At 65.6% G+C, this 230,686-nt stretch carries 207 protein-coding genes and 1 riboswitch (2 of these 208 only partly in view); of the genes, 110 read left to right on the top strand and 97 right to left on the bottom strand.

Annotated features, from left to right (window positions below):
- Positions 1–624 carry the 3' end of a mannitol dehydrogenase family protein gene (locus QX135_RS05535; protein ID WP_316176971.1) on the top strand. 858 nt of this gene lie to the left of the window's left edge, so only the last 624 of its 1,482 coding nucleotides appear in the window; its start codon lies off the left edge, out of view; it ends in the stop codon at positions 622–624.
- A gap of 46 nt (positions 625–670) precedes the next feature.
- Here QX135_RS05535 and QX135_RS05530 read toward each other — a convergent pair whose 3' ends face one another.
- The 6 genes from QX135_RS05530 to QX135_RS05505 all read right to left on the bottom strand — a co-directional run bounded on the left by QX135_RS05530 (position 671) and on the right by QX135_RS05505 (position 8,991).
- Positions 671–2,086 carry an FAD-binding oxidoreductase gene (locus tag QX135_RS05530; RefSeq protein ID WP_315796757.1) on the bottom strand — a complete coding sequence of 472 codons (1,416 nt, stop codon included), beginning with the start codon at positions 2,084–2,086 and terminating at the stop codon, positions 671–673.
- Positions 2,087–2,205: 119 nt separating this feature from the next.
- The gene (nikE, locus tag QX135_RS05525; protein ID WP_316177287.1) at positions 2,206–3,867 is read right to left on the bottom strand and encodes an ABC transporter ATP-binding protein; all 1,662 of its coding nucleotides are present in this window, start codon (positions 3,865–3,867) and stop codon (positions 2,206–2,208) included.
- A 47-nt stretch (positions 3,868–3,914) separates the two neighbouring features.
- Positions 3,915–4,775 (bottom strand): ABC transporter permease, encoded by an 861-nt coding sequence (locus QX135_RS05520; RefSeq protein WP_315796755.1) that lies wholly within the window; start codon positions 4,773–4,775, stop codon positions 3,915–3,917.
- 2 nt (positions 4,776–4,777) lie between these two features.
- Positions 4,778–5,809 (bottom strand): ABC transporter permease, encoded by a 1,032-nt coding sequence (locus tag QX135_RS05515; protein WP_316176974.1) that lies wholly within the window; start codon positions 5,807–5,809, stop codon positions 4,778–4,780.
- Positions 5,810–5,827: 18 nt separating this feature from the next.
- A complete protein-coding gene (locus QX135_RS05510; protein WP_316233985.1) occupies positions 5,828–7,447 on the bottom strand; it encodes an ABC transporter substrate-binding protein in 1,620 nt (539 codons plus the stop codon).
- A gap of 128 nt (positions 7,448–7,575) precedes the next feature.
- Complete coding sequence (locus tag QX135_RS05505; protein WP_316233984.1) at positions 7,576–8,991, bottom strand: NAD(P)/FAD-dependent oxidoreductase; 1,416 nt, start codon at positions 8,989–8,991, stop codon at positions 7,576–7,578.
- A 210-nt stretch (positions 8,992–9,201) separates the two neighbouring features.
- Between QX135_RS05505 and QX135_RS05500 the strand changes: the two genes are divergently transcribed.
- Positions 9,202–10,098 carry a LysR substrate-binding domain-containing protein gene (locus tag QX135_RS05500; protein WP_316233983.1) on the top strand — a complete coding sequence of 299 codons (897 nt, stop codon included), beginning with the start codon at positions 9,202–9,204 and terminating at the stop codon, positions 10,096–10,098.
- Position 10,099: 1 nt separating this feature from the next.
- Here QX135_RS05500 and QX135_RS05495 read toward each other — a convergent pair whose 3' ends face one another.
- The 3 genes from QX135_RS05495 to hydA form a co-directional block, all read right to left on the bottom strand.
- The gene (locus QX135_RS05495; RefSeq protein WP_315738488.1) at positions 10,100–10,861 is read right to left on the bottom strand and encodes an SDR family oxidoreductase; all 762 of its coding nucleotides are present in this window, start codon (positions 10,859–10,861) and stop codon (positions 10,100–10,102) included.
- A 1-nt stretch (position 10,862) separates the two neighbouring features.
- Positions 10,863–11,834, bottom strand: a complete 972-nt coding sequence (locus tag QX135_RS05490; protein ID WP_316233982.1) for an NAD(P)-dependent oxidoreductase — start codon at positions 11,832–11,834, stop codon at positions 10,863–10,865.
- A gap of 198 nt (positions 11,835–12,032) precedes the next feature.
- The gene (hydA, locus tag QX135_RS05485) at positions 12,033–13,502 is read right to left on the bottom strand and encodes a dihydropyrimidinase (protein WP_316233981.1); all 1,470 of its coding nucleotides are present in this window, start codon (positions 13,500–13,502) and stop codon (positions 12,033–12,035) included.
- Between the two features lie 128 nt (positions 13,503–13,630).
- On the opposite strand from hydA, the gene QX135_RS05480 reads away from it, so the two are divergent.
- Complete coding sequence (locus QX135_RS05480; RefSeq protein WP_315772054.1) at positions 13,631–14,290, top strand: aspartate/glutamate racemase family protein; 660 nt, start codon at positions 13,631–13,633, stop codon at positions 14,288–14,290.
- Positions 14,291–14,540: 250 nt separating this feature from the next.
- On the opposite strand, the gene QX135_RS05475 is transcribed toward QX135_RS05480, so the two are convergent.
- Positions 14,541–15,467, bottom strand: a complete 927-nt coding sequence (locus QX135_RS05475; RefSeq protein ID WP_315796751.1) for an N-carbamoyl-D-amino-acid hydrolase — start codon at positions 15,465–15,467, stop codon at positions 14,541–14,543.
- Positions 15,468–15,494: 27 nt separating this feature from the next.
- A complete protein-coding gene (locus QX135_RS05470; RefSeq protein ID WP_316176985.1) occupies positions 15,495–16,724 on the bottom strand; it encodes an amidohydrolase family protein in 1,230 nt (409 codons plus the stop codon).
- Positions 16,725–16,973: 249 nt separating this feature from the next.
- Here QX135_RS05470 and QX135_RS05465 point away from each other — a divergent pair, with 249 nt between their 5' ends.
- From QX135_RS05465 to upp, 3 genes are all read left to right on the top strand, one after another.
- Positions 16,974–18,230 (top strand): GTP cyclohydrolase II, encoded by a 1,257-nt coding sequence (locus tag QX135_RS05465; RefSeq protein ID WP_315738494.1) that lies wholly within the window; start codon positions 16,974–16,976, stop codon positions 18,228–18,230.
- Positions 18,231–18,245: 15 nt separating this feature from the next.
- Positions 18,246–19,469: a URC4/urg3 family protein gene (locus QX135_RS05460; RefSeq protein ID WP_316176988.1), complete on the top strand. Its 1,224-nt coding sequence runs from the start codon at positions 18,246–18,248 to the stop codon at positions 19,467–19,469.
- Positions 19,470–19,742: 273 nt separating this feature from the next.
- The gene (gene upp / locus QX135_RS05455; protein WP_316176990.1) at positions 19,743–20,372 is read left to right on the top strand and encodes a uracil phosphoribosyltransferase; all 630 of its coding nucleotides are present in this window, start codon (positions 19,743–19,745) and stop codon (positions 20,370–20,372) included.
- Between the two features lie 6 nt (positions 20,373–20,378).
- Here the strand turns inward: upp and QX135_RS05450 are convergent, their stop codons facing one another.
- The 7 genes from QX135_RS05450 to QX135_RS05420 are packed head-to-tail and all read right to left on the bottom strand — an operon-like array spanning position 20,379 to position 26,889.
- On the bottom strand, positions 20,379–21,752 hold the full coding sequence (locus QX135_RS05450; RefSeq protein WP_316233980.1) for an amidohydrolase family protein: 1,374 nt from the start codon (positions 21,750–21,752) through the stop codon (positions 20,379–20,381).
- Positions 21,749–22,642: a polysaccharide deacetylase gene (locus tag QX135_RS05445; RefSeq protein ID WP_316233979.1), complete on the bottom strand. Its 894-nt coding sequence runs from the start codon at positions 22,640–22,642 to the stop codon at positions 21,749–21,751. The genes QX135_RS05450 and QX135_RS05445 overlap by 4 nt, the downstream gene beginning before the upstream one ends.
- Entirely contained in the window at positions 22,629–23,447 is an 819-nt protein-coding gene (locus QX135_RS05440; RefSeq protein WP_316233978.1) for an ABC transporter substrate-binding protein, read from the bottom strand. Before QX135_RS05440 ends, QX135_RS05445 begins: the two co-directional genes overlap by 14 nt.
- A gap of 4 nt (positions 23,448–23,451) precedes the next feature.
- Positions 23,452–24,219: an amino acid ABC transporter ATP-binding protein gene (locus tag QX135_RS05435; RefSeq protein ID WP_315796917.1), complete on the bottom strand. Its 768-nt coding sequence runs from the start codon at positions 24,217–24,219 to the stop codon at positions 23,452–23,454.
- On the bottom strand, positions 24,216–25,070 hold the full coding sequence (locus tag QX135_RS05430) for an amino acid ABC transporter permease (RefSeq protein WP_315827068.1): 855 nt from the start codon (positions 25,068–25,070) through the stop codon (positions 24,216–24,218). The genes QX135_RS05435 and QX135_RS05430 overlap by 4 nt, the downstream gene beginning before the upstream one ends.
- Positions 25,067–25,888, bottom strand: a complete 822-nt coding sequence (locus tag QX135_RS05425; protein ID WP_316176997.1) for an ABC transporter substrate-binding protein — start codon at positions 25,886–25,888, stop codon at positions 25,067–25,069. The genes QX135_RS05430 and QX135_RS05425 overlap by 4 nt, the downstream gene beginning before the upstream one ends.
- Before the next feature lie 26 nt (positions 25,889–25,914).
- Entirely contained in the window at positions 25,915–26,889 is a 975-nt protein-coding gene (locus QX135_RS05420) for an N-carbamoyl-D-amino-acid hydrolase (RefSeq protein ID WP_316233977.1), read from the bottom strand.
- A 153-nt stretch (positions 26,890–27,042) separates the two neighbouring features.
- Between QX135_RS05420 and QX135_RS05415 the strand changes: the two genes are divergently transcribed.
- Positions 27,043–27,981 (top strand): LysR family transcriptional regulator, encoded by a 939-nt coding sequence (locus QX135_RS05415; RefSeq protein WP_316177000.1) that lies wholly within the window; start codon positions 27,043–27,045, stop codon positions 27,979–27,981.
- Between the two features lie 115 nt (positions 27,982–28,096).
- Here the strand turns inward: QX135_RS05415 and QX135_RS05410 are convergent, their stop codons facing one another.
- Complete coding sequence (locus QX135_RS05410; RefSeq protein ID WP_316177002.1) at positions 28,097–28,885, bottom strand: creatininase family protein; 789 nt, start codon at positions 28,883–28,885, stop codon at positions 28,097–28,099.
- A 295-nt stretch (positions 28,886–29,180) separates the two neighbouring features.
- Positions 29,181–29,423 (bottom strand): hypothetical protein, encoded by a 243-nt coding sequence (locus QX135_RS05405; protein WP_315811728.1) that lies wholly within the window; start codon positions 29,421–29,423, stop codon positions 29,181–29,183.
- Between the two features lie 1,224 nt (positions 29,424–30,647).
- On the opposite strand from QX135_RS05405, the gene QX135_RS05400 reads away from it, so the two are divergent.
- A complete protein-coding gene (locus QX135_RS05400) occupies positions 30,648–31,082 on the top strand; it encodes a DUF2267 domain-containing protein (protein ID WP_315738506.1) in 435 nt (144 codons plus the stop codon).
- Positions 31,083–31,141: 59 nt separating this feature from the next.
- Here the strand turns inward: QX135_RS05400 and QX135_RS05395 are convergent, their stop codons facing one another.
- From QX135_RS05395 to QX135_RS05370, 6 genes are all read right to left on the bottom strand, one after another.
- On the bottom strand, positions 31,142–33,055 hold the full coding sequence (locus QX135_RS05395) for a nitric oxide reductase activation protein NorD (protein ID WP_316177003.1): 1,914 nt from the start codon (positions 33,053–33,055) through the stop codon (positions 31,142–31,144).
- A 3-nt stretch (positions 33,056–33,058) separates the two neighbouring features.
- Positions 33,059–33,868, bottom strand: coding sequence for a CbbQ/NirQ/NorQ/GpvN family protein (locus QX135_RS05390; protein ID WP_316177005.1), 810 nt, complete (start codon positions 33,866–33,868; stop codon positions 33,059–33,061).
- Between the two features lie 60 nt (positions 33,869–33,928).
- Positions 33,929–35,275 carry a cbb3-type cytochrome c oxidase subunit I gene (locus QX135_RS05385; RefSeq protein WP_316177007.1) on the bottom strand — a complete coding sequence of 449 codons (1,347 nt, stop codon included), beginning with the start codon at positions 35,273–35,275 and terminating at the stop codon, positions 33,929–33,931.
- Positions 35,276–35,312: 37 nt separating this feature from the next.
- Positions 35,313–35,765, bottom strand: a complete 453-nt coding sequence (locus tag QX135_RS05380; protein WP_315738510.1) for a cytochrome c — start codon at positions 35,763–35,765, stop codon at positions 35,313–35,315.
- A gap of 102 nt (positions 35,766–35,867) precedes the next feature.
- Complete coding sequence (locus tag QX135_RS05375; protein ID WP_315781855.1) at positions 35,868–36,131, bottom strand: cytochrome C oxidase subunit IV family protein; 264 nt, start codon at positions 36,129–36,131, stop codon at positions 35,868–35,870.
- 3 nt (positions 36,132–36,134) lie between these two features.
- Positions 36,135–36,713, bottom strand: a complete 579-nt coding sequence (locus QX135_RS05370) for a cytochrome c oxidase subunit 3 family protein (RefSeq protein WP_316177010.1) — start codon at positions 36,711–36,713, stop codon at positions 36,135–36,137.
- A 119-nt stretch (positions 36,714–36,832) separates the two neighbouring features.
- Between QX135_RS05370 and QX135_RS05365 the strand changes: the two genes are divergently transcribed.
- Positions 36,833–36,988 (top strand): hypothetical protein, encoded by a 156-nt coding sequence (locus QX135_RS05365; protein ID WP_315738513.1) that lies wholly within the window; start codon positions 36,833–36,835, stop codon positions 36,986–36,988.
- Positions 36,989–37,040: 52 nt separating this feature from the next.
- On the top strand, positions 37,041–37,229 hold the full coding sequence (locus QX135_RS05360; protein WP_316177012.1) for a hypothetical protein: 189 nt from the start codon (positions 37,041–37,043) through the stop codon (positions 37,227–37,229).
- A 6-nt stretch (positions 37,230–37,235) separates the two neighbouring features.
- Here QX135_RS05360 and QX135_RS05355 read toward each other — a convergent pair whose 3' ends face one another.
- Positions 37,236–37,481 carry a hypothetical protein gene (locus QX135_RS05355; RefSeq protein WP_315755395.1) on the bottom strand — a complete coding sequence of 82 codons (246 nt, stop codon included), beginning with the start codon at positions 37,479–37,481 and terminating at the stop codon, positions 37,236–37,238.
- 302 nt (positions 37,482–37,783) lie between these two features.
- Here QX135_RS05355 and QX135_RS05350 point away from each other — a divergent pair, with 302 nt between their 5' ends.
- The 8 genes from QX135_RS05350 (at position 37,784) to QX135_RS05315 (ending at position 45,705) form a co-directional block, all read left to right on the top strand.
- Positions 37,784–39,202 carry a M20 family metallopeptidase gene (locus QX135_RS05350; protein ID WP_316177014.1) on the top strand — a complete coding sequence of 473 codons (1,419 nt, stop codon included), beginning with the start codon at positions 37,784–37,786 and terminating at the stop codon, positions 39,200–39,202.
- A 28-nt stretch (positions 39,203–39,230) separates the two neighbouring features.
- Complete coding sequence (locus QX135_RS05345) at positions 39,231–40,796, top strand: amidase family protein (protein WP_316177015.1); 1,566 nt, start codon at positions 39,231–39,233, stop codon at positions 40,794–40,796.
- 258 nt (positions 40,797–41,054) lie between these two features.
- Entirely contained in the window at positions 41,055–41,822 is a 768-nt protein-coding gene (gene modA / locus QX135_RS05340; protein WP_316177017.1) for a molybdate ABC transporter substrate-binding protein, read from the top strand.
- 12 nt (positions 41,823–41,834) lie between these two features.
- A complete protein-coding gene (gene modB, locus QX135_RS05335; RefSeq protein WP_315772029.1) occupies positions 41,835–42,524 on the top strand; it encodes a molybdate ABC transporter permease subunit in 690 nt (229 codons plus the stop codon).
- A complete protein-coding gene (modC, locus tag QX135_RS05330; protein WP_316177018.1) occupies positions 42,521–43,618 on the top strand; it encodes a molybdenum ABC transporter ATP-binding protein in 1,098 nt (365 codons plus the stop codon). The genes modB and modC overlap by 4 nt, the downstream gene beginning before the upstream one ends.
- Before the next feature lie 205 nt (positions 43,619–43,823).
- On the top strand, positions 43,824–44,684 hold the full coding sequence (locus QX135_RS05325) for a xanthine dehydrogenase (RefSeq protein WP_316177020.1): 861 nt from the start codon (positions 43,824–43,826) through the stop codon (positions 44,682–44,684).
- Positions 44,685–44,695: 11 nt separating this feature from the next.
- Positions 44,696–45,286, top strand: a complete 591-nt coding sequence (locus tag QX135_RS05320; RefSeq protein WP_316177022.1) for a DUF2478 domain-containing protein — start codon at positions 44,696–44,698, stop codon at positions 45,284–45,286.
- Positions 45,283–45,705 carry a LysR family transcriptional regulator gene (locus tag QX135_RS05315; RefSeq protein WP_315738523.1) on the top strand — a complete coding sequence of 141 codons (423 nt, stop codon included), beginning with the start codon at positions 45,283–45,285 and terminating at the stop codon, positions 45,703–45,705. The genes QX135_RS05320 and QX135_RS05315 overlap by 4 nt, the downstream gene beginning before the upstream one ends.
- Here QX135_RS05315 and QX135_RS05310 read toward each other — a convergent pair.
- The gene (locus QX135_RS05310) at positions 45,614–46,093 is read right to left on the bottom strand and encodes a TOBE domain-containing protein (RefSeq protein WP_315738524.1); all 480 of its coding nucleotides are present in this window, start codon (positions 46,091–46,093) and stop codon (positions 45,614–45,616) included. The two genes, QX135_RS05315 and QX135_RS05310, sit on opposite strands and share 92 nt — an antisense overlap.
- Before the next feature lie 21 nt (positions 46,094–46,114).
- Positions 46,115–47,362, bottom strand: coding sequence for a phosphoglycerate dehydrogenase (gene serA, locus QX135_RS05305; protein WP_315738525.1), 1,248 nt, complete (start codon positions 47,360–47,362; stop codon positions 46,115–46,117).
- A gap of 289 nt (positions 47,363–47,651) precedes the next feature.
- Between serA and QX135_RS05300 the strand changes: the two genes are divergently transcribed.
- Positions 47,652–50,306, top strand: a complete 2,655-nt coding sequence (locus QX135_RS05300; RefSeq protein WP_316177024.1) for a flavin-containing monooxygenase — start codon at positions 47,652–47,654, stop codon at positions 50,304–50,306.
- On the opposite strand, the gene QX135_RS05295 is transcribed toward QX135_RS05300, so the two are convergent.
- The 5 genes from QX135_RS05295 to QX135_RS05275 all read right to left on the bottom strand — a co-directional run bounded on the left by QX135_RS05295 (position 50,287) and on the right by QX135_RS05275 (position 53,437).
- Complete coding sequence (locus QX135_RS05295; RefSeq protein WP_316177026.1) at positions 50,287–50,787, bottom strand: DUF3147 family protein; 501 nt, start codon at positions 50,785–50,787, stop codon at positions 50,287–50,289. The two genes, QX135_RS05300 and QX135_RS05295, sit on opposite strands and share 20 nt — an antisense overlap.
- A complete protein-coding gene (locus QX135_RS05290; protein ID WP_316177028.1) occupies positions 50,787–51,134 on the bottom strand; it encodes a DUF3147 family protein in 348 nt (115 codons plus the stop codon). Before QX135_RS05290 ends, QX135_RS05295 begins: the two co-directional genes overlap by 1 nt.
- Complete coding sequence (locus tag QX135_RS05285; RefSeq protein WP_316177030.1) at positions 51,131–51,766, bottom strand: phosphatase PAP2 family protein; 636 nt, start codon at positions 51,764–51,766, stop codon at positions 51,131–51,133. The genes QX135_RS05290 and QX135_RS05285 overlap by 4 nt, the downstream gene beginning before the upstream one ends.
- 95 nt (positions 51,767–51,861) lie before the next feature.
- On the bottom strand, positions 51,862–52,503 hold the full coding sequence (locus QX135_RS05280; RefSeq protein WP_315776012.1) for a 2-dehydro-3-deoxy-6-phosphogalactonate aldolase: 642 nt from the start codon (positions 52,501–52,503) through the stop codon (positions 51,862–51,864).
- A 1-nt stretch (position 52,504) separates the two neighbouring features.
- Positions 52,505–53,437 carry a 2-dehydro-3-deoxygalactonokinase gene (locus QX135_RS05275; RefSeq protein ID WP_316177032.1) on the bottom strand — a complete coding sequence of 311 codons (933 nt, stop codon included), beginning with the start codon at positions 53,435–53,437 and terminating at the stop codon, positions 52,505–52,507.
- A 71-nt stretch (positions 53,438–53,508) separates the two neighbouring features.
- Here QX135_RS05275 and QX135_RS05270 point away from each other — a divergent pair, with 71 nt between their 5' ends.
- From QX135_RS05270 to QX135_RS05260, 3 genes are all read left to right on the top strand, one after another.
- Positions 53,509–54,333, top strand: coding sequence for a DeoR/GlpR family DNA-binding transcription regulator (locus QX135_RS05270; protein WP_316177034.1), 825 nt, complete (start codon positions 53,509–53,511; stop codon positions 54,331–54,333).
- A gap of 31 nt (positions 54,334–54,364) precedes the next feature.
- Positions 54,365–55,501 (top strand): MFS transporter, encoded by a 1,137-nt coding sequence (locus tag QX135_RS05265; protein ID WP_316177036.1) that lies wholly within the window; start codon positions 54,365–54,367, stop codon positions 55,499–55,501.
- A gap of 271 nt (positions 55,502–55,772) precedes the next feature.
- Positions 55,773–56,291 carry a nucleoside deaminase gene (locus tag QX135_RS05260; protein ID WP_409997674.1) on the top strand — a complete coding sequence of 173 codons (519 nt, stop codon included), beginning with the start codon at positions 55,773–55,775 and terminating at the stop codon, positions 56,289–56,291.
- Between the two features lie 52 nt (positions 56,292–56,343).
- Here the strand turns inward: QX135_RS05260 and QX135_RS05255 are convergent, their stop codons facing one another.
- Positions 56,344–57,465, bottom strand: coding sequence for a hypothetical protein (locus QX135_RS05255; protein WP_315811716.1), 1,122 nt, complete (start codon positions 57,463–57,465; stop codon positions 56,344–56,346).
- A 569-nt stretch (positions 57,466–58,034) separates the two neighbouring features.
- Between QX135_RS05255 and QX135_RS05250 the strand changes: the two genes are divergently transcribed.
- The 9 genes from QX135_RS05250 to QX135_RS05210 all read left to right on the top strand — a co-directional run bounded on the left by QX135_RS05250 (position 58,035) and on the right by QX135_RS05210 (position 68,589).
- On the top strand, positions 58,035–59,600 hold the full coding sequence (locus QX135_RS05250) for an ABC transporter ATP-binding protein (protein ID WP_316177038.1): 1,566 nt from the start codon (positions 58,035–58,037) through the stop codon (positions 59,598–59,600).
- Positions 59,584–60,675 carry an ABC transporter permease gene (locus QX135_RS05245; protein WP_315755375.1) on the top strand — a complete coding sequence of 364 codons (1,092 nt, stop codon included), beginning with the start codon at positions 59,584–59,586 and terminating at the stop codon, positions 60,673–60,675. The genes QX135_RS05250 and QX135_RS05245 overlap by 17 nt, the downstream gene beginning before the upstream one ends.
- On the top strand, positions 60,662–61,579 hold the full coding sequence (locus QX135_RS05240) for an ABC transporter permease (RefSeq protein WP_315738536.1): 918 nt from the start codon (positions 60,662–60,664) through the stop codon (positions 61,577–61,579). The genes QX135_RS05245 and QX135_RS05240 overlap by 14 nt, the downstream gene beginning before the upstream one ends.
- 81 nt (positions 61,580–61,660) lie before the next feature.
- Complete coding sequence (locus QX135_RS05235) at positions 61,661–62,740, top strand: BMP family ABC transporter substrate-binding protein (protein WP_316177039.1); 1,080 nt, start codon at positions 61,661–61,663, stop codon at positions 62,738–62,740.
- Positions 62,741–62,943: 203 nt separating this feature from the next.
- The gene (locus QX135_RS05230) at positions 62,944–64,542 is read left to right on the top strand and encodes an ABC transporter substrate-binding protein (protein WP_316160342.1); all 1,599 of its coding nucleotides are present in this window, start codon (positions 62,944–62,946) and stop codon (positions 64,540–64,542) included.
- A gap of 92 nt (positions 64,543–64,634) precedes the next feature.
- Positions 64,635–65,645, top strand: coding sequence for an ABC transporter permease subunit (locus QX135_RS05225; RefSeq protein WP_315755371.1), 1,011 nt, complete (start codon positions 64,635–64,637; stop codon positions 65,643–65,645).
- Positions 65,642–66,553 carry an ABC transporter permease subunit gene (locus QX135_RS05220; RefSeq protein ID WP_315738540.1) on the top strand — a complete coding sequence of 304 codons (912 nt, stop codon included), beginning with the start codon at positions 65,642–65,644 and terminating at the stop codon, positions 66,551–66,553. The genes QX135_RS05225 and QX135_RS05220 overlap by 4 nt, the downstream gene beginning before the upstream one ends.
- Positions 66,554–66,580: 27 nt before the next feature.
- A complete protein-coding gene (locus QX135_RS05215) occupies positions 66,581–67,615 on the top strand; it encodes an ABC transporter ATP-binding protein (RefSeq protein ID WP_315738541.1) in 1,035 nt (344 codons plus the stop codon).
- Positions 67,612–68,589, top strand: coding sequence for a peptide ABC transporter ATP-binding protein (locus QX135_RS05210; RefSeq protein ID WP_315811711.1), 978 nt, complete (start codon positions 67,612–67,614; stop codon positions 68,587–68,589). Before QX135_RS05215 ends, QX135_RS05210 begins: the two co-directional genes overlap by 4 nt.
- A 9-nt stretch (positions 68,590–68,598) precedes the next feature.
- On the opposite strand, the gene QX135_RS05205 is transcribed toward QX135_RS05210, so the two are convergent.
- Positions 68,599–69,945, bottom strand: coding sequence for an 8-oxoguanine deaminase (locus tag QX135_RS05205; RefSeq protein WP_316233976.1), 1,347 nt, complete (start codon positions 69,943–69,945; stop codon positions 68,599–68,601).
- Positions 69,946–70,085: 140 nt separating this feature from the next.
- Between QX135_RS05205 and QX135_RS05200 the strand changes: the two genes are divergently transcribed.
- Together QX135_RS05200 and QX135_RS05195 are read left to right on the top strand one after the other, a co-directional pair.
- Positions 70,086–70,913: an FAD binding domain-containing protein gene (locus QX135_RS05200; protein ID WP_316177045.1), complete on the top strand. Its 828-nt coding sequence runs from the start codon at positions 70,086–70,088 to the stop codon at positions 70,911–70,913.
- Positions 70,910–73,624, top strand: a complete 2,715-nt coding sequence (locus QX135_RS05195; protein WP_316177047.1) for a molybdopterin-dependent oxidoreductase — start codon at positions 70,910–70,912, stop codon at positions 73,622–73,624. Before QX135_RS05200 ends, QX135_RS05195 begins: the two co-directional genes overlap by 4 nt.
- A 116-nt stretch (positions 73,625–73,740) precedes the next feature.
- Here QX135_RS05195 and QX135_RS05190 read toward each other — a convergent pair whose 3' ends face one another.
- Entirely contained in the window at positions 73,741–74,052 is a 312-nt protein-coding gene (locus tag QX135_RS05190) for a hypothetical protein (RefSeq protein ID WP_316177049.1), read from the bottom strand.
- A gap of 199 nt (positions 74,053–74,251) precedes the next feature.
- On the opposite strand from QX135_RS05190, the gene QX135_RS05185 reads away from it, so the two are divergent.
- Positions 74,252–75,436, top strand: a complete 1,185-nt coding sequence (locus QX135_RS05185) for a urate hydroxylase PuuD (protein WP_315738547.1) — start codon at positions 74,252–74,254, stop codon at positions 75,434–75,436.
- Between the two features lie 520 nt (positions 75,437–75,956).
- Positions 75,957–76,256: a hypothetical protein gene (locus QX135_RS05180; protein WP_315781907.1), complete on the top strand. Its 300-nt coding sequence runs from the start codon at positions 75,957–75,959 to the stop codon at positions 76,254–76,256.
- A gap of 310 nt (positions 76,257–76,566) precedes the next feature.
- Here QX135_RS05180 and QX135_RS05175 read toward each other — a convergent pair whose 3' ends face one another.
- On the bottom strand, positions 76,567–77,205 hold the full coding sequence (locus QX135_RS05175; RefSeq protein WP_316177052.1) for a TetR/AcrR family transcriptional regulator: 639 nt from the start codon (positions 77,203–77,205) through the stop codon (positions 76,567–76,569).
- A 316-nt stretch (positions 77,206–77,521) separates the two neighbouring features.
- On the opposite strand from QX135_RS05175, the gene QX135_RS05170 reads away from it, so the two are divergent.
- From QX135_RS05170 to QX135_RS05155, 4 genes are all read left to right on the top strand, one after another.
- A complete protein-coding gene (locus QX135_RS05170) occupies positions 77,522–78,643 on the top strand; it encodes an efflux RND transporter periplasmic adaptor subunit (RefSeq protein ID WP_316177054.1) in 1,122 nt (373 codons plus the stop codon).
- The gene (locus QX135_RS05165) at positions 78,640–79,716 is read left to right on the top strand and encodes an efflux RND transporter periplasmic adaptor subunit (RefSeq protein ID WP_315781914.1); all 1,077 of its coding nucleotides are present in this window, start codon (positions 78,640–78,642) and stop codon (positions 79,714–79,716) included. The genes QX135_RS05170 and QX135_RS05165 overlap by 4 nt, the downstream gene beginning before the upstream one ends.
- Positions 79,713–82,790, top strand: a complete 3,078-nt coding sequence (locus QX135_RS05160) for an efflux RND transporter permease subunit (RefSeq protein WP_316233975.1) — start codon at positions 79,713–79,715, stop codon at positions 82,788–82,790. The genes QX135_RS05165 and QX135_RS05160 overlap by 4 nt, the downstream gene beginning before the upstream one ends.
- 110 nt (positions 82,791–82,900) lie before the next feature.
- On the top strand, positions 82,901–84,175 hold the full coding sequence (locus QX135_RS05155) for a DUF2130 domain-containing protein (RefSeq protein WP_316233974.1): 1,275 nt from the start codon (positions 82,901–82,903) through the stop codon (positions 84,173–84,175).
- 106 nt (positions 84,176–84,281) lie between these two features.
- Here QX135_RS05155 and QX135_RS05150 read toward each other — a convergent pair whose 3' ends face one another.
- From QX135_RS05150 to asd, 4 genes are all read right to left on the bottom strand, one after another.
- A complete protein-coding gene (locus QX135_RS05150; protein ID WP_316233973.1) occupies positions 84,282–85,175 on the bottom strand; it encodes a DUF3313 domain-containing protein in 894 nt (297 codons plus the stop codon).
- A 174-nt stretch (positions 85,176–85,349) separates the two neighbouring features.
- Positions 85,350–86,228: a DMT family transporter gene (locus tag QX135_RS05145; RefSeq protein WP_315811842.1), complete on the bottom strand. Its 879-nt coding sequence runs from the start codon at positions 86,226–86,228 to the stop codon at positions 85,350–85,352.
- A 30-nt stretch (positions 86,229–86,258) separates the two neighbouring features.
- Positions 86,259–87,254, bottom strand: coding sequence for an NUDIX hydrolase (locus tag QX135_RS05140; RefSeq protein WP_315811702.1), 996 nt, complete (start codon positions 87,252–87,254; stop codon positions 86,259–86,261).
- 115 nt (positions 87,255–87,369) lie between these two features.
- Entirely contained in the window at positions 87,370–88,245 is an 876-nt protein-coding gene (gene asd, locus QX135_RS05135) for an archaetidylserine decarboxylase (RefSeq protein ID WP_316233972.1), read from the bottom strand.
- A gap of 35 nt (positions 88,246–88,280) precedes the next feature.
- Between asd and QX135_RS05130 the strand changes: the two genes are divergently transcribed.
- Positions 88,281–89,945 (top strand): aminotransferase class III-fold pyridoxal phosphate-dependent enzyme, encoded by a 1,665-nt coding sequence (locus QX135_RS05130; RefSeq protein ID WP_410053219.1) that lies wholly within the window; start codon positions 88,281–88,283, stop codon positions 89,943–89,945.
- Between the two features lie 275 nt (positions 89,946–90,220).
- Here QX135_RS05130 and QX135_RS05125 read toward each other — a convergent pair whose 3' ends face one another.
- From QX135_RS05125 to QX135_RS05115, 3 genes are all read right to left on the bottom strand, one after another.
- A complete protein-coding gene (locus tag QX135_RS05125) occupies positions 90,221–90,853 on the bottom strand; it encodes a hypothetical protein (protein ID WP_316233971.1) in 633 nt (210 codons plus the stop codon).
- A gap of 144 nt (positions 90,854–90,997) precedes the next feature.
- Positions 90,998–91,687 carry a class I SAM-dependent methyltransferase gene (locus QX135_RS05120; protein ID WP_315738560.1) on the bottom strand — a complete coding sequence of 230 codons (690 nt, stop codon included), beginning with the start codon at positions 91,685–91,687 and terminating at the stop codon, positions 90,998–91,000.
- A 50-nt stretch (positions 91,688–91,737) separates the two neighbouring features.
- Positions 91,738–92,793, bottom strand: coding sequence for a glycosyltransferase family 1 protein (locus QX135_RS05115; RefSeq protein WP_315796711.1), 1,056 nt, complete (start codon positions 92,791–92,793; stop codon positions 91,738–91,740).
- A 357-nt stretch (positions 92,794–93,150) separates the two neighbouring features.
- On the opposite strand from QX135_RS05115, the gene QX135_RS05110 reads away from it, so the two are divergent.
- The 4 genes from QX135_RS05110 to QX135_RS05095 all read left to right on the top strand — a co-directional run bounded on the left by QX135_RS05110 (position 93,151) and on the right by QX135_RS05095 (position 98,330).
- Positions 93,151–93,849 (top strand): L,D-transpeptidase, encoded by a 699-nt coding sequence (locus QX135_RS05110; RefSeq protein WP_316177070.1) that lies wholly within the window; start codon positions 93,151–93,153, stop codon positions 93,847–93,849.
- A 255-nt stretch (positions 93,850–94,104) separates the two neighbouring features.
- The gene (locus QX135_RS05105) at positions 94,105–95,742 is read left to right on the top strand and encodes a DUF4403 family protein (RefSeq protein WP_316177073.1); all 1,638 of its coding nucleotides are present in this window, start codon (positions 94,105–94,107) and stop codon (positions 95,740–95,742) included.
- A gap of 411 nt (positions 95,743–96,153) precedes the next feature.
- Positions 96,154–96,894 carry a response regulator gene (locus tag QX135_RS05100; protein WP_315717811.1) on the top strand — a complete coding sequence of 247 codons (741 nt, stop codon included), beginning with the start codon at positions 96,154–96,156 and terminating at the stop codon, positions 96,892–96,894.
- A 23-nt stretch (positions 96,895–96,917) separates the two neighbouring features.
- A complete protein-coding gene (locus tag QX135_RS05095) occupies positions 96,918–98,330 on the top strand; it encodes an ATP-binding protein (RefSeq protein ID WP_315755346.1) in 1,413 nt (470 codons plus the stop codon).
- A gap of 71 nt (positions 98,331–98,401) precedes the next feature.
- On the opposite strand, the gene QX135_RS05090 is transcribed toward QX135_RS05095, so the two are convergent.
- From QX135_RS05090 to QX135_RS05080, 3 genes are all read right to left on the bottom strand, one after another.
- Positions 98,402–98,938 carry a PRC-barrel domain-containing protein gene (locus QX135_RS05090; protein ID WP_315738564.1) on the bottom strand — a complete coding sequence of 179 codons (537 nt, stop codon included), beginning with the start codon at positions 98,936–98,938 and terminating at the stop codon, positions 98,402–98,404.
- A gap of 586 nt (positions 98,939–99,524) precedes the next feature.
- Positions 99,525–99,773 (bottom strand): hypothetical protein, encoded by a 249-nt coding sequence (locus QX135_RS05085; RefSeq protein WP_315772004.1) that lies wholly within the window; start codon positions 99,771–99,773, stop codon positions 99,525–99,527.
- A 163-nt stretch (positions 99,774–99,936) separates the two neighbouring features.
- A complete protein-coding gene (locus tag QX135_RS05080) occupies positions 99,937–101,424 on the bottom strand; it encodes a hypothetical protein (RefSeq protein ID WP_316177291.1) in 1,488 nt (495 codons plus the stop codon).
- Between the two features lie 215 nt (positions 101,425–101,639).
- On the opposite strand from QX135_RS05080, the gene QX135_RS05075 reads away from it, so the two are divergent.
- The 11 genes from QX135_RS05075 to QX135_RS05025 all read left to right on the top strand — a co-directional run bounded on the left by QX135_RS05075 (position 101,640) and on the right by QX135_RS05025 (position 112,012).
- A complete protein-coding gene (locus QX135_RS05075; protein WP_315772002.1) occupies positions 101,640–102,422 on the top strand; it encodes a lytic transglycosylase domain-containing protein in 783 nt (260 codons plus the stop codon).
- 79 nt (positions 102,423–102,501) lie between these two features.
- Positions 102,502–102,612: riboswitch (TPP riboswitch) on the top strand.
- Positions 102,600–103,613 (top strand): FAD-dependent oxidoreductase, encoded by a 1,014-nt coding sequence (locus tag QX135_RS05070; RefSeq protein WP_316177075.1) that lies wholly within the window; start codon positions 102,600–102,602, stop codon positions 103,611–103,613. Its footprint overlaps the riboswitch before it by 13 nt.
- Positions 103,604–103,801, top strand: coding sequence for a sulfur carrier protein ThiS (thiS, locus tag QX135_RS05065; protein WP_315781926.1), 198 nt, complete (start codon positions 103,604–103,606; stop codon positions 103,799–103,801). Before QX135_RS05070 ends, thiS begins: the two co-directional genes overlap by 10 nt.
- A gap of 358 nt (positions 103,802–104,159) precedes the next feature.
- Positions 104,160–104,942, top strand: a complete 783-nt coding sequence (locus QX135_RS05060) for a thiazole synthase (protein WP_315738569.1) — start codon at positions 104,160–104,162, stop codon at positions 104,940–104,942.
- A complete protein-coding gene (locus tag QX135_RS05055; RefSeq protein WP_315738570.1) occupies positions 104,929–105,537 on the top strand; it encodes a thiamine phosphate synthase in 609 nt (202 codons plus the stop codon). The genes QX135_RS05060 and QX135_RS05055 overlap by 14 nt, the downstream gene beginning before the upstream one ends.
- A 387-nt stretch (positions 105,538–105,924) precedes the next feature.
- On the top strand, positions 105,925–107,826 hold the full coding sequence (thiC, locus tag QX135_RS05050) for a phosphomethylpyrimidine synthase ThiC (RefSeq protein WP_316177078.1): 1,902 nt from the start codon (positions 105,925–105,927) through the stop codon (positions 107,824–107,826).
- A 236-nt stretch (positions 107,827–108,062) separates the two neighbouring features.
- Positions 108,063–108,815, top strand: a complete 753-nt coding sequence (locus QX135_RS05045; protein WP_315771992.1) for a hypothetical protein — start codon at positions 108,063–108,065, stop codon at positions 108,813–108,815.
- Between the two features lie 208 nt (positions 108,816–109,023).
- On the top strand, positions 109,024–109,410 hold the full coding sequence (locus QX135_RS05040) for a RidA family protein (protein WP_316177080.1): 387 nt from the start codon (positions 109,024–109,026) through the stop codon (positions 109,408–109,410).
- A gap of 433 nt (positions 109,411–109,843) precedes the next feature.
- Positions 109,844–111,103 carry an acyltransferase gene (locus QX135_RS05035; protein ID WP_316177082.1) on the top strand — a complete coding sequence of 420 codons (1,260 nt, stop codon included), beginning with the start codon at positions 109,844–109,846 and terminating at the stop codon, positions 111,101–111,103.
- 188 nt (positions 111,104–111,291) lie between these two features.
- The gene (locus QX135_RS05030; protein ID WP_315738574.1) at positions 111,292–111,549 is read left to right on the top strand and encodes a hypothetical protein; all 258 of its coding nucleotides are present in this window, start codon (positions 111,292–111,294) and stop codon (positions 111,547–111,549) included.
- A gap of 193 nt (positions 111,550–111,742) precedes the next feature.
- Complete coding sequence (locus QX135_RS05025; RefSeq protein WP_316177085.1) at positions 111,743–112,012, top strand: hypothetical protein; 270 nt, start codon at positions 111,743–111,745, stop codon at positions 112,010–112,012.
- Between the two features lie 33 nt (positions 112,013–112,045).
- Here QX135_RS05025 and QX135_RS05020 read toward each other — a convergent pair whose 3' ends face one another.
- A complete protein-coding gene (locus tag QX135_RS05020) occupies positions 112,046–112,666 on the bottom strand; it encodes a glutathione S-transferase (protein WP_315811690.1) in 621 nt (206 codons plus the stop codon).
- A gap of 108 nt (positions 112,667–112,774) precedes the next feature.
- Here QX135_RS05020 and QX135_RS05015 point away from each other — a divergent pair, with 108 nt between their 5' ends.
- On the top strand, positions 112,775–113,302 hold the full coding sequence (locus tag QX135_RS05015) for a mismatch-specific DNA-glycosylase (protein ID WP_316177293.1): 528 nt from the start codon (positions 112,775–112,777) through the stop codon (positions 113,300–113,302).
- 953 nt (positions 113,303–114,255) lie between these two features.
- On the opposite strand, the gene QX135_RS05010 is transcribed toward QX135_RS05015, so the two are convergent.
- Complete coding sequence (locus QX135_RS05010; RefSeq protein WP_315717830.1) at positions 114,256–114,696, bottom strand: hypothetical protein; 441 nt, start codon at positions 114,694–114,696, stop codon at positions 114,256–114,258.
- 416 nt (positions 114,697–115,112) lie between these two features.
- Between QX135_RS05010 and QX135_RS05005 the strand changes: the two genes are divergently transcribed.
- Both QX135_RS05005 and QX135_RS05000 read left to right on the top strand, forming a co-directional pair.
- Positions 115,113–115,382 carry a helix-turn-helix domain-containing protein gene (locus QX135_RS05005; RefSeq protein WP_315717831.1) on the top strand — a complete coding sequence of 90 codons (270 nt, stop codon included), beginning with the start codon at positions 115,113–115,115 and terminating at the stop codon, positions 115,380–115,382.
- A gap of 161 nt (positions 115,383–115,543) precedes the next feature.
- Positions 115,544–116,068, top strand: coding sequence for a collagen-like protein (locus tag QX135_RS05000; RefSeq protein ID WP_316177087.1), 525 nt, complete (start codon positions 115,544–115,546; stop codon positions 116,066–116,068).
- Between the two features lie 30 nt (positions 116,069–116,098).
- Here QX135_RS05000 and QX135_RS04995 read toward each other — a convergent pair whose 3' ends face one another.
- Positions 116,099–116,371, bottom strand: a complete 273-nt coding sequence (locus QX135_RS04995) for a DUF2277 domain-containing protein (RefSeq protein WP_315717862.1) — start codon at positions 116,369–116,371, stop codon at positions 116,099–116,101.
- A 96-nt stretch (positions 116,372–116,467) separates the two neighbouring features.
- Here QX135_RS04995 and QX135_RS04990 point away from each other — a divergent pair, with 96 nt between their 5' ends.
- From QX135_RS04990 to QX135_RS04970, 5 genes are all read left to right on the top strand, one after another.
- Positions 116,468–117,529, top strand: a complete 1,062-nt coding sequence (locus QX135_RS04990; RefSeq protein ID WP_316177089.1) for an alpha/beta fold hydrolase — start codon at positions 116,468–116,470, stop codon at positions 117,527–117,529.
- A 21-nt stretch (positions 117,530–117,550) separates the two neighbouring features.
- Positions 117,551–117,904, top strand: coding sequence for a hypothetical protein (locus QX135_RS04985; RefSeq protein WP_315775964.1), 354 nt, complete (start codon positions 117,551–117,553; stop codon positions 117,902–117,904).
- 160 nt (positions 117,905–118,064) lie between these two features.
- Entirely contained in the window at positions 118,065–119,186 is a 1,122-nt protein-coding gene (locus QX135_RS04980) for an efflux RND transporter periplasmic adaptor subunit (protein ID WP_315771986.1), read from the top strand.
- The gene (locus QX135_RS04975) at positions 119,187–122,261 is read left to right on the top strand and encodes a CusA/CzcA family heavy metal efflux RND transporter (RefSeq protein WP_315775963.1); all 3,075 of its coding nucleotides are present in this window, start codon (positions 119,187–119,189) and stop codon (positions 122,259–122,261) included.
- Positions 122,258–122,569 carry a DUF3240 family protein gene (locus QX135_RS04970; RefSeq protein WP_316177092.1) on the top strand — a complete coding sequence of 104 codons (312 nt, stop codon included), beginning with the start codon at positions 122,258–122,260 and terminating at the stop codon, positions 122,567–122,569. The genes QX135_RS04975 and QX135_RS04970 overlap by 4 nt, the downstream gene beginning before the upstream one ends.
- A 109-nt stretch (positions 122,570–122,678) precedes the next feature.
- On the opposite strand, the gene bfr is transcribed toward QX135_RS04970, so the two are convergent.
- The 3 genes from bfr to QX135_RS04955 form a co-directional block, all read right to left on the bottom strand.
- Entirely contained in the window at positions 122,679–123,164 is a 486-nt protein-coding gene (gene bfr, locus QX135_RS04965) for a bacterioferritin (protein ID WP_315717837.1), read from the bottom strand.
- A 120-nt stretch (positions 123,165–123,284) separates the two neighbouring features.
- Positions 123,285–123,569 carry a bacterioferritin-associated ferredoxin gene (locus tag QX135_RS04960; protein WP_315738584.1) on the bottom strand — a complete coding sequence of 95 codons (285 nt, stop codon included), beginning with the start codon at positions 123,567–123,569 and terminating at the stop codon, positions 123,285–123,287.
- A 188-nt stretch (positions 123,570–123,757) separates the two neighbouring features.
- Entirely contained in the window at positions 123,758–124,027 is a 270-nt protein-coding gene (locus QX135_RS04955; protein ID WP_316177094.1) for a hypothetical protein, read from the bottom strand.
- A 169-nt stretch (positions 124,028–124,196) separates the two neighbouring features.
- Here QX135_RS04955 and QX135_RS04950 point away from each other — a divergent pair, with 169 nt between their 5' ends.
- Positions 124,197–124,535 (top strand): hypothetical protein, encoded by a 339-nt coding sequence (locus QX135_RS04950; RefSeq protein WP_315738586.1) that lies wholly within the window; start codon positions 124,197–124,199, stop codon positions 124,533–124,535.
- 215 nt (positions 124,536–124,750) lie between these two features.
- Positions 124,751–125,032, top strand: a complete 282-nt coding sequence (locus tag QX135_RS04945) for a hypothetical protein (RefSeq protein WP_008964967.1) — start codon at positions 124,751–124,753, stop codon at positions 125,030–125,032.
- An 82-nt stretch (positions 125,033–125,114) separates the two neighbouring features.
- Here QX135_RS04945 and QX135_RS04940 read toward each other — a convergent pair whose 3' ends face one another.
- The 3 genes from QX135_RS04940 to ettA all read right to left on the bottom strand — a co-directional run bounded on the left by QX135_RS04940 (position 125,115) and on the right by ettA (position 128,808).
- The gene (locus QX135_RS04940; protein WP_316177096.1) at positions 125,115–126,302 is read right to left on the bottom strand and encodes a lytic murein transglycosylase; all 1,188 of its coding nucleotides are present in this window, start codon (positions 126,300–126,302) and stop codon (positions 125,115–125,117) included.
- Between the two features lie 132 nt (positions 126,303–126,434).
- Positions 126,435–127,013, bottom strand: a complete 579-nt coding sequence (locus tag QX135_RS04935; RefSeq protein ID WP_316160310.1) for a TIGR00645 family protein — start codon at positions 127,011–127,013, stop codon at positions 126,435–126,437.
- Positions 127,014–127,158: 145 nt separating this feature from the next.
- Positions 127,159–128,808: an energy-dependent translational throttle protein EttA gene (ettA, locus tag QX135_RS04930; protein WP_315755321.1), complete on the bottom strand. Its 1,650-nt coding sequence runs from the start codon at positions 128,806–128,808 to the stop codon at positions 127,159–127,161.
- Positions 128,809–129,112: 304 nt separating this feature from the next.
- Between ettA and QX135_RS04925 the strand changes: the two genes are divergently transcribed.
- On the top strand, positions 129,113–129,331 hold the full coding sequence (locus QX135_RS04925; RefSeq protein WP_315738590.1) for a hypothetical protein: 219 nt from the start codon (positions 129,113–129,115) through the stop codon (positions 129,329–129,331).
- A 128-nt stretch (positions 129,332–129,459) separates the two neighbouring features.
- Positions 129,460–130,422, top strand: a complete 963-nt coding sequence (locus tag QX135_RS04920; RefSeq protein WP_316177098.1) for a D-2-hydroxyacid dehydrogenase family protein — start codon at positions 129,460–129,462, stop codon at positions 130,420–130,422.
- Positions 130,423–130,503: 81 nt separating this feature from the next.
- Here QX135_RS04920 and QX135_RS04915 read toward each other — a convergent pair whose 3' ends face one another.
- The gene (locus tag QX135_RS04915; RefSeq protein ID WP_315775960.1) at positions 130,504–131,739 is read right to left on the bottom strand and encodes a L,D-transpeptidase; all 1,236 of its coding nucleotides are present in this window, start codon (positions 131,737–131,739) and stop codon (positions 130,504–130,506) included.
- A gap of 363 nt (positions 131,740–132,102) precedes the next feature.
- Here QX135_RS04915 and QX135_RS04910 point away from each other — a divergent pair, with 363 nt between their 5' ends.
- Complete coding sequence (locus QX135_RS04910) at positions 132,103–133,125, top strand: hypothetical protein (RefSeq protein ID WP_316177101.1); 1,023 nt, start codon at positions 132,103–132,105, stop codon at positions 133,123–133,125.
- Between the two features lie 14 nt (positions 133,126–133,139).
- Here the strand turns inward: QX135_RS04910 and sseA are convergent, their stop codons facing one another.
- From sseA to QX135_RS04895, 3 genes are all read right to left on the bottom strand, one after another.
- Positions 133,140–133,997 (bottom strand): 3-mercaptopyruvate sulfurtransferase, encoded by an 858-nt coding sequence (sseA, locus tag QX135_RS04905; RefSeq protein WP_316177102.1) that lies wholly within the window; start codon positions 133,995–133,997, stop codon positions 133,140–133,142.
- 107 nt (positions 133,998–134,104) lie between these two features.
- A complete protein-coding gene (locus tag QX135_RS04900; protein ID WP_316177105.1) occupies positions 134,105–134,518 on the bottom strand; it encodes a rhodanese-like domain-containing protein in 414 nt (137 codons plus the stop codon).
- Positions 134,519–134,638: 120 nt separating this feature from the next.
- A complete protein-coding gene (locus QX135_RS04895) occupies positions 134,639–135,814 on the bottom strand; it encodes a VWA domain-containing protein (protein WP_315738596.1) in 1,176 nt (391 codons plus the stop codon).
- Positions 135,815–135,929: 115 nt separating this feature from the next.
- Between QX135_RS04895 and QX135_RS04890 the strand changes: the two genes are divergently transcribed.
- Positions 135,930–136,175: a GlsB/YeaQ/YmgE family stress response membrane protein gene (locus QX135_RS04890; protein ID WP_315738597.1), complete on the top strand. Its 246-nt coding sequence runs from the start codon at positions 135,930–135,932 to the stop codon at positions 136,173–136,175.
- A gap of 97 nt (positions 136,176–136,272) precedes the next feature.
- Positions 136,273–137,115, top strand: a complete 843-nt coding sequence (locus tag QX135_RS04885) for a MoxR family ATPase (protein WP_315717852.1) — start codon at positions 136,273–136,275, stop codon at positions 137,113–137,115.
- Positions 137,116–137,148: 33 nt separating this feature from the next.
- Here QX135_RS04885 and QX135_RS04880 read toward each other — a convergent pair whose 3' ends face one another.
- Complete coding sequence (locus tag QX135_RS04880; RefSeq protein ID WP_315738598.1) at positions 137,149–137,532, bottom strand: response regulator; 384 nt, start codon at positions 137,530–137,532, stop codon at positions 137,149–137,151.
- Complete coding sequence (locus QX135_RS04875) at positions 137,525–141,223, bottom strand: PAS domain-containing protein (protein ID WP_316177108.1); 3,699 nt, start codon at positions 141,221–141,223, stop codon at positions 137,525–137,527. Before QX135_RS04875 ends, QX135_RS04880 begins: the two co-directional genes overlap by 8 nt.
- 238 nt (positions 141,224–141,461) lie before the next feature.
- On the opposite strand from QX135_RS04875, the gene QX135_RS04870 reads away from it, so the two are divergent.
- On the top strand, positions 141,462–142,976 hold the full coding sequence (locus QX135_RS04870) for an ATP-binding protein (RefSeq protein ID WP_316177109.1): 1,515 nt from the start codon (positions 141,462–141,464) through the stop codon (positions 142,974–142,976).
- A 45-nt stretch (positions 142,977–143,021) separates the two neighbouring features.
- Here QX135_RS04870 and QX135_RS04865 read toward each other — a convergent pair whose 3' ends face one another.
- The gene (locus tag QX135_RS04865) at positions 143,022–145,151 is read right to left on the bottom strand and encodes a phosphocholine-specific phospholipase C (protein ID WP_316177110.1); all 2,130 of its coding nucleotides are present in this window, start codon (positions 145,149–145,151) and stop codon (positions 143,022–143,024) included.
- A 277-nt stretch (positions 145,152–145,428) separates the two neighbouring features.
- Between QX135_RS04865 and QX135_RS04860 the strand changes: the two genes are divergently transcribed.
- A complete protein-coding gene (locus QX135_RS04860) occupies positions 145,429–147,021 on the top strand; it encodes an ATP-binding protein (protein WP_315738603.1) in 1,593 nt (530 codons plus the stop codon).
- Positions 147,022–147,870: 849 nt separating this feature from the next.
- On the opposite strand, the gene QX135_RS04855 is transcribed toward QX135_RS04860, so the two are convergent.
- The gene (locus QX135_RS04855; protein ID WP_315738604.1) at positions 147,871–148,275 is read right to left on the bottom strand and encodes a VOC family protein; all 405 of its coding nucleotides are present in this window, start codon (positions 148,273–148,275) and stop codon (positions 147,871–147,873) included.
- Positions 148,276–148,378: 103 nt separating this feature from the next.
- On the opposite strand from QX135_RS04855, the gene QX135_RS04850 reads away from it, so the two are divergent.
- Positions 148,379–148,861 carry a MarR family transcriptional regulator gene (locus QX135_RS04850; RefSeq protein WP_315738605.1) on the top strand — a complete coding sequence of 161 codons (483 nt, stop codon included), beginning with the start codon at positions 148,379–148,381 and terminating at the stop codon, positions 148,859–148,861.
- A gap of 182 nt (positions 148,862–149,043) precedes the next feature.
- Here QX135_RS04850 and QX135_RS04845 read toward each other — a convergent pair whose 3' ends face one another.
- Together QX135_RS04845 and QX135_RS04840 are read right to left on the bottom strand one after the other, a co-directional pair.
- Positions 149,044–150,222, bottom strand: a complete 1,179-nt coding sequence (locus QX135_RS04845; protein ID WP_315738606.1) for a cytochrome P450 — start codon at positions 150,220–150,222, stop codon at positions 149,044–149,046.
- A gap of 90 nt (positions 150,223–150,312) precedes the next feature.
- On the bottom strand, positions 150,313–151,104 hold the full coding sequence (locus QX135_RS04840; protein ID WP_315738607.1) for a helix-turn-helix transcriptional regulator: 792 nt from the start codon (positions 151,102–151,104) through the stop codon (positions 150,313–150,315).
- 177 nt (positions 151,105–151,281) lie between these two features.
- Between QX135_RS04840 and QX135_RS04835 the strand changes: the two genes are divergently transcribed.
- Positions 151,282–152,427, top strand: a complete 1,146-nt coding sequence (locus QX135_RS04835; protein ID WP_316177113.1) for an ABC transporter substrate-binding protein — start codon at positions 151,282–151,284, stop codon at positions 152,425–152,427.
- Between the two features lie 375 nt (positions 152,428–152,802).
- On the opposite strand, the gene QX135_RS04830 is transcribed toward QX135_RS04835, so the two are convergent.
- From QX135_RS04830 to QX135_RS04810, 5 genes are all read right to left on the bottom strand, one after another.
- Entirely contained in the window at positions 152,803–154,437 is a 1,635-nt protein-coding gene (locus QX135_RS04830; RefSeq protein WP_316177114.1) for a GMC family oxidoreductase, read from the bottom strand.
- A gap of 63 nt (positions 154,438–154,500) precedes the next feature.
- Entirely contained in the window at positions 154,501–155,094 is a 594-nt protein-coding gene (locus QX135_RS04825) for a GNAT family protein (RefSeq protein ID WP_315755300.1), read from the bottom strand.
- A gap of 183 nt (positions 155,095–155,277) precedes the next feature.
- Positions 155,278–156,204 (bottom strand): SMP-30/gluconolactonase/LRE family protein, encoded by a 927-nt coding sequence (locus QX135_RS04820; protein WP_316160296.1) that lies wholly within the window; start codon positions 156,202–156,204, stop codon positions 155,278–155,280.
- Between the two features lie 160 nt (positions 156,205–156,364).
- Positions 156,365–157,204, bottom strand: coding sequence for an AraC family transcriptional regulator (locus QX135_RS04815; protein WP_315781980.1), 840 nt, complete (start codon positions 157,202–157,204; stop codon positions 156,365–156,367).
- 78 nt (positions 157,205–157,282) lie between these two features.
- A complete protein-coding gene (locus QX135_RS04810; RefSeq protein WP_316177116.1) occupies positions 157,283–157,660 on the bottom strand; it encodes a hypothetical protein in 378 nt (125 codons plus the stop codon).
- A gap of 134 nt (positions 157,661–157,794) precedes the next feature.
- On the opposite strand from QX135_RS04810, the gene QX135_RS04805 reads away from it, so the two are divergent.
- The gene (locus QX135_RS04805; RefSeq protein ID WP_315718054.1) at positions 157,795–158,067 is read left to right on the top strand and encodes a hypothetical protein; all 273 of its coding nucleotides are present in this window, start codon (positions 157,795–157,797) and stop codon (positions 158,065–158,067) included.
- A 23-nt stretch (positions 158,068–158,090) separates the two neighbouring features.
- Here QX135_RS04805 and QX135_RS04800 read toward each other — a convergent pair whose 3' ends face one another.
- The 3 genes from QX135_RS04800 to QX135_RS04790 all read right to left on the bottom strand — a co-directional run bounded on the left by QX135_RS04800 (position 158,091) and on the right by QX135_RS04790 (position 160,314).
- Positions 158,091–158,567, bottom strand: coding sequence for an HXXEE domain-containing protein (locus QX135_RS04800; protein ID WP_316177118.1), 477 nt, complete (start codon positions 158,565–158,567; stop codon positions 158,091–158,093).
- Between the two features lie 308 nt (positions 158,568–158,875).
- Complete coding sequence (locus tag QX135_RS04795) at positions 158,876–159,310, bottom strand: cupin domain-containing protein (protein ID WP_316177120.1); 435 nt, start codon at positions 159,308–159,310, stop codon at positions 158,876–158,878.
- Between the two features lie 350 nt (positions 159,311–159,660).
- Entirely contained in the window at positions 159,661–160,314 is a 654-nt protein-coding gene (locus tag QX135_RS04790; protein ID WP_316177122.1) for a glutathione S-transferase family protein, read from the bottom strand.
- 191 nt (positions 160,315–160,505) lie between these two features.
- On the opposite strand from QX135_RS04790, the gene QX135_RS04785 reads away from it, so the two are divergent.
- Positions 160,506–161,726, top strand: coding sequence for a polyhydroxyalkanoate depolymerase (locus tag QX135_RS04785; protein ID WP_316177124.1), 1,221 nt, complete (start codon positions 160,506–160,508; stop codon positions 161,724–161,726).
- On the opposite strand, the gene QX135_RS04780 is transcribed toward QX135_RS04785, so the two are convergent.
- The gene (locus QX135_RS04780) at positions 161,716–162,750 is read right to left on the bottom strand and encodes an AraC family transcriptional regulator (RefSeq protein WP_316177126.1); all 1,035 of its coding nucleotides are present in this window, start codon (positions 162,748–162,750) and stop codon (positions 161,716–161,718) included. The two genes, QX135_RS04785 and QX135_RS04780, sit on opposite strands and share 11 nt — an antisense overlap.
- 131 nt (positions 162,751–162,881) lie before the next feature.
- On the opposite strand from QX135_RS04780, the gene QX135_RS04775 reads away from it, so the two are divergent.
- The 3 genes from QX135_RS04775 to QX135_RS04765 all read left to right on the top strand — a co-directional run bounded on the left by QX135_RS04775 (position 162,882) and on the right by QX135_RS04765 (position 166,052).
- Positions 162,882–163,331, top strand: coding sequence for a cupin domain-containing protein (locus QX135_RS04775; protein ID WP_315718048.1), 450 nt, complete (start codon positions 162,882–162,884; stop codon positions 163,329–163,331).
- A gap of 273 nt (positions 163,332–163,604) precedes the next feature.
- Positions 163,605–165,092 carry a flavin-containing monooxygenase gene (locus QX135_RS04770; protein ID WP_316177128.1) on the top strand — a complete coding sequence of 496 codons (1,488 nt, stop codon included), beginning with the start codon at positions 163,605–163,607 and terminating at the stop codon, positions 165,090–165,092.
- A 165-nt stretch (positions 165,093–165,257) separates the two neighbouring features.
- Entirely contained in the window at positions 165,258–166,052 is a 795-nt protein-coding gene (locus QX135_RS04765; RefSeq protein WP_316233970.1) for a substrate-binding domain-containing protein, read from the top strand.
- Between the two features lie 77 nt (positions 166,053–166,129).
- Here the strand turns inward: QX135_RS04765 and QX135_RS04760 are convergent, their stop codons facing one another.
- The 4 genes from QX135_RS04760 to QX135_RS04745 all read right to left on the bottom strand — a co-directional run bounded on the left by QX135_RS04760 (position 166,130) and on the right by QX135_RS04745 (position 169,769).
- Positions 166,130–166,927, bottom strand: a complete 798-nt coding sequence (locus QX135_RS04760) for a transporter substrate-binding domain-containing protein (RefSeq protein WP_315738623.1) — start codon at positions 166,925–166,927, stop codon at positions 166,130–166,132.
- Positions 166,928–167,092: 165 nt separating this feature from the next.
- Entirely contained in the window at positions 167,093–167,326 is a 234-nt protein-coding gene (locus QX135_RS04755; RefSeq protein WP_315718042.1) for a hypothetical protein, read from the bottom strand.
- A gap of 164 nt (positions 167,327–167,490) precedes the next feature.
- Entirely contained in the window at positions 167,491–168,414 is a 924-nt protein-coding gene (locus QX135_RS04750; protein ID WP_316160287.1) for a hypothetical protein, read from the bottom strand.
- Between the two features lie 161 nt (positions 168,415–168,575).
- Entirely contained in the window at positions 168,576–169,769 is a 1,194-nt protein-coding gene (locus QX135_RS04745; protein ID WP_316160286.1) for an MFS transporter, read from the bottom strand.
- A 62-nt stretch (positions 169,770–169,831) separates the two neighbouring features.
- On the opposite strand from QX135_RS04745, the gene QX135_RS04740 reads away from it, so the two are divergent.
- Together QX135_RS04740 and QX135_RS04735 are read left to right on the top strand one after the other, a co-directional pair.
- Positions 169,832–170,638, top strand: coding sequence for a helix-turn-helix transcriptional regulator (locus QX135_RS04740; protein ID WP_315796673.1), 807 nt, complete (start codon positions 169,832–169,834; stop codon positions 170,636–170,638).
- A 126-nt stretch (positions 170,639–170,764) separates the two neighbouring features.
- A complete protein-coding gene (locus QX135_RS04735; RefSeq protein ID WP_315775937.1) occupies positions 170,765–172,114 on the top strand; it encodes a malonyl-CoA decarboxylase in 1,350 nt (449 codons plus the stop codon).
- 678 nt (positions 172,115–172,792) lie between these two features.
- On the opposite strand, the gene QX135_RS04730 is transcribed toward QX135_RS04735, so the two are convergent.
- Positions 172,793–173,209 (bottom strand): SRPBCC family protein, encoded by a 417-nt coding sequence (locus QX135_RS04730; protein ID WP_315775936.1) that lies wholly within the window; start codon positions 173,207–173,209, stop codon positions 172,793–172,795.
- Positions 173,210–173,671: 462 nt separating this feature from the next.
- Here QX135_RS04730 and QX135_RS04725 point away from each other — a divergent pair, with 462 nt between their 5' ends.
- Entirely contained in the window at positions 173,672–174,868 is a 1,197-nt protein-coding gene (locus QX135_RS04725; RefSeq protein WP_315775935.1) for an XRE family transcriptional regulator, read from the top strand.
- Positions 174,869–174,871: 3 nt separating this feature from the next.
- Positions 174,872–175,384, top strand: a complete 513-nt coding sequence (locus tag QX135_RS04720; RefSeq protein ID WP_315775934.1) for a DUF4411 family protein — start codon at positions 174,872–174,874, stop codon at positions 175,382–175,384.
- An 84-nt stretch (positions 175,385–175,468) separates the two neighbouring features.
- Here QX135_RS04720 and QX135_RS04715 read toward each other — a convergent pair whose 3' ends face one another.
- From QX135_RS04715 to QX135_RS04700, 4 genes are all read right to left on the bottom strand, one after another.
- Positions 175,469–176,509: a hypothetical protein gene (locus QX135_RS04715; protein WP_315775933.1), complete on the bottom strand. Its 1,041-nt coding sequence runs from the start codon at positions 176,507–176,509 to the stop codon at positions 175,469–175,471.
- Positions 176,510–176,910: 401 nt separating this feature from the next.
- Positions 176,911–177,165 carry a DUF3297 family protein gene (locus tag QX135_RS04710; protein ID WP_315718031.1) on the bottom strand — a complete coding sequence of 85 codons (255 nt, stop codon included), beginning with the start codon at positions 177,163–177,165 and terminating at the stop codon, positions 176,911–176,913.
- Positions 177,162–177,638 carry a glutathione peroxidase gene (locus tag QX135_RS04705; protein ID WP_315725519.1) on the bottom strand — a complete coding sequence of 159 codons (477 nt, stop codon included), beginning with the start codon at positions 177,636–177,638 and terminating at the stop codon, positions 177,162–177,164. The genes QX135_RS04710 and QX135_RS04705 overlap by 4 nt, the downstream gene beginning before the upstream one ends.
- On the bottom strand, positions 177,638–179,032 hold the full coding sequence (locus tag QX135_RS04700; protein WP_316233969.1) for an amidase family protein: 1,395 nt from the start codon (positions 179,030–179,032) through the stop codon (positions 177,638–177,640). Before QX135_RS04700 ends, QX135_RS04705 begins: the two co-directional genes overlap by 1 nt.
- Positions 179,033–179,276: 244 nt before the next feature.
- Here QX135_RS04700 and QX135_RS04695 point away from each other — a divergent pair, with 244 nt between their 5' ends.
- Both QX135_RS04695 and QX135_RS04690 read left to right on the top strand, forming a co-directional pair.
- Entirely contained in the window at positions 179,277–180,380 is a 1,104-nt protein-coding gene (locus tag QX135_RS04695; RefSeq protein ID WP_316177141.1) for a lactonase family protein, read from the top strand.
- A gap of 80 nt (positions 180,381–180,460) precedes the next feature.
- A complete protein-coding gene (locus QX135_RS04690; protein ID WP_316234018.1) occupies positions 180,461–180,895 on the top strand; it encodes a group III truncated hemoglobin in 435 nt (144 codons plus the stop codon).
- 54 nt (positions 180,896–180,949) lie between these two features.
- Here the strand turns inward: QX135_RS04690 and QX135_RS04685 are convergent, their stop codons facing one another.
- Entirely contained in the window at positions 180,950–181,207 is a 258-nt protein-coding gene (locus QX135_RS04685; protein WP_315718026.1) for a DUF6894 family protein, read from the bottom strand.
- A gap of 305 nt (positions 181,208–181,512) precedes the next feature.
- Between QX135_RS04685 and pqqA the strand changes: the two genes are divergently transcribed.
- The 10 genes from pqqA (at position 181,513) to QX135_RS04635 (ending at position 192,230) form a co-directional block, all read left to right on the top strand.
- Positions 181,513–181,593, top strand: a complete 81-nt coding sequence (gene pqqA, locus QX135_RS04680; RefSeq protein ID WP_012029362.1) for a pyrroloquinoline quinone precursor peptide PqqA — start codon at positions 181,513–181,515, stop codon at positions 181,591–181,593.
- A 215-nt stretch (positions 181,594–181,808) separates the two neighbouring features.
- Complete coding sequence (gene pqqB / locus QX135_RS04675) at positions 181,809–182,738, top strand: pyrroloquinoline quinone biosynthesis protein PqqB (protein WP_316177143.1); 930 nt, start codon at positions 181,809–181,811, stop codon at positions 182,736–182,738.
- Positions 182,739–182,758: 20 nt separating this feature from the next.
- A complete protein-coding gene (pqqC, locus tag QX135_RS04670) occupies positions 182,759–183,514 on the top strand; it encodes a pyrroloquinoline-quinone synthase PqqC (protein WP_409998868.1) in 756 nt (251 codons plus the stop codon).
- 206 nt (positions 183,515–183,720) lie between these two features.
- Complete coding sequence (gene pqqD, locus QX135_RS04665; RefSeq protein WP_315738637.1) at positions 183,721–184,029, top strand: pyrroloquinoline quinone biosynthesis peptide chaperone PqqD; 309 nt, start codon at positions 183,721–183,723, stop codon at positions 184,027–184,029.
- Positions 184,026–185,222 (top strand): pyrroloquinoline quinone biosynthesis protein PqqE, encoded by a 1,197-nt coding sequence (gene pqqE / locus QX135_RS04660; RefSeq protein WP_316177146.1) that lies wholly within the window; start codon positions 184,026–184,028, stop codon positions 185,220–185,222. Before pqqD ends, pqqE begins: the two co-directional genes overlap by 4 nt.
- Positions 185,215–186,204, top strand: coding sequence for a prolyl aminopeptidase (gene pip, locus QX135_RS04655; RefSeq protein ID WP_315738640.1), 990 nt, complete (start codon positions 185,215–185,217; stop codon positions 186,202–186,204). Before pqqE ends, pip begins: the two co-directional genes overlap by 8 nt.
- Positions 186,205–186,382: 178 nt before the next feature.
- Positions 186,383–187,051 carry a DUF4286 family protein gene (locus QX135_RS04650; RefSeq protein WP_316177148.1) on the top strand — a complete coding sequence of 223 codons (669 nt, stop codon included), beginning with the start codon at positions 186,383–186,385 and terminating at the stop codon, positions 187,049–187,051.
- Positions 187,052–187,388: 337 nt separating this feature from the next.
- Positions 187,389–189,188 (top strand): FAD-dependent oxidoreductase, encoded by a 1,800-nt coding sequence (locus QX135_RS04645; RefSeq protein WP_315782015.1) that lies wholly within the window; start codon positions 187,389–187,391, stop codon positions 189,186–189,188.
- Entirely contained in the window at positions 189,158–191,008 is a 1,851-nt protein-coding gene (locus QX135_RS04640) for a 2-oxoacid:acceptor oxidoreductase subunit alpha (protein ID WP_315738643.1), read from the top strand. The genes QX135_RS04645 and QX135_RS04640 overlap by 31 nt, the downstream gene beginning before the upstream one ends.
- Before the next feature lie 166 nt (positions 191,009–191,174).
- Complete coding sequence (locus QX135_RS04635; RefSeq protein ID WP_315775923.1) at positions 191,175–192,230, top strand: 2-oxoacid:ferredoxin oxidoreductase subunit beta; 1,056 nt, start codon at positions 191,175–191,177, stop codon at positions 192,228–192,230.
- Between the two features lie 367 nt (positions 192,231–192,597).
- Here QX135_RS04635 and QX135_RS04630 read toward each other — a convergent pair whose 3' ends face one another.
- Positions 192,598–193,869, bottom strand: coding sequence for a TMEM143 family protein (locus tag QX135_RS04630; RefSeq protein ID WP_315738645.1), 1,272 nt, complete (start codon positions 193,867–193,869; stop codon positions 192,598–192,600).
- A 161-nt stretch (positions 193,870–194,030) separates the two neighbouring features.
- On the opposite strand from QX135_RS04630, the gene QX135_RS04625 reads away from it, so the two are divergent.
- Positions 194,031–194,441, top strand: coding sequence for a VOC family protein (locus tag QX135_RS04625; protein ID WP_315811649.1), 411 nt, complete (start codon positions 194,031–194,033; stop codon positions 194,439–194,441).
- A gap of 15 nt (positions 194,442–194,456) precedes the next feature.
- Here QX135_RS04625 and QX135_RS04620 read toward each other — a convergent pair whose 3' ends face one another.
- From QX135_RS04620 to QX135_RS04610, 3 genes are all read right to left on the bottom strand, one after another.
- Entirely contained in the window at positions 194,457–195,995 is a 1,539-nt protein-coding gene (locus tag QX135_RS04620; protein WP_315811648.1) for a SpoVR family protein, read from the bottom strand.
- The gene (locus QX135_RS04615; RefSeq protein ID WP_316177152.1) at positions 195,992–197,269 is read right to left on the bottom strand and encodes a YeaH/YhbH family protein; all 1,278 of its coding nucleotides are present in this window, start codon (positions 197,267–197,269) and stop codon (positions 195,992–195,994) included. The genes QX135_RS04620 and QX135_RS04615 overlap by 4 nt, the downstream gene beginning before the upstream one ends.
- A gap of 224 nt (positions 197,270–197,493) precedes the next feature.
- Positions 197,494–199,437, bottom strand: coding sequence for a PrkA family serine protein kinase (locus tag QX135_RS04610; protein WP_315755266.1), 1,944 nt, complete (start codon positions 199,435–199,437; stop codon positions 197,494–197,496).
- A 1,138-nt stretch (positions 199,438–200,575) separates the two neighbouring features.
- Here QX135_RS04610 and QX135_RS04605 point away from each other — a divergent pair.
- The 6 genes from QX135_RS04605 to QX135_RS04580 are packed head-to-tail and all read left to right on the top strand — an operon-like array spanning position 200,576 to position 208,107.
- On the top strand, positions 200,576–203,422 hold the full coding sequence (locus tag QX135_RS04605) for a bifunctional transaldolase/phosoglucose isomerase (RefSeq protein ID WP_316177154.1): 2,847 nt from the start codon (positions 200,576–200,578) through the stop codon (positions 203,420–203,422).
- 14 nt (positions 203,423–203,436) lie between these two features.
- Positions 203,437–204,474: a phosphogluconate dehydrogenase (NAD(+)-dependent, decarboxylating) gene (gene gnd / locus QX135_RS04600; RefSeq protein WP_316177156.1), complete on the top strand. Its 1,038-nt coding sequence runs from the start codon at positions 203,437–203,439 to the stop codon at positions 204,472–204,474.
- Positions 204,471–205,994 (top strand): glucose-6-phosphate dehydrogenase, encoded by a 1,524-nt coding sequence (zwf, locus tag QX135_RS04595; protein WP_316177158.1) that lies wholly within the window; start codon positions 204,471–204,473, stop codon positions 205,992–205,994. The genes gnd and zwf overlap by 4 nt, the downstream gene beginning before the upstream one ends.
- Positions 205,995–205,996: 2 nt before the next feature.
- Positions 205,997–206,746, top strand: coding sequence for a 6-phosphogluconolactonase (gene pgl, locus QX135_RS04590; RefSeq protein WP_316177160.1), 750 nt, complete (start codon positions 205,997–205,999; stop codon positions 206,744–206,746).
- Positions 206,733–207,263, top strand: coding sequence for a gluconokinase (locus QX135_RS04585; RefSeq protein WP_316177162.1), 531 nt, complete (start codon positions 206,733–206,735; stop codon positions 207,261–207,263). The genes pgl and QX135_RS04585 overlap by 14 nt, the downstream gene beginning before the upstream one ends.
- A 19-nt stretch (positions 207,264–207,282) precedes the next feature.
- Positions 207,283–208,107 carry an HAD family hydrolase gene (locus QX135_RS04580; protein WP_315738656.1) on the top strand — a complete coding sequence of 275 codons (825 nt, stop codon included), beginning with the start codon at positions 207,283–207,285 and terminating at the stop codon, positions 208,105–208,107.
- An 11-nt stretch (positions 208,108–208,118) separates the two neighbouring features.
- On the opposite strand, the gene QX135_RS04575 is transcribed toward QX135_RS04580, so the two are convergent.
- Positions 208,119–209,930 carry a glycoside hydrolase family 15 protein gene (locus tag QX135_RS04575; RefSeq protein ID WP_315782028.1) on the bottom strand — a complete coding sequence of 604 codons (1,812 nt, stop codon included), beginning with the start codon at positions 209,928–209,930 and terminating at the stop codon, positions 208,119–208,121.
- Positions 209,931–209,970: 40 nt separating this feature from the next.
- Positions 209,971–211,923: a 4-alpha-glucanotransferase gene (gene malQ / locus QX135_RS04570; protein ID WP_316177164.1), complete on the bottom strand. Its 1,953-nt coding sequence runs from the start codon at positions 211,921–211,923 to the stop codon at positions 209,971–209,973.
- A gap of 352 nt (positions 211,924–212,275) precedes the next feature.
- On the opposite strand from malQ, the gene treS reads away from it, so the two are divergent.
- From treS to treY, 5 genes are read left to right on the top strand one after another with little or no spacing between them, the layout of a single operon-like run.
- A complete protein-coding gene (gene treS, locus QX135_RS04565; protein ID WP_316177166.1) occupies positions 212,276–215,581 on the top strand; it encodes a maltose alpha-D-glucosyltransferase in 3,306 nt (1,101 codons plus the stop codon).
- Positions 215,578–217,716 carry a 1,4-alpha-glucan branching protein GlgB gene (gene glgB / locus QX135_RS04560; RefSeq protein ID WP_316177168.1) on the top strand — a complete coding sequence of 713 codons (2,139 nt, stop codon included), beginning with the start codon at positions 215,578–215,580 and terminating at the stop codon, positions 217,714–217,716. The genes treS and glgB overlap by 4 nt, the downstream gene beginning before the upstream one ends.
- A gap of 4 nt (positions 217,717–217,720) precedes the next feature.
- Positions 217,721–219,796, top strand: a complete 2,076-nt coding sequence (glgX, locus tag QX135_RS04555; RefSeq protein ID WP_315811638.1) for a glycogen debranching protein GlgX — start codon at positions 217,721–217,723, stop codon at positions 219,794–219,796.
- Positions 219,793–221,559 (top strand): malto-oligosyltrehalose trehalohydrolase, encoded by a 1,767-nt coding sequence (gene treZ, locus QX135_RS04550; RefSeq protein WP_316177170.1) that lies wholly within the window; start codon positions 219,793–219,795, stop codon positions 221,557–221,559. Before glgX ends, treZ begins: the two co-directional genes overlap by 4 nt.
- A 1-nt stretch (position 221,560) precedes the next feature.
- Positions 221,561–224,362 carry a malto-oligosyltrehalose synthase gene (treY, locus tag QX135_RS04545; RefSeq protein ID WP_316177172.1) on the top strand — a complete coding sequence of 934 codons (2,802 nt, stop codon included), beginning with the start codon at positions 221,561–221,563 and terminating at the stop codon, positions 224,360–224,362.
- Here the strand turns inward: treY and QX135_RS04540 are convergent, their stop codons facing one another.
- Positions 224,363–224,674, bottom strand: coding sequence for a polyhydroxyalkanoic acid system family protein (locus QX135_RS04540; RefSeq protein ID WP_315782040.1), 312 nt, complete (start codon positions 224,672–224,674; stop codon positions 224,363–224,365). It abuts the gene before it with no gap.
- 172 nt (positions 224,675–224,846) lie between these two features.
- Here QX135_RS04540 and QX135_RS04535 point away from each other — a divergent pair, with 172 nt between their 5' ends.
- Positions 224,847–225,011 (top strand): DUF3309 family protein, encoded by a 165-nt coding sequence (locus tag QX135_RS04535; RefSeq protein WP_006614022.1) that lies wholly within the window; start codon positions 224,847–224,849, stop codon positions 225,009–225,011.
- 94 nt (positions 225,012–225,105) lie between these two features.
- Here the strand turns inward: QX135_RS04535 and ligD are convergent, their stop codons facing one another.
- A complete protein-coding gene (ligD, locus tag QX135_RS04530; protein ID WP_316177174.1) occupies positions 225,106–227,790 on the bottom strand; it encodes a DNA ligase D in 2,685 nt (894 codons plus the stop codon).
- A 640-nt stretch (positions 227,791–228,430) separates the two neighbouring features.
- Between ligD and QX135_RS04525 the strand changes: the two genes are divergently transcribed.
- Positions 228,431–229,312: a Ku protein gene (locus QX135_RS04525; protein ID WP_315738668.1), complete on the top strand. Its 882-nt coding sequence runs from the start codon at positions 228,431–228,433 to the stop codon at positions 229,310–229,312.
- A gap of 45 nt (positions 229,313–229,357) precedes the next feature.
- Here the strand turns inward: QX135_RS04525 and QX135_RS04520 are convergent, their stop codons facing one another.
- Together QX135_RS04520 and QX135_RS04515 are read right to left on the bottom strand one after the other, a co-directional pair.
- On the bottom strand, positions 229,358–229,651 hold the full coding sequence (locus tag QX135_RS04520; RefSeq protein ID WP_315738669.1) for a DUF6496 domain-containing protein: 294 nt from the start codon (positions 229,649–229,651) through the stop codon (positions 229,358–229,360).
- Positions 229,652–229,834: 183 nt separating this feature from the next.
- Positions 229,835–230,014, bottom strand: coding sequence for a hypothetical protein (locus QX135_RS04515; RefSeq protein WP_315738670.1), 180 nt, complete (start codon positions 230,012–230,014; stop codon positions 229,835–229,837).
- On the opposite strand from QX135_RS04515, the gene QX135_RS04510 reads away from it, so the two are divergent.
- A complete protein-coding gene (locus QX135_RS04510) occupies positions 230,013–230,417 on the top strand; it encodes a hypothetical protein (RefSeq protein ID WP_315738671.1) in 405 nt (134 codons plus the stop codon). The two genes, QX135_RS04515 and QX135_RS04510, sit on opposite strands and share 2 nt — an antisense overlap.
- Positions 230,418–230,450: 33 nt before the next feature.
- Here the strand turns inward: QX135_RS04510 and QX135_RS04505 are convergent, their stop codons facing one another.
- Positions 230,451–230,686, bottom strand: the final stretch of a protein-coding gene (locus tag QX135_RS04505; protein ID WP_315775903.1) for a response regulator transcription factor. It continues 454 nt past the right edge of the window; the window shows 236 of its 690 coding nt (coding positions 455–690); its start codon lies off the right edge, out of view — the gene reads right to left on this strand; its stop codon occupies positions 230,451–230,453.

Here is a 230,686-nt window from a genome sequence, read left to right as displayed (position 1 = left end):
TTCGAGCTGATAAAGCTCCGGCTGCTCAACGGCGCGCACTCCACGCTCGCCTATCTCGGCTATCTCATGGGTTGCGAGACAGTCGCCGCGGCGATGGCCGAGCCCGATCTTGCCGGTCTCGTCGAGGACATGATGCGCGAGGAGATCACGCCGACCCTGCCCGCGCTCGGCGGCTTCGACGTGGCGGCCTATCGCGCCGCGCTGCTCAACCGCTTCCGCAATCCGGTGCTCAAGCATCGCACGGCGCAGATCGCGATGGACGGCTCGCAGAAGCTGCCGCAGCGCCTGCTCGGCACGATCCGTGACCGGCTGGCGCGCGGCGTGCCGATCACCCGGCTCGCGCTCGCCGTTGCGGGATGGATGCGCTACGTCAGCGGCACCGACGAGCACGGCCAGCCGATCGCGCCGCGCGACCCGCTGGCGGCCAAGCTGCGCGCACTGGCGGATGAGGCCGGCCCGGTCGCGAGCCGGCTCGCGCCGGCGTTGTTGTCGGTTACGTCAGTCTTCGGCCACGGGTTGCCGAACGATCCTCGTTTCGCGCGTGCGGTTGAGACGGCACTCGGTAGCCTCTTCCTGAATGGAACCCGTGCGACTGTCGCGCGGATCCGGCAAGACGTAGGCTGACGTCACGTCGGCTCTGGCCGGACGAACGGGCGACATCAGCATCGAACTAAACGTTCGGCAACAGCTTGCCCGGATTCATCAGCCCGTGCGGATCGAGCGTAGCCTTGAGCTGTCGCATCAGTTCCAGCTCGAGCGGCGGCTTGCACAGCGGCATCTCGGCGATACGGAGCTGGCCGATGCCGTGCTCGGCGCTGATCGAGCCCCTGCGGCGGGTGACCTCGTCGTGGACGATACGGGTGATCCACGCACCGTGCTCGTAGAACTGCGCCTCGCTCATATCGAGCGGACGCATCAGGTTGTAGTGCAGGTTGCCGTCGCCGAGATGACCGAACACCATGGGCCGGATGCCCGGCAGCGCCGCACGGACTGCTGCATCCATCACATCAACGAAATCGGCGATCTCGGCAACGGGGACGGCGATGTCGTGCTTGAGCGCCTTGCCCTCGCGCACCAGCGCCTCCGACACGCTTTCGCGCACGCGCCAGAAAGCCTTCGCCTGCGTGCCGTCCTGAGCAACCACGGCATCTGAGGCGATCCCGTTCGCCATCGCCTCGGCCAGCGCAGTTTCGAGCCGCACGGTCAGCGCGCTCTCGTCACCAATGTCGCTCAGTTCGATCAGCACTGCCGCGCCGGGAAGCGCCGCGAATGGCAGCCGCGTGTCCGGCATTTGGCGCAGGATCATCTCCAGCGTCGCCGAGGTCAGGAACTCGAACGCGGTGAGCCGGTCGCCGCAATGCGCACGCGACAGCCGCAGCAGCGCGAGTGCGGCGGCTGCATCGGCCACGGCGACGAAGGAGGTCGCACGCGCGGTCGGCTGCGGAAACAGCTTGAGCACGGCGCCGGTGATGATGCCGAGCGTTCCTTCCGAACCGATGAACAGATCGCGCAGCGCGTAGCCGGTGTTGTCCTTGCGCAAGGAGCGCAGGCCGTCCCAGATCCGGCCGTCCGGGAGCACCACCTCGAGGCCGAGCGTCAGCTCGCGCATCACGCCATAACGCAGCACGGCGACGCCGCCGGCATTCGCCGCGAGATTGCCGCCGACGGTGCAACTGCCCTCGGAGCCCAGGCTGAGCGGAAACAGCAAGCCGGCCGCGCGCGCGGCGTCCTGCACCTTGGCCAGTACGACGCCGGCATCGACCACGATGGTCTGGCCGATGGGATCGACCGCGCGGATACGGTTCATCCGCGCCAGCGACAGCACGACCGCCCTTCCGCCCGCATCCGGCGTCGCGCCGCCGGACAGGCTGGTGTGGCCGCCCTGCGGCACCACGGCGGAGCGCGCCTCGGCGCAGGCCACCATGACGGCCGCAACCTCCGCGGTCGAGCCGGGGCGCACCACCGCAATCGCAGTGCCATGATACTTGCCGAGCCAGTCGCGCAGATATGGCGCCTGATCCTTGGCCGCGACGAGAACATGCGCCGCGCCGATGGCGCCCTGCAGCCTTTCGATCAGCTCCGTCATGATCAGCGCTTTGACCCTTTGATGGCTTGAGAGGCCGATGCCCGCAAACTAACAGGCCAGCCGATCGCGATCCCAATACCAAGTTGTCCGGCGTCCATAATCGATTGTTATGGGTGCGTTCAGGCCGGCGCCAGCGCCACTGGCGGCGCGATGTGCGGCACGGCTTCGACCAGCTCGCGGGTGTAGTCGGTCTGCGGGTTGGCGAACAGCGCCCGGCTCTCGCCCTGCTCGACGATCAGGCCGGTACGCAGCACGATGGTGCGGTCGCACATCATGCGCACGACGTTGAGATCGTGGCTGACGAACAGGAAGGCGAGATTGTCCTCCCGCCTCAGCCTGTTGAGAAGCTGCAGCACCACGGCCTGCACGGAGACGTCGAGCGCCGCGGTCGGCTCGTCCAGCACCAGCAGCCGCGGCCGGCAGGCGATGGCCCGCGCGATGCCGACGCGCGCCTTCTGGCCGCCGGAAAGCTGGTGCGGAAAGCGCGACAACAGCTCGCGCGGCAGCCCGACGCGGTCTGCGCATTCCTCCACGCGCTGGCGCAGCTTGTCGCCGTTGCGCATGTTCATCAGCCGAAACAACGGATGAGCGACGCAGTCGAACGCGGTATAGCGCGGATTGAGGCTGTCGTTCGGATCCTGGAAGACGATCTGAATGTCCTTGCGCAGCTCGCTCGCGTGGAAGTCGCGTGCCGGGATCTGGCCGATCGGCCGCCCGTCGAACAGGATCTCGCCCTCGCTGGGATCGATCAGGCGGCAGATCATGCGCGAGGTCGTGCTCTTGCCCGAGCCGCTCTCGCCGACCAGGCCGACGCTCTCGCCGCCGCGCATCGTCATCGAGAAGTCGGCCACCCCAACGGTGCCGTCGTCGAAGCGCTTGACGATGTTCTTGACGTCGAGCAGCAGCGGCGTGCCGTGCGGCGGAGGCGGCAGCTCGCTTATCTCGACCAACGGAATCCTCTCGCCATCGGGCACCAGATCCTCGATGCGCGAGGTCGCCGTCGGCGATGCCGCGACCAGACGCTTGGTGTAGGGGTGCTGCGGGCGATGGAACAGCGTGAGCGGCTCGGCCTGCTCGACCAGCCTGCCCTGCTCCATCACCACGACGCGCGCGCAGTAGCGCGCGGCGAGCCCGAGATCATGCGTGATCAGGATCGTCGCCATGCCGCGGTCGGCGGCGATATGAGCGAGCAGGCCCATCACCACCTTCTGTGTGGTGACGTCGAGGCCGGTGGTCGGCTCGTCGGCGATCAGGAGCTGCGGACTGCAGGAGATCGCGATCGCGATCATCACGCGCTGGCACATGCCGCCGGACAGCTCATGCGGATAGGCGCCCATGCGCCGCTCGGGATCGCGGATCTGCACCGCCTTGAGCAAGCTCAGAGCCTCGGCCTGCGCCTCCTGCCGCGACAGACGGCGATGGGCGAGGATCGCATCCGCAATCTGCTGGCCGACGGTGCGGATCGGGTTGAGCGCGGCGCGCGGGTTCTGGAAGATCATCGCCATGGCTGCGCCATGCAGGCTGCGCAGATCGGCGCCGCCGGCGCGGGTGATGTCCTGGCCCTTGAAGCGGATGCAGCCATCGGTGATGCGGCCGGCCTTGTCGAGCAGATGGGTGATGGCAAAGCCGGTCACCGATTTGCCGGAGCCGCTCTCGCCGACAAGGCCCAGCATCTCGCCGGGCTGCAGCGACAGCGACACGCCGCGCACCGCCTCGACGAGACCGCGACGGGTCGAGAAGGTCACCTTGAGGTTCTCGACCTCGAGCAGCGGCGCCGTCACGTGCGCATCCGGGGTTGCGCCCGGCTCTGCTTGGTTCTGACGAGACATCACGTGCGCATCCTCGGATCCAGGATGTCGCGCAGGCCGTCGCCGAGCAGATTGAAGCACAGCACCGCGCTCATCAGCGCAAGTCCGGGAAACGCCACCAGCCACCAGCGCCCCGTGGAGATGAAGCGTGCGCCCTCGGCGACCATGATGCCCCATTCCGGCGTCGGCGGCTTGACGCCGAGGCCGATGAAGGAGAGGCCCGCGGCATTGAGAATGGCCCAGCCGAGATTGAGCGAGATCTGCACCGCCATCGCCGGCAGCACGTTCGGCAGCAGGAAGCGCAGCACCACGGCGATGTGGCTCTCGCCGCAGGCCCGCGCGGCCTCGACCCAGCCGAGATTACGGCGGATGTTCACTTCGGCGCGGGCGAAGCGGATGTAGAACGGCAGATTGATGATCGCGGTCGCGATCACGATGTTCTCGACGCGGTTGCCGAGCGCGGCGACCATCGCCATCGCCAGCACGAACAGCGGGAACGCCATCAGGACGTCGACGAAGCGGCCGACCGCCTTGTCGAGCCGGCCGCCGGCATAGCCGCACAGCGCGCCGACGACCGACCCGAGCGCGAAGGACACGGCGACCGCCGTCACCGCGATGGTAAGATCGAGCCGGCTCGCGACGATCAGGCGGCTCAGCACGTCGCGGCCGAGCTGGTCGGTGCCGAACCAGTGCGCCGCGCTCGGCGGCTGCAGCGCGGCGGAAACCTCGGACGCGACAGGATCGTAAGGCGCGAGCCACGGCGCAACGATCGCGATCAGTGCCAGCAGCAGCGCGCCGCCGGCCGCGACGGCGGTGACCGGATTGCCGCGTAGCACGAACGCGGTATGGCGCAGGGTCGACGCGGTCTCGATCGTGCTCATGCTCACGCCACTGTCGCCCTGGGATCGGCGATGCCATAGAGCACATCGACCAGGAGATTGACGATCACGAAGATCGTCGCCATCAGCAGCACGAAGCCCTGCACCGGCGCGTAGTCCGACACCAGCAGCGCATCGAGCGCGTAGGAGGCGACACCCGGCCAGGAGAACACCTTCTCCACCAGCACGTTGGCGCCGAGCATGGTCGAGAATACGATGCCTGCGATGGTGATCACCGGAAGGATCGCGTTGCGCAGCGCATAGGTGACGACGATGCGCCACCACGACAGCCCGACCGAGCGCGCGGTGCGCACGAAGTCGCTGCCGAGCGACACCAGCATCGAGGCGCGGGTGATCCGCGCCAGCGGCGCGATCACGAACAGCGCCATGGTCAGCGCCGGCAGCATCAATTGCCGCGCCGCCGCCCACCAGCCCTCGAGATCGCCGGCGAGCAGGAAATCGATGATCAGGAAACCGGTGCGCTGCGGCGGCAGCGTGGCGAAGATGTCGATGCGGCCCGTGGGGTCCGGCGCGAAGCCGAGTAGATAGTAGAACACGTAGATCAGCAGCAGACCGGAGACGAAGGTCGGCACGCAGACGCCGAGCGAGCAGAACAGCCGCACGCCGTGATCGACCAGCGACCCTGGCCGGAGCGCTGCTAGCACGCCAAGCGGCACCGCCGAGACCAGCGCGATCAGCAGCGCCGTCAGCGTCAATTCCAGCGAGGCCGGCAGCCGCTCCTTGAGGTCCTTGGCAACGGCCTGTCCGGTCATCATCGAACGGCCGAGATTGCCGCGGCCGACGTCGTACAGATAGATCGCGAGCTGGTTCGGCAGCGGCTTGTCGAGCCCGAGCTGCCGGCGGATCACCTCGATCTCCTCCTGGCCGGCATTGGGGCCGGAGGCAAAGAACACGGCCGGGTCCCCCGGCAGCACGCGCATCAAGAGAAAGGTGAACACCAGGACGCCGAACAGCGCCGGCAGCGACGAGACGAAGCGTCGCCCCGCCCGAGCCAAGGTTGCGCCGATCGTGCCCATGGTTGTCAGCCGTCCCCGTTACTTGCGGCTCAGGTTACGATAATCGACCTGCCGCGTGAACTGGTAGACATAGCCATCCACCGTCGGCTGCATCGCCGCGTCCTGCGCCGCCTGCCAGATCGGGATCTGGAACATCTGGTCGAAATGGATGGCGTTGAGCGCCTTGCCCTGCTCCTCATATTTCGCCTTGTCGGCCTCGAAGCGCGCCTCCTGCGCGATCTTCTCCAGCTCAGCATTGTCGGTCGAGGAGTAGTTCCAGCGCTGCTTGCCGGTGTAGAAGTTGCGATAGAAGTAGTCGGTCGATGGCAGCCAGGCGACGATGCCCTCGGTGAAGAACGGCAGCTTCTTCTCGTTGATCGCGGTCGACATCTGCGCATCCGGCAGCTTCTGGATGTCCATCTTGATGCCGATCTTGGCGAGCGATTCCTTGACCAAAGCGGCCATCGGCTCGGCGGTCGCCGCCTGGCCGACATTGAAGCTGAAGGTGGTGGAGAAGCCGTCCGCCATGCCGGCGTCTTTCAGATAGGCCTTGGCCTTCTCCAGATCGAGCTTGATCGGCTGCGGGATCGGATAGCCACCGCTCGGCGGCTTGCCGTCGGCCCAGGTCGCGCCGTAGAGCGGCGCGCCGCGGCCGAACAAGGCCGCCTTGAACATGTCGTCATAGGGCAGCGCAGAGGCGATGGCGCGACGCACATTGACGTTGTCGAACGGCGGAATGGTGTTGTTCATCGAGATGAAGGTCACCGCGTTGTATTGCGGCGTCGAGATCACCTTCAGCTTGCCCTTGCTTTCCAGCGACTGCACGTCGCTCGCCTGCAGATCGATGACCAGATCGGCATCACCGCGCTCGACGAGGTTGGCGCGCGTCGCCGGCTCCGGTACCGACTGGATGATCAGGCGCTTGAACGCCGCCGGCTTGTCCGGCGTGCCGCGATTCCACGCTTCATTGCGCTTGGCGATCACCTGCTCGCCGGGCTTGAAGGTCTCGACGATGTAGGCGCCGCTGCCGGCCGCGTTCTCCTTGGTCCAGTTCAGCGCCCAGGGATCTTCAGCCGTCGCATGCGCCTTGGCCAGCTTGGAGTTGATGATGATCGGATAGACGGTCGCGAGATTCGGCAGCGCCAGCTTGTCCGGCTTCGGCAAGGTCACTTCGAACGTCAGGGGATCAATGACCTTGAACTGATCGGCCGACGTCAGCGAGCCCGTCAGCAGTTGCGCCTTGCCGAGGATCGGCGCGCTGACGCAGCGGTCGAGCGACCATTTGACGTCCTCGGCCGTCACCGGCGAGCCGTCCTGGAACTTGGCGTCGGGGCGCAGCTTGAAGGTGATCTTCAAACCGTCAGCGCTGACCTGATAGGATTCAGCGAGCTCGCCGGTGATCGTGTCGAGATCGAACACCCACTTACCATTGAGCTGCTTGCGACCGAACGACACCAGCCGGTCGTAGCTCGACATCGACAGCGCGAAGGCCTCGCGCGTCGAGCCCGGAATGTTCGGATCGAGCGTGTTGACGGTGGCGCCGGTGACGTAGCGCAAGGTCTCCGCGCGGCTCTGCGCATGCGCCGATGGCGCAGCCAGCATCACCGCGAGCAAGGCGGTCGCAGCGAACAACGAACGTTTGGACATCTCGAAACTCATCGCCCTTGTTCCCTCATTGGTCTCAAAATCCGGGACTGAAATACCCTGCCAGCGGTCACCGGCGGCGCAAGCGCATCAGATGGGAGCGCAGCAGATGGAAGCGCAGCAGATGGAAGCGCAGCAGCAAATCACGTGCCACGGCACACCTCGGCCTGCTTCACATCGTAGGCCTGGAAGCTGGCCCAATGCTTGTCGATGTCGGCCTTGAACAACCCGCGCGTCAGCCCATGCACGAGCTTCGGCACCGCTGTGGTCATTGCATTGATGGAAGATCCCGACGCGCCGAAGCTCATCGTCGAGGCAATGGCAAACACATGGACGTCGCGGATCCACGGCGTTGCGCCAGCCACACGCTCGCACAGCGCATAGTCGTCGGCGAGATAGGGAAAGGCGCCAAGCCGGTCGTTGCGCTCGCTGGCATCGGGCGTGTAGCGATCGCACCAGCGCGCGATGTTGGCGGCAAAGCGCTGCAGCTCCGGACGCTTTGCGAAGTCCATCGAGATGCCCGTCGCGCTGATCACGAAGTCGACCGCGACGTCGCCTTGCGGCGTCTGCAGCACGACTCCGTCGGACGTTTCGCGCGCGGCCACGATCGGCGCGCCCTCGTGTAGATGGAACGCGGCATGACGAGCGCACCGATCGTAGGTGTGCTGCGGAAAGCCCTCGCGCAATTCGAGGACCGCGCGCATGAAACGCCAGCGCCAGGCGTCGTCGAGCTCGGAGAAATGCCGCAGGAAACCGCGGAACGTCAGCCAGCGATAGGGCTGGATCAGCTGGATTTCCGCGCGGCGGCATAGCAGATCGACGCGCGCCGCACCGGCTTCGAGCGCAACCGCCGCATTGTCGAACGCCGAGGCACCGGCGCCGATCACGGCGACGCGGCGGCCGCGCAAGCTGTCGAAATCGATCTCGGCGCCGGAATGGGCGCCGCGCGTTGCGGGCAGATCGCGCAGCGGCTCCGGAATGCTCCAGTCGCCCATCCCCTCCTGCCCGGTCGCCAGCACGATCTTGCGCGCGTAGATCGTCGCCTCACCATCCTTGCTGCGCACGGTCGCCTGCAGCAGTCCATCAGCGGCCGGCGCGATATCGACGACTTCGCAGCCGTTGCGCACGGGAAGGTCGAGCACCTCGCGATACCAGGCGAGATAGTCTGCCCAATATTCGCGCGGAATCAGGTCAAGATTGCGCCAGCTCTCGCCGCCGAACTTCGCCTCGTGCCACGCCTGATAGGTCAGACAGGGGATGTCGAGATCGGGTCCGGTGAAATCTTTCGGGCTGCGCAGGGTCGGCATGCGCGCATAGCTGAGCCACGGTCCTTCGCGGCCAGCTTCGGCTTTGTCGAGCACGAGAATGTTGCTGACGCGGGAGCGCAGCAGCGCGAAGGCGGTGGCAAGACCCGATTGGCCGCCGCCGACGATCAGCACATCGCGCGCAGGTCGGCCATCGGGACCGATGACAGGCGTCAGCCATGGCATGCTGGGATGCGCGATCCTAGCAAGATCGCTGCGGACCTGGGCCGTCAGCGCGGCGAGACCGTCGCTCATGCCGGCCACCGGATGAAACACGCGCAATCGCGATCGACACGCTCGCTGTCGCTCACGCTCTCTCCATCAGTCATGTCACCCGGCACGCGAAGCTTAGCAAAGCAGGTCCGGCACCGACCATACCGATTTGTCCGCCGCCCATAACAGCTTGTTATGGGACGGCAGCGGCAGCTAGAATCGACAGCCATCCGCAGCGAGACAAGAGGTCGCATGCCGCTCAATCTGCGCCAGATCGAGGTGTTCCGCGCCATCATGATGACAGGCTCGATCAGCGGCGCTGCGCGGCTGCTGTCCGTGTCGCAGCCCGCGATCAGCCGGCTGCTGGCCTATACCGAGGATGGCCTCAAGCTCAAGCTGTTCGAGCGCATCAGCGGCCGGGTGCAGCCGACGCCGGAGGCCAGGCGGCTGTTCGCCGAGGTCGAGCACGTCCATCGCGGCGTCGCGCGCATCAACGATCTCGCCGACGAGTTGCGCGCGGGCGGCACCGGGACGATCCGCGTGGTGGCGAGCCCGAGCGCGGCACACAGCATGGTGCCGGAGGCGCTGGCGCGGCTGCGCGACCGCTTTCCCGATCTGCGCGTCGAGTTCGAGTCGCTGACCCTGCTGGAGATCGTCAGCCGCGTCGGCACAGCCCGCGCCGATCTCGGCATCACCGTGCTGCCGGTCGACGAGCCGACAGTTGCGGTCGAGACGATCGCGGAGGGCGCGCTGCACGTGATCATGCCGGCCGATCATGCCCTGGCGAAGCTGCGCAGCATCAGGCCGAAGGACATGCTGCCCTATCCGCTGGTCGGCTTCGGCCGGCAGACGCCTTATGGCCACATCGTCACATCGGCCCTCGCCGGCGGCCCGGAGCCGACCACGATCGTGCGCTACACGCCCGACGCCTGCGCCATGGCCCGCGCCGGCGCGGGCCTTGCCGTGGTCGACGAATTCGTGCTGCGCGGCCGCGCCTGGCCCGACCTCGCGGCACGGCCACTCGCACCGAAAATTCCGATGCGCGCGTATCTGCTGACGCCACGCTTCGAGCCGCTATCACGCAACGCGGCCGCGCTTGCGGACATTTTGCGCGGGCGCGATCGGAAATCCGGCACTGCGAGGCGTTGAGCTACGCCGCCAGCCAGCCGCCATCGACCGGCAGCACGATGCCGGTCGTGAACGACGCCTCGTCGCTGGCGAGGAACAGCGCGGCGGCCGCGACCTCGTCTGCCGCGCCAAAGCGCTTCATGGCGTGGCGCTGGCGTGAGGCCTCGCGCACCGGCTCGGGATCGGCGTGGCGCGCAAAGCTCCGGCGCAGCAGCGGCGTGTCGATCGCGCCCGGCGCCAGCGCATTGACGCGGATGCCATCGGCGGCGAAGTCGACCGCCATGGTGCGGGTCAGGCTGATGATCGCGCCCTTGGCGGCGATATAGGCGCTGTTGCCTTTGCCGCCGGCGACCGCAAGCTGCGACGCCACGGTGATGATCGATCCGGCCTTCTGCTTCTGCATGATCGGCACCGCGACCTTGGCCCACAGCCAGGTGCCGCCGACATTGGCGCGGAACACCGCGTCCCAATCCATAGGATCGGTCGTGACCACGGTGCCGCCGCAGGAGAAGCCGGCAGCGGTCATCAGCACATCCAGCCGGCCGCGCGCGGCTGCCACGCTCTCGACCGTCGCCTTTGCAAAATCAGCTTCGCCGACATCGCCGACATACACGCGGCCCTGGCCTCCGGCCTTGGCCAGGAGCAACAGGGTTTCCTCCGCGCCTGCCGCGTCGCGGTCGACCAGCGCAACATAAGCGCCCTCGCGCGCGAACATGACGGCGCTGGCGCGGCCGATGCCGGAGCCGCCGCCGGTGATGACCGCGACCTTCGCCTTGAGCCTCATCTCAATCTCTCCCGTGCTGATCGAACCAGCGGCCGAAATGCTCCGCCGACGCCGCGCAGTCGAAGCGCGCGCGCCAGCCGAACTCCTCGGCCAGTCGCGTCGTCGACAGCCGGCCGCGGTTCGGAGCAAACACCGGCACCGTCGGCGCCTCGCCCTGCTCCGCGAGCCGGCAGACGAAACCGGAGCGGCCTTGCGCGAAGGCGCGGCCCCAGGCCTCGGCGGTAAACATGGCTGCGTTGGAGATGTTGTAGAGCCTGTGCTGCGACCTCTCGGCTTCCAGCAACCGGCAGATGGCGTCGGCGACGTCGACCGCATAGACCCAGTCCTTGTCGCCCGGCTCGTTCAGCAGCGCCGGGGCATTGCGCGCGCAACAGGCTGCGATCAGCGCCTGCGGCGATGGCGTGTCGCGCACGCCGCCGGCGCGCTCGAAAGGGCCGAAGACCGCCGACAGGCGCACGCTGATCACGTCGGTTTGCCACAGATCCGACAGCCGCGCGGCGACGCGCTCGGAGGCGAACTTGGTGATCGCATAGAGCGATACCGGCTCGCACGGCATGGTCTCCTCCAGCACGGCAAAGCGCTGACCGCTGTCGCCATAGGACGCCGCCGAGGACAGGTTGATGACGCGGCGGATGCCGCTGCCGCGCGCCGCCTGCAGGATCGGCACCTGCGCAAGCAGATTGACCGCGAGGATGCGCTCCGGGTCGGCCGCATCGCGCTCGGGCCCGGCAGTGATCGCGGCGCCGAGCACGACGGCATCGCAGCCGCTGGCGACGGCGGCCGCGACGGCGCTCGCATCGGTGACGTCGCCCTGCACCAGGTGCAGACGCTCGCGATACGGCGCGAGGGCGCGCTGCGCTGCCGCCGGCAAACCTGCTGCGTCAAAGATCGTCGCGGCATGGCCGCGCTCCAGCAGGCCTTGCGCAATGTTGAGCCCGACGAAGCCGGCGCCGCCGAAGATCAGGACATGCATCAAAGAGGTCCTCGCGTGGACAGCGATCGACAAAGGGCGTTCAGCTCTCTCCCCACGTCATGGCCTAGCGCCGCCCCGGCCATCCACGTCCGGCGGCATCCCGGGAAGCACGTGGATGCCCGGGTCCAGCCCGGGCAGGACGGCGGACAGCGGAGCGACCGCGTCGACATGATCAGCTACTCCAACAGCTCTTCGCGCCTAGAGCAGCTTCGCCCCAAAATTCTGCTCCGGGTCCATATCCGCGACCAGGCGCCCCGTCGGCGTCGCAGCCTCGCCACCGCTGCGGGCGAGGAACTGGCCGGAGCCGGGCTGGGCCGACAGTCTGCCGCCGTCAACGATGACGCGGCCGCGCGACAGCACGGTCACCGGCCAACCCTGCACGCTGCGCCCCGCAAATGGCGTGTAGCCGGCGAGGTCGTGCATGGCGGCATCGCTGATCGTGACGTGTTTGTCCGGATCCCACAGCGCGATGTCGGCATCGGCGCCGATCGCGATCGCGCCCTTTCTCGGATGCAGATTGTAGATCTTGGCCGGCGCCGTCGCTGTCAGCTCGACGAACTTGTTGAGGCCCAGCCGCCCCTTCGACACCATCGCGTCGAACAAGAGCGGCAGCCGCAGCTCCAGGCCCGGCAGGCCGTTGGCGATCTGCTTGAAGTTGGGGTTGGGGCCGGCGCGCAGCTTGCCGGTCTCGTCGAACCGATACGGCGCGTGATCGGAAGAGATCGTCTGCAGGTCGCCGAGCGACAGCGCCTGCCACAGCGCCTCCTGATCGGGCGCGCGGCGCGGCGGCGGACTGCACATCCACTTCGCACCCTCGATGCCGGGCTTGTCGAGATCATCAGCCGTCATGAACAGATATTGCGGGCACGTCTCAGCAAACACCTTCAGCCCCTGCCCGCGCGCATCCCGGATCACTTTCGCACCTTCCGCGGTCGAGACGTGGAAGATCATGATCGGCTGATCGACGAGGGCGGCCATGCCGATCAGCCGGTTGAACGCTTCGGCCTCGGAGAAGCGGGCGTGGCTGATGGCGTGATATTTCGGCGCGGTGTAGCCGCGCGACAGCAGCCGCTTCACCATCCAGGAGATGATGCCATGGTTCTCGGCGTGCGCGCACAGCATGGCGCCGCCTTCGCGCGCGGCGACGAGAATGTCGAGCAGCGGCTCGTCGTCGATCTTGAGCCGGTCGTAGGTCATGAAGATCTTGATCGAGCCGTGGCCCTGGCGGATCAGCGCCGGCAGGTCCCGCTCCAGCGTCTCCCTGGTCGGATCGGCGACGATCATGTGGAACGCGTAGTCGATCACGGCACCCTTGCGCGCCAGCGCGTGATAGTCCTCGACCACCTGCGGCAACTGCATGCCGACATGCTGGGCTGCGAAGGAGATCACGGACGTGGTGCCACCGAACGCGGCCGACGTGGTGGCGCTCTCGAACGTGTCGGCATTGACGATCCCTGCCGCCGAGAGCTGCTCGATATGGCAATGGCTGTCGACGCCGCCGGGCAGCACATACTTGCCGCGCGCATCGATCTCGCGCTTGGCCGGGCCGAGCCCGCGGCCGATCGCCGCGATGGTCTCGCCTGTGATGGCGACATCGGCCTCGAACGTATCGGTGGTGGTGGCGACGCGCCCGCCCCGGATGATCAGGTCATAGTCCGGCTCGGTCATCGCGATCTCCTAGTTCTGCCAGATGGAACGCCGTGGACGCGCGGTGACCGCATCGGCCCCATTGCGTCAGCCATGGCATAGTGGTTGCCTGTCACGCGCCGTCAACACTGAAGAAGCAGGTAGCTCCCATGTCCCGCCCGCGCATCACCGTGATCAATCCGAACTCCAACCAGGTGGTCACCGACGGCTTGGCGGCGGCGCTCAAGCCGCTGATGTTCGCCGACGGGCCGGAGATCGTCTGCGAGACCTTGAAGGAAGGTCCATACGGCATCGAGAGCCAGAAGGACGCCGACAGCGTCACCCTGCCGCTGCGGCGTCTCGTCGAGGGCGACAACGCGTCCAGCGCGTTCGTGATCGCCTGCTACAGCGACCCTGGCCTGCATGTCTGCCGCGAGGCCACGGCACGGCCGGTGCTCGGCATCGCCGAATGCGGCGTGCTCACCGCGCTGACCCGCGCCGACACGTTCGGCGTTCTCGCCATCGCGCAGCGCTCGATCCGCCGCCACATCCGCTATCTCCGCCAGATGGGCTTGATGGATCGGTTGGCCGCGGAACGGCCGTTGGACATGACCGTGGCGGAGACGGCGTCAGGCGAAGGCACCTTGGCGAAGATGATCGCGGTCGGCCGCGCGCTGAAGGAGGAGGACGGCGCCGGCGCCATCGTGATGGGTTGCGCCGGCATGGCGCGGCACCGGAAGAGCTTAGAGGAGGCGCTGGGGATTCCGGTGATCGATCCGACCCAGGCTGCGGTGACGATGGCGCTCGGCGCGGTGGCGTTTGCCGGGTGAGTGGCGCTGAGCCTTGCGCTCTGCATTCGCTGATCTGCCCGACCGATCGCCTCACACACGGCTGTCGTCCCGGCCTTGAGCCGAGACCCATAGCCACCGGCTGCGGTGAGGCAGGCAACTAACAGTCACGTTCCTCGATAGCTTCCGCGGTATGGGTCCCGGCGTTCGCCGGGACGACACCATTGTCGTCGCTGGAGTCGAGCACAATAACTGCGATTTGCTTGGCTCCGGCAGCTAAAAAACTCGTTGTTCACTCCGGCGGCACCGCGCCCGTGCGGCTGGTGATCAGCCCGTAATGCTCGATCCGCCGATGCCTTGCGAAGTCGAAGATCGTCTGCTTGCCGAACCGCGTCGCATCGAGATCGCACGGCACGACCAGCACCTCGTCCCCTTCCGTCGCGGCCTCCGCGACGATCTCGCCGTCGGGATTGACGATCAGGCTGCCACCGATCAGGTGATGGCCGTCCTCGACGCCGGCCTTGGCGACCGCCACCACCCAGCACGAGTTCTGGTAGGCGCCGGCCTGCGCCGAGAGGCGATTGTGAAACAGGCGCTGCTGCAGGCCCTCGGCGCTCTTCAATGAGTTCACCGACGGCGTGTTGTAGCCGATCAGCACCAGCTCGACGTCCTGCAGCCCCATCACGCGATAGGTCTCCGGCCAGCGGCGGTCGTTGCAGATCGCCATGCCGAAGATGCCGCCGAGATTGCGCCACACCGGAAAGCCGAGATCACCCGGCTCGAAATAGCGCTTCTCCAGATGCTGGTGGCTGCGCTCCGGTTCGAACTCCTCGTGGCCGGGCAGATGCACCTTGCGGTACTTACCGACGATGGTGCTGCTGCGATCCGTGAGGATGGCGGTGTTGTAGTGGTGCCCATCCGGCGTCAGCTCGGCATAGCCGAGATACATCGCCATACCATGCTGCGCAGCGCGATCGAACAGCGGCTGCACGGCGGCGTTCGGCATCATCAGCTCGAACCAGCTATCGACCTCCGCCTGATTCTCCATGTACCAGCGTGGAAAGAACGTCGTCAGCGCCAGCTCTGGATAGACGATGAGATCGGCCCCCCGGCGCTTGGCCTCGTCCAGCAGCGCGATCATGCGCGCCACCACCGCCTCGCGGCTGTCGGCGCGCTGAATCGGCCCCATCTGGGCGGCGGCAACGTTGATCACGCGCATGGTTGGTCTCCTATTCTAACTCTGGCGTCACCCCGGCCGATGCAGCACGGGCCGCGTCCGCGAGAACGATGGGCGGCCGCGCTTCAGCCCCCACAGCGGCTGCGCCAGGGTCGAGACCGCCTCGGTCGGATTGGCTGCATCGATGCAGACGAGATCGGCCGGCGCGCCGACGGTGATGCCGTAGTCGCCGAGCCGCATCAGCTTCGCCGCATCATGGGTCACCATGTCCAGGCAGCCGGCGAGATGGTCAGGGCGTGAGACGTGGCAGACATTGGCATAGAGATTGGCCATGCGGATCAGCGAGCCGTCGCCATAGGGCGTGAACGGGTTGAGCACATTGTTGGTCGAGAGCGAGCAGGTCACGCCCGCAGCGCGTAGCGGCTCCAGGGGGACCACGCCGCGTGGGATCGCATGATCCTGCCGGCGCCCCATCAGATGCAGGTCGGTCGAGGGCAACACGGTGACGGCGACCCCGGCATTGGCCAATTGCGCAGCGATGGCTTTGAAGCGCTGCGGCGGCAGTAGCGACAGCTGCGTGACGTGACCGACGGCGACGCGGCCGCCCCAGCCATACTCCTCGGTCTTGCGGCAGACATATTCGATCTGCATGTGATCGAGCGTCTCGGCGAGATCGAGATGCATGTCGATGTCGACGTCGTGCTCGCGCGCGATCGCGAAGATGCGGTCGATCTGGGCCGGCGGGTCGGTGTCGAAATACGGGGCGGCGCCGATGGTTCGCGCGCCGCGGCGCAGGCCTTCGATCAGCAGCTCCTCGGTGCCGGGATAGTTGGTGAGCCCTTCCTGCGGAAACACGCAGATCTCGAGATCGAGCGCCCAGGCATAATCGTGCGCGAGCCGCCGGATCGCCTCGAAGCCGATGAAGCCGATGCCGGGATCGAGCTCGACATGGGTGCGCATGCGCATCGTGCCATGGCTCACGCAGCGCTCCACCGTCTGCTTCGCTCGCGCGTAGACATCATCAGCGGTGAAGTTGCGTTTCGCGGCCGCGGTCTCGCGCACCGCCTCGGCGACTGTCCCGTCGCGGATGGTGCAGCGGTCGAGGATGCAAGTCTTGTCGAGATGGATGTGCGTCTCGATGAAGCCGGGAACGACGAGGCAATTCTCCGCGTCACGCTCCGCGCCGTCGGCCTGCAGCAACGGCGTGATCGCCGCGATGGCACCGTCGGAAATTCCGATATCGGCGCGGCGCAGTTCGCCCTGCTGCGCCAGCACCGCGTTGCGAATGATCAGGTCCATGCTGCCGCCAGGGATTCCATACGCGCGCCAAGCTGGCGGCCCGGCTGCGAAAAGGCAAGCACCATGCCAAGGCCCGTCCGCCGCAACGCGCGGCCAGCGGTCGATACCATTCGTTTACAAATAGACGGCCGCCGGGAACCACTTGTTTGCCGGGGAAAAACTGCTATATTGATGCATGGAAAACGTGAACTCGTTCTGCTCAGGCCCGTCGTCAAGGCGGGCCGTTGCCGTTTTGGGGGTAGCTGTCCGATGACTCGCTCCAACCGTACGGATCACATTCGCCTGACCTCGCACCCGGTGCCAGGCGCCAAGCACAATTTCCCGCTCCACTGGGGCGCCGAGAGCGCGCGCGAGCGCGGCCCGATCATCGGCACGGTGTCGCGTCCGCAGGACCGCAACGTGATCGGCAGCCATGGCGGCTCCTACACGGTCTACCGCGCGCTCGCGGTATCATCTGGTGCGCTCGATCCGATCCGCCGTCCGGATCTCACCAACACCCATCCCGCCGCTACCATCGGCCCGTTCGCGCAGTGGCGCGATCCGGCGAAGATCGTCGCGCTCGATCCCTGGGGCCATCTGGTCGCCGAGAATTTCGGCGGCGAGATCGCGGAAGGAATCGATATCCGGCCGACGATCGCCGTGACCAAGGCGCGCATCGAGCTGCCGGAGCTGCATGCGGCGCTCGCGGCCAAGCGCCTCGTTCATGATGGCGACGTCGTGCATGCCAATGGCAGCGTGTCCGTGGTGAAGATCGCGATCGACCCGGTGTGGTACCTGCCCGGCGTGGCCGCGCGCTTCGGCACCAGCGAGACCAATCTGCGCCGCGGCCTGTTCGAGCAGACCGGCGGCATGTATCCGGAGCTGGTGACCCGGCCCGACCTGCAGGTGTTCCTGCCGCCGATCGGCGGCACCACGGTCTATCTGTTCGGCGACGTCGACAAGCTCAATGACAGCCGGACGAAGATCACATGTCGCGTGCATGACGAGTGCAACGGCTCGGACGTGTTCGGCTCCGACATCTGCACCTGCCGCCCCTATCTGATCCATGGCATCGAGGAATGTGTCGCGGCCGGGCAGAACGGCGGCCTCGGCATCATCGTCTACAACCGCAAGGAGGGCCGCGCCCTCGGCGAGGTGACGAAGTTCCTGGTCTACAATGCGCGCAAGCGCCAGGAGGACGGCGACGCCGCCGCCGCCTATTTCGAGCGCACCGAATGCGTCGCCGGCGTGCAGGATGCGCGCTTCCAGCAGTTGATGCCCGACGTCATCCACTGGCTCGGCATCAAACGCATCGACCGCTTCATCTCGATGAGCGACATGAAGCATGACGCGCTGGTGGGCCAAGGCGTCGATATCGTCGAGCGCGTGCCGATCCCGGACGAGCTGATTCCGGCGGATGCCCATGTCGAGATCGCGGCGAAGAAGGCGGCCGGCTATTTCTCGCTGGAGCCGCAGAAGCCCGAGGCGCTCGGCGACACCGTCGGCCGGCCGCTCGAGAAATACTGAGCGCAGCAGCCGATCATGGACGACGTCTCCTATCTCCTCTCGGCCCGCGCAGTGCGCGAGCGGGCGCATCAAATGCTTGCGCTCGGTCTTGCCGACAAGCTGCCGCATTTTCGGGTCGAGATCGGCAAGCTCGATGCGATCGCCGACCTCGTGCTGGACGTCACCAGCAAGGCCTATCCCGATGGCGAGGTGCCGTTCCACTCGCGCTGGCGGCATTTCGTGGTCGGCGGCGTCGATCGCTGGGCCGCTGTCGCAGGCAAGATTCAGTGGAATGATGCGGCCTCACGGGCGCGCGCCGAGTTCGATCTCGCCATCACCAGCGTGCTGCTCGACGCGGGCGCCGGCGCGGCGTGGCGTTACCATGATGTCATAAGCGACACGCGTATCGGCCGCTCCGAAGGACTGGCGCTGGCGAGCCTCGACATGTTCGCACGCGGTGCGTTTTCGGCCGACGCGAGCGATCCGCTGCGGGCCGATGCAGCGAAGCTGAAGCAGCTCACCGTCGGCGATCTCGAACGCGGCTTCCAGGTGAGCGCCGACAATCCGCTGGTCGGACTCGAAGGCCGCGTTGCGCTGCTGCGCCGGCTAGGCGAGGTCACGGCTGCAAAGCCGGAGATCTTCGGTCGGAAAGATACCCCACGTCCCGGCGGTCTGTTCGATCAGCTCGCCGCTGGTGCGACCGGCGGCCACCTCCAGGCCGCTGACATTCTGCAGCAGGTGCTGCTGCAGCTCGGCCCGATCTGGCCGTCGCGGCTGACGCTGCAAGGCATCGCGCTCGGCGACTGCTGGCGCCATGCTTCCCTGGTCACCGATGACGCGACCAGCGGTCTCGTCCCGCTGCACAAGCTGTCGCAATGGCTGAGCTATTCGCTGATCGAACCGTTGCAGCGCGCGGGCCTGGTGGTCGAGAACATCGACGGCCTCACTGGCCTTGCCGAATACCGCAATGGCGGTCTGTTCGTCGATGGCGGCGTGCTGCTGCTGCGCGACCCTGCCGATGCCGCGCGCGCCCATGCAGTCGACTCGCCGCTGGTGGTGGAATGGCGCGCGCTGACCGTCGCCCTGCTCGACCGTCTGGCCTTGCTGATCCGTCAGCGCACCGGCCAGACCGCGGAGCAGCTGCCGCTGGCGCGAATCCTCGAAGGCGGCAGCTGGGGCGCCGGCCGCAAGCTCGCCTTCGCTCGCCGCCCGGACGGCTCGCCGCCACTGACCATCATCAGCGACGGCACTGTGTTTTAAGGGGGGTTGAGGCTAAACTCATCGATCTCGCGCCTCCGTCATTGCGAGCGAAGCGACTTGTCCGCCATAGCCCGAAGGGCGACGGCGGAAGCAATCCAGGGCCAGGAACGAAGTCTGGATTGCCTCGTCGCTCCGCTCCTCGCAATGACGAAACTGATGAAGTGCCTGTAGGGTGGGCAAAGCGCAGCGTGCCCACCATTCCAAGCTGAGCTAATATCAGGTGGGCACGGCGCTTCGCGCCTTTGCCCACCCTACGCTTCGGAGATGAAAGCCATGGAAGGCGTCACGGTCGTCGATCATCCCCTGGTGCAGCACAAGCTGACCTTGATCCGCGACAAGTCGATCTCGACCAAGTCGTTTCGCGAGCTGCTCAAGGAGATCGGCATGCTCCTGTGCTACGAGGTCACGCGCGACCTGCCGCTCACGGAGGTCGAGATCGAGACGCCCCTGGCGCGGATGCAGTCGGCCAAGATCGCCGGCAAGAAGCTGGTGTTCGTGCCAGTGCTGCGCGCCGGCGTCACCTTCGTCGACGGCATGCTCGACCTGGTGCCGACCGCGCGCGTTGCCCATATCGGCCTCTACCGCGAGCCGCAGACCTTCACCGCCATCGAGTACTTCTTCAAGGCGCCGTCCGACCTGCAGGAGCGTCTCGCCGTCGTCGTCACACCGGTGCTCGCGACCGGCAACAGCGCGGTCGCCGCGGTCGACCGGCTCAAGGAGCGCGGCGCCAAGGACATCCGCATGGTCTGCATGATCGCGGCGCCCGAGGGCGTCGAGCGCGTCCGCGGCCTGCATCCCGATGTCGCACTGTGGACCGCCGCGATCGACGAGGGCCTCGACGACGACGCCTTCATCGTTCCCGGCCTCGGCGACGCCGGCGACCGCGCCTACGGCACGAGGTAGCAGCGGTCAGCCGGCGAACGCGGCCTGCGCCTCTGGCAGCGCCCAGATCCTCTCGATCGCAGCAGTACCTGCGGCCATGATGGCCGCCTCGTTGCCGTGGAGATAGCGACCGTCGTGGATCAGCAGCCGGCCGTCGACCATCACCTGGTCGATGTTGGCGCGGTTGGCGAGGGCGATCAGGCCGCGGCGGGGATCGTGCAGCGGCTGGAGATGCGGATGGGTCATGTCGACGACGGTGAGATCGGCGGTCGCACCCTGTGCTAGTACGCCCAGATCAGGCCGCTTGATCATCGCGGCGGCGGTCGCCGTGACCGCGTCGATCAGTTCCGGCGCGCTCGCGGTCTCGGCGCTTCCCAGCGCGATCTTCGAGATCATCGATGCCGCGTTGAGCTCGCCGAGCAGGTCCATGTTGTAGCCGTCGGTGCCGACCGCCGTGCGTACGCCATGCGCGGCGAAGCGGCCGAAGGCGGCGGTGACGCCGGCGCGTGCGAAGACGCGCGGGCAGTTCAGCACGCCGGCACCACGCGCCGCCATCAGCGCAAGGTCCGCATCGGTCGAGGCGTGGCAATGCGCGGCCAGCAGATCTGGACCAAGCAGGCCGAGCCAATCGAGATACTCAGCCGGGGTGCGGCCGTCATAGCGCTGCGCGATGGTCGCGACCTCGCCTGCGCTCTGCGCCATGTGCGTCGTGATGGGAATGTCGAGCTCGCGCGCCCGGCTCGCAGCCGCGCGCAACAAATCCGGTCCGCAAGTATCGGTCGCGTGCGGGCTCATCGCGAGACGAATACGGCCGTCGCCCTGGCCGTGCCAGCGCTGATACAGCGCATTCCAGATCGCCATGTCGGCTTCGCCGTCATTGCCCGCGTAAGTCACGACGCCGGAGGCATCCGCCTTGGCATCTGATGTCGAGAACAGATAGGGCGCCCCGTAGAAGCGCATGCCCATCTCGAGAGCCGCATCGAACAGCTCCGGGATCGTGTTGCGGAACGGCTCCATGACCGTGGTGGCGCCGCCCTTCAGGAGCTGCAGCACCCCCATGCGGCCGATCGCCAGCCGCTCCTCCACCGAAAGGATCTCGGCCCCGCGCTTGGACAGCGGCAGCAGCACGGTGTAGACGATGCTCTTGTTGTTGCGCCGACCGTTGCCGTCCTCGGTGAGCGTGCGTGCGATCGCCTCGCTGAAGATGTGGTTGTGCAGGTTCAACAGGCCCGGCAGCACGAAGCGGCCCGGACGATCGAACACCTCGTCCGCCGCCGGCCGATCGCGCGTCACGGCCGCGATGCGCCTGCCCTCGACCAGCACCCAGTGATCGCGCAGCACGTCCTGGACGCCGTCCTTGCGCGCCAGCACGTAGCTGCCGAAGATCGCGGTCGTGCTCATGCGTCCTTCGCTTCCGCCGCCTCATGACGCTGATAGTTCGCCGCGATCTCGGCCCCGGTCGCGATCCACACGTCCCGGCACGACTTCGCGTAGGTCAGGAACTCGCGCAACAGGCGGAAACGCATCGGCCGCCCCGAGACCTGCGGATGCAGCACGGTCGTCACCATCGCGCCCCAGTCGCGGACTTCGTCCAGTTCGTCCTTCCACATCGACAGCACATGCTCTTTCGGAAAGATCGAGCGCGGCGAGAACCGCGCCGACAGGCCGTGCATCCAGTCGTCATAGCTCGCGGTCACCGGGATCTCGATCGTGCCCGGCTTGCCGTCCGCGAGGCGATGGCGATACGGCCTGACGTCATCGCGGAACGACGAGGTATAGACGATGCCCTGGCGCACCAGCGCTGTCAGCAGCTCCTCGCAGAACTCGCCGACCGGCGCACGGTAGCCGATCGGCCGGACGCCGAGCCGGCGCTGGATCGCCTCGAAGCCGCGCTCGATTTCCTCGATGATGAAGGGATCGCCGGGATCGGGCAACAGATGGTGATAGCCGTGATGGCCGATCTCGTGCCCCGCCTTCAGCACGGCTTCCGCCATCGCCGGATGCGCGTCGACCGACCAGCCCGTGATGAAGAACGTCGCCTTGAGATCGAGCTCGGCGAGCAGCTCAAGCAGCTTCGGCGTGCCGACGCGCGCCTCATAGCCACCGAAGCTCATCGTCACCAGACGCGCGGCGTGCGCCGGATCCTTCGAGGTCCAGGCGCTCTCGGCGTCGATGTCGAACGACAGGAACATGGCCGCGCGATACGGCTCAGGCCACGGATAGTCCGGCGCCGGCGGCGCGGTGTTGGCGGGAATGAGCGGAATGCCTGCGAGCGCCTTACTGTCCAGCATTGATCAGCACCTTCTCGATTCCATTGTCGCTGAGCTTCCACTTGGCCAGCAGCGCCTTGTAGCTGCCGTCGGCGATCAGGCCCTCCAGCGCGGCGCGCAAGGCCTCGCGCAGCTCGTCCGCCTTCAATGGCGTCGCCAGCCCCGTATATTGGTAGGCGATCGGCGCGCCGACCGGCACATAGGTGTTCGGCTCGAGATCCATGATGTAGGGCAAGGTCTCGTTGCCCTGCACGGCGGCGTCAATGCGGCCCTGCTTGAGCTGTGTCCGCGCATCGGCCGAGCCTTCCGTGCCGACGAACTGAATCGGGCTCGCGCCGCAGTTCTTCTCGCTCCAGGCGGCGATGTCCTTGGGGAACATCGTGCGCCTGCTGGCGCCGACCTTCTTGCCGCACAGCGCGGCCGGCTCCTTGAGCTCGGCCGCGCGCGACGCCTGGACGAAGAAGCGCGGACCGCTGCGCAGATAGTCGAGGAAGGTCGCGATGTCCTGCCGGCTCTTGTAGTCGGTCATGCCGGTCAGGATGATGTCGAAGCGTTGCGTGGCGAGGCCCGGCATCAACTGGTCGAAGCTCGTCTCCTGCCACACCGCCTTGACGCCGAGCTTCTTGGCCAAGGCCTCGCCGAGCTCGACGTCGAAACCGGTCAAGGTCGCGGTGGCCGGATCCTTGAACTCCATCGGCGGATAGTTCGGCACCACCGCGATGCGCAGGCCGCTCTGCTTGATCTCGGCCGGCAGCTCGGCGGCGAGAGCCGCGCCCGCCACGGCCGCGCTCATGAACCCAGCCAACATGATCGACTTCAAACCCATCACCTCACCCCACTTCAGCTGCCAGAAATGCCTTTGTTCTCGCCTCGCGCGGCGCGCGCAGCACCTCACGGGCCGGGCCGCTCTCCACGATCACACCCTGATCCATGTAGACCACCCGGTCGGCGACCTCCCGCGCGAAGCCGAGCTCATGCGTCACCACCAGCATGGTCATGCCCGATGTCGCGAGTTCCTTCATCACGCTGAGCACCTCGCCGACCAGCTCGGGATCGAGCGCCGAGGTAGGCTCATCAAACAGCACCAGCCGCGGCTTCATCGCGAGCGCGCGCGCAATGGCGACGCGCTGCTGCTGGCCGCCCGACAATTGCGATGGATAGGAGCCCGCCTTGTCGGCGAGGCCCACCCGCCGCAGCAGCGCCATGGCCTCGTCCTTCGCTTCGGCCGGTCCACGCTTCTGCACCTGCACCGGCCCCTCGATGACGTTCTCCAGCGCCGTCATGTGCGGGAACAAATTGAAGCGCTGGAACACCATGCCGCAGGCGAGGCGCTGCCGCGCGATCTCGCGCTCCGACAGCCGATGCAGCCGGCCATCCTGCTCGCGGAAACCGAGCAGCGCGCCGTCGAGCCAGATGCCGCCGCTGTCGGCCGTGGTCAGCTGGTTGACGCAACGGAGCAAGGTGGTCTTGCCGGAGCCGGATTGCCCGATCAGGCAGACCACCTCGCCCTCGAAGACATCGAGCGAGACTTGCTTGAGCGCCTGGAATTCGCCGAAGCGCTTGCTGACCTGACGGATGGCGACGAGCGGCGTCATCAGCGACCCCGCGCGATGCCGCGGGCAAAACGGTGTTCGAGCAGCATCTGCAGCGGCGTCAGGACCGAGACCACGAGCAGATACCAGAGGCCGGCGACGATCAGGAGCTCGATGACGCGCGAATTGGCGTAGTAGATATTCTCGGCCGAGTGCAGCACCTCCGGATACTGGATCACGCTGGCGAGCGAGGTCGCCTTGACCAGGCCGATGAACTCGTTGCCGAGCGGCGGGATCACCACCCGCATCGCCTGCGGCAGGATGATCCGGCGCAGCGCCTGCAGCCGTCCCATGCCGATCGCCTGCGCCGCCTCGTATTGGCCGATGTCGACCGACAGCAGCCCGGCCCGCATCACCTCCGAGGTGTAGGCGCCCTGGTTGATGCCGAGCCCGAGCAGCGCGGCCAGGAACGGCGTCATCACGTCGACGGCACGCGCGCTCCACAGACCAGGAATGCCGATGGTCGGAAACACCAGCGCGAGGTTGAACCACAGCAGCAGTTGCAGGATCAGCGGCGTGCCGCGGAACAGCCAGGTGTAGCCGGCGGCGACCGACCTCAGCACCGGATTGGGCGACAGCCGCATGATCGCGACGACCACGCCAAGCGCTATGCCGAGCGCCATCGCCGCGACGGCCATGACCATGGTGTTGACGATGCCGCGCAGGATCACCGGGGCGGTCAGGAAGCGTTCGACGTAAGACCATTCGATCTGGCCTCTGGCGAAGGCGCGGCCGATCGCCAGCAGGATCACGACGATGACGGCAGCCGTAAGCCAGCGGCCCCAATGCGCCTTGCGCGCGATCCTGTGCGCCGACAGGTCGGGAAAGCCATCGGCCAGCACGTCGGCGCGGCTCATTGCGGCGCCGCGTTGAGCATCGGCTCGCGCACCGCATTGGCGCCGAGACCCCATTTGTCGAGAATGCCTCTGTAGCTGCCGTCGGCGATCATCGCCTTGATCTGCTCGGTCACGACTTCGCGAAGCCCCGCATCATCCTTGCGGAACATGATGCCCTGGTAGCCGAAGGCGATGGGCTCACCGACGATGCGATACTTGCCGGCCTCCTGCGACTGCGCATAGGGCAAGGTTTCGCTGCCCTGCACGGCGGCCTCGATGCGGCCCTGCTTCAGCTGGTTGCGGACATCGATCGAGTTCTCCCCCGGCACATATTGCGCGGCCGGCTTGCCGGCGGCCTCGCAGACCGCCTTGCTCCATTTCTCGATCTCCTGCGGGAAGCTGGTCGAGCGCGTGGTGCCGATCTTCCTGCCGCACAGATCGGTCGCGACCTTGGCATCGCTCTCCGCCAGCACGAAGAATTGCGGACCTGTGACCAGATAGTCGACGAAGTCGGCGGTCTCGCGGCGCGAGGCGCGATCGGAGATGCCGGAGATGATGAAGTCGGCGCGCCTGGTCTGCAGCGATGGGATCAGCTCGGCGAACGGCGTCTCGCTCCAGACGATCTTGACGCCCAGCCGCTTCGCCAGCTCGTTGGCCAGGTCGATGTCGAGTCCCTTCAGCTCGTTGGTGGCGGGGTCGTGATATTCCATCGGCGCGTAGGTCGAGTTGACCGTGAGCTTAAGCACGCCAGCCTGCTTGATCTCGGCTGGCAGCTCCGCGGCCCCCGCCGGAGCAAGCGAGGCGAGGATGACGAAACCTGCGAACGACGAACGGCGCATCCTGCGACACTCCCCCATGTGAACGGCTAATCGACCGCGACCGGCTCGACCACGCCGGCGCGCTCGGTGATGACCTTGTACTGATCCGGCCGGCGATGCGCCGCGAAGTTGAACATCTTGTCCTTGCCCTGGCGGCACAGATCGAGGTCGATGTCGGCGACGATGACCTCATCGGCGAGCGTCGTCGCCTTCGCCACGATGCAGCCATTGGGATCGACGATGCAGGAGCCGCCGATCAGCCCGCTGCCGTCCTCGTCGCCCGCCTTGGCGACCGCGATCGCCCAGGTCGCGTTCATGTAGGCGTTGGCCTGCGCCACCAGCGTGGAATGGAAGGTGCGCAGCGAGGCATCCTCGGTGTTGCCGCCATTCGGATCGTAGGCCGCGGAATTGTAGCCGACGCAGACCAGCTCCACGCCCTGGAGCCCGAGCACGCGCCACGATTCCGGCCAGCGCCGGTCGTTGCAGATCATCATCCCCATGATCGCGCCGCCCCATTCGCTGCCGGCGCGCACCGCTGGAAAGCCGAGATCGCCGTAGCCGAAATAGCGCTTCTCCAACTGCTGATACCTGGCGCCCGGCCGCGGCTCGACCGAGCCCGGCAGATGCACCTTGCGATATTTGCTGATGATCTCGCCGTCGGGATCGACCAGGATGGAGCTGTTGAATCGGCGTCCGTCCGGCGTCAGCTCGGCATAGCCGACATAGAAGCCGACACGAACCTCTCGCGCCCGGTCGAACAGCGCAGCGACGGCCGGGTTTGGCATCGACCGCTCGAAATGGTCGTCGAGCGCCTCGTCTTCGAGGATCCATCGCGGAAAGAACGTCGTGAAGGCGAGCTCGGGGAAAACCACCAGCTTCGCGCCCTGGCTGGCGGCCTGATCCAGCAGCGCAATCATGCGGGACAGCGTGTGCGTCCGGCTGTCGGCGCGCTGGGTCGGTCCCATCTGGGCGGCGGCGGCGCGGAAGATACGGCTCAATAGTGCCTCCGATCTGTGCGCCATGCCGAACGATCAGGCGGAACGCCGCCTGGATGCGCGCACTGGAAGAAGGGATCATTTGGCGAAAGCGGCGCGGGATTTGCAATCTGCCCACACGGCCGCGCGCTATGATATTTTGGCCGAGACCATCACCGGGGCTTATAGGGCTACCATGTCATGAACCTGCGCCAGCTGGAGATCCTGCGGGCCGTCATCCGCCATCACACCACCGTCGCCGCCGCCGAAGAGCTGGCGCTGTCGCAGCCTGCGATCAGCAACGCGCTGAAGGCGATGGAGGCCCAGGCCGGCTTCACCCTGTTCGAGCGCGTCAACAACCGACTGTTTCCGACGCCGGAGGCAATGACGCTCTATGAGGAAAGCGATGCGATCTTCACCTTGCACGCCCGGCTGGAAAACCGCGTGCGTGACCTGCGCGAGCAGAAGACGGGTCATCTGTCGATCGTCGCCACGCCGCCGCTCGCCTACAGCATCATCCCGCCGACCTTGTCGGGCTTCCTGCGGCGCCGGCCGCAGACGCGGATGTTCTTCGACGTCAGGCGCTATGAGGGCATCATCGAGGGCGTGCTCGGCAATGTCGCCGAGCTCGGTTTCGCGCTCGGACTATCTGACCATCCCGGGATCGCCCATGAGGTCGTGCACACCGGCGAGATGGTGTGCGTGATGCCGGCCCGGCATCCGCTTGCCGAATGCGACGTGATTTCAGCGCGGGATCTCGTCGGGTTCCCGCTGATCGGCCTCGAACGCGGCACCCGCCTCGGCGAAGCCGTGCGCGAGAGCTTCCGGCAAGCCGATGCGGACTTCCAGCCGACCGTCGAAGTGCGATACTGCAACACGGCCTGCGTGCTGGCTTCGACCGGCGTCGGCGTCGCCGTGGTCGATCCATTCTCGCCGCGCCAGGGCGGGCATGATCTCGTGGTACGGCCGTTCACGCCCTGCACCACGGTGTCGGCCTATGTGCTGTGGTCCGAGGCAAGGCCGCTGTCGAATCTGGCGAAGACGTTTCGAAACGAGGTGCGCAACGCGAGCCGGAGTCTCGCCGGTTGCGTCGACGCGATCGGGGCTCCGAGTCTCGCCGCTTCCGCGGAACGCGGCTGAGCTTGCCGATCGGCACGGTGCGTCCATGATTAGACCGGTGGACGTATCGTTTGCGCCCCATCATCCGAAACGCCTGCCTGCGGCGGGCTTCCCGGGATGATGCTCTGCGTCGCTGTCATCTTGCGGCTGGCGGCGGAATTGTTGCAGTAGACCATGGCTCGCCCGCCCGCAGTCGCGCCGCCAGCGCCGCCGCGCAGCCGGCGAGCAGCTTCTCGCCCTTTGCAGCAGATGCCTTGCGCGCATCGCCCGCGACGCCGGAGGCCGTGATGTCGGCGAACGATCTGAACATTTTCAGCGACGGCACCAGCGAGCCCATGATGTCGAAGCTCGGCCCAAAGGCCGCGTCGAGCCTCGCCGCATCGACGAGGCTGGGATGAACCACCATCATCATCGAGGTCTCGGCTTCGCAGGCATGCATCACGCCCTCCTGATCCTCGAGGACCTCGGCCATCATCTCCCGCCCTTCCATGAAATAGGTCGTCGTCGCGATCGGCGCATTGAGCTCGCGCGTCAATTCGCCGGTGAGAGTGGCCAGCGCCTGAATGTTGCCGCCATGGCCGTTGACGATCACGATGCGGCGGAAGCCGGCATTCAGGATCGAGCGACACAGGTCCCTAAGCACGGCGTGGTAGGTGGCGAGACCGAGGGTGAAGGTGCCGCCGAACGGAACGTGATGGTCGGCAAGCCCGCACCAGACGGTCGGCGCGACCACGATGGGATAGTCTGGAGCCAGCTCCAGCGCGGTGCGACGGCAGACCTCGCTGCACAGGAAGTCGTCAACGCCCGTCGGCAGATGCGGGCCGTGCTGCTCGGTCGAGGCCACCGGCAACAACACGATCGCGTCGCGCGCCGCGAGCGCGCGAAGCGCTGCGGCGGAAAGTCTGTTCCAGGCGGTTTCTGTCATGATGGCTGCTCGCATGGTCGGAGATGAGGAAGATTGGCTCATACCACCCGACACCGCAACGGCGCATCTTGCGCGCAGGCCGCGACAGCCGTCTGCGTGCACCCCAGCCACGACGCGGCTGCAGTTGCAGCGCCCTCTCCCACAACGGGCGAGGGCGCAGTAACGGGCACCGCACCCTCGGCTAGATCAGGAGCTGCTTTCCATACACTCAAACATCGACAACGATTGCGATGACCTCAACAAGGTGCAACGGCCTTGCGTCCTCACGACACCAGGACCCGCACGGCAGGCCGACTCACACCCGCGCCAACTCGATGTCGTGGGTCTGCTTCGTCTCCGCGTCGTACACCCTGATCTGCAACATCGGAAACCGGCGCTTCAGGTCATGCGCGCCGTTGTGCGCGCCCTCTTTTGTCTTGAACTCGGTCTTGATCTGACCATCGACCACGACGGCATAGCCGGTCAGCGGAAGGTCTTTGCCGGATTTGTCTTGAGCAGGCTTGTTGTGAACAGACTTCTCTTGGGCAGACTTGAGCATTGCGAGCCGACGTCGATTCGTGAGTTGAAGGGGTGTCGAGACGCGATCTCTCCGCCTCGGACGACTCCGATGTAAGGTGAGTCTGTCGCGACGAGCAAGCGAAGACGTGTTCTTCACAAGCAGGACGATTACGGTTCAACCTGACGGAGCAGCGCCGGCCCGCGATGATCTCGGGATGTTCACTGCGAACGAGTCGCCCGAGTTCCAGATTTGCGAGCTTTCCGGACGCTCGGAGTCATGCTCGCCACCGCGAACGACGAGCGCTGTGGTCGCATGTCTCTCAGTGCCCGCAGCGCTCACCTCGCGCCGCCTCGAAGGCAGGAGCCCGATTCCAGCATGAGATACGCGCTCCAACTGAGCGAGGTCACGCAAAATCCCGCCGCATCGAATGAATGACTCAGCATGACCGCCATGCGCGAATTGCCCGTCGTGCCAGTCTGCCGCAGATAAACCGCTTGCACCGTCGGGCAAATCGGGACGACATTTCGCGCATCCCGCCTCATGAAGAGGGGCGTGTCGCGAACGTCACGAGACGTGGAGTGCGGGATGCGATGGACGCGACGTGTCGCAGCGGGTGTCATGCCTGCGGACGAACGGCACGGCGCGGACGGCGAAATCGCATGGTCCTGGCGCCGCGACGCTGGCGTCAAGCTCGCGACGAGGTTTCAGCCTCGCACGAGTGACGGTGGCAAGACAGCCCGTTCACCGGGGAGAATGCGTATAAGCCGTAACACCGTCGCGCAGGGAAGGCCGGGATGTCTCAGCCGAACCTGTGGTTCCTGCCCCGTGCATTCTTTCCGCACGGGGGCCATGGGGGCGGCAAGCTCCCGGCCTTCCCTGCGCCCTCTCACTTGAAGAGGGTGACGTCATGCAAGCCTCGGGCGTAACCTGCGCCGCGAGATCGCGATGTGCTGTCCTGCTGTTTGTCAGTGTGAACCCCGATCCCCGTGAGATCACGGATGCCGCGCCCGCCGCCCGGTATCCCTGTCGGCAGCTCGGCGCAGATGAGCGGGAACCGTCAACGGCGGCCCGGCGCGGTTGACCCTCCATTTACCTCACGATCGGCCACAACACTCGCGTTGATGCAGATCAACATCCTCGCTGAGAACGCGCCGCCTACTCACAAGGCTCCCTAGCGAATCAGTCGTCGCTGTTGCCTCGTTCGGCGTCCCGCGAACGGTCCTTGTGCAGCATTCATCTTGTGCAGCATTCATGGAGAATCACATGAGCGAGATCGGCGTGACGGCTCTGGATCACACCGTCCAGGAAACCAACATCTGGCTGAAGGCCATCGAGCAGCGCCTCGCGCTCTCGAGCCGACAGCAGGCCTACAACGCGCTGCGCGCGGTGCTGCATGTGCTGCGCGACCGCCTGCCGATGGCGACCGCCGTGAACTTCGGCGCGCAGCTGCCGCTGCTCATTCGCGGCATCTACTACGAAGGCTGGCATCACGCGGCGACGCCGACCAAGGACCGCCATCTCGAATATTTCGTCGATGACATCTTCCGTCAGTTGCCGCCACAATTTCCGGTCGATCCGCTCAGGGCCGCACGCGGCATCTTCGAAATTCTCTGGGAGAAGCTCGACCCTGGCGAGTTCGATAAGCTGATGGGTCATTTGCCGGTGCCGTTGCGGAATCTGCGCGAGCCGGCGACCTGAAGGGGAGCAAGCTCCCGAAAGGTAAGAAACAGCTCGCAACTCGCAACCAGCGTCCGACCTCAATGGGCAATCTGCCGATACAGTGCGGGCAGTGCTGCGGGCAGTCGCCTGATGTTGCCGACGATGCCGTAGCCGCCGCGGCCGAACAGGGTCGGAAAATACGACTGCGCCGACGCATCGATGGTCACGCCGAACACCGCGACGCCGCCGCGCCGCGCCTCCTGCACCGCCTTGCGCGTGTCCTCGATCGCGAAACGTCCCTCATAGTGATCGACGTCGTTCGGCTTGCCGTCGGTCAGCACCAGCAGCAGACGCTTGCGCTCGGGTCGCTCGGCGAGCTCGCCGGCGGCGTGACGCACCGCCGTGCCGATGCGCGTGTAGTAGCCGGGCCTGAGCGCACCGATACGGCGCTCGACCCGCCCGCTCATCGGCTCGCCGAATGCCTTCACGGTCTCCAGGCGGACCCATGAGTTGCGCCGCGAGGTGAAGGTGAGAATGCTGTGGCTGTCGCCGCAGGCCGACAGCCCATGCGCCAGCACCAGCAGCGCCTCCTTCTCGATGTCGAGCACGCGCACGCCGTCGATCCACGCATCGGTGGACAGGGAGACGTCCACCAGCAGGGTCACCGCAAGATCATGCGCGAGCGGGCGCATCGCCAAGTGCACGCGGTCGATGCCGCCATGGCCGGCATTGAGATCGCTGCGCGCGCGCACCAGCGCGTCGATGTCCAGGTCGTCGCCATCGGCCTGCGCGCGCATCACCTCATGACGCGGCCGCAAGGTCTCGAACCTGCGCCGTACGCTGCGGATGCGCCGGCGCATCGCATCGTCCGGAGCCCACGCCTCGCCCGCCTCAGCGGCGTCGCCGGTCACGACGCGGCAATGGTCCGGCAGATAGGCGCCGCTGCGATAATTCCATTCGGGATACAGTCGGCCGCTGCCGAGACGGGCCGTGTCCACCGCCTCGGGCGGCAGGTCGAGATCGAATTTCAGCTTGCTCGCCGGACGCCCCTTGCGCCTGGCGATCGCGAGCTCATCGAGATCGTCGGCGGCCTTGCGGGCATCGTCATCGTCGGTATCGTCGGAAGGGCGATCGACATTGACCATCTCCGCCATCGCCAGGATCTTCTCGAAGCGGTTGAGAATGAACGGATCGCGCTTGGCCGTGTCGTCGCGCTCGCGCCGCGCGAAGCGCTTGCGGGTGTCGGGTGCCCCCTCCTGCTCCGCGGGCGTCTGCGTCTCGTCGTCATCGCGCGCCGCGGCAACGGCATCGCGGCTCCAGCAATCGCCCCATAGCGGACACGGCAGCATCGTCCGATAGCCGGGCGGGGCGGCCTCCGGCAACGCGCCGCCGGCGATGACCGCATTCCACAGCGCGCCCTTGGGCGGCGCGCCGGCGCCGAGCAGCGCCATGACGATATGCTCGACCTGCTGCTCGAGCCGAGGCAGCGGCCGCCGCGGCCGCGCCGCAGCCAGCGCTTCGGCGAGTTGCGCATGCGGACGCGCCAGTCCAGGGAAGCGCGCCAGCACCAGCGAGGTCGTCTCACAGGCCCGGCGCAGCGCCAGCAGATCATGCCGCAGCGGATCGCGCTCCGCGATCGGCTCGACCGCCATGGTCGCGAACCACGCCGCGAGCCAGTGATAGAGCTGCGCATTGAGCGCGCGATCCGGCAGCAAAGCGATGGTCTCCGGCAGGAACACTGTGGCGCCGTCGCGCCCGGCCTGATCGAGGCATTCGTCGCCGAGGCCAATGCGCTGGCGCCAGCCGAGCCGATGGCCCGACTTGCGCGCCCTGGCTCCGGCGACCTGCACGCCGCTCTCGCCGCCCAGCGCGCGGAACATCACGGCGATGCGGCCGCTGATCTCGTTCAGCGCGACGGCCTGATCCGGATGGACCGGATAGCTCGAGGTCGTGCCGACCATGCTGTGCCAGGCACGGCCGACCGTCTCCTCCAGCTCGAGGAAGTCGAGCATGGCTCACCCGATCACGGCATGTGCGACGTCGCGCAGCGCGGCCTTGACGTCGGCGTCGTCGGTGAGCGGCTCGATCATCGCGGCGAGCACGGCGTCTGCGACCGGCGTTCCCGCCGCGATCAGCGTGGCGCAATAGACAAGCAGCCGGGTCGAGACGCCCTCCTCCAGATCATGGCCCTGCAGCGCGCGCAGCCGCTGCGCCAGCGCCACGAGCGGCCGGACGCGCTCCGGTGCGAGGCTGCTCTCAGCCGCAACCACCGCGACCTCCTGCTCGGCCGGGAGGAAGCCGAACTCGATCGCGATGAAGCGCTGGCGGGTCGAAGGCTTCAGCGCCTTGTGCAGGCTCTGGTAGCCCGGATTGTAGGAGACGACGAGCATGAACTCCGGCGGCGCTGCGAGCTCCTCACCGGTGCGCTCCAACGGGAGGATGCGGCGGTCGTCGGTGAGAGGATGCAGCACGACGGTGACGTCCTTGCGCGCCTCGACGACCTCGTCGAGATAACAGATGCCGCCCTCGCGCACCGCACGGGTCAATGGGCCATCGGTCCAGACCGTGTCGCCGCCCTTGAGCAGATGGCGGCCGGTGAGATCGGCGGCCGTGAGGTCGTCGTGACAGGCGACGGTGTGCAGCGGCAGCCCGAGCCGCGCGGCCATATGCGCGACGAAGCGGGTCTTGCCGCAGCCGGTCGGCCCTTTCAGCAGAACCGGAAGGCGATGCCGGAACGCATGCTCGAACAGCGCACATTCATTGGCGGACGGAGTGTAGGACGGAAACGAAGTGGCGGTGTCGATCGCGTGCAGTGCAGCTCTCATGGTCACTCTCCGGCATCGAGGGAAGCAGGCGGCGGCCCCGGGGCCGCCGCCTGTCGGCGTTTACTCGGCGGGCTGCAGCGCGCCGGGGATCACCGCCTGCTTGGCGCGGCCGGGCACCAGCACGGCCCAGACGAACATCAGCGCCGCGATCGCCACGAACACACCGGAGCCGAGCCGCACCCAGTAGAACATCGCGAGCTGGTCCTGGACGTCCATGTAGCTCTGACCAAGCACCCGCTGCAGATGCACCTGGACGACGCCGGCGAAGGTCAGCGCGAAAGTCATCGTCATCATCGCCGTGCACATGATCCAGAAGCTCGCCATCGAGAGCCACTGATTGTAGGGCGCACGCTGGCGCAGTTGCGGCACGGCATAGGCCATCACGGCGAGGTTGAGCATCACATAGGCGCCGAAGAAGGCGAGGTGGCCGTGCGCAGCGGTGACCTGGGTGCCGTGGGTGTAGTAGTTCACCGACGACAGCGTGTGCAGGAAGCCCCAGACGCCGGCGCCGAGAAAGGCCATCACCGAGCAGCCGACGGACCACAACAGCGCAGCGCGGTTCGGGTGCTTGCGGCCGGCCTTCAAGGTCATCTGCACTGTGAAGATCACCATGGTGAAGAACGGCGCGACCTCGAGGGTGGAGAACAAGGAGCCGATCCACTGCCAGTAGCCGGGGGCGCCGATCCAGTAGAAATGATGGCCGGTGCCGAGGATGCCGGAGAACAGCGCGAGCCCGATGATCACGTAGAGCCACTTCTCGACCACCTCGCGGTCGATGCCGTTGAGCTTGATCATCAGGAAGGCCAGGATAGAGGCCATGATCAGCTCCCAGACCCCCTCGACCCAGAGATGGACGATGTACCACCAGTACATCTTGTCGACGGCGAGATTGGCCGGATTGTAGAAGGCGAACAGGAAGAAGATCGCCACGCCCCACAGGCCGAACAGCAGGATGTTGGTTACCGTGGTCTTGCGGCCCTTAAGGGCTGTCATGGTGACGTTGAACAGGAACATCAGGCAAACGACGACGATGCCGACCTTGATGATGAAGGGCTGCTCGAGAAACTCGCGGCCCTCATGGTAGTGGAAGAGATAGCCGACGACGGCAGCCCCCGCCGCGCCGAAGAACATCCAGAACTGGATCTTGGCGAGCAGCGGGCTGTAGAGCTCGGTCTCGGTCTCCTCGGGCAGCAGAAAGTAGGTCGCCCCCATGAAGCCGATCAGCGACCACACGATCAGCGCGTTGGTGTGGATCATGCGGACGATGTTGAAGGGCAGCAGGACCGACAGCGTGTTCGGCAGCACGTAGATGGTACCGGCGAGCAGGCCGAAGATGACCTGGGCGAGGAAGAGCGTCAGCGCGCCGTAGAAATACAGCATCGCGACCTTCTGGGTCTCATATCTCATCGCGGATCTCTCTCATGACGGGGGGCGGGACGCCGGCTCAGCCGGCCTTGTTCGGCGGCCAGTCCTGACGCTTGATCGTGTCGGCCCATTGCAGGAAGTCGGCGAGGTCGTTGAGCTCCTGGTCGGACAAATTGAACTGCGGCATCTGCCGGCGGCCGGGAGCGCCCGAGGGCTGCGACTGCATCCAGGATTTCAGCATCTCGCGCGCGGCGGCCGGGTCCTGTCTGCCGCCCCAGCGGTCCCAGACATTGCCGACCTCGGGCGCGAAATAGGCGCCCTCGCCGAGCAGGGTATGGCAATTGATGCAGGAGTTCTTCTCCCAGACGTGCTTGCCGCGTGCGACGCCGTCGGACAGCGTCGACGCATTGGTCGAGGTCGTGACCATGTAGTAGTGGCTGTGCGCTGTGAGCCCGAGGAAGATCGCAAAGAAGAAGGCCGAACCGCCGTAAAAGACGTTCCGCGCGGCCGACTTGGTCAGGCGTTCCGCCATGACACGTCCTTTCCGTTTGGTGAAGTTCGATGGTGTGAAAGCAATCTACCGGCAATGCCGAGGGGCTCTTTGTCGGAGCGCAACGAGCGCGGCGATGGCCGATCAGATGAGCGCGCGGATCGCGACCGCGAGCCCGGCAAGCGCAACGAGAGCCGCCAGCCACGTGGTGAGCAGGCCGCGCCACAGCGCGGGCGCATCGCGCAAGCCGAGAAAATCGAGCACGATCACCCTGCCCTTTGCCAATGCGAGCAGCAGTGCGACCGCATCGACGAGCCATCGGCTCGGCAGCAGCAGCGACGCCGCAAGCGTCGCAATGGCAAGGGCCAGCAGTTGAAGCCAGGCCCGATCGAGACGGTCACGGAACATGGCTCAACCGACCAGATAGAGGACCGGAAACATGACGATCCAAACCAGGTCGACCATGTGCCAGAAGGCGGTCCCGGTCTCGACGCCATTGGCGGTGGCGCTGCGGCCGACGACGGCCAGGATGACGATGCCGAGCAGAACATGCAGGAGGTGAAAGCCCGTCAGTAGGAAGTAGAGGGTGAAGAACGGTGATGTCTCCATGCCCGCGCCGGCGGCGATCTCGCCGCCATATTCCGTCAGCTTGACGGCGATGAAAACGGCACCCAGCAACATGGCGAGCCCGAGCCAGCGTCGGGCGCTCCCGGTCGAGGCGTGCCGCGCAGAAGCAGCAGCTCGCGCGGCGGCCCAGCCGCTGGTGACCAGCACGGCCGTGTTCACAGCGGCCAGGCGGCTATCGAGCATCGCCTGCCCGACCGCGAACACGACGGGGTTGAGGGCCCGCGTCACCACGAAACCGCCCAGCAGGAGGCCGAAGGCGACGAGCTCGCTGAGGATCAGCACCCACATCATGGCGTCGCCGGGCAGACCATCCAGCACGCCCCAACGTTCCTCCTGCTCCGGCTCACAAGCGAGCGCCGACATCCCTGCCTCCGAGTTGAACTTCGAGAGGCTAGTCGGACCGTCAGTTTGACTCTTTGTCGGCGCGCAAACAGCGGACCGGCGAGGCACGCTAAGAGCCGGCATCGTCAGGAGCAGATCCCATGACCGAAGCGCAGCTCGGCCTCCTCACCGCGACGCCGATCATCATCGTCTTTGCCGGCGCGCTGTGGCGCATGGGCGTGCTGTCGACCACGGGGACGGTGTCCGCGGTCGCGCTCTCCGTCGCGATCGCCTTGGTCCTGTTCACCACGCAATAGCCCGCCTGGAACCTTTGCCGTCCTCGCACGTCAGTTCGTGCGGAGGTGCCGCATGGACGACAAGCGATTCGCAGAGCTGCTCGGAAACGCCGCCATCGGCGTCTGGGGCGACATGCCGCGCGACATCCAGGAGGCGCTGTTCGAGACAGCGATGCGCGGTCACAACGATCTGAGGCACGAGCTGGCCAAGCTGCTTCACGACCGGCACCCGCGTACGCAACATCCGCCGCGTCCGGCTTGAGCGGTCTCAGTCGGGATGATCATCAGCCCGGAACTGTGACGGCTCGTCGTAACCCTTACGGCTGCTGTAGAACAACAGCACCATCAGCCCAATTCCCACGATGAGCGGAAACACCACGCCGAGCGTGAGCGCGATCCATCCTTCTCGCGGCATCGGATCGCCCGGCAGGGTCAGCCCCTGATAGGCAAAGACGATGGCGGCTGCGAGAATCAGCAGCAATGCGACGATGATTGTGATCGGTCCAGCACGCATGGCGATCGTGCTCCTGGCAGCGAGAACCAAACCCGCCCGCGATCGTTCCTCGGCAATCCCGGTAACGGTGCACGGCGATAGTTCCGAAATGTGAGAACGGGTCGTCCCGCTTCGCCTGACCTTGCGCTGCCGCAATCACCGCGCTGCATCCAATCGCGGCATCATCTGCTCAAAGGATGACGCGCTCGCCCTCGGCCTGGTGCATGCCGCATGGCTGCTCCCGCCCGGGATCGCTAGGCGCCCGGGAACTTAGCTGATACCTCTATCGGCTTTCCATCGGCAGCAAAGGACAAGGACCGGAGATGGACAACCGCAGCGAGATCTGGCGCGGCGTCGACGCGATCAAGACCCGTTTCATCGAGCTCAGCGACCGGGTGTGGAGCATGCCCGAGGTCTGCTACACCGAGGCCCGCTCGTCCGCCGAACACCTCGCCGAGTTGAAGCACCAGGGTTTTCGCATCACCGAGAAGGTCGCGGGAATCCCGACCGCGCTGATGGGGGAATGGGGCGAAGGCGGCCCGATCATCGCCTTCATGGGCGAATACGACGCCCTGCCCGGCCTCAGCCAGGAGGCCGGGGTCGCCGAGCACCGTCCGGTCGAGACCGGCGGCCATGGCCACGGCTGCGGCCACAATCTCCTGGGCTCGGCGGCGCTGCTCGCGGCCACCGCCGTGAAGGACTGGCTCGCCACCAACAAGGTTCCCGGTCGCGTGCGCTACTATGGCTGCCCCGCCGAGGAAGGCGGCGCCGCAAAAGCCTTCATGGTGCGCTCGGGCGCGTTCGAGGATGCCGACATCGCGATCACCTGGCATCCGTCGAGCTTCTGGGAAGTGGTGATGACGCCCTCTCTCGCCAACACGCGCGCGGACTTCATCTTCACCGGACGCACCTCGCATGCGGCCGCCTCGCCCCATCTCGGCCGCAGCGCGCTGGACGCGGTCGAGCTGATGAATGTCGGCGTCAACTACATGCGCGAGCACATGCCGAGCGACGCCCGCGTGCACTACGCGCTGCTGGACACCGGCGGCATCGCGCCCAACGTCGTGCAGGCGCATGCACGGGTGCGCTACTCGATCCGTGCCCGAGACCTGCCCGGCATGAACGAGCTGGTCGAGCGTGTGCACAAGATCGCACAAGGTGCGGCGCTGATGACCGAGACCAAGGTGGAGATGAAGATCATCTCCGCGGTCTCCAACATCCTGCCCAACACGCCGCTCGAAGAGGCGCTGTATGGGATCATGGAGGAGCTCGGCCCGCCGCATTTCGACGCGACCGACAAGGATTTCGCTGGACAGATCCAGGCGACCCTGACCGACAAGGACATCGCCTCGGTCTACTACAGCATCGGCTTGGACCCGACCGACAAGCCGCTGGCCGACTTCCTGGTGCCGCTCAATGCCAAGCGCAATCCGCAGATCGGCTCGACCGACGTCGGCGACGTCAGCTGGGTGGTGCCGACGGTGCAGGTGCATGCGCCGACGGTAGCGATCGGCACGCCGTTCCACACCTGGCAGGTCGTCGCGCAAGGCAAGACGCCAGCCGCGCACAAGGCCATGGTGCAGGCTGCCAAGGCCATGGCCGGCCTGGGCATCAAGGCGCTCAACGAACCCGCCTTGATTGCAGCTGCCAAGGCCGACCTGAAAAAACGGACGATGCGCACACCTTATGTCAGTCCGCTGCCTGCCGAAGTGGAGCCGCCGCTGAAGATGTCGATCGCCTGAAACGTCAACCTTGGGGGGGGGGAACACAATGGCGAAAACGGCAACAAAGAAGAAGCCGGCGGCGAAGACCGCCAAGCCTGCTCCGAAGCGCGCGGCCGTGACCGCCACGGCCAACAAGAAGCACGTGAAGGCCAAGCCGCAGCACAGGCCACAAGCGAAGGCAGCCGCGCCAAGACCGCGGCTGCCGAAAGGACCGGTCTGGCAGTGGTCGGCGGTCGACACGGCAGCTGCGATCCGCGCCGGCGCGGCCTCCTCGGTCGAAGTGACCGAGGCGCATCTCGCGCGCATGCATGCGGTCAATCCGAAGCTCAATGCCGTCGTCGTCGATCTCTCCGAAGACGCCCTGAAGGCTGCGCGTGCGGCCGACAAGGCGCGCGACAAGAGCGGCCTGCTGCATGGCGTGCCGGTCACGATCAAGGAGAACGTCGACTACGAAGGACGGCCGAATCCCAACGGCGTTCCATCGCAGATGGGGATCATCGCGCCGTCGGACGCTCCGGTCGTGCGCAACCTGAAGCAGGCCGGCGCGATCGTGCTCGGCCTCACCAACACGCCGGAATTCTCGTTCCGCGGCTTCACCGACAACCCGCTGCACGGGCTGACCTTGAACCCGTGGGATCCAGAGATCACCTGCGGCGGCTCGTCGGGCGGCGCCGGAGCCGCGGTCGCGGCGGGCATCGGCACCATCGCGCATGGCAACGACATCGGTGGGTCGCTGCGCTGGCCGGCACATTGCAATGGCGTCGTGACCATCAAGCCGACGCAGGGCCGCATCCCCGCCTACAACGAGAGCGCTGCTGCCGAGCGGCCGATGCTCGCACATCTCATGTCGTCGCAGGGGCCGCTGGCGCGCAGCGTCGCCGACGTCCGGCTGGCGCTGGAGGTGATGAGCCGGCGCGATCCGCGCGATCCGTGGTGGGTGCCAGCGCCACTGGAAGGCGTGAAGCCCAAGCGGCCGGTCAAGGTCGCGCTCGCCAAGATCCCTGACGACATGGACGTCGATCCGTCCGTGCACGCGGCGCTGCGGCAGGCAGCGGATCATCTGGAGCGGTCGGGCTACCGGGTCAGCGAGGTCGAGGTCCCCGACATCTCCGGCGTCTGGCAAACCTGGTGCGACATCATCACCAACGAGGTGGTGGTGATGCAGGAAGCCAAGATGCTGGCCGTGACGTCGGAGGATTTCCACAAGGCCTGGGGCGGGATGCGCGCCAAGGCCGAGATGCTCGACCTCGCCGGCTGGATGAACGCGACGGCGCAGCGCTCCACCCATATCCGCGCCTGGCAGATGTTCTTCGAGGATTATCCGGTTGTGCTGGCGCCGACGACGGTCAAGCCGACGCCGGGCCCGCGCGAGGACACGGTAAGCCCCGAGCGTGTGCGCGAGATCTTCTTCAACGAGATCCGCTTCATCTCGGCGATCAACGTGCTCGGCCTGCCCGGCGCCGTCGTGCCGGTCACGGTCCACGACGGCAAGCCCATCGGCGTGCAGCTGATCGCCGGCCGCTATCGCGAGGACCTTGCGCTCGATGCCGCCGCAGCAATCGAGAAGCGTGCAGGAATGCTGGTGCGACAGCTCTGGGAACGGATGGTTTAGTCCCGCTGCGGCCCGAGGATCGAGGTCCTCGGGCCGTCATGTTTCCGACACTGCCCGGCATCGATTGTCGAAAGTCGAACACTGACGCGCATCGCGTTCGCTCGAGATCGCCTCGGGTTGACGGGAACTGGCCGACCTGTCTATTTTGATGTATACGAATGGATATAGCTCGGCGTCGGCACCGGCCCATGCGTCGGAACGGGACTTGCAATTCACCGAAACGAACCCGCCTCGGTGGATATGAACAAGGACAATGCGATGAGATCGACACGCTCCCTCACCGCCGCTCTGAGCGCGGCGGCCATTCTTCTGACCTGCGCGACTGCGTTCGCCGGCAGTGCCAACGTCGCCGTGGCCGCCAACTTCACCGAGCCCGCCAAGGAGATCGCGGCGCTGTTCAAGGCCAAGACCGGGCACGAACTGGTGATGAGCTTCGGCGCGTCCGGACAGTTCTACACCCAGATCAAGGAGAACGCGCCGTTCGCGATCCTGCTCTCCGCCGACGACGAACGGCCGAAGAAGCTGGTCGACGAGGGCCTCGGCGTCGCCGGGAGCCGTTTCACCTACGCCATCGGCAAGCTCGTGCTGTGGAGCAAGGACCCCAACGCGGTGAAAGGCGAGGAAACGCTGAAGGCGAACGCGTTCAACAAGCTGTCGATCGCCAATCCCACCGCGGCGCCCTATGGCGCCGCCGCGGTCGAGACGCTGAAGGCGCTGAAGCTCTATGAGACGATCCAGCCCAAGATCGTCCAGGGCAACACGATCTCGCAGGCGTACCAATTCGTCGACACCGGCAATGCCGAGCTCGGCTTCGTCGCGCTGTCGCAGCTGATGCCGAACGCCGGCGGCTCGCGCTGGCTGGTGCCGCAGAATCTCTACGGCGAGATCCGCCAGGATGCCGTGCTGCTGAAGGCGTCCGCCGGCAACGAGGCCGCCACCGCATTCCTGGCCTTCCTCAAGACCCCGGCAGCCCGTGCGGTCATCGAAAAGTTCGGCTATGCTCTGGATCCGAAGTCGGGCACCTGAGCATTAGGATTCATGAACCTCCACGTCTCCGCCGATATCTGGCAACCGATCCGGCTGACGCTCGAACTGGCAGCGCTCGCGACGATCGTCCTGATGATCGTGGGCACGCCGATCGCATGGTGGCTGGCGCGGTCGCGGGCGTGGTGGAAGGAGGCGGTCGCGGCACTGGTGGCGATCCCACTGGTGCTGCCGCCGACGGTTCTCGGATTCTACCTGCTGGTCGTGCTCGGCCCCAGCGGTCCGGGCGGCGCTCTGGCTTCGCTCTGGGGCGCGCGCACGCTGGCCTTCACTTTTCCGGGCCTGGTGATCGGCTCGGTCCTGTTCTCGATGCCGTTCGTCGTCCAGCCGATCCGCAACGCCTTCGAGGCCATGGGCGAAAAGCCGCTGGAAGCGGCCGCCACTCTGCGCGCCTCACCCTGGCGCGTATTCTGGACCATCGCGGTGCCGCTGGCGAGCCCCGGATTTCTCACCGGCGCCATCCTCGGCTTCGCCCATACCGTCGGTGAGTTCGGCGTCGTGCTGATGATCGGCGGCAACATTCCCGGCAAGACCAAGGTGCTCTCGGTTGCGATCTACGACTATGTCGAGACCTCGCAATGGACCGAGGCCTCCGTGCTGGCGCTCGGCATGGTCGTGTTCTCGTTCTGCGTCATTCTGACGATGATGCTGATCGAGAAGAAGATGACGCGCAGCACGTCATGAGCACGATCAGGGTCAATTTCCACGGCACGCTCGGTCGCTTCGAGCTGAACGCGCGCTTCGAGGTTCCGGCGCGCGGCGTGACCGCGATCTTCGGTCCGTCCGGTTGCGGCAAGACCGCGGTCATGCGCTGCATTGCCGGCCTCAACCATCTCGCCGGCGGGCTCTGCTCCGTCGCCGGCGAGGTTTGGCAGGACGAAAAGCATTTTCGTCCCGTGCATCAGCGTCCGATCGGCTACGTCTTCCAGGAAGCCAATCTGTTTCCGCACCTCTCGGTCCGCCGCAACCTGATGTACGGCCATCCCGGCTCGAGCAGCGCGGCCGCGATCGGCTTCGACGAGGTCGTCGCGCTGCTCGGCCTTGGACGGCTGCTCGACCGCTCGCCGCGCCACCTGTCCGGCGGCGAGCGGCAGCGCGTCGCGATCGGCCGCGCGCTGCTCAGCCAACCGAAGCTGCTGCTGATGGACGAGCCGCTGTCGGCGCTCGACCAGATGACCAAGGATGAGATCCTGCCGTATCTGGAGCGGCTGCACGCCGCCCTCGACCTGCCGATCCTCTATATCAGCCACGACCTCGCTGAGGTCGAGCGGCTTGCCGATCAGCTGGTGCTGATGCGCAATGGCGCGGTCCTGGCTTCGGGCCCCTTGTCCGTGCTGCAGGCCGACCTGTCGCTGCCGCTCGCGCTGTCGCGCGACGCCGCCGTGAGCCTCGACGCCACCGTCACCGCCCAGGATACGGCCGATGGCATGGCGACACTCGAAGTCCCCGGCGGCCAATTCCTGCTCCCGGCCGAGCCCCTCACGCCGGGGGCGCGCCGCCGCCTGCGCGTGCTCGCTGACGACGTCAGTCTCGCGCTGGAAACGCCGAGCCGCAGCACCATCGTCAACGTGCTCCGCGCCAGAATACTCGAGATCCGCAGCCAGTCGGACCACCGCGTCACGGCCTTGCTCGGACTCGGCGAGGATGGTCACGGCGCGCGGCTGCTGACGCGTGTCACCCAGCGCTCGTGGAACGAGCTCGGCCTGCGTGCGGGGCTTGCGGTCTATGCCCAGGTCAAGGGTGTCGCGCTCGTCCGCCGCGAAGAGCCTATCGCCTGAATCCAAACACCTGGCATTCGGCAACATCGCGCGATGTTGCATACGTGACAATAGCATCCCTCATGTTATATCGTAAACAATACAACTTCGGATGAGACAAAGCGGCAGGCGCTTTGATTTCGTCAATGCAATGAACGAGTTGAGCGGCAGGACATCGTCTGGCCCGGTGCTTGCTATCTGGATCTCGCAACAAGAGGTCATCAGCATGAAAGCCGCCGTCACCTGGCATCCGAACGCACCCAAGCCGCTTGCGCTGGTGCTGGGCACCAACGAGATCGCCTCCGCCGTCGCGGCCAAGCTCAATCATGCCCGCTTCGCGGTCGTACTATGCCATGACGCCTTCCCGCCGGTGATCCGGCGCGGCATGGCCTTCCATGACGTCCTGTTCGGCGAGACGCGCGACCTCGACGGCGTGATCGGCTCCCGCGCCGAGAGCATCACCGATGTCGTGCGGATTCACCGTGAGCCAGACCAGGCCGCCGTGACCGGGATGCATCTGACCGACATCATCGCCTTCCGCTATCCAGCCGTCATCGTCGACGCCCGCATGCAAAAGCATCTGGTGACGCCGGATCTGCGCGGCGTCGCCGGTATCGCCGTCGGCATCGGGCCGCGTTTCGCGATCGGGCACAATTGCGACGTCGCGATCGAGACTCATCCCCGCGAGACCGGCACGATCTTGGCCCATGGCACGACGCGCGATGCGGACGGCAAGGCACGCGATCTCGGCGGCGCCGGCCGCGAGCGTTTCGTCTATTCGGACCAGGAGGCCGTCTGGCACACCCCGCTCGACATCGGCACCCGGGTCTACAAGGGCCTGCAGCTCGGCTCGCTCGGCGGCACGCCGGTGCTCGCACCGCTCGACGGCGCGCTGCGCGGCATCGCCCGCGACGGCGTACGCGTGCCGGCCAACGTCAAGCTGCTCGAGATCGATCCGCGCGGCCGTCAAGCCGCCTGGACCGGCATGGACGAGCGCGGACAGGCTATCGCGGCGAGCGTCGTCGCGGCCCTTCACCAGATCATGCAAACCGGTCGGAAGGCGGGCCGCGTCTCCGCCAACGTATGAGGAGGACTGCCATGGGTGTCGCTGACGTCGGGACTTGTCAGATCGTGGCGCTGCAGGGCGCAGCGTCCAGCGTGATCCAGGAGATGCTCGGCGATTTCGCCAAGCGGCTCTCGGAGAATGGCCTGCGTGTCTCCGGCGTGATCGAGAGCAGCGCCGACAAGGCCAGGCCGTGCAAGGCCATGATGCTGCGCAGCCTCGACGATGGCCGCGTGTTCGCGATCTCTCAGGATCTCGGCCCGGAGTCGCAGGCCTGCAATCTCGACCCGGAGGGCCTCGTGCTCGCCTGCGCCGCCGTGCAGCAGTCGATCTCGCGGGGCACCGACATCGTGATCCTCAGCAAGTTCGGCAAGCAGGAAGCGGCAGGAGGTGGCCTTGCCGATGCCTTCGGCTCCGCCATCGCAGCCGGCCTCCCGGTCATCACGGCGGTCTCACCGGCGATGATGGACGCGTGGACGCGCTTTGCCGGCGCGTTCGCCGAGCACGTTGACGCCGATATCGCGCGCCGGCCGGGCTGGATCGAGGCGCGGTACAGCCGCTGGGTGACATCGCGAGCCACCCGTGACATGGTTGGCTCTCAACGCGAGCGGATCGGAATGGGATGAAGCGCGAAGCTCAGATCGCATTGACCATCAACTTCGGCAATGGCGGCAGCCTGTGCCCGGAGGATCTGCTGCTGATCGATATCATCCGGAGGGAGCGCTCGATCCTCGGCGCCGCGCGCGCGAGCGGCATCTCCTACCGCAAATGCTGGCTGATGGTCGATGCGCTCAACCGCACCTTCGAGACGCCGGTGTTCGAGACTCATCCGGGGCGCCGGGGCGGCGGCGCGGAGATCACGCCGTTCGGCGAGCGGCTGATCGCGCTGTACCGCTCGATGGAGCGGCGCACGCGCACCGCAACGGCCGCCGCGCTCGGCGAGCTGCAGAAGGCTACGGATCCCCGCTATCAGAAGCGGGCCAGCGGCGCGGCCGAGGCAGCTCCGAAGGCCGAACCGCGCCGGGTCCGATCGCGACGCTCTTGATCATCGCCCAGGCGGACAGATCCGGCTCCAGCGCCAACCGCTCGACCGACTCCAGCGTCACCAGCGCATGCAGCCTGGTCGCGCCGAGATCGAAGGTGACCCGCACGTAAGGCGGCTCGAGCGGCAGGATCTGCTCGATCCGGCCCGGCAGCCGGTTGGTGATCGACACGTCCATCGGCCGCGACAGCGCGATCGAGACGTCGCGGGCCTCGATGGTCACCGAGACGCCGGCGTCGATCGCCGCGTCCACCATCGGCACGCGCAACTCGCCATCGGCAAAGAACAGCGTCGACATGCCATATTGCGGATCATGGCGCAGCACGCGCGCGGGAACCGTCGTGCTGAGAACGACGGACGAGGCTGAAGACGATGCAGACTGGCCGGTCATCGCGCAGCAGCCTCCACGGCCTCAAGGCCGGTCGTGATCATACAGCACGCGAACGCGGATCGTGCCTTCCACCGCGCGCAGCTCCGACAGCAGCGCCTCGCCCTCGCCGCCGACCACGTCGGTTTCGAGCACGACATAGCCGACCTCGGGATCGGTCTGAAGATATTGCGCGAGGATGTTGATGTTGTGCCGCGCCACCGCCTCGTTGACCTGGCGCAGTACGCCCGGCACGTTGCGGTGGACATGGATGAAGCGCGTGCCGGTCGGGCGCGCCGGCAATTGTACCTGCGGGAAGTTGACGGCGCCAAAAGTCGAACCGACGTCGGAATAGTCGATCAGCTTGCGCGCGACCTCGCCACCAATTCGGTCCTGCGCCTCTTCGGTGGAGCCGCCGACATGCGGGGTCAGGATCACGTTGGGCAGGCCCTGCAGCGGCGAGACGAACGGATCGGCGTTCGATGCCGGCTCCGCCGGGAACACGTCGACCGCGGCGCCGGCGAGCTTGCCCTCGCGCAGCGCGCTGGCCAGCGCTTCGATGTCGACCACGGTGCCGCGCGAATTGTTGATCAGATAGGCCCCGTCCTTCATGTGACGGATCTGGCGCTCGCCGATCATGTTGGCGGTCGCCGGCGTCTCCGGCACGTGCAGCGACACGACGTCGCTCATCGCCAGCAGCTCATCAAGGCTCTCGACCGGCTCGGTGTTGCCGTGGCGGAGCTTGTCGGTGAGATCGAAGAAGATCACCCGCATGCCCATGGCCTCGGCGAGGTTCGACAGCTGCGAGCCGATGTTGCCATAGCCGATGATGCCGAGCGTCTTGCCGCGCACCTCTCGGCTGCCATTGGCCGACTTGTCCCAGCCGCCGGCATGCGCCGACACCGAGCGCGGGAAGATTCGGCGCATCAGCATCACGACTTCGGCGATCGTCAGCTCGGCGACGCTGCGGGTGTTCGAATAGGGCGCATTGAACACGGGGATGCCGAGCCGCTTCGCGGCATCGAGATCGACCTGGTTGGTGCCGACGGAGAAGCAGCCGACCACCATCAGCCGGTCGGCGGCCTGCAGCACGTCGGCGGTGAGATGCGTGCGCGAGCGAATGCCAAGCATGTGCACGCCCGACAGCATACGCTTCAACTCCGCCGAACCGAGCGCCTTCGGCAGCCGTTCGATTTCCGTATAGCCATTGGCCTCGAACATGCGGACGGCCGAGTCGTTCACGCCCTCAAGGAGCAGAACGCGGATCTTTTGCTTGGGCAGCGATAGCGGCATGGGCCTGGCCTGATTCAGTCGTGGATGTGGCGTAGTGTAGCGGTTGTTACAGTCGCGATGCGTTGAAACTTGGTGAATGCGACGCGGCAGGAACGCTTTCTGTCGCTTTCCCAGGGTCTTGTCCACTCCGCACAGGCATTTTGACCGGCGATGCAAAATCAGCGCCTGGCATACCGGCCGCACCGCACGGCCTGCACTGCAACAACCGGAGATCGCTGTTTTGGCTGCTGACAAACCATGCGAGCAGAGCTAGCCTTTCTTCCAATCACAAAATCATCGGGAGGTCAGCATGTCAGACGGGGTTGTCGAGACACGCGCGTCGGAGGTGTCGGCCGGTGAAACGCAGACGGTCGATGTAGCCGTCGTGGGTGCCGGATTTGCGGGGCTGTACCTGCTGCACCGCCTGCGCAAGGCGGGCTTCTCGACCGTGACGCTGGACACGGCAAACGACGTCGGCGGCACCTGGTACTGGAACCGCTATCCCGGCGCGCGCTGCGACATCCAGACCGTCGACTACAGCTACACCTTCGATCCCGAGCTCGAGAAGGCCTGGCAATGGTCGGAGAAATACGCCACCCAGCCGGAGATCCTGCGCTATCTTGGCTTCGTCGCCGACCGCTACGATCTGCGCCGCGACATCCGCTTCGGCACCCGTGTCCTCGGCGCCTCCTGGGACGATGCCAAGGAGCGCTGGCTGCTGACGACCGACAAGGGCCCCGCCGTCTCCTGCCGCCACTACATCATGGCGACCGGCTGCCTGTCGCAGCCGAAGCCGCCGGAAATCGACGGTGTGCACGACTTCAAGGGCGAGATCTACTTCACCAGCCGCTGGCCGCACGATGGCGTCGACCTCCGCGGCAAGCGCGTGGCCGTGATCGGCACCGGCTCCTCCGGCATCCAGTCGATCCCGCTCATCGCCGAGCAGGCAGCGCAGCTCACGGTGTTCCAGCGCACGCCGAACTTCGCACTGCCTGCGCATAATGGTCCGCTCCCGGCCGATCGCGCCGCGCAGCTTGCAGAGGATCGCAACGGGCTGCGCCAGCAGGCGCGCTGGTCGATGACCGGCGTGCCGATTCCGCCGGCCACCGAGTTCAGCTGGCAGATGAGCGAGGCCGAGCGCCGCGAGCGCTTCGAGAAGCTGTGGGCCTCTGGCGACCTCGTCGGCATGCTGACGCAGCTCTGGGCCGACCAGGGCGTCGACCCCGACGGCAACGCGCTGCTCGCCGATCTCATCCGCGAGAAGATCCACGAGATCGTCAAGGATCCCGAGACCGCTGCTGCGCTCACGCCCCATGACCATCCGTTCGGCGCCAAACGCCCCTGCCTCGACACCAACTACTATCAGACGTTCAATCGCCCCAATGTCACGCTGGTCAATCTGCGCCAGGAGCCGATCACATCCATCACCGCTGATGGCATCAAGACCGACAGGCGCAGCTTCGACATCGACGTCATCGTGTTCGCGACCGGCTTCGACGCCATGACCGGTGCGATCCGCGCCGTGCATCCGATCACCGGGCGCGGCGGCAAATCACTTGAGGATGTCTGGGCCAACGGACCGCAAACCTATCTCGGACTCACGGTCGCGGACTTTCCCAATCTGTTCCTGATCACGGGTCCCGGCAGCCCGTCAGTGCTGTCGAACATGGCGGTCTCGATCGAGCAGCATGTCGACTGGGTGGTCGACCGTCTCATCGCCCTTCGCGAGGACGGCTTCACCACCATTGAGCCCACGGAGACCGCGCAGGCCGGCTGGGCGCGCCACATGGCAGACTGCGCGACCGTGACGCTGCATCGGCTCGCCAACACCTGGTACACCGGCGCCAACGTGCCGGGCAAGCCGCAGACGCTGATGCCTTACACCGGCGGCGTCGGCCCCTATCGCGGCATCTGCAACGAGATCGTCAGCCGCGGCATGCTCGGCTTCAAGCTGTCAGGTCCGAACGGCGCGTCCCAATGCAATGACGGCGAGATCGTGCGGCTGCAGCCGGATGTCCGGCTGGTGCTGAACATGCTGGCCGAGATGAACCTGCCGCCGATCGAATCAATGGGCGCGGCCGGCGCCCGTGAATTCGTCGCGCAATTCAACGCGACGAGGCCGCCTGGACGTCCCGTTGGCGAAGTCAAGGATGGCACATTGCAGGGCGCTGATGGTCACCTGGCCTACCGGCTCTATCGTCCGGCGACGCCCGGCCCGCATCCGATCGTGGTGTACTTTCATGGCGGCGGCTGGGTCCTCGGCGACGAGCAGTCGGATGATCCGTTCTGCCGCGACATGTGCCGCCGCTCCAACATGATTTTCGTCAGCGTGAACTATCGCCATGCGCCCGAGCACCGCTTCCCGGCGGCGGCTGAGGACGGCTACGCGGCGACGCGCTGGGTGGCCGAGCACGCCGCCGAGCTCGGCGGACGCGAGGGAACGGTGCTGGTGGCAGGCTGGAGCGCCGGCGGCAACATCGCGGCGGTCACCTGCCAGCTCGCGCGAGATCGCGGCGGGCCTGATATCGGCGGCCAGCTGCTGCTGTGCCCGGCCACCGACTGCAGCTTCGATCGTCCGTCCTACACGGACAATGCGACCGGCTACTTCCTGACGCGGTCGCTGATATACTGGTTCTGGGACATCTACTGCTCGCCGGCGGATCGCACCGATCCGCGCGCATCGCCGTTGCGGGGCAAGCTGCAGGGCCTGCCGCCGGCCTACATCGTCACCTGCGAGTTCGATCCGCTGCGCGACGAGGGGATTGCCTATGCGGAAGCCCTCGCCGCCGCGGGCGTGCCGGTCGGACAGCTCAAGGCGCACGGCCACTTCCATTCGTCGTTCATGATGGTCGACGTCGTCATCACCGGCGTCGGCGGCCGCATGCGGATGGCGGAGGCGCTGCAGGCGTTCACCCAGTCTGCGGAAGAAGGCGAATCGCTGGAGATCAACGCCGCCGCGAGCTGACCAGCGGAGGCTGCGGCCGAGCAGTATCGCAACGGCCCGCAGCCTTGCGGGCCGTTGCTGCGACACGCAGCTTGCGTCGGATCGCCCACGCTGTCACCGAGACGACGAGCCACGCCGTTGTTGCGGCGGCGAAGGCGGTCGCGACGCTTAGCTGAACCAGCGTGGAGAATACGGCCGCGAACGCCAGCATGCCGAGGCTGCCGAGCACCGCGCCTACGGTGTCGAGCGCAGCCGCTTCGCGTCCGCGCCGCTCGCCGAAGAATCCCTGTTGGCGCTTACGCCTGATCTCGTGCGCCTCGATCAGGGTGACGCTGGCGCAGAAGATGGCGGGCAATGCCAGGAAGAGGCCGCCGATCGCAGGACCGAAGGCCTTGGCAATGAGCCCCGTGGCGGCTGTCGCGGCGCCGCCCAGCGCGAAGCGGATGACATATTCGTGCCACTTGCCGTCCTTCAGCGCCGCGGGCGAGATGCGGATCAGCATCACGCGCCTCCGGAGAAGACCGCCTGGAGTCCGAGCGCCGCCACCAGCCAGACGACCGTCGCGAGCAGGCTCGCAGTCGACGCGCGCAGATGCAGCCGCATCAGCAGTTGGCACACGATCATGCTGTAGAGACAGAGCGCGACGGCGCCGAACATCATCGAACGGCTCTGGACCGCCGCGTAGGCGGCGTCATGTGTGACGATCGCAATGCCAAGCGTCGCCAGCGCAACCGAGGGCGCGGCTCCGAACAATCCGGCAAAGCTCTTCGGACGCAGCACGTCGCCAATCATCGCGAATGCCGAAACGATGACGCCGCCGATCAGGAAGCGGATGACGTATTCGGTCATGTCCGGCTTGCTCCCGGTGGTTCGTAGCCGGTCCACGGGCGCAAGCTGCGCTCGAGGGCAGCGCCGAGCATGAATCCGACAACGACGTCGCTGGCCCAATGCGCAAGCAGCATCACGCGCGTGATGCTGAGCCCGACGGCAGCACTCCTCACCGCAATCCTTGCGCGTGCCGGCAGCGGACCGGCGGCGGAGTAGAGCGCACCCATGTGCAGCGCATGTCCCGAGGGAAAGGCGTCCTGTGCATGGCCGGACGGCGCCACGCCGTGGAGATGGCCGCGCAAGGTGGTGCGATCCGGCCGGGTCTGATCGAAGATGGCCTTCAAGGCATGCGGCAGAGCCGAAGCCGCAACCGTGACCACCAATGCATGAGTGGTCGTCGCACGAACGCGGCTGCTTTGGCTGCGCGTCACCAGCCAAGCCACCGATGTCAGGGCCAACCACACCTTCTCGTCCGCACCCCACGCGAGGCCGCGTGCGAGCTTTTGCAGCCACGGCTCCGTGGTTCGTGCAGCTACGTCCGCAATGATGCGGTCCGCCTTGGTCGGCTCGACGTGGATGGCCGTGGCGGAACTTTGCTTGCGAAAGGGCACCGAAATTGCCGGTGTGATCTTCTTCCCGATGGCGCGGATCATGGCACTTGCGAAGGACGAACAATATGTTCACCTACAACGCCGAGCCCTCACAACGGGTTTCGGGAACAGTCACGAAACTGTCACGAGTTACCAGCTCAGCCCTGACCGCGAATAGCCTCGTCATACGCCTCGACCGAGGCTCGAGCTGTCTCCCGCACATCGCTCGCGCTCATGCCCGGCTTGTACAGGCTCGAGCCGAGACCGAAGGCGCGCACGCCGACGGCGACGTAGGAGGCGAGCGTCTTGTCCGACACACCGCCGACGGCGCCGACCACGACGCCTTTCGGCAGGACTGCAAGTTGCGCTGCAATCCCCGACGGACCGAGCACTGACGCCGGAAAGTATTTCAGGGCCGAGGCGCCGCAATGCAAAGCCAGAAAGGCCTCGGTCGGCGTGAAGACCCCGGGCATGGTCACCATGTCATAGGCCTGCGCCGTCGCCAGCACTTCGACGTCGACGTTCGGGCTGACCATCAGGCGCCCGCCGGCCTCCGCAACGCGCACGCAATCCGCGGCATTGACGACCGTTCCTGCGCCGATCAGGCAGTCCTTGCCGAACCGAGATGCCAGACGCTCGATCGAGACGAACGGTTCCGGCGAGTTGAGAGGAACCTCGATCAGCTCGAAACCGGCTTCGATCAGGACATCGACGATGGCCTCGGACTCGTCGGGTTTGATACCGCGCAGGATCGCAACGAGCGACCGCTTCACATGCGGCCAGGCGACGGACTGTGTCATTTCAGAAACGCGCTCCCCAGATCTGCCGCGCGGCCTTGAGCAGGCCGCGGCGTGACGCCTGTTCGGCATCGCATTCATTCACGTCGAAACCAGCAGCGGCCAGCGCCTCGCCATAGAGGCGGCCGAGCCGGCCCGCTCCGATCAACCGGAGTGGAAGCTCGGCGCCGAACCGCGCTCGCGCATCGGCGATTTCGCTGCCGATCAGAATCCCGGAGAGCCTTGCAGTTCCATCGGACCGCCGCTCGAAGCCGAGGAGCTGCGCCGCGCGCAGCCGGAACAGCGCGTTCGTCAGTGCCGTCGGCGCGGCCAGCGCCGCCGCGAGGCTCTCGCGGAACGCCGTGTCGTGCTCGACGGTCGAGGCTTCCGGTTCGACGGCATGCATCAGGATGCTATGCTGAGAGACCACCGCGAACAGCTCACCGGTCATGTAGGTGGCGAAGTCGATCACCACGCCGGCATCGATCTGGATCCATTTGCTGTGGGTGCCCGGAATGCAGACGATCCCAGTGAAATCCGGCTCGGTGACTCCGAGCAGCTGGGTTTCCTCGCCGCGCATCACGTCCGGCCGGTCCGCGCGAACCTGCGCCAGTCCCGGCAGAATTCTGACGTCGCGGTCGGCGTCGACACTGATCGCTCCGGCATACAGCGCATCCAGACGGGTGGGCGTGTGCAGATACGGCGCCTCGACCCAGCCTTGCCGCGCGCCGGCCATGCCGCAGATCAGCACCGGAACATCGGCCGGTGCGCCAAGCTTCGCCAGATGATCGCGCAGCACCGGCGCGAAGCCTGATGTCGCGCAATGCAGCATGCCCTCGCCACCACGGCTCTCGGCAAGCCCCGTCCCGTCTCCGGCCATAAGCCAGGCACGGAAACTGGAGGTTCCCCAGTCGACGGCGACAAAGGCCGGCGTTGCTGACGAATAGACGGCGGTCACATCCTGCTCCCGAACACTTCCACATCTGGCAATGGCACGCCGGGCGGGCCACGCAAACAACAAATTGCATCATGCACGATTATGCACGTTGTTATTCTTGTTCGTGCATGGTAACAAGCGGCATGTCAGACCTTCCACTGGCGCGCCGCGACCAGATCGCCGGCCGCCTCTCTGCGGGGCAAGCGGTCATCGCGACCGCCCTCGCCGACGAATTCGGCGTCTCCGAGGATGCGATCCGGCGCGATCTTCGCGCGCTTGCCGCCGAAGGACGCTGCCGCCGCGTGTATGGCGGCGCATTGCCCATCGCCGGCGGCATGGCACCGATGGCGGCGCGTATCGGGCAAGATCGCGAACGCAAGCTGGCGCTCGCCCGGTCGGCCGCCCGCAACATCGCGCGTGGGGAGTTTCTCTTCCTCGATAGTGGCAGCACCAATCTCGCCCTCGCTGAAGTCCTGCCCGATGATTTCGATCTCACCGTCGCGACCAACGCCATCGACATTGCCGCAACCGTGCTGCATCGGCAGGACCTGCAGTTGATCGTGATCGGCGGCTCCGTTCACCCCGCAGTCGGCGGCTGTGTCGACGCCGACGCCATCATGCAGGTACAGCGCTTGAACATCGACCGCTGCTTCATCGGCGCCTGCGCTGTATCGGCGCAAGGCGGCATCAGCGCGGTTGATCCGACTGACGCAACGTTCAAGCGAACGCTGCTGTCGCTGAGCCGCGTAAGCGTCGCAATGGTCACCAACGAGAAGCTCGAGACCCGAGCCCCCCACCGTATCGCCGGCGCCAAGACGATCAGCCAGCTCACCGTCGAGCATGATGCGCCGGCGGCCCGACTCGCCCTGCTCAGACGGGCGGGAGCTACCATCATGACCGCCACCCCGCCCGGATGACGGCGCCTTCGGAGTTTCAGAAACCTTCCAGATGAGTTCGGATCACCGCGCGGCGCGGCTCGCGACACGCCTGGCCTTTTTCGTCGCCGGCTTCTGCATCGCCTGCTGGGCGCCGCTGGTGCCGTTCGCCAAGCAGCGGCTGGGGGTCGACGATGCGACGCTCGGGCTGCTGCTGCTCTCGCTCGGCGTGGGCTCGGTCGCATCGATGTTGGCGGCAGGTCTCCTGAGCGCCCGCTACGGCAGCAAGCCCGTCGTCATCGTCAGCGGCATCGCCTTGAGCATGCTGCTGCCCCCGCTGACGATCGCCTCAACGCCAGCCACGCTCGGGCTTGCGCTGTTCGCCTTTGGCGCGGCGCTCGGCTCGCTCGACGTCGCCGTGAACATCCAGGCGATCGACGTCGAGCGGCTGAGCGAGCGTCCGCTGATGTCCGGCTTCCACGCGCAGTTCAGCATCGGCGGCTTCGCAGGCTCCGGCGTCATGACTGCGCTGCTCGCGTTCGATGTCGCGCCGCTGCTCGGCACGCTCGCCTGCTGTGCGCTCGCCCTGGCCGCGATGACCGTGGCTGCCCCACGACTGATAGCGAGCAAACCGGCGCAATCGGGCCCTCTGCTCGTGCTTCCTCACGGCGCAGTGCTGCTGCTGGCGGCGCTCGCCGCGATCATGTTCCTGGTCGAGGGTGCGATGCTCGACTGGAGCGCGCTGTTGCTCGCCGGGTCGGGCCGCCTGCCGGCCGCGCAAGCCGGGCTGGGCTACATCATGTTCTCGATCGCAATGACCGCCGGGCGTCTCGTCGGCGATGCCGTGGTTGCACGGATCGGCGATCGCGCGACGTTGCTGGGGGGCAGCGTCATCGCGATCACCGGCTTCGTCGTGCTGCTCGCGGTTCCCTGGATTGTTGCTGCCATGGCCGGCTTCGCGCTGATCGGCTTGGGTGCATCGAACCTGGTCCCGGTGCTGTTCCGCCGGGCCGGCGCGCAGACCGCGATGCCGGTCGGGCTGGCCGTCGCCGCCGTCACCACCGCCGGCTACTCCGGCGTACTGCTTGGGCCCGCCGGCATCGGCTTCGTCGCCGCGGCCACCAGCCTGCCGGCCGCGTTCTGGATGTTGGCCGCACTGCTCGTCATTGTGCTGCTGAGCGCACCACGCGTCGTAGCTGCGCCAAATTAGGAACGAGCCCGGTGCTTGGCTTTGATACGCATCTCATGCCCCAGCCAAGAGCAGAATCGGACGCGCACCCAATATCGTTACTCTCATTCTCATCATCGTCGGCGCGGCGTAGACGGCAATCCTGGAATCCGCGTTCGCGGCCATCGTAGCCTGCCCGCCTGCCCCGCTTCGTGCGCCGCCCCGCAACGCAGGTTGCAGACATCGCCTCCCTTGCGAAGCTCATCCGGACGGCTCAGGATCGCCGGACAGACAGCGGAGCAGTCTAGTGGAGATCGATGGCGAGGCCCCTGCGGACGAAGACGGATTTGCCGACACACAGGCGCGCGACGCGCATTTCCTGCGCCACAGCTTCGCTGTCGCCCTCCGCTCGATGTCACACGGCAATCATCCGTTCGCCGCCATTCTCGTCGATGCTGACGGCAGGGTCCTGATCGAAAGTGAAAACGGCTACCTGCCAGCGCGCGATGCCACAGCGCACGCAGAACGACTGGTCGCGACGCAGGCCTGCACGTCGATTGCCCCCGAGATCAGAGCTGTGGCTACGCTGTATTCGTCGGCAGAGCCGTGCGCGATGTGCGCGGGCGCCATCTACTGGGCCGGCATCGGACGCGTGGTCTACGGCCTCAGCGAGCGGCGGCTACGCGACCTTACCGGCAACCATCCGGAGAACCCGACGCTCGACCTGCCCTGCCGCGAGGTGTTCGCGAGCGGCCAGCGCGCAACCGAGATTGTCGGCCCCTTGTTGGAGGAGGAAGCCGCGGCGCTGCATGAAGGAGCCTGGGACAAATGAAGCAGGCGCCGCGACCGAGCCGCGGCGCCCTCTTCGAGTGCTTCGATCCGTATCAGAACTTCACGGTCACGCCCGAGTAGAGCGACGACTCGGTGCAAGCGCCCGTGGCGACGCGAGTGCCGCCGCCACCGGCGACGGAGCAGCCGACCGCGTTGTTGTGGTCGAGGCCGAACTTGTTCTGCCAGTAGCGATAGGCCACCCAGACGTCGATCATGTGGCTCTGCTTCTCACCCCACATCGCCTTCGACGCATCGAAGGTCAGGCGGATCGGCTCGGAGTTGAACTCGACCTTGGTCGGATAGACGCCGTTCGCGACGCTGGCCGGGAGCGGCTCGGTATCGGTGCCCTTCTTGCCGTACCAGCCGGCGCGACCCGAGATCGAGAAGAACTGCATGCTCTCTGGCAGGAAGCCGAGATCCATGTAGTAGTTGGTCTCGACCGCCCAGGTTGGCTTGAACGAGGTGTTGCCGTCGGAGATGCAGGGGTTCGACCAGCCGGCGCCGCACTGCGAGAACGAGTTGTGGTTGGCGAACTCCCAGTACATCAAGGGAGCGACGTTGAAGTAGCCCTTGTAAGGCAGGTTGAACGCGAACTGCAGACCGGCGACGACGTCACGCTTGGCCGCGCCGAAGTAGCGGTTCTCGGTATTGGCATCCATGCCCACTTCGAACGAGATGTTCTGCAGCGGCCCCACCGTGAAGGCCTTGGTGTTGAAGATCTGGTTCCAGCCGAAGGTCGAGCGGAACAGGCCGTAGATCTCGGTCGCACCGGCGCAGCTCGCCGGCGTGAACGCGAAGCCCGCGTTGGGCGAGACGATGCCGCCGGTCTGCGTGCAGGGCCCCGCCGGGTCGTTGTGGTCCGACTTGAACAGCGAGATCGTGAAGAAGTTGGTGCCGTAACCCCAGACGTCGAAATGGGTGAACGAATAGACCTGCTTGGCGGTCTTGGCGTTGAACGTGCCGTTGCCGTTGACGCTCCATGCACCAGGCTGGCTGGCATTGAAGATGTAGGAGTAGCTGACGCGATTATCGACGACGAGGAAGAACGGCACCTCGGCCGGAGCCTTCTTCGCGATCGCCTTGGCGGGCAGGTCAGCAGCCCCTGCGACACCGACTGAGCTAAGCGCTACCGCGCCCAGCGCGACGGCCGCCGCGATTGTTTGACGTAACGACATTCAGAACACCCCCAGTTGACAAGCGCCGATTCCCGACTTGCATGCACAGTTGCGCCGTTCGACCGGCTGGAGAAGCCTCAACTTTCTCCAGGACTTGCCCGCAGTTTGATCAAGGTTCCGCCGTATTGCAGCGGCGACGACAGCAGATGCTGGCCTGAACATGGGACGATTGGCCGCGGCCGCGATGCTCCCAAATTCCGATCTTGCTGCTTCACATTGCAGAAGTTTTTCCGAAAGCCCCCCGCGTGGCCTTCCGCGCGCTTTCGCGAGCAAGCCTGCGCGCAAGCGCGCCCCTGACGCGCATTGGATGACGCTGCTCATCCAACGTGCAGCTTGCTGCGGCGGATCGATTTCCGGCCAGTGTCTCAAAAGTGCCACAGAGCTTTATCGATCACAGCTGATTGCAGCGTACGTTGCTTGCAACCAAGGGCGCGCTGCATTCGCCGATCGCCGCGCGATGGGCGCTTGGACAAGAGTTGGGCAGAGGATGGCGCTTTTCGCCTCTTACGCGCCGCGGAAAATTAGATCACAATTGAGGCATCTTCGTTCCCCTGCCCACGACGCAGCAAATGCCTGAACCCGCGCCGGCCGATCCGAACCCTACGCCTCCGCTCCTGCAGACGATCGGGTTGACCAAGCGCTATGGCGACTTCCTTGCCAACGACAAGATCGACATCGAGATCCGGCCACGCGAGATTCACGCCTTGCTTGGCGAAAACGGTGCCGGCAAGTCGACGCTGGTGAAGACGATCTACGGACTGGTGCAGCCGAGCGCCGGTGAGTTGCGCTGGCAGGGTGTGCCCATCAAGCTGTCCGGCCCGGCCGAGGCGCGATCTCTCGGCATCGGCATGGTGTTTCAGCATTTCTCCCTGTTCGACAACCTCACCGTGGCTGAGAACGTGGCGCTCGGGCTCGACGGCAAAGAGCCATTCAAGGCCATGTCAGCGCGGCTCGCGGACGTCGCGCGCGACTACGGACTGCCGCTCGATCCGAAGCGCGAGGTCTGGCATTTGTCGGTCGGCGAGCGGCAGCGCATCGAGATCGTGCGGGCGCTGATGCAGAGTCCGAAATTCCTAATCCTGGACGAGCCCACCGCCGTGTTGACGCCGCAGGAGGCCGACCAGCTATTCGTCGTGCTGGAGCGACTGAAAGCAGAAGGCCGCGCCATCCTCTACATCAGCCACAAGCTCGAGGAGGTGAAGCGGCTGTGCGACACCGCCACCATCCTGCGCAGCGGCAGGAAGGTCGCGACCTGCAATCCGAAGCTGGAGACGGCTGCCTCGCTGGCCCGCATGATGGTGGGGACCGAGATCAAGGAAGTGAAGCCGCCGGCCGAGCGGCGCACCACCGTGCCGCGCCTAGTCGTCAATGATCTCACCCTCGCCCCCAGCGAGCTGCATGGCGTGGGCCTCAAGAACATTTCCTTCGAACTGAAGGGCGGCGAGATCCTCGGCATTGCCGGTGTCGCCGGCAACGGCCAGGACGAGCTGTTTGCTGCGCTGTCCGGCGAACGCCTCGTCAAGGAGCCCGGCACGATCATCATCGAGGGCCTCGCCTGCGGCAATCTCTCGATCAGCCAGCGCCGCAAGATGGGAGCCGCCTTCGTGCCGGAGGAGCGGCTGGGGCACGGCACCGCCCCGCGGATGAAGCTATCGGAGAATGCGCTGCTGACGGGACACGCTGCCAGCGACATGGTCCGGCACGGCTTCATCAACGCGGCAGCGACGCTGCGGACCGTCGATCGCACCACCGAGACATTCGATGTCCGCAAGGCGAAGCGCGATCCGGAAGCGGCGAGCCTGTCCGGCGGCAATCTGCAGAAGTTCGTCGTCGGCCGCGAGATCCTGCGCACGCCGGCGGTGCTGGTCGTCAACCAGCCGACCTGGGGCGTCGACGCCGGCGCCGCCGCGATCATCCGCCAGGCGCTGATCGATCTCGCCAGCGCGGGCGCTGCCGTCCTCGTGACCAGCCAGGACCTCGACGAACTCATCGAGATCGCCGACCGCATCGCCGTGATGTTTCACGGGCAGCTTTCGAAGGCGCTGCCACGCGCGGAGGCGACGCGCGAAAAGCTCGGCCTGTTGATGGGCGGCGCCAGCATCGAGAAGGAGGCCGCGCATGCAGCTCGTGCTTGAGAAGCGCGCCGAGCGCTCGCGCATCATTGCGCTGGTTTCGCCGCTGATCGCGATCGGGCTGACGCTCGTCACCATGAGCGTGCTGTTCGCCGTGCTCGGTAAGAACCCGATCACTGCGCTCGGCGTCTACTTCATCGCGCCGCTCACCGACGGGTACTCGCTGCAGGAGATCGCGGTGAAGGCCACGCCGCTGGTGATGATCGCGATCGGCCTGTCGCTGTGCTACCTCGCCAACGCCTGGAACATCGGTGCCGAGGGCCAGTTCCTGATCGGGGCCGTAGCCGGCAGCTGGATCGCGGTGAAGACGCAGGGCACCGAGGCGGGACACTGGGTGCTGCCGGCGATGCTGGTCGCAGGTGCCGCGGCCGGCGCCCTCTATGCGCTGATCCCGGCGCTGTGTCGCGTCAAGTTCGGCGCCAGCGAGATCCTCACCAGCCTGATGCTGGTCTACGTCGCCGATCTCCTGCTCGACTATCTCGTCCGCGGCCCCTGGCGCGACCCCGCCGGCTTCAACTTCCCCACAACGGCGGAGTTCGATCCGGTCGCGACCGTACCCGTGCTGATCGAGGGCGGACGCCTGCATCTCGGCAGCATCATCGCGCTGATTGTCGTTGCCGGCGCCTTCGTGCTGCTCGAGCGCACCATCAAGGGGTTCGAGATCCGAGTCGTGGGCGTGGCGCCGCGTGCGGCGCGGTTCGGCGGCTTCAATGCGAACCAGCTCATCCTTCTGACGTTCGCCGTGTCGGGCGCATTGGCCGGTCTCGCAGGGATCATCGAGGTGGCGGGCCCCATCGGACATCTGCAGCCCGGCATCTCGCCGGGCTATGGTTTCACCGCGATCATCGTGGCCTTTCTCGGGCGGCTCAACCCGGTTGGAATATTCATTGCAGGGCTTTTCCTCGCGTTGACGTTCATTGGCGGCGAGCAGGCCCAGATCACGATGAAGATTCCACTCGATGTGACCAAGGTGTTCCAGGGCATCCTGCTGTTCTACGTGCTCGCCTGCGATTCGCTCATCCTCTACCGTTTCAAGCTCGTCTTGGCCGCGCGGCAGGTGCAAAGTGGTGCTGGTTGAAGCAATCATCCTGTCGGTGCTCGCCGCATCGACGCCGCTGCTGCTGGCGGCCACCGGTGAGCTGGTCACAGAGCGCTCGGGTGTCCTCAATCTCGGCGTCGAGGGCATGATGATCGTCGGCGCGGCCTGCGGCTTCGGTGGGGCCTGGCTGTCCGGCTCGATCATCGTCGGTGCGCTGTGCGGCATCGTCGCCGGCATGCTGATGTCGTTGATCTTCGCGTTCATGACCCTTGGCCTCGCCGTGAACCAGGTGGCGACGGGCCTCGCGCTGACCATCCTCGGCATCGGTCTGTCCGGCCTGATCGGCGCGCGCTTCGTCGGCGAGCGCATCAGCACCGCGCCGCACCTCTCCATCCCCGGCCTCAGCGACATCCCGCTGGTCGGCCGTATCGTGTTCGGCGAGGACGCGTTCGTCTATCTGTCGCTCGCCTTGATCATCGCCGTCTGGTGGTTCCTGTACCGCACCCGTGCCGGCCTGGTGCTGCGCGCCTGCGGCGACAACCATGTCTCCGCCCACGCGCTCGGCTATCCCGTGCTGCGCATCCGTTTGCTAGCGGTGTTGTTCGGCGGCGGTTGCGCCGGGCTTGCCGGCGCCTATCTGCCGCTCGCCTACACGCCGTTCTTCATTCCTGGAATGACCGCGGGGCGCGGCTGGATCGCGCTGGCGCTGGTCGTGTTCGCATCCTGGCGGCCGGGCCGCCTCGTCATCGGCGCCTATCTGTTCGGTGCGGTGACGATCCTGCAGCTGCATGCGCAAGGCGCCGGCGTCGGCATCCCCTCGCAGTTCATGTCGGCGCTGCCGTACCTCGCCACCGTGATCGTCCTGGTGCTGCTGTCGCGCGCCCGCACCGGCGGCTCCACCGCGCCGGCGGCGCTGGGGACGGTGTTCGTGCCGGATCGCTGAAGCAATCATCCGGAGCGCCAGCGATGGGGCGCGACGCTCTGGCTCACGAGGTTTCCCCCCGACTGTTTGGAGATATTGACGATGATGAAAAGGCTTCTGGGGGCTGCCGCCGCGTTGGTGCTGGCGGGAAGCATCGCCGGCGTGGCGCACGCCGCCGACAAGCTGAAGATCGGCTTCATCTACCTCGGGCCGATCGGCGACCTCGGCTGGACCTATCAGCATGAGCTCGCGCGCCAGGCGCTAGTGAAGGAGCTCGGTGACAAGATCGAGACGACCTATCTCGAGAATGTGCCGGAAGGCCCCGACTCCGAGCGCGCCATCGAGCAGTTGGTCCGCGCCGGCAACAAGCTGATCTTCACGACCTCGTTCGGCTACATGGACCCGACCCTGAAGGTCGCCAAGAAATATCCCAACGTGCATTTCGAGCACGCCACTGGCTACAAGCGCGACAAGAACATGTCGACCTATTCGGCGCGCTGGTATCAGGGCCGCTACATTCAGGGCATCATCGCCGGCAAGATGTCGAAGGCCGGCGTGCTCGGCTATATCGGCTCGTTCCCGATCCCGGAGGTCATTTCGGGCATCAACGCCACGATCATCGGCGCGCAGACGATCAACCCGAACATCAAGGTCAAGATCATCTGGGCCAACACCTGGTTCGACCCGGGCAAGGAAGCCGACGCCGCCAAGGCGCTGATCGACCAGGGCGCCGACATCATCATGCAGCACACCGACAGCCCGGCCGCGATGCAGATCGCAGCCGAGCGCGGCAAGCTCGCCTTCGGCCAGGACTCCGAGATGATCAAGTTCGGCCCCAAGGCGCAGCTCACCTCGATCCTCGACACCTGGGGCCCCTACTACATCGCGCGCGTCAAGGCCGAGCTCGACGGCACCTGGAAGTCGGAGGACACCTGGGGCGGCCTCGATTCCAAGATGTTCGAGATGGCGCCCTACACCAACATGCCCGATGACGTGAAGAAGCTGGCGGAGGAGGCCCAGGCGGCGATCACCGCCGGCAAGCTGCACCCGTTCAAGTGCCCGGTGCTCGGCCAGGACGGCAAGGAGATCGAGTGCAAGGGCGGCGACCATCTCGCCGACGGCCAGATCCTCGGCATGAACTTCTACGTCAAGGGCATCGACGACAAGGTGCCGGGCAAGTAATCAAGCTGGAGCTGCCGATCACCCTGCAGCTCTGCTGCGGCAGGGTGATCGGTACTCACATTTGAGTTGGACCTTTTGTTACGACGAATGATGAGGTAGATCGTTACCCGAATGCATCGTGTGGTACGGCCGCATCGTCTGGGTCGAGTCCAATGATGCTCCACCTTGCGATGCCTCGACAGCCGTAACCGGGAGTTCCAACTGTGAACAGATCTATCCTGCTCGTTGCCGTCTGCACGTCTGCGCTACTGACGACTCCAGCCGCTTTCGCCAAGACCCTGGTCTTCTGCTCGGAAGGCAGCCCGGAGAACTTCTATCCCGGTGTCAACACAACTGGGACATCGTTCGATGGCAATGAGCCAATCTACAACCGCATCGTCGAGTTCGAGCGCGGCAGCACGCAAGTCGTGCCAGGTCTCGCCGAAACATGGACGATCTCGCCCGACGGCACCACCTACACGTTCAACCTCCGCAAGGGCGTGAAGTGGCATTCGACCTCCAAGTCGTTCAAGCCGACACGCGACTTCAATGCCGACGACATTCTGTTCTCGATCGAGCGGCAATGGAAGGAGGATAATCCCTATTTCAAGGTGACGAGCCCGAACCATTCGTATTTCGGCGACATGGCGATGCCGAAACTTTTGAAGTCGGTCGAGAAGATCGACGATTATACGATCAAGGTGACCCTCAATCAGCCGGAAGCCCCTTTCCTCGCGGATCTCGCGATGCCGTTCGCCGCGATCCAGTCGAAGGAATATGCCGACGCGATGCTGAAGGCCGGTACGCCCGAGAAGATCGACCAGGATCCGATCGGCACTGGTCCATTCTACCTCGTACAGTATCAAAAGGACGCCGTGATCCGGTACAAGGCGTTTCCCCAATATTGGGGCGGCAAGGCCAAGATCGACGACCTCGTCTATGCGATCACGCCGGATGCATCCGTTCGCTGGGCCAAGCTGCAGAAGGGCGAATGCGACGTGATGCCCTATCCGAACCCGGCCGATATCGACACGATCAGGAAGGACCCGAACGTCACCGTGCTGGAGCAGCCGGGCCTCAACGTTGGGTATCTCGCCTTCAACACGCAGAAGAAGCCGTTCGATGACGTGCGCGTGCGTAAAGCACTCAGCATGGCGATCAACAAGCAGGCGATCATCGACGCGGTCTATTTGTCGACCGGCATCGCGGCAAAGAACCCGATCCCGCCGTCGATGTGGTCCTACAACGACGCCGTCAAGGACGATCCCTATGACCCCGACGCGGCCAAGAAGCTTCTCGCCGATGCCGGATTCCCGAACGGCCTGGAGACCGATCTGTGGGCCATGCCGGTGCAGCGTCCCTACAATCCGAATGCCAAGCGCATCGCCGAGCTGATGCAGGCCGATCTCGCCAAGATCGGCGTCAAGGCCGAGATCAAGTCGTTCGAATGGGGCGAATACCGCAAGCGGCTGCAGGCCGGCGAGCACCAGATGGGCATGTACGGCTGGACCGGCGACAACGGCGATCCCGACAACTTCCTGCACACCTTGCTGGGCTGTGCTTCGGCGGCGGGATCGGGGTCGAACATCGCAAAGTTCTGCTACAAGCCGTTCGACGAACTGGTCGTAAAGGCCAAGACCGTCAGCGACCAGGCCGAGCGTGCCAAGCTCTACGAACAGGCCCAGGTGGTCTTCAAGGAGCAGGCACCGTGGTTCACGATCGCGCATGCGGTGCAGTTGAAGCCTGTCAGCAAACGCGTGATCGACTTCAAGCTATCGCCGTTCGGACGCCACAGCTTCTATGGCGTCGACGTCAAGGATTAGCGGACCTCAGGGCGAAGCAGCTTTCGCTGCTTCGCCGCTTCCGCTTCGCTGCCCTCCCGAAGACCTTCCGGGGAAAGTTGACAGAGCTCTGCATGTTGCGGTTCGTCTTTACCCGGCTCAGCCTCGTGGTCCCGACCTTCATCGGCATCACGTTGCTCGTGTTCGTGCTGATCCGCCTGATCCCCGGCGACCCTATCGAGACGATGGCGGGCGAACGCGGCATCGATCCGGCACGCCTCGCGCAATTGCGCAAGGACTACGGTTTCGATCAGCCCGTGCTGGTGCAGTATGGTCTCTATCTGTCGCGGCTGGCGCACGGCGATCTCGGCCGCTCGATCGTCACCCATGAGCCGGTGATTGCCGAATTCCAGACCTTGTTCCCCGCGACGGTCGAACTGTCGGTCTGCGCGATCCTGTTTGCGCTGTGCGTAGGGCTGCCGGCCGGCATCATCGCCGCTGTCAGGCGCAACTCGATCTTCGATCACGGCGTGATGGGGATCTCGCTCACCGGCTATTCGATGCCGATTTTCTGGTGGGGACTGCTGCTGATCCTGCTGTTTTCGGTGCAGCTCGGATGGACGCCGGTGTCGGGCCGGATCGCGGTGCAGTATTTCATCGAGCCGGTGACCGGCTTCCTGCTGATCGATACGCTCCTGGCCGGTGATGTCGGCGCGTTTCGTTCGGCCCTGTCGCATCTCGTCCTGCCGACGATCGTGCTCGGCACGGTGCCGCTCGCGGTGATCGCCCGCATGACGCGATCGGCCATGCTGGAGGTCCTCGGCGAGGACTACATCCGCACCGCCCGCGCCAAGGGGCTGCCGCCGTTCCGCGTGATCGCGATTCACGCCTTGCGCAATGCGCTGATCCCGGTGGTGACGGTGATCGGGTTGCAGGTCGGCGTACTGTTCACCGGCGCCATCCTTACCGAAACCATCTTTTCCTGGCCGGGCGTGGGCAAATGGCTGATCGAGGGCATCAACCGCCGCGACTATCCGGTGCTGCAGGGCGGCACGCTGCTGATCGGCGCGATCGTCATGACCGTCAATCTGCTGGTTGATATCGCCTATGGGCTGATCAATCCCCGCATCCGGTACACGCGATGAGCGCCGAGAACCTCCCAACCCGCATCGTTGTCGCGCAAGCGGACGCGCCACCGTCTCCATTGCTGGAGTTCTGGCAAGACTTCCGGAAAAATGCCGGGGCCGTCGCGGGCCTGGTCGTCATCGCGGTCCTGATCCTGCTCGCGCTGTCGGCCGATGTCGTCGCGCCGCATTCGCCTGTGCTCACCAACAATGCGGCGTTCCTGAAGCCTCCCTTCTGGCAACAGGGTGGATCGCTGTCCTATCCGCTCGGCACCGACGCGATCGGGCGCGATATTCTGTCCCGTCTCATCCACGGCGCGCGGCTGTCGCTTCTGATCGGCATCGCGGTGGTGACGTTGTCGGTGATATCGGGCACGATTCTCGGCCTGATCGCCGGTTTTTTCCGCGGCGTGACCGAGGTCGCGATCATGCGGCTGATGGACATCACGTTGACGCTGCCGAGCCTTCTGCTCGCGATCGTCATCGTCGCGATCCTCGGGCCGGGCCTGATGAATGCGATGCTGGCGGTCGCGATCGTGCTGCTGCCGCACTACGTGCGGATCGCGCGTGCCGCCGTGATCAGCGAGGTATCGAAAGACTACGTCATCGCGGCCAAGGTCGCGGGCGCCGGCCGGCTCCGCCTGATGTTCAAGGAAGTGCTGCCGAACTGCGCGGCGCCGCTGATCGTGCAGGCGACGCTCGGAATTTCCACCGCGATCCTGGACGCCGCCGCGCTCGGCTTTCTCGGTCTCGGCGCGCAACCGCCCTTGCCCGAATGGGGAACCATGCTGGCGGACGCGCGCGAATTCGTGCTGCGGGCCTGGTGGGTCGTCACGCTGCCGGGCCTGGCGATCCTGCTGACCGTGCTGGCCTTCAACCTGCTCGGTGACGGGCTGCGCGACGCGCTTGATCCCAAGCTCAAACGATAGTCTGCGCAAGAGAGTGAAGGCGATCCGATGCCGCTTCTCGAGATCGAAAATCTGTCGGTCGCATTTCCATCGCGGAACGGGATGGTCCGTGCCGTGGATGGCGTCAGCATCGCGCTCGACAAGGGCGAGGTGCTGGGCATCGTCGGAGAGTCCGGATCCGGCAAGAGCGTCGGCATGCTGGCCCTGATGGGACTGGTGCCCTACCCCGGCCAAGTCCAGGCCGACAAAATGTTGTTCGAGGGACGGGATCTGCAGACCCTGTCCGACCGCGAGCGGCGCGCCCTCACCGGCAAGGACGTCGCGATGATCTTCCAGGAGCCGACGACGTCGCTCAACCCGTCGTTCACGATCGGCTATCAGCTGGCCGAGACGCTGCGCATTCACGAGGGGATGAACCGCAAGGCCGCGCGGCGGCGGGTGATCGAGCTGCTGGAGCAGGTCGGCATTCCCGCCGCCGAGAGCCGGCTCTCGTCCTATCCGCACCAGCTCTCGGGCGGCATGAACCAGCGCATCATGATCGCGATGGCGATCGCCTGCAATCCGAAGCTCCTGATTGCCGACGAGCCGACGACGGCGCTCGATGTCACCATCCAGGCCCAGATCCTGGATTTGCTGCTGTCGCTGCAGCGCGACCGCGGCATGGCGCTGATCCTCATCACCCACAACATGGGCGTAGTCTCGGACACGACCGAGCGCGTCGCGGTGATGTATGCGGGACAGATCATGGAGCAGCGCCCGACCTCGAGCCTGTTCGCCTCGCCCCAGCATCCCTACACGGCCGCCTTGCTGGCGGCGCGCCCGGAAGCGAGCGACGGGGGACGGCTCGCCACCATCCCTGGCGTGGTGCCCGGAGCTTACGACCGGCCGCCCGGGTGCCTGTTCAGCCCGCGTTGCATCTATGCGACGCCGCTGACCGATGCGGTGCGTCCCGAGTTGCGTCCCTGGAGCGATGGCCTGGTGCGTTGTCATTACCCGCTCGGCGATCCCACGCGCGAAGAGCGAATCGAGGCCGACCGGCATGGCGCCGGTGCGCCGAGCCAGGCCCACGAGGCCCTGTCATGACGGCGCTCGTCACCGCGGACAGTCTCAAGCGCAGCTACGAGGTCAAGCAGGGCCTGTTCCGCGCCCCCGCACATCTGCAGGCCGTTGGCGGCGTGTCCTTTGCCATTGAGGCTGGCAAGACGCTGGCGGTCGTCGGCGAATCCGGTTGCGGCAAATCGACTCTCGCGCGACTGGTCACACTCATTGAGAAGCCGGACGCCGGCACGCTCATGCTCGACGGCCTCGACGCCGTCGATCCTCCGGCCGGCGCCTCGAGGACCTTGCGGCGTACCGTGCAGATCGTGTTTCAAAATCCATATGGCTCGCTCAACCCGCGCAAGCGCGTCGGCGCCATCCTCGAGGAGCCGCTGATCATCAACACCGACCTCACCAAGCAGGAGCGGCGCGCGCAGGCGCTCGACATGATGGCGAAGGTCGGGCTGCGTCCGGAGCATCATGGCCGCTATCCGCACATGTTCTCCGGCGGCCAGCGGCAGCGCATCGCGATCGCGCGCGCCCTGATGTTGCGGCCGAAGCTCTTGGTCGCCGACGAGCCGGTCTCCGCGCTCGACATGTCGGTGCAGGCGCAGGTGCTCAACCTGCTGGCCGATCTGCAGCGTGAGCTGGGGCTCGCTTATCTCTTCATCTCGCACGACCTCGGTGTTGTCAGGCACATCGCCGACGACGTGCTGATCATGTATCTGGGACTGGTCATGGAGCACGGGCCGAAGGAGCGCATTTTCGCGCGGCCACTTCATCCCTATGCGCAGGCCCTGGTCGACGCCACGCCGGGCCTAGGCCGCAAACGTCAGCGGATCGTGCCCAAGGGCGAGTTGCCGTCGCCGCTCGACCCACCGGCCGGCTGCGTGTTTTCGACCCGCTGTCCCCATGTGACGGATCTCTGCCGCGCGCAGCGCCCGCCGCTGCGCCCGCTCGACGGCCGCCTCGTCGCCTGCCATTACGCCGAGCGCTTCCTGGACCCACAGCCGGCCTGACAATCGTCTTCACCCCGCCTGCATCTGAGCTGCCGCCGCGCTGTGGCGCCGGATCAGCCGGGTGACATCGAGCCCCGGAATGGCGCCGTCGATCACGGTCCAGCGGCCGCCGACCATCACGCGATCGGCGCGATGCGCGCCACACAGCACCAGCGCGGCGATCGGATCCCCTGAACCCGAGAAGCGCAGCTCGTCGAGCTTGAACAGTGCGAGGTCGGCGGCCTTGCCGACCGCAATCTCGCCGAGCTCGGGCCGGCCGACGCAGGCGGCCGAGCCCTTCGTCGCCCAGCGCAGCGCATCCTTGTGGCTGATCCGGCTAACGCCGTAGCGCGCCCGCTGCAGCAGGAAAGCGGAGCGCACCTCCTGCATCAGGTTGGAGCCGTCGTTCGACGCCGAGCCGTCGACGCCGAGGCCGATCCCGACGCCCGCCTCCTCCATCTCGCACACCGGGCAGCAGCCGGAGGCGAGCAACTGGTTCGAGCAGGCGCAGTGCGTGATCGTCGTCCTCGCCTTGCCGAGCCGCTTCATCTCCTCGGCATTGAAGAAGATGCCGTGCGCAAGCCAGGTGCGCGGACCAAGCCAACCCTGCTTTTCGAGATAGTCCAGCGGACGACAGCCGAACATCGCCTCGCAGAAGCGGTTCTCATCCTCGGTCTCGGCGAGATGCGTGTGCAGCCGCACGTCGAGCTTGTCGGCGAGCGCAGCCGTCTTCTGCATCAGCGATCCCGTCACCGAGAACGGCGAGCACGGCGCCAGCGCGATCTGCACCATCGCATCCGGCCCGCGCTCGTGATAGGTGGCGACCACGCGCTCACTGTCGGCAAGGATCGTGTCCTCGTCCTGCACCACGCTGTCCGGCGGCAGCCCGCCGTCGCGCTCGGACAAGTTCATCGAGCCGCGGGTCAATAGCACGCGAATGCCGAGCCGCTTCGCCACCGCGACCTCGATGCCAACTGCATCTTCGAGCCCGGCGGGGAAGACGTAGTGATGATCTGTCGTGGTCGTACAACCCGACAGCATCAGTTCGGCCATCGCGACCGTGACCGCTGCATCCAGTGCCTCCGGCGTCAGCTTCGCCCAGACCGGATAGAGCGCCTTCAGCCAGGGGAACAGCTCGCGGTCCATCGCGGCCGGCAGCGCGCGCGTCAGCGTCTGGTAGAAGTGATGATGGGTATTGATCAGCCCGGGGATCACGACATGCGCGCTGGCATCATAGGTCGCCGCACCAGCGGTGGCCGGCTCGGCACCGGCAGGCACCAGCTCGACGATGCGGCCGTCCTTGACGACGACACCGCGCGCAGCATCCTCGGCGAGAATGGCGAGCGGGTCCTTGATCCAGATCGGCGTCGTGCTCATGGCTGCCTCGTCTCGTTGATTGGGCGTTTGCGTGTGCCGGTAACTTGCAAGCGGAAGGCCAGCGTCATCCTATTGCCAGTTGGCGCTGGTCTTGCAAGGATTCCACCCGCGATAGGCTGCGCCCACGAGCTGGCATCACCATGGATCTGAACACCATCACGGAGGTCGTGCGCCCGAGAACGCGGGCCGAGCTGCCCAGCTGGCAGGCAGGCGATGCCTGGCTGGCCGGCGGCACGTGGCTGTTCTCCGAACCGCAGGCGCAGCTGTCGCGGCTGATCGATCTCAGCGAGCTCGCCTGGCCGCCACTCACCATCAGCGATCAGGGCCTGGGCATCGCCGCGACCTGCAGCGTCGCCGCGCTGGACGCGCTGCCCTGCCCGGCCGACTGGATCGCGGCGCCCCTGATCGATCAATGCTGCCGCGCGTTCCTCGCTTCCTTCAAGATCTGGAAGACGGCGACCGTGGGCGGCAATCTCTGCATGTCGCTGCCGGCCGGGCCGATGATCTCGCTGCTCGCCGCGCTCGAGGGCGTCTGCACGATCTGGAGGAGTGACGGCAGCGAGCAGCGCATAAGGGTCACCGACTTCGTCACCGGCAACAACAGCAACGTGCTCGCGCCTGGAGACCTGTTGCGCCAGATCGACATTCCGCTGCCCGCGCTCAAGCGCCGCACCGCTTTCCGCCAGATCGCACTCACTCCGGTCGGACGCTCCGGCGCGCTGCTGATCGGAACCTCGGGCCGCAACGGCGACCTGCTGCTCACCGTAACCGGATCGACCGTCACGCCGCTGCAGCTGCGCTTTGCCAGCATGCCCGACGCAACCTTGCTGCGCGCGAGCATCTTCGGCGACATCCCCGATACGTCGTATCATGATGATGTTCATGGCAAGCCCGCCTGGCGCAAGGCAATGACCCTGCGCCTCGCCGAGGAGATTCGCGCCGAGCTCGCTGGCGGCGCGCGGCCATGAGCGCGATCGTCGATGGCAAGGAAGTCGATGCTGCCCCGCGCCCCGGACAGTGCCTGCGGACCTTTCTGCGCGACGCCGGCCATTTCGGCGTCAAGAAGGGCTGCGACGCCGGTGATTGCGGCGCCTGCACCGTGCTGCTCGATGGCGAGCCGGTGCACAGCTGCCTGATCCCCGCCTTTCGCGCCGAGGGCAAGGCGGTCACGACTGTCGAAGGTCTCGCCGCCGATGACGGCCTGCATCCGATGCAGCAGGCCTTCCTCGATGCGCAGGCGTTCCAATGCGGCTTCTGCACCGCAGGCATGATCGTCACCTGCGCCTCGCTGAACCAGGCGCAGGTGAAGGATCTCGGCGCGGCGCTGAAGGGCAATCTGTGCCGCTGCACCGGTTATCGCGCCATCGAGGACGCGCTGCTCGGCCTCACCCATGTCGAGGATGTCACGGCCGGCGAAGCCTTCGGACGCAGCCTGCCGGCCCCCGCCGGCCCCGACGTCGTGCGCGGCCGGGCACGCTACACCTTCGACACGACGGTCAAGGGCCTGCTGCACGTCAAGCTCGCGCGCTCGCCGCATGCGCATGCGCGCATCGTCGGCATCGACAAGAGGGCCGCGCTGGCGGTGCCCGGCGTGCATGCGGTGCTGACGCACGAGGATGCGCCGGCGACGCTGTTCTCCACCGCGCGCCATGAGCAGGCCTGGATGGATCCGGCCGACACCCGCGTGCTCGACGACGTCGTCCGCTTCATCGGCCAGAAGGTCGCCGCCGTGGTCGCCGACAGCGAGGCCGCCGCCGAGGAAGGTTGCCGACGCCTCGTCGTCGACTACGAGATCCTGCCTGCCGTGGTCGATCCCGAAGCCGCGATCGCGCCCGGCGCGCCCGTTATTCACGCCGGCCGCACAGCTGCGCATCGCATCGCGGACGTCAGCCGCAACATCGTCGCCGAGACCCACGGCGAGCTTGGCAACGTCGCCGCCGCGCTCGCGTCTGCCGCCGCGACCTATGAAGGCACCTTCACCACGCAGCGGGTGCAGCACGCCGCCCTGGAAACGCACGGCGGTCTCGCCTGGCTCGACGACCACGGCGTGCTCACCGTCCGTTCCAGCACGCAAGTGCCGTTCCTGACACGGCGGGCGCTGTGCGAAATCTTCGACCTGCCTTCCGACCAGGTCCGCGTGTTCTGCGAGCGCGTCGGCGGCGGCTTCGGCGGCAAACAGGAGATGTTCGTCGAGGATATCCTCGCGCTCGCCGCGCTGAAGACCAACCGTCCCGTCAAGCTCGAATTCACCCGAGAGGAGCAGTTCATCGCGACCTCGACGCGACATCCGATGCGTGTCACGATCAAAGCGGGCGCCGACAGCGACGGCAAGCTGACCGCGCTGCAGCTCGATGTAGTCTCCAACACCGGCGCTTACGGCAATCACGCCGGGCCCGTGCTGTTCCATGCCTGCGGCGAGTCGATCTCGGTCTACAATTGTCCCAACAAGAAGGTCGACGCGATCGCCGTCTACACCAACACGGTGCCGGCCGGCGCCTATCGCGGCTACGGCCTGCCGCAAACCACCTTCGCGGTCGAAGCCGCAATCGACGAGCTCGCGCGGCAGCTCGGCATCGACGCTGTCGAGATGCGACGCCGCAATATCGTCAGGCCCGGCGATCCCATGCTGGCGCCGCCGGCATCGGAGCACAGCGACGTGCTGTACGGCTCCTACGGGCTCGACCAGTGCCTCGATCTGGTCGAGCGCGCCATGGCCGAGGCCACGCCGACGCCGGAGCTGTCGGCCGAGTGGCTGACGGGCGATGGCATCGCGCTGACGATGATCGATACGGTGCCGCCTGACGGCCACTTCGCCGACGCCGCCATCAGCCTGCGCGACGACGGCGGCTTCGTGCTCACCGTCGGCACCGCCGAGTTCGGCAATGGCACCAGCACCGTGCATCGCCAGATCGCGGCGACCGTGCTCGGCACCACGGTCGGTCGCATCAGCCTCAGACAGTCCGACACGGCGCATGGCGGCCACGACACCGGCGCCTATGGCTCGACAGGCACCTTCGTCGCTGGACGCGCGACCCAGGCTGCCGCCGAGGCGCTGGCCGAGACGATCAAGCGGTTCGCGGCCGACAGGTGGAACGTCGCTCCCGGCGCCTGCGTGATCGCCGATGATGCAATCACGTGCGGCGCACACCGTCTCGCTTTTGCCGAGCTCGCGAACGCCAGCGGATCGCCGCTCACCGCGAGCGGCAGTTCGCAGGGCACGCCGCGCTCGGTCGCGTTCAACGTCCAGGGCTTTCGCGTCGCCGTGAACAAGCACACCGGCGAGGTCAAGATCCTCAAGAGCGTGCAGGCCGCGGATGCTGGCCGCGTCGCCAATCCGATGCAGTGCCGCGGCCAGATCGAGGGCGGCGTCGCGCAGTCGCTCGGTGCTGCGCTCTACGAGGAGATCGTGATCGACGAGACGGGCCGCGTGATCAATCCGCGCTTCCGCGACTACCATGTGCCGTCCTATGCCGACGTCCCGCGCACCGAAGTGCTGTTTGCCGACACCAGCGATACGATCGGCCCATTGGGGGCGAAGTCGATGAGCGAGAGCCCCTACAATCCGGTCGCCGCCGCGCTCGGCAACGCGCTGCGCGCCGCCACCGGCATCCGCTTCACCGCCGTGCCGTTCAAGCCGGACCGGCTGTTTCCGCAGTTGCAGGAGACATTCGGCGAATGAGCCAATGATGGCGACGATCCGGGGACGGGCATGAGCGAGACATTTCGTCCGGTCGACGAGCGTCCGGCGGCCACCAGCTCCTCTGCGCAGCACGTCCGGGGTGGGAGATGGCTGCGCTAGGGCTTCGACCGGCGATCGTAGGACCAGCCGAACAGGCCGCTTCGCTCGGTCTCGGGCTCCGGCTCGGCTCCCGGAGCAGATTGCGTCGGCTGCGCGGCCGCCTGTGGCGCGGCAGGCGCGACCGGCTTTGGAATGATCTCGCACTTCATCGAATAGACCAGCTTGCCGTCCTCGGTGCGCCCGATCGGCGCGCAGGCATCGGCGCGCCTGGCGGCTGCCGGCTTCGGCGCGGGCGCTGTCTGCGCCAAGGCGGATTGCACCAAGGCGGGCTGCGCCATCACCAGAATGATCAGGACCGGTCTCTTCATCGCGTCCGCCATGCGTCGTTACCGGATGCATTGAACGCAATCGCGCGGCCGAAGTCCACCAGATCAAGCGCGCATGAAGGCCTGTCTCCTGTGCACGGCCTGCCAAAGCGATGCGCTGGAAATCACACGGGATCGATGCAACAGATGGGGCGCAGGCGGCCGTCCTTCGGCGCGTGCTGCACAAGGAGATGAGCGCACGATGTGGGCCTCGATCATATCGGAATGGCTGAGCCTGATCTTCCGCTGGCTGCACGTGGTCGCGGCGGTGGCGTGGATCGGGAGTTCGTTCTACTTCATCGCGCTCGATCTCAGCCTGAAGCCGCGTGAGGGCCTGCCGACGGGCGTGATGGGCGAAGCCTGGCAGGTCCATGGCGGCGGCTTCTACCACATCGTCAAATATCTGGTGGCGCCGGCGCAGATGCCGCGCGAGCTGACCTGGTTCAAATGGGAGGCCTACACCACCTGGCTGTCCGGCTTCGTGCTGATGATCGTGGTGTATTATCTCAACGCCGACCTGTTCCTGGTCGACAAGTCGATCCTCGATCTCACGCCCGTTCAGGCCGGCCTGTTCAGCTTCGGCTCGCTGGCGCTGGCGTGGCTGCTGTACGAGGGCGCCTGCCGCAGCGGCCTTGCCAGGCACGAGCTGCCGTTCGCGATCGGCGGCTACATCTTCCTCGTCGCGCTCACCTACGCCTTCACCCACGTGCTGAGCGGCCGCGGCGCCTTCAACCAGATCGGCGCGATCATCGGCACCATCATGGTCGCCAACGTGTTCGCGGTGATCATCCCCAACCAGAAGAAGATCGTTGCCGCGTTGATCGCAGGTCAGGCCCCGGACCCCAGGCTCGGCAAGACCGGCAAGGAGCGATCGGTCCACAACAACTATCTGACCCTGCCGGTCGTGGTGCTGATGATCAGCAATCACTATCCGCTGCTGTTCGGCACCCGCTACAATTGGGCGATCGTCGCCATCGTGCTTGCGCTCGGGCCGGTGATCCGCCACTTCTTCAACGCGCGTCACAAGGGTCATCCGTCGCCATGGTGGGTGTGGGGCGTTGCGGCCGCGGGCATGATCGGCATCCTGCTGTTGTCCGCGGCGGGCCCTCGCGACGCCAAGACGACGATGAGCGCGCCGCCAACATTCGCGCAGGTCGAGGAGATCGTGACCTCCCGCTGCAGCATGTGCCACGCCGCCGAGCCCGTATGGGACGGCATCGTCGCAGCCCCCAAGGGCGTGCGGCTCGACACCGCCGACAACATCCGGCGCAATGCACGGCTGATCGTGCGCAACGCCGCGTGGTCGAGCGCCATGCCGCCCGGCAACATCACCGAGATCACCGGCGAGGAGCGCGCCGTGCTCGCGGCGTGGGCGGGCGCGCAATAGCCGCTCACCTTCACTGTCCTCTTCACCTGTCAAACAGCTCGTTCGCCGAGCCCACGCACCCGCGCGAGCTCATGCGCCCTGGCAACGGTTCGACTTTCAATCATCGCGGTTCTCTAGGAGAAGACGTGCCACGGCGCTCCCGCGGCGCGATCGGCCCGGGTTGCGTATATCGTTCGCCCTCACGGGCGCGGGGCATGTTCTCGGCGCGCAACAAGCACTCGACCCATCGTTCCGGCATTCGCCGACAACGCAGCCGTCGGCTCGGTCATTGCGCGACGGCGTGCTTGCAGATGCTCGCTTCGGTTCCCCACGACGCATGCGTGAAGCCGACGCTGGGACAACCGGATTTTCACAACGCGCAGTTGAGCTGATATCCGAGCAACGACGATTGAGTTGGAGCGCATCCGATTGTCGTCATGACCTTGCGGCAAAATTTACCACCCATTGGGACGCGGCTTGGCTGCAGAAAACATGGCGCTAGAGTGGCGCCCACAATCAGCTATCAGCGAAACGCTCCATCATGTCGATCTCCGTCAAAGGCCGGCTGGCCATTGTCGCGCTCATCGCGCTTGCCTGCTTCGCAAGCTCGGTGCTGAAGCTCTATCTAGGGCTGCTGTGCATCTCGCTGCTCGTGAGCTTTGCCGTGGTCGGCGTCGTGGCCCGGCTGGTCGAAGGGATCGCCAGCAAACGCAATCGGAGCGGCGAGCAGCGGCTGGCCCATCGCCGCGATCGCCCTGCTCTCGTCGAGGGCCCGCAGCCGCTGTCGATGACGACGATGGATCATGTCGACACGCCATCGCCAGCGGGGCCCGTGCGATGAGCGGGATGCATACGGCCGCGCCTGCCTCGTCGTTCCGTCTGATCTGCAGCATCGTCGGCGGCACCGAACGACCCTCGCGGTCGTCGATCATCCGTCTCGCGATCGAGCGCTGAAGGACTGGCATTATCGGACACCGGAGACTGGCAAATGGTGCTACGAGTTCGACCGCTGGAACGGCGAGGACCAGATCATCCTCTCGGCCAAGCCGATCGAGGACACAGCGACGCCGCGCTCGGTGGCGATCCATCGGAAAAGGAGCGAGTGGCCGTTCAGGTCGCCGCACTGATCGCGTCGATACGGCGTCTGTACCTCACCCCTTCGGCCGCTTCCGCTTCGCCTCCAGCGCCGTGAGATAGGTTGCCATCATCTCCGGCAGCGCGGCGACCACGACGTCGCGACTGCGCGGATCCTGCTCGCGCGTGAACAGCAGGGTACCGAGCACGACGGTATCGAGCGTGGTGGCCGCCTGTTGGCCCAGTTCGTCGCCGAGCCTGGCACGCATGACGCGGTCGATGAGGGCCCTGAACTCGGCATGCATGGTCTGATCGTGCAGATCCAGCGTCGCCAGCGCATCTGGATGGCGAACGAAGTAGCGAATCGCCCAGCCGATCAACTGCTCGATGACCTGCGGCGGCGACATCGCTGTCCATTCCGCATCGCTTCGCTGCAGCACGCGATCGAACGCCGGCTGCAGCTCGGCATCGTGACGCTCGGCGAGCGCATCGAGCATCTGATCCTTGTCACGGAAGAAGTGATAGACCGAGCCGATCGACGCGCCGGCGCGCTGGGCTGCGGCGTGCATGCCGACGGCACCGATCCCGGCCTCGGCGATGATGGCGGCTGCCGCGTCGAGCAACTGCTCGCGGCGCTCACGGCCGCGCGCCTGGCGGGGCGCACGAGCCGCCGTGCGCGCGGGGTCATTCAGGTCGGTCGCAGCTTTCCGTCGCACGTTCGCGTCATGCCTTCGTTCATCGCGGCGGCAGCGATGCCGATGTCCCCAACGGGAGCGCCCGGCAAGCCGCATAGGGGTAATTGGAAACCGCCACGAGAATGTTACTAGACGATATATTCTAGATTTGATTGTCTAATTCACGCACTGTCAAGAGGATGGTGTTCAACTCTCGCGTGAACCTGCTTCCTTGCAACGGCGGGCGGCTGAGCGAATTCTGCGGGCTGCTTGCGACCAACAGGCGCTTCTGATCCGGCGTGCATGCGCGGCGGGACAGGGACGACCGTCACCACCCAACCGGGCCGAAGATACGACCATGTCTCCATTCGCAGGATTCCCCTTCCTTCGGACGTCGGGCTCACGCCTGCTGGCCGTGGCCGGCTGTGCTGCCGTCAGCCTGCTGCTGGCCGGCTGCGAGCAGAAGACGGCCGCAACGGCGCCGCCATCCCGGCTGGTGCGGACCGAGGTGGTCAAGCTGTCGGAGCGGCGGCAATCGATCACGCTGACCGGCGACGTCCAGGCGCGCGTGCTCGCGGACCTGTCGTTCCGGGTCAGTGGCCGCGTCACCGAGCGGCTGGTCGAGGTCGGCGCACACGTTAAGGCCGGCCAGTTGCTGGCCAAGATCGACCCAGCCGAGCAGCAGGCCGATCTCGATTCCGCAGAGGCCGCCGTGACGGCTGCGGAGTCGCAGGTCAAGGTCGCGACCTCCAACTTCAACCGGCAGCAGACCTTGTTGTCGAGCGGCTTCACGACACGGGCGACCTTCGACCAGGCCCAGGAGACGCTGCGCACGGCGGAGGGTTCGCTGGAGTCCGCCAAGGCGCAGCTGGGCACGGCCAAGGACGCCCTGACCTATACCGAGCTGCGCGCCGATGCCGACGGCACCATCACCGCGCGCAACATCGAGGTCGGCCAGGTTGCCCAGGCCGCGCAGTCGGTGTTCACGCTAGCCCATGACGGCGCCCGCGACGCCGTGATCGACGTCTACGAGGCCGCGCTGTCGCTCAAGTTCGATGACAGCAAGGTGGCGCTTTCGCTGCTGTCGGATCCCTCGGTCACCGCCAAGGGCACGGTGCGCGAGGTCTCGCCGACCATCGATCCGAAGTCCGGCACGGTCCGCGTCAAGATCGCGATCGAGACTCCGCCACCTGAGATGACCCTCGGCAGCGCCGTCAGCGCCACCGGCTTCATCAAGCCGGAGCAGCGCATCGTACTGCCATGGAGCGCGCTGACGGCCGCAGGCAAGACGCCGGCGGTCTGGCTGGTCAATGCCGCCGACAAGTCCGTGTCGCTGAAGCCGATCACGATCGAGGATTATGAGACCGGCGCGATCGTCGTCTCGGCCGGATTGAAGCCCGGCGATCGCGTCGTGACCGATGGCGGCAAGCTGCTCAGCGTCGGACAACAGATCACATTCAACGAGGAGAAGCGGTCGTGATGACGCCGATGCGTTGTGTTCTTCCGCTCGGCGCGCTCGCTCTGCTCGCCGGCTGCAACCAAAAGGCCGCCGCTCCCGAGCCGGTCCGGCCAGTGCTGTCGATGAAGATTGAGCCGCAGGCGGCCAACGGCTCGGCCGTCACCGGCACCGTCGAGCCGCGCTACAAGTCTGATCTGAGCTTCCGAGTCCTTGGACGGCTGATCTCACGTCCCGTTTTCGTCGGCGACATGGTCAAGCAGGACCAGGTGGTGGCGGCGATCGATCCCGCCGCGCTCGAGCTCGCCGTGCGTGCCTCGGCCGCCGAGGTCTCGCGCAGCCAGGCGCAACTGACCAATGCGACCGGCACCGAGGGCCGGCAGCGCACCCTGCTGGAAACCGACGCCACCACCAAGGCGACCTTGGAGAGCGCGGAGCAGTCGCGCGCAGCCGCCCAGGCCTCCGTCGTCAAGGCGCAGTCCAACCTCGCCAAGGCGCGCGAGCAGCTCGGCTACGCCCAGCTCAAGGCGGATTTCGCCGGCATCGTCACCGCGGTCGGCGCAGAAGTCGGACAGGTCGTCTCGCCGGGCGTGAGCGTCGTCACCATCGCGCGGCCCGACGTCCGCGAAGCCGTCATCGATGTCGGCGACGACATCGCCGGCGGCCTGCAGGCCGGCACGCCGTTCACCGTGCGGCTCCAGGTCGATCCCGGCGTCAGCGCGGCAGGCAAGGTCCGCGAGATCGCGCCGCGCGCCGATGCAACCACGCGCACGCGCCGCATCCGCATCACGCTCGACAACCCGCCGGAGATCATGCGCCTCGGCACCACCGTGACCGCCACGCTGGACACCGAGCAGAAGACCGTCATCCGGCTGCCGCGCTCGGCCGTGCTGGAGCAGAACGACAAGAGCTTCGTCTGGCTGATCGATGCGGCCAGTAAGACCGTCAAGCGACAGGAAATCACGATCGCCAGGAACGAGGACGGCAGCGTCCGCGTCACCGGCGGCCTCGACGCCGGACAGCGCGTCGTCACCGCCGGCGTGCACAGTCTCAAGGATGGCCAGTCCGTCCGCATCGATCAGGAATCTCAGCCGTGAAGTTCTTCAACCTCTCCGACTGGGCGCTCGAGCACCGCTCGCTCGTCTGGTATTTCATGATCGCGTTCATGGCCGCGGGTCTCTACTCCTACCTGCATCTCGGCCGTGAGGAGGATCCGTCATTCACCATCAAGACGATGCTGATCCAGGCCAAGTGGCCCGGCGCCTCCGCCGAGGAGATGACACGCCAGGTCACCGACCGCATCGAGAAGAAGCTCGAGGAGCTGCCGGCGCTCGACTATACCAAGAGCCTGACCGTGCCCGGCCAAACCACCGTGTTCGTCAACCTGCGCGACACGACCAAGGCGCGCGATGTCGTTCCGACCTGGCTGCAGGTGCGCAACCTGATCAACGACATCAAGGGCGACTTTCCGTCCGGTGTGATCGGGCCGGGATTCAACGACCGCTTCGGCGACGTGTTCGGCAACATCTACGCCTTCACCAGCGACGGGCTGAGCCAGCGCCAGCTCCGTGACCGCGTCGAAGAGGTCCGCGCCAAGGTGCTGACCGTGCCCAATGTCGGCCGCGTCGACATCGTCGGCGCGCAGAACGAGGTGATCTATCTCGAATTCTCGCCGCGCAAGGTGGCCGCGCTCGGCATCGACCAGCGCACCATCCTGACCGCGCTGCAGGCGCAGAACGCGGTGTCGCCGTCCGGCGTGCTGCAGGCCGGCCCCGAGCGCGTCGCCGTGCGCGTCTCCGGCCAGTTCACCTCCGAGGAAAGCCTCAAGGCGATCAACCTGCGCATCAACGACCGCTTCTTTCCGCTCACCGACGTCGCCACCATCACCCGCGGCTATGAGGACCCGCCGACGTCGCTGTTCCGCTTCAACGGCCAGCCGGCGATCGGGCTTGCCATCGGCATGAAGGCGGGCGCCAACCTGCTCGACTTCGGCGAGGCGCTGAAGGAGGAGATGGCGAAGGTCGTGGCCGACCTGCCGGTCGGCGTCGGCGTGCATCTCGTCTCGGACCAGCCCAAGATCGTCGAGGAAGCCGTCGGCGGCTTCACCAAGGCACTGTACGAAGCCGTCATCATCGTGCTGGCGATCAGCTTCGTCAGCCTCGGCGTGCGCGCGGGCCTCGTCGTCGCGATCTCGATCCCGCTGGTGCTCGCGATCACCTTCCTGTTCATGAACTACACGGGCATATCCCTGCAGCGCATCTCGCTGGGCGCGCTGATCATCGCGCTCGGCCTCCTGGTCGACGACGCCATGATCGCGGTCGAGATGATGGTGGCGCGGCTCGAAGTGGGCGACAGCCTGCGCAAGGCAGCGACCTATGTCTACACCTCGACCGCGTTCCCGATGCTGACGGGAACGCTGGTCACGGTCGCCGGCTTCATTCCGATCGGCCTCAACAACAGCGCCGCCGGCGAGTTCACCTTCACGCTGTTCGTCGTGATCGCGGTGTCGCTGGTCGTGTCGTGGATCGTCGCCGTGCTGTTCACGCCGCTGCTCGGCGTCACCATTCTGCCAGCGACCTTGCCGAGTCATCATGCCGAAGGCGGCCGGCTGACGCGGATCTTCCGCGCCATGCTCAATGCCTGCATGCGGCACCGCTGGACCACGATCATCGCCACGGTGCTGATCTTCGGCCTCTCCGTGTTCGGCATGCGCTTCGTGCAGCAGCAGTTCTTCCCCTCCTCCGACCGCAATGAGCTCGTCATCGACTTCAACCTGCCGCAGAACTCCTCGATCGCCGAGACCAATGCGCAGATGGCGCAGTTCGAGCAGGAGGCGCTGAAGGGCGATCCCGACATCGACCATTGGTCGACCTATGTCGGCTCCGGCGCGCAGCGCTTCGTGCTGTCGTTCGACGTGCAGCCGGCCGACGTGTCGTTCGGCCAGATCATCATCGTCACCAAGAGCCTCGAGGCGCGCGACCGTGCCCGCGCCAAGCTGCAGGCCTATCTGACCAAGACGTTCCCCGGCACCGACGCCTATGTGCATCTGCTCGACATCGGCCCGCCGGTCGGCCGCCCGGTGCAGTATCGCGTCAGCGGGCCCGATGTGGCCAAGGTGCGCGAGATCGCGCAGGAATTGGCCGGCGTCCTGCGCGGCAACAGCCATCTCGGGGCCGTCATCTTCGACTGGATGGAGCCGGCGCGCGTCGTGAAAGTCGACGTGCTGCAGGACAAGGCGCGCCAGCTCGGCGTCACCTCGGAGGACATCGCCAACGCGCTGAACGGCGTGCTCGACGGCACCTCGATCACCCAGGTGCGCGACGACATCTATCTGATCGACGTTCGCGGCCGCGCCCAGGCCAAGGAACGACAGTCGCTGGAGACGCTGCGCGATCTGCAGCTGTCCGGATCGAACGGCCAGTCGATCCCGCTCGCGGCGCTGGCGACCCTGCGCTACCAGATCGAGCAGCCGGAGATCTGGCGCCGCTCGCGGCAGCCGACGCTGACCCTGAAGGCCAGCGTGATCGATCAGGTGCAGCCCAACACGGTCGTCGATCAGCTCAAGCCGGCGATCGCGGCCTTCGACGCCAAGCTTCCGGCCGGCTACAAGGTCGTCACCGGCGGCAGCGTCGAGGAGAGCGCCAAGAGCCAGGCGCCGATCATCGCGGTCGTCCCGATCATGCTGTTCACGATGGCGACCATCCTGATGCTGCAGCTGCAGAGCTTCCAGCGTCTGTTCCTGGTGTTCGCGGTGGCGCCGCTGGCCCTGATCGGCGTCGTCGCGGCGCTGCTGCCGAGCGGCGCGCCGCTCGGCTTCGTCGCCATCCTCGGCGTGCTGGCGCTGATCGGCATCCTGATCCGCAACTCGGTGATCCTGATCGTGCAGATCGAGCATCTGCGCGACGAGGGTCGGCCGCCGTGGGAGGCCGTGATGGAAGCGACCGAGCACCGCATGCGGCCGATCATGCTGACGGCGGCCGCAGCCTCGCTGGCGCTGATCCCGATCGCGCGCGAGGTGTTCTGGGGCCCGATGGCCTATGCGATGATGGGCGGCATCATCGTCGGCACCGTGCTGACCTTGCTGTTCCTGCCGGCGCTCTACGTCGCCTGGTTCCGCATCAAGGCGCCGGACAACACCGCGGCTCCGGAGGCCACGCCGCACGGCGCGTAAGACGCCGAATGGCGGGGAATCGCAGATAATTGCATGGGATAAGCCGTCCGCGTGGGTTAAACGCCACGCGGCGGCCGGTTAGATTCGGCCTTCATGGAAGGATGCGAATCATGACCGATCCTCAGATCGTCTGCCCCTCCTGCCGCACCGAGATCAAGCTGACAGAGCAGCTCGCAGCGCCCTTGATCGCGGAGACGCGCCGGCAGTTCGAGAAGCAGCTCCAGGCGAAGGAAGCCGATTTCGGCCGCCGCGAGGCGCAGCTCAAGGCGGCGCAGGAGCAAATCACGCAGGCCAAGGCCGCGATCGATCAGCAAGTCGCCGCCAAGCTGAAGGCCGAGCGCGCCGCGATCGCGCAGGCCGAGGCGGCGAAGGCCCGCCAGGCCGTTGCGGACGAAATGGGCAACCGCGACCGCCAGCTCGCCGAGCTGCATGAGGCCATCGTCAGCAAGGACGCCAAGCTCGCCGACGCCCAGAAGGCGCAGGCCGAGATGATGCGCAAGCAGCGCGAGCTCGACGAGGCCCGCCGCGAACTCGATCTCACCATCGAGACCAAGGTGCAGGAGAGTCTCGTCGCCGTGCGCGACAAGGCGCGGCTCGAGGCCGAGGAAGGACTGAAGGCGAAGGTCGCCGAGAAGGAAACCCAGATCGCCGGCATGCAGCGCCAGATCGAGGAGCTCCGCCGCAAGGCCGAGCAGGGCTCGCAGCAGCTTCAGGGCGAGGCGCTCGAGATCGAGCTAGAGTCACAACTGCGCGCGCGCTTCCCCCGCGACCTTGTCGAGCCGGTGCCGAAGGGCGAGTTCGGCGGCGACGTGATCCATCGGGTCGTGGCCCCCAGCGGCCAGGTCTGCGGGGCGATCCTGTGGGAATCCAAGCGCACCAAGAACTGGAGCGATGGCTGGCTGGTCAAGCTGCGCGACGACCTGCGCGCCGCCAAGGCCGACATCGCGCTGATCGTCTCGAGCGCGCTGCCCAAGGGGGTCGACGGCTTCGACCTGATCGACGGCGTCTGGGTCGCCGAGCCGCGCTTCGCGCTGCCACTGTCGCTGGCACTGCGGCAGTCGCTGATCGACGTCGCCTGCAGCAAGCTCGCGCAGGAGGGCCAGCAGACCAAGATGGAGATGGTCTACGCCTATCTCACGGGCCCCCGCTTCCGCCACCGCATCGACGCCATCGTCGAGCGCTTCACCGAGATGCAATCGGACCTCGACCGCGAGCGCAAGACGATGATGCGGCTCTGGGCCAAGCGCGAGGAGCAACTGCGCGGCGTGCTGGATTCGACGGCGGGACTGTATGGCGACCTGCAGGGCATCGCCGGCCGGGCGATGCAGGAGATCGAGAGCCTCGACGTGCTGCTGATCGAGGGCAAGAGCGAGGCGGCGGAGTAGCGCGTGCCGGCCGCGCCGATCCGAGGTGTGCCAGCACCGCACCGCGCCTATGCTTTCCTACGCGGCCGCGTCTCGCATTCCCATGGCATGCGGATGCAGATGGCCGCTACTGCTTCGCCATCTGTGTGCTCGCCTGCGCGTCCCTTTGCACAGCACCCTTGTCGACCCATTCCGGCGGTGCGCCCAGACGGTTGGCGACCATGCCGATGACTCCAGGATCCCTGCCGAACGCCTCACATGCCGCATTCTTCGGCTTGCCGCCGAGCGCCGCGCCGATCCGTTCGATCGACGGCAGCTTCGGCACCTTGCCGAACGGGGTCTCGCCGGTCACCAGCATCTGGCCGAAATCGGCGCTGAACGAACCTGCCAAATCGTAGGCATCGCCGGCCTGCGACAGCACCGGCGAGTTGGTGAACGAATTGGCGCCGCGCGCCCATACCATTGCGGCCTGCTGCCGGCCCTTGCGGTCGAGCGCCTCAGCCTCGATCGTGAGACTGCCGAGCCCGATCGGCAGCCGCGGCACCGGAACGGGAACGCCGAGCGCGCCCGGCACGGCCGACACGACCTTGGAGGCCCCGGCGGCAACCGGATCGGTCGGCGTCGCCTGGGTGATGAAGGTGCGCGTCGTCAAATCGGCCCTCTGATTGGGCGCCACGACCGTGAAGCGTTCGCTCAGGTTGAGACACAGCGCGCGGTCGACGGCGTTGGCGACGAGCTGCCGCTGCTGGTCCGTCAGCACCGCGCCGGCCTGGCCCGAGAAGGTTGTCGGCATGATACGCACGGTCTGCGCCGCGAGCACATTGTCCTTGTCGACGTTGAGCAGCGACTTGGCGAGCACGCCGTTCGATTCCGCCAGCGACTGATAGGATGCGAGCGCGCCGCTCTGCGTCATCGGCGCCGTGGCGCAGCCCGACAGGTCGAGGGCCGCGCACAGCATCGCCAGGCGGATGGTGGCCGGGGTGCATGATCTCACGAAAGCCGCGACGTCGATTTCGACCATGCCCGGACCGCCTCACGCCGACCAATCTGCGCGCCCCTCGCGAGCGGCGCCATGTTTCTCCTAGGAAAATCCGGACAGCGTGGGGCGGAAGCATGGAGAGATGTTACGCAACGCCACCAACCAAGGAGAGAGTGCGGCAAGCGCGTCCGCGGTCCGCCACCTGCGCCGGCGGACTCAAAATCCGCTGGTGATGGCGACGACGCCCGACACGGCCAGGACGGCGCCCAGCCAGGCGGCCGGCGCGGGCCTGAGCCCGGTGCTCCACCACAGCAGCGGCAGGATCATGACAGGGGTCGTCGACGACAGGCTGGAGACGATCCCGACGGGCCGGCTGGTCAGCGCAAACAAGACGAGTGTCATGCCGACGCCCATCCCGAGCACACCGCTCAGCGCGGACCGCATGACGACCGATCGATCCACCGCGAACGAGCTGCGGAAACGCGGCATAACGGACAAGGCGACCAAAGCAGCCAATCCGATCGCAGCGCGAATTGACGTGGCCAATGCCGGATCCAGACCCGCGGCCATCACAGGACGCGCCATCAGGACAGCGGCCGCCGCGAACAGCGCGGCCGCCAGACCGAACAACAAACCTGCTCCGACCGAGCCGTGCGCTTCCTGAGCGACCGCGACAGGCTGTCGAAAGACGATCGCGACCCACACGCCGCTCACGATACACCCCACGCCCGTCATCTTGATCGTGGACAGCGTCTCACCGAGCAGGAGATAGCCGAGCACGGCCGCGAATGCGGCCCAGCTGGCGTAGACGACGGCGGTCAGGCGCGGCCCCAGCCGGGCCAGCGCCGCATAGAAACAGGAATCCGCGACGACGACGCCGAGCAGGCTCGATGCTGCCAGCATCAGCAGCTGATCACCGGGCGGCGCGGCCCAGTGGCCTCGTAGCGTCACCAAGGCCAGCATGCTCAAGAGCGCCGCCGCAAGGCGGATCGCGTTGAACCTGACGGGACCGAGTTGGCGGACGGCCGACGGCGCGATGATGTTGCTGACGGCGATGCTGAAAGCGGCCGCCAGCGCGGCCAGATCGTGAAGCATCATCGGCGGCACGCCGGTCGGCCGAACACCTCACGCGGCACGGCCAAGCCAGGCGCGCATCTTCTGGGCCAAGGTGAGGCGCGGCTCTCCCGCCGATGTCCCGTTGCCGACCGGATCATCGGCAGCTTCGCGATCCGCATCGGAAGGCTGCGGCTCGGAGCTGCCCGTCTCTCGTGTCGGCACGGCGCCGGCTGCGCCGCCACGCGTCGCCGGACGGTCCGGAACGAGCGATTTGATCGCGGCCACGACAGCTTCCACCCGCTCGACATCCTCGGGCACGCGCTCCGCCTCGGCGGGCTGCGGCGCGATCGTCGCGCCGACCTCGGACAGCGCCTCCGTCTCCGACCGGTCCGGCCGAGCCTCCGGCGCCGCTGCTGTGGCCGCCGCTGCCGGCGTTGGTGCGATCTCCGGCGCGGGCGCGTCGTGCTCGGCTGCGGTGACGACGGCGATCTCTGCAGGCGGCGCAGGCGGCTCGCTGACGCGGCTGCGGCGCTTCTTCGCCACGGCAGACTTTTCGGCGACGGCGGCCTTCTCCGCCACGATCTTTTCAGCTGCCGGCGGGGTCTTTTCCACCGTTCTGGCCACCTCCGGCGCCGGCTTCGCCCTGGTCTTGCGGATCAGGCCTGCGAGCGCGTAGGGCCCGACCATCTCCAGGAACGTCCTTTCATGATCGCGCGACAGCCGCGCGACCGCGGCATCGAGCAGCAGCCAGTCGACGGCGCGGACGTCGTCCATCAGCGGCTGCGACGGCTCATCGGCCGCTTCCATGCGCCAGTAATGCACGACCTTGGAGCGCGTGCCGGTGTCGACGACCAACGTGCCAAGGAATTCGTGCACGGTCACCTTGTGGCCGGTTTCCTCCAGCACCTCGCGCTTGGCGGCGTCGCGCGGCGTCTCGCCGTCGTCGAGCTTGCCCTTGGGCAGCACCCATTCGTCGCGCTTGCGCAGGCGCACGACCGCGATGCGCGGCGGCTGTTCCCGCCGCAGCACGATGCCACCTGCCGCCATGATCGGCGCTCTCGCCATCGCCTCTCCCGAGCCGCAACGACCGCAACTCCCGCGGTCCGATTCGCCAGTTGAACGCTCCGATATAGGACTGCGCAACGACGAAATCGAGATTCCGCAAGCGTGGACCTGACATTCATCCGGCGGCGACGCGCCTGCGCCACAGTGGCTGTCCGGCGCGGATGCGGGCGCCTTCCGTCACATTGGGGCAGAACGTGAAGTCGCCGGGCGCGAGCAGGATGATCGTCGAGCCATGCTCGAACCAGCCGAGCTCGTCGCCCTTGCGCACATTGTTGTTACAGGTGTAGGCGAGCGGCCGCTCGGTCTGCGCGTTCAATACGCGGTCCAGCGCATGCAGGCGGATGCTCGCCACCAGGATCGCGGCGACCGGCACGATCGTGAGCGGCTCGCCGGAAGCGAGATGGGTGCGGATCACCGCGCGCTCGTTCTTGCAGAACAGCCGCTCGACCCGCTTCAGCGCGATCGGATTGACGTTCCAGACGTCGCCATGGATCAGGCTGACATGCTCGATCGTCATGTCGGCCGGCGCGTGGAAGCGGTGATACATGCTCGAGGTGAGGCGCAAGGTGACGAAGCAGCCGTTGCGATGGGTCTCGACCACGGCGGGATCGGCAACCAGATCGCGCAAGGAATAAGGCGCGCCCTTGATCTGGTAGAGTTCGCCGTCGCGGATCAGGCCGTGGGCACCGATGATGCCGTCCGACGGGCTGGTCACGATCGCGGAATCGGGATCGAACGGCCGCAGGCCGGGCTTCAGCCCGCGCGTGAAGCAGGCGTGCAGGCTCTTGAAGTGGCTCTCCTTGGCTTCCGAGAGATCGAGGTCGGAGAACAGCTTCCACAGCGCGATCGAGGCGTCGCGGACGAGCGGAGTCTCGATCTTGGAGAACCAGCCCATGAAACGGGTCAGCGCGGCGCGCGGCACGCGGTTGGTGAGCAGGAAGTTGAGGTCTTCCTGTTGGGTGACGGAGGCGATCAGGCTTTTGACTGTCATGAATCTGTCAGCAGGAGGGGTTAGCGCTTTTGGACATGATGGAAAACTCGATTCCTTATGTATCGCTCGCCGTTGGCGCTGCCGTGACGGCCGCCGTCGCCCCGAAGGTCAAGGCCCGCATCGAATTGTCGCGCGCCAAGCACCGCTCGCTGGCCGGCCATTCCAAGATGTCGCGCCGGATCTCGAAGCTGATCCCGCGCTATGAGTTCGACATCGACGACTTCTTCCGCTCCGACGGCGCTCCGCCGGATGTCGCGACCCGGCGGCAGGATGGCTTCTTCCGGCTCGGCACGCTGTTCCAGGAGAAGTTCGCCAAGAGCCGCGCGCTGACGGCGGAAGCCGCGAGCCGCATCTCCGATCTGCAGTTCACGCAGTCCTACCGCGTGCCGTTCCAGTACAGCCGGCTGGTCAAGGAGCAGCTCGGCGCCGGCTCGTTCATGCAGGCCTCCTCCGGCGTGACCCTGACCGATCTCGACGGCAACCGGTTCTACGATCTCACCGGCTCCTACGGCGTCAACATCTTCGGCTACGACTTCTACAAGGAGTGCATCGCGGCCGCCGAGCGGCGGGCGAGCGCGCTCGGCCCGGTGCTCGGGCTCTATCATCCGGTCGTCGCGGACAACGTGAAGCGCCTGACCGAGCTGTCCGGCATGGATGAGGTCTCGTTCCACATGTCCGGCACCGAGGCGGTGATGCAAGCCGTGCGGCTCGCCCGCTACCACACCGGCCGCAGCCATCTGGTGCGCTTCGCCGGCAGCTATCACGGCTGGTGGGGCGACGTGCAGCCCGGCGTCGGCAATCCGATCGCGCCGCACGAGACCTACACCTTGGCCGAGATGTCCGAGCGCACCCTGCACGTCCTGCGCACGCGGCGCGACATCGCCTGCGTGCTGGTCAATCCGCTGCAGGCGCTGCATCCGAACGGCAATGCGCCTGGCGATTCCGCGCTGGTCGACTCCTCGCGCAAGGGCCGCTACGACCGCGCGGCCTACACCGCCTGGCTGAAGCAGCTGCGCGAGGTGTGCACGGAGCGCGGCATCGTGCTGCTGTTCGACGAGGTGTTCCTCGGCTTCCGGCTCGCGCCGGGCGGCGCGCAGGAGTATTTCGGCGTCAAGGCCGACATGGTGACCTACGGCAAGAGCCTCGGCGGCGGCCTGCCGATCGGCGTGGTCTGCGGCAAGCGCGAGCTGATGCGCCGCTTCCGCGACGACCGCCCGGCCGACATCTGCTTCGCCCGCGGCACCTTCAACTCGCATCCTTACGTGATGGCGGCGATGGACGAGTTCCTGAGCCGGCTCGACAGCCCGAACTTCCGCGCCATCTACGATGGCCTCGACGAGACCTGGAACGGCCGCGCCGCGCAACTCAACGCCGCACTGGCCGAGCACGAGCTGCCGGTGCGCGTGTCCAATCTGCAGTCGATCTGGCTGGTCGAGTACACCGTGCCGTCGCGCTACAATTGGATGCTGCAGTACTACCTGCGCGCCGAGGGCCTGGCGCTGAGCTGGGTCGGCACCGGCCGCTTCATCTTCAGCCTGAACTACACCGACGCCGATTTCGCCGAGGTGACCAGGCGCTTCGTCATGGCAGCCGAGAAGATGAAGCAGGACGGCTGGTGGTGGAACGACGGCACCCTCACCAACAAGACGATCAAGCGCCAGATCCTGAAAGAGATGCTCGGCGCCGCGGTCGGGCGCTGAGGTCGCTGCCACCCTCCCCTGGAGGGGGAGGGTCGCCTCACGGGGCGCGCAGCGGCGCGTGAGGCGGGGTGGGGTGATCTCTCGACGCAGTTCAGTGCTCGTGGAGAGATCACCCCACCCCGACGCCCGCTGCGCGCGCGTCGACCCTCCCCCTCTGGGGGAGGGTGGCACCGCCGCTTCGGCTTCGGGCGCGATCGATCTCACTTTGGCCTTCCCACAAACACCGATGCCCGGGACCGGCCCGGGCATCGCGCAACTCAAACGCAGCGTCCGGCTCAGGCGTGCTGCTCCTCGAGGCTCTCGCCCATCAGGTGCAGGCCGGGGTCGATCAGCTCACCGCGCAGCAGCGCCAGCGGGGCCGAGCGATACTGCACGAAATCGTTGAACGGGTCGGTGATGATCTTGGTCATCCAGACGAGGCCGGTTTCGACGTCACGGATGAAGAACAGGTGCACGGTGCGGAACAGCAGCCCGCCGATGCCGATCACGAGCCACAGCTTGGCGGTCTCGCGCACGAAATCCATCGCCGAGGTCCAGGGCGGCAGCAGGCCGAACAGGGTCGGCTGCAGATAGAGCACCACGGGAGCCGCGGCCCAGATCGACATCAGCACGACCTTGCGCTGCAGATTGTAGCCGACCTTGATCTCTTCCTTGTGTTCGTGGGTCGCCTGGTTGACGTGGTCGTAGCCCTTCGGCTCGAAGAAGAAGTGGCCCGCCTGGCGCGAGGTCATCGACACCAGCCAGCCGATCAGCGCCGAGACCAGCGGATCGAACACCATCATCACGTAGGCGATCATGAAGCTGAGCGCGCTGACGAAGTGGAGGCTCTGGTTGATGCGGCTGTGATGATAATAGCGGTGGTCGTCCCAGCGCTGGATCCGCAGCTGCTCCAGGAAATGCTTGATCATGGTTGCTCCGAAGAATGAGTTGCAGGTCGTGTACAGGGATTCGGTGTAGATCGTGTGACATCATCAAGATGTCACACGATCGGACGCAGCGAGACGTTGGGGACTACGGAGAACGCCGCAGCGGCGGCAGAGGGCTGCCGCGGCTCAGGCCGCGGCGGCACGCTCCAGCTTGCGGAAACGGACCAGCGAGAAATGGCCGAGCGGCGGGATCAGGCGGCGTTCGACCAGCTCCATGCGCTCGGCGCCGGCGAGCCAGCGGAGATAGCGCGACCAGCCGAACTCGGCGGTGCGGAAGCCGAGACGGCGGACCACCGGCTGCAACGCCTGCTCGATGACGCGGCGCAGGCCGTCGTCGGCGCTGACGCGGGTCAGGATGATCAGCTCGCCGCCCGGGCGCAGCACGCGCGCGAATTCGTCGAGCGCGACCTCCGGGTTCGGTACGGCGGTGACGACATATTGCGCCATCACGACGTCGAAGGAGTCGTCGGGGAAGTCGAGCTGCTCGGCGTCCATCACCGCGAGGCCCTCGACGTTCTTGAGCCGCTGGTCGGCGACGCGGCGCATCGCCTTGCCGAGCATCGCCTCGGAGATGTCGGTGCCGAACACGCGCACATGCGGCGCATAGAGCGGCAGCGAGATGCCGGTGCCGACGCCGACCTCGAGCACGCGGCCGCCGAGCTTGTTGGTGGCTGATATCGCGGCCTTGCGGCCCTTCTCGAACACGCCGCCGAACACGAGGTCGTAGATCGGTGCCCAGCGGTCATAGGCCTGCTCGACCTGCTCGCGATCGAAGTCGAGCTCCCGCGCGCCGTCGAGCTTCATGGTTTCTGCCATCGTTACATCTCACTTGGTTTGGAATTGATGGAGTGACGCAACATCTGCCGTCAGCCGCGCACGGCGCTCTGACCGGCCAGCACCGGGGTCGGACGCACGACGCGGGACGGCTGCAGCACGGCGAGATTGCCGATGAACTGGCGCGCGCTGTTCTCCCAGGAGCGGTCGAGCGCAAATGCGCGGCAGGTCTCCCGCGACATCGTCAGCGCCTTCAAACATGCTGCGCGCAGATCCCAGTCGATCGCCCCGATCGGATGATCGGCGATGACGTCGAGCGGACCGGTCACGGGGAAGGCCGCGACCGGCGTGCCGCAGGCCAGCGACTCCAGTTGCACCACGCCGAACGTATCGGTCAGGCTCGGAAACACGAACACGTCGGCGGCGGCCATGTGCGCGGTCAGATCCTTGCCGGTCTTCTCGCCGAGGAAATGCGCCGTCGGAAACCGGCGCTCCAACTCCGCCTTCTGCGGGCCGTTGCCGATCACGACCTTCGAGCCCGGCAGATCGAGCGACAGGAACGCCTCGAGGTTCTTCTCGACCGCAACGCGGCCGACCGTCATGAACACCGGACGCGGCAGATCGAGCGTGACAGGCTCATCCGGATTGAACAGTCTCGTATCGACACCGCGCGTCCAGAAGCCCAGCTTCTTGAAGCCGCGCGAAGCGAGATCCTGCTTCAGCGAATTGGTCGCCACCATGGTCATCGCAGCCGCATCATGGAAGCGGCGCATCACCCAGTAGCCGACGGCATCGGGGATGCCGGTGCGCACCGAGACATATTCCGGAAAGCGCGTCGTGTAGGACGTCGTGAACGGCAGGCCGTGGCGCAGACAGTAGCGGCGCACCGCCCAGCCGATCGTGCCTTCGGTGGCGATATGAATCGCATCCGGCGCGGCGGCCTCGATGCGCCGGGCGATCTCGCGGCCGTTGGTCACGGCGAGCCGCAGGCCCGGATAGGTCGGCACACCGAACGATGGAAAGCCTTCCGGCGTAAGGAAGGTGATGTCGGCGCCGAGGCCGGCGGCCGCGCGCGCCAGCGAGGTGAGCGTGCGCACCACGCCATTGACCTGCGGGTGCCAGGCGTCGGTTGCGATTAAGATCCGCATAAGGCGATCCGGAAAGTTGCAGCGATTCTGAACGGCCGCAAATTCCGACATTGTTATTTCAGGCGTGTGACGTCATCGAACTGTCGAAGGGTCTTTTTGCCCGCCCGCCGCTATTTTCCCCGCGATCCGTGGCGGCGTCGCACAGGCGCTGTCGTGAAACCGTCATGAAACAAACGGTTAAGCCGACGAAACCGTTTTGCGTGCAGCGCGCAAACGCAACGAAACTTTTCTCCCCTATGAGTTGCAGCATCAGGCGTGGGTCGAAGCGCCACAAAGAATGATGACAGGCAGCCGATTTTGACGACGCCGGCCGAGACAGTGGCGGCGCGCACCAAGCGATCAAACAAGGGGACGTCCATGTTCACGCCAGGCACAGTCCGTTCGCCATCCCGCACCCTGTTCGGTGCGCTGATCGTCGGCACGATCGTTGCGACAACGCCGACGCTGGCCGCGCCCCCGGCCCCGCTCCCCTTCCCTTTCCTGCTGCAGCCGCCAGTGGCGACCTACGAGCCACCGGCAACGACGCCGCAACTGATCACGCCGCGCGAGGACGAGGCGACCGCCTATGAGTTGCCCCCGCGCCTGCGCCGCCAGGTCGTGAGCTACGCGACCCGCGAAGCGCCCGGCACGATCATCATCGACACACCAAACAAGTATTTGTACTACGTGCTCGGCAACGGCCAGGCGATGCGCTACGGCATCGGCGTCGGCCGTGACGGATTCACCTGGTCGGGCGTGCAGTCGGTGACCAGGAAGGCCGAATGGCCGGACTGGACGCCGCCGCCGGAGATGATCGCGCGTCAGCCCTATCTGCCGCGTCACATGGCCGGCGGTCCCGGCAATCCGCTCGGCGCCCGCGCGATGTATCTCGGCGGCACCGTCTACCGCATTCACGGCACCAACGCGCCCGAGACGATCGGCACGCATGTGTCGTCGGGCTGCATCCGCCTGACCAATCAGGACGTGATCGACCTCTATTCCCGCGTCGGCGTCGGCGCCAAGGTGATCGTGCTGCCGATGGAGCGCCGCGCCGATCTCGGCCGCATGACCCGCTGACCCGCGCGGGCCGCACTGCTCGTTCCTTCTCCCGGATCCTCCCTGACTGGACCGCCGAGGCCCGAAAGCCGCGGCGGTCATTTCTTTGCGCGCATTTCGCCATTCACCATCACGGCCGATTGATGGTGGCCTGCTTCATCGGCTGCCCTGGCGCGCCTCCGTCCGGCCCTGTAAGCTTGGCAATCTTGCATTAACCGCGATCTCGCCGCTTCCGGCACGAGCCGGCCCGTGGCAACTGGAGTCCGTGGATCCGACATGAATCTTCCGACGCCGCGACCGGATTGGCAAAGCAGACCTCATCCGCTCGCTCCGAGACCGCAGCAGCCACGGCGGCGCTCGCCGCCCCGGCTGCGGATGATCCTGATCGGCGCCGCCGGCCTTGCCGCCGTCGTGCTGATCGGCATCATCATCGCGGAGGTGTTTCTGTTCTCGGGCAGCACGCCGGCGCCGCAACTGACCCAACTGCCGCCGCTGCCGCCGGCCACGCGCAACTCGATCATCATGACGCCTGTGTCGATCTCGCTCGGCGCGATTCGTGACGCCGCCGAAAAGGCCGCGCCGCGCAACTTCTCCGGCAAGGCCGACAACCCCGTCAACCAGATCCTGCAGAACGCCGACATCGGCTGGACCGTCACCCGCGGCGTCATCGCCGCCACCGGCACCCAGGACACATTGTCCCTGGCGACGCCGCTCTCAGGCCGGCTGAACGTTACCGGATCGCTGTCCGCCAAGGCGACCGGCGCGCTCGGCGATGCCATCGGCGGCCTGCTCGGCTCGGATGCCGCCAAGCAGATCGGCGGCATCAACATCAAGAATCTGAACGCCACCGCCGACATCAAGGGCAACGTCCTGATCGCGATGCGGCCGCGGCTCGCCGCCTCATGGTATGTCGAGCCGAATTTCGCCGCCCAGGTCAATCTCGGCGATACCGCGCTGACCGTGGCGGGTGCCCGCGTCAACGTGCCGGCGCAGATGAAGCCGATCATCGACAAGACCGTCAATGAGCAACTCAGCGTGCTCAGCGACAGGCTGCGCAAGGACCCGACCATCCGACGCGTGGCGCAGGCGCAATGGGCCCGCGCCTGTCGCTCGGTGCCGCTGCAGGGCACCGCGCCGGGACTGCCCGCCGTCTGGCTCGAGATCAAGCCGACGCGGGCGTTGGCCGCGCAGCCCGCGATCGATGCCAACGCAGTCAGCGTCACCATGGGAATCGAAGCGGAGACCCGGGTCACGGCGGCCGAGACCAAGCCGGAGTGTCCGTTCCCCGATAAGATTACGATCATTCCGCCCACCGCCGGAACTATCAATGTCGCGGTTCCGATCGACGTCCCCTTCACCGAGCTCAGCAAGCTCGTCAATTCGCAACTTGCGGGGCGGACGTTCCCCGAGGACGGCTCCGGCCCGGTCGCGGTCACCGTCAAGCATGCGACCGTCGTGCCTTCGGGCAACCGGCTGCTGATCTCGCTGCAGGTCAAGGGCAAGGAGAAGGAGAGCCTCTTCAGCTTCGGCGCCGATGCGACCGTGCACATCTGGGGACGCCCCATGGTGGATCAGGCGCAGCAGATCCTGCGGCTGTCCGACCTGCAGCTCGCCGTCGAATCCGACGCGGCATTCGGCCTGCTCGGCGCCGCCGCTCGCGCCGTGGTGCCGCATCTGCAACGCGCGCTGCTGGAACGTTCGGTGGTCGATCTCAAGCCTTTCGCCGACAACGTCCGCGACAAGATCGCCACAGCGGTCGCCGAGCTGCAGAAGAACGAGAACGGCATCCGCGTCGATACCGACATCAACAATCTCGCTTTGACCGACATCGCCTTCGACGCCACCGTGCTGCGCGTGATCGCCTCGGCGGAGGGCACGATGTCGGTTCGAGTCAATACGTTGCCAGGACTGTAACGGCCCGTTGCTACGCCTGGACGACGACGCCTTGCCGAAACCGGCGGCAATTCGTGATCCTCGACGGCCGAGGCCACTTCAGGAGCAGGACATGAGAAGCCAAATGGATGGCGCCATTAGTCTGGCGATCGACAAATAGACGGACGCGAGGCATCGACGGCTTCGTCATCATTCCGCTTCACGACCGATCTGGTATTATCATCCGCAAGCGCATAGCCGGGCCGTCATGCGCGGCGCGGACGAGAGACGGGACCGTGGCGCTCCCGCCACTGCGCGGGCTTGACGCGCTCTCACGAGAGCCGCAACACGGCGCAGAGAGATGTCGTCGGGCCCTTTCCGCGCGCCCGTCGCAGGAAACATTCCGTAACAAAATTCTTCGCAAAACGCCGCGATTCTAGGTCACTTGTCGGTATGGCCCAGACACAACCACACATTCTTGTCGTCGAGGACGACCGCGAGACGCGGACGCTGATCGCAAAATATCTGCGCAACAATGCCTGCAACGTGACCACCGCGACCGACGGCCGCGAGATGACCCGCATCATGGGCGACCACCGTGTCGATCTCCTGATCCTCGACGTGATGCTGCCCGGCGAGGACGGCCTGACCTTGTGCCGCAAGCTGCGCGCGGAGTCGCAAGTGCCGATCATCATGCTCACCGCGCGCGGCGAGGACGTCGATCGCATCCTCGGACTGGAGATGGGCGCCGACGACTATCTGCCGAAGCCGTTCAATCCGCGCGAGCTGCTCGCCCGCATCAACGCGGTGCTGCGCCGGCAGGCGGCCGCGATGACGGCGAGCGCAACCGAAGGCGCGACCGCGCTGAGCTTCCTCGGCTGGACGATCGACTTCCGGCTGCGCGAGCTGCGCAATCCCGAAGGCGCGCGCGTGGCGATGACCAGCGCCGAGTTCGATCTGCTCCGCACCTTCTGCGAGCGGCCGGGCCGCGTGCTGTCGCGCGACAGCCTGCTCGACCTGACGCAGGGCCGCAGCGCCGGCTCGTTCGAGCGCTCGATCGACGTGCTGGTCAGCCGCATCCGCCGCAAGATCGAGCCAGACCCGCAGGAGGCCACCATGATCAAGACCGTGCGCTCCGGCGGCTACATGTTCACGCCCGTCGTCGAGGTGGTGACCGGCCCGCAAAGCCATTGACCATCGGATCGAATGGCGATGTCATGATGTCGTTCGGCTTTCTCAACCTCAAGGGAATCCGCGGCCAGATCACGGCGCTGGTGGCCATTTCGATCGTGGCGCTCCATGCCATCATCACGGCGACATTCCTGATCTATCGTGCCGAGCAGCCCGACCCCGAAAACGAGGTCGGGCCGTTTCAGCTCGCGACGGCCATCCGCATTCTTGGCCGCGCCCCTGCTGCCGAACGACCTCGGCTGATCTCCGACATCGCTCGTGCCTATCCTGAGTTCGAGCTCAAGCCGCACGCGGGACCTCTGCCGGGTGATCCCGGCCGCCTGCACGAGCCGGCCGGCCCCGACGTCGGCGCCGGGACCGGTGGCGACGAGCGCCGCCCGGCCCCTCCGGAGATGGCTGACGGACGGCCTCACGGTCCAGGCGGCTTTCGCGGCCTTGGCCCAGGCTATCGCATCTTCATGCCGCCGCCCGGCTCCCAGACGCGCACCGTCATCTTCGCTCTGCCCGATGGCAACATGGTCTCGGCCCGAATGGTCGACCGGCCGCACCGGCCGCCGTTCTGGGGTGCGCCCTGGCTGACGACGATCATGTTCGCGCTGATCAGCATGACGCTGCTCGGCCTGTGGGCCGCGCGCGCACTGACATCGCCGCTGTCGGGCTTCGCGAAGGCCGCCGAGAATTTCAGCCTCGACGGCGATGCGCCGGAATTGCCCGAGCGCGGACCGGAGGAGATCCGATCGTTGGCGCGCGCTCTCAACCGGATGCGCCAACGCATCACGGCGCTGATGAACGACCGCACCAAGATGCTGGCGGCCATCAGCCACGATCTGCGGACACCGCTGACCCGCATGCGGCTGCGCTGTGAGTTCGTCGAGGACGAGCTGCAGCGCAGCCGCATGCTGGCCGATCTCGATCAGATGCATGCGATGCTGGGCTCGGTGCTGTCGTTCCTGCGCAACGGCCGCAAGCTCGAGCCGATGACGCTGGTCGATATCGCGAGCATCCTGCAGCTCGTCGCCGACCAGTTCGCCGACGTCGGCCACAGCGTCACCTATATCGGCCCGGCGCACGCAATGGCGACGGTGCGGCCCGACGACCTGATGCGGTCGGTCACCAATCTGGTCGAGAACGCCGTGAAGTACGGCAAGGAAACGGTCATCAGGTTATCTGCGTCGGGGAAGCGCCTGACGATCGATGTGGAGGATGACGGACCCGGGATCGCCGATGCGCGCAAGCCCGACATGCTGGAGCCGTTCGTGCGCGGCGACGATGCCCGCAACATGGACGAGGCCACCGGCTTCGGGCTTGGCCTGTCGATCGCAAAGGCGATCGTCCAGGCTCATGGCGGCGAACTGTCGCTGCACGATCGCAGGCCGCACGGGCTGATCGCCCGCATCGAGCTGCCGCTCGGCCAGACCACCTTGCGCCCCGCAGCATGACGCGCGAACGCGCCCGGACAAGCCGGGCGCGCCGCGATCGAGACGAGCAGCTATTTTCGTCGGCGATGCCGTTACTGGGAGTACTTGAACTCGGGCATCGACTTCAGCTGGTCCTTGGTCGCGTTGATCATCGCGTGATCGGGATACCAGCGGTTCTTCGTGGAGCTCATCGACGAGGACGAAGTGCCGGTGGCCGCACCAGTCGTGGTCGTGGCCGGCGGCGTGGTCGAGGACGTGGTGCCGGAGGCCGGGGCATTCGACGCAGTGCTCGCCTGAACCGGCTGATCCGAGAACTTGATCTGATCGAACGAGACGGCGACGAGGTGCTCGCCCATGCCGAGGAAGCCGCCGACGCCGATCACGACGCCCTTGACCGCGCCGCTCTTGTCGACCAGCAGGTCGTCGATCGAGCCGACATTCTCGTTGTTGTTGTTGTAGACCTTCACACCAACGAGCTTCGAGCTGCGCCAGTCGCCCTGATACGACGCCGCGGTCGTATCGGCGCGGATCGTGGTGCTGGTCGTCGTGGTGGTGCTCTCCGCAGCAAACGCCGCGGTCGCGAGCAACAGGGAACCGGCGAGGCCGGCTGCAACAGTTTTCATCACCATGTGGTGTCTCCTCTCAATGTGTATGGTGACGAGAGAACTGCAACCGACCCCCAGCGTTCCGTGGGAACTACGATTTCGTCATTTTGCGCGACAAGCCGCCTCGGTGCAGCGCGACAACGTCGCTTTGTGACACTCGGGAGCGCGCCGGGCCGGCGAGCTGAAGCTGGAATCGCGTTTGAGGAGAGCGTTCGACTGGGAGCCCGTGCAACCGGAAGAGCCGCCCCTCACAGCAGAGGACTGCGAGTCGGCGGTCTTCGTTGAGCTGCGCGCGTCGAGCACGGATCCCGCAACGCGGTTCGATGCTCACCTCCCGCAGGTCAATCGCATCTGGAAGAGGCTGACAGCCCGATACGCCCGCCTGCGGCGGGCTCCTCGGGACAAGGGCTGCTTGGCAAGATCCAAGCCCTCATAAATCCAAGCCCTCGTGGTGAGCGTCTCGAACCAGGGGGCCACGACGGCTCAACCCATAGGAGATTGCCCTGCCCGCCGACTGCGTCAGGGCCATCTCATTCGGGACGACTGGTCGGTCGATCGACGAAAACTCCGAGCTTCGATATTTCCGAGAGAGCGGCGCATTCTGAATCAGCTACGCGGCCATCGCGCCGTCCTCATCGACGGCCTCGGCATAGAACGCGATGGTCTCGTAGCGATAGTCGCAGAGACGGCAGTGCCAGAGATAGGCGGTGCGTCGCCCATCCTTCTCGACCCAGGCCGGCAGCGCGATCGGCTCGCCACATTGGGCGCAGGGATTGTTGCGCGGCAGGTCGAGGACGCGCATCGCGGATTGCGCGTTGTCGAAATTGCGAAACTGGATATCGGCTGCCTTCACGGCCATGACGCGCTCCCTCTCTGTTCAGTCTTCTTGAATGAGTCAGGCATGCTGTCGAACTGACGGGCGGGATCATAGCCGCGCAGCGGCTGATTTGCACGCGCCGGGATGCCGCGCGACATCCGACCTCACGAGGATGGGATCCGAGGATGGGATCAATCCGTTTGATTCAATTGCCTACGGAAGTGACCGCCGGTTCCGCGACATGGCGGGCGCCTGGATTACGCAGATGGATGGTGGCGATATCGTCGGCATAAACCTTCTGCCAGCCGTCGACGTGATCGAGCAGCTTGGTCGCCGCACTCTGCGTGCGCAGCAGGGTCGCCTCGATGTCGTAGTCCTTGAGCAGGCGGAACAGATTGTCCGGCTCCATCAGGCCGGAGGCGGCATTGTGATCGACGAAGAACTTTTCGCCATAGAGCTCGGTGCGGCCGTCGATGAACGGCGCGACACCGGCTGAGATCAGGTAGCCGCCGAAATCATAGTCGTTGAGGACCCGCGTGAGGTTGAGCTTCTTCAGCTCGGTCACGGCTGCGACCGGGGTGCCGCGCATGTTCGGCGTGTAGTTCAGGATCGCGGCCGATGCGATGGTGCCGGCGCCGAGCGCGAGCATCACCGCCCCCATCAGCGCGGCTCCCGACGCGCGCGCCTGCGGCAGCACGGGCAGCGCGCCCGCCTGCCGGGCCAGCGGCGCGGCGAGCACCAGCGGGCCGACCAGCGCCAGGATCTCCGCCGCGCGCGCCTGCGCCAGCGCCATGTGCAGCAGGCCGAGCAGCATCAGGATGCGCACCGGCGGCAGCCTGAGGCCGTGGAACAGCGCGAACCCGATCGCGATCAGCAGGCAGATCTCGAACGGGCCGAGGCCCTGGAAATCGGTCGCCTTCCATTCCACGATCAGCGGCAGCGCCTGTCCCAGCGACAGGATCTTCTGCGACGCCAGCAGCGCGTTCCAGCCATAGGGCGTGCAGCAGCTCGCCGCCAGCGCGAGCGCGGCGAACCCCGCCCAGCGCAGCGCCAGGCTGGAGCGGACCGAGCGATCGGCGTTGACCAGCGAGTCGAGCGCGGCGGGCGCGATGAAGAACAGGCCGAACACGAAGCCGCCATGCAGATTGACCCATAGCGCGATCAGCAGCGCCAGCGGCCATGGCGGCGCGTCCTTGCGATCGGCGGCGTCGATCAGAGCGGCGATCCAGGCGACTAAGATTGGAAACGCCAGCACATGCGGCCGCGCCAATAGATGCGGCAGGCAGAGCAGGAACGCCGCGACCACGAACACCAATGTCGTGCTGTCGCGCAGATGCCGGCCGAGCGCACGCGCGAACAGCGCAAAGGACAGCGCGATGGCCGACGCCGCCAGCACCACCGGTCCGGTCCAGCCGGCGAACTTGTAAGCGGCGGCATAGGCGACCTGCGCCAGCCACTGCGTGGAGATCCACGGCGCGCCGCGCATGGTGAACGAATAGACGTCGACCTCGGGCACCGTGCGGTGGTCGGTGATCCACTGCCCCACCGTGATCTGCCACAACGTGTCGGGATCGTTGAGCAGCCGGTTGCCGGAGATCAGCAGCAGCGCATAGACGCCGGCGCCGACCCACAGCGGCAGCAGCGCCTGCGCGCGCCCGGCGGTCGCTTCGGTGTGGGTGACGGACAGCGTCATCGCGGCATGGCCCCATTGGCGGAATTGCTCCGCCAGCCAAGCACGCCCGGTATAATTCGCGGTAAACCGCCGGCGCATCCGGACTCGACCCGGCGTCGTCGCCCCATTGTTGCCACATTATCGCCCGGCGTTTGCGCCAATTACGGTGTGCAAAGTGTAAAGCGCGTGCTGGGGGGCTACTCGGCATGCGTGTGGTTCCCGGGGGATCCTGACACATGAGACGTCTCGTGCTGACGGCCTGCATTGCAGGCTTCGCGATGGCTGGTCCCGTGCCGTTCGCCATGGCTGCCGATGATGCGAGCACCGCATCGGACAGTGCAGCCAAACCGAAGGCCGGCAAGGTCAAGCTCGCCCATGTCCGCTCTGACGGCACCAGGGAGCTGGCCGTACGCAGCGCGGTGACCAAGGCCGCGCGCGAGGTCGAGGCGATCGAGGCCGTCAGCAGCGCCGACACCTCGCCGCCGATGGACGCCAATGCCTCAGCGCCAGCCGACACCGATGCCGCTGCGGCCGAGCCCCGCGAGGCCGAGCGCAAGGCGGCCGAAGCCAAGCCGCGCCACATCGACAGCGGCCATCCGCATATCGACGCGCTGGTGGCGGTGCACGCCGCCGCCAACAACATTCCGGAATCGCTGATCCACCGCGTCATCGTGCGCGAGAGCAAATACCAGAAGGACCTGGTCGGCCGCTGCGGCTGCATCGGCCTGATGCAGATCAAGCTCGGCACCGCGCGCGGCCTCGGCTACACCGGCGACGCGCAGGGCCTGCACGATCCGAACACCAACCTCACCTATGGCGTGCGCTATCTCGCCGGCGCCTACCGTGCCGCCCGCGGCGACCACGACCGCGCCGTGCTCTACTTCGCCAGGGGCTATTACGAGGAGGCCAAGCGGCAGCGCCTGGCCGACGCGCGGCCCGCCGGCCGCTCCGAGCGGACGAGCGCCCCGCTCGACATCACCCCGAAGATTGCGACCGGCCGCCACGCGCGGGCGCACTGATCGCCATTGGTTCCAAGGGCCGTCGGCATTGTCTTTCCGTGACACTCCGTTGACACGGGGGGATATCGGTCTATTTTAAGCGCGTTCCGAGGGGAGCTCCGAGGGGAGCTGAGATACCGCAGCGATGTGCGGTGACCCTTTGAACCTGATCCGGGTCATGCCGGCGAAGGGACAGGGATGCAGCAGATAACCACGCGCGGGGATGTCCCCGTTTCCATCATCGGTGCGGGCATCGCGGGTGCCTGGCAAGCCTTGCTGCTCGCGCGGGCCGGCCATCACGTCACCTTGCACGAGCGCAGCGACGCCGATCTGATGCTCTCCACCAGCCATTGGGCCGGCGGCATGCTCGCGCCCTATTGCGAGAGCGAGGTCGCCGAGCCGATCATCAGCCGGCTCGGGCTCGCCTCGCTCGACATCTGGCGGCGCGAGCTGCCGGACACGCCGTTCAACGGTTCGCTGGTGATCGCGCATGCCCGCGACCGCGCCGACTACGACCGCTTCGCCCGCCGCACCTCCGGCTATCAGCGGCTGGACGCGCAGCAGCTTGCGGCGTTGGAGCCGTCGCTGGAGGGGCGCTTCCGCGAGGGCCTGTTCTATCCGACCGAGGGCCATGTCGAGCCACGCCGCGTGCTGCCGAAGCTGCATCAGCGCATCGTCGAGGCCGGCGGCCGGGTGCTGTTCAACAGCGACGTCACGGCTGATGATCTCGACGGCCTCGTGATCGACTGCCGCGGGCTGGAGGCGCGCGACGCCGAGCCCGAGCTGCGCGGCGTCAAGGGCGAGATGATCCTGATCGAGACCGCCGAGGTGCAGCTCGCGCGGCCCGTGCGGCTGATGCATCCGCGCTTCCCGCTCTATCTGATCCCGCGCGAGGACAATTTGTTCATGCTGGGGGCGACCTCGCTCGAGGCCGAGGACACCGGCGTCAGCTTGCGCTCGGCGCTGGAATTGCTCGGTGCCGCCTACTCCGTGCATCCCGCATTCGGCGAGGCCCGCATCCTCGAATTCGGCTCAGGGCTCAGGCCGGCCTATCCCGACAATCTGCCGCGCATCACCATCAAGGACGAGCGCGAGATCCGCGTCAACGGCCTCTATCGCCACGGCTTCCTGATCGCGCCCGCGCTGGCGCAGGCGACGCTGAACTACATCTCGCACGGCCAGATCGACAACGAGGTGATGCGATGCGCGTGACCGTCAATGGCGAGGCCCGCGACATCGCCGCGACCTCCGTCGCCGCGCTGCTCTCCGAGCTCGACTACGAGGGCACCCATTTCGCCATCGCGCTGAACTACGATGTCGTGCCGAGGAGCCGCTGGGCGGAGACGCAGCTCAAGACCGGCGACGAGATCGAGATCATCACGCCCCGGCAGGGAGGGTGAAGTTCATGGAGCGCTCGCTTGCGCCACGCACTCCGCTGTCGTCCCGGCGAACGCCGGGACCCATAGCCACCGGCTTTTGTCTTGAAGCTCGATCTCTCCCACCGAGGTCCCACGCCAGATCACGCGGTATGGGTCCCGGCGTTCGCCGGGACGACGTGGGGAGGGAGGTCGCGCCCCACGCACACCTGTCATCGCCCGGCGAAAGCGCGAAGCGCGTCTCGGCGAAAACGACCGGGCGATCCAGTACGCCGCGGCCTATCTGCGTGTCCGAGCCGCCTCTGGAATACTGGATCCCCGCTTTCGCGGGGATGACAGGCTTCATTGCGGCGACCACCGTCCGACATGACGGAGACCATTGATGCCCACCTTCTACGACAAGACCTTCACCTCCCGCCTGCTCATCGGCACCGCGCTCTACCCCTCGCCCGCGATCATGCAGGACGCGATCCGCGCCTCGGGCGCGCAGATCGTCACCGTGTCGCTGCGGCGCGAGGCGGCCGGCGGCAAGACCGGCGACGCGTTCTGGAAGCTGATCAACGAGCTGAATGTCACGGTGCTGCCGAACACCGCCGGCTGCCGCAGCGTGCGCGAGGCGGTGACGACCGCCAAGCTCGCGCGCGAATTGTTCGGCACGAGCTGGATCAAGCTCGAGGTGATCGGCGACAACGACACCTTGCAGCCCGACGTGGTCGGGCTCGTCGAAGCCGCGACCATCCTGATCAAGGACGGTTTCGAGGTCTTCCCCTATTGCACCGAGGATCTCACGGTCGCGATGCGCCTGGTCGATGCCGGCTGCAAGGTCGTGATGCCCTGGGCGGCGCCGATCGGCTCGGCCAAGGGCATCACCAATCGCGATGCGCTCAAGCTCCTACGCGACCGCCTGCCCGACATCACCCTCGTCGTCGACGCCGGCCTCGGCGCGCCCTCACACGCGGCGGAAGCGCTCGAGCTCGGCTACGACGCCGTGCTGCTCAACACCGCGGTGGCAAAAGCCGCCGACCCGGTGGCGATGGCGCGCGCCTTCCGGCTCGGCTGCGAGGCCGGCCGCACCGCTTACGAGGCCGGGCTGATGGACGCCCGCGATTTCGCCTCGCCCTCCACCCCTGTCGTTGGGACACCGTTCTGGCATGCCGTATCCTGACCGCTTCTATCCCGTCGTCGACAGCCTCGCCTGGGTCGAGCGCCTGACCAGGCTCGGCGTCGGCACGGTGCAGTTGCGCGCGAAAGACCTCAACGACGGCGAGGCGCTGCAGATCGTCACCGACGCGCTCGCCATCACCAAGGGCACCGCGACCAGGCTGATCGTCAACGACTATTGGCGCGCCGCGATCGTCGCCGGCGCCCAGCACGTCCATCTCGGCCAGGAGGATCTCGCCGACGCCGACGTCGCCGCGATCAAGGAGGCCGGCCTGACGCTCGGCCTCTCGACGCATGACGATGCCGAGCTGGAGACCGCGCTCGCCGCCAAGCCCGACTACGTCGCACTCGGTCCGATCTTCCCGACCACGTTGAAGGCGATGCGCTTCGCGCCGCAGGGCGTCGCGAAGATCAGCGACTGGAAGAAGCGCGTCGGCGCCATCCCGCTGGTCGCGATCGGCGGCATCAAGCTGGAGCAGGCCGCGGAGATCTTTGCCGCCGGCGCCGATTCCATCGCGGTCGTCAGCGACGTCACGCAGAACGTAGACCCCGACGCCCGCGTCCGCGCCTGGCTCGATGCGACGAAGGAGCCGGCCTGATGCGCGCCACTATTGCGAATGCGTCTGAGAGCGATTGGGCCCCGACCTCGCCCCACGCGAGCTCGTTCCCTCCCCCCTTGTGGGGGAGGGCTAGGGAGGGGGGTGAGCCACGAGCACCGAACGCGGGGTTACCCCCCTCCCCAACCCTCCCCCACAAGGGGGGAGGGAGCCTGAACAACATCCGCCCCTTACGTCGACAACTCATTTTCGCCCTCGGCTCGGTACGAGCGAGCAACTGGCATGAGGCTCAACTCTCTCCACCGTCATTGCGAGCGAAGCGACGCAATCCAGAGCGACGTGAGCAGCCCTGGATTGCTTCGTCGCAAGTGCTCCTCGCAGTGACGTCCCCCATTCACTCCGACAACAACGATTGAGAAGGAGGATCCCATGAACATCCGCTCCAATCCCGACACGACGCTTCCCGCCGTCACCACCGGCCCGCTGCCCTCCTCGCGCAAGATCTACGCGACCCCGGAGTCCGCGCCCGACCTGCGCGTGCCGCTGCGCGAGATCATCCTCTCCGAAGGCGCCGGCGAGCCGAACCTGCCGGTCTACGACACCTCCGGCCCCTACACCGATCCCTCCGTGACGATCGACGTCAACGCCGGCCTGTCGCGCGCCCGCATTGCCTGGGTGCGCGAGCGCGGCGGCGTCGAGGAATATGTCGGCCGCGACATCAAGCCGGAGGACAACGGCAATGTCGGCGCCGACAAGGCCGCCAAGGCCTTCACCGCGCATCACAAGCCGCTGCGCGGCCTCGACGGCCACAAGATCACCCAGCTCGAATTCGCCCGCGCCGGCATCATCACCAAGGAGATGATCTACGTCGCCGAGCGCGAGAATCTCGGCCGCAAGACCCAGCTCGAGCGCGCCGAAGCCGCGCTCGCCGACGGCGAGAGCTTTGGCGCCGAGGTCCCGGCCTTCATCACCCCGGAGTTCGTGCGTTCCGAGATCGCGCGCGGCCGCGCCATCATCCCCTGCAACATCAACCATGCCGAGCTGGAGCCGATGATCATCGGCCGCAACTTCCTCACCAAGATCAACGCCAATATCGGCAACTCGGCGGTGACCTCCTCGGTTGAAGAAGAAGTCGACAAGATGGTGTGGGCGATCCGCTGGGGCGCCGACACCGTGATGGACCTCTCCACGGGCCGTAACATCCACACCACCCGCGAATGGATTTTGCGCAATTCACCGGTGCCGATCGGCACCGTGCCGATCTACCAGGCGCTGGAGAAGTGCAACGGCGATCCGGTGCAGCTGACCTGGGAGCTGTACAAGGACACCCTGATCGAGCAGTGCGAGCAGGGCGTCGACTACTTCACCATCCATGCCGGCGTGCGGCTCGCCTATATCCACCTCACCGCCAGCCGCGTCACCGGCATCGTGTCACGCGGCGGCTCGATCATGGCCAAGTGGTGCCTCGCGCATCACAAGGAGAGCTTCCTCTACACCCATTTCGAGGAGATCTGCGACATCATGCGCAAGTATGACGTCTCGTTCTCGCTCGGCGACGGCCTGCGCCCCGGCTCGATCGCGGACGCCAACGACCGCGCGCAATTTGCTGAATTGGAAACGCTGGGCGAGCTCACCAAGATCGCGTGGAACAAGGGCTGCCAGGTCATGATCGAGGGCCCCGGCCACGTGCCGATGCACAAGATCAAGATCAACATGGACAAGCAGCTCAAGGAATGCGGCGAAGCGCCGTTCTACACCCTGGGGCCGCTGACCACCGACATCGCGCCGGGCTACGACCACATCACGTCCGGCATCGGTGCCGCCATGATCGGCTGGTTCGGCTGCGCCATGCTGTGCTACGTGACACCGAAGGAGCATCTCGGTCTCCCCGATCGCAACGACGTCAAGGTCGGCGTCATCACCTACAAGATCGCCGCCCACGCCGCCGATCTCGCCAAGGGCCATCCCGCAGCGCAGCTCCGCGACGACGCGCTGTCGCGCGCCCGCTTCGACTTCCGCTGGACCGACCAGTTCAACCTCGGCCTCGATCCAGAAACCGCAAAGCACTTCCACGACGAGACGCTGCCGAAGGAAGCCCACAAGGTCGCGCATTTCTGCTCGATGTGCGGCCCAAAATTCTGCTCGATGAAGATCACCCAGGACGTCCGCGACTACGCCGCGACGCTGAACGACCCGGCCACGGTCGGCATGACCATCTCCGGCACCATCGAGGACGGCATGGCCCAGATGAGCGCCAAGTTCAAGGAAATGGGCGGCAGCGTGTATCTCGATGCGGAGAAGGTGAAGGAGAGCAACAAGGCGTTGTCCTGACGCCCACTCTCTCCACCTCCACCGTCATGGCCGGGCTTGACCCGGCCATCCATCGAAGCCGGGCGCAAGCCCGGCTTTTTTTACTGTTAGCTAAGCCAACTGATATTAAGGAACTTGATCCAGCGCGTATTTGAATGAGGACAGCAACATCGACGGCACGTAAATAGCTTGCGGAACAACCGAAAGATGTGACATTTTAGCCAGATCGTAAACGATTGCGAACGGGCGGATGAGCGATGGAGGCCGCAGCTAAACTGCTAACGGCTATGGCGGCTTTCTTTGGAGCCGTGGCTTGGCCTGCGACCGTATTTGCTCTTCTGTTTTTGTTCCGCTCCGAGCTAAGGCTGCTTCTGCGCACAATGCCTGCGGTGCTCAACAAGATCCAAAAAGCTTCGCTTGTCGGCATAAACTTAGAACTCGACAAGGTCGCCGCGGAGACGGACATCGCGGGCGAGGAGAAGGGGAAGATTACTCCCCGACAGATAGAGGCCGCGGCACGAATAAAAATCCAAACTCCGCAAGTCGGTTCAGAGACTCTTTTACAAGAGTTGGATCGGCTCTGTTTAGAGTACGACACTATAAGGCGTACCATGCCGGCTGGGTCGGATCGTACCCGCGCCATGACACGTCTGCTCGTAAAAATGCGCTCGTTAGCTCCTAGCTTGATCGAGTATATCGATGTCTACAAAGGATCCGGATCAGCTGGAAGTCGCTTAGCCGCTATTGCAATGATGCAGATGGATCCACCTGCTGGCGACTTGAACTGGCTAAGGGATCGCTTCTCGTCCGAACAGCCATTTGTCTTCTACCATGCAGCGCTAGCGCTTCAGAATATGGCAGATATACTGAAGACACCTCACGAGAAAAAACGCATGCTAGAATCAGTTGAGCATGCGCTAGCCATCATCAGGAAATTCAAGGGAGTTCCAGATCTGAGGACAATTGAAGTTCTGGAGATGATATTGAATAGTCTTCAGAAGCAATCGTGAGCAGGCGCAGTCGGGAATGACAGCGAGCGTAGCCCAGCTGAGCGCACGATACCCGAGACCTGACGACCAAAGCTCTGCCTATCGCTTCGTTCATGCAGACTACGGATCACGATTCCGCATGCCGGTGACCGCGGCGTCATCCGACTTTTGTCTTTCTCTCGCAGTGGCTGGCTACGGCTTCGCCCACCCCTAGCACGTGAAAGGCCCCATGCCCATCCACCACATCCCCGCCCCACCCCACATCAAAGCCCCACCGCTGTCGTTCGGCACCCGTGTCGGCGACCTCCTCTTCATCTCCGGCATTCCCGGCTTCGACGCCCACGGCAACCTGCCCGACAATTTCGAGGCACAGTTCGCCAACGTCGTGACCAACTTCACCCGCGTCCTGACCGAAGGCGGCGCCAGCTTGCGCGATCTCGTCAAGGTCAACGTGCTGCTGACGCGCGCTTCGGATGTTGCGACCATGAACCGGCTTTACGCCGCGGCGTTCGGGCCGGCGCCGTATCCGGCGCGCACCACCTGCGTGGTGGTGGCGCTGCCCGATCCGAAGATGCTGATCGAGATCGATGGCGTCGCGGCGGTCGTGAAACGGTAGGGTGGGTTAGCGGACGGCAACCGACGATCTCTCCACGCTCGCACATGGCTGAAAGCCGTTCGCGTAACCCACCATTCCGCGCAGGCGGCGGGTTACGCGCCCTGGCAAACATTCCCTCCGCGGTGAAATCGTCCCGCGGGCGCTAACCCGCCCTACGTTCTCCGTGCAGGAAGCAACCGCTCCGCCTGCAGAATTCGCCGGCCTCAGCTACACGCCGTCGCCCAAGCGCAGTTCAACCGCGAGGTCCCCTTCATCCACTGCAATGATGCCGAGCCGCGCCGCCGTTTGCCACCGCCACGGGCGGCCTGCCTCATTCTTCTGCAACCCTGCGTCGTGATGGCCCCCGCTCCGCGATTTTCGTCTCTTGCGGACGATTTAAATTTTAAATAGGATTTAATAGTCCGAAACATTATCTCCGAAAATTTCACGATAGATGTTTTATTCATGGCCGTTCCATGCCCTGTTCCGCCTCGTCGGCGCCGCCACGGCGCCATTGCGGGAGGCGATCCGGGAGGCCTTCCAGGCTCAGGTCTATCCGCTCGGCTACGTTCCCTCGCATGACGGCATGCGCGGGCTGATGACCCTGGGCGTCGTTACGGCCCATGTCTCGCACACGCTCGTGCCGGGCGCGGTGCTCTATATCGACCTGTTCTTCGTGGCGAGCGCCTATTACATCACCGGCCTGCTGCTGCGGGACATCGATAAGCACGGCCACATCAGGTTCCGGCAGTTCTATGCGCGGCGCTTCGCCCGGATCGTGCCGCCGCTGCTGCTGATGCTCGCCGCCTATCTGCTGTTCACCTGGCTGCTGCGGCCGCCGTTCCTGCCGGCGCTGGAACGCGCCGCGATCGCGCTCTCTTACATCGCCAACTACTGGTATGTGTTCGACCCGAAGACGATCGAGGACATCGGCCACACCTGGACGCTGTCGACCGAGGAGCAGTTCTATCTGCTGTGGCCGCTGACCTTCGCAGTCCTGGTCAAGCGCCTCGGCGTCACCTGGCGATTGGTCGGCGCCATCTGCGCCATTGCGGCCGCGATCTGGGCCTGGCGCGTGGCGCTGGTGCTCGATGGGGCCGAGTGGCGCCGGCTCTACACCGCGTTCGACACCCGCGCCGATGCACTGATGGCGGGATGCGCGATGGCCGTCGTGCTCAGGCTAGTGCCGCACGGCACCTCACCCGCGCTCGACCGGCTCTGGCCGAAGCTGGCGTGGCCGCTCCTGATCTATTGGGGCACGGTCACCTTCCTGTTCTGGCCGGCGGACGGGCCGAGCATGAACTACTATCTGTTCGGCAGCATGGTGTGCGGCGTACTTCCCGGCATCCTCGCGTTGACCATGCTGATGCGCAGCCACGGCACGATCTGCCACCGCATCTTCGAATGGCCGGTCGCGATCTTCCTCGGCCGGATCTTCTACGGCATCTATCTCTGGCACCTGCCGGTTCTGAATTTCCTGGACAGCTACGGCGTCTGGTGGCCGCTGCGGCTCGCGATCGGGCTGCCGCTGTCGGTCGTGGCGGCCACGCTGTCCTACGCCTATCTCGAGCGCCACTTCCTGCGCCGACGCGCGGGGCCGGTGGCCTCGCAGCCGCTCCTCGCCGGCGCGGGTCCGGCGCTGGTTCCGACCGCGAGCTTCAGCGGCGATCTCCGGTTCTCGTCCCGACCGAGCGCCGGAGGCATCCACTCCTGAGGCCTGCGCGACGCGCTGCACACGCCGAGAGGCCTCTCGCTCCGCCACCTCATCGCGCCTCATCATCGGCCGGGGGCATCGCGCGCTTTTGCCGCACGATTCGCGCGCGGCTGCCTTCAAATTGATCGAGACCGCTCCGACATAGGGCCGGCCGCGGGCTGGGCCAGTTTGTTGCCGGAGTTTTCACGATGCCTCGTTTCACCACAGTCTGTCTTGCCGCAGGCCTCGCCGCGGCCGCGCTGCTCGCCGCTGCGCCGGCGCAGGCCGGCTACTACATCATCCGCTGGGACAACACCGGCATCTGCCAGGTCTGGAGCGAGGCTTTCGCCTTCAAGCCGATCGCATGGCCGTCCGGCTATCAGGTCATCAGCCGGCCGGTGCCGACGTTCAACGACGCCGTGACCCGCCAGATCAGGCTGCGCCAGCAGGGCCGCTGCACGCTGTAAGCCGGCGCGCGCCTGACGGCATCATGTGACGACCGCATGTCGTCATTCACATCCCGGACATCGCTGTGAACGACGGCACGGGCGGCTTGCGTTGCGCGCGCTTTTGTCGCACCACTTGGGCCTTGGTCCGGCCGCAAGGCCGGTGGCCCGCGCGGGCGGGCGATTGTCGTTGTTTCGTTTGAGGAGATTGATGATGCGTCGCCTGACCACGTTCGCTGCCGCCACGGCCATTGCAGCCGCCTCGTTCGTGCCTACCGCCTTCGCCGCGCCTGCGCCCAAGTCCGGCTACTACGTGATCCGCTGGGACAACACCGGCATCTGCCAGATCTGGAACACCGAGTTGCAGTCGAAGCCGGTGGAGTGGCCGTCGACCTACAAGATCGTTTCCAAGCCGGTGCCGACCTTCGTCGAGGCGACCAACATCCAGCTCAAGCTGCGCGACGAGCGCCGCTGCTTCCTGTAAGCGGCGTTCGCACGCATTCATGCATGGCGGCGGTCAGGCGGCGCTGACCGCGCTCGCCTGCATCGGCACGAATCCGGGCAGATCAGTGATCCGCGCCAGCCACGCCTGCACGCTCGGGTACGGCGTCAGCGACACGCCGCCTTCGGGCGCGTGCGCGGTGTAGCTGTAGAGCGCGACGTCGGCGATGGTCGGCGCCGCGCCGGTGAGGAACGGCCGCGCGGCGAGTTCGCGCTCCATCACCGTGAACAGGCTGTTGGCGAGCTGATGCGCCCTCGCCATGTCCAGCGGGGCGCCGAACAAGGTCGCCACCCGCGCCGCTGCCGGGCCGAACGCGAGCGGACCGGCCGCGGCCGACAGCCAGCGCTGGACCTGCGCCTGGCCGAGCGGATCGCGCGGCAGCCATTTGCCCGAGCCGTCATAGCGGCCGGCGAGATAGACCAGGATCGCATTGGAGTCCGGGATGACGGCGTCGCCGTCGACCAGCACCGGCACCTGGCCGAACGAATTGAGCGCGAGAAAGTCCGGCCGCTTGTGCGCGCCGCCCTTGAGGTCGACCTCGACGAGCTCGCAAGGCAGATCGAGCAGGCTCAACATGAGCCGCACGCGATGCGCGTGGCCGGAAAGGACGAAATGATACAGACGACGTTGCGACATGCTGTGCTCCTGTTGCTCGCCGTCACCTAGACCACGGCCGCCGCAGCAACAATGCAGCATCGCGTCAACAGCCTGTTGCAACGACTGCAACAATGCGACAACGGCGCCATGGACCGCCTGCCCGACCAGCTCCAGCCCGGCCTGCGCCTCGTCTTCGTCGGCACCGCCGCGAGCGAGCGCTCGGCGGCGACCGGGCACTATTACGCCCATCCCGGCAACCGCTTCTGGCCGACGCTGTTCGCCGTCGGCCTGACGCCACGGCTGTACCAGCCGCACGAGTTTCCAGCGCTGCTGTCGCTCGGCATCGGCTTCACCGATCTGTGCAAGCTGGGCGCGGGCATGGACCATGTCGCGCTGAAGGCCGGCGTCGACGTCGCCGGTTTCGCCGACAAGATCCGGCAGCATCGACCGGCGGCGGTCGCCTTCACCAGCAAGAAGGCGGCGAGCCTGTTCTACGGCAAGCCGACCGGCGCGATCGCGCTCGGGCTGCAGCCGGAGCAGGCCGACTTCCCGACCACGTTCGTGCTCGCCTCGCCCTCCGGCGCCGCATCCGGTGCGTGGACATTCCAGCCGTGGCGGGAGCTGGCGATGCATTTGGCCCAGACCTCAGACGCGCAGCCGACTCGCGTGCGGTGATGATGGGTAGTAAGCCCATCATCATTGCGGCAAGCGACTCGCTGACGACGATCCGCGCAATGCCGATGACTGCGCCCTCTCCCCTTGTGGGAGAGGGCATGTAGTATAGAGCGGCAAACGCGCTCGGGTGAGGGGTCTCTCTCCGAGCGTAGTTTGCTGAGAGAGACCCCTCACCCAAGCGAACGGGCTGATAGGCCGGAGATGCCCTCTCCCACAAGGGGAGAGGGCGCTGCATCGCAGAGCGCAATGCTGGCGATCCGACGCGCGATTGTGGCTATCCACGTCACCGAGGTGAAGCATCCTATCTCTGCCCGACGGGCAATCCGCGCATGCGCATCATGCGCCAACTGCCCGTCGTGTTAGTTTGTCGCACCCACGCGCGCTTGCCACGTCGGGCAAATCAGGACGATGTTTTCGCTCAACCTGCCTCATGCAGAGGGACGTACGCGTCGTCACGATACGTGGAGGTGGGCCGCGGTGGACGTGGTGGCTGCGCCCGACGAGCGCCGGCTGTCACGTACGGTGAAGTCGTGATGTCCTGACACCCCGAAGCTGGTGTCACGTGCGTGCTCATGCGAAAGCGTAGCGCGCGCAATGGTGGCCAACAAGCCCGGCGCACCAGGGAGACCACGTATAAGCCGTCAAACCATGCGCGCAGGGAAGGCCGGGATGTCTCCGCCGAACCTGTGGTTCTGCCGCGTGCTTTTTTGTTGCACGCGGACCATGGGAGCGGCGAGCTCCCGGCCTTCCCTGCCCCTCTCGATTTTCGACGGGGCTCTCACGATGCATCCCTCGCGCACGCGGTGCGGCGAGAGCGCGGGCTTATGAGCAGAAGAGAGGGAGAGCGATGGTGTTGGCAATGCTCAGCACGCAACAACGGTCGTCGCCCACGCAAGCGGGCGATGACACCTGTTGTGAGTTGCTGGGCGTCCACGATGACGACGACGACGCAACTACCTGATCGTGATCGCAAGCCCCGACAGATCGACGTTCGCCAAGAGGCCGATCTGCTCACCCGAGAGCTCCAGCACCGCGCCCTTCTGGTTGGTCAGCACGATGCCGCGCACCCCGCGGCCGACGGCAAGGCCCGCGCCGGCGGCGCCATAGACGCCCTCGACGTCGGACGGACGCCAGATGTTGCTGACGCGGCCGCGCAGCACCGTGCGCGAGCCGCCGAACACCAGACCCCAGTCGAGGCCGCCGGTCGACAGCGGATAGGCGCGGCCATGAAAGTTCAACACGCCGCTGCCGCCGGAGCCGCCGATGATCCACCCCGCCTTGTAGATGGTCAGCGTGATGAAGCCGCCATCTGCGTGCGCCGTGGCCGGAATGACAGCGCCGCAAGCAGCTGTCAGTGCCACCAGCAGACCGCGAAGCGAGGATGCAATTGTCATGGATGAAGTCTCCAGCGAAGTGAATTTGGGCTTGAGGTAATTCGATGGCCGTGTGCGACGATCGTGCCCCACTAAGCGAATCGATCGGGCCGAATTTAGCCCTTTGCACGGCACCGTGCATGCGCAGCCGCCGGTGTGTTCGATATGATGCGCTCGCAGCGCAGGAACTGTGGCGGTCCGACGATCAGTCCTCTGCACCCCCATCGTGGACGCGCGTCGGCGCCGGCCAAATGGGTCGAGACCCGCGCGAAACCAAGGCCATTTCGGGGTATTCGGCACCGGTGCGACAGCAGGACGCCCGCGTTAAGGCCCCATTAACCTTGTCGGACCACGGTGATCTACGGGCTGGATGTTTAGTTGGTCTCGATGTTTGCGCGTCGTTTCAGTGTCGGCGTGGGCGTTGATCGGGAGGAGTTATGTCGCAAGAATTGTCATCCGAAGCCGCAAGTCCGTCACTCGTGCCGCTTGCCATGCCACCGTCGCGCTCCGCGGCGGAGGTCCTGCCGCTGTTGATCGGCACGCCGTTGTCCGAGATCGAGCGCGAGCTCATCGTGCAAACCCTGGCGCGCTGCAACGGCAACCGTACCCACGCCGCAAGGCTGCTCGGCATGCCCGTGCGCACTTTGCGCAACAAGATCCGCATCTACACGGCCGACGGCATCGCGGTGCCGGCCTATTCGGCCTGATCCAACGGCGGCCACGCGATATCCCATCGCGTGGAACTCATCAGGATGCGACGCCGATTGATGTTGATCAATCGGCCTCGCAGCCCTGCTGCAATTGCTGCCATCATCGCGGCTCTGTTACGCTTCGCCGCGAATCAGAGGTGTGTAGCGGAGTTGCGGTAGTGGCAAAGAATCCGGCCGGACGCGGCCTGCAGGGCCCCGTGGGTCCACGTGGCCCGCAGGGGCAGCCCGGGCGGCGCGGGCCAGATGGTCAGCGCGGCAAGCCGGGTTCCGACGGCAAGGCAGGTGCGCAAGGCAAGCCCGGCCCGCAAGGGCCGCGCGGCGAGCAAGGCCCGCCCGGCAAGCCGGGACCGCAGGGGCCTCAAGGTCCGCAGGGTGAACCGGGACCGCCGGGCACGCTGCCGACGATCGATCAGCTGATGCCCTGGCTCGAGCAGATCTTCGCGGCCTATGACGACTACAAGCGCGCGCGGGATCGCGAGGCGCATGAGCGCGAGGCCGAGCTGGTCGCGGTGCGCGACATCTTCGCCGCGACGACCCATGACGATGCGCTGGACGAAGCCTTCGAGGACGACGATCCGCACGACATCGACATCCCGAAGAAGAAAAAGAAGAAGGGCAAGAAAAAGAAGAAGCACGACAAGCGGGCCCAGGACCGCCACGACCACGACGACGAGGGGTTCTGAGCTTCGCCTTCTGTCAGGGCACGATGGGCCTCAGCGCGGGCCGAACCTGGCCGCCGAACGCTCCCGCGCCTTGGCCGCCTCGATCTCGCGGTCGCGCGGCGGGGCCTGGGTTTGCAGCGAGGTCAAGAGCCGCCGCGCGGCGTCGGCCACCTCCTCGACCGCGCGGGCGAAGGCGGCCTCGTTGGCCTGCGACGGCGCGTTGAAGCCGGACAGCTTGCGCACGAATTGCAGGGCCGAGGCCTGAATTTCAGCCTCCGTCGCCGGCGGCTCGAAATTGAACAGCGTCTTGATGTTGCGGCACATGATGAGTCCCATCAATCCGGTACTGAACCAAGTCGCAGATCGTGCTATCATGTCCCCGACGCGGCCGGAAGAGTCGCGCATGATCAGGGGGAGTCCATGGTTCGACCGCTTGCCGCCGTTTTTGCCGCCGTCGTCGTTTTTTGCGCGCCGGCCCGCGCCGCCGACTATCCCGCCCCGAAGCAGGGCGACTTCGTCGTCAAGGATTTCAAGTTTCACACCGGCGAGACGCTGCCGGAGCTGAGGCTGCACTATACGACCGTCGGCGAGCCGACCGGGCAGCCGGTGCTGGTGCTGCATGGCACCGGCGGCTCAGGCGGAAGCATGTTGGTGCCGACCTTCGCCGGCGAATTGTTCGGCAAGGGCCAGCCGCTCGATGCGACCAGGTACTACATCATCATTCCCGACAGCATCGGCCACGGCAAATCGTCGAAGCCCTCCGACGGGCTGAAGACCAGGTTTCCCGCCTATGACTATGCCGACATGGTCGATGCGCAGCACCGCCTGCTGACCGAGGGCCTCGGCATCAAGCACCTGAGGCTTGTCATCGGCAACTCGATGGGCGGCATGCATAGCTGGGTGTGGGCCACGCGCTATCCGGACTTCATGGACGCCGCGGTGCCGATGGCCTCGCAGCCGACCGAAATGGCGGCCCGCAACTGGATGCTGCGCCGGCTGATGCTGGAGACGATCCGCAACGATCCCGACTACAATGGCGGCAACTACACCACACAGCCGCGCATGATGAAATATGCCGTCGCGGCCTATGCCACCGCCACGGCCGGCGGCACCATCGCCTATCAGCTCGCGGCACCGACCGCGGCCAAGGCCGACAAGCTGGTCGAGGAGCGGCTCGCCACGCCCATTCCCACCGACGCCAACGACTTCATCTATCAGTGGGACTCGTCGCACGACTACAATCCGTCTGCCGATCTCGACAAGATCAAGGCGACCGTGATGCTGATCAACTCGGCCGACGACGAGCGCAACCCGCCGGAGACCGGCGTGACGGTCGACGCGATGAAGCGCATCGCCAACGGCAAGCTCCTGCTCATCCCGACCTCGGCCGAGACGCGCGGCCACCTGACCACCGGAAATGCGAAGTTCTACGCCGAGCCGCTGCGCGAATTGCTGGCGACGGCGCCGCAGCGCGGCATGTAGGTCCGCAGAAGGGAGCGTTGAATGCGCAGGATGGTGCTGGCCGGTCTCACGATGGGCTCGCTCGCCTGCGCGACCGTCGCCGCCGCCTTCGACAACGGGCAGTTCGACAACGTCCCGCCCGACATTCGCGCGTGGTTCAAAAGCGTGATCGCGCCCAACGGCGTGCCATGCTGCGATGTCTCCGACGGCCACCGCACCACCTATGACGTGCGTGACGGCACCTATTGGGTGCCGATCGAAGGCCGGTGGATGGCGGTGCCGGAACGCGCCATCATCCGCGACCGCGGCAACCCGATCGGCGAGGCCGTGGTGTGGTACGTCCATCACCGCGGCGACATCATCATCAACTGTTTCGTTCCCGCCGATGCCGTATGAGGCGCTGGCGCGTGCTACCACTCATGCGACTCATTAGCGGCACGAGAAGTGACCTCCGGTTTCGTGACTAGCTCCGATTGACCTAAGTCAACAGTCGCGGAAACCGGCCGAAATAGTGTACAGAATGTGTCATGCATGAACCTGAAGATTCTTGATCGAGATGCCCAAGCGATTGTTTCACTGGTCCGCAGGCCGTCTGGCCCGGGCGTCTCTCGGGCTGGCTCTCGTTGTGGCGCCCTGCGCCGCGTCGGCCGATGATGAGCTGAAGCTCACGCCAAGCCAGGCGCAGAACCTCGGCGTGCGCGTGACGCATCCGATCTCCAGCCGGATGGACAAAACGCTGCCCTATCCCGCGCAGATCGTCATTCCCACGCCTCAACTGTGGGTCGTCAGCGCGCCGGTCGCGGGGATGATCACCAACCTCGCCGTTGCCCGCGGCGATCGCGTGACCGTCGGACAACCGCTGCTCACGCTGGAGAGTCCGAGCTTCGTCTCGCTCCAGCGCGATTACCTGCATGCGCTGGCCCAGGAGGTTCTCGCGGTTCAGCAGTTGAAGCGCAATGCCGACCTGTTCGAAGGCAAGGCCATCCCGCAACGCGTGCTGGAGTCGAGCCAGACCGAAGCGCGCCAGGCCAGCATCGTCGTCGCCGAACGTCGGCAGATGCTGCACATCAGCGGGCTGTCCGACGAAGCCATCGCCCGGCTCAGCAGCGAGGCGGCGATCAGCGCGACGCTCACCGTGACGGCCCCGCGCACGGCGTCCGTGGTCGAGCTCGCGGTCTCGCCGGGCCAGCGCCTGGAACAGGCCGCGTCACTGGTGAAGCTCGCCCGGCTGTCGCCGCTATGGGCCGAGATCGCGATTCCCGCAACCAACATCGGCGCCATCAAGACCGGCGCCAAGGTCGACATCGAAGGCTATGCGACACCGGGCCAGGTCATCCTGGTGTCCGAGACGACCGATGCCGCCACGCAGACAATTCTCGTCCGCGCCGAGATTCCCAACAACGGCGAACTGCATTCCGGACAAATGGCGGCGGCCCGCATCGGCTTTGTCTCGGCAGGAGAAAGCGCGTGGGAAATTCCCTATAGCGGCCTCGTCCGGCGCGGTGAGCAGACCGCGGTGTTCGTTGCCACGGAAGGCGGCTTCCGGCTCGTTGCGGTCACCCTGCTCGCGGAGGATCAGGATCACGTCGTCATCGCAGGCCCCCTCACGGACAAGAACGAGATCGCCATCGGCGGCATCTCGGCGTTGCGCGGCATCCTCTCGCGACTGGGGCAGTAGATGCTGCAACGGCTGGTCGCATTCGCGCTGTCACAGCGGCTCTTCGTCATCCTCAGCACGCTGCTGGTGATCGGCGCAGGCGCCGTTGTCTTGCCGAGCCTGCCGATCGATGCCTTTCCAGACGTCTCGCCGGTCCAGGTGAAGATCATCATGAAGGCTCCCGGCCTGACGCCGGAAGAGGTCGAGCAGCGCATCACGGTACCGATCGAGCTGGAGCTGCTCGGGTTGCCGAACAAGAAGATCCTTCGCTCGACCACGAAATACGCGCTGGCCGACATCACCGTCGATTTCGAGGACGGCACCGACATCTACTGGGCCCGCAATCAGGTGTCGGAGCGGCTGTCCAACATCTCGCGCGACTTTCCCGAGGGCGTGAACGGGGGCCTCGCCCCGATCACGAGCCCTCTGGGCGAGATGTTCATGTTCACGATCGACAGTCCCGAACTGTCGCTGGCCGAACGCCGGACCTTGCTCGACTGGGTCATCCGCCCAGCGCTGCGCACGGTGCCCGGAGTAGCCGACGTCAACGCGCTCGGCGGCTATGTCCGGGCCTTCGAAATCGTGCCGAGGAACGACGCGCTGGCGGCGCGCGGCATCTCGTCCGAGCTGTTTCGCAAGGCCATCGAGGCCAACAGCCGCAACGACGGTGCCGGGCGGGTCAACCAGGGCGAAGACAGCGCGCTGGTCCGCATCGAAGGCAGCATCCGCGGCATCGACGACATCCGGGCGATCATCGTCGACACCCGCGACGGAATCCCGATCCGGGTCAGCGACGTCGCAAGGGTCAAGATCGGCGCACTCACCCGCTATGGCGCCGTCACGACGGACGGCAAGGGCGAGACGGTCGAGGGGCTCGTGCTCGGTCTGCGCGGCGCCAACGCCGGACAATTGGTGCGCGACGTTCGGGCCCGGTTGGACGAACTGAAGCCGTCGCTGCCGAGCAGCGTCTCCATCAACGTGTTCTACGACCGCAGTCGGCTGGTCAACCGCGCCGTCGGCACGGTGGTCCGGGCGCTGGGCGAAGCCACGGTGCTCGTTGTCGTGCTGCTGCTGCTGTTCCTCGGCAATTGGCGCGCCTCGCTGGTGATCGCGCTCAGCCTGCCGCTCGCGATCGTGATGGCGCTGATCGTGATGCGGGCGGTCGGCATGTCCGCTAACCTGATGAGTCTGGGAGGCCTTGCAATCGCGATCGGCATGCTGATCGACGCGCTGGTCGTGGTGGTCGAGAACATCGTCGGCAATCTCGCCAAGCACGATCACGGAAGCGCCACGCCGCTGATCCATGTCGTCTACCGCTCGGTTTGCGAAGTCCTGCAGCCGGTCGCCTCGGGCGTTCTGATCATCATCATCGTGTTCGTTCCGCTGCTGACCTTGCAGGGGCTGGAGGGAAAGCTCTTCATTCCGGTCGCGCTGGCGATCATTTTCGCTCTGGCCGCATCGCTGCTGCTTGCGCTGACGGTGCTTCCGGTCGCGACGTCCTTCGTGCTCACATCCGCATCGCATGACGATCCAATGCTGATCCGGGCAGCGCAGCGCGTCTACGCGCCCGCGCTCGACTGGGCGCTCGGGAACGAGCGCAAGGTGATCATCGCGGCGCTGGTCAGCCTCGTTGCCGCGGGATACGGCTACACCCAGCTGGGCAAGACCTTCATGCCGACGATGGACGAAGGCGACGTCATCGTCAGCGTGGAAACGCTGCCGTCCGTCAATCTCGACGAGTCCCTCGCCATCAATGCCCGGCTGCAGACGGCGTTGATGAAGGTGCCAGACGTCGCCGGCATCATCGCGCGCACCGGCTCGGACGAGCTCGGGCTCGATCCGATGGGACCCAATCAGACCGACACGTTCCTGGTGCTCAAGCCGGCAGACCAGCGGCAGACCAGCGACCGCGATGTCCTGCTCGAGAAGCTTCGCGAGGTCCTGACCGGCTTCCCCGGCGTCTCGCTCAGCTTCACGCAACCCATCGACATGCGCGTGCAGGAAATGATCAGCGGCGTGCGCGGCGACGTCGCGGTCAAGATCTTCGGCCCGGACATCACCAAGCTCAACGAGATCGCAGCGAAGCTGTCGGCGATCATGTCCGACATCGATGGGGCCCAAGACGTCTACACGACGCTCAACGAGGGCGCGCAATACTACACGATCGCCGTCAACCGGATGGAGGCGGGCCGCCTTGGGCTCACCGTGGACTCGATCTCGGCCGCCTTGCGCACGCAGATCGAAGGCCGAACGATCGGCACCGCGCTCGAGGAGGGACGCCGGACGCCGATCCTGGTCCGCGGCGGCGAGACCACGCGGCAGGCTCCGACGATGCTGGCGGCGCTGCCGCTGACGCTTGCGTCAGGCCAGCATGTTGCGCTCTCGCAGGTCGCCCGCATCCAGAGGGTCGACGGCCCGGTGAAGATCGATCGTGAGGACGGCAACCGCATGAGCGTGGTTCGCAGCAACGTCCGCGGCCGTGACATGGTCGGCTTCGTCCAGGCGGCCCAGCAAAGGGTCGCAGCCGAGCTGCCGCTGCCGTCCGGCTATCGGCTGACATGGGGCGGGCAGTTCGAGAACCAGCAGCGTGCAGCCGCGCGTCTGTCCGTCGTCGTGCCGGTCGCGATCGGCCTGATCTTCGTGCTGCTCTTCACCACGTTCGGCTCGGTGCGCCAGGCCCTGCTCGTCCTCGTCAACATTCCCTTTGCGCTGATCGGCGGCGTGTTCGCGCTGGTCTCGACCGGCGAATACCTCTCCGTCCCGGCCTCCGTCGGCTTCATCGCACTGCTTGGAATCGCCGTGCTCAACGGCGTCGTGCTGGTGTCTCATTTCAACCAGTTGCGCGCTCACGGGCTCTCCGAGCAGCGCATCGTGGTCGAAGGCGCAAAGCGCAGGCTGCGGCCGGTGCTGATGACGGCGAGCATCACGGCGCTCGGATTGATCCCACTGCTGTTTGCATCCGGACCTGGATCGGAGGTCCAGCGTCCGCTTGCGATCGTCGTGATCGGCGGCCTGTTGTCGTCTACGCTGCTGACGCTGATCCTGTTGCCGATCCTGTATCGCCGCTACGGCGCCGCTGCGAAGGACGCGACATGACCAGCCAAGCCGTCTGCGTGACACTGATCGTCCCGGATGCGCTTCGTGCCGAGGTGCTCGACCATCTGAGCGAGCAGACCGATCTGGTGAGCGGCTTTACGGCCTCTGATGCGTCCGGACATGGCGTCCGCGTCCGGCTGCGCAGCGCGGCGGAGCGAGTCAAGGGACATGCCGACGAGGTCGTCGTGCGGATCGTGCTGCAGGGACAGGATCTCGAGCACCTGCTGGAACGGCTCAGGAACGCATTTGCAGGGACGAAGCTCGTCTATTGGGTCATGCCCGTGACGGACTTCGGCATTATCGACTGAGCACGACTCTGGGCGCCCCTCACGTCACAGGGGCGGTCGATTCAAGGCATGAAACACCAACCGTGAATCGACCCTGTACCGAAAGCGGACGACCGCCTCACCGTCGACGTCAGTGCTCGCTCTCGAGGCCGCCGACGTGCTTCTGCGTGTAAAGTTCGAGACCGATCCGGTTGATCAGGTCGAGCTGGGTCTCGAGGAAATCGATGTGATGCTCCTCGTCCTTCATCAGTTGCTCGAACAGGTCGCGCGACACGTAGTCCTTCACGCCGTGACAATAGGTTGCGGCTTCCTGATACAGCGTCCGCGCGCCGATCTCGGCGGCGAGATCGCACTCGATGATCTCCTTGACGTTCTGGCCGATGCGCAGCGGATCGAGCACCTGCATGTTGGGGAAGCCGTCGAGGAAGAGAATGCGGTCGGTGAACTTGTCGGCGTGCTCCATCTCCTCGATGGATTCCTTGCGCCAGACCTTCGCCATGTCGAGAAGGCCCCAATTGTTCAACAGGCGATAGTGCAGCCAATATTGGTTGATGGCAGTCAGCTCGCTGCGCAATCCCTTGTTGAGATATTCGATGACCTTGGGGTCGCCCTGCATGGATAAGCTCCGAAAAAGTTAGAGGCCGCAGGCGCTCAATAACAGGTTCGAAGTGCGGAGACGACCCCCGTTCATGTGCATTTTTAGGGCGGAAAGCACGCGACCGAGGGCAAACGCCTGTCAGCAGGCGGCGAGCGCGAACCGGCTCTGAAGGTCGTCATCGATCGCCTGCACCGGCGCCGCCCCATGATGGTGGCCGTGCTGACAGCCAACCTGGCAGGAGCGGGCGCAGGGACCCAGCGCCTCGTCGATGATCGTCTTGATCGTGCGCGCACAGCGGCCGCATTCCGCGCTGCACCCCAGGCAACCGTAGACCTGCTTGGGGTTCCGCGGCAGTTCGTCCGCAGACTTCACCGCGTTGCGGATGTCGTGATCGCTGATGACGTTGCAGGAACAAACAATCATGAGAAACCGGCCAATCGTCCTTGGTCAGGTATCGATAGTCATCCGCAGCTACCCGCGCAAAGGGAAAACGGCGCTTTTGAAGCGATTCCAATTTCTCGATCAATCTAGAACGACTCCAACTATGCGAGCTTGCCGCAGATCAAAGTCGTCGCCGGACGACCATCGAGCGGCGATCGAGCAGCCGGAACTCAGTCGCCACCGCCCCCGTCGCCTCCACCACTGTCGCCACCGTCACCCCCGCCATCGATCGGGTTTCCCATGACGTCTGACGAGGTATTGGAAAACCAACTCGCAAGTCCGATCCCCTGGCCGTCGTGCGATGAGCTGCCGGAATCGCTGATGGTGGTGTCGGTGGAAGAGCGGCGGCGGTTGGGCCCGCGGTCGGCGCGAACCAGCAGCGCGTAGCAGATGGCCGAGGTCAGTCCGATCGCCACGACGATCGTCATCGTGGGAGTCATGCCTGCTCCGAACCGACGTCAAATTTTGTGCACTGCAGCATTGAACGCATCCTTGAGATGGGTCGTCCAATGGAACGCGCCCGTTCATTGATCATTCAAGCGGGATATGTGAACCTGCCGTATCGCTTGATGCGCGATCCGCCGACTTGGAGTGAGAGAGGTTAAGGTCATGAAGAAGACTCTTGCGGCCCTGGCCGCCGTCGCGACGCTGTCGACCGCAGCGCTGGCCCCTGCTCCTGCTGAAGCGCGCAATGGTCGTGTCGCCGCCGGTGTCGCTGCCGGCCTGCTCGGCGGCGCCCTCATCGGTGGCGCCATCGCTGCGGGCAGCAATCCCTATTATTACGGGCCGGGTTACTCCTACTCGCCAGGATATTCCTACGGGCCGGGCTACTCCTATTACGGCGGGCCTGCCTACGTCGCCGATCCCGGCTATGCCTGCTATTGGCAGCGCCAGCGCTTCTGGGACGGCTACGGCTGGCGGCTTCGCCGCGTCCGCGTTTGCGAGTGATCGTTCACCTTCATTAATTCCATGACCTTGCACCGGAATTTCGAGAACGGCGGCCTCCACGGCCAGAAAAAACCGTTTTTCCGTCGCATCAGGTCGGACAGAGTTTACGAAGGGTTGACGGATTGTCGTGTTTTCTCACGATGCTGACGGCCTCTGATCGTGCGTGAATCACCAACCTGGTGCCCGCGAGGGCGCCTTCCAGGAGATCTCGGAACATGAAGAAGATCCTGACCGCAGTGCTTGCGGTTGCGACCATCGCCGGTTCGCTGAGCGTGACGGCACCAGCCGCCAAGGCTGGCGACGTGGGTGCCGGCGTGGCTGCCGGCCTGATCGGCGGCGCCCTGATCGGCGGCGCGATCGCGTCCAGCCGCCCAGCCTATGGCGGTCCGGTCTATGTCGAAGCCCCTCCGCCGGGCCCGCCGCCGTGCGTGTGGCGCCGTGAGCGCTATTGGGACGGCTACGGCTGGGTGTCGCGCCCGGTTCGCGTCTGCTACTGATCCTGACGACGCATAGCGTTGCAGCAAGCCCGGCCCTGCGGCCGGGCTTTTTGCTGACGGCCAACCCGCTGAATTCGGTCGATCAGCGCGCGGCGTCGATCGCCTGCAGCACCGACTCGCTCGGCCAGCAGTCGACCTTCAGGCCCGCCTTCTTCTGAAATGCGCCGAGCGCGGCGCGGGTCTGCATGCCGGCCTTGCCGTCCAGCTTGTCGCCGTAGAGACCGAGCCGCGTCAGGCCCTTCTGCATCGCCTCGACGTCCTTGCTCCGAAGCTGCTTCGACGCCGCCCACGGCGTCGCGAACGGGGCCGAACTCGTCATGCGGTCCGCGAGGTGGCCGACGAACAGCACGTAGAGATCGGAGAAATTGTACTCCTTGATGACGAAGTAGTTCGCCGTCGTCAGGAAAGCCGGACCATAGATGCCCTCAGGCTGCAGCAGCGACGCCGGCTGCCGCTGCTCGGCTGCGCTCAGCCGCTGGCCATGCACCGGGACGAAGCCGGCCCGCAGCCATTCGCCGATCGGCTTCTTCACCTCCGGCACACCCATCGCGCAATCGACATTGGCAGGCGGCTTGACCTCGTAGGCCCAGCGCACGCCGCGCTGCCAGCCCTTGTTCGCAAGCTGCAGCGCCGCCGAGCCCAGCGCGTCCGGCACCGAATGCCAGAGATCGACCTTGCCGTCGCCATCGAGATCGACGCCGTGCTTGTAGTACTCCGACGGCAGGAACTGGGTGAGCCCGACCGCCCCGCCCCATGAGGCCCTGAGATCGCCGCGCGACACGACACCGTCGCTCAGCATCTTCAGCGCCATGATGAACTCGGTGCGGTACTGGTCCTTGCGCCGGCCGACATAGGCCTGCGTCGCCAGCACGCGCAGCGCATCGTAGGGCAGCGCATAGCGGCCGAAATCGGTTTCGCGGCCCCAGATCGCGAGCACAACCGGCCCCGGCACGCCGAAGCGGCGTTCGATCTCGGCGAGCGCCGAACGATATTGCTGGATCAGCTTCTCACCGTGCGCGGCCAGCCGCGCGATCGACGCTTCCTTGATGTAGTCGGCTGGCACCTGCACGAACTCGGCCTGCGCCGGCGCCCCCGTCGCGGGCCGGCCGGGCAGCAGCAGATCGGGAAGCTTGTAGTCAGGCTCCAATCCGCGCGTCTCGGCCTCGAACGTCCCGCGGGAGACGCCCTGCTCCTTGGCTTCGGGCCAGAGCGAGTTGACGAACTCCGTGAAGGCGGCGTCGGTCGCGCTCGCTTGGCCATCGCCAAACATGCAGAGCACCAGACCGACGAGAACGAGCCTGCGCAAACGGAGTAGCAGCTGCCGAGCCATCCGATAAGGCTAGCACAGCCCGCGGCCGTTGTGAACGTCAGCAGACCGCGCGGCGGAACTCGAGGCTGCCGCTCAATGCCCCGCCTGCTTCGCCTCTTCGATCGCGGCATTCGACAATTTGTCGACCACGGCGATGCCGATCGCGGAGAGGATGAAGACCGTGTGGATGATCGTCTGCCACATCACGCCGGTCTCGGTGTAGTTCGACTTGCCCGACGAGAGCGCGCCGGCCTCGATGAAGGTGCGGAGCAGATGAATGGAAGAGATGCCGATGATGGCCATCGCCAGCTTGATCTTCAGCACGCTGGCATTGACGTGGCTGAGCCATTCGGGCTCGTCGGGATGGCCCTGCAGATTCAGCCGCGACACGAAGGTCTCGTAGCCGCCGACGATCACCATCACGAGCAGGTTCGAGATCATGACCACGTCGATCAGGCCGAGCACCGCGAGCATGATCTGCTGCTCGGAGAAATCGAAGGCGTGAGCGAACAGGTGCCAGAGCTCCTTCAGGAACAGCACGACATAGACGCCCTGTGCGATGATCAGCCCGACATAGAGCGGTAGCTGCAGCCAGCGCGAGCCGAAGATCAGCATTGGAATGGGGCGCAGCGCTCCGCCCTTGGAGGACAGGGGCGCGTCGGGGGAAGACATGATGGGATTTTCTCGCGGCTGGATGGGATTGCGGAACGACTATCTACGCAATCACGTCGCACATGGAAGCGACAACTGGCCGCAGCCTGGGCGCGACGCTTTGTCCCGGAACGAAGACAGCGTCGCGCCTTGCGATGTCCTGAGATCAGCGCGTCAGCTTCTTGTACTTGACCCGGTGCGGAATCACGCTGTCCTGGCCGAGCCGGCGCATCTTGTCCTTCTCATAGTCCTGGAAGTTTCCTTCGAACCATTCGACATGGCTGTCGCCCTCGAAGGCCAGCATGTGGGTCGCGATACGGTCGAGGAACCAGCGATCGTGGCTGATGATGACGGCGCAGCCGGCGAAGTCCTCCAGGGCCTCTTCGAGCGCACGCAGGGTATCGACGTCGAGATCGTTGGTCGGCTCGTCGAGCAGCAGCACGTTGGACCCGGACTTCAGCATCTTGGCGAGATGCACGCGATTGCGCTCGCCACCCGACAGCGCGCCGACCTTCTTCTGCTGGTCGGCGCCCTTGAAGTTGAACGACGAGCAATAGCCGCGCGAGTTGACTTCCTTCTTGCCGAGCAGGATCAGCTCGTTGCCGCCGGAGATCTCTTCCCACACTGTCTTGTTGCCATCGAGCGCGTCGCGCGACTGGTCGACATAGCCGAGATGCACGGTCTCGCCGATGGTGATGGTGCCGGCGTCCGGCTTCTCCTGCCCGGTGATCATGCGGAACAGCGTGGTCTTGCCGGCGCCGTTCGGGCCGATCACGCCGACGATGCCGCCGGGCGGCAGCTTGAAGGTGAGATTGTCGATCAGCAGGCGATCGCCGAAGCTCTTGGTCAGCCCCTCGAAATCGATGACGTTGTTACCGAGCCGCTCGGCCACGGGAATGATGATCTGCGCGGTCTGGGTCTGCTTCTCGCTCGCCTTCTTGAGCAGCTCCTCGTAGCGCTGGTAGCGCGCCTTGGATTTCGCCTGGCGGGCCTTCGGCGACGCCGCGATCCACTCCTGCTCGCGCGCCAAAGTGCGCTGGTGCGCCGCGTCCTCGCGGCCTTCCTGCTCCAGCCGCTTCTGCTTCTGCTGCAGCCAGGACGAGTAGTTGCCCTCGTAGGGGATGCCCTTGCCGCGGTCGAGCTCGAGGATCCAGCTGGTGACGTTGTCGAGGAAGTAGCGGTCGTGGGTGACGATCAGGATCGCGCCCGGATAGTTGCGCAGATGGCCTTCGAGCCACGACACCGATTCGGCGTCGAGATGGTTGGTCGGCTCGTCGAGCAGCAGCAGCTCGGGCTGGTCGAGCAGCAGCCGGCACAGCGCGACGCGGCGACGCTCGCCGCCGGACAGCTTGGCGACGTCGGCATCGTCGGGCGGACAGCGCAGCGCATCCATCGCCTGGTCGACCTTGCTGTCGAGATCCCACAGGCCCTGCGCCTCGATCTCGTCCTGCAGCTTGGTCATCTCGTCGGCGGTCTCCTCGGAGTAGTTCATCGCCAGCTCGTTGTAGCGATCGAGAATCGCCTTCTGCTTGCCGACGCCGAGCATGACGTTCTCGCGCACCGTGAGCTTCGGGTCGAGCTGCGGCTCCTGCTCGAGATAGCCGACGCGGGCGCCCTCGGCGACCCACGCCTCGCCGGTATAGTCCTTGTCGATGCCGGCCATGATCTTGAGCAGGGTGGACTTACCGGAGCCGTTGACGCCGAGCACACCGATCTTGGCGTCCGGGTAGAACGACAGATGGATGTTATCGAGCACCTTGCGTGTCGGGTAGGTCTTGGACAGACCCTGCATGAAGTAGACGAACTGGCGCGCCATCGCGTGTCCCTTGAAGCCTGCCGGAATTTTCGGAAAATGGTTGCCGCTGATGTAACCGCGCGGTCCCCAAAGGGCAACCGGCGAGCCGGTCCTGACCGGAACAAATGCCGGGAGAATCACGGTCGTTCCTGCGCCGGGACGGGCCTCCCGCCCACGGACGAATACGGGTCCGTCACCTTGTGTGTGGCGGATCACGACAATTGCAACCATCTTTTAATTAATTCGGCGGGACACTCGGTCTCGGCCCGCAAGACCCGCGCGCCCAAGCGGCAAAAGCCGCGACCGACAACAGCGAGAGCCCGTCATGGCAGCCTTCACCTCAGCCTCCCTGCCCGCTCCGGCGGCCCACCGCAACGACCGATCCGGGATCGTCGACGAGATCCGCGGCTTCTGGCGCGACTTCGTCACGCGAGCGTTCAACCCGTACCGACCGGAGCTGCATTACATGCGTGGCCCCGGCCCCGCCTGGCGCGCCAAATACGGCCATGACGCCGCGTTCCGGCTGAAGACCCGCCTCGACTGATATCGCCTGGTTCCGCGTCACAGCGGGACGACGCCTTGCGCACCCAGCCCTTTGCGCGCAAGCATGGCTCCATTCCCGACGGCATTCATGATTGATTGCCGCCGTTTCCCGATGAATGGACCTTGCCGATGACACGGCTGCGCTGTGCGATCCTCGACGACTATTACGATACGGCCCTCTCATTGGCCGACTGGCCCCGGCTGGCCGACAGAGTGGATGTGACGGCTTTCACACAGCCGTTCGGCAACGAGGAAGCGGCCGCCGGCGCGCTCACCGATGCCGACATCATCTGTGCGATGCGCGAGCGGACGCCATTGCCGCGCTCCCTGATCGAGCGGTTGCCGAAGCTGAAGCTCCTGATCACCTCGGGCATGCGCAACGCCGCCATCGACATGGAGGCCGCCAAGGCGCGCGGCATCATGGTCTGCGGCACGCAATATGGCCGTGACCCCACCGCACCGCTCACCATGGGCCTGATCCTGGAGCTGACCCGCAGGATCGGCCAGGAGAACGCCCGCATGCATGCCGGCGAGCCTTGGCAGACGCTGGGCGGCGTGGAGATCGAGGGCAAGACGCTGGGCGTGATCGGGCTGGGCAAGCTCGGCACCAAGGTGGCGGAGCTCGGCAAGGCGTTCGGCATGAACGTGATCGCCTGGAGCCCCAACCTGACGCCAGACCGCTGCAACGCGGCGGGCGTCGGCTACGCCACCAAGGAGGAGCTGTTCGCGACCGCCGATGTCATCACCATCCATGTCGTGCTCAGCGACCGCTCACGCGGGCTGGTCGGCCCCACCGACCTCGCGCGGATGAAGCCAACCGCCTACCTCGTCAACACCTCGCGCGCACCGATCGTCGACGAGGCCGCGCTGCTGCAGGCGCTGCGCGACAAGCGCATCGCCGGCGCCGGCCTCGACGTGTTCTCGGTCGAGCCGCTGCCGGTCGCCCATCCGCTGCGCGGGCTCGGCAACGTCGTGATCACGCCGCATCTCGGCTACGTCACCGAGGAGAGCTTTCGCGCTCACTACGGCCAGATGGTCGACTGCATCGCCGCCTGGCTCGCCGGGTCCGAGCCGCCGCGCCGGCTGGCTTGAGGCAGGCGAGAGCGGCTCACAAAGCAAAACACCCTCCGCGAGGAGGGTGTTTCCAACGGGCTCAGCTCGGGCAAACGCGCCTCAGCGGATCGTGACCGGCGGCGGCAGCGGCTGCATGTTGGCCGGCTGGCTAGCCGGCACGGCCGCCTGCGCCTGGACAGGCGCCTGAGCCGGTGAGGCCGCGGCGGCAGCCATGTTCTTGCCGGAGCCCGGAGGTGCACCGCCCGGCATCACGACCACGCGGGTGCCGACCTTGACCCGGTCGAACAGGTCGGCGACGTCGTCGTTCAGCATGCCGATGCATCCTGACGACACGAACTTGCCGATGGTCGACGGCTGGTTGGTGCCGTGGATGCGGTACACGGTCGAGCCCAGATACATCGCGCGGGCGCCGAGCGGATTGCCGGGACCGCCGGCCATGAAGCGCGGCAGATAGGGCTGGCGCTCGATCATCTCGCTCGGCGGATACCAGTCCGGCCACTCGGTCTTCTTGGTGATCTTCTGCACGCCGGTCCAGGTGAAGCCTTCGCGGCCGACACGGACGCCGTAGCGCATCGCCCGGCCGTTGCCGAGCACCAGATAGAGGTAGGTGTTGGGCGTATCGACGACGATCGTTCCCGGCGGCTCCTTGGTGACGAAGTCGACCTCCTGGCGGCGCAGGTTCGCCGGCAGCGGCGCCGGCGCCGCATCGGGTTGTTCCTCAGGCGGCAGAGCTGCCACCGTCATCGGCCGATCTCCGGCAGCCGGAGCCTGTGCGGCGCCCGCGACGGCGGGAGCGCCACCGACGGCGCCGGGCGGCCGCGGCGCGCCGGAGTCGCCACCAGGCGCGCTGTTGCCGTAGGCGCCACCATAAGCCTGTTGGCCGGAGGCGGGACGATCACCGTAGATCACCGGGGGCGGACCAGCCGGACGGCCGTAACGCGGATCATCCGGGGACATCACCGGGCCATTCGGAGCGGCGCCATAGACCGCCGCTCCGGCCGGACGCCCATATCGGGGATCGTCGGGAGAAAGGATGGGGCCGGTCGGAGCAGCAGCGCCATAGACCGGCGCATTGGCTGGACGACCGTAGCGCGGATCGTCCGGCGAGATCACCGGGCCGGGCGGCGGCAGGGCCGCGGAATTGCCAGGCGCATCCTCGTCGTCGAGCGCGTCGAAATCCTGCCCCTGCCCGCGCGCATCGGCCGGGTAAGGCGTCGGCGCCGGTGAATACGCTCCAGGCGCGGTCTGATAGACCTGCTGTGCCTCGGCAAACGAAGCTGCCGTCACGCCCGCTGCCGCGACCGCGCAAACCGTCAGGATTTGTCTGATCATCATCGCCCTTGCAGTATCCCCAAGCCGCCGATTGGGACCTTTGCTGTGCCAGATGGCCGAAGATAGCGGCGCATTCAAGACAATTCCGGCCAGAGCGGCCCGACTTCGGCAATTTGTGATCATGTCTCCGTCGTTGCACGGAAGTCTCACGCCGCCGAAAAAGTGCAGCGGAGCCCCCGCAGGCCCTATCGATGCCGTGATTTGCCGAGCGGGCGGGAACACTTCCGGTATTCTGACTTGAGCCTGATTCGCGATGCACGGCAGAAGCCGGCCTCGTCGCGGACGCGGCTATTCCCTGTGATCACCGCGTTCCCTACTGGCTCGAATGTCTCGGCAGTCCCGCTGCCGTGGCGAGAGTTACCGTCAATGCTTCCCGGCTTTCGTTTTCTGGTCGCCGCGATCGTCTGTTCCATTTCTCTCACCATCTTCGGCATGGGCGCTGCGGCTCTGTTGCGCGCCGCCCATGAGCAGTTCGCCAGCAACGCGTCCTGGCGCACGACTCAGGCGTCGGGCTTCACGACGTTCCTACCGCCGGCCGAGCCCACGCCGGTGCTCGCGGTGCTGCGGGTGGATTCGATTCCGACACCGCCGGTGACGCCGCCGCCGGTCGTGGCCGATGCTGCCCCGGCAACGTCCGAACAGCCGAGCGCGCCGTCGACGGCGGCGCCGCTCACAGAAGCGCCCGAAGTGACCCCCGTTGCGGTGGCCACCGATGTGCCGACGCCCTCGCTGCCGGCGGAAACGGTCGACACGTCCCGCACCTCCGCCATTGTCGCGACCGCGTCCGCGACGAATGACCGGATCGAGAGCATCAAGCCGGAGCGCCCCATTCCGGACACGACCGCTTCGATCGTCGCTCCGGTCGAAAAAGCGTTCGACAAGCCGAGCATGGACAGCTCGCCCGAGACTACAGCGACCGCCCCGCCGCGGGCGTCGCGCGAAGCTGCGGCCGCCGTGGTGGCACCGCCGCCGCCAGCTCCTCAGATCCTCGCCAGCGCCGATCCGATGATGACGACCGCAGCCGCCGCTTCAACCGCGCTCGCGCCCGTTCCGGCGGTGCTCGACCCGATCGCCGCCAAGCTCGCCGCACTGGCCGAACAGCCGGCTCATCAGGAGCGGCCCGCCGCCAGCGAGCATCGTGCCTCGGTGAAGGTCGCGAGCATTCAGTTGCGCCGGAGCATGCTCAAGAAGCGCCAGGCCCGCGAGAAGCAGATCGCGGCGCGCCGCGCCAACCAGCGGCGCATCGCACAGCGGCTCCGGTCGGCACGGCAAGCTGCTGCTGCTGCTGCTCAACAGCAACAGGCCGCATTCCCCGATCCGTTCGGGCAGCAGCCGTTCGGTCAACCGCAGACGGTCAGCCAGCAGGCGGCCGGGCCGCGCACGCGGTAAAGAGGAGCCGCCGATCAGGCTGGCCCGGTCGCAACCGGCGGGCCGTTCTCGATGCCCCACTCCGACCACGAGCCGTCGTAGAGCGCGGTGTCGCGGATGCCGAGACGATAGAGCGCCAGCGTGAGCACCGCCGCCGACACGCCGGAGCCGCAGGAGGTCACGATCGGCTTGGCGAGATCGACTCCAGCGGCGCCGAATGCCTCGCGCAACTGGTCGAGCGGCCTCATCACACCGGTCGTCGCGTCGAACAACTCCGCATAGGGCAGATTGCGGCTGCCGGGGATATGGCCGGATCGGAGGCCGGGCCGCGGCTCGGCGACCTCGCCCGCGAAGCGCGGCGCCTGCCGTGCATCGATCACCTGCTCGGCCTTGCCAGCGAGATTGGCAACCATCTGCTCGATCCGGCGCACGCGCGCGGCATCGAATTTCGCGCTGTAGGTGCCGAGCGCCGCCGTGACCTGTCCACTCTCGACCGGGCGTCCCTCCGCCATCCACTTCTTCAGCCCGCCGTCGAGCACGCGCACATCCGTGTGGCCGAATGACAGGAACATCCACCAGGCGCGCGGCGCGGCGACCCAGCCGCCGGAATCATAGACCACTACCGTATCGCCATTGCTGACGCCGAGCCGGCCCGCGTCGCGGCCGAACTGCTCGGCGCTCGGATACATGTGCGGCAGCGGATTGGAATGGTCGGAGACCTCGTCGACGTCGAAAAACACGGCGCCGGGGATGTGCGCCTTCAGATAATCGTCCTTCGGCAGCGGCAGCACACCCGGCATCTTGAAGGTCGCATCGAGCACCTTGACCCTGGGATCACCCAGATGCGCAGCGAGCCAGTCGGTGGAGACGAGAGGGTCGTTGGGGGTGGTCATGCGTGGCTCCGCGGTCACTTTCAGTCCTCATGGCCGGACTTGATCCGGTCATCCATCTTCTTCAAGCGATGGACACGCGGGTCAAGCCCGCGCGTGATGGGCAGCGATCAATCCTTCTTCTTCGGCGCCCAGGCATCGACCGGCCCGCCGGCGTCCCGCCACGCCGCGAAGCCGCCGCCGATATGGGCGACCGGTTTCAGGCCCATGTCCTGCGCGGTCTTGGCAGCGAGCGCAGAGCGCAGGCCGCCAGCGCAGTGGAAGATGAACGTCTTGTCCTCTTGGAAGATCGCCTTGGCATAGGGGCTCTGCGGATCGATCCAGAACTCCAGCATGCCGCGCGTACAGGAGAACGCGCCGGGGATCCTGCCCTCGCGCTCGATCTCGCGCGGATCGCGGATATCGACGATGACGACGTCGTCGCGCTTGGCAGCCTCGATTGCCTCAGCCGCAGAGAGCGTGGCGATCTCGGCATTGGCTTCGTCGAGCAGCGCCTTGATGCCGCGGGTGATGGTTTGGGGCATTCTCTCGTTTCCTCTTGGCGTCATTCCGGGCCGATGCGAAGCATCGAACCCGGAATCTCGAAGTGGCAACGCAATGTCGGGATTCCGGGTTCGCCCTTCGGGCGCCCCGGAATGACAGCATCACCGCACCAGCTCCTTCATCGCCGCTTCCAGACCCTCGATCGTGATCGGATACATGCGCTCGGAGAAGATGCGGCGGATGAGGGTGGTGGACTCCGAATAGTCCCAGTGCTTCTGCGCCACCGGATTGAGCCACACCGCGTGTGGATAGGTGCGGATGACGCGGTCGAGCCACACCGACCCCGGCTCTTCGTTGACGTGCTCGACCGAGCCGCCGGGCACCATGATCTCATAGGGCGACATCGAGGCGTCGCCGACGAACACGACCTTGTAGTCGTGCGGGTACTTATGCAGCACGTCCCAGGTCGGCGTGCGATCGGTGAAACGCCGCTTGTTCTGCTTCCATACGCCCTCATAGAGGCAGTTGTGGAAGTAGAAATATTCCATGTGCTTGAATTCGCTCTTGGCGGCCGAGAACAGCTCCTCGACCTGCGCGACGTGCGAATCCATCGAGCCGCCGATGTCGAAGAACACCAGCACCTTCACCGCATTGCGCCGCTCAGGACGCATATGCACGTCGAGATAGCCGTGGTTGGCGGTCTCGCGGATCGTGGTGTCCAAGTCGAGCTCGTCGGGCGCACCGGTGCGGGCGAACTTGCGCAGCCGGCGCAGCGCCACCTTGATGTTGCGGATGCCGAGCTCGACATTGCCGTCGAGATCCTTGAACTCGCGCCGGTCCCACACCTTCACGGCGCGATTGTTGCGGTTCTTCTCCTGGCCGATGCGGACGCCTTCGGGATTGTAGCCATAGGCGCCGAATGGCGAGGTGCCGGCGGTGCCGATCCACTTGCTGCCGCCCTGGTGACGGCCCTTCTGCTCTTCCAGACGCTTCTTCAAGGTCTCCATGAGCTTGTCCCAGCCCATGGCCTCGATCTCTTTCTTCTCTTCCTCGGTGAGGTATTTTTCGGCCAGCTTCCTCAGCCATTCCTCGGGGATTTCGGCCTTCTCCATCGCATCGAGCAGGTTCTCCAGCCCCTTGAATACGGTGCCGAACACGCGATCGAACTTGTCGAGATTTCGTTCGTCCTTCACCAGCGCGGTGCGCGACAGATAGTAGAAATTCTCGACCGAATGCTCGGCGAGGTCGGCGTCGACAGCCTCCATCAGCGTGAGATATTCACGCAAGGAGACCGGGACCTGCGCGTCGCGCAGCGCTGTGAAGAATTGCAGGAACATGCCCATTAGATCGCGCGGCCGGGAGGGCACGTCAAGGGCCGCTCCACGCCCCACGCTGGACCCGCCGGCATTTTGCTCTACAATCCCTGGAACAACAGGCGAAATGGGGGCTTTCATGGGTATCATTGCAGCGCTGATCATCGGCGCCATCGCGGGCTGGCTGGCAGGGCTGATCGTGCGCGGCGCCGGTTTCGGCCTGATCGGCAACATGGTCATCGGCATCATCGGCGCGCTGGTCGCAAGCTACGTGCTGCCGGCACTGCACATTGCGCTCGCCAGCGGCACGCTGGGGACGATCCTGGACGCCACGATCGGCGCCGTCATCGTGCTCGTGATCCTCTCATTGATCAGGCGCGCTTGATTATTTCTGCTTCCGATGGCAGCCATCATCTCAAGGCCGCAGCGGCGTTGCCGCTGCGTAGCCACTCAACACAAGTTCGAACGATGAGCGAGACGCGATGAAATTTACCGGCACCCAGGACTACGTCGCCACCGACGACCTCAAAGTGGCCGTCAACGCGGCGATCGTGCTCGAGCGCCCGCTGCTGGTGAAGGGCGAGCCGGGGACGGGCAAGACCGTGCTGGCCGAGGAAGTCGCAAAGGCCGTCAACGCGCCGCTGCTCACCTGGCACATCAAGTCGACCACCAAGGCGCAGCAGGGCCTTTACGAATACGACGCGGTGTCGCGGCTGCGCGACAGCCAGCTCGGCGACAGCAGGGTGTCCGACATCAAGAACTACATCAAGCGCGGCAAGCTGTGGGAGGCCTTCACGGCTGAGCAGCGGCCGGTGCTCTTGATCGACGAGATCGACAAGGCCGACATCGAGTTCCCGAACGACCTGCTGCTCGAGCTCGACCGGATGGAATTCCACGTCTACGAGACCAACGAGACCATCAAGGCGAAGCTGCGCCCGATCGTCATCATCACGTCCAACAACGAGAAGGAGCTGCCGGATGCGTTCCTGCGCCGCTGCTTCTTCCACTACATCAAGTTCCCCGATCCGGATACGATGGGCCGCATCGTCGACGTGCACTTCCCTAACATCAAGAAGCGACTGGTCGAGGAGGCCCTGCGCATCTTCTTCGAGGTCCGCGACGTGCCCGGCCTGAAGAAGAAGCCGTCGACCTCCGAGCTGCTGGACTGGCTCAAGCTGCTGCTCAACGAGGACATCGGACCCGAGCAGTTGCGCGAGCGCGATCCGCGCAAGCTGATCCCGCCGCTGCACGGTGCGCTGCTCAAGAACGAGCAGGACGTGCACCTGTTCGAGCGGCTCGCCTTCCTCAGCCGGCGCGAGGTGTGAGGCGCCCGGCTCAATCCGACGGGGCCGAACGCGTCATTGCGGCGCCGTCCTCTCGATCAGGCGTCCGAGCGCGCGCATGATCCCATCGACGGCAATCGGCTTCTCGCAGCGGAGGATCTTCGAGAAGCGGTCCGGGATGACCGATTCGTCATAACCGGTGGTGAAGACGAAGGGCACGCCGCGCTCGACAAGCAGATCGGCGACCGGAAACGCCATGTCGCCGCGCAGGTTCACGTCGAGAACGGCGCCTTCGATCCGCCCCTCGCGTTTGATCAACGCAAGCGCGTCAGGGACGGTTCCGACCGGGCCCAGGATCGTGCCACCGGCGCCGCCGAAGGCGCAGCGCAGCTCGTCGGCAAGCATGTATTCGTCCTCGACGATGAGGATATGACGGTCGCGAAGCGAGCGTTCAGGCATGCTCATCGAGCTCCAGTGTGGTGAGCGAAACGGGAATCGATATCGTGCAACGGACACCGTCGGATTCGAAAGTGTATGAGGTCCTCGCGCTGAGCTGATAGGGCAAGGCCTGTTCGATCAGCTCGCGCCCTTGTCCGGTGCCGCTGGGCATCGTGGCTGGCGGCGGCATGTCGACGCCGCTCTCGCGCCACTCGATGTGCAGCCAGGGTCGTCCCTCCGCGCCTTCGCACTCGAGCGACCAGCCCACGCAGAGCCGGCCGGACGGCTGCGCCAGCGCACCATACTTGACCGCGTTGGTGGCGAGCTCGTGCAGCGCCATGGCAAGGGTCTGAACCGTCGACGACCGCAGCCGAACGCCGGACGGCCCCGAAAGCTCGATGCGCTCGGAACCGCCGGCGACAGCAGACAGCTCGCTGCGGATCAGATCGTCGAAGGTGACGCGATCATGCTCCTTGAGGCGCGACAGCAGGCCCTGGGCGCGCGACAGCGTATCCAGCCTATCACGGAAGCGGGCGCGAAAATCGCCGAGATCGGTGCTCGCGCGCGCCGTCTTGTCGGCCATCGAGCGGACCACGCCGAGCAGGTTGCGGGTGCGATGCTGCAGTTCGGCGACCAGCACCTTCTGCCGCTCCTCCCATTCGCGCCGCTCGGTCACGTCGACCATGGCGCCGGTCATGCGGATCGGTCGTCCTGCATCGTCATAGAAGAAGCGCCCACGGCCGTACAGGCAGCGAATTGCGCCGCCCGGATGCACAACACGAAACTCGCTGACATATTCCTGGTGCGCCTCCATCGCGCGGTGAAGCGCGGCTTCGGCTGCGGGACGATCGTCGGGATGGATGCGCGCGGCCCAGACCTCGTAGCTCGGGGTCAGTTCGCCAACACCATAGCCTTCCATGCGAAAGTGCTCGTCCGACCAATACACCTCGCCGGTCGCGACGTTCCAGTCCCACAGGCCAAGCCGCCCCACCTCGACCGCGCTGCGCAGGCGCTCCTCGCTCTTGCGCAACTCCCGTTCGGCCTTGTTCTGCTCGGAGATGTCGCGCGCCGTTCCGAACCACTCGATGATCTCGCCGTTGCGCCCGAGAATGGGGATGGCGCGCGAATGGATCCAACCGAGGCTGCCATCGATCCGGATGACACGGTGCTCCAGCTCGAACATGCTCTTCGTCGCAACGACCCTGCTGATCGCCGCCATCACCTGCGGCTGATCGTCCTGATGAATGTATTTCGCGAGCCAGCCCTGGCTCGGCTTCATCGTATCGGCAATGAAGTCCTTACCCTGCAACTGGCGCATCTCCCGCCAGTCAGGACTCATGCGATAGACGACGTCGGAGCTCGCCGTCACGAAAGCGCGATAGCGCTCCTCGCTGGCACGCAGCCGCTCCGTCGCCTCGGCACGCAGCCGGGCCATCTTGAGATGCGCCTCGACGCGCGCCAGCAGTTCACGCGCACTGAACGGCTTGATGAGATAATCATCCGCACCGGCCTCCATGCCTTCGACGCGGCTCTCTTCTGCGGCCCGGGCCGACAGCAGGATCACCGGGATGGTGCCGACCTGTTCATCGGCGCGCAGCCGGGCGAGCAACTGCATGCCATCGATGCGCGGCATCATCACGTCCGACAAAACGAGGTCGGGTTTGTCGCGGGCGATGGCTGCGAGCGCGGCTTCACCATCGGCGACGGTCTCGACATCGTAGCGCGCTGCGAGCAGGCGGCGGACATAGTCGCGCATGTCAGCATTGTCGTCGGCCAGGAGGATGCGGGGGCGCGACCCGGCCCTGTTGGCGGAGAGGGCGGGGACGTCGATGTCCCGAACGGCATGCGCATCGAGCGGCGGCGTATCCGGCAGCCAGCGCAACGCCTCCTCGATGAAGGGGCGCTCACCGCGGAGCATCGGCTCCTGCGCTGGCGCCGCGTCGACCTGGTCGGACGGCAGATGGCTTCGTCCCCTGGGAATTCTGACTACGAACGTGCTGCCCTGCCCGGCTTCGCTGGTCGCTGCGACGGATCCACCGTGCAGCTCGGCGAGCTCATGCACAAGCGCGAGCCCGATGCCCGAGCCCTCATGGGTGCGGCCGCGCGCGCCGGCGACGCGATGGAAACGATCGAAAAGTCGCGGCAGCTCGTGCTGCGGGATGCCGGTTCCGGTGTCCTTCACGCTCAGCTCGAAATGACGATCGCAGGGGACGAGCCGGACCTCGATGTCGCCCGTGAAGGTGAACTTGAACGCGTTGGACAGCAGGTTGAGGACGATCTTCTCCCACATTTCGCGATCGACATAGGCCGGCTCCGGCAGCGGCGGGCAATCCACGATCAGCCTGAGGCCGGCGGCCTCGATCGCCGAGCGGAAGGTGCTGGCGATCTCCGCGGTCAGGCTCGCGAGGTCGACCGGCGCGTAGACCGCCTGCATCCTGCCGGCCTCAATCCGCGAGAAATCCAGCAGCGTGTTGACCAGCTTGAGCAGCCGCAAGGCATTGCGCTGGGCGATTTCCAACCGGTCGCGATCCGCCGACGGCAAGCTCTGCGACCGCAGCAGGACATCTTCGAGCGGACCGAGCATCAGCGTCAGCGGCGTGCGAAACTCGTGGCTGACATTGGCGAAGAACGCGGTCTTGGCCCGATCGATCTCGGCGAGCGTCTCGGCGCGGCGCCGCTCCTGCTCATAGGCCAGCGTCTCGGCGAAGGCGCTGCCGAGTTGAGCGGCCATCAGATCGAAAAAGCCCTGGTGCTCGGCATCGAGGGCGCGGCGCGGATTGACGCCACAGATCAGGATCGCCGTCGCCTGCTCCCGGCCCGTGGCAACCGGCAGCGCAAGCGCCAGCTGTGGCGGCTCGGGCCATGCGCCGGTCGGCACGCCGGCAAATTTCGCACGATCCAGCACGACGCGAATCGGTGCCGCCGCACGCGCCGCCTCCCGGATCGGCCACAGCGCGCCCCCGTTGCCGTCGAGGGCAATCTGCGCCGGCGCGATCGCGCTGTCCGGCTGCACCCCCGCAGCGCTCAACAGCCGTGCCGATCGCTGATCCTCGCTGAGCTGGTAGATCACCGCAAATGGGACGTCATGCGGATTCTCGGCGAGGACATCGGTGGCTTCGCGACAAGCGTGGGCCAGACTGTCGGCACGGCCGCGCGCGGCGAGATCGCGCAAGGTCCGCATGCGGCGCTCGCCCACGACCCGGGCCGTCGTCTCGATGACGGGGGTGAATACGCCGCCGACGCCGCCGGTCTCATCGCGAATCGGCGAATAGGAGAACGAAAAATAGGTCTCTTCGAGGTAGCCATGGCGGTCGATGAACAGCGGCATGTCGCGTGAGCGGGTCGCTTCGCCAAGCCCAACGACCTGCCGCAACATCGGGCTGATGACCTCCCAGATCTCGGACCATACCGCGCGCCCCGGTGCCCCCAGCGCGGCGGGATGCTTCTGCGAGCCGAGGATCGGGCGATACTCGTCATTGTAGAGCATGACGAGCTCCTGGCCCCACCAGATCAGGATCGGGAACGCGCAGTCCAGGCAGGTGCTGACCGACGTGCGCAACGACTGAGGCCAGCTCTCGGGCGGCCCCAACGGCGTCCGTGACCAATCATGGATGCGCATGAGCGCTCCCATCTCGCCGCCACCCTGCAGGAAGTCGGCCCCGCGCGCGAACGCCTGAAACGTTGCGCGACCGGCATCCGAATGCTGGTTCACTCCTGGTCCCTTTTGGCCCCTTTTTCGCCGCACAGTATCGCGAAATGCGCGCGGGCGCCAAGCACGGGCCCGAACGAGCGACAAGCGCATCGACGGGGAACTCGGCGGCGAGGCGGGTTCCATCTGTCCATCCACAGCCGATCTCGCAATTTGGGACAGTCCACCGCAAACGCTCGACGTGCGCGCCTGCGCTTGTTAAGCGCCAGCCTCTGCGTGAGGCGGGGTTGAGTCGGGGCACATGACGGTTGCGATCGAGATGGGGCAGACGGCGGCGGGATCGCCTGCAGCTCTCGACCTCGAGGAACTCCTGGCGACACGGCTCCTGGTGCAGGGCAATTCCGGCTCCGGCAAGTCGCATCTCTTGCGCCGCCTGCTGGAGCAGAGCGCGCCCTGGGTGCAGCAGACGATCATCGATCCGGAGGGCGACTTCGTCACGCTCGCCGAGCGATTCGGCCATCTCGTGATCGCGGCCGAGGATCACACCGAGCGCGCGCTGCAGGTCGCCGGCGAACGGGCGCGGATGCATCGCGTCTCGACGGTCCTCAACCTCGAAGGCCTCGATGCCGAGAATCAGATGCGGCGCGCGGCCGCCTTTCTCAACGGCCTGTTCGAGATCTCCCGCGACCATTGGTACCCGATGCTCGTCGTGGTCGACGAGGCCCAGCTGTTCGCACCGGCGGTCGCGGGCGAAGTCTCCGACGAGGCCCGCAAGGCTTCGCTCGGCGCGATGACCAACCTGATGTGCCGCGGCCGCAAGCGCGGGCTGGCGGGGGTGATCGCGACGCAACGACTGGCGAAGCTCGCCAAGAATGTCGCGGCCGAGGCCTCGAACTTCCTCATGGGCCGCACCTTCCTCGACATCGACATGGCCCGCGCCGCCGACCTGCTCGGCATGGAGCGGCGCCAGGCCGAGGCGTTCCGCGACCTCGAGCGCGGCCAGTTCATGGCGCTGGGCCCTGCGCTGTCGCGCCGGCCGCTGGGCCTGCGCATCGGCCCGACTGACACCAAGCCGCGCAACGCGACGCCGCGGCTGATGCCGCTGCCGGAGGCCTCGCTCGAGGACGCCCGCGCGGTGATTCTCGCCGCACCGCCGCCCGAGACGAACGCGAGGCCGCAGCGCAAGCCGCAGCCCGAGCTGCTCGACCAGTTGATGGCGGCGAAGTCCGCCGCGCTCGAGCTGCGCCCCGAACCGCCGGCGCCCGCCGTCAGCGAGGAGGAGCTCGCCGAGCGCCGCGCCCGCGTCGAGCGCGTGCTGCGCGCCGTGCTGGCCGAGCCCGACGCCGGCTTTCGCGCCGTCGGCGTGCTCTATCAGGAGTTCGTCGTCCGCTGCCGCATCGAGGGGCTGGGCACGGCGGTGCCAGACCTCAACGAGTTCCGCCGCATGCTGACGCGCGCCCGCGCGGGGCTCGGCGGCGACGAGACGGCCGACGACGCCGGCTGGCGGGACGTCACGCTGCGCGCCTCGCTACTCCCTGAGGACATGCAGGGCGTGTTCATGATGATCGCCCGCGCCGCCAAGGACGGCCGCCCCTGCCCGAGCGATGCCGCGATCGCCCGCGCCTATGGCTCGCACTCGTTGCGCCGGGCGCAGCGCCTGCTGACCTATATCGAGGACCAGGGCCTCATCGTCTGCCAGCTCGATGGCGCCGGCCGCCGCATCGTCACTTTGGTCGAACTCGCCTGGGCCACGGCGCCCGGTGATCCCAATGCCGACGACGCGGCGCCCGAAGGTCTGGTCGCTTCGTCTTCGTGAGGAGGCGTCCGGATCGCTCCGGGCGCCTCCCGATGTCGTCCGCGATCAGGTCGAGGCGATCTTGCCCATCGCCGGATCGCTGATGCTGGGCCGGCCGCTCTCGACGTGTCCCGCGAGCTGCCAGTTGAAGCCGGCATCGGTGTCTGCCGTCACGGTCAGGTCGTACCAGCCGTGGGTCCGCTGCAGGCGCACCTGCGTCTCCAGCCGCTGCCCGCGCTGCAGGCGATGGCGCTCGCTGCGCCCCGTGTAGTTGTCGGCGAGCGTCACGACGCAGCTCGGTCCCTTGTTGGTCAGCGCGATGGCGAGGCTGCGTGAATCGTCGTCGTCCTCGTCATTGCAGAGATGAACCGTATCGACGTCGACCAGCGCGGCCGTGGTGGCGACGCCGCCCTTGAAGTGGCGGAAGAAGCCGTTCGGCCCGTACACCGACAGATCGTACTGGCCGGCGCTGGCCGCAAGGTCCCATGCGCCCCGCAGCGACTTGCCGGCCTCGACGGTGTAGCTCCACGGTCCGGCCGCGGTGTTGCCGGAGCGGACGTGGAAGCAGACGCCCGCCTGCCCCGGATTGACGAAGCGAATCGCAAACGTCCTGTGCGCGGCGTCGGCATCGCCGTCGACGCGGAGATCGTAGGGAAGCGCGCGCGCCGGGCGGATGCCTGGTTCCTGCAGCGGCAACACCTGCTTCGCCGGCGGAACCGGGTGATAGTCGTCGAAACGCGCACCGGAGGTGATGTCCGCGACCGGCGGCTTGAAGCCGGCCGTGCTCGGCAGCGGCGCCATGCCTTCGTTGGGCGAGGTGAAGTTGAACGCCGAGGTGAGATCGCCGCACACCGCGCGCCGCCAGGCCGGGATGTTGCTCTCGAACAAATCAGGCGCCTTGTGATGGAAGCGGCGCTCGATGAAGCGGATCACCGAGGTGTGGTCGAACACTTCCGAGCACACGAAGCCGCCGCGCGACCACGGCGACACCACCAGCATCGGCACGCGCACGCCAAGGCCGTAGGGACCAGCCACGTGGCTGCCGTCGCCGGCGAAGAGGTCCGTGCTCACATCGACGGTCGACTGGCCCCAGGCCTGCGACATCGCCGGATACGGGCCGACGACATGGTCGAAGAATCCGCCGCCCTCGTCGTAGTTGATGATCAGCGCGGTCTTGCTCCACAGTTCCGGATTCGACGTCAGGATGTCGAGCACCTTGGAGATGTACCAGGCGCCCGGCCCCGGCAGCCAGTTCGGATGCTCGCTGAACGCTTCGGGAGCTGCGATCCACGACACCTGCGGCAGCGTGCCGTTGCGCACGTCGTTGCGCAGCCCGTCGAACAGGTTCTCGAACGTGCCGCCCTTGGCGATGTTGCTGCCGCGCAGCGCCTTCTCGTACAGCGGACTGCCCGGCTGCGAGTTCTGATACTGGTGGAAATACAGCAGCGAGTTGTCGCCGTAATTGCCGATCCACGGATTCTGGGTCCAGCCCCAGAAGCCTTCCGCCGTCAGGCCGAGACCGATGTCCTGGTAGACCTTCCAGGAGATGCCCGCCTTCTCCAGCCGCTCCGGGAACGTGGTCCAGTCGTAGCCGGCTTCCGCGTTGGTGATGACCGGGCCGCCACCCTTGCCGTCGTTGCCGTCCCAGCCGGTCCACAAGTAGTAGCGATTCGGATCCGTCGGGCCCATCACCGAGCAGAAATAGGAATCGCACACCGTGAAGGCGTCGGCGAGCGCATAGTGCCAGGGCAGATCCTGCCGGTTCATGCAGGTCATCGTCGTGGTGCCCTTGTTGGCGATCCACCTGTCGTAATTGCCGTTGTTCCAGGCCTTCTGGCCGTCGTTCCAGCCATGCGCCACGTCCTCGACATAGACCTGGCCGGCATTGTCGACGCGGAACGGCATCACCGATCCCGTGCCGCTCGGCTGCTGCCACACCGGGTTGCCGTTCGGCAGCTTCACGGCGCGCGGATCGTTGAAGCCGCGCACGCCGCGCATCGCCCCGAAGTAATGATCGAAGGCGCGGTTCTCCTGCATCAGCACAACGATGTGCTTGACGTCCTCGATGCTGCCGTGACGGTTGAACGCCGGAATGGCATGCGCGCGCTCGATGCTCTGGCCGAGGGCCGCGGTCGCAGCCGACGCTCCGAGCAGCCGCAGGAACTCGCGCCGGTTGTGCGCGATCGTGTTCGACATCTCGTTCATTCCCCATGGTGATGACGGTGTCGAGCGACTTAGGTCGGCGCGTTAACAGCCGCGTGACCGGCCGGTAAAGGATGTGTGGCAGGCTTTTGACGCCGCGCGGCGGTGCGGCATTCGCGGCGGCGCGAAGGCGCCCTGCCGCGATCCGCGTCGAAGCCGCCATTGCCCTTGCGCCAGAGGCGAAAAGCTGAATGATCCGTTCGGGTTGAGACGACGACAGGCCGGGCCGCCCCCGGGTTTGGCGCGTTGCGTTTTTGAGGATGATTTGCATATGCCGACGTTGACGGTGCAAGCGGCGGGCCTGCAGGGAGCGCCGGTATGGATATGGCTGCAGGTCGTGTCCAACGGACTGGTCGCCAGCGCCTTCTTCACCATCGCCTTCGTGGTCGGCACGTTTCTGCGGCGGCGTTGGCGCGACGTGATGTTCCGCGGCATCGTCGGAGCGCTTGCGACCTTCGTGGCCGTCGTCGGGGTCACGCGCCTGCTGGCGATCGTCGATCTCTGGGTGCCGACCTCGACCATCACGGGCCTCATCAACATCTTTCTTGGCGTCACCTCGATCGGAATCATCGTCGTCATGATCAAGATGCTGCCGCAGCTTCTGGTGCTGCCGACGCGCATCACTTTGCAGAAGGCCTATGCGCAGCTCGAGGAGGAGATCCGGCAGCGCCGCGCCGCGGAGGCGATGGTGCGACGATTCCAGGAGATCGAGGCCAACGAGGCCCAGGTCCGTCAGGCACAGAAGATGGAGGCGATCGGCCAGCTCACCGGCGGCGTCGCGCACGACTTCAACAACATCCTGACCGTCATCACCGGGACGATCGAGATCCTCGCCGATGCGGTCAAGGACAAGCCCCAGCTCGCCGGCATCGCCGGCATGATCAGCGCCGCCGCCGAGCGCGGCGCCGATCTGACCCGGCACCTGCTTGCCTTCTCGCGCCGCCAGCCGCTGCAGCCCCGCGCCACCGACATCAATGCGCTCGTCGTCGAAGCCGGCCGTCTGCTGCGGCCGACGCTCGGCGAGCAGATCGAGATCGAATCGATGCTGGCCCATGACAGCGCGCCGGCGCTGATCGATCCGAGCCAATTGTCGACGGCGATCCTCAACCTCGCGCTCAACGCGCGCGACGCGATGCCGGACGGCGGCAAACTGACCTTGGAGACCAAGAACGTCACGCTCGACGAGCACTACGCGCAACTGAACCGCGACGCCAAGCCCGGAAGCTACGTCATGATCGCGGTCAGCGACACCGGCCAGGGCATTCCCGCCCCGCTGCTCGACAAGGTGTTCGAGCCGTTCTTCACCACCAAGGACGTCGGCAAGGGCTCGGGTCTCGGCCTCAGCATGGTCTATGGCTTCGTCAAGCAATCGAACGGCCACGTCAAGATCTACAGCGAGGAAGGCCACGGCACGACGGTCAAGCTCTATCTGCCGCGGGCCGCGAGCGCACCGGAGCCGCCGGCGGCCGAGCCCGGCCGGCCGGCTGTCGCACAGGGCGACGAGACCATCCTGATCGTCGAGGACGATGCGCTGGTGCGCGACTACGTCGTGGCTCAGGTGCGCCGTCTCGGCTATCGCACGCTCGCCGCGAGCAACGCCGCTGAGGGCTTGGCGCTGATCGACAATCCGGAACGCATCGACCTGCTGTTCACCGACGTCATCATTCCAGGCGGCATGAACGGCCGCCAGCTCGCGATCGAGGCCGAGAAGCGCCGTCCCGGGCTGAAGGTGCTCTACACATCGGGCTACACGGAGAACGCGATCGTGCATCATGGGCGGCTCGATGCCGACGTGCTGCTGCTCGCCAAGCCCTACGTCAGCGCCGATCTTGCGCGCATGATCCGCACTGCGCTGGAGGCGTGAGACTGACATCGGTCGTTGCGGTCGCGATCCGACATCTGATCGACGTTTCCAACAGCCCATCCTCGCCACGTCTGTCATCACCCGCGAAGCCGGGCGTGACGGCGGAGCTTGTAGAGCTCATGCTGATCTCACATCCGCCCATTCTGCTCATGGGTACACGCTCTCGCAGCTGATGGGGCCCGAGTGATGCGGCAGTCACGTCCCTCCCGAACAACGAGAGGGCGCAGGGAAGGCCGGGAGCTCGCCGCCCCCATGGCCCCCGTGCGGAAAGAATGCACGGGGCAGGAACCACAGGTTCGGCCGAGACATCCCGGCCTTCCCTGCGCGATGGCTCTACGAATTATACGTGATCTCCCTGGGGATCGGCTGTCTTGCCCCCATCGTCCGCGCGTGCCGTCAAGCAACGACCGCGGACTTGACCTCAGCGTCGAGAGGCCAGGACCACACGACTTCTCCGTACGCGCCGACTGCGCTCGTCTGGCGCAGCCATCACGTCCATCGCCCCCCACCTCCACGTATCGTGACGACGCGTACGTCCCTCTGCACGAGGCGGGTTGGCAGGAGATAAGCACATTTTCCGAAAAAGCGAAAGTAAAATTTTGTTGCGTGCGCGGGATGCCGGACTGCCTGGAAGCTCACGCCAGGATGAAAGCAGCGCCGCTCACCCAGCAAGGCGTCGCTGCGGCTCCTTGGCGCCATCAGGCCTGTATTCGAGCAGGTCGCCCGGCGGGAGACATCCTCGGCTCAGGGCCTATTGAATTGCTTGCGGGACAAGGGCGGCTCGATTCACAGGCACCCCGAGGAGACGCCGGCATGAGTGATCTGTGCTTATGGGGTAATCTTCCACGTTTAGGTGTTTGCTGACGAGTTCATCCACACGATTTCCCAAACGTAGCCATCCGGGTCTTCAATGTGGCGGTTGTACATGAAGCCGAGATCCTGAGCTGGGTTGGGATCGGCGCGTCCGCCCGCAGCAACAGCGCGAGTTAGGGTTGCATCAACGGCATCGCGGTCGGCGACCGTAAGGGCGAACATAGCCTGACTCTCGCGTCGAGCGTCGCCGATCGGGCGTTTGGTGAATTCGCGATATTGATCGTGGGTCAGCAGCATCACACCGATCGTGTTCGTGAACATGAGGGACGTCGAGCTTTCGCCGGAAAACTGTGAGTTCACCGCCCCACCAAGGGCAACGTAGAATGCTGTCGACGCGGCGAGATCTCTCACGGGGAAGTTCACCAAAATCATGTTGGGCATCGCTTTCCTTCCAAGACCTATGAGGCCAAGCTGTCGCCTCGCCTCATAGCGGTAGTCCAAATGTATCTTAATATCAAGATACTTTATCGAAAGACACTTGCCCATGGATCGTGCCGAGATCGCTTCAAAACAATGGGCTCGCGAGCGCCCTGATCTTCCAACGCTGCCTGTAGAGCTCGTGGGGCGTTTGCTTGACGCCGCCGCACGGGTGATCCGCGACCACATGAACCCATTGCTCGCAGAAGCAGGGCTACAGGTTGGCGAGTTTGACGTCCTCACGCCCCTCAGGCGCGCCGGTGAGCCCTATATGCTTTCACCGACCCAGCTCTATGAAGCGGCAATGATCTCTTCAGGCGGCATGACGAACCGCCTCGATCGGTTGGAGCGCGCCGGATTGGTCGAACGATACCCCGATCCCAATGACCGACGTGGCAGGCAAATTGCCTTAACCCCTGCCGGCAAGCGCGCGATCGACGATCTGATTGGTCCAATGGTGGCCCTGGAGGCACGATTGATTTCCGTCCTGACACCGGCGGAACAGAAGACGCTCAACGCTCTTCTCAAGAAATTGCTCACCGGCCTCTAGGTCGTTTTGGCACCTCAGCCTTCACCTATCACCTGGGACGACTGCTTCACACTGGCCGCGAGCTATGTGATCTCGTCCAACTACGCGGTTGCGGGTGCCGACACAATCTCGAGATTCCGGGTTCAAGGCCTACGGCCTTGCCCCGGAATGTCGATGGTCGCGACGCAAGAGGATTGCGTCCGTCAATTCGGCCCCGCGTTCCAGGTCACCGGCAGATTCAGCAGGCCGCGGAAGGCCCAGCCGCCGATGCGCACGGGCTCGGTGTTTCGGAGCCTCAGGTTCGGCAGCCGCGCAAACAGCGTCGGCAATGCGACCTCGGCAATCATCGCCCGCGAGGCCCAGGCGCCGGCGCAGAAATGCGGGCCGGCGCCGAAGGCGATGCTCTTGGAGACGTCGCGGCGGATGTCGAAGCGATCCGGCTCGGAAAAATGCGTCTCGTCGCGGTTGGCCGAGCCGAACATCAGGAACACGCGCTCCTCCGGTTCGAAGGCGACATCGCGAATCGTCCAGGGCTTGGCGATGCGCCGGGGCGTCATGCCGATCGGCGAGATCCAGCGGGCATATTCCTCGAATACCTGCAGCCAGCGCACCTCGCCATTGAGGGCCAGCGCGAGCTGATCGGGATGCGTCAGCAGCGCCCACACCGTGCCGGCGATCGCATCGCGCGGCTCGTTCTGGCCACCCGAGATGGCGAGCTTGATGTTGGCGCGGATGCTCTCCATCGGCATTTGCGTGGCAAGCATCACGCCAAGCAGGCTCTGGTTCGGGGTCTTCTCCAGCACCGGCTGCATGTCGTCGATTGCGGCGTCGATGCCGGCAGTCGCGGCGCTGCAACGCGCCTCGACCGCGGGATCGGCGGTGTAGTTGGCGATGCCGTCGATCATCGCCTGCGACCACGCATTCATGTCCTGAAAGCGCATGTTGGTGAGGCCGGTGATCAGCTTCAGGCACTCGGCCGAGAACGGCAATGCGAAGTCGCGGACGAGGTCCACGTCGGCGGTGGGATCGAGCGCGTCGATCAGCCGGTCGGCATGGGCCTGGAACTGCGCCAGCCAGTGCACCCGCACGGCCCGCGGCGACACCGCCGGCGCGATCGCCTGGCGCTCGGCCATGTGCGCCGCGCCATCCTTGCGCATCATGTTGTGGCCCATCAGCCGGTTCATCAGGCCCTGCGGCTGATGCGAGCTGAAGACGTCGATCTGCTTCTCGGACACGAAGATGTCGTCGCGACGGCACAACAGCGTACTGCCGAGCTGCGGCACGAAGGCGATCGGCGCCTCCTGGCGCATGCGCGCCAGCGCCGGATAGGGATCGGCCCAGAAGGTGGCGGTATCGATATCGAAGCGCGGTGCTGTGCTCACTCTCGGTCTCCGGTCTGACGGCGCAGGCTAGCTGCACGCTCCGGCAACGTCTGTCCCGGCGATGGGTGACAGCAGGCGAGCCCTCCTCGCTCAGTTCAGCGGCCGCGGTGTCGCCATCAGGCGGAGGGCGATCGCAAACAGCTCGTTCTGCGAGGCGATGCCGAGCCTTTCATAGGCGCGCTTGCGATAGGTGAAGACGGAGTTGAGGGCGATGCCAAGATCCCCGGCGATCGCCTCGGAGGTGAAGCCTTCGAGGATGCGACGGCAGACGTCCTTCTCCCGCGCGGTCAGCACCGACAGCGGTCCGCCGGCGGCAAACAACGAAGCAAATTTGTCGGCCGGATCCATCGCGGCGGCGCGATCCTGGCAATGACGCGCGACGATGGCCCCCACGATCGGGGCGACCGCGGCGATGCGCTGGCGCTCGTGGGGCGCAAAACCGCCTTGCACAGCGGTGCGATAGAAGTTCACGTAGGTGCAGTGCTCGCCGACCCAGATCGCGGTGGCGGCCTTGTCGACGATCTCGGAATCTTCGAAGAACAGCTTGCGGTAGCCCTTCGGGTACATGCGGCGCGCGAAATTCGGCAGCAGGATGTAGCGCGCGTCCGCGCGCCTGCGGAAGATCGTGTCCCGGTTTGGATCGGCCGTGTGGAAATGCTCCGAATAGGCCGCGCCGAGATCAGGCCCGATCGCGATGTTCCCCGTGCTGAGCAGGCAGCGCGCCGAGCGCTGGTTCTCGAAGGTGAACACCATGCAGTGGCCGACATCGGCAACGGTGCGCAGCGTCTCGATCAGGACTTGCGGAAACTCGGGCTGTCCGATCGCGAGCACCATCGCGCCGACGGCGCCGGCCGCGTCGATACCAGGCCCCTGAGCCTCCATGCGTTCCTCCCGGATCTCTTTGTTCGCCGAAACCTAGCAGCAACCCGCCTCGGCTGGAAGCGTCGCCCCGCGTCACCAACCACGGGGACAGACACGGGGCCGCCAGTCCGGCTACGCTCATCGGCCAAAGTCTCGGCCAGTCAACGCGCCGAGCACGCTCAACGGGGAGGAACCACGATGAGAGCCGCGCTCACGGCGATCGGAATTGCTGCAACGATGGCTTTCGGCTCGCCCGCGCGCGCCGACATCAAGGTCGGTATCGTGGTGTCCGCAACCGGGCCCGGCTCGGCGCTCGGGCAGCCGCAGATCAAGGCGGTAGCTGCGCTGCCGAAGGAGATCGGCGGCGAGAAGATCGTCTATATCGCGCTCGACGACGAATCCGACAGCGTGAAGGGATTGCAGAACGCGCGCCGGCTGGTGATCCAGGATGGTGTCGACGTCATCATCGGCTCGTCGCTGACGCCGGTCACCATGCCGATGCTCGACGTCGCGCTCGAAAGCAGGACGCCGCTGCTGTCGCTGGCGGCCTCGACCGCGATCGTGCAGCCGATGGACGACAAGCGCAAATGGGCATTCAAGGTCGTGCCCAATGACGACATCATGGCCGCGGCGATGCTCAAATACATCGCCAAGACCGGGGTGAAGACGCTCGGCTTCATCGGCGTGTCCGACGGCTATGGCGAGGGCTATTATCAGGAGGTGACGAAGCTGGCGCCGAAGCTCGGGCTCACGGTGACGACGCACGAGGTCTATGCGCGCGGCGACACCAGCGTCACCGGCCAGGCGCTCAAGGTGATCGCCACCAATCCGGATGCGGTGTTCATCGCCTCCGCCGGCACGCCGGCGGTGCTGCCGCAACAGGCGCTGCGCGAGCGCGGCTATGCGGGGAGGATTTTCCAGACCCATGGCGTCGCGACGCAGGAGTTCATCAAGCTCGGCAAGGAGAATGTCGAGGGCGCGGTGTTCGCCGGCGAAGCGTTCTCGATCGCCGACGACCTCCCCGCGGAGGATCCGTTCCGCCGCGCCAATGACGAATTCGTTTCAGCCTATCTGGCCGCCAATGGTGACAAGCCGAACATCTTCGCCGCACATCTGTGGGACACCGCCACGCTGCTCAAGCGCGCCATCCCTGGCGCGTTGAAGGCGGCCAAGCCGGGCACCGCAGAGTTTCGCGCCGCACTGCGCGACGAACTGGAGCGCGGCAAGGACGTCTATCTCAACAACGGCCTCTCCAACATGAGCCCGACCGACCACAACGGCTACGACGAACGCTCGGCGTTCCTAATCAAGGTCGAGGGAGGGAAGTTCAGGCTGGTGAAGTAGTTTGTGCACGTCGCGCGTGACCGCCGCCTGCCGCACGGGCGGTGAGCTCCCCTCCCCCTTGCGGGGAGGGGTCGGGGGTGGGGGGTCCGCGAGTCCTGCTCTAAATGATGAGCGATCGAGAGCTCCGAACCGTGTCCACATCGTTAGCTCGCCGGGCCACCCTCGGCTTGCTTTGACTCGTGCGATAGATCACGACTTGCAGATATCGTGGTTCGCTCTTGCGAAACAACAGCGCCCTGCCGACAGCGCGCCCACAGCGGAGTTCAGCGCCCGTGGACCCCCACCCCCGACCCCTCCCCGCAAGGGGGAGGGGAGCTCACCTCCGCTGGGGTGATTGCCCGACCTCCAAGCAAGTGCCGAGTGTGGGGCGCCCCACTACGCCGACAAACTCTCCCCCACCGGCGCCTTGCCCAAAATCAGATCCGCCGCCTTGTCGCCGATCATCAAGGTCGCAGCGTTGAGGTTGGCGGAGATCATGCGCGGCATGATCGAGGCATCGGCGACGCGCAGGCCCTGAAGGCCGTGGACGCGGAGCTGGTCGTCGACGGTGGCCCAGGTCGACTCCGCCGGGCCCATGCGGCAGGAGCAGCCGGGGTGGAAGGTGGTGGTGGCGCGCTGCGTCGCCGCGGCCAGGAGCTCATCGTCGCTCTGCACCTTCGGGCCGGGGAAATCCTCGTAAGCGTAGTATGGCGCGAGCGGCGCCGAGGCCAGCAGGCGACGCGCCAGCTTCATGCCGGCGACGACGACGCGGCGATCGAGCTCGGCGGTGAGATAGTTGGTCTGGATCAGCGGCTGATCGAACGGATCGGCCGAGCGCAGCCGCACGTAGCCGCGGCTCTCCGGGCGCTGCTGCCACGACGCGACCGTCATGCCGGGCTCGTCCTCGAGCTGGCCCTGCACGCCCTCCTTGTAGCTCGCCGGCGTGAAGGTGAGCTGCAGATCGGAGCTTTCGGCGGTCTCGCCGGAATGCCAGAAGCAGTAGACCATGGTCGGCGACAGCGACAGGATGCCGCGCCGCGTCACCGCCCATTTCAGCGCTTCGCCCCACAAATTGAGGCCGCGCGCGAGCTCGTTGACGGTCTTGATGTTCTTGACGCGCGCGACGGTGCGCGGCGCGTAGTGGTCCTGCAGGCCCTCGCCGACGCTTCGGAGTGCATGACGCACCTCGATGCCGTGCTCCTGCAGCAGCTCGGGCGCGCCGATGCCGGACAGCTGCAGCAGCTGCGGCGAGTTATAGGCGCCGCCGGACAGGATCACCTCCTTGCGCGCGCGCACCTCGACCGGCACGCCGCCGCGCCCGCCGCGGTGATAGCGCACGCCGACCGCGCGCTTGCCGTCGAGCATGACGCCGGTGGCATGGGCATGAGTGCGGACCTCGACGTTCGGCCGCTTGCTGGCCGGACGCAGGAACGCGGTCGCCGACGACACGCGGCGGCCGTTCTGGATGGTGCGCTGGACGTAGGACACGCCTTCCTGGATCGCGCCGTTGTAGTCGGGGTTGCGCGGGATGCCGAGCGAGACGGCGCTATCCATGAAGGCCTCGCACAGCGTGTCCTTCCACTCCATGGTGGTCACGATGAGCTTGCCGTCGCGGCCGCGATATTGATCCTCGCCGGCGCCGATACGCTTCTCCATGCGCTTGAAGTGCGGCAGCACGTCGGAATAGCTCCAGCCGCGATTGCCCATCTGCGCCCAGGTATCGAAATCCTGGCGCTGGCCGCGATTGTAGACATGGCCATTGATCGAGGAGGAGCCGCCGAGCGTCTTGCCGCGCGGCGCGTAGATGCTGCGCCCCGCCGTGTACGGTCCCGGCTCCTGCTGATAGCCCCAGTTGATGCTCTTCATGTAGAAGGTCTTGATGAAGCCGGCCGGCAGATGGATGTAGGGGTGCCAGTCGCGTGGCCCCGCCTCCAGCACGCACACCGTGACCTGGGGGTCCTCGCTGAGGCGGCTCGCCAGCACGCAGCCGGCAGAGCCGGCGCCCACGATCACATAGTCGAAGGTATCCATCTGGTCGTTCGTCCCGGTCTCGTCATCGTCCGCCGCGCCAGGCGGCAAGCGGCCATAGCGCGATCAGCGCGGCTTGTCATTCAATTGGTAGTCGAGATGCGCCTTCACGGTCGGCCATTCGGCCGCGGTGATGCTGTAGACGACGGTATCCCGCAGCGTGCCGTTCGGCGCGATCTGGTGGCTGCGCAAAATGCCGTCCTGCTTGGCGCCGAGTCGCTCGATGGCGCGACGGCTCTGGTGGTTGAAGAAATGCGTTCGGAACTCGACCGCGATGCAGTTCATCGCCTCGAAGGCGTGCGCCAGCAGCAGCCGCTTGCACTGGGTGTTGAGCGCGCTGCGCTGCACCCGCTTCGCATACCAGGTCGAGCCGATCTCGACGCGACGGTTGGCGGCATCGACGTTCATGTAGGTGGTCATGCCGGCGACGCGGCCGTCGGGGTCGAGCACCGTGAACGGCTGCATGCTGCCGGCCGCGAGCAGGCCGAGCCGGCGCTCGATCTCCTTGGCCATGGTCTCGGGTTTCGGAACTGCGGTGTACCACAGCTTCCACAATTCGCCGTCGCTGACCGCCGCGACCAGCGCGTCGTGATGGTCTGATGACAGCGGCACGAGGCTGGCGTGCGCGCCGCGGAGGGTGACTGGTTCGAGAAAGGGCATTTGACACTCCTTCCCCTCATCCTGAGGAGCAGCGCGCAGCGCTGCGTCTCGAAGGATGAGGCCGAGGTCGGGCCTCATGGTTCGAGACGCGCCTACGGCGCTCCTCACCATGAGGAGCAATTCCGAGAACGTTCTACGTTGCTCGTTATCATCCGCGCAGCGTCATGACGATGCCCAGCTGTCCTACTTGTTCAGAAAATTCAGCGGCAGGCCCGGCCGCGGCCAGTCCATCGCCACCAGCTCCCCCCTGCCCGACAGCGTGATGTAGGCCGTCTTCAGCTCGGGACCGCCGAAGGCAATGTTGGTCGTGACGCGGTCACCGGTCGGCACCTGCTCGACCAGCGTGCCGTCGGGCGCGATCACGCTGATGCAGCCGGTCACCAGCGTGGCGACGCAGACATTGCCGTTCGCCTCGACCGCGAGCGAATCGAACATCTGGTAGCCGCCGAGGCCCGCGATCGGCCGGCCGCGCTCGCCGCGATAGATCACCTCGCGCGGCTTCACCGTGCCGGGCTCGACGAGATCGTAGGCCCAGAGACGCGCGGTCGGCGTCTCCGCGATGTAGACGGTCTTCTCATCCGGCGACAGCCCGATGCCATTGGCCGGCAGGATGCCGTGGACGGCCTCGACGATCTCACTCATGCCGGGCTTGAGGTAGTAGAACGCGCCGACATCCATGTCGCGGGCGCGGCGCTTGCCGAGATCGGAGAACCACAGGCCGCCATGCCGGTCGAATACGAGGTCATTCGGCCCGCGCAGCTCATGCTCGCCGCAGCGGCTGACCACGGTCTCGATCTTGCCGCTCTGCAGATCGACGCGCTGGATCGAGCCGCCGAGATAATCCTCGGGCTGCGGGCCCGGCATGATCATCTTGCCGGTCGGAATCCAGGAGAAGCCGCCATTGTTGCAGATGTAGATCTTGCCGTCGGGCCCGAGGGCTGCGCCGTTCGGCCCGCCCGGAATCTGCGCCACGACCTCCTTGCGGCCGTCGGGAAACACCCGCGTCAGGCGCTTGCCGCGGATCTCGACCAGCACCACCGAGCCGTCTGGCATCACCACGGGCCCTTCCGGAAATTCCAGATCGGTGGCGAGCACGCGCATGTCGGACATCGGACGACCTCCCGCTTTCGTCGCCGCGCTGCGGCGCATTTGTTGTTAGGCGTGAGGTTATCGCAAACGTGCCGCTGCTTGCCAAGCAATCGACGGGGTCCGGCGCCGCAGGGCTGGCCTGCAGCGTCTCGACACAAATCCGGGACGCCTCCGGCGGGGGTCAGCGAATCACCGGAACCCAGATCTCGAACCCGCCATCACCGGTCCTCGGATCGAAGCGCTGATCGTAGCGTTCGAAGCTCGGTGCGTCGGCGACCGTGCAGCCCGATTGCGGCAGCCAGTGATTCCAGATCGTGTTGACGGTGCGGCGGATGGTCGAGACGTGGCCCGGATGGGCGAACACGGCAAAGGTCGCGGCGGGAATCCGAACCTTGGCGAAGCTGCGCGGCAGGTCGGAGAAGTCGGTCACCGCGACTCCTGCCACGTAGTCGAAATTTCCGGCATCGTCGCCGTTGCAGCAGACACCGTAGGCGACATCTCCGATGCGAGCCGGGATCTCGTGCACCCCCTGGTGGAAGCGCTGCCACAGCGCCGGGATACCGGCCCCATTGTCGTGGCTGAAGCGTTCGGAGACGCCCGCCACGAGCAGGGGCTTGGCCGTCACGAAGCGCGGGGCGGCGAGATCGTCGAGCGGGGTCTGGTCCATCATGATCGGCTCCTGAAGCGGCAGGCCATCGAGGCATGGGTTGGCGCGCACCGATTCCGGCGTGACGCCGAACTGGTCGCGGAACGCGCGCGTGAACGCTTCGTGGGAGCCGTAGTCAGCCTCAAGCGCGAGACTGAGAATGTCGGGTGCGCCAGAGGCCAGAGCCCGTGCCGCCTCGCTGAGACGGCGCAGCCTGACATAGCGCATCACCGAGACGCCGGTCGCCGCCGCGAACGCGCGCACGATGTGGAAGCGCGACACGCCGGCGATGGCCGCCACGTCATCCAACGTCAACGGCGCCGACAGATGACTCTCGATGAACCAGAGCGCCTTCTGGGCCGGGTTGGTGGACACGCTTCTCTCCTATCGAAGCGCCCGATCCTGCGCGCGGAGATCCACCTGCGCTTGATCGTTATTGCGCTGCGGACCGTGCTATTTGCTGGTCGGCTTCGCCGGCGCCGCATCCTTGGCAGCCGGCGCATCGGCCTTCTTCCTCAGCTCGTCCGCGAGCTTCGCCTGGGACGCCTTCAGCTCGTCGATCAGGCCCTGCTGCGAGATCAGCGCGGCCTTCAGCGCCTGGATCTGGCGATTCGCCGCATCGAGCTTCTGCTGCTGATCGAGCGCTTGCTTGGTCACCGTCTTCTGCAGGAAATCGATATTGCTCTGCAGACATGATGTCCGTCGATCCATCGCCTTTTCTGCAGTGCAGATTTCGATGCCCGGAATATCCTGCGCATGTCCGGCAGAACTCACACATAACGCGAGCACGCTCGCGGCAAAGATGATTCGCGCGGCAACGAATTTTCGCATCACAATTTTCTCATTTGCTTGCCCAACACATGATTTTGCGTGGAACTGACGGAGTTTCCTGATTGATACCATACTGAGACCTCAATCGCGCATTGAAGTTCCGGCCGGGACCCGTTTTTAGGGAGATGGACAGAATGGCTACGCGCGAAAAACGGCTGGCGCAATTCGACGGCAGCGGTGAGCCACCGCCGGGGCAGACGGTCGAGGTGCTGTGCGAAGATCACAGCGGCACCTATCAACTTCCGTTCCCCTGTTTCTACATTGATGGCAAATGGCACAACAAGGAATCCGGCGGCGCGCTCGAAGCCACTGTCATCGGCTGGCGCTTCCCGCGCGCGCGATTTGATGAGCGCAATGGACGCCGTCCGCAGCCGAGCTTCGTTGCCGATCGCGCTTCGTCTTATTGATCATGCCGGGCCCTGAGTTCTGCTCAGGGCCGGTCTTGCCGAAAATATGGTTTTGAACGCAGATTGAGCATCACGACCGGATAGGCCATCAGCAGCGAGCCGGCGACGATCGCGAGGGCAGCCGTTCCAACGTCGAGCACACCGTCACCCCACGCCCGCCGCCACATCGCAATTGCGATCGGAAAGAACAGAATCAGCGCCGTCGCCAGCCCCGGCGAGAATCTGCCTCCACTGCGCAGGAACGGCAGAATGTGGAAGAAGATGGCGTTGATGATCATCAGCGCTGCGTAGGCGAGCGCGGCCGGCGGCCATGTCTCGGCAAGCTCTGCCTGCACCGCGCCGAGCACGACCACCAGCGCGTTCGTCACGTAGAAGTCGCTCCACTCGACCGGCAGCTTCATCACCGCACGCGCCCAATTGCGCCAGTCGAACGTGTATTCCTCGAGAATATGCGCGCCATAGGCCGCGAGCGCGAGCCAAGCCAATGTGGTCAAGGTCATGATCGATGCTCCCCTCGCGGGTGATGGACCGGCGCCAGACCGGTCGCAAGGGGCAATGTAGAGCACCAAGGCGCGAGACAGGCAGCGCGCGTGCCGTGTTTCAAAATGCGACGCCGCTGCCTTGCCGTCTTAATCCCCGGAACGCTGCTGGAACGAATCGCGTCCGAATCGGATGCCGCATCTGGTGCGCGACCTGTTCACGCTAGATATCGGACACGTCGGAGACAACCCACCACATCATGAGGAGAAGCATCGCGCCGCATGCCGCAACCGGATGCCAAAGATTAACGGAGAAGGAGTTCAGGCGCTCAGGTCCACGGCGTGACCGGCGGCACGTTGTCGGTCGCCGGCGGCATCTCGACCGTCTTGAAGTCAGCCGGGCTGACGATCTCCATATATTCCATGTCAGGGGAATAATCGTAGAGGTAGTGCACGATGCCGGGACGCTGGTGCACGACGTCGCCGGCGTTCACCAGGGTCGGCTTGTCCTCGTACATGAAGCGGGCCCAGCCCTTCATCATGATGACGATCTGGAAATCGCAATCATGGCGATGCCAGCCGGTGCCATCCACCGGCGGACAATCCGGATTGGCCTTGACGAGGTGGCAGATCACCTGCCCGCCGGTGGCGTCGGTGATGCCCAGATCGCGATACAGGAAGAAGTCGCGCAACCCGCCGCCCGTGTAGGCGGTGTCGTCGGGCTTCACGTGCGAGAACTTGCTCACCACTGCATGCTGGTTCATGACGGCCTCCACCGGTTGATCGCGACATCGGCGACCGTTGCGGCCCATCGATCGGCCACAGAGGCCACCACGTCCGAAAGCGGATTGTGCCATGCGAAAACCACGCCACGCCCCGTTTGCAACGCAAAGATCGGCAGGCCAGGCGCGCCATCGCGGGCCGAACCGATTGCCAACAACCGGGTTTTGGCCGACGCCACACGGCAATGGTGACGTGCTGACAGCTCACGCCACGCGCCGCGAAGACGCAGATCCGGCTTCAAATTGAGCAGCACCTGCCCGTGGCATGAGCCGTTCTCGCCGGAGCCGGCGGCTGCAAAGGGCCGCGGGCACGGGCCGCGGACGGCAGGACCCTAGTACTCGACCTCCAGCTCCTCGATCTCCTCTGGCTCGGCCTTGGCGGCCTCGATCCATTGCTGCATCTCCGGCAGCGCCATGATCAGGTCGGCATAGGCCCTGAGCTGCGGCTCGAGCTTCACGTCATAAGTCACGAACCGCGTCACCACCGGCGCATACATCGCATCCGCCATGCCGCGCTGACCGAACAGAAATGGGCCGCCGGATCTGTCCAGGCAGTCGCGCCAGATCGCCCAGATGCGATCGATGTCGGCCTGCGCCCGCGTCCAGACCTTGAAGCCCGGAAAGCGACCCTTGAGATTGACCGGCAGCGACGCCCGCAGGGTCGTGAAGCCGGAATGGATCTCGCCCGAAATCGAGCGGCAATGCGCGCGCTGAATGCGGTCGGCAGGCAGTAGGCCCGCCTCCGGAAAGGTCTCGTTGAGATACTCGCCGATCGCCAGCGTATCCCAGATCGTCGCACCATCGTGGCGCAGGCACGGCACCAGGATCGAGGACGACAGCAGCAGGATCTCGGCGCGCGCCGATGCGTCGTCCGGACCGACCACGACCTCGTCGAAATCGAGCCCGGAAAATTTTGCGAGCAGCCAGCCGCGCAGCGACCACGACGAGTAATTCTTGCTGCTGATGGTCAACGTCGCTTTGGCCATGTCGCCCCTACCCTCTTGCCGCTTTGCCGCTTGTCGTTCGCCCACCGTGCCGCTCGTGCGAGCGGCATCATGCGCGGAGCCGGATACGTCAGAGATTTCAGCGAGCAAGCGACATGCCAGTTTTTCAGGCAAGACTCGGCCACTCTGGCTCCGATATTGCATACAGCAATGCATGTAATGGATCGGACGCGATGGCGCTACTGTACCAAGCCTATCAGAACCACATGGACCTGACCGAGCCTTGGCGCCAGAGCGCGGCAGCCGCCATGCGCTATCTCAACCTGATCCCATCAGGGCTATCCAGCCGCGCCATGCGGCGTCTGTCCGCCGCGCTCGAGCTGATCTCCCGCGCGGCCTTGACCTACGCTCGCCCGGCGTATGGCATCGACAGCGTGACGGTCGGCAACCGCGAGCTCGCCGTCACCGAAGAGGTCACGTTCAAGACGCCGTTCGGCTCGCTCCTGCACTTCAAGAAGGACGCTGCGCCGGATCAGCCCAAGGTGCTGCTGGTCGCGCCGATGTCCGGCCATTTCGCCACCCTGCTGCGCGGCACCGTGAAGACGCTACTGCAGGATCACGACGTCTACATCACAGACTGGCACAATCCGCGCGACATCCCGCGCGATCATGGCCGCTTCGGTCTGGAAGATTACACCGATCATCTCATCAGTTTTCTCAGCCAGCTCGGTCCGCGGCCGCACATGGTGGCGATCTGCCAACCGTCGGTGTCGGCACTCGCCGCGACCGCCGTGATGTGCGAGGACGACCATCCGTCGCGCCCCGCCACCTTGACCTTGATGGCCGGACCGATCGACACGCGGATCCAGCCGACCAAGGTCAACGAGTTCGCCAAGAGCAAGCCGATCGACTGGTTCGAGGGCAACCTGATCCACTACGTGCCCTTCCAGTGCAGGGGCGCCTTCCGCAAGGTCTATCCGGGCTTCGTGCAGCTCACGGCCTTCGTGTCGATGAATCTCGAGCGCCATGTGAAACAGCACATGGATCTCGCCAATCATCTCGCCAAGGGTGAGGTTGAGAAGGCGGAGACCATCAAGACGTTCTACGACGAGTATTTCGCGGTCATGGACCTTCCCGCCGAGTTCTACATCGAAACCGTGCGCGACGTGTTCCAGGAGCATCTGCTGCCGCAGGGCAAGCTGATGCATCGCGGCCGTCCCGTCGATCCGAAAGCCGTGCGGCGCATCGGCCTGATGACGGTGGAAGGCGAGCGCGACGACATCTGCTCGATCGGACAGACGCTCTCGGCGCAGGACATCTGCACCAATGTACGTGCCTATCGCCGCGTCCATCACATGCAGGCCGGCGTCGGCCATTACGGCGTGTTCAGTGGCAAGAAGTGGAATACCGAGATCTATCCGCTGCTGCGGGATTTCGTGCACGTCAATTCGTGAAGCGGCCGCGTTGCAGTGTCGCCGACGGCGCCTCCCCGAACTTGTCGCGATAGGCACCCGCCATCCGCCCGAGATGGGTGAAGCCGAGGTCGAAGGCGATGTCGATGATCCGCGCCTCCGGCGGAGCCGCCATCAATTGCGCATTGAGCCGCGCCAGCCGGATGTCGAGCAGCATGTCGGAGATCGACATGCCGAAATGGCGGCGGAAGCCGCCTTGCAGCGCCCGGATCCCCACTCCTGACGACGCCGCGAGTTGCGCCAGATCGAGCGGTTCGGCTGCGTGCGCCGCCAGGAGATCACGCGCCCGGCGGACGGCCTGCGGCAGCGTCTCGACCCGGCCGGAATGCAGCCTGATCGCCTCCGCCAGGCCATTGCCCGGCTGCTCGAACAGAATGTCCAGCAGCGTCTCGCGCCAATTGGCTGCCGCAACCGATGGCAGGTCGCGCCCACCGCCGAGACGCTCGGCGAGGTCGGCGAGCCCAAGCATGTGAGCCCGGAGCCGCGAGCCATGACATCCCGACAGCGCGATCGCGGGATCGAATTCGATCGGTTGCACCGCGCGCCCGGACAGCGCGGCGGCGCGCTGTTCCACGAGACGGCGGTCGAGCAACAGGATCAACTGAGCGCAGGCGTCCCAGACCATCCGCGTGGGCAATGTCGGCGACAGCAGTGATGCCGCATGGTCTGGCGCCGTCGCGACCTCGCCGGCCCCGGCAAAGACCCGCGCGGTCCCCGCCAGCGGGAGCTGCAGCAGAAAGAAGCGGTCGAGACAGCCCGGATCGATGGTTACCGCACCGCCATAGGCGACGTAGTTGATGGAAAAGCCATCGAATGCCGCGCAATTATGCAGAGCGAGGAAATCGCGCGCAGTATCGGCCTCCGGTTGCAGCCCATGCGGACAGAAGATGCGGCCTATTTGTTCAGCGGCCTCATCGACATCGTGCGTTGCAACACGGCCATAGGCTGTAAGCCGCGGCACAGCCGGTGACTTCCAACTACGATCAGCGGCTGCACCTGCAGTCATGGCCTACGTCGTCCGTCGAGATCGTTTGAAACCTATAATAATTAGCAACTGACGTCGAGGGATTCGTTTTCTGGATAGACTTGGCGTCGCCCCGGCTTGATCCTCCCATGCGTGCAGCAAGGAGATCCGCCATGATCACACTCGAAAAAGGCATCACGCGCGCAGGTACCGGCTATGCCGGCAAGACCTGGAATATCCTGGGTCAGCTCTATTATCCCAAGGCCGTCACCGACTCCACGTTCGCCTTCGAGACCAACAGCGAGCCCGGGCAGTTCGTGCCGGTTCACGTTCATCCCACCCAGGACGAGTTCATCCTGGTGCAGGAAGGCGTCCTCGACCTCAAGCTCGACGGCGTCTGGGTCAAGGCGAATGCCGGCGACCTCGTGCGCATGCCGCGCGGCATTCCGCATGGCTATTTCAACAAATCCGACAAGCCGGCGCGCGCGCTGTTCTGGGTGTCGCCGATGCAGAAGCTGGAGGCGCTGTTCAACATGCTGGACAATCTCGCCGACCCGGCCGAAGTGGTGCGGATCTCGGCGGAGCACGAGGTCGACTTCCTGCCGCCCGAGGCCAACGACTAGGCGGCAGCGCCGGGCCCGGCGAGCGCTCCTCAATTGTTGCGGTACGGACGGAGCGCGATCATCGCTATCGGCCCGGTGCGTGCAGCATGAGCAACGGCTGCGCCTGAACGACATGCGATCGGCGAGATCCTTCTCGCCCTGACTTCGAAGCTGGCTTGTCCGTCGGCATCGCACATCTCGGTCGCGCCGGGCGACCTTCGTCACCATCAAACTCTTGCGGGCTCTTGCGGCGCGGCGGGTGCGCGGCCGCGCGCCCGACAACAAGGAGGTCCCATGATCAATCGAAAGAATGTCTGTGTGATCGGCGCCGGTGTCTCCGGCCTGGCTGCAGCCAAAGCATTCGCCGCCCGCGGGCACGACGTCACCATCGTCGAGCGGAGCGCCGATCTCGGCGGCGTCTGGGAGCCCGCGCGATCCTATCCCGACGTGCAGACGCAGAGCCCCAAGGAGCTCTATCGCTACACCGACAAGGCGATGCCGGATCACTACCCCGAATGGCCGAAGGGACCGCAGGTCTATGCCTATCTTGCCGACTACGCGAAGTCCCACGACCTCATCCGCCTGATGCGGTTGAACACGACCGTCCTTGCGATGCAGCGCCGCAGTGACGGCAAGCCTGGATGGAGCCTCGACCTCAAGATCGGAGACCGAACGAGCCGGGAGGATTTCGATTTCGTCGCCGTCTGCACCGGTCAGTTCAACGAGCCGCAGACGTTGTCGCTTGCCGGCGAAGATCAGTTCGCGGCCGCCGGCGGCTTGATCCTGCATTCCTCGAAATACAACGATGCCGCGCTCACGAGGGGGCGCGACGTGGTAGTCCTCGGCGGCTCGAAATCGGCAACCGATATCGCGGTCAACGCCGTGCGCTCCGGCGCGCGCTCGGTCAGGATCGTGCTTCGTGAAGCGGTGTGGCGCATTCCCTACTTCATCGGCGGTCTGATCAACTTCAAGCGCATCCTCTATATCCGCGCCCAGGAGCAGATGTTCCCAAGCTGGGGCATCGGCCCGCTCTCGCGCCTTGCCCATCTGCTGGCCAAGCCGCTCGTCTGGGCCAATTGGCGGGGCCTGGAGAGCCTGCTCAAGACGCAGTTGATGCTCGCCAAATGCAACATGGTGCCGAAGGGCAGGATCGAGGACGGCGTGAACTGCTCCGTCCCGATCGCGACGCCCGACTTCTTCCCGATGGTCGCAGACGGCCGGATCAAGGCTGTCTACGGCACCTTCGGCCACTACGAGCCGAACACCATCGTGACCAGCGGCGGTGAACGAATTCCGGCCGACGTCGCGATCCTCGCCATCGGCTACAAGCTCGGGGTCCCGTTCCTGTCGGCTGCCGACCGCGCCAGACTGGTCGATCCGGACGGGCAGTACCGGCTCTATCGGCTGATCGCCAATCCCGATCTTCCCGACATGGGGTTCGTCGGCTTCAATTCGAGCTTCTGCACCGTGCTCTGTGCGGACATGGCCGCCAACTGGCTGGTGCGGTATGCCGACAAGCAATTGGCGCATCAACCGAGCGAGCGCGAGATGCGCGACAACATCGAGATGATGCTGCATTTCAAGCGGATCGAGCGCCCTGCCGCCGGCGTCTATGGCGGACTTTGCGTCGCGCCCTATCACTTCAAGCATTTCGACGAACTGCTTGCAGACATCGGCGCCCAGCGCCGACGGCGCAACCCGTTGGCCGAGATGTTCACGCCGCCCGATGCGGACGCGTATAACGACTTTCTCGCATCCGCGCCGGCCTATCAGGCCGGCTGAGGTAGCGGCGAGCAGCCTCGCCACACTACTAACACAGTGACGCCGCAAGCGAGACGCATTGCACGGAGACGGCCGTATGCCCGCCGACGTCGGCGCTGGCCTTCCTGGTAAGGCCGGGCTATCCAAAGCGCCCCCGGCCTCCAGCCGTTCGCCTCGGAGCCTGCCATGATACTCTCGCCCCATCTCCGCATCATCGGTCTCGCCGCTTCGGCCGCGTTCCTCCTGACCACCGCGGCCCAAGCCGCAGAAGTCCACGTCATGATCTCCGGCGGCATGACCGCTGCGTTCAAATCCCTGGTGCCGGAGTTCGAGCGGCGCTCGGGTCACAAGGTCACGATTGCCTACGGCCCGTCGATGGGAACGACCACGAATGCGATTCCCGTTCGCCTCGAGCGCGGCGAACCTGCCGATGTCCTCATCATGGTGGGCTACGCGCTCAGCGATCTCACCACCAAGGGCAAGGTGATGCCCGATAGCCGTGCGGACCTCGCCAATTCGCCGATCGGCGTCGCGGTCAAGTCGGGGACGCCGCATCCCGATATTTCGAACGCGGAAGCCGTGAAACGCATGCTGATCGCGGCCAAGGCCATCGCCTATTCGGACAGCGCCAGCGGCGTCTACGTCTCCACCGAGATGTTCGATAAGCTTGGCATCAAGGACGAGATGAAGGGCAAGGCGCGGATGATTCCGGCCACTCCCGTCGGCGAGATCGTCGCCCAGGGCGAAGCGGAGATCGGCTTTCAGCAGATCAGCGAGCTCAAGCCGGTGAAGGGCATCGACATCGTCGGGCCGCTGCCGGCCGGACTGCAGAAGATCACCGTGTTCTCCGCCGGCATTGCCACGGACGCCAAGGAGCCGGAGGCCGGCAAGGCGCTCATCAAGTTCCTGCAATCACCGGATGCGCGTCATGTCATCGCGGAAAGCGGCCTCGATCCGATCGTGAGGCGGGCCCCGAACTGACGATAGAGCGCGCCGGCTGAGACGATGGCTCTCCCCGCCTGTGGCGTGGGAGAGTTCGGCAGGTAGCGTCGGTGCGCTTACTGGGTGAGCAAAGTCGACTCGCTCAGATTGTTGGCACCGTACGCTTTCTTGAGCAGGCCGTTCGCCTTGGAGTCCGTCATGAACTTGGTGACGAAGGCCAGCGACTGCGGATGCTTCAGCGGTACCGCAACCGCGGTGTCCGTCTTCTTGAAGGTCTCGGCGAGCACCTTGGTGCCGGAAATCTGCTTGGTGATGAGATTCAATTGATCGCGCGCCAGCGCGAGCGCGTCGATCTCGCCGGCGCTGAGCAACGCGTAGACTTCCTCGTAGGACTTGAAGCCGGTGACGGTCGCCTTCTTCAGGAAGGCCTTGGCACCGCGCAGCACGGTCGTGTCGTTGATGGCCGCAACCTCGGTGCCGGCCTGGTCCAGCGCCGCGATGTTGGCGACGTCGAGACCGGCGCGGATGATGAAGGTGGTCTCGACCGAATCGTAGACCGGACCGAACGAGACCTTGGTTTCGCGCTCCGCGTCCTTCGGCATGAAGGCCACATCCCAGACGCCCCGAGCAGCTTCATCGGTGATCGCATTGGAATTCGGATGCTCGACGAACTCGACGGGCACACCGACCTGCGCGGCCATCGCCTTGCCCAGTTCGACCGGAACGCCTGAATAGCCGCTGTCCGACTTGACGCACCAGAACGCACCGCCGGCGGGGCCAACGGCAATGGCGACGCGAAGCTTGCCCGTCGGCGCGATTTCTTCCTTCAAGCCGGCTGCGCCCGCGGCGTGGCCGGCAAACGTGACTACCGCAGCTACCAGGGCTGCGTCACGCAGCCAGCGCCAAAACGCCATGGCCCTCTCCCATTGGATTGCAAGTTGGATACGAGCCGCACCTTGCCGGGAGCACCGTTAAATACAGCTTACCTCGCTTACGCAAAGCAGCATGCGACGCGCAAAACTTGCGCGTCGCAATTGCGGTTTCAAATAACTCGATACCGAAAACCGATTAAGCGTCGCTTAAACGCAGCGGCGAACCGCGACGCCATTGACGATCACCGTGCGGCACGCCGCGGCCGCCACCGGCGGCTTGCGAACCACCACGGCGCCCGCCGCACCGGCGCAGCCGGCCCGCACGACGCCGCGTGCGCAGACCACGGCATTGGCATCCGACATCGACACGAACGGCATCGCCGCCAGGATGAACAATCCGCACAGCGTGGAAATAATGGCACGTGAGACAATGGCGCTCATCTTCAAACTCCTGATCATGATCTGATTGGTCAAATATCCACCCTGTCGCGACCTTGCCTGGGACCTCCCCGCCCGACAACTGGGACAATTTGGGTGGATTCGCTTTCGTGTGCGTCCTCGCGGGCACGGCGGTGGTAACTGTGAACGGCGGCAGCCGCCCTGCATCAGCGATTGGCCGCAAACTGCGCGAGCATGCCCTTGCAGCCAGGTGTCAGCGCGCCGGCATTGGCCGCGAGGCACTGCGCAATCCGGCCGCCGCCCGGCTCGATGCCACTGCACAACGCCCGCGCGTCCGCGCCGCACGCGGCCCTCACGATGCGCAACTCCTCGAGCGGCCGCAGCGGTCGCAACACCAGCGCCGGCGCCGCTAGTCCAGCGGTGGTTGTCGCCGCGGGCGAGGCAACAGCCGCAGTCGCCGTCGATGTCCCGGTCGACGCGGCACCACCGCTCGAAGCCGCCATGGCCTGAGCGCAGGGAGCGGACACCTTGGCCTTGTTCTGCTCCAGGCATTGCAGCGCCGCCGCGCCGCCCGGCGGCACGCTGCTGCACACCTTGCGGTAATCGGAGCCGCAGGCACTTCGGATCGCGGCAACCTGCGCCTCGCTCGGCTTGACCGCAGGCGCCGACGCAGCCGGCTTGGCCGCAGCCGTGGCGGACTGGGCAGGCACGGCCGGGACGGACGCGGCCGGCTGCGCCGCGACCTTCGGAGGCTCGGCGGGAGGCTTGCTCGCCTCGGCGGCGGCCGGCCTGCTCTCGGCCGGTGGCGCCGAATCCGGCTTGGCTTGCACGACAGGCTTGGCCTCTGCCGCGGGTTTGGCTTCTGCCGCAGGCTTGGTCTCCGCGGCAGGCTCGAGCGCCTTGACCGCCGTCTGACAAGATGAGGACAGGCTCGCGATGTTCTTCTGCAGGCATTGGAACGCCGCCGTGCCGCCGGGCGGCACGCTCGCGCATTTCGACATGTAGTCCGACCGGCATGCCGACTTGATCGCGTTGCGCTGCGCATCGCTCTGCGCCAGCGCCTCCGTTGCAGCAAGGCCGGCCGCCGCGACCATCCCGAGCACCAGCATTCTCCTGAAGCGATTGATCATCGATCGATCCTCAATGGTGTCGTGCTTCAATCTCTCGTCGCCACCGCGGTCGCCTGCATGGTGGCCAATCAGATCTCATCAGTATCAGCACGCGCATATCGGCCCAGGCTGCGCCGGCAGCGCGTGCCTGGCAATTGGGAAAATTTGGGTGGATCGCATTCTCACTCCGCCGGCGCCTCCCGCAGCGCCGGCTGCGCCGCCGGAAGCTCCGGCGGCAGGATCAGCGCGGCGATGACCGCAACCAGGCAGAGCACGGCGAACGCCTGCAGCATGGTGACGAAGCCGCCGCGCTCATACAGCCAGGCGACCAGGCCAACCGAGGCGCCGGCCGCGGTGAAGCCGACGAAGTAGCGCACCGCATAGGCGCGCGAGCGCCATTCCTCGGCCGTGTATTTGCCGACCATGGCGTCATTCACGGTGACCTGCCCGAACGCACCCATGACGATGCCGATCGAGGCCACGATCAGCGCCCAGTCGCGCGCGTCGGCGGCGAGATACAGCAGCGGCGCCAGCACCAGCGACAGCGGCAGCGCGATCGTCTTCAGCGCGTGGCGATCGAGCAGCCGCCCTATCGTGTACTGCGTCATCGCGCCGAACACGTAGACGCCGGCCGCGATCACGCCGAGCAGCGCCGGGCTCTGCGTCAACCCGGCCAGCCGCTCCGCGAACAGCTTTGGCAGCGCCACGGTGATCGCGTTGAACGTCGTGGAGATCGCGATCACCACCAGCAGCAGCGCGAGCACCACGCGCCACATCTGGTCGCGCGCGACACGGGCCTGCGCCGCGGCCTGCTTCGATCCGCGGCGGTCCTCATGCACGACCGACAGCGCGAACACCACGCCGATCGCCACCGTGATCACCCCGGGTACGATGAAGGCGAAGCGCCAGCCGAGATATTGCCCGACCACGCCGGTGACCAGCGCCGACGAGGCGACGCCGAGATTTCCGAACACGCCGTTCAGCCCCATGTCGCGACCGAGCCGGTCGGCGTAGGACACCAGCATCGCGGTTCCCACCGGGTGATAGATCGAGGCGAACAGGCCGATCGAAAGCAGCGCCGCGCCGAGCTGCCACGGCGTCTGCACCAGGCCGACCGAGATCATCGACAGGCCGATGCCGAGATAGAAGATCAGCATCATGTGCCGCCGGCTCCAGCGGTCGCCGAGCCAGCCGGTCAGGAGCGACCCGGCGCCGAAGGCGATGAAGCCCGGCGTCGCATAGGGCAGCAGGTCCGCATAGGCCATGCCGAGCGCCGGGCCCATGATGATGACCGCGGCTGCGAAGATCAGCATCGCATAATGGTCGATGAAATGGGCCGCGTTGACGAAGCCGATGACGCGGCGGGCGCTGTTCATGGGAGCTGTCCTCGATTCCTGACGGATCGGTTATAGTCGACGCGACCAACGAGAAGCCGCCAATGACCATCGTGGACACGCCATTGAAGCCGCTCGGCGCCGACCGGGTGACAACCGAGCCCGGCGTCCATCTGATCGCGCGCCTCTATCACAAGGGTGCGCGGCTCGATCCGCACATGCACCGCGAATCCCAATTGATCTACGCCTCGCGCGGCACGATGCAGGTGACGACGCCGCGGGGACGCTGGCTGGTGCCACCGGACCGCGCGGTCTGGGTGCCGGCGCGCCATGGCCACGCCATCGACATGCTGGCCGACAGCCAGATGCGGACGCTGTATTTCGAGCTGGACTGGCTGAAGCGGGAGACACGGGGCGCGCGGCTCGACCGCGAATTCGTCGTGCAGGTCTCGCCGCTGCTGCATCAGGCGATCCTGGCGCTGTTCGCGGCGGACGGCGGGCCGGAGCGCACGGCGCTGCTGGTGCGGCTCGCTCTGCTCGAGTTGCGCCGCGCCGAGGATTCCTCGACCTTCATCCCCTTGCCGCAGGATCCGCGCGCGCGCCGTGCCGCCCAGCTCGTCCTCGCCTCTCCCGCGAGCGAGCAGGACCTGGCGACCCTGGCGGGCAAGGTCGGCAGCTCGGCCCGCACCCTGTCGCGGCTGTTCGCGGCGGAGACGCGGCTGAGCTTCAAGGCGTGGTGCCAGCGTGCCCGGATCGCCGCCGCGATCGAGCGGCTGTCCACCGACCGTCACCTCTCCGTCAAGCAGCTCGCCGCCGATCTCGGCTATGCTAGCGTGCCGGCGTTTTCGCATGCCTTCAGGCAGGTCACCGGCCGCACTCCGACCGAATTCGCGGAGCAGACAGGTGCATGACACGCCGGCCGCATATGCGCGCCGCGACGGCGGCGTTGACGATTTGTTATGTTTGAATGTCGCCAGCTTTGCCATAAATCCATGTAACATCGCCTTCATCACGCTCTGGGATTCGACCGACATCAGATGGCCAATGCCTTTTTCACCGACCTGATCACCACAATTTCCGAGCGAGGCCGGACGCTGCTTCGCGGCGGCGGCGCCCCTGTCGAGAAGCACGATGCGACGAGCCTGGCCGAGCTGTGCGAGGCGCTGGTGTCCGGCGCCGGCGAGGCCTCGGGCACGGCGATGGCCCGCGACGTGCTCGACGGCTATCACGATCTCGACCCCGAGGGGCGCAAGGCGTTCTTCACCGCGCTGGTCCATGATTTCGGGCCCGACAAGGCCAGGCTCGCCAAGGCGATCGACGACTGGCGTGCGGCGCCGTCGGACGAAGGCGCGAGCGCGCTGCATTTCGCCTCCGAGCCGCGCCGGCAGGAGCTGATCCGCCGGCTCAACCGCGCGCCGGGCGGCACGCCCGAGCTGGTGGCGATGCGCACCGATCTCCTGGATCTGTTGAAGGCCAATCCGGAACTCGCCGCGCTCGACCGTGACGTGGTGCATCTCTTGAGCTCGTGGTTCAACAGGGGGTTTCTCGTGCTGCGCAAGATCGACTGGTCGACGCCGGCGAACATTCTGGAGCAGATCATCCGCTACGAGGCGGTGCATGAGATCCACGACTGGGACGATCTGCGCCGCCGCATCGATCCGGTCGATCGCCGCTGCTACGCCTTCTTCCATCCGGCGATGCCCGACGCGCCCCTGATCTTCGTCGAGATCGCGCTGACCGAGACGATCCCCGGCGCCATCGCGCCGCTGCTCGCGGTCGACCGTCCGCCGGTGCCGGCCGACCGCGCCCGCACCGCCGTGTTCTATTCGATCTCCAACACCCAGCGCGGGCTCGGCGGCATCTCGTTCGGCAACTTCCTGATCAAGCAAGTGGTGGAGGAGTTGAGGCGCGAGCTGCCGAAGCTCGACACCTTCGTGACCTTGTCGCCGGTGCCGGGCTTCATGAATTGGCTGAAGTCGACGGCCGATGCGACCGAAGAGGACCGCAACGTGCTCAAGCTGCTGAACGAGCCGCGCTGGGTCGAGGACGCCGAGATGTCCGCCGAGCTGCGCCCCGTGATCGAGCCGCTCGCCGCGCACTACTTCCTGAGGGCGCGCACGTCGAAGGGAAAGGTGATCGATCCCGTCGCCCGCTTCCACCTCGGCAACGGCGCGAGGCTGGAGCGCATCAACTGGCTCGGCGACCTCTCGTCCAAAGGCCAGCGCGAATCCGCGACCGTGATGGTGAACTATCTGTATCGGCTCGAGGACATCGAGAAGAACCACGAAGCCTATGCCAATGACGGCGAGGTCGTCGCCTCCAGCGCGGTCAAGAAGCTGCTGCGCGCCGAGGGCCGGCGGCTGCTGGATATGCGGCTGTCGTCGTAATTGGTCCCCTATACGGCGCATGGGACGAACCACGCGAACCACAAAGTCAGTGTCATCCCGGCGAACGCCGGGATCCATAACCCCAGGACGTGATTTGGGGCGGACTCGTCGTTAGACCTCGCGTCCCACATCCGCCGCGGAGTATGGGTCCCGGCGTTCGCCGGGACGACGCTGTAGGAAAACCGCTTTCACATCTCAAACAGCTGGAGGACGTGCGACCGCGGCCTCGCGGCGCCTGACGCCCGAGTGCTGCGAAACACGTCACCCTCATCAAATACAGAGGGCGCAGGGAAGACCGGGTGCTGGCCGCAACCCATGGCCCCCGTGCGGGAAAAAGTGCACGGGGCAGGAACCACAGGTACGACCGGTGCATTCCGGCCTTCCCTGCGCGATGGTTGAACGGTGTCCTTCGTGCTCTCCCTGGGGATCGGGCTTTCTTGCCCCCATCGCCCGCGCGTGCCGTCAAGCAACGCTTGCGGACTTGACCTCAGCGTCGAGAGGCCAGGACCACACGACTTCTCCGTCCGCACAGACGCCGGTCGTCACCCGACATCTCCACGGCCACCGCATCCCTGCCCCGACGTTCGTGACGACGCGTACGCCCCTCTGCGATGAGGCAGGATGCATGCATCATTGCTGATTTTCGGAATTTGTCAAGCGGAAAGATCTGGGCGCCGCTCACAACGCCTTCTGCGTCGCCTCCACATGCCGCGCGAAGCTGTCGAGAATCGCCTGCCAGCCACCCTGCTGCTGCTCGACCGAGTGGGTCGTTTCGGCATCGAAGACGACGCGAACGACAACACCCTTCGGGCCGGGCTCGAAGTGAACTTCCGCCTGCCGGTCGCCGAAGGCGTATGCGATCAGCTTGTGCTCGACGATCTTGGTGTAGGTGCCGGCGAAGTCGAACCCCATGCTGCCGTCCTTGGCCTCCATCCGCGACGAGAACGCGCCGCCTTCGCGCAGGTCGACCGTGGCCTTGGTCGTATGCCAATCGTCCGACGCGGCGTTCCACTTCACGATATCGGCCGGCGTCGTATAGGCGCGCCAGACCTGATCGATCGGGGCTGTGACGGTGGTTTCGACGATGATCCGCATGGATGTTGCTCCGGCTTCGGTTGTGACGGGAGCTGCACGGGTGCAGGCCCGGTGTTGGTCCAAGGACGGCCCAGACCGGCAAGTCCCGACACGCCGCGGGACAAATCTTGCGCTCTGGGGAACCGCTTCGCTGACTCAGATGGAACGCTTCGAGCCGCGTGGACTACCCCGAAATTCGGAAGAAGAGGAGATTTGGCGTCGTCCTTCAACCAACAGGAGCGTTGAAAAACCAAGCGGAATTTGCCTTGAGCAGGTACGAGGCGTGACACAAACTCACACCGGTCCAAGGTACTCCCCCCTGCTACCCGGCCGGGGTCGAAACACCCTCTGGAGTGTTATGATAATGGATTCTATAGTCGCATGGTCAGTCCGCCCCTTCGGAATCTTTAAGAATCGAGGGATACGTTTGTTGCGCTGACTTGATGGGTTTTCGCCAAATTGGCTTTATGCGATGTTCGAAACATGCCTGACGTGAATCCAGATATTCTGATTTGGGCGCGCGAGACCGCTGGGCTTACGCCTGACGAGGCTGTCAAAAAGCTGGGCATAAACCCTAGCAAAAACATGACCGGCGCCGAGAAGCTAGAGGCCTACGAAAAAGGCGTACTGAGTCCGTCACGACCTCTGCTCGTCAGGATGTCACAACAATATAGACGTCCTCTAGTGGCTTTCTACATGAAAAGCAGACCAGCGCAGGGCGCCCGCCCGGAAGATTTTCGAAACATCCCGGATAGAGATCCCGACTCGGACATTTTGATCTCAGTTCTCGTGCGCAATGTGAGAGCAAGGCAATCTGCAGTCCGAGAGATCCTCGTAGACGACGAATCCGCTCCGCTGGCATTCGTTGCTTCGAAATCAATCAAGGACGGTCCGACGGCTGTTCTAGAAAGCATAGTCAACATTACCGGAATGAAGCGCGAGGAATTTCGCGCGAGGCCTACTCCTGAGCTCGCTTTTGCCTACCTGAGAGCAAAAGTTGAAGCGGCCGGAGTTTTTGTCCTACTGATTGGCAACCTGGGCAGCCATCATACTGCGATAGATGCGGAAGCATTCAGAGGTTTCGCCCTTGCGGATGAAATTGCCCCCTTCGTTGTTGTCAACGACCAGGATGCAAGAACAGCCTGGTCGTTCACGCTGATCCATGAATTGGCGCACATTTGGCTTGGCGCCAGCGGCATAAGCGGCAAGGTTTCTGACGTGGAAACCGAAAAGTTTTGCAACACCGTTGCCAATCTATTCTTCCTTTCGGACGCCGAGCTGGACACACTGAAAATTGAGAAGGGCGAATCGCAGCAAGAGACAATTTCGAAGATTTCGGAGTTCGCCAGGAAGCGTCACATAAGCGGATCGATGGTTGCGTACAGCCTCCTGCGAAAGGGCAAAATCACAGTTGAGACGTGGCGCGCCATCACACATTTTTTTTCTACTCAATGGCGGAGGAGTCGAGACGCTCAAAAGGAGCGAGATCAAGATTCATCGGGGCCAAATTACTACGTTGTTCGGCGACATCGTTTGGGGCGCGCCCTGATGCATACCGTCTTGAGAGCTTTAAACGAAGGAACTTTAAGCCCTACCCGCGCGAGCCAAATCTTAGGCGTCAAGCCACGAAGCGTCTCTCCGCTGTTGAGTGACGCAGCTTTTGGCGGCAGAGCCGCTTAAGCCATGCTGTATTTGCTGGATGCGAATGTTCTCATTACAGCTCATACACTTTACTACCCCGTCGATACGGTACCAGAATTTTGGAGCTGGCTAGCCTACCAAGGCGCTGCAGGCTCATTGAAAATCCCCATCGAGAACTTCGAAGAAGTGAAAGATGGAGGCACGGACGATGAGAAGGACCTGCTTTTTGGCTGGATTTCAGACAAAGATGTTCGAGAGGCAATCGTGCTCGACGCTCAAAGTGACCCCGCGTTGGTGGCGGAAGTGATCAGCCGCGGATATGCTCCCGACCTTACCGAAGATGAGCTTCCGGCACTGGGGCGAGATCCATTTCTCATTTCGTACGCACTAGCTTCTCCTAAAGATCGATGCATCGTTACGACCGAAGTTTCGAAACCCAAGCGAGTGAGACAAAACCGGCATATTCCAGACGTATGCGGAACGCTCGGAGTGCAATGCTGCGACACATTTAAAATGACCAGAGCGCTCGGTTTCAAGACGGGATGGAAGCCCTAGCATTATTAGTAGCTGGCTAGCTAATTCACTACCTCTCGACGCTGACAAGCTCCCAAAGATAACAAATCGTGGCATTCAGTAACCCTACGGCCGCAGCCGCAGCACCGCCGCCGGCAGATTCGCGGCCAGCCACTCCGCGATCACCCGCTGCTTGCGGTGATAGGCCAGCCCCACCGCGACCACCGCAACGCCGATCAGCGACAGCGCGAACGGGAACAGCAGCGAATCCTTGAAGACGACGTCGGCGAGATGGCCGAGATACATGGTGATGCCGATGGCGCCGAACACGGCGTAGGCGCGGCGGACGATGATGACGGCGATCGCGAGCAGGCCGACGTTCAGCAGGCAGTAGATCGCCTTGCCCAGCTCGGTCGCGCCTTCGGTGGCGCTGACGCCGCCCCAGAAGGCCATCAGGCCGAACAAGTGCAGCCAAAAGCCGAAGTCGCGGCTGTGGCTGGTGTAGTCGACGATCCACGCCACCGCGAGAATGCCGAGGCCGAACCAGATCGACACGATGCGGCGCATCTCCCAGTCGAAATGGCTGACATTGAAGATCCAGGGCGTGAGGTCCATCGACATGAACCACAGTGCGACCGACATGATCGCGACGATGAAGGGCACGCGATAGAAGCGCAGCGCGATCGCACCCGCCGCGATCGTGGCGATCTCCATGAACAGCCAACTGCCCTTGATCCAGACGTAGAAGTCATGAACCGTGCCGGGCTTGCCGAACTTGCCCCACCAGCCGAATTCGGCCTGGACGCCGTAGACGGCGAGCGGTGCCATCGACACGGCGATGGCGATCAGCAGGCCGCCGGGGACGCGTAGGTCGCGGCGCCAGAGGTGGTCGCCGGCGAAGCCGAACGCGGCGGCATAGGCGAGCGCGCAGGCCGTCAGGGCGCGGCCCCCCATCTGCGAGAAGGCCACTGTCGAGAACAGGCCCATGGCGCCGATCACGATCAGCGCGCCGGCGTACCAGAGCAGATGCGCGGCATCGAATTTGGCGTGCGCCGCCGGACCCGCCTTCGCCTGTTGCTCGAGGTAGGTCAGCAACCGCTGCAACTCGTCGGGCCCGATCGCGCCGGCCCCGGCTGCGGCGCGCAGATCTTGTTCCGAATAGGACATCGTCTTCACCCTCTGTGATCTCGCCGGAGACGGCACGCAGGGGTCCGATCGCGCAAACGCCTGGGGACGTCGCGCGTCGGGACCGGTGCCGACGGGGCGGATATGGGTGAGTGTAACGGAATGTGAGCGACGTTCAATATGATTTTGAACGACGCTCAAATATCTACGACCAACGTTCTAAATTACCCATCGCGACGCGGGTGCTAAAGCTGCTTCGACCCCGCCCTTCTCCACACCGTCATGACCGGGCTTGTCCCGGCCATCCATGTCGTGCGCCTGGAATGACGACGTGGATGCCCGGGACAAGCCCGGGCATGACCAGTCCTGGGTTGGCGGTTTGCCTCATCGCTGAGGCCAGAGGTTGGCGGATACGACCACCAGAGGCCCGCAGCGCAGTCGCCTCAATCCTTGAAATACGGCTCGACCGGGCCGTGGACCTTGATGGTCAGCGGGTTGCCGTGGCGGTCCTTGGCGTTCCCTGCGGCGACGCGGATCCAGCCTTCGCTGATGCAGTATTCCTCGACATTGGTCTTCTCGGCGCCCTTGAAGCGGATGCCGACGTCGCGCGACAGGATCTCCGCATTGTAATAGGGGCTCTTCGGATCGACCGACAGCCGGTCAGGAAATGGGGTCGCAGTCGTCTCGTTGTCGCTCACAGCAGTGCCTCGATCTCTTTCTTCAACGCCTCGGGCGTGGTGGTCGGCGCATGGCGCGACACCACGTGACCGGTGCGATCGACCAGGAATTTGGTGAAATTCCACTTGATCGCTGAGCCCAGCAGGCCCGTCTTCTCGCCCTTCAGGAACCGGTATAGCGGATGCGCGTCCGCACCGTTGACGTCGATCTTCGCGAACAGCGGAAAGGTGACGTCGTACTTGCCGGCGCAGAACGCGCCGATCTCCTCGGCCGTGCCGGGCTCCTGGGCGCCGAACTGGTTACAGGGAAATCCGAGCACGGCAAAGCCCCTGTCCGCATAGGCCCGGTGCAGCGCCTCGAGGCCGCGATATTGCGGCGTGAAGCCGCAGGCGCTGGCGGTGTTGACGATCAGCAGCACCTGCCCCTCGAAGCGCTTCAGCGGCACCTCCTCGCCCTTCAGCGAGGTCGCGGTGAAATCATAGATGCCGGCCATCAGCCCAGCACCGGATCGATCGGCGACGGCGGCGTGCCGCCGGCCTCGATCGCCTCGCCGGCAGCGAGGCACATGTCCTCGCGAAAGCGCTGGCCGACAAGCTGGACGCCGACCGGGACGCGGCCGACCATGCCGGTCGAGACCGTCAGGCCCGGCAGGCCGAAGAACGGAATCGCGATCTGCGTGAGCTGGGCGTGCCAGACCTGCCTGAAGGACTCCTCGTCCTTGCGGTCGAGCTGATCGGCGAACGGCAGCATGCCCGACACCGGCATCAGCAGCAGCGGATGCTGCTCCATGAACAGGAGCCATTGCCGGGTCAGCGCGGCGCGGCGCGCGAGCGTCTGCGACAGGTCGAACGGATGCACCTTGTCACTGACGCCGCGCAGGCAGGCGAGCGCACCGGGGTCGCCCTCCTTCTCGGCCGCCGCGAGCTGCGCCTCGTAGCCGTCGCCGAGCCAGAGACGGGTCTGCAGCAGCGCGGCCTCCTGCATCGGCGGCGTGTCCGCGATCTCCTCGACGGTCCAGCCGGCGGCTTCCAGCCGCCTGGCGGCATCGCGCAAGGCGGCCACGACCTCCGGCACCGGGTTCAGCCCGTCCGGGTTGACGCACAGCGTGACGCGCTTCGGCAGCGGCGGGCCCTCGAGCGGCACTGGCATCCACCAGACATCGCGAACGTCGCGCGCCGACATCGCCGCCAGCGCGATCCTGACGTCGTTGACCGTGCGGGCGAGCGGGCCGGAGACGGCGCTGATCTGCGGTCCGATCGGGCGCTCGGGGAATTGTGTATTGAAGGCCGGGATGCGGCCGACCGTCGGGCGCAGGCCGTGGATGCCGCAGGCGTAAGCGGGATAGCGGACGGAGCCGGCGATGTCGGTGCCATGACCGATGTGGCCGATGCCCGCCGCAGTGGCCGATCCTGCGCCGCCCGAGGAGCCGCCCGGCGTGATGCCGGGGTCGCGCGGATTCTTGGTGTGGCCGTGGATGAGGTTGCTGGTGAACCAGCGATAGGACACCGCGGGGGTGTTGGTGCGGCCGAGCAGCACCGCGCCCGCCTTCACCAGATTGTTGACGACCGGATTGTGTGCCGACGCGATCGCGTCCTTCTGCAGATTGAGGCCGTTGGTGGTGGCGAAGCCGGCCTGGTCGACATTGACCTTGATCGTCACCGGCACGCCGGCGAGCGGCCCCGGGTCCTCGCCGCGCGCCAGCCGGGAGTCGATGGCGTCGGCCTGTTGCAGCACGTCCTCGGGGCGATGGTCGATCACGGCGTTGATCGCGGGATTGACCGCATCGAGCCGCGCCAGCGCTGCGGTCGCGGCATCGCGGGCGGAGACCTGTTTCGACTTGATGAGGGCGGCGAGGTCGGCAGCCGGCAGGCGCCAGAGATCGGTCATGGGGAGCTCCGTGGTGACGGATGGCTGTTCTAGCGCGCGGGCTGGATGGGAGAAAGCCGTCCAGGCGCGGCACTCCGGGATAGCCCATGCAGCAACGCGCATGGGTCTTGTCCCCCGCTCGCCGATCGGGACCGAGGGGACGATCAATACCGATCCTGCATCGATCGATCCGGAAACAAGCTTGGTCAAGCTTCACAAACGACTTTAAGACCTCAAGCAACAACATCACGAAGGGGGAAACCACATGATCAGACCGGGCACCATCATGGCCGCGACATTCGTTCTCGCCGCTGCAGCAACGCTGGCGCCGCGCGCAGGCCACGCCGAGACCTACGCCTATGTCGGCAACGCCGACAGCAACGACATCAGCGTCTTGAAATTCGATGCTGCGACCGGCGAGATGACCCCGGTGCAAACGGCTTCCTTCGTCGGCGTCGACAAGCCGGGCTCGTCGACCCCGCTCGCGGTCAGCCCGGACAAGCGGGTGCTGATCGCCGGTGTGCGGTCGCAGCCGTTCCAGGCGGAGAGCTTCGCGATCGATGCCAAGACCGGCCAGCTCAGCCATCTCGGCAACGGCCCGCTCGCCGACAGCATGGCCAACATCGCCTTCGACCGCACCGGCAAGGTGCTGTTCAGCGCGTCCTATGGCGGCAACAAGGTCGCGGCGAATCCGGTCCAGGCCAACGGCGTGGTCGCCGCGCCGAGCCAGGTGCTCCCGACCGGGCTGAACGCGCATGCCTTCCTGCCCTCGCCCGACAACCGCTTCGTGTTCGCAACCAATCTCGGCTCCGACCAGGTGCTCGGCTTCGCCTTCGACGCCGCCACCGGCGCGCTGACGGCCAAGGACGCGCTGACGGTGAAGACGCCGGAGAAATCCGGGCCGCGGCACTTCATCTTCCACCCGAACGGCAAGTTCATCTATCTCCTGCACGAGCTCAACGCCGATCTCGCCGTCTATGCCTATGATGCCGAGAAAGGCAGCTGGAGCGAGCAGCAGCGCACCACCGCCCTGCCCGCCGGCTTCACCGGCAAACCCTGGGCGGCCGATCTTCACGTGACGCCTGACGGCAAGTTCCTCTACGCCTCGGAACGCGGCTCGAACACGATTGCCGGCTTCAAGGTCGATGCGGCCAGCGGGCGCCTGACCTTGATCGGCAGCGTGCCGACCGAGACCCAGCCGCGCGGCTTCGCCATCGATCCCACCGGGCGCTATCTCGCCGCCGTCGGCGAGCTGTCGAACGGCATGACGGTGTATCGGATCGACGCCGCCGGCGGCGCGCTGGAGAAGCTGAAGTCCTACGCCGTGGGCAAGAAGCCGAACTGGGTGGAGTTCGTCAGCCTGCCGTGACCGAACGCCAGGGCCGCCGCGAGATCGTGAGTGGCGGCCCCGGCGTTTCCACCGGCGCTATCATCCCCTATATACAGCGCATGACCATGCCTGCCGCCCAGCCCGACCGCCATCCCCTCGCCGTTCAACATCCGGAACTCGACGACGCCTCGATCCGCCTGCTGGTCGAGACCTTCTACGGACGCGCACGGGAGGACGAGCTGATCGGCCCGATCTTCAACCGTGCGGTGGAGGATTGGGACGAACATATCGGCAGGATCAGCGATTTCTGGTCGTCGATGTTCCTGAAGACGGGCCGCTACAGCGGCGCGCCGATGCGGCCGCATCTGTTGCTGTCGTTGCGGGGGCCGCATTTCGACCGCTGGCTGCAACTGTTCGAGGCGACGGCGAAGGACCTGCTCGCGCCGGAACTCGCGGAGCTCTTCATCGTCCGCGCCCGCCGCATCGCCGACAGCTTCGAGATGGGCATCGCCAGCACGCGCGGCGACATCGTGCGCCCGCGCCATTCGGTCTGACCTCGGCTGCAAACATGCGAGCGTTCGAGGAGCGGCGATGCGGCCGCTCTGCGCTCAATGGCGCGTCATCGATTGCGCCGGCATGTTGAAGATCGCTTCGGAGAACGGGAACTCCAGCACGATCTCGCCGTCCTCGTCGGTGACCTCGATGACGGCCGTCATCAGCGCCGCGTTGCCGCCTTCGGTACGCAGCAGTTCCTTGATCATGTCGCGCGCGACTTCCCAGGCGCGGTCGGGACTGCGCAGCACCTCGCCGTCGGTATCGGAGACCAGTTCCTCGCCGATCCGTGTGTTGAAGAAATATCTAGGCATCATCAGCTTCCAATGGGGTCGCGCGCTTGGGTTTTGAAGTCTCGAACATCTCACGACTGCTTCATCCGGCCAGCTCAGCCCCTCAAGCTAGGGACCGAATTGTACGGCGTTGCGAAGCCATCGATCACGAATTCGTTGTTTTCGCGGCTCAATCCGACGAAAACGGCAGCAACTCGCATCTGCAACTTCGCACTGCAATAAACAGGCCTGAGAGGCTCAAACAAAAAGATTCCACTGGCGAACTTTTCGTAGCACGGTAGTTTAATGCTGAGGACGATAACCGTCCCGTCTTGAAGGAGAGGACAATGGCCTGGAAAGCACCGAAGATCGTTGAAGTGCCGGTCGGCATGGAAATCAACATGTACGCCTGCGCGGCCCGCAAATAATTCGCGGGTGTGACGTCCAGGTCTCGGCGATCAGGACGTCGACGCTTGAGGGTGGGGATCAGCGACCGCGTATGTGCCAGCCCGTACGCGGGTCGGATGTCCCACCCTCGTCACCTTCCCTGCGGGCGATCCTGGCCGTTGGTCAGCTTGCCTGTCGGTCATCCTGCCGCTGGTAATCGCGTGCGCCACCACAGCTGAATTCCAGGAGACGGCTCATGCTTCGCCTCGTCGTCCTGGGTGCCGCCGCAGGCGGTGGAGTGCCGCAGTGGAATTGCGGCTGCGCCGTGTGCCGTGCCGCGCGCACGGATCATCCCGAGATCAGCAACAGCCAGGCCTCGGTCGCGGTCAGCGCCGATGGCGCCAACTGGTTCCTGATCAACGCCTCGCCCGATCTGCGCCAGCAGGTCACCCGAACGCCGCAATTGCATCCGAAGCCCGGCGCCTTGCGCCACAGCCCGATCGCCGGCGTGATCCTGACCAATGGCGAGATCGACGCGGTCACGGGGCTGCTGTCGATGCGCGAGAGCTCGCCATTTTCGATCCATGCGCATCCCAAGGTGCTTGCGATCCTCAGATCGAACAACATCTTCGATGTGCTGAAGGACGAGACCGTCAAGCGCGTGCCGATCGTGATCGACGTGCCGTTCCGGCCGCTTTTGCAGGACGGCAGGCCCTCGGGCCTGGAGGTCACGGCCTTCGCCGTCTCGGGAACGAGCGCGTGGTATCTGCGCGACAAGCAGCATCCCGGCGGCAGCTCCTCGACGGGCGACACGCTGGGCCTGAAGATTGCCGATCTCGAAGGCGGCCAATATTGCTACGTCATCGCCGCCTGTGCCGGCGTCGACGATGATCTGAGAACGAGATTGAAGGGCGCGCCCCTGGTGCTGTTCGACGGCACGGTGTGGCGCGACGACGAGATGATCCAGGCCGGACTCGGCAACAAGACCGGGCAGAGCATGGGACATATCGCGATGTCCGGAGAAAGCGGCGCGATCAAGCAGCTGGCGGACATCGGGATCGGCAGGAAGATCTTCCTGCACATCAACAACTCCAATCCGGCGTGGCTGCACGCCTCACACGAGCGGCAAACGTTGGAACGCGAGGGATGGGAAATCCCCGCTGAAGGGATGGAGATCGAGCTGTGAGTGAGGCAAAACTGAGTGGAATGACGGCGCTGTCGGTCGGCAAGGGCGTGACCTTGAACAGTGCCAGCGAGCTGGAAGCGGCACTTCGCCATATCGGCGCGACGCGCTATCACAACCTGCATCCGTTTCATAAGCTGCTGCACGGCGGCAAGCTGAACAAGGGCCAGGTGCAGGCCTGGGCGCTGAACCGCTACTACTATCAGTCGACGATCCCAATCAAAGACGCGATGGTGATGACGCGCTTCCGCGATCGCGCCACCCGGCTGGAATGGCGGCACCGCATCGAGGATCATGACGGCGACGTCGGCAGCGAAGGCGGCATCGAGCGCTGGATCAAGCTCACGGAGGGCCTGGGCCTCGACACGGACTATGTCGAATCCACCGAGGGCATCCTGCCCGCTACCCGTTTCGCGGTCGAAGCCTATGTGCATTTCTGCCGCGACCGCTCACCGCTGGAGGCGATCGCCTCGTCGCTGACCGAGCTGTTCGCGCCGAGCATCCATGAAGAGCGTATCTCGGGCATGCTCGAGCACTACAATTTCGTCAACAACGACACGATGAGCTACTTCAAGCGGCGTCTCACCCAGGCGCCGCGCGACGCCAACTTCGCGCTGCATTACGTCAAGGAGCACGCCACCACGCCGGAGCAGCGCGCCGCCGTGTGCAACGCGCTGATCTTCAAGACCAACGTGCTGTGGGTGCAGCTCGACGCACTGTATTACGCCTATGTCGAAGGCAACATCCCGCCCGGCGCCTTCGTGCCGAAGGAGGGGTAGCCGTGTCCCGTTTGAACCACCGCTCTCGTACCGCGAACGGTGCACTCCCTCCCCCCTTGCGGGGGAGGGTTGGGGTGGGGGGTCCACACGGGAAGTCTTTGCTGGGACCCCCACCCCCGACCCCTCCCCGCAAGGGGGAGGGGAGTGCCATCGTGCTCTGCGCGGCCACCGTGCTTCTTCACGACTACACGACTTAGAGACCCGCCATGGCTCCGCGTCACATCCAAGTCACCGAGACCAGCCGCGTGGTGCTGCCGCGACACACCAAGCTGAAGTTCGACGAGACGCGCCAGGTCTGGGTCATCCTCGCCCCTGAGCGCGTGCTGGCGCCGGACGAGATCGCGGTCGAGGTGCTCAAGCTGTGCGACGGCGCGCGCGCCGTCGCCGGCATCATCGACGATCTCGCGGCGAAATATGCCGCGCCCCGCGACGTCATCGCGACCGACGTCGTCGCCATGCTGCAGGATCTCGCTGACAAGGGATTCCTGACCGAGGTTCGGGAGACGACATCATGACCGAGCTCACCGAGACGACGCCGCAGATCGCCGCGAATGACGGCCTTGCCGTGCTGGAGCGGCGCGGCTCCACGGCCGAGACCTACGGCATCCCGCTCGCCGTGCTGGCCGAGCTGACGCATCGCTGTCCGCTGCAATGCCCCTATTGCTCCAACCCGCTGGAGCTCGATCGCGCCGGGCAGGAGCTGACGACGGCGGAGTGGAAGAAGGTGCTGTCGGAGCTCGCCGAGATCGGCGTGCTGCAGATCCATTTCTCCGGCGGCGAGCCGACCGCGCGCAAGGATCTGGTCGAGCTGGTGCAGCATGCCAACGACGTCGGACTCTACACCAACCTGATCACCTCGGCCGTGCTCTTGACCCGCGAGCGGCTCAAGGAGCTGGCCAACGCCGGGCTGTCCCATGTCCAGATCAGCTTCCAGGGCAGCGAGGCCGGCATCGCCGACCGCGTCGGCGGCTACAAGGGCGGCCACGTCAAGAAGCTCGAGGTCGCGCGCTGGACCCGCGAGCTCGAGCTGCCGCTGACGGTCAACGCCGTGATGCACCGGCAGAACCTGCATCAGCTGCCTGAGATCATCAAGATGGCGGTCGATCTCGATGCCGACCGGCTCGAGGTCGCCAACGTGCAGTATTACGGCTGGGCTCTGAAGAACCGCGCCAGCCTGATGCCGACCTACGCCCAGCTAGAGGAGACCGACCGCATCGTCGAGGACGCCCGCGAGCGGCTGAAGGGCACGCTGACCATCGACTACGTGGTGCCGGACTATTACGCGCTGCGGCCGAAGAAGTGCATGGGCGGCTGGGGCCGGCAGTTCTTCAACATCTCGCCCTCGGGCAAGATCCTGCCCTGCCACGCCGCCGAGAGCATCACCGGGCTCGACTTCATGTCTGTCCGTTCGAACCATTCGATCGCCTGGATCTGGCAGAACTCCGAGGCCTTCAACCGCTACCGCGGCACCGGCTGGATGAAGGAGCCGTGCAAATCCTGCGAGTTCCGCGAGATCGATTTCGGCGGCTGCCGCTGCCAGGCGTTCGCGCTGACCGGCGACGCCGCCAACACCGATCCGGCCTGCACACTGTCGCCGCTGCACGAGAGCATCTTCAAGCAGGCCGAGCGTGACGCGGCCTCGGGCCAGGACCGCTTCCTCTATCGCAACTTCGCCGGCGGCACGCCGGAGAACGGCAACGATGCCTGACGCCGAAGCCGGCCGCGCCTCCGCGCACCGCAGCGATCCGTTCATCCCGCTGACGTCGGAATGGCTGGATGTCTCCGGCGGTCACCAGATCTATGTCGAGAGCAGCGGCCGCGCTGGCGGCATTCCCGCGGTTTATCTGCACGGCGGGCCGGGCTCCGGATGCCAGCCGGATCACCGCCGGCTGTTCGATCCCGAGCGCTTCCACGCCGTGCTGTTCGACCAGCGCGGCGCCGGCCGCTCGCGTCCTGCACGCAGCCGCGACAACAACACCCTGCCCGACCTGATCGCCGACATGGAGGCGATCCGCGAAAGATTCGGTTTCGAGCGCTGGATCGTCGCCGGCGGCTCCTGGGGCGCCACCTTGGCGCTGGCTTATGCGCAGGCGCACCCGACGCGCGTCACGGGGCTGGTGTTGCGCGCGACCTTTTTCGGCACCCGCGCGGAGGTGGCGACCGCCTTCGGCGAGACGCTGGCGCGCTTTCACCCGGCCCTGCACCGCGACTTTCTGGAGCTGCTGCCGGAGAACGAGCACGCCGATCCGTGCGACGCCTACTTCCGGCGCATCCTCGATCCCGATCCGGCGATCCATGGCCCTGCCGCCCGCGCCTGGCACGATACCGAGCGCGCGCTGTCCGAGGTGAAGCCCGCGCGCGCCCGGCTCGACCGCCTCGCCATCCGCTCCGGCACCGCCTTGCCGGCGACGCCGTTCATGGAGGCGCACTATTTCTCGCACGACAGCTTCATGGCGCCGGACCAGTTGCTGCGCAATGCGAACAGTCTCAGCGGGATTCCCGGAATCATCGTGCAGGGCCGCTACGACCTGCTTTGTCCGCCAGCGACCTCGGCACGGCTGGCGGAGGTGTGGCGCGACGCCGAAATCCGTGTCGTCGAAGCCGCAGGTCACAATCTTTATGACCCCGGCATCCGCGATGCGGTCATGAAAGCCATCTCCGACATGGCTAAGCGCACGACCGCGCCTTAAACATGTGATCGTCTCCCCTCATTCCTGAGGAGCCATGCGCAGCATGGCGTCTCGAAGGATGAGGCCGATCCATCCCGACCTCATGGTTCACCAGGCAATGCGCAAGCATTGTCCGCGAGACGCGCCCGAGGGGCGCTCCTCACCATGAGGAATTGGCCGCCAAACAAGGACATCTGCAATGCCCATCGCCGGGAAAGGCATGCTGTTGACATCGATGAATATCGATGCCGCTGACGAAGCCGACTTCAACCGCTGGTATGACAGCGAGCATCTCGAAGAGCGCGTGGCCATCCCCGGCTTCATCGAGGCGCGGCGCTATGTCGCCGAGCAGGGCAGCCCGAAATATCTCTGCCTGTATTCGACCGAGACGATCGACGTGCTCGACAGCGTGCCCTATCGCGCCCGGCTGGCGTCGCCGACGGAATGGTCGAAGGCAGTGATGGCGCGGTTCAAGAACATGATCCGCAGCGTCGCACGCATCACGATCTCGATCGGCGCCGGTCGCGGCGCGGTGCTCGGCATCATCCGCCTGCGGCCGAAGCCGGGACAGGACGGGGCGCTGCGCGACGCGCTGCAGATCGAGCTCGATCCGAGCGAGGTCAAGGGCGTCATCTCGATGCACCTGCTCGAGGGCGATGCTGATCTCTCCGGTCCGGCAGCCGGGGTTCCTGCGAGCTCGCGCGATGCCGACTGGTTCATCCTCATCGACGGCACCGACAGTCATGCCATCGCGACCTTGATGACCACGCGCTTCGCGGCGATCGACGGTCCGCTGGCGACGCAGATCTCGGCCGGCATCTACAGGCTGATGTGGGACCTGAGCCGCGCGGACATCGCCTCTGGCTGAGCGCGCATTGTTCTGCATCAATGACGCGAGCGTGCAACCGGCAGATGCAGCCGCTCGCCACAATGCCGCAACGCAACAAATTCAATGTCAGCATCACGCCCGCAATGCGGCGCCGCACACTGTGCACGAAGGGCAGCTTTGCAAATTTGCCTTTGTGTGCGCCTTGGAATGGCTCTAGTCTGATAGAACTATTCAATTGAGCCATTCAAAAAGCAGAAGGGCGACGAACAGGACCTGCTCCGGACTCCCAATCGATCCCCAGCCGATCCTGAACAAGCAGTCGTCCTCACGTCAGGAAGGCCGCGCGCTCATGGTTCGCCGCGCGGACAGGGTATGAATGAGAGCGACTGATATCTCGGCCCCCGACTACTTTCACAAAGTAGTCGATTGCCAATGGGCTTGTCCCGCACACACTCCGGTCCCCGAATACATCCGCCTGATCGCCGAGGGTCGCTACAGCGACGCCTACATGATCAATTGGAAATCGAATGTATTCCCGGGCATTCTCGGACGCACTTGCGATCGCCCTTGCGAGCCCGCCTGCCGACGCGGGCGCGTCGAGGAAAGCCCGGTCGCGATCTGCCGCCTCAAGCGCGTTGCGGCCGATTTCAAGGACGACGTCCATCAGCGCATGCCGCGCCCTGCCCCGAAGAACGGCCGGCGCATCGCGCTGGTCGGCGGCGGCCCGGCCTCGCTGACCGTTGCCCGCGATCTCGCGCCGCTCGGCTATCACTGCACCGTGTTCGACGCAGATCCCAAGCCCGGCGGCATGATGCGCTCGCAGATCCCCAAATTCCGCCTGCCCGACAGCGTCATCGACGAGGAGACGGGCTACGTGCTCAGCCTCGGCGTCGACTACAAGGCCGGCCATCGTATCGACAGCCTCAAGAAGCTGCTGGCCGAGAACTATGACGCCGTCTTCATCGGGTCCGGCGCGCCACGCGGCCGGGAGCTGAACATTCCAGGTCGGGAGGAAGCGGCGGCCAACATCCATCTCGGCATCGACTGGCTATCCGGCGTCTCGTTCGGCCACACCGACAAGATCGGCAAGCGCGTGATCGTGCTCGGCGGCGGCAATACCGCGATGGATTGCTGCCGCACGGCGCGGCGGCTCGGCGGCGAGGACGTCAAGGTCATCGTCCGCTCCGGCTTCGAGGAGATGAAGGCGTCTCCGTGGGAGAAGGAGGACGCGCTGCACGAGGACATTCCGATCCTCAATTATCTCGTTCCGATCGCGTTCCACCATGCCGCCGGCAAGCTGACCGGCATGACCTTCCAGAAGGTGAAGGCGGAATATGACGCCAACGGCGGACGCTCGCTGGTGCCGTCCGGCGAGCCCGACGAGACCTATCCGTGCGACGACGTGCTGGTCGCCGTCGGCCAGGAGAACGCATTCCCCTGGATCGAAGCCGATTGCGGCATCGAATTCGACAAGCGGCACATGCCCAAGGTCGATCCGACCACCTTCGTCTCGACCAATCCAAAGGTGTTCTTCGGTGGCGACGCCGCGTTCGGGCCGAAGAACATCATCTGGGCGGTCGCACAGGGCCACGAGGCCGCGCTGTCGATCCATCGCCTGCTCTCCGGCGAGGACATCACCGAGCGCCCGCTGCCCGAGGTGCACATCTCCTCGCAGAAGATGGGCATTCATGAATGGAGCTATGACAACGACATCTCCTCCGAGAAGCGCTTCAAGGTGCCGCATCGTGACAAGGTCGTGGCGCTGAAGGACATCCGCACCGAGGTCGAGCTCGGCTACGACGTCAAGCTCGCGCTCGGCGAGGCGCATCGCTGCCTGAATTGCGACGTGCAGACGGTGTTCTCCGACACGCTGTGCATCGAATGCGACGCCTGCGCCGACATCTGTCCGATGGATTGCATCACCTTCACCGACAATGGCGAGGAGGCGGATCTGCGCGCGCGGCTGAAGGCGCCCTCGCTGCATCCCGACCAGAGCCTCTACGTGTCCTCGGATCTGAAGACCGGGCGCGTGATGGTGAAGGACGAGGACGTCTGCCTCCATTGCGGCCTGTGCGCCGAACGCTGCCCCACCGGTGCGTGGGACATGCAGAAATATTTCATCGAGACGACCCACGCAGGTAACGCATGTCCCAGCAAGCGCCGCTCAGCAGCGTAAACGACTTCGTCGTCCGCTTCGCCAACGTCAACGGCTCCGGCTCGGCCAGCGCCAACGAATTGTTCGCGCGCGCCGTGCTCCGCCACGGTGTGCCGGTATCCCCGCGCAACATCTTCCCGTCGAACATCCAGGGCCTGCCGACCTGGTACGAGGTGCGCGTCACCGAAGCGGGCCATCTCGGCGCGCGCGGCGGCGGCACTGATTTGATGGTGGCGATGAACCCGCAGACCTGGGACAAGGACGTCGCCGGTATCGCGCCGGGCGGCTATCTGTTCTACGATTCCACCAAGCCGATGCCGGCAACCAAGTTCCGCGACGACATCACCGTCATCGGCGTCCCGCTGACCGCGATCACCAACTCGACCTATTCGGATCCGCGCCAGCGCCAGCTGTTCAAGAACATCATCTATCTCGGCGCGCTCTCAGCGCTGCTCGACATGGATCCGAAGCTGATCGAGCAATTGATCGGCGAGCAGTACAAGGGCAAGGAGAAGCTGCTCTCCTCCAACGTCCACGCGCTGCATCTCGGCCGCGACTGGGCGCTGCAGAATTTGAAGTGCCCGATCGGCCTGCGCATCAAGAAGGCCGACAAGGTCGGCGACCGCATTTTCATCGAGGGCAACAACGCCGCCGCGCTGGGCGCCGTCTATGGCGGCGCCACGGTCTGCGCCTGGTACCCGATCACGCCGTCGTCTTCGCTGGCCGAAGCGTTCAGCAACCACTGCAAGAAACTGCGGCACGATCCGGAAACCGGGCAGGCCAAATACGCGATCGTGCAGGCCGAGGACGAGCTCGCCTCGATCGGCATGGTGGTCGGCGCGTCCTGGAACGGCGCCCGCGCCTTTACCACGACATCGGGCCCCGGCGTTTCGCTGATGACCGAGTTCATCGGCCTGTCCTACTTTGCCGAGATCCCGGCCGTGATCATGAACGTGCAGCGCGCCGGCCCCTCGACCGGCATGCCGACGCGGACGCAGCAATGCGACCTGATCGCCTGCGGCTATGCCTCGCACGGTGATACCAAGCACGTGATGCTGTTCCCCGAAGATCCGGCCGAGGCGTTCGAGTTTGCCGCTGCGGCGTTCGATCTTGCCGAGCGGCTGCAGACCACGATTTTCCTGATGCTCGACCTCGACATCGGCATGAACCAGCGGCTGTGCCGGCCGCTGAAGTGGGACGATGCCAAGCAGTATGACCGCGGCAAGGTGATGACGGCGGAGATGCTCGACGAAGGCCGCGACTTCGGCCGCTATCTCGACGTCGACGGCGACGGCATTCCGTTCCGCACCTACCCCGGCACGCATCCGACGAAGGGCTCCTACTTCACCCGTGGCACGTCGCGTGACCGCTACGCGCGCTATTCCGAGGAAGGCGCCGTCTATGCCGACAACGTGCAGCGCCTGCTGCGCAAGTTCCAGACCGCGCAAGACATGGTGCCGCGGCCGCTGCAGGCCAATGCGAGCAAGCCGACGCGATATGGCGTGATCTATTTCGGCTCGACCGCGCCGGCGATGGACGAGGCAATCGGACTGCTGGAGGCGCGCGGCTGCCAGCTCGACCGCCTGCGCATCCGCGCCTTCCCGTTCCATTCGAGCGTGGCGAGTTTCATCGCCGAGCACGATTTCGTCTATGTGGTCGAGCAGAACCGCGATGCGCAGTTGCGCCAGCTCATCGTCACGGAGAACGGCATCGACCCGGTCCGCCTGGTGCCGATCCTGCATTATGACGGCACGCCGATCACGGCGCGCTTCATTGCCGATGCGATCGGCGACCACCAGGACCACATCAAGGTCACCCCGCTGCGCAAGGCCGTGTCATGACGTGCTCTCCGCTCTCTCCGCCGTCATGTCCGGACTCGCCCCGCCTGCGCGGCCATAACCGCTTCGGAGCGGCGAAGGCCCGGGCATCCACGTCTTTCCTCCCGGCCCCGACGTGGATGGCCGGGACAAGCCCGGCCATGACGATGCCGGGTGATGCGAGGCTCTCATGACCTACATCGCAAAGCCGAAGTTCCAGCATCCGGGCATCAAGAAGAACGCGCTCGGCTACAGCCATCGCGACTACGAGGGCAAGATTTCGACCCTCTGCGCCGGCTGCGGCCACGATTCGATCACGGCCTCGATCATCGAGGCCTGCTTCGAGCTGTCGATCGAGCCGCATCGCGTGGCAAAAATCTCCGGCATCGGCTGCTCGTCGAAGACGCCGGACTATTTCCTCGGCAATTCGCACGGCTTCAACACCGTGCACGGTCGCATGCCCTCGGTGCTGACCGGCGCCAACCTCGCCAACCGCGAGCTGATCTATCTCGGCGTCTCCGGCGACGGCGATTCCGCCTCGATCGGCTTCGGCCAGTTCGCCCACGCGATCCGGCGCGGCGTGAACATGACCTATATCGTCGAGAACAATGGTGTCTACGGCCTGACCAAGGGCCAATTCTCGGCGACCGCCGACCGCGGGTCGAAGTCGAAGAAGGGCGTCACCAACACCGACAATCCAATCGACCTGGTCGGCATCGCGCTGCAGCTCGGGGCCACCTATGTGGCGCGGTCCTTCTCCGGCGACAAGAAGCAGCTGGTGCCCATCATCGAGGGCGCCATCCAGCACAAGGGCGCGGCGTTCATCGACGTCATCAGCCCGTGCATCGCGTTCAACAATCACGCCGGCTCAACCAAGAGCTTCGACTATGTCCGCGAGCACAACGATGCCGTGAACCGGCTCGACGTGCTGACCGGACGCGATCCGATCGAGATCGACCAGGATCCGGGCACGGTGCAGATCGTCGAGCAGCACGACGGCTCCAGGCTGGCGCTGCGCAAGATCGACGCCGACTACGACCCGCATGACCGGCTCGGCGCCATGACCTTCCTCCAGAAGCATGCCGCGCAAGGCCAGATCGTGACCGGGTTACTCTATGTCGACCCTGAGGCCGACGATCTGCACAGCCACCTCAACACGGTGGAGCGGCCGCTCAACCGACTGGAGGCCGCGGATCTGTGTCCGGGACAGGCCGCGCTCGACAAGATCAATGCGAGTCTGCGCTAGCAGACCGCTGCGTGGAGAGCGTGTGCTCTGTAGCCGTCCTTCGAGACGCCTGCCTCCGGCGGGCTCCTCAGGACGAGGGCGGAGTGCATTGCGCCCGCTTCTGGCGGGGCTGTCGCATTTCACAATCGGAGTTTTGCGCTTCTCTATCTCCACGTCATGGCCGGGCTTGTCCCGGCCATCCACGTCGTTCGGCACGCTGAGAACCACGTGGATGCCCGGGACAAGCCCGGGCATGACGGAGTAACTAACTGGCAGATCGTTCGTTGCGACAGCTCGGCATATCCTGGTGAGCCGCGCCCTCGCTCCTCATCGTGAGGAGCGCCGCAGGCGCGTCTTGAACCATGAGGCCCGTCATCGTTGATGACGATTACGCCCGCAGCGCGCTCGCCCAAACGCGATCGAGCTGCGCGATCGCCGCTGGCAGCGGCAGCGCCGAGAGCGCGTCGTCGCCACCACTCACAAGCCCAAACTCGCGCAGCCGCAGCAGCGCCTCATCGATATTGAACGCCCGACCCAGCCCGAACATCTGCTGCAGCAACTCCTCGACATGGCTGCCCAATGCAGCACGCGAGAGCGGCACCGACGCCAGCAGCAGGCCGCCATAGGCCAGCATCGCTTCCTTCCAGTCCTGGTCCTCGGCCTCGCCGATCAAATAGTTGAAGATGCCGGAATTGTTGTTGACGTTGCGGAAGTAGATGTTGTCGGTGACCTGCTTCTGGTGGATCAGCGACTGGCGGTGGAAGTTGCCCCATTGCCGCAGGATGAAGGCGCCGAGCGCGAACAATCCCGACAGCGCCGCCAGCGCCTGCTCCGTATCGTTGTCGTGCACGGTGCCGCTGAGGCCGAGATAGAAGCCGGCGACGATGAACAGCACCGTCAAGGTCGAGGCCAGCTTGAGCAGGATCGGCACCCCGCCGACCAGCGCCGGCACGCCCAGGGTCAGCTGCTCGCGCAGGCCCATGACGACGCGGACGTTCGGCAGCAGCGCCTCGAGGTCGAAGCGCGCGATGTGGCGGAAATATTTGAACAGCACCGCGCCGCCGCGGATCTTGTTGCGGCCGCGCCAGGCGGCGGCCTTGCTCTTCTTCTTGACCGGCTCGTCGGGCTTGGTCGCGACCATCAGCACGATGTCGTCATAGACCTCGATCTCATGCTTGCGCCGTCGCAGCCCATACAGCATGGGGACCTCGATCGTCTCCTGATGCTGGCCACGCCGGAACATCCGTACAGCACGATAGTCGGAGATCGGCGCCTTCAGCTTGACCCGCACCAGCGCATGCTCGGCAAAGGCGCGCTCGATCTCGTCATGGCTGATCTCGATGAAATTGGCCTCGCCGAGCACCCGCACGACTTCGTCGGCGAGGCTGCGATAGGCCGCGTCGAGATCCTCCGGCGATCGACGGCGGCCGACCGGCACCTCGGGATCGAAGTCGAAATAGGCGTCGCGGAACCGATCGAGCTCGTCGAAATATTGATGGTGCAGAATCGCGCCGAGCATACGCGCCAGCTGCCGCAGCTCGCTGGCCTGGGCGTCATCGACATGGCCGTTCGAGATCAGGCCATCAAGAATGTCCGACTTGCGCAACGGAATGAACCGGTCCCGCCGCTCCGCCGCCGCCGTCTTCCCTGGTCCGACCACGCCTCTCACGCCCGAGCTTCGATCTGCGCCATTGACAGCCGATCCGGCTGCACGGGCCGGCGCGTCCGGCCAACCCGCATACCATAGCGCCCCGATCCCGTTCACGCCACTCGCCGCAACACGTAAGCTGCAGGTCCCGCCTGCAGAACGAGAGACTGATCATGACCGACGCCGGACAGCAGACATCTCCGTTCCGGGCCATCCGGGCCATCGACTACACCGTCATCCTGGTGCGCGACTGGTCCGCGATGCGCCGCTTCTATGAAGAGGTGCTGGGCTTTCCCCTGCTGCGCGAGCTGTCACAAGGCTGGATCGAGTACCAGGCCGGCAGCAACACGCTGGCGCTCGCCCGGCCGCAACGGCTGGCCTCGGACCAGCCGACGCCGCCAGGGAGCGCATCGCTTCAGCTCGCCTTCAAGGTGACCCGCGACGATGTCGACCGCTGCGCGGCCGAGCTGACCGGCAAGGGCATCGCCCTCATGGAGCCGCCGACGGACCAGCCCTTCGGCCACCGCACGCTGTTCTTCAGGGATCCCGACGGCAATCTGCTCGAGGTGTTTGCGGACATCTAAGGCTTGGCGGCCGCGCTAGGCGGCCGCCGGTTGTATCCGGGGATTGAGCACGTACTCCTTCAGCACCTTGTCGGTGGCGGCGTCGACTTCCACCAGCGAGACGTCGTAGCTCCAGAGATCGGCGAGATGCTGCAGCACGCGCTTGGTGTCGGTCTCGCTGAGCTGGGCCCCCTTCACCACGGTATGCCGCAGCATCAGGCGGCGGTCGCCGGCGAGATCGACATCGACCACCTCGATGTTCGGATCGATGCAACCGACGTCGTACTGCTTGGACAGCTCGCGGCGGACGCGGCGATAGCCGCGCTCGTCATGAATGGCGTCGACGAGGATGCCGGCGCGCTCGGCCGGATCGTCATGCAGGTGGAAAAGTCTGAGCTGTCGGATCAGGTTGGGGCTGAGGAACTGGCTGATGAAGCTCTCGTCGCGATAATTGGCCCAGACGTCGCGCAGCACCGCCATCTCGTCGCCGGTGCCGGCGATGTCCGGAAACCATTCGCGGTCCTCGTCGGTCGGGTCCTTCACGATGCGCTCGATGTCCTGCATGATCGCAAAGCCGAGCGCGTAAGGGTTGAATCCGGAGAAGCGCGGATCGTCGAACTCCGGCTGGAAGACGACGTTGGTGTGCGACTGCAGGAACTCCAGGAAGTTGCCGTCGGTGAGGCGGCCGTTCTGGTGCAGCCGGTTCATGATGCGATAATGCACATAGGTCGCCGTGCCCTCGTTCATGACCTTGGTCTGGCCCTGCGGATAGAAGTATTGCGCGATGTGGCGGACGATGCGCAGCAATTCGCGCTGCCACATCGCCAGCCGCGGCGCGGTCTTCTCCAGGAAATAGAGCAGGTTCTCCTGCGGGAGGCCGAGCAGCGCGCGGCGCCGCTCGACGTTCAGCATCGCATTGGTCTTGACCGGGCCGGTCGGCACCGTACGCCAGAGATCGTTGAACTGGCCCTCCTCGTAGAGCCTGCGCTTGCCGGCGCGCTTCTCCTCCTCGCGGAAGTCGAGCTTCTTCTTGCCGGGATAGCGGTCGACGCCGTGCGACATCAGCGCATGCGCCGCGTCCAGCGTATGCTCGACCGCGAGCCGGCCGTAGCGCTCCTCGCATTGCGCGATGTAGCCGCGGGCGAAATCGAGATAGTCGAGGATGCCGTCGGCGTCGGTCCACTGCTTGAACAGATAGTTGTTCTTGAAGAAATGGTTGTGGCCGAACGCGGCGTGCGCGATCACCAAGGTCTGCATCGTCGCCGTGTTCTCCTCCATCAGATAGGAGATGCAGGGCGAGGAGTTGATCACGATCTCATAGGCGAGGCCCATCAGGCCCTTGCGGTACGAGGCCTCGTGGTAGGCGAAGTGCTTGCCGAACGACCAGTGCTTGTAGAACAAGGGCATGCCGACCGAGGAATAGGCGTCGAGCATCTGCTCGGCCGTGATCACCTCGATCTGGTTGGGATAGGTGTCGAGCCCGAGCTCCTTTTCGGCGACGGCTTCGCAGGCATCGTGGATGCGCTGCAGGGTGAGGAAATTCCAATCCGCGCCCTCGAACAGCAACCCGCTCATGACGCCGCCCTCTCCTGCGTGGTGCCGCGACGCTGAAACAGGTCGTGGAACACCGGGAAGATCTCGCTGCGGTCACGCACCTTGCGCATCGACAGCGGCTCGCCATCGGCGCGCAGCCGCTCATACAGCGACCACAGCGCGGAGTCCGGCATCTCGAACGAATAGGTGCCGGATTCACCGACCTCGAGATAGGCGAAGAACTGCGACACCGGCAGGATGTTGTCGGTCAAGAGCCGCGCGACGTTCTCGGAATCCGAGGTGGCGTTGTCGCCGTCGGAGGCCTGCGCCGCGTAGATGTTCCAGTCCGAGGGGCGGAAGCGCGAGCGGACGATGTCGTGCATGCATTGCAGGGCGCTCGACACCAAGGTGCCGCCGGATGCCGGTCCATAGAAGAAGGTCTGCTCGTCGACCTCCTCGGCGCGATCGGTATGACGGATGAAGACGATCTCGACATGACGGTAGCGCCGGGTCAGGAACACGTAGAGCAGCATGTAGAACCGCTTGGCGAGGTCCTTCATGTGCTCCGACATCGAGCCGGACACGTCCATCAGGCAGAACATCACGGCCTGCGCGATCGGCTTCGGCACGGCCTCGAAGCGGCGGTAGCGGATGTCGATCGGATCGATGAAGGGAATGCGCTTGGCCTTGGCCTTCAGGGCCTCGATCTCGGCCAGCAGCGCGGCGCGCTTGTCGTCGTCGGTCTCCTGCTCCAACTGGACTTCCAACTCGGCAATGGCTTCCGGCCGCGGCCGGCGCAGCGCCACGCGGCGGGCCAAGGCGCGGGTGACGGTTCGGCTGATCGAAATGTTGGCCGGTGAGCCCGACGTCGAATAGCCGGCACGCACCAGCCCCTCGCTCTCGGCCTCGGCGAATTTGCGCTTGGCGAGATCAGGCAGCTCGAGATCGTCGAGGAAGAGATTGACGAACTCCTCCTTGCTCAGCACGAAGCGGAACGCGTCCTCGCTGTCGCCCTGCCCCGGCGCCGACTTGCGGCCGCTGCCGTCGCCGGAGCGCGGCAGGATGTCGCCTTCGACGAACTTCTTGTTGCCGGGCAGCACCATGTCGCGGGTGCCGCCCTCGCGGCGGAAGCGCGGCTCGTCCATGCCGTCGAGCGGGATCGAGACCTCGCCGCCCTCCAGCACGTCCTTGATGTCGCGGTCCTGCGAGGTCTTCTTGACCGCTCCCTGAACCAGGGCCTTGGCGCGGCGCAAAAATCGCTGGCGATTTTCGAGACTTTTGCCGCCCGGATTCAGGCGCCGATCAATGATGTGCATGACCACGTTCCATACGCCTCCTGCTGCAGCGGCTTCGACTCCTGCTCTCCCCCGCCGCGATGCCGCGGCGCAGTATCGGACCCGACACTGCAACGGCACCCTCTGCCTGTCCGACGCCTCCCAGCGAAGCTCAGCGTCGAACGTTCATCTCGTTCGTAACCCTGGCGCCGACGTCAGACCGATGGCCTGCCGCACCTGCAGTGAACATCGGCGCCGGACCACGATCAACCCGCCTGCTTCACGCGCATGTACCACTCGACCAGCCGACGGACCTGCCGCTCGGTGTAGCCGCGTTCGACCATGCGCGCGACGAAGTCGTCGTGCTTCTTCTCGGTCTCGCCGTCCTTCTTGGTACCGAACGAGATGACCGGAAGCAGATCCTCGACCTGCGAGAATATCCTCTTTTCGATGACTTCGCGGATCTTTTCGTAGGAGGTCCAGGACGGATTTTTGCCTCCATTCTGGGCTCGGGAGCGCAGCGAGAACTTGACAACCTCGTTGCGGAAGTCCTTCGGGTTGGCGATCCCGGCCGGCTTCTCGATCTTGGTCAGCTCCTGGTTCAACAGCTCGCGATTGAGCAACTGTCCCGTATCGGGATCCTTGAAGTCCTGATCCTCGATCCAGGCGTCGGCGTAGTCGACGTAGCGATCGAACAGGTTCTGGCCGTAATCGGAGTAGGATTCGAGATAGGCCTTCTGGATCTCGTGGCCGATGAACTCGGCGTAGCGCGGCGCGAGATCCGCCTTGATGAATTCGAGGTAGCGCTTCTCGATCTCCTCGGGCAGTTGCTCGCGCTTGATCGACTGTTCCAGCACGTACATCAGATGCACGGCGTCGGCCGATACTTCCGCCGTATCGTGATTGTAGGTCGCAGCCAGCACCTTGAAGGCAAAGCGGGTGGAGATGCCGTCCATGCCCTCGTCGACGCCGGCAGCATCGCGATATTCCTGCACGCTGCGCGCCTTCGGATCGGACTCCTTGAGGCTCTCGCCGTCATAGACCCGCATCTTGGCATACAGCGTCGAGTTCTCATGCTTGCGCAGGCGCGACATCACCGAGAAGCGGGCGAGCGTGTCCAAGGTCGCCGGCGCGCAGGGCGCGGTGGAGAGCTCGGAGCCCTGGATCAGCTTCTCGTAGATCTTGCGCTCCTCGGTGACGCGCAGGCAGTACGGCACCTTGATGACGCAGATGCGGTCGATGAAGGCCTCGTTGTTCTTGTTGGTCTTGAAGCTCTGCCACTCCGACTCGTTGGAGTGGGCGAGGATCACGCCGTTGTAGGGAATGGCGCCGATGTTCTCGGTGCCGATATAGTTGCCTTCCTGCGTCGCCGTCAGCAGCGGATGCAGCATCTTGATCGGCGCCTTGAACATCTCGACGAATTCGAGAATGCCCTGGTTGGCGCGGTTGAGACCGCCCGAATAGCTGTAGGCGTCGGGATCGTTCTGCGCGTAGGTCTCGAGCTTGCGGATATCGACCTTGCCGACCAGCGAGGAGATGTCCTGGTTGTTCTCGTCGCCGGGCTCGGTCTTGGCGATGCCGATCTGGCGCAGCCGCGACGGCTGGATCTTGGCGACGCGGAACTGCGAGATGTCGCCGCCGAAGGCTTCGAGCCGCTTGTAGCACCACGGGCTCATCAGGCCGGACAAGCGGCGGCGCGGAATGCCGTATTTCTCCTCGAGCATCGGGCCCAGCGTGTCGGGATCGAACAGGCCGAGCGGCGACTCGAACACGGGGCTCAGCTCATCTCCGGCCTTGAGCACGTAGATCGGATGGGTTTCCATCAACTGCTTCAGCCGTTCGGCCAGCGACGACTTGCCGCCGCCGACCGGTCCGAGCAGATAGAGGATCTGCTTGCGCTCTTCGAGACCCTGCGCGGCGTGACGGAAGAAGCCGACGATGCGCTCGATCGTGTCCTCCATGCCGTAGAAGCCGGCGAATGCAGGATACAGGCGAACCGTCCGGTTCAAAAAAATACGGCCAAGGCGTGGGTCCTTGGCCGTGTCTATCATCTGAGGCTCGCCGATCGCAGCTAGTAGTCGTTCAGCGGCGTTCGCGTATCGCATCGGGTCGGTTCGACACGATTCTAGATATTCCTGCATCGACATGTCGGTCTGGCTGCGTGCCTCGAACGACCTTGCGAACGCGTTGAACAACGAATCGTTGTACATGATCCCTCTCCACGTAGGTTCCGCCGCACTGCTGCAACGGGCCGAGATCCAAGTACGTTCCTGCTGATCCCGAACCGACTCAGAGTGAAGCGCGCTAGCCCCCATTGGGCACCGTCTTCGTCCTTTTCCGCAACGCAAAGTGCATGCAGCATATGCCCTATCAACATGCACTTCGCTCAATAGTTCGGCAAAAGCCGGCCGACTCTCCCCATTTGTACCTCATTGTCTCTGCTTCGCAACATCCGCAATACCCCGGCACCGTAGTCTCCCTGCGCCGCACAAGGTGTTGTGAAGCCACGTGAACTGGTGGCGTGACAGCTCCAAAATCAGTCTCTCTTCCCGAAGTGAACCGCGAGTGAACGCAGCTCTTCTCGCGAGCGCTCCAGGCAGGGAACGTCTCATTCGCTGCGCGACCTGATGCGCGCCGGCCACGGCGGCCGACCAAACATGGGCCTGCTGCGACCGCATCTGCCGTCGCTCATACAACGTCCTCGAGCGAGCGATGACCGCGCGCATCTCATAGGGCCGCGCGCACGCATGTTCGCCGCCAGATCCGAACGTCGTGAAATAACGCGCGGCCGAAGCCGGATGGATCACTCGATGCCGATCATTGCCATGATCACACGGCAGTTCGCCGCTGAGCATCTGCAGCCGGAAAGCATCATGGGTTATACGCCGACACTCGTGAGGCGCTGCCGAGGCGACAACCGCGAGACGTTCGCCATGATCCGTTGCGTAGGGCACCATTACCCAGAACACATGTGGCACCTTTCCAGCATTGCAAGCCGGAGAAGCTTTCGATCGACGGCATTTGCTTGCCTCCCGGGAGCCTCTCCGGCGCACGAGCGCTGCTGAGGTTGACGCAGGCCGAACGCCGACCGCGCTCTGGCGGCTCCGCCGCGCGCTTCGGCCGGAACGATCAGCGGCGGGCTTCGCGTCGCCTGCCGATCTCCCTCCGGACGCGCCCCGCCGGCACGTCACCCCGGCTCGAAGCTCTTGGGATTCCAGAGGGATCAATCCATTATGAATGGCGTTCTCCTGAGGGCTGGCGCATAGTTGTTCATGTGAGGTCCCGATCGACCTGGCAGCTGCCAGGCGGGAACCCAAAAAAGCAAGCCGACGCACATAGATAGGCATCATGAATCCGGTCAAAGCTCTCGAAGAACACGGCCAGGCGGTCTGGCTCGATTTCCTCGCACGCGGCTTCGTCGCCAAAGGCGACCTCAAGCGGCTGATCGATGAGGATGGCGTCAAGGGCGTCACCTCGAATCCCGCGATTTTCGAGAAGGCGATCGGCAGCTCCGACGAATATGACACACCGATCGCCACGGCGCTGAAGAACGGCGATCGATCGCCGACGCAGCTGTTCGAGGCCGTTGCCGTCGAGGACATCCAGAATGCCGCCGACGTGCTGCGGCCCGTCTATGACCGCTTCGATGGCAATGACGGCTTCGTCAGCCTCGAAGTCTCGCCCTATCTGGCGATGGACAGCAAGGGCACGATCGCCGAGGCCGAGCAGCTCTGGACGGCGGTCGACCGCAGGAATCTGATGATCAAGGTGCCGGCGACCAACGCCTGCCTGCCGGCCATCCAGCACCTGATCTCCAAGGGCATCAGCGTCAACATCACCTTGCTGTTTTCGCAAGACGTCTACCGGCAGGTTGTCGAAGCCTATATTGCCGGCCTCGAAGCCTACGTCGGCGCCGGCGGCGATCCGTCGCATGTCGCCAGCGTGGCCTCGTTCTTCGTCAGCCGCATCGACAGCGTGGTCGACAAGCAGCTGGACGAGAAGATCGCCCAGGCCAATGATCCGACCGAGAAGGAGCGGCTGGCCGCGCTCAAGGGCAGGATCGCCATCGCCAATGCAAAGATGGCGTATCAGGACTACAAGCAGCTGTTCGCCGGCGCGCGCTGGGAGCGGCTGGCCAAGCAAGGGGCAAAGCCGCAGCGGCTGCTCTGGGCCTCCACCGGCACCAAGAACAAGGATTACAGCGATGTCCTCTATGTCGAGGAGCTGATCGGGCCGAACACCGTCAACACCGTGCCGCCGGCCACGCTGGACGCCTTCCGTGATCACGGCAAGGTGCGCGACAGTCTGGAGGAAGACGTCGATGCCGCCCAGACCGCCCTTGAGGATCTGGCGAAGACCGGCATCTCGCTCGACGACATCACCGCAGATCTCGTGATCGACGGCGTCAGGCAGTTCGCGGACGCCGCCGACAAGCTCTATGGCGCGGTCGCGCACAAGCGCGCCGTCGTGCTCGGGACCGGGCTTGGGCAGCAATCGATCGCGGTTGCTGCTGATCTGCAGAAGAAGGTCGCCGCCGCCACCGAGGACTGGCGCAAGGACGCCAGGATCCGCCGACTCTGGCACAAGGACGCGACGGTCTGGACCGGCCGAGACGAGCACAAATGGCTGGGCTGGCTGACCAGCGCGGAGAAGGCCGACATCGCCGATTACGGGGACTACGCGCAGCGGGTGAAGGGACAGAAATTCTCCGACGCCGTGGTCCTCGGCATGGGCGGCTCCAGCCTCGGGCCGGAGGTGCTCGCCGAAACGTTCCCGCGCAGGGCTGGCTTCCCCAAGCTGCATGTGCTCGACTCCACCGATCCGGCGCAGGTGCGCGCGATGGAGAAGGCGATCGACATCGCCAGGACGGTGTTCATCGTCTCCTCCAAGTCGGGCGGCACCACCGAGCCGAACGCGATGAAGGACTATTTCTTTGCGCGCGTCTCCGATGCGATCGGGCCCAAGAAGGCCGGACATCGCTTCATTGCCGTGACCGATCCCGGCTCGTCGCTGGAGAAGGCGGCCAAGGCACAAGGCTTCGCCCGCATCTTCCACGGCGAGCCGAGCATCGGCGGCCGCTATTCGGTGCTGTCGCCGTTCGGCCTAGTGCCGGCCGCCACCGCCGGCATCGACGTGCGCAGGCTGATCACGCTGGCGCTGTCCATGGTGCGCTCCTGCGGGCCCGACGTGCCGCCGCTACAGAACCCGGGTGTGCAGCTCGGTCTGGCGATGGGCCTTGCCGGCCTCGAAGGCCGCGACAAGGTGACGATCTTCGCCTCGCCCAAGATCGCCGATTTCGGCGCCTGGGCCGAGCAGCTGATCGCGGAGTCCACGGGCAAGGAAGGCAAGGGCCTGATCCCGATCGATGGCGAACCAGTCGCCTCGCCCGAGGTCTACGGTCATGATCGCTTCTTCATCGACATCAAGGTCGACGGCGACGAGGTGGCGGGCCATGACGCGAAGCTCGCCGCGCTCGAGGAGGCCGGTCATCCGGTCGTGCGCATCGTCATGACGTCGATCGACCAGCTCGGCCAGGAATTCTTCCGCTTCGAGATAGCGACCGCTGTTGCCGGCGCCGTGCTCGGCATCAACCCGTTCGACCAGCCCGACGTCGAATCGGCCAAGATCAAGACCCGCGAACTGACCGCGGCGTTCGAGCAAAGCGGCGCACTGCCGGCGGAGGACCCCGTCGTGGCGATCAAGGGCTGCGAGCTGTACACCGATGCGCAGAACGCCGAGAGCCTGCGCGGGCATGGCGCCGACGGAACGCTCGCGTCCTGGCTGAAGGCGCATCTCGGCCGCGCCGGCGACGGCGACTACATCGCCCTGCTGGGCTATATCGACCGCAATGCAGGCAATATCGACACGCTGCAGCGGATCCGGCTGAGGCTGCGCGATGCCAAGCACCTCGCCACCTGCGCCGAATTCGGTCCGCGCTTCCTGCACTCGACCGGCCAGGCCTACAAGGGCGGTCCGGACAGCGGCGTGTTTCTCCAGATCACCGCCGACGATGCCGAGGATCTGCCGATCCCCGGGCAGAAGGCGAGCTTCGGCGTGATCAAGGCGGCGCAGGCGCGCGGCGATTTCGACGTGCTCACCGAGCGCGGGCGCCGGGCTCTTCGGGTCCATCTCAAGGGCAATCTGAAATCGGGCCTCAAGATGCTCGACAGCGCGATCAGCGAAGCGCTGAGCTAGGAAGGGCCTCGTCGATGCAGCTTGGAATGATCGGTCTCGGGCGGATGGGCGGCAACATCGTGCGCCGCCTGATTCGCGCGGGGCACTCCTGCGTGGTCTATGATCGCGACGCAAAAGCCGTGGCCGCGCTGGTCTCCGAAGGCGCCACCGGCGCCGCGAGCCTCGAGGAGTTCGTCGGTAAGCTCGCCACCCCGCGGCACGCCTGGGTGATGCTGCCGGCCGGCAAGATCACGGAAGCCACGGTCGAGCAGCTCACCGGGCTAATGACCCGAGACGATGTCATCATCGACGGCGGCAACAGTTTTTGGCAGGACGACGTCCGCCGCGGCAAGGCGCTCAAGGAGCGCGGTCTGCACTACGTCGACGTAGGCACTTCCGGCGGAGTCTGGGGCCTCGATCGCGGCTACTGCATGATGATTGGCGGCGATAAGCCGGTCGTCGACCGGCTCGATCCGATCTTCGCCGCGCTCGCGCCTGGGATCGGCGACATCCCGCGCACACCGGGCCGTGATGGCCGCGACCCGCGCGTCGAGCAGGGCTATCTGCATGCCGGTGCGGTGGGCGCCGGGCACTTCGTCAAGATGATCCACAACGGCATCGAATATGGCCTGATGCAGGCCTATGCCGAGGGCTTCGACATCCTCAGGAATGCGAACAGCGCGGCGCTGCCGCAGGCGCACCGCTTCGACTTCGATCTCGCAGATATCGCCGAGGTGTGGCGCCGCGGCAGCGTCATTCCGTCCTGGCTGCTCGACCTCACCGCCAGCGCATTGGCGCGGCAGCCCGGTCTGGAGAAATATTCCGGCTATGTCGAGGATTCGGGCGAGGGCCGCTGGACCGTGAATGCGGCGATCGACGAGGCGGTGCCGGCCGAGGTGTTGACCGCCGCCTTGTTCGCCCGTTTCCGCTCGCGCCAGGAGCACACGTTCGCGGAGAAGATTCTCTCGGCCATGCGCGAAGGCTTCGGCGGACACAAGGAGCCCGAACAGCACCCAGACCCGGCGCGCCAGAGCGCGCCCGAGATCGTCAAGCCGAAGGCGGACCGCGCGTGACCGCCCACCGTTCGCATCAGCCGCAACACCAGAAGCCTGACGCCTGCGCCTTCGTGATCTTCGGCGTGACCGGCGATCTGACCCATCGGCTCGTCTTGCCATCGCTTTACAATCTCGCGGCCAATCATCTGCTGCCGGACAGGCTCTGCATCGTCGGCATTGCCCGCAAGGGCATGTCGAGCGAGCAACTGCGCGACAATCTCATGGAAGGCCTGCGCAAATACGCGACGCGCCCGATCGAGGACGAGATCGCCCAGCGACTGCTGCAATGCGTGACGGCGATCGAGGCCGATCCGAAGGAGCCGGAAAGCTTCGATCAGTTGAAGGCGAAGCTGGAAAAGCTGGAAGCCGCGCGGGAGACCCACGGCAATCGGCTGTTCTATCTGGCGACGCCGCCGAGCGCCTTTGCGCCGATCGCGCAACAGCTCGGGCGCGTCGGGTTGCTGCGCGAGGACGGCAAGGCTTGGCGCCGCCTCGTAGTGGAAAAGCCGTTCGGCACCGATCTCGCCTCGGCCAAGAAGCTGAACGACGAGCTGCTGCAGCTCGTGACCGAGCACCAGATCTACCGGATCGATCATTACCTCGGCAAGGAGACGGTGCAGAACATCCTGGTGCTGCGTTTCGCCAATGGCATGTTCGAGCCGATCTGGAACAGGCATCACATCGACCACGTGCAGATCACCGTCGAGGAGAAGCTCGGCGTCGGCACGCGCGGCAGCTTCTACGACGCCACCGGCGCCCTGCGCGACATGGTCCCCAACCATCTATTCCAATTGCTGTCGCTGGTGGCGATGGAGCCGCCAGCACGGTTCGATGCACATACCGTCCGCTCCGAGAAGGCCGAGGTGCTATCGGCGATCCAGCCGTTGAGCGAACGGGAGGCGCTGCTCAACTCGGTGCGCGGCCAGTACACGGCCGGCATGATCGGCGACGCCGAGCTGCCCGACTATGTCAGGAGCAAGGACGTCCGTACCGACAGCACCACCGAGACCTATGCCGCCTTCAAGCTCACGATCGACAATTGGCGCTGGGCCGGCGTTCCGTTCTATCTGCGCACCGGCAAGGCGCTTGGCGCCAAGCGCACCGAGGTCGCGATCAAGTTCCGCCAGGCGCCGTTCGCGATGTTCAGTTGCACGCCGATCGAAACCCTGGCCGAAAACTATCTGGTCATCGGCATCGAGCCGACCCAGAGCATCACGCTGCAGTTCAACACCAAGGTACCCGGCCCCACCATCCGCACCGACGGCGTGCAGATGAAGTTCAACTACAAGGACTATTTCCAGGCTGAGCCGGCCACCGGCTACGAGACGCTGATCTATGACTGCATGATCGGCGACAATATCCTGTTCCAGCGCGCCGACAGCGTCGAAGCCGGCTGGAAGGCCGTCGAGCCGTTCATCGGTGCGTGGAAGAAGGCTGGCCGCGATGGCCTGCATTCCTACGCGGCCGGCAGCGAGGGACCTGAGGCGGCGGCCGATCTCCTGGCCCGCGACGGCCGCAGCTGGCGCAAGCTGGTTTAGCCGTGGCCGGGCCGCAGGACCGCAAGCTCGTGCGCGTCGCCGACCGGGCGACGATGGCGAGGGTCGCGGCCGAACATCTCCTGGCTCGGACTGATACCAATCCGGGACGCGTGGCCATCTGTCTCACCGGGGGATCGAGCCCGAGGCAGCTCTATGAGCTGCTGGCGACGGACGCTTATCGTGAACGGATTCCATGGCCGCGCGTCCACTGGTTCATCGGTGACGAGCGATATGTTCCGCCCGGCGATTCCCTGCACAACATGACCACGGCACGTCACGTGTTCCTCGATGCCTGCGCGCCGGCCGCGAACATCCACCCGATCGCGACCGATGGGTCGGACCCGGAGGCCATTGCCCGCGACTATCAGCGCACGCTGGAAGCGTTCTACGGCGCCGCGCGGCTCGACTCCGGGCGGCCGCTGTTCGACCTCGTGCTGCTCGGCATCGGTCCCGACGGCCATGTCGCGTCGCTATTCCCCGGCTTTCCCGCAATCGACGTCACCGATCGCTGGGTTGTCGGCGTCGACAAGGCTCACGTCGCCCCCTTCGTGCCGCGGATCAGCCTGACGTTGCCTGCGCTCGCCTCCTGCCGAACCATGCTGTTCGAGGTCGCCGGTGCCGACAAGCGCGCGATCATGGCGCACGTGCTGGCCGGTGAGGACCTGCCCGCCAATCGCGCCCGCTCGATTCAGGAGACGATCCTGCTCATCGACAGCGAGGCCTGGCCGGAGGGGCGAAGTGGCGAGATCTGACCTGCCCCATGCGCTCGTCATCATGGGCGTGTCCGGCTCCGGCAAGAGCACGATCGGACAAGCATTGGGCCAGCGCCTCGGCTGGCGCTTCGAGGATGGCGACAGCTTTCACCCGCCCGCGAACGTCGCCAAGATGAGCGCCGGCCACCCGCTCACGGACGAGGATCGCTGGCCCTGGCTGCAGGCCATTGCGGCGGAGATCGCGCGTTGCCGTACTGCGGGCCAGCACATCATCATCGCCTGCTCTGCGCTCAAGAAGGCCTATCGCGACATCCTCGTCGGCGGCCGCAACGATGTCCGCATGGTCTATCTCCAAGGCAGTCAGGAGCTGATCGGCGAGCGGATGAGCCATCGCGAGGGGCACTTCATGCCGCCGGGCCTGCTCGCCAGCCAGTTCGCCACCCTGGAACCACCTGGGGCCGCCGAGCATCCCATCACCGTCTCGGTCGACGCGCCGGTCGCGGCGATCGTGGACGACATCATGCAACAGCTTCACGCCGGTCGGCGCTGCTCCTGACCGCGAACAGGAAGGGCTCATGACCCGCATCGCTCTCGTCGTATCCGACGTCGACGGCACGCTGCTGACCAAGGACAAGGTTCTGACCGAGCGGGCCGCGAAGGTGGCGCGACGGCTGCACGAATGCGGCGTCGCCTTCACGCTCACCTCGAGCCGCCCGGCGATCGGCATGCGCTTTCTGATCGAGCCGCTGCAGATCAGCCTTCCGGTCGGCCCGTTCAACGGCAGCTCGATCATCGGCGCCGACATGCGCCCGCTCGAGCAGAGCCTGATCCCGCCCGCGGCCGCCGCGCGCTGCGTCGATCTTCTCCATCAATCCGGCGTCGACATCTGGGTCTTCACCAATGATGCCTGGCTGACGCGCAATCCGGACGGCGAGTACGTCCCGAACGAGCGGCGCGCCATTCGCGCGGAGCCGACGATCGTCGACGATTTCTCCCCCTATCTGTCGAACGCCTGCAAGATCGTCGGCGCCAGCAGCGATTTCGAGCTGCTGGCGCGCTGCGAGAGCCAGATGCAGCAGGCATTGGGGGCGGAAGCGACCGCTGTCCGCTCGCAGAGCTACTATCTCGACATCACGCCGCCAGGCCGCAACAAGGGCACCTTCGTCAAAGCGATGGCCCAGCGGCTCGGTATCCCGCTCGACCAGGTCGCGACCATCGGCGACATGCATAATGACGTCGCGATGTTCGAGGTGAGCGGCTTGTCGATCGCCATGGGCAATGCCAGTGACGAGGTGAAGAGCAAAGCCAAGCGGATCACCACGTCCAACCAGGACGAAGGCTTTGCCAATGCCATGGAGATGATCCTGGCAGAAAACGCGCAAGGCTCATCCGCAAGCTGACACGCGGCAGCTCAGGCTTCCGACCGCTGCCTCGCGGGTTTGTCGCTGGCCTTCTTGGCACTGCTCAGATTCTGCGCCGTGTTGATGAGCGCGATATGCGTCAGCGCCTGGGGAAAGTTGCCGGTCTGCCGCCGTGCCTCGGTGTCGTACTCCTCGGCCAGCAGTCCGACGTCGTTGGCGATGTTCACAACGCGGCGGAACAGCGTCTCGGCTTTTTCGGTGGCGCCCGCCAGAACATGCGCGTCGGCCAGCCACAGCGTGCAGGCCAGGAACGCGCCTTCAATCGGCTGCTGCTCGTCCGGAGAGACGTCGCGCGGATCGTGCCGGAGCACGAAGCCATCCCGCAGCAGATGCTGCTCGATCGCCTCGACCGTGCCGCGAATGCGCGAATCGGAGCACGGCAGGAAGCCGACCGCCGGCAACAGCAGCAGGCTGGCATCGAGCAGCCGCGAGCCATAGGACTCGACGAAGCTGCCGAGGCCTTCGTCGTAGCCCTTGTCGCAGACGTCGCGATGAATGGCCTCGCGCAGCCGCCGCCAGCGCTCCAGCGGCGCCTTGAACCCGAACTTCTCCGCGCTCTTGATCGCGCGATCGAACGCGACCCAGGTCATCACCTTGGAAAACACGTAGTGACGGCCATCGCCGCGGCGTTCCCATATGCCGTGGTCGGGCTGGTCCCAGACGTCGGTGAGATGGTCGAGCACCGCGCATTCCAGGTCCCAGGTGCCGTCGTCCAGCTTGAGCTTGGTCATGCGGGCCTGGTGGAAGGCATCCATCAGCTCGCCGTAGACATCGAGCTGGAGCTGCGCATGCGCGGCATTGCCGATCCGCACCGGCTGGGCACCCTCGTAGCCCGGCAGCCACTCGGCCTCCCACTCCATCAGCCGCCGCTGGCCCATGATGCCATACATGATCTGCATATAGGCGGGAGCGCCGGCCGCGGCGCGCAGCAGCCAGTTGTGCCAGGCCAGCGCTTCCTCCGTGTAGCCCGAGTTCATCAGCGCCAGCAGCGTGAATGTCGCGTCACGCAGCCAGCAGAACCGGTAGTCCCAGTTGCGCCGGCCGCCGAGCTTCTCCGGCAGCGAGGTGGTCGGCGCCGCGACGATGCCGCCGGTCGGCGCGTAGGTGAGCGCCTTCAAGGTGATCAGCGAGCGCATCACGAGCGCGCGATGCTCGTCCTGATGGGTGCAGCGCCGCGACCAGTCGGCCCAGAACGTTTCGGTGTCATCAAGCGCCCGATCCGGATCGATCGCCTTGGGCACCGGCAGATGCGACGGACCGTAGGTGAGCACGAAGGGCACGGTGTCGCCGGCAGCGACCTCGAACTCCGCCACCGTGGTCATGTCCTCGCCGCGGGTGGCGACCGGCGTGTGCAACACCGCCATGTCCTGGCCGCAGATGGCGAGCAGCGCGGAGCGATCCTCGGAACGCTTGACCCAGGGAATCTCGATGCCGAACCCGAAGCGGATGATCAGCTCCATCCGCATGGCGACCCGGCCGGAGACGCCGCGGACCAGCCGCACGACATCTGAGGCGCTGCCCCGTGGAGGCATGAAATCGATCACCTCGACGGTGCCGGTCGCAGTTTCGTATCGCGTCTCGAGGATGAGGCTGTCGCCGCGATAACGGCGAGACGTCGATCGGACGTCGCCGCGCGGCTCGATCAGCCAGCGGCCATGGCTGCGATCTCCCAGCAAGGCTGCGAAACAGGCATCCGAATCGAACGCCGGCCAACACAGCCAGTCGATCGACCCGTTCCGGCTCACCAGGGCAGCCGTCTCACAATCACCAATCAGCGCGTAGTCTTCGATCCTGCAGGACATTTGGCATCCGCGTGCAACTGCCCCCCGCAATCCCCCCGTTCTAAACGCCGGCCGGGCTGATCCGTTCGGCGGTCGCCGCCTTCAACGCCGCGACGCTGGTCGCACCGGCGATGTCCTCGAGCTTGATCGGCATCTTGCGGCGCCAGTTCGGATGCTCGTCGATCGTGCCGGGAATATTGGGCTGATCGACCACTTCCAGCAGATCCTCCAGGGAAATCACCAGCAGCCGGGACCGCGTCCGCGACAGGAAGGCGATCGCTGAGTGGACGTCGTTGGCTCGAATGCCGTTTTGGCGGAGCACCTCGTCCCAGAGCCCCAACGCATCCCAGCGATCCTGGTCGCTTTCACCGGGATCGATGCCCAGCCCGCGTTTGGTCTTGAGATCGCCGAACGAGCGCCAGCCGGCATAGGTCGAGAGATCGTGGGTATTCAGCGTCACCAGCGCATTCGGCGGATAGAAGTCGACATCGCGGAAGCACCCGTTGTCGTCGCGTTCGAAGATCATCACCTTGTAGGACCACAATCCCCAATCGGCCATCTGCTCGCGAAAGCCCTCCGGCACGGTGCCGAGATCCTCGCCGATGACGATGCATTCGTTGGCGACGCTCTCGATGACGGTTGCGGCGAGCAGCGCCTCGAACGGCATCTGCACGTAAGCGCCCTGCTTGGCCGGAAATCCGTGCGGCACCAGATAGAGCCGCTTCAAACCGAGCACATGGTCGAGCCGGATCGCGCCGGCATGCCGCATCGACGCCCGGACCATTTCCCGGAACGGCTCGAAATTCTTCAGCGCCAGTCCAGGCGCGTTGAAGCCGGCGAGCCCCCAGTTCTGCCCGACCGTGTTCAAGGGATCGGGCGGCGCCCCGACCGACAGCGTGCGCGAAATGGCGCCCTGCTCGTTCCAGGCATCGAAACCGTCGGATTGAACGCCGACCGCGACGTCGAGATACAGACCGACCTTCATTCCCAGCCGCTGCGCGAGATCCCTGCAATGGCTCAATTGTCGTTCGGCGAGCCACTGCACATAGGCGACGAAATCGGCCTCCCTCCGATCGGGGCCGCTGAGCAGCGCCGCGCAGCGCCCAGCATCGGGCTGCCGCCACTCCTCGGGCCAGTCCCACCACGGCTTCTGGAAGCGATGCCGCAACACCTCGAAGCAGGTGAAGCGCGCCAGCAGATCGCCGCGCTCGGCGCGGTAGGCCATGAACTCCGCCGCCGCGGCGGCGTCGGGCGCAGCCATGAAGGCGTCGAAGGCTGCGCGCAAGGCCGGCCATTTCAACGCCGCCACTCCCTTGTAGTCCACCAGCTCGGCCCGCCGCAGCGGCTCGAGCACCTTGCTGTCCGGCCCGTTCGCGAAGCCGGGCGCCTGCTCCACATCGACATAGAGCGCATTCAGAAACAGCCGGCTATTCGGTGCATAGGGGCTGAAATCGCCCGGCCGGTCGTCGAACAGCGCGTGCAGCGGATTGAGGCCGACGCCATCGGCGCCGAGCTTGGCGCAAAGCGTGATGAGATCGGCAAGATCGGTGAAATCACCCATGCCCCAGTTGCGACCGGTTCGAATGCCGTAGAGCTGGACCGCCAGCAGCCAGACGCGATCGAAATCACCGCCGAAGGCCTTCGCCGGCGCGACCAGCAGCGGCAGCTCCTCGCGGTACGACGACGCATCCACCAGCTCGAGGCGATAGCTGCCGACCGGCAGCTCACCCGGCCACTCGACCAGGGCCTCAGCGGCCTGCCCGGAGGCTGTCTCAGCGTCGCCACGCCTGATGGTCCACCTGACTGGCAGCTTGGCCGCCTCGTTGAGGCGGCTGCGCGCCGGCTGCCCGGACCGAATCACGACCGCGCCGCTCAGCAGCCGATGAGGCGTGGGCCTGGGAAAAGCCTCAACGATGATCTTGAGCGCCGCTTCGTCGGTCACGCGACGGTGCCCCTGACCATCGTAGAATTCTGTCAGGATTCCGAGACTATGGGCTTCGCTGTAGAGATCCATTCGGCACGCGATCTGGACGTAACGGGAGACGTACGTCGTAAATTGTTGTGGGACGGCAAGAAGATAAGCCCCTAACGCCGCGGCATGGCCGTCGTTCCCGGGGGAACAAAACGAGCCTTGCAGCTTTGTAAGGGGGTCGTCTCGGTTTCTAGCGAACCGGGACGCCGTTTTCTTGTCAATGGCATCACCGTGAACAAATTTGCGCACACGTTCGAGAGCGTCACCCCCAAGGACGCTTTCTCCCCTATTCTGCCCTCTTTTGAGGAGAGCCGCATCTGCCGAGACCGAGACATCTTTCGAGACGCCTCCGATCGCAGCTGCATCATCATCCTCTCTCCTAGGTGAGGGCCTCGTGAACCTGATGTCATCCCTGGATTCGCCGAGTCTGCAGACCGAGACCGACGGCGACGGTCTCTGGTACAAGGACGCGATCATCTACCAGCTGCACGTCAAGGCGTTCGCCGACAGCAACAATGACGGCGTCGGCGACTTCGCCGGCCTGACCGACAAGCTGGATTATCTGCAGGACCTCGGCGTCACCACGCTGTGGCTGCTGCCGTTCTACCCCTCGCCCGGCCGCGACGACGGCTACGACATCGCCGATTACGGCAGCATCAATCCCGATTTCGGGACGATGAAGGAGTTCAAGCGCTTCATCCAGGAGGCCAAGCGGCGCGGCCTGCGGGTGATCACCGAGCTCGTGGTCAATCACACCTCCGACCAGCATCACTGGTTCAAGCGCGCCCGGCGCAGCCCGCCCGGCTCCAGCGCCCGCAACTGGTACGTCTGGAGCGACACCGACCAGAAATATCTCGGCACCCGAATCATCTTCACCGATACCGAGAAGTCCAACTGGACCTGGGATCCGGAGGCCGGCCAGTTCTACTGGCACCGCTTCTTCTCGCACCAGCCGGACCTCAATTTCGACAATCCGCGCGTGGTCAACGCGATCATCCAGGTGATGAAACGCTGGCTCGATGCCGGCGTCGACGGCTTCCGGCTTGACGCCATCCCCTACCTCTGCGAGCGCGACGGCACCAACAACGAAAACCTCCCCGAGACGCATGCGATCATCAAGCGCCTGCGTGTCGAGCTCGACAATTACGCCAAGGACAAGCTGCTGCTTGCGGAAGCCAATCAGTGGCCGGAGGACGTTCAGGAATATTTCGGCCAGGGCGACGAATGCCATATGGCCTATCACTTCCCGCTGATGCCGCGCATCTACATGGCGATCGCCCAGGAGGACCGCTTCCCGATCACCGACATCCTTCGCCAGACGCCCGACATCCCCGCGACCTGCCAATGGGCGCTGTTCCTGCGCAACCATGACGAGCTGACGTTGGAGATGGTGACCGACGTCGAGCGCGACTATCTGTGGTCGACCTACGCTAACGATCCGCGCGCACGCATCAATGTCGGCATCCGCCGCCGCCTCGCGCCGCTGATGGACAACGACCGGCGCAAGATCGAGCTGATGAACTCGCTGCTGATGTCGTTTCCGGGCACGCCGATCATCTACTACGGCGACGAGATCGGCATGGGTGACAACATCTATCTCGGCGACCGCAACGGCGTGCGCACGCCTATGCAGTGGACGCCCGACCGCAATGGCGGCTTCTCGCGCGCCGACCCGGCGCGGCTCTACGCGCCGATGATCATGGACCCGGTGTACGGCTACGAGGCGGTCAATGTCGAGGCGCAATCGCGCAGCTTGTCGTCGCTGTTGAACGCCACCAAGAAGCTGATCTCGGTGCGCAAGTCGACGCTGGCCTTCGGCAGGGGCACCATGACCTTCATCCGCCCGGCCAACCGGTCGGTGCTGGCCTATGTCCGGCAGTACAAGGACGAGGTCATCCTCTGCGTCGCCAACCTGTCGCGCTCGGCGCAGGCGACCGAGCTCGATCTCTCGCCGTTCAAGGATCGCGTCCCGATCGAGATGCTCGGCCGCTCGCGCTTTCCCGCGATCGGCGAGCTGCCTTACATGATCACGCTCGCGCCCTACGGATTCTACTGGTTCCAGCTCAAGGAGCGCGAGAAGTCGGAGCCCATCATCCAGCGCGCGGTGCCGGAGTTCGAGACGCTGGTCGTGCCGCTCGGCTCGACCTGGGTATCGCTGGCTCGCACTCGCAGCGTGTTCGAACGCGACGTTCTGCCCGGTCATCTGGCGCGCGCGCGATGGTACCCCGAGCGCTCGGCGGACGCGATCCATCCGACGCTGACCTCGGCGATCCCGTTCTGCGACATCGGCGACAACCGGCCCTGGCTGATCTTCTTCAAGGCCGCTGAGCGCGACGACAAGCTGCGCTATCTGCTGCCGATGCAGATCGAATGGGTCCGCTTCGATCGCGATCGCTACAATCCGCAAGCCTTTGCCGCCGTGCGCCAGGGCGCTCGCGAGGGAACGCTGCTCGATGCAGCGACCAGCCCGATCTTTCTCGCGCTGCTCCTGCACAATCTGAAGCAATCGTTGACGGTCGAGGAAAACGGGGTGCGCCTCGAATTCCGGCCGACGTCGCGGTTTCCGGACAAGCCAATCCGCGAATCCGAGCAGGTGCGCGTGGTCGAAACCGACCGCTGCAGCAGCAAGGCGGTCGTCAACAACGAGTTTTTCATCAAGATCCGCCGCGAGCTGGAGGCCGGCCCGCATCCGGAGATCGAGATCGGCCGATTCCTCACGGAGGCGGTGGGCTTCGCCAATGTCCCGCCGCTGCTCGGCAACATCGAGGTGATCCAGGAGGGCGAGCGGCAGACCGTCGGCTGCGTCCACGGCTTCGTCGAGAACCAGGGCGACGGCTGGACCGTCAGCGCCGCCTATCTTGATCGCTACGTCGACGACCAGCGCGTGTTCGCCGCGAGCGGCGACGTGCGGCAGAGCGAGGAGCTGTCGCCCTATCTGCGCTACATGGCGCAGGCAGGCCGTCGCGTCGGCGAACTGCATGCGGCGCTCGCCTCGCGCAGCGACGTCGCCGATTTCGCGCCCGAACCCACGACCGCAGATCATCTCGATCACTGGATCGACCGGCTGCGCGCCCAGGCCGGACGGGTCCTGACGGACCTGAGCGAGCGTCGCGATCACCTCAAGGATCCGGAACGAGGGCTGGTCGACCAGGTGCTCGCCAGGCGCGGCGAGTTGTCGGAGCGCCTCAGCAGCCTGATCCCGCACCATGTCGGCGGCTGCGACATCCGGCTGCATGGCGATTTCCATCTCGGCCAGATCCTCATCGTCAAGGATGATATCTTCATCATCGATTTCGACGGCGACGAGGAGCAGCCACTCGCCGAGCGCCTGCGCAAGGCGCCGCCGGCCCGCGACATCGCGGGCTTCCTGCGCTCGATCGATTGCTCGGTCCGCGTCGCGCTCGAGCGTGCTCTGAGGGCAGGCCCGGACGATCACGGCCGGATCCCCGCCGCGCTGTCGGAATGGCGCGACCAGGCTGTTACGGCCTTTTTGACGGGTTATCGGGAGATCAAGGCCAACCAGCGCCTCTGGCCGGACGATCCGCACACCGCGGAGGCGCTCCTTAACTTTTTCATGCTGGAAAAAGCCCTCGGAGCGCTCGAATATGATCTGGCTCACCGGCCGGACTGGTTGCGCGTCGCATTGGGCAACCTGCTTCGCGTCCTGTCCGAGCCAGCATCAGCCAGCGAGTCCTCATGACCCATCTTTCTCCCGAGGCGTTTGCGATCATCGAAGGTCGGCATGCCGACCCGTTTCGCTATCTCGGTCAGCACAATGTCGACGGGCGGGCCGTCGTGCGTGCCTTCCTGCCCGAGGCCTCGCGGGTCGAGGTGGTCGGCGAGCACGGCGAAGTCTCGCCGCTGACGCGCATCCATGATGCCGGCCTGTTCACCGGGACCATGCCGTCGCTGCAGCGCTATCGGCTTCGGGCGACATTCGGCGACCACGTGACCGACCTCGAGGATCCCTATCGTTTCCTGCCGATCCTGAGCGATTTTGACCTGCATCTGCTCGGCGAAGGCAACCATGAGCGGCTTTACGACAAGCTTGGCGCGCATCCGATGGTGCTCGACGGCGTCGATGGCGTCGGATTCGTCGTACTCGCGCCCAATGCACGTCGCGTCAGCGTGGTCGGCGACTTCAACTTCTGGAATGCGCGGCGCCACCCGATGCGCGTCCGCGGCAACGGCTATTGGGAGCTGTTCATTCCCCGTGCCAGGGCCGGCGACCACTACAAGTTCGACATCATCGGCCCGCAGGGCGAGCACCTGCCGCTGAAATCGGACCCGATGGCCTTCGCGGCCGAGATCCGTCCCAAGACCGCATCGATCGTGGTCGACGAGACCAGCCTGCCGCGGCCGCGGCCGGCGCCACATGACATCAACAAACTGAATCGACCGGTCTCGATCTACGAGGTGCATCTCGGCTCCTGGCGGCGCAAGGACAACAACCAGTGGCTGACCTATCGCGAGCTCGCCGAGCAGTTGCCGGCCTATGCACGCGACATGGGCTTCACGCACATCGAATTCCTGCCCGTCAGCGAGCATCCGTTCGACGGCTCCTGGGGCTATCAGCCGACCGGCCTGTTCGCGCCGACCAGCCGCTTTGGCAGTCCTGAGGATATCTGCGCGCTGGTCGATGCCTGCCACCGCGAAGGCCTTGCGGTGTGGCTCGACTGGGTGCCGGGCCATTTCCCGGATGATCCGCACGGCCTCGGCCATTTTGACGGGACGGCGCTTTACGAGCACGCCAACCCGATGCAGGGCCGGCATCTCGATTGGGGCACGCTGATCTACAATTACGGCCGCACCGAAGTCGCCAACTTCCTGCGCTCGAACGCGCTGTTCTGGCTGGAGCGCTACGGCATCGACGGCCTGCGCGTCGATGCCGTCGCCTCGATGCTCTATCTCGACTACAGCCGTCCCTCCGGCGGCTGGATTCCAAACAAATATGGCGGGCGCGAGAATCTCGAGGCGATCGAGTTTCTGCGTCGGACCAATATCGACGTGTTCGGTCATTTCCCGCAGGCGACCACGGCTGCCGAGGAATCCACGGCGTGGCCGCAGGTGTCGCGCCCAGTCGACATGGGTGGGCTCGGCTTCGGCTACAAGTGGAACATGGGCTGGATGCATGACACCTTGCGCTACATCAGCAAGGATCCGATCCACCGCAAATATCATCACGGCGAGATCCTGTTCGGCCTGCACTACGCCTTTTCGGAAAACTTCATCCTGCCGCTGTCGCATGACGAGGTCGTGCACGGCAAGCGCTCCATTCTCGGCCGGATGCCCGGCGACGACTGGCAGCGCTTTGCGAATCTGCGCGCCTATTACAGCTTCATGTTCGGGCATCCCGGCAAGAAGCTCCTGTTCATGGGCTGCGAGCTCGCCCAGGAGCGCGAGTGGAATCACGACACCTCGCTCGACTGGCATCTGCTCGGCGATGCCAAATATGCCGGCATCCAGGCCCTGATCCGAGACCTCAACCATCTCTACCGCAACGTGCCGGCACTGCATGAGCGGGACTGCGAGCCGGACGGATTCGAGTGGCTGATCGCCGATGACGCGGACCGCAACGTGTTCGCCTGGGTGCGAAAGGGCTTCGATGAGCGCGCGCGCTGCGTCGTGGTCGTGAACTTTTCGCCCAACGTGTATTACAATTACCGGGTCCGCGTGCCGTTCGGCGGCAAATGGAGGGAAGCTTTCAATTCCGACTCCCTGCATTATGGCGGCAGCAATGTCGGCAATGTCGGCCAGGTCCATGCCTCTGAAGAACACCAGCTCAACCTCATCCTCCCGCCCATGGCAGCGGTATTTCTCGTCCCGGAAGCCTGACGCAATGCGTCTGGCCGCAGGAAGCCACGCCCGTCTCGGAGCAACCTGGGACGGACGGGGGACCAATTTTGCCTTGTTCTCCGCCAATGCCGAGAAGGTCGAGCTCTGCCTGTTCGACAGCCAGGGCCGGCGGGAGATCGAGCGGATCGAATTGCCGGAGCGGACGGAAGATGTCTGGCACGGCTATCTCAACGACGTCTCGCCGGGGCAGCTCTACGGCTACCGCGTCTACGGGCCCTACGAGCCGGAGCGCGGCCACCGCTTCAATGCCAACAAGCTACTGCTCGACCCCTATGCCAAGCGGCTCGCCGGCCGGCTGGTCTGGAGCGATGCCCATTTCGCCTACCGCGCCGGCTCGCCGCGCGAGGATCTCTCGTTCGACCGGCGCGACAATGCCCGCGGCATGCCCAAGGCTGTCGTCATCGACGAGACCTTCAACTGGGGCCGGCGCGAGATGCGGCCGCAGATCCCGTGGGAGGACACGATCATCTACGAGGCCCACGTCAAGGGCCTGACCAACAAGCGCGACGACGTGCCGCCCAATCTGCGCGGCACCTATGGCGGACTCTCCTCGCCCGCGATGATCAAGCATCTGAAGCGGCTCGGCGTCACGACGATCGAGCTGCTTCCGATCCACGCCTTCATCGACGACCGCATGCTGGTCGAGAAGAAGCTCGTCAACTACTGGGGCTACAACACCATTTCCTTCTTCGCGCCGGAGCTGCGCTACGCGCAGGACAATCCGCTCGATGCCTTCCGAACGACGGTGGCGCGGCTGCACGATGCCGGCATCGAGGTGATGCTGGACGTGGTCTACAACCACACCGCCGAGGGCAACCATCTCGGGCCGACCCTGTGCTATCGTGGCATCGACAACGCCTCCTACTACTGGCTCCAGCCCGACAATCCGCGCTTCTACGACGACTTCACTGGTTGCGGCTCGTCGGTGAACCTCACCCATCCGCGCGTGCTGCAGATGGTGATGGACTCGCTGCGTTACTGGGTCGAGGTCTGTCACGTCGACGGCTTCCGCTTCGATCTCGCGACGACGTTGGCGCGCGAGAAGCACGGCTTCGACCGGCGCAGCGGGTTTCTCACCGCGATCCGCCAGGACCCCGTGCTCGCCGGCGTGAAGCTCGTGGCAGAGCCGTGGGACGTCGGCCTCGGCGGCTACCAGGTCGGTGCCTTCCCGTCGCAATGGTCGGAGTGGAACGACCGCTATCGCAGCGCCATGCGCCGCTACTGGAGCGGCGAAGGCAGCCTGATCGGCGAGGTCTCCAGCCGCATGACCGGCTCGTCCGACATCTTCAATCACGACGGCCGTAGCCAACGCGCCAGCGTCAATCACGTCACCGTCCATGACGGCTTCACGCTGGCGGACCTGTTCAGCTACAACAGCAAGCACAACGAGGCGAACGGCGAGGACAATCGCGACGGCTCCAACGACAATCACAGCAACAATTGCGGCCATGAAGGCCCGACCGACGACGTCGCGATCAATGCGATGCGCCGACAGTTGCGCAAGAACCAGCTCGCCTGTCTGTTCCTCGCGCAGGGTCTGCCGATCCTGCTCGCAGGCGACGAGGTTGGCAACTCGCAGCACGGCAACAACAACGCCTATTGTCAGGACAACGATGTCGGCTGGGTCGACTGGAGCGGCATGGGCCGCGAGGGTGACGACCTCATCGACTTCATCGCGCATATGACCGAGTTGCGCCGCCGCTTCGGCCAGATCCGCGCACGCCGCTGGCTGGACGGCCGCCGCTCGGACGGCAGCTTCGGCGTGCTGTGGCTGACGCCTTCGGCGGAGGAGATGACGCAAACCGACTGGACCTTTCCCGACGGACGATTTCTCGCCTACGTGCTCGCCCCGTTGGAACAGGAGCAGGCTCCGATCTTTATCGTTCTGAATGCAGCGCCCGAAGAGATTGGATTCAAATTGCCCGAGCTCGCCGAATACAAGACGTGGCAGCAGGTCCTCGACACCACCGAAGCCCAGCAGAAGCAGGTCGATTTCACCGCCGGGGCCGACCTCAAGGCTCCGCCCCGCTCCGTGCTGGCGTTTGCGGGCCTGCCATGAGCCCCCGTCAGTTCGGACCTCGCATCACCGGGAAAGGCACGACGTTCCGGTTGTGGGCTCCCGCCGCCAAGCGCGTCGATCTGGTGCTCGACGGCAAGCACGAGATGCAGCGCCTCGACGGCGGCTGGTATGCGCTCGAGGTCGCCGGCGCCGGCGCCGGCACGCAGTATAAGTTCCGCATCGACGACGAGCTCGACGTTCCGGATCCCGGCTCGGATTTCCAGCCAGAGGACGTCTCCGGTCCGAGCGAAGTCATCGATCACCGCGCCTACACCTGGCGCTCGGAAAACTGGCGCGGCCGCCCGTGGCAGGATGCCGTGTTCCTGGAAAGTCATGTCGGTACCTTCACGTCGGAAGGCACCTACCGCGCGATGATCGACAAGCTCGATCACCTCGTCGAGACCGGCATCACGGCACTCGAGCTGATGCCACTGGCGGATTTCGCCGGCCGGCGCAATTGGGGCTATGACGGCGTGCTGCTCTACGCACCCGACAGCGTCTACGGCCGGCCCGACGACCTGCGGGCGTTGATCGACGAGGCCCATTTGCGTGGGGTGATGGTGTTTCTCGACGTCGTCTACAATCACTTCGGCCCGGAGGGAAACTACATCGGCCTGTATGCACCGACCTTCTTCACCGATGCGCATACGCCATGGGGCAGCGCGATCGACTACCGGCGCGCGGAAGTGTGCGCCTTCGCGATCGAGAACGCGCTGCATTGGCTGACGAATTATCGCTTCGACGGCCTGCGCTTCGATGCGGTCAATCACATCCTGTCCAACGAGGGTGAGATCCCGATGCTGCACGATCTGAGCGCGGCGGTTGGCAAGCTTGTCGAAGCAACCGGGCGGCACATCCATCTGGTGCTCGAAAACGGCGACAACCGCGCCAGCATGCTGGATTCCGCGGAGGAGCCGCCGCGCGGCAAATTCCGCGCGCAGTGGAACGACGATTATCATCATGCCTGGCACGTCATGCTGACGGGCGAGAGTGGCGGCTATTACGGCGACTACCAGCAGGCGCCGCGCCGCGATTTCGCTCGCGCGCTCGCCTCCGGCTTCGTCTATCAGGGCGAACCGGCGGCATTCTGGGGCGGCGATCCGCGAGGTGAGCCGAGCGGTCATCTGGCCCCCGGAGCGTTCGTCAACTTCCTGCAGAACCATGACCAGATCGGCAATCGCGTGTTCGGCGACCGGCTCGAGGCGCTGGCGCCGCCGCAAGGGATCGCGGCGGCGCTCGCGGTGACGCTGCTGGCGCCGACCGTGCCGATGCTGTTCATGGGCGAGGAATGGGGCTCGAAGCAGCCGTTCCCATTCTTCTGCGACTTCCAGGGCGACCTTGCGCATGCCGTGCGTAAGGGACGCCGCAAGGAGTATGAGTGGGCATACGCCAAACATGGCGACGAGGTCCCCGATCCGCTCGACATCGAAACCTTCAAGTCCGCGATCATCGACTGGGACTCCCGTAATTCATCGCCGGGGCGCGAGCGTCTGGCGCTGGTGCGCGCGCTCCTCGCCGTGCGTCACAAGGAGGTTGCGCCGCGGCTTCCGGGCGCAAAATTCGGCGACGCTGATGTGACCGATGACGGTCGCCTGACCGCGCATTGGGAGATGGGCGATGGCAGCAGGCTGACTCTGCTTGCCAACGTCTCGGACAAGGAGCTCGCGGCTTCGCCGAACGGCGTCCCGGGCACTCCGATCTGGGGCGGCACGCCTGGAGACCGCCTGCCGCCGTGGTCCGTGTTCTGGAGCATCGGAGGATAGCATGCCTCCGGCCGTCCCCCTCGCGACCTATCGCCTGCAGCTCACGGGTGATTTCAACTTCGAAGCGGCCGCGCGCGTCGTGCCGTATCTGAAGGCGCTCGGCATCAGCCACGTCTACGCCTCGCCGTTCATGACGGCGCGGAAGGGCTCGACGCATGGCTACGACATCACCGATCATTCCAAGCTCAATCCCGAGCTCGGCGGCGAGGACGGCTTTGCCAAACTGAGCGCAGCGCTCAAACAGCACGATCTCGGCCTCATCCTCGACTTCGTGCCGAACCATGTCGGCGTGCATTTCGACGACAATCCATGGTGGCTCGACGTCCTCGAATGGGGCCAGGCGTCGCCGCACGCCGCCTCGTTCGACATCGATTGGGACCAGTTGCCGTATCGCGCACGCGGCGGCGTGCTGCTGCCGATCGTCGGCACCTCCTACGGTCATGCACTCGAACATGGCGACATCGAGCTGCGCTATGATCCGGGGGAAGGCTCGTTCTCCTGCTGGTACTTCGAGCATCGGCTGCCGATCGCGCCCGAGCGCTACGGCGAAGTGCTGCGCATCATCGTCAAGGAGGCAGGCGCAGAAAGCAGTGAGACCGGCAGGGCGATCCTGGAGCTCGCCTCGCGCTATCAAGGCCTGCGCCATCCGAACCGCAAGGAAGCGCCGGCATTCAAGGCGGCCCTCAAGGCCATTCCGGGCGCCGCCGACGTCATTGCCCGCGGGATCGCGGCCTACAAGGCCGGCCCCGACCGTGCCGCACAGACGCTCGCCCTGCATCATTTGCTGGAGAGGCAGCACTACAAGCTCGGCCACTGGCGGCTCGCCTCCAGCGACATCAACTACCGCCGCTTCTTCGACGTCAACACGCTGGCGGGCCTGCGCGTCGAGGATGCCGGCACGTTCGAAGCGATCCACCGGCTGGTCAAGACGCTGATCTCCGGCGGCCAGTTGCAGGGATTGCGGCTCGACCATATCGATGGCCTGCGCGATCCCGCACAATATTTTCAGCGCCTGCGCCGGCTGATCCGCGACGCCCGCGGGCCGGCGGCGGGGCCGTTCTACGTCGTGATCGAGAAGATCCTCTGCGAGCAGGAGAAGCTGCCGCGCTTCGCAGGGGTGCACGGCACCACCGGCTACGAATGGATGAACGTGGTCATCCAGCTTTTGATCGACGGCAACGGCCTGGAGCCGCTCGACGAGATCTGGCGCCAGATCAGCAACAAGCCGCCGAAGCTGGCGCCGGTGATAAAGGAAGCCAAGCGGCGCGTGCTGGAGACGCTTCTGACCAGCGAGTTCACCGTGCTGACGCGCCTCCTGGCGCGCATCGCCAACGGCCACTACTCGACGCGCGACTATTCGGAAGACATCCTGCGCCAGGCGCTCGAACTGTATGTTCTTCACTTCCCGGTCTATCGCACCTACCTCACCACAGCCGGCCCGACCGAGACCGACCGCAAGCTGATCGACCACGCCATCGCTGGCGCCCGCGCCGAATGGTTCGCCTCCGACGGCTCGATCTTCGAGTTCCTGCGCGATGCGCTGACCATGGATCTCATCAAGCGCGACCGCAGCACCAACCACAGCGTCCCGCGTGTACGCCGCTTCGCCCTCAAGGTGCAGCAGCTCACCGGGCCCATGATGGCGAAGTCGCTGGAGGACACCGCCTTCTACCGCTTCCACCGGCTGCTCGCGCTCAACGAGGTCGGCGGCGATCCGGCGGCGCATGCTCTCGCCATCGGCGACTTCCACAAGCTGATGCAGGACCGCGCCAGGCATTGGCCGCACGGCATGACCGCCACCGCTACCCACGACACCAAGCGCGGCGAGGATGCGCGCACGCGACTCGCCGCCATCACCGAGCTGCCCAACGATTGGACGTCCGCGATGGCGCGCTGGAAGACCTTGAACGCGCCGCACGTCATCACGGATGGCAAGATGCGCGCGCCCTCGGCGGCGTTCGAATACATGCTGTACCAGACGCTGGTTGGCATCTGGCCGGCAAGCGGCACCGATGACACCCTGCCCGATCGGCTGCAGGCCTATGCGCTGAAAGCCGCGCGCGAGGGCAAGGAGGAGACCAGCTGGCTCAATCCGAACGAGGCCTATGAGAACGGCCTGCGCGCCTTCATCGAACGCATCCTGGACCGCGACCGTTCGACCGAGTTCCTGCAGTCGCTGGAGACTGTCGCCAGACGGCTGGCGCTGCTCGGCGCGCTGAACTCCCTGACGCAGCTGACGCTCAAGGCGACCATGCCGGGGGTGCCCGACTTCTACCAGGGCACCGAATTCTGGGACCTCTCGATGGTCGATCCCGACAATCGCCGCCCGGTCGATTTCGCCGCACGCGAACAGGCGCTGCGTGCGTGCGAGAGTCCCGACTGGGCGCACCTCGCGGACCATTGGCCGGATGGCCGCATCAAGCTGGCCTGGACGCGGCGGCTGCTCAGGCTGCGTAACGAGATGTCCTCGGTCTTCACGGACGGCGCCTATGAGCCGCTCGAGGTGAGCGGACGTCATGCCGATCACATCATTGCCTTCGCACGGCGGCGCGGGCGCGACGCCGTCATCGTCATCACTGCGCGCAACTTTGCGCCGTTTACCGACGCTGGCCGGGTGTGGCCCCACGCGGATGATTTCGAAGCCGAGGTTCATGCCCGCGGTTACACATCTGCGGACATGCAGAACGGCATGGTCGCGGTGTCCTCCATCTTCACGCACATGCCTGCAGCAGTGATCCCGGCGCGGACTGATGCGGCAGCCCACCCGGCTGGTCGACGCCAGACAGCGGCGGCGCCGACCTGATCAGCCCTTCTTCGTCAGCAGCAACTGGCCACGGTTACGGATCGCGGCCTGCGCCGCCTCGGCAAAGCGCTGCAGCAGCCAAGGCAGCACGACCTCGACACGCACGTGATCGTCGGCGACGTCGACATGGCCCGACGCCGCCTGACCGAGCGCGCGAACGCGAAAGATCATCTTGTCGCCCTCCCAGCGCTCTTCGTCGACCTTCAGGACCGGAACGCTGGTCGCGGCGCGGCTGAGACCGGCCTGGAGCCGGCGCACAGCCTCGTCCTTGCCGAGGCGATGCGGAATGGAAACGACAAGCGGACTTGACATCGCGATCTCCTGACTAACAACCGCCTTTTCATGTAGTCATCGGTGGATGCGACCGCAAAGACACACCCTGCATTTTACTTGTTCCCATGCGGAACTTTCGAAGTTCCAACCAGTTTCCTCGGCGAAGGCAGAGCACGTTGTCGCCCCGCTGCCGGGCACTGGAGGGAAGCACATGTCCATCGGAACTATCATCCTCATCATTCTCATCATCGCCCTGCTCGGCGGCTTTTCCGGCATCGGCGGCGGTCCGTTCTACGGCACCGGCTACTACGGCGGCGGCGGCCTTGGCCTGATCATCGTCATCGTGCTGATTCTCGTCCTGCTCGGACGCATCTGATCCGATCGATCTCATAGCCATCCAACTGATCAGTTCGGGCTGACGTGGCCGCGCCACGTCGGCCTGGGCTTGATTGCGCCCCGCATCGCATGCCTCACACTTCGTTCGCGAGCTTCCTCATCGCCGGCTTGATCGCTCCGGCCGCGTCGTCATAGCCCTCCCACGCCCTGGTCTTGGGCAACAGCGCCGGCACGGTTCGGACCGTGTACCGCTTGGGTTCGAGCCCGTTCTTCACCTGCGCCCAGGTCAGCGGCATCGACACGGTGGCGCCTTCGCGGGCGCGCGGCGACAGCACGGCGACGGCCGTCGACATCCGGTCGTTGCGCAGATAGTCGAGGAAGATCTTTCCCCTGCGCAGCTTCTTCGACATGTTGAGCAGATATTGCTCCGGGTTGTCGTTCGCCATCCATTGGCACACGCCCTGGGCAAACGCCTTCGCCTCGGGCCAGCTCACCTTGTCGCGCGCGCCGTGCAGCAACGGCGTCACCACATGCAGACCCTTGCCGCCCGTGGTCTTGCAGAAGCTCTCGAGTCCGAGGCTCTTCAAGCGCTGGCGCATGTCCTTGGCTGCCGCGATCACCTCCTCGAACGCGACGTTCGGCGCCGGATCGAGATCGAACACCAGCCGGCCCGGAACGTCATAGGCGTCCGGCGCGCAATTCCATGGATGCAGCTCGACGGCGGCGACCTGAGCCACCGCGATCAATCCCTCGACGCGATCGATCTGCAGATACGGCTTGCGATCGCCCGAGACCTTGACCAGCTCGAGCAGGTCCGACATGCCCTGCATGCCGTGCCGCTGGAAGAATTTTTCGCCACCGATGCCGTCAGGCGCACGCACGATCGAGCATGGCCGGCCCTTAAGATGACCGATCATCCAGTCTCCGACGGCTTCCAGATAGTTCGCGAGATCGAGCTTGGTGACGGGCTCGCCGTCGCCCGCGTCCGGCCACAGCGCCTTGTCGGGCTTGGAGATCGCAACGCCCATCACGGTCGCCGAGCCCTTCGTCCGAGACGGCGTCTTGTGGACCGTGGTGCCGACGGTCGCGACGCTCGCCGCGGCGCGCGCCACCGGCTTCGCAACCTTCGTCGTCACCACCGGCTCCTCGGCAACGACCTCGCGCGCCGGCTTGTCCTCGCGCAGTGCCTTGAACGAGGCCTGCCTGACATTGCCGTCGCCGGTGAAGCCTGCAAACTCGATCTCGGCGACCAGCTCGGGCTTGAGCCAATGCACCTCGCGCGTCTTGCGCGGCGCGTTCTTGCCGCTGAACGGGCTCTTGTCGGAGGCCGCCGCCTTCAGCGCCGGCATGATCTCCTTCACCGTGTCCTGGCCGAAGCCGGTGCCGACGATCCCGACATAAGCGAGATGATCGTCCTTGTTGACGCCGACCATCAACGATCGGAATTTGCCGTTGGTCGTCTTCCAGCCACCGATGACGACCTCGTGGCCGGGCCTGGTCTTGGCTTTGGTCCAGCTCTCCGTCCGTCCCGAATGATAGGCCGAGTCCAGCTTCTTGGAGACGATGCCCTCCAGCGACAGCTTGCGTGCGGACTCCAGCACCGCCTCGCCGTCGCTCTCGAAGTGCTCGACATAGCGGATGCGCGGCGCCTTGCCTTTGATGTTCCCCTTCAACAGCTTCGCGAGGCGCGCCTTGCGCTCGCGCAAAGGCTGGCGGCGAAGGTCGAACTCTTCGGCGAACATCAGGTCGAAGGCAAAGAAGATCAGATCGTCGGTTTCGCCCGCTGAGATCGCCGCCTGCAGCGCAGAGAAATTCGGATTGCCGTCCTTGTCGAGCGCGACGATCTCGCCGTCGATGATCGCATCCGGCAGCTTCGCGGCCTCCTGCGCGATCGCACTGAACTTGGCCGTCCAGTCCAGGCCCTTTCGCGTCATCAGGGTTGCCTTGCCGCCTTCGACCCTGATCTGCACGCGGTAGCCGTCGAACTTGATCTCATGCCCCCACCCCTCACCGCTCGGCGGCTTCGCGACCGAGGTACACAGCTCTGGGGCGACGAAGTCCGGCAACGATGACACCATGCGCGGCGCCACTGTCTTCGACTTCAGGCTCGCTTTCGTCGTCTTTGCCGACGGCGCCGTCTTCGTCGAAGTGGCCTTGCCGTCGCTGCGGTTCGAATGCCACACCGCATCGGCATTCATGCGCTGTGTCTTGGCGAGCATGAACGGCTTCGGCGCTTTGCCTTTGCCGGCCGCGATCTGCTCCATCGTGCGCCCCGACGCCACTGATTTGTCGGCGTCGAGAATGTCGTTGGCCTCGCCCTCCTTGGCAAATTCGTCGCGATGCTTGATCAGGAGCCAATTGGTGCGCTTGCCGCCGGTGCGATCGTGGCGCATGCGCACCAGCACCCAACTGCCATGCAGCTTCTCGCCATCCAGCGTGAACTTCAGATCGCCCTTCTTGAAGCCGCTCTCGGGATCCTCGCTCTCCCAATAGCCACGGTCCCACAGCATGACGGTGCCGCCGCCATACTCGCCTTCCGGGATCGTGCCCTCGAAATCGCCGTAGTCGAGCGGGTGGTCCTCGACCTCGACCGCGAGCCGCTTGTCATGCGGATCGAGCGACGGGCCCTTGGTCACCGCCCACGACTTGAAGACGCCGCCAAATTCGAGCCTGAGATCGTAGTGCAGCCGCGTCGCGTCGTGCTTCTGGATGACGAAACGCGGCCGCGGCGCACGCGCAACCTTGGCGTCGCCGGACGGCTCCGCCGTCTTGTCAAAATCGCGCTTCTTGCGATAGGTGGAGAGCTTCCTGAACGCCACGGTGATCCCTCGCGTTGAGTGGTAGCGTAGCAAAGCCGGTGAACTCGTGGAACCGGCCGCATCACCATGATGATAACATCGGGCAAAGTTCCGCGTTCCCGCGGCTCAGGGAGCCCAGGCTGCGCTGGCGTCCGCCCTCTGCCAATCGAGAGGGCGCAGGGAAGGCCGGGAGCTCGCCGCCCCCATGGCCCGCCTGCGAAAAAAATGCAGGCGGCAGGTACCACAGGTGCAGCCGAGACATCCCGGCCCTCCCTGCGCGACGGCTTTAACGGCTGCTTCGCGTTCTCCTCGGCGCGCCGGGCTTGTTGGCCACCGTGTCGCGACAATGCGCTTGCGCGCATTGCGCTGGATACCAGCATCGGGGTATCAGGACCGCGCGACTTGACCGTGCATGCCGGATTGTTCGTCGGCGCGACTGAATCACGCTGCAATCCGACACACCCATCGCATTCCGCTGCCGACGTCCGTGACGACCGCGATACGTCCCCTCCGACGCAACGGAACGGGTCGGACTATAATGCTGATTTTACGAAGTCGTCAAGCGAATTATTTTTTCCCGAAGCGACCTTCGCCGGGCCCATGGAACCCACACCGACGCTTGCCCGTTGCAGCCTCGTCCGGATTGTCCAAGGAGACCACGATGGCCCCCCGCGCCTATTGGAAAGGCTCGCTCAAACTCTCGCTCGTCAGTTGCCCCGTCGTCCTCTATCCGGCGTCGACCTCGGTGGAGAAGACGCGCTTCCATCTGATCAACCGCGAGACCGGCAACCGGCTCAAGCAGCAGATGGTCGACTCCGAGACCGGCGACATCGTCGAAGGCGACCAGAAGGGCCGCGGCTACGAGCTGTCCAAGGGACAGTACGTCGAGATCGAGCCCGAGGAGCTGGAGGCGGTCCAGATCGAGAGCAACCATACGATCGACATCGACAGCTTCGTGCCGCGCGACGAGATCGACCAGCGCTATCTCAACGATCCCTATTACATCGCCCCCGACGGCAAGGCGGCCATCGACGCCTTCGCGGTGATCCGCGATGCGATGAAGGATCAGGACCGCGTCGCGCTGGCGCGCATCGTGCTGACCAACCGTGAGCATATCATCGCCATCGAGCCGATGGGCAAGGGCATGCTCGGCACCACCCTGCGCTTTCCCTATGAGCTGCGCGACGAAGCTGAGTTCTTCGACGACATCAAGGCGCCGAAGATCACCAAGGACATGGTTGAGCTCGCCGGCCACATCCTGCAGACCAAGGCGGCGCATTTCGATCCCTCGGAGTTCAAGGACCAATACGAGACCGCGCTGAAGGCGCTGGTAAAACGCAAGGCGTCGGGCAAGCCGATCAAGCTACCGGAGCCGGAGGAACGGCCCGACAACGTCGTCAGCCTGATGGATGCGCTGAAGCAGAGCCTGAACGGCAAGAGCGGAAAAAAGACGGCGCGTGCGGCGCCACGGCGGACGAGCACGCATCGACGCACGGCGAAGAAGGCGCATCGGTCGGCGGCGCGGCAGAGGAAGGCGGGCTAAGTACGCCGTAGCCCGGATGAGCGCAAGGCGGCACAATCCCGAGCCTCAGCTTTTCTTCGATGATTTCTTTGCTGTCTTCCGGCTGGTCTTCTTCGTGGTCTTCTTGCTCGATGCCTTCTTGGTTGTCTTTTTCGATGACTTCTTCGCCGATGTCCGCGCGCTCTTCTTCGGCGGCACCTTCTTGCCCTCGCGGCGCGCCTCCGACAGGCCGATCGCGATGGCCTGCTTGCGGCTCTTGACCTTGCGACCGGAACCGCCGCTGCGCAGCGTGCCGGCCTTGCGCTTCTTCATGGCCCGGCCGACCTTGGCCGATGCCTTGCGCGAGTATTGTCGTGCCATGAACATCCTCCCGATTGCGACACGTAAACCGCGTCGGCGAGACGAAAGTTCCAAAGCGCAAGCTGATGCCGCGTACCTCCACACATGCTTTCACGATCGCGGGAATCGAAGCCCGTCGATACATCGAGATTCCAATGCAGCTTCGCGCTCGTCGCTTCGATGACGGATAGACCGAGAAGCCGATCAGACGTTCTGATCCGCCGCATGAGGCGCAACTGGACAAGGCGACGTTCCGAATGATGCGTCCCTGGCCTCTTCCTCAGTCAGCAATTTCAGGAGCACCGTCCGCTTGGACTCATCGTTGAATTCAGCGAGACGTTTCCTGAACAGGATGAGGTTCTGCAGATGAATGTATTCTTCCATGACCGACCTCACTGATGGGAGCCAAGAACAACGCGTCGGGCTGACCTTGATTGAGATGAATTTCGGGCATGATGCTCTTCCCGGTATCGCCGATGACAATCTCTGCGCCGCAGTCGGCAGCCTCGCCCCCCCAAAATTCAGATCGCGTTCTGACAAGCCGAGACATGGCACGTCCCGTGTTTACACCATTGTGCATGCAAACGCACGATCAGCTGCGCCGATCAGGTGGCACGACCGCAGTCTCGATCATCCGTTGATCCAGAGAACGGGCGCCTGCGGACGTACTGTGCCGCAGCGCGACATGACCGGTTGGTCAAAATTGCTCGTAAATTTAACGAAACGAGCTGATGCCGCCCGCGGGACACGCAAGCTCGCCATCGAATGGCGATGCCAACGCCCCTGACACATAGGACCAGTCGGCCGATACGACCAAAGCTCAGTCCGGCGCGCGCAGCCGATAGCCGATGCCGGTCTCGGTCAATACGAATTGCGGGCGCTCGGGATCGGCCTCGATCTTCTGCCTGAGCTGACGCACATAGACGCGCAGATATTGCGCGTCGGTCAATTCGTCCCACAGCTCCTTGAGCAGGAAGCGGTGCGTCAGCACCTTGCCGGCGTGCTGCACCAGGACGCGGAGCAGATCGTACTCCTTGGGCGACAGCTTGATCTCGC

The sequence above is a fragment of the Bradyrhizobium sp. SZCCHNR1098 genome (genome assembly GCF_032489375.1).
Classification (GTDB): Bacteria; Pseudomonadota; Alphaproteobacteria; order Rhizobiales; family Xanthobacteraceae; genus Bradyrhizobium.
The sequence above is the reverse complement of the archived record's forward strand: the minus strand, read 5'-3'. Positions and strand labels throughout refer to the sequence as shown.

Coding starts and splice junctions, on each gene's coding strand:
- QX135_RS05530 (WP_315796757.1), bottom strand. CDS start 2,086: ATGACGGAGCTGATCGAAAGGCTGCAGGGCGCCATCGGCGCGGCGCAT.
- QX135_RS05520 (WP_315796755.1), bottom strand. CDS start 4,775: ATGAGCACGATCGAGACCGCGTCGACCCTGCGCCATACCGCGTTCGTG.
- QX135_RS05515 (WP_316176974.1), bottom strand. CDS start 5,809: ATGGGCACGATCGGCGCAACCTTGGCTCGGGCGGGGCGACGCTTCGTC.
- QX135_RS05510 (WP_316233985.1), bottom strand. CDS start 7,447: ATGAGTTTCGAGATGTCCAAACGTTCGTTGTTCGCTGCGACCGCCTTG.
- QX135_RS05505 (WP_316233984.1), bottom strand. CDS start 8,991: ATGAGCGACGGTCTCGCCGCGCTGACGGCCCAGGTCCGCAGCGATCTT.
- QX135_RS05500 (WP_316233983.1), top strand. CDS start 9,202: ATGCCGCTCAATCTGCGCCAGATCGAGGTGTTCCGCGCCATCATGATG.
- QX135_RS05495 (WP_315738488.1), bottom strand. CDS start 10,861: ATGAGGCTCAAGGCGAAGGTCGCGGTCATCACCGGCGGCGGCTCCGGC.
- QX135_RS05490 (WP_316233982.1), bottom strand. CDS start 11,834: ATGCATGTCCTGATCTTCGGCGGCGCCGGCTTCGTCGGGCTCAACATT.
- hydA (WP_316233981.1), bottom strand. CDS start 13,502: ATGACCGAGCCGGACTATGACCTGATCATCCGGGGCGGGCGCGTCGCC.
- QX135_RS05480 (WP_315772054.1), top strand. CDS start 13,631: ATGTCCCGCCCGCGCATCACCGTGATCAATCCGAACTCCAACCAGGTG.
- QX135_RS05475 (WP_315796751.1), bottom strand. CDS start 15,467: ATGCGCGTGATCAACGTTGCCGCCGCCCAGATGGGGCCGATTCAGCGC.
- QX135_RS05470 (WP_316176985.1), bottom strand. CDS start 16,724: ATGGACCTGATCATTCGCAACGCGGTGCTGGCGCAGCAGGGCGAACTG.
- QX135_RS05465 (WP_315738494.1), top strand. CDS start 16,974: ATGACTCGCTCCAACCGTACGGATCACATTCGCCTGACCTCGCACCCG.
- QX135_RS05460 (WP_316176988.1), top strand. CDS start 18,246: ATGGACGACGTCTCCTATCTCCTCTCGGCCCGCGCAGTGCGCGAGCGG.
- upp (WP_316176990.1), top strand. CDS start 19,743: ATGGAAGGCGTCACGGTCGTCGATCATCCCCTGGTGCAGCACAAGCTG.
- QX135_RS05450 (WP_316233980.1), bottom strand. CDS start 21,752: ATGAGCACGACCGCGATCTTCGGCAGCTACGTGCTGGCGCGCAAGGAC.
- QX135_RS05445 (WP_316233979.1), bottom strand. CDS start 22,642: ATGCTGGACAGTAAGGCGCTCGCAGGCATTCCGCTCATTCCCGCCAAC.
- QX135_RS05440 (WP_316233978.1), bottom strand. CDS start 23,447: ATGGGTTTGAAGTCGATCATGTTGGCTGGGTTCATGAGCGCGGCCGTG.
- QX135_RS05430 (WP_315827068.1), bottom strand. CDS start 25,070: ATGAGCCGCGCCGACGTGCTGGCCGATGGCTTTCCCGACCTGTCGGCG.
- QX135_RS05425 (WP_316176997.1), bottom strand. CDS start 25,888: ATGCGCCGTTCGTCGTTCGCAGGTTTCGTCATCCTCGCCTCGCTTGCT.
- QX135_RS05420 (WP_316233977.1), bottom strand. CDS start 26,889: ATGGCGCACAGATCGGAGGCACTATTGAGCCGTATCTTCCGCGCCGCC.
- QX135_RS05415 (WP_316177000.1), top strand. CDS start 27,043: ATGAACCTGCGCCAGCTGGAGATCCTGCGGGCCGTCATCCGCCATCAC.
- QX135_RS05410 (WP_316177002.1), bottom strand. CDS start 28,885: ATGACAGAAACCGCCTGGAACAGACTTTCCGCCGCAGCGCTTCGCGCG.
- QX135_RS05405 (WP_315811728.1), bottom strand. CDS start 29,423: ATGCTCAAGTCTGCCCAAGAGAAGTCTGTTCACAACAAGCCTGCTCAA.
- QX135_RS05400 (WP_315738506.1), top strand. CDS start 30,648: ATGAGCGAGATCGGCGTGACGGCTCTGGATCACACCGTCCAGGAAACC.
- QX135_RS05395 (WP_316177003.1), bottom strand. CDS start 33,055: ATGCTCGACTTCCTCGAGCTGGAGGAGACGGTCGGCCGTGCCTGGCAC.
- QX135_RS05390 (WP_316177005.1), bottom strand. CDS start 33,868: ATGAGAGCTGCACTGCACGCGATCGACACCGCCACTTCGTTTCCGTCC.
- QX135_RS05385 (WP_316177007.1), bottom strand. CDS start 35,275: ATGAGATATGAGACCCAGAAGGTCGCGATGCTGTATTTCTACGGCGCG.
- QX135_RS05380 (WP_315738510.1), bottom strand. CDS start 35,765: ATGGCGGAACGCCTGACCAAGTCGGCCGCGCGGAACGTCTTTTACGGC.
- QX135_RS05375 (WP_315781855.1), bottom strand. CDS start 36,131: ATGTTCCGTGACCGTCTCGATCGGGCCTGGCTTCAACTGCTGGCCCTT.
- QX135_RS05370 (WP_316177010.1), bottom strand. CDS start 36,713: ATGTCGGCGCTCGCTTGTGAGCCGGAGCAGGAGGAACGTTGGGGCGTG.
- QX135_RS05365 (WP_315738513.1), top strand. CDS start 36,833: ATGACCGAAGCGCAGCTCGGCCTCCTCACCGCGACGCCGATCATCATC.
- QX135_RS05360 (WP_316177012.1), top strand. CDS start 37,041: ATGGACGACAAGCGATTCGCAGAGCTGCTCGGAAACGCCGCCATCGGC.
- QX135_RS05355 (WP_315755395.1), bottom strand. CDS start 37,481: ATGCGTGCTGGACCGATCACAATCATCGTCGCATTGCTGCTGATTCTC.
- QX135_RS05350 (WP_316177014.1), top strand. CDS start 37,784: ATGGACAACCGCAGCGAGATCTGGCGCGGCGTCGACGCGATCAAGACC.
- QX135_RS05345 (WP_316177015.1), top strand. CDS start 39,231: ATGGCGAAAACGGCAACAAAGAAGAAGCCGGCGGCGAAGACCGCCAAG.
- modA (WP_316177017.1), top strand. CDS start 41,055: ATGAGATCGACACGCTCCCTCACCGCCGCTCTGAGCGCGGCGGCCATT.
- modB (WP_315772029.1), top strand. CDS start 41,835: ATGAACCTCCACGTCTCCGCCGATATCTGGCAACCGATCCGGCTGACG.
- modC (WP_316177018.1), top strand. CDS start 42,521: ATGAGCACGATCAGGGTCAATTTCCACGGCACGCTCGGTCGCTTCGAG.
- QX135_RS05325 (WP_316177020.1), top strand. CDS start 43,824: ATGAAAGCCGCCGTCACCTGGCATCCGAACGCACCCAAGCCGCTTGCG.
- QX135_RS05320 (WP_316177022.1), top strand. CDS start 44,696: ATGGGTGTCGCTGACGTCGGGACTTGTCAGATCGTGGCGCTGCAGGGC.
- QX135_RS05315 (WP_315738523.1), top strand. CDS start 45,283: ATGAAGCGCGAAGCTCAGATCGCATTGACCATCAACTTCGGCAATGGC.
- QX135_RS05310 (WP_315738524.1), bottom strand. CDS start 46,093: ATGACCGGCCAGTCTGCATCGTCTTCAGCCTCGTCCGTCGTTCTCAGC.
- serA (WP_315738525.1), bottom strand. CDS start 47,362: ATGCCGCTATCGCTGCCCAAGCAAAAGATCCGCGTTCTGCTCCTTGAG.
- QX135_RS05300 (WP_316177024.1), top strand. CDS start 47,652: ATGTCAGACGGGGTTGTCGAGACACGCGCGTCGGAGGTGTCGGCCGGT.
- QX135_RS05295 (WP_316177026.1), bottom strand. CDS start 50,787: ATGCTGATCCGCATCTCGCCCGCGGCGCTGAAGGACGGCAAGTGGCAC.
- QX135_RS05290 (WP_316177028.1), bottom strand. CDS start 51,134: ATGACCGAATACGTCATCCGCTTCCTGATCGGCGGCGTCATCGTTTCG.
- QX135_RS05285 (WP_316177030.1), bottom strand. CDS start 51,766: ATGATCCGCGCCATCGGGAAGAAGATCACACCGGCAATTTCGGTGCCC.
- QX135_RS05280 (WP_315776012.1), bottom strand. CDS start 52,503: ATGACACAGTCCGTCGCCTGGCCGCATGTGAAGCGGTCGCTCGTTGCG.
- QX135_RS05270 (WP_316177034.1), top strand. CDS start 53,509: ATGCACGATTATGCACGTTGTTATTCTTGTTCGTGCATGGTAACAAGC.
- QX135_RS05265 (WP_316177036.1), top strand. CDS start 54,365: ATGAGTTCGGATCACCGCGCGGCGCGGCTCGCGACACGCCTGGCCTTT.
- QX135_RS05255 (WP_315811716.1), bottom strand. CDS start 57,465: ATGTCGTTACGTCAAACAATCGCGGCGGCCGTCGCGCTGGGCGCGGTA.
- QX135_RS05250 (WP_316177038.1), top strand. CDS start 58,035: ATGCCTGAACCCGCGCCGGCCGATCCGAACCCTACGCCTCCGCTCCTG.
- QX135_RS05245 (WP_315755375.1), top strand. CDS start 59,584: ATGCAGCTCGTGCTTGAGAAGCGCGCCGAGCGCTCGCGCATCATTGCG.
- QX135_RS05235 (WP_316177039.1), top strand. CDS start 61,661: ATGATGAAAAGGCTTCTGGGGGCTGCCGCCGCGTTGGTGCTGGCGGGA.
- QX135_RS05225 (WP_315755371.1), top strand. CDS start 64,635: ATGTTGCGGTTCGTCTTTACCCGGCTCAGCCTCGTGGTCCCGACCTTC.
- QX135_RS05220 (WP_315738540.1), top strand. CDS start 65,642: ATGAGCGCCGAGAACCTCCCAACCCGCATCGTTGTCGCGCAAGCGGAC.
- QX135_RS05215 (WP_315738541.1), top strand. CDS start 66,581: ATGCCGCTTCTCGAGATCGAAAATCTGTCGGTCGCATTTCCATCGCGG.
- QX135_RS05210 (WP_315811711.1), top strand. CDS start 67,612: ATGACGGCGCTCGTCACCGCGGACAGTCTCAAGCGCAGCTACGAGGTC.
- QX135_RS05205 (WP_316233976.1), bottom strand. CDS start 69,945: ATGAGCACGACGCCGATCTGGATCAAGGACCCGCTCGCCATTCTCGCC.
- QX135_RS05200 (WP_316177045.1), top strand. CDS start 70,086: ATGGATCTGAACACCATCACGGAGGTCGTGCGCCCGAGAACGCGGGCC.
- QX135_RS05195 (WP_316177047.1), top strand. CDS start 70,910: ATGAGCGCGATCGTCGATGGCAAGGAAGTCGATGCTGCCCCGCGCCCC.
- QX135_RS05190 (WP_316177049.1), bottom strand. CDS start 74,052: ATGAAGAGACCGGTCCTGATCATTCTGGTGATGGCGCAGCCCGCCTTG.
- QX135_RS05185 (WP_315738547.1), top strand. CDS start 74,252: ATGTGGGCCTCGATCATATCGGAATGGCTGAGCCTGATCTTCCGCTGG.
- QX135_RS05180 (WP_315781907.1), top strand. CDS start 75,957: ATGTCGATCTCCGTCAAAGGCCGGCTGGCCATTGTCGCGCTCATCGCG.
- QX135_RS05170 (WP_316177054.1), top strand. CDS start 77,522: ATGTCTCCATTCGCAGGATTCCCCTTCCTTCGGACGTCGGGCTCACGC.
- QX135_RS05155 (WP_316233974.1), top strand. CDS start 82,901: ATGACCGATCCTCAGATCGTCTGCCCCTCCTGCCGCACCGAGATCAAG.
- QX135_RS05150 (WP_316233973.1), bottom strand. CDS start 85,175: ATGGTCGAAATCGACGTCGCGGCTTTCGTGAGATCATGCACCCCGGCC.
- QX135_RS05145 (WP_315811842.1), bottom strand. CDS start 86,228: ATGCTTCACGATCTGGCCGCGCTGGCGGCCGCTTTCAGCATCGCCGTC.
- QX135_RS05140 (WP_315811702.1), bottom strand. CDS start 87,254: ATGGCGAGAGCGCCGATCATGGCGGCAGGTGGCATCGTGCTGCGGCGG.
- asd (WP_316233972.1), bottom strand. CDS start 88,245: ATGACAGTCAAAAGCCTGATCGCCTCCGTCACCCAACAGGAAGACCTC.
- QX135_RS05130 (WP_410053219.1), top strand. CDS start 88,281: ATGATGGAAAACTCGATTCCTTATGTATCGCTCGCCGTTGGCGCTGCC.
- QX135_RS05125 (WP_316233971.1), bottom strand. CDS start 90,853: ATGATCAAGCATTTCCTGGAGCAGCTGCGGATCCAGCGCTGGGACGAC.
- QX135_RS05120 (WP_315738560.1), bottom strand. CDS start 91,687: ATGGCAGAAACCATGAAGCTCGACGGCGCGCGGGAGCTCGACTTCGAT.
- QX135_RS05115 (WP_315796711.1), bottom strand. CDS start 92,793: ATGCGGATCTTAATCGCAACCGACGCCTGGCACCCGCAGGTCAATGGC.
- QX135_RS05110 (WP_316177070.1), top strand. CDS start 93,151: ATGTTCACGCCAGGCACAGTCCGTTCGCCATCCCGCACCCTGTTCGGT.
- QX135_RS05105 (WP_316177073.1), top strand. CDS start 94,105: ATGAATCTTCCGACGCCGCGACCGGATTGGCAAAGCAGACCTCATCCG.
- QX135_RS05100 (WP_315717811.1), top strand. CDS start 96,154: ATGGCCCAGACACAACCACACATTCTTGTCGTCGAGGACGACCGCGAG.
- QX135_RS05095 (WP_315755346.1), top strand. CDS start 96,918: ATGATGTCGTTCGGCTTTCTCAACCTCAAGGGAATCCGCGGCCAGATC.
- QX135_RS05090 (WP_315738564.1), bottom strand. CDS start 98,938: ATGGTGATGAAAACTGTTGCAGCCGGCCTCGCCGGTTCCCTGTTGCTC.
- QX135_RS05085 (WP_315772004.1), bottom strand. CDS start 99,773: ATGGCCGTGAAGGCAGCCGATATCCAGTTTCGCAATTTCGACAACGCG.
- QX135_RS05080 (WP_316177291.1), bottom strand. CDS start 101,424: ATGACGCTGTCCGTCACCCACACCGAAGCGACCGCCGGGCGCGCGCAG.
- QX135_RS05075 (WP_315772002.1), top strand. CDS start 101,640: ATGAGACGTCTCGTGCTGACGGCCTGCATTGCAGGCTTCGCGATGGCT.
- QX135_RS05070 (WP_316177075.1), top strand. CDS start 102,600: ATGCAGCAGATAACCACGCGCGGGGATGTCCCCGTTTCCATCATCGGT.
- thiS (WP_315781926.1), top strand. CDS start 103,604: ATGCGCGTGACCGTCAATGGCGAGGCCCGCGACATCGCCGCGACCTCC.
- QX135_RS05060 (WP_315738569.1), top strand. CDS start 104,160: ATGCCCACCTTCTACGACAAGACCTTCACCTCCCGCCTGCTCATCGGC.
- QX135_RS05055 (WP_315738570.1), top strand. CDS start 104,929: ATGCCGTATCCTGACCGCTTCTATCCCGTCGTCGACAGCCTCGCCTGG.
- thiC (WP_316177078.1), top strand. CDS start 105,925: ATGAACATCCGCTCCAATCCCGACACGACGCTTCCCGCCGTCACCACC.
- QX135_RS05045 (WP_315771992.1), top strand. CDS start 108,063: ATGGAGGCCGCAGCTAAACTGCTAACGGCTATGGCGGCTTTCTTTGGA.
- QX135_RS05040 (WP_316177080.1), top strand. CDS start 109,024: ATGCCCATCCACCACATCCCCGCCCCACCCCACATCAAAGCCCCACCG.
- QX135_RS05035 (WP_316177082.1), top strand. CDS start 109,844: ATGTTTTATTCATGGCCGTTCCATGCCCTGTTCCGCCTCGTCGGCGCC.
- QX135_RS05030 (WP_315738574.1), top strand. CDS start 111,292: ATGCCTCGTTTCACCACAGTCTGTCTTGCCGCAGGCCTCGCCGCGGCC.
- QX135_RS05025 (WP_316177085.1), top strand. CDS start 111,743: ATGCGTCGCCTGACCACGTTCGCTGCCGCCACGGCCATTGCAGCCGCC.
- QX135_RS05020 (WP_315811690.1), bottom strand. CDS start 112,666: ATGTCGCAACGTCGTCTGTATCATTTCGTCCTTTCCGGCCACGCGCAT.
- QX135_RS05015 (WP_316177293.1), top strand. CDS start 112,775: ATGGACCGCCTGCCCGACCAGCTCCAGCCCGGCCTGCGCCTCGTCTTC.
- QX135_RS05010 (WP_315717830.1), bottom strand. CDS start 114,696: ATGACAATTGCATCCTCGCTTCGCGGTCTGCTGGTGGCACTGACAGCT.
- QX135_RS05005 (WP_315717831.1), top strand. CDS start 115,113: ATGTCGCAAGAATTGTCATCCGAAGCCGCAAGTCCGTCACTCGTGCCG.
- QX135_RS04995 (WP_315717862.1), bottom strand. CDS start 116,371: ATGTGCCGCAACATCAAGACGCTGTTCAATTTCGAGCCGCCGGCGACG.
- QX135_RS04990 (WP_316177089.1), top strand. CDS start 116,468: ATGGTTCGACCGCTTGCCGCCGTTTTTGCCGCCGTCGTCGTTTTTTGC.
- QX135_RS04985 (WP_315775964.1), top strand. CDS start 117,551: ATGCGCAGGATGGTGCTGGCCGGTCTCACGATGGGCTCGCTCGCCTGC.
- QX135_RS04980 (WP_315771986.1), top strand. CDS start 118,065: ATGCCCAAGCGATTGTTTCACTGGTCCGCAGGCCGTCTGGCCCGGGCG.
- QX135_RS04975 (WP_315775963.1), top strand. CDS start 119,187: ATGCTGCAACGGCTGGTCGCATTCGCGCTGTCACAGCGGCTCTTCGTC.
- QX135_RS04970 (WP_316177092.1), top strand. CDS start 122,258: ATGACCAGCCAAGCCGTCTGCGTGACACTGATCGTCCCGGATGCGCTT.
- bfr (WP_315717837.1), bottom strand. CDS start 123,164: ATGCAGGGCGACCCCAAGGTCATCGAATATCTCAACAAGGGATTGCGC.
- QX135_RS04960 (WP_315738584.1), bottom strand. CDS start 123,569: ATGATTGTTTGTTCCTGCAACGTCATCAGCGATCACGACATCCGCAAC.
- QX135_RS04955 (WP_316177094.1), bottom strand. CDS start 124,027: ATGACTCCCACGATGACGATCGTCGTGGCGATCGGACTGACCTCGGCC.
- QX135_RS04950 (WP_315738586.1), top strand. CDS start 124,197: ATGAAGAAGACTCTTGCGGCCCTGGCCGCCGTCGCGACGCTGTCGACC.
- QX135_RS04945 (WP_008964967.1), top strand. CDS start 124,751: ATGAAGAAGATCCTGACCGCAGTGCTTGCGGTTGCGACCATCGCCGGT.
- QX135_RS04940 (WP_316177096.1), bottom strand. CDS start 126,302: ATGTTTGGCGATGGCCAAGCGAGCGCGACCGACGCCGCCTTCACGGAG.
- QX135_RS04935 (WP_316160310.1), bottom strand. CDS start 127,013: ATGTCTTCCCCCGACGCGCCCCTGTCCTCCAAGGGCGGAGCGCTGCGC.
- ettA (WP_315755321.1), bottom strand. CDS start 128,808: ATGGCGCGCCAGTTCGTCTACTTCATGCAGGGTCTGTCCAAGACCTAC.
- QX135_RS04925 (WP_315738590.1), top strand. CDS start 129,113: ATGGCAGCCTTCACCTCAGCCTCCCTGCCCGCTCCGGCGGCCCACCGC.
- QX135_RS04920 (WP_316177098.1), top strand. CDS start 129,460: ATGACACGGCTGCGCTGTGCGATCCTCGACGACTATTACGATACGGCC.
- QX135_RS04915 (WP_315775960.1), bottom strand. CDS start 131,739: ATGATGATCAGACAAATCCTGACGGTTTGCGCGGTCGCGGCAGCGGGC.
- QX135_RS04910 (WP_316177101.1), top strand. CDS start 132,103: ATGCTTCCCGGCTTTCGTTTTCTGGTCGCCGCGATCGTCTGTTCCATT.
- sseA (WP_316177102.1), bottom strand. CDS start 133,997: ATGACCACCCCCAACGACCCTCTCGTCTCCACCGACTGGCTCGCTGCG.
- QX135_RS04900 (WP_316177105.1), bottom strand. CDS start 134,518: ATGCCCCAAACCATCACCCGCGGCATCAAGGCGCTGCTCGACGAAGCC.
- QX135_RS04895 (WP_315738596.1), bottom strand. CDS start 135,814: ATGTTCCTGCAATTCTTCACAGCGCTGCGCGACGCGCAGGTCCCGGTC.
- QX135_RS04890 (WP_315738597.1), top strand. CDS start 135,930: ATGGGTATCATTGCAGCGCTGATCATCGGCGCCATCGCGGGCTGGCTG.
- QX135_RS04885 (WP_315717852.1), top strand. CDS start 136,273: ATGAAATTTACCGGCACCCAGGACTACGTCGCCACCGACGACCTCAAA.
- QX135_RS04880 (WP_315738598.1), bottom strand. CDS start 137,532: ATGCCTGAACGCTCGCTTCGCGACCGTCATATCCTCATCGTCGAGGAC.
- QX135_RS04870 (WP_316177109.1), top strand. CDS start 141,462: ATGACGGTTGCGATCGAGATGGGGCAGACGGCGGCGGGATCGCCTGCA.
- QX135_RS04865 (WP_316177110.1), bottom strand. CDS start 145,151: ATGTCGAACACGATCGCGCACAACCGGCGCGAGTTCCTGCGGCTGCTC.
- QX135_RS04860 (WP_315738603.1), top strand. CDS start 145,429: ATGCCGACGTTGACGGTGCAAGCGGCGGGCCTGCAGGGAGCGCCGGTA.
- QX135_RS04855 (WP_315738604.1), bottom strand. CDS start 148,275: ATGCCCAACATGATTTTGGTGAACTTCCCCGTGAGAGATCTCGCCGCG.
- QX135_RS04850 (WP_315738605.1), top strand. CDS start 148,379: ATGGATCGTGCCGAGATCGCTTCAAAACAATGGGCTCGCGAGCGCCCT.
- QX135_RS04840 (WP_315738607.1), bottom strand. CDS start 151,104: ATGGAGGCTCAGGGGCCTGGTATCGACGCGGCCGGCGCCGTCGGCGCG.
- QX135_RS04835 (WP_316177113.1), top strand. CDS start 151,282: ATGAGAGCCGCGCTCACGGCGATCGGAATTGCTGCAACGATGGCTTTC.
- QX135_RS04830 (WP_316177114.1), bottom strand. CDS start 154,437: ATGGATACCTTCGACTATGTGATCGTGGGCGCCGGCTCTGCCGGCTGC.
- QX135_RS04825 (WP_315755300.1), bottom strand. CDS start 155,094: ATGCCCTTTCTCGAACCAGTCACCCTCCGCGGCGCGCACGCCAGCCTC.
- QX135_RS04820 (WP_316160296.1), bottom strand. CDS start 156,204: ATGTCCGACATGCGCGTGCTCGCCACCGATCTGGAATTTCCGGAAGGG.
- QX135_RS04810 (WP_316177116.1), bottom strand. CDS start 157,660: ATGCGAAAATTCGTTGCCGCGCGAATCATCTTTGCCGCGAGCGTGCTC.
- QX135_RS04805 (WP_315718054.1), top strand. CDS start 157,795: ATGGCTACGCGCGAAAAACGGCTGGCGCAATTCGACGGCAGCGGTGAG.
- QX135_RS04800 (WP_316177118.1), bottom strand. CDS start 158,567: ATGACCTTGACCACATTGGCTTGGCTCGCGCTCGCGGCCTATGGCGCG.
- QX135_RS04795 (WP_316177120.1), bottom strand. CDS start 159,310: ATGAACCAGCATGCAGTGGTGAGCAAGTTCTCGCACGTGAAGCCCGAC.
- QX135_RS04790 (WP_316177122.1), bottom strand. CDS start 160,314: ATGGCCAAAGCGACGTTGACCATCAGCAGCAAGAATTACTCGTCGTGG.
- QX135_RS04785 (WP_316177124.1), top strand. CDS start 160,506: ATGGCGCTACTGTACCAAGCCTATCAGAACCACATGGACCTGACCGAG.
- QX135_RS04780 (WP_316177126.1), bottom strand. CDS start 162,750: ATGACTGCAGGTGCAGCCGCTGATCGTAGTTGGAAGTCACCGGCTGTG.
- QX135_RS04775 (WP_315718048.1), top strand. CDS start 162,882: ATGATCACACTCGAAAAAGGCATCACGCGCGCAGGTACCGGCTATGCC.
- QX135_RS04770 (WP_316177128.1), top strand. CDS start 163,605: ATGATCAATCGAAAGAATGTCTGTGTGATCGGCGCCGGTGTCTCCGGC.
- QX135_RS04765 (WP_316233970.1), top strand. CDS start 165,258: ATGATACTCTCGCCCCATCTCCGCATCATCGGTCTCGCCGCTTCGGCC.
- QX135_RS04760 (WP_315738623.1), bottom strand. CDS start 166,927: ATGGCGTTTTGGCGCTGGCTGCGTGACGCAGCCCTGGTAGCTGCGGTA.
- QX135_RS04755 (WP_315718042.1), bottom strand. CDS start 167,326: ATGAGCGCCATTGTCTCACGTGCCATTATTTCCACGCTGTGCGGATTG.
- QX135_RS04750 (WP_316160287.1), bottom strand. CDS start 168,414: ATGATCAATCGCTTCAGGAGAATGCTGGTGCTCGGGATGGTCGCGGCG.
- QX135_RS04745 (WP_316160286.1), bottom strand. CDS start 169,769: ATGAACAGCGCCCGCCGCGTCATCGGCTTCGTCAACGCGGCCCATTTC.
- QX135_RS04740 (WP_315796673.1), top strand. CDS start 169,832: ATGACCATCGTGGACACGCCATTGAAGCCGCTCGGCGCCGACCGGGTG.
- QX135_RS04735 (WP_315775937.1), top strand. CDS start 170,765: ATGGCCAATGCCTTTTTCACCGACCTGATCACCACAATTTCCGAGCGA.
- QX135_RS04730 (WP_315775936.1), bottom strand. CDS start 173,209: ATGCGGATCATCGTCGAAACCACCGTCACAGCCCCGATCGATCAGGTC.
- QX135_RS04725 (WP_315775935.1), top strand. CDS start 173,672: ATGCCTGACGTGAATCCAGATATTCTGATTTGGGCGCGCGAGACCGCT.
- QX135_RS04720 (WP_315775934.1), top strand. CDS start 174,872: ATGCTGTATTTGCTGGATGCGAATGTTCTCATTACAGCTCATACACTT.
- QX135_RS04715 (WP_315775933.1), bottom strand. CDS start 176,509: ATGTCCTATTCGGAACAAGATCTGCGCGCCGCAGCCGGGGCCGGCGCG.
- QX135_RS04705 (WP_315725519.1), bottom strand. CDS start 177,638: ATGGCCGGCATCTATGATTTCACCGCGACCTCGCTGAAGGGCGAGGAG.
- QX135_RS04700 (WP_316233969.1), bottom strand. CDS start 179,032: ATGACCGATCTCTGGCGCCTGCCGGCTGCCGACCTCGCCGCCCTCATC.
- QX135_RS04695 (WP_316177141.1), top strand. CDS start 179,277: ATGATCAGACCGGGCACCATCATGGCCGCGACATTCGTTCTCGCCGCT.
- QX135_RS04690 (WP_316234018.1), top strand. CDS start 180,461: ATGACCATGCCTGCCGCCCAGCCCGACCGCCATCCCCTCGCCGTTCAA.
- QX135_RS04685 (WP_315718026.1), bottom strand. CDS start 181,207: ATGCCTAGATATTTCTTCAACACACGGATCGGCGAGGAACTGGTCTCC.
- pqqA (WP_012029362.1), top strand. CDS start 181,513: ATGGCCTGGAAAGCACCGAAGATCGTTGAAGTGCCGGTCGGCATGGAA.
- pqqB (WP_316177143.1), top strand. CDS start 181,809: ATGCTTCGCCTCGTCGTCCTGGGTGCCGCCGCAGGCGGTGGAGTGCCG.
- pqqC (WP_409998868.1), top strand. CDS start 182,759: ATGACGGCGCTGTCGGTCGGCAAGGGCGTGACCTTGAACAGTGCCAGC.
- pqqD (WP_315738637.1), top strand. CDS start 183,721: ATGGCTCCGCGTCACATCCAAGTCACCGAGACCAGCCGCGTGGTGCTG.
- pqqE (WP_316177146.1), top strand. CDS start 184,026: ATGACCGAGCTCACCGAGACGACGCCGCAGATCGCCGCGAATGACGGC.
- pip (WP_315738640.1), top strand. CDS start 185,215: ATGCCTGACGCCGAAGCCGGCCGCGCCTCCGCGCACCGCAGCGATCCG.
- QX135_RS04650 (WP_316177148.1), top strand. CDS start 186,383: ATGCCCATCGCCGGGAAAGGCATGCTGTTGACATCGATGAATATCGAT.
- QX135_RS04645 (WP_315782015.1), top strand. CDS start 187,389: ATGAGAGCGACTGATATCTCGGCCCCCGACTACTTTCACAAAGTAGTC.
- QX135_RS04640 (WP_315738643.1), top strand. CDS start 189,158: ATGTCCCAGCAAGCGCCGCTCAGCAGCGTAAACGACTTCGTCGTCCGC.
- QX135_RS04635 (WP_315775923.1), top strand. CDS start 191,175: ATGACCTACATCGCAAAGCCGAAGTTCCAGCATCCGGGCATCAAGAAG.
- QX135_RS04625 (WP_315811649.1), top strand. CDS start 194,031: ATGACCGACGCCGGACAGCAGACATCTCCGTTCCGGGCCATCCGGGCC.
- QX135_RS04620 (WP_315811648.1), bottom strand. CDS start 195,995: ATGAGCGGGTTGCTGTTCGAGGGCGCGGATTGGAATTTCCTCACCCTG.
- QX135_RS04615 (WP_316177152.1), bottom strand. CDS start 197,269: ATGCACATCATTGATCGGCGCCTGAATCCGGGCGGCAAAAGTCTCGAA.
- QX135_RS04610 (WP_315755266.1), bottom strand. CDS start 199,437: ATGTACAACGATTCGTTGTTCAACGCGTTCGCAAGGTCGTTCGAGGCA.
- QX135_RS04605 (WP_316177154.1), top strand. CDS start 200,576: ATGAATCCGGTCAAAGCTCTCGAAGAACACGGCCAGGCGGTCTGGCTC.
- gnd (WP_316177156.1), top strand. CDS start 203,437: ATGCAGCTTGGAATGATCGGTCTCGGGCGGATGGGCGGCAACATCGTG.
- QX135_RS04580 (WP_315738656.1), top strand. CDS start 207,283: ATGACCCGCATCGCTCTCGTCGTATCCGACGTCGACGGCACGCTGCTG.
- QX135_RS04575 (WP_315782028.1), bottom strand. CDS start 209,930: ATGTCCTGCAGGATCGAAGACTACGCGCTGATTGGTGATTGTGAGACG.
- malQ (WP_316177164.1), bottom strand. CDS start 211,923: ATGGATCTCTACAGCGAAGCCCATAGTCTCGGAATCCTGACAGAATTC.
- glgB (WP_316177168.1), top strand. CDS start 215,578: ATGACCCATCTTTCTCCCGAGGCGTTTGCGATCATCGAAGGTCGGCAT.
- glgX (WP_315811638.1), top strand. CDS start 217,721: ATGCGTCTGGCCGCAGGAAGCCACGCCCGTCTCGGAGCAACCTGGGAC.
- treZ (WP_316177170.1), top strand. CDS start 219,793: ATGAGCCCCCGTCAGTTCGGACCTCGCATCACCGGGAAAGGCACGACG.
- treY (WP_316177172.1), top strand. CDS start 221,561: ATGCCTCCGGCCGTCCCCCTCGCGACCTATCGCCTGCAGCTCACGGGT.
- QX135_RS04540 (WP_315782040.1), bottom strand. CDS start 224,674: ATGTCAAGTCCGCTTGTCGTTTCCATTCCGCATCGCCTCGGCAAGGAC.
- QX135_RS04535 (WP_006614022.1), top strand. CDS start 224,847: ATGTCCATCGGAACTATCATCCTCATCATTCTCATCATCGCCCTGCTC.
- QX135_RS04525 (WP_315738668.1), top strand. CDS start 228,431: ATGGCCCCCCGCGCCTATTGGAAAGGCTCGCTCAAACTCTCGCTCGTC.
- QX135_RS04520 (WP_315738669.1), bottom strand. CDS start 229,651: ATGGCACGACAATACTCGCGCAAGGCATCGGCCAAGGTCGGCCGGGCC.
- QX135_RS04510 (WP_315738671.1), top strand. CDS start 230,013: ATGACCGACCTCACTGATGGGAGCCAAGAACAACGCGTCGGGCTGACC.
- QX135_RS04515 (WP_315738670.1), bottom strand. CDS start 230,014: ATGGAAGAATACATTCATCTGCAGAACCTCATCCTGTTCAGGAAACGT.